The following is a 230,686-nucleotide window of genomic DNA, read 5'->3' on the forward strand; positions in this document are numbered from 1 at the left end:
CGCGCAGCGCGGCAAGATACACGAGCGCCGCGACGCCGCCGACCATCGCGCCGACAAGCGGAAAGTACCGCGCCGCCGCGTTCAGATAGTCGCGCTCGAAGCCGACCCAGCGCGGCACCGGCACACGCGTGAAATAGCCGAGCGCCGTGAAGAAATAGCGCAGTTCGTCGAGCGGCCGGTTCATGTCAGGCGGGCTTGTTCGAGACGCCCGCCGAATCGAAGCTCGCCATTTCGTCGACGAACGCGACCGCCGCGCGCAAGATCGGCAGCGCGAGCGCCGCGCCCGTACCTTCGCCGAGCCGCAGATCCAGCTCCAGGAGCGGCGCGGCGTCGAGATGCGCGAGCATACGCCGATGTCCCGCTTCGTTCGATGCATGCGCGAACACGCAATACTCGCGCACTTCCGGTGCGATCCGCGACGCGACGAGCAGCGCGGAAGTGGCGATGAAACCATCGACGAGAATCGTCATGCGCGCTTCAGCCGCCGCGAGATACGCGCCCGTCATCATCGCAATCTCGAAGCCGCCGAAGGTGGCGAGCGTGTCGATGGCGTCGTCATTCGCTGCCTGCGATGCCAGCGCGCGCCCGAGCACATCGCGTTTATGCGCGAGGCCGCGATCGTCGAGGCCCGTGCCGCGCCCGACGCATTCGTCGATAGGCAGCGCGCACAGGCGGCTCATCAGACACGCCGCCGCCGACGTGTTCGCGATGCCCATTTCGCCGAAGCCGATCACGTTGGTCCCGAGCGACGCGTGATGCCGCACGCGTGCCGCGCCGCGCGCGATGCCTTCGAGCGCCGTTTCGCGCGCCATCGCCGGTTCGTGCGCGAAGTTGCGCGTGCCGAGGCCGAGCGACAAGCGTTCGTAACCGTGGTCGATCGAAATGGGCGTGGCGACGCCCGCATCGACCACTTCGAGCGCCATGCCGACCGAGCGCGACAACGCGTTTATCGCCGCGCCGCCCGCGAGAAAGTTCGCGACCATCTGCGCCGTCACTTCCTGTGGATACGGGCTCACGCCTTCAGCCGCGATGCCGTGATCGCCCGCGAAGACGATCATCGCGGGACGCTCGATGCGCGGCTTCGTCGTCTGCTGGATCACGCCCATTTGCAGCGCCAGCGTTTCAAGCCGGCCGAGGCTGCCGGGCGGCTTCGTCTTCATGTCGATGATGCGGCGCAGTTCCGGTTCGATGCTGCGGTCGAGCGGGCGGGGCTTGGGCAGCGCGTGAGCAGTGGACATCGGCGTTCCTCGTCAGAATGGGTGAAGCGAAGGCACGAGCGCCTCATGCTCGCCATCGCGGATCAATATCAGCGGATAGCCGAACGCCGCGCTCGCCCGCGCAGGCGTGAGCACGTCGGCGACGGCGCCGACATGCGCGCCGCCCTTGCCGTCGAGCAAGAGCGCGTGCGTGGCGAAGCGGCGCGCGAGGTTCAGGTCGTGGCACGAAAAGACGATCGCGCGTCCTTCGTCGTGCGCGGCGGCGGCGAGCGCATGCAGGCAGTCGATCTGATGATGCAGGTCCAGATGCGCGAGCGGTTCGTCGAGCAGCAGAAGCGGCGCTTGCTGACAGAGCACGGCGGCGAGCGCCACACGCTGACGTTCGCCGCCGGACAGCGTGAGCACGTCGCGCGAAGCCAGGTCTGCAAGACCGAGCGCATCGAGCGCCGCGTGCGCGGCGGCGCGGTCGTCTTCGCTTTCCCAGCCCCAGCCCGTCAGATACGGAAAGCGGTTGAGCAGCACGGTGTCGAGCACGGTCGCGCTGAAGGCGTCGTGCGTGCTTTGCGGCATCAGCGCGCGTTCGCGGGCGAGGTCCGCCGCGCGCCACGACGCGAGCGCCCGGCCGCCGAGCGTGATCGCGCCCGACGCCGGCTTTGCGAGCCCCGCGAGCACGCCGATGAGCGTGGTCTTGCCCGCGCCGTTCGGCCCCGCGATGCACCAGACTTCGCCCGCCGCGATGGTCGCAGAAAGGCCGTCGACGAGCGTTCGGGCGCCCGCGCGCAGCACGAGGTTGTCGACAGAGAGCGGCTTCATCGCGGTCTTCGCAGCAGCATCCACAGAAACATGGGCACGCCGATCAGCGCCGTGACGACACCCACCGGCAACTGCGCCGGCGCGATGACCGTGCGCGCGGCGAGGTCCGCGCTCATCACGGCGAGCCCGCCCGCGAGCGCGGCGGCGGGCACGAGCATACGCTGGTCGTTGCCGAACGCGAGCCGCAGCAAATGCGGCACCACGAGCCCGACGAAGCCGATGGTTCCTGCCGTCGTCACCGCAGCCGCCGCCGCGAGCGATGCCACCAGATACACGCGCAGCCGCAGGCGTTCGACCGGCACACCGAGCGAACGCGCCGTGGCTTCGCCGCGCAACAGCACGTGCAACTGCGGCGCGCACGGCACGATCAAGGCGAGCGCCACGCCGAGCGCGATCATCGCGGGCCACGGCGTCGATGCGCCGTTGAGGTCGCCGGTGAGCCAGAAGATCATGCCGCGCAGCCGGTTCTCCGGCGCGATGCTGAGTATCAGCGTGATGAGCGCGCCCCAGCCCGCCGCGACCACGACGCCCGTGAGCAAGAGCCGTGGCGAAGCGTCCTGCTCGCCGTGCCACACGTGCGTGCGCGCAAGGCCGAGCACCAGAACGATGGATGCCAACGCGCCAGCGCACGCCGCGAGATCGACGCCCCACCACGGCATCGACGCGAGCATCGCGGAAAGAGCGAACGCCGCCGCGCCGCCCGACACGCCAAGCACGTACGGTTCGGCGAGCGGATTGCGCAGCAGCACTTGCAGCAGCGCCCCGGCGAGCGCGAGCAGCGCGCCCGACGCGAAGCCCGCGAGCGCGCGCGGCAATCGCAGGTTAAGCACGATTTCGTCGGCGATGTCATGCGTGGCCGCGTGCACGTGCAGCAGCGCGGCGATGGCACGCGTCGGCGGCAGCGCGACGCTTCCGAGCGCGAGCGATGCCGCCAGCACGATGACGACCGCCGCGCCCAGCGCGAGCCAGATCGCGGCGGCGCGCGTTGCGTGCATCGCCTTCATCGGGCGGCGCGCGTCAGCGGCGCGGCTCACGACGGATGCCAGCCGATCGTGACGTAAGCGCCGCGACGCGGCGTGTTGTACGAGTAAGCCAGTTCATAGTTGCGGTCGAACAGGTTGTCGATGCGCGCATTCACGTACCACGACTTCGTGATGTCGTACTGCGCCGATAGATTGACGACGCCGTAGCCCGCGAGCGTCGAATCGTAATCGCTGCGCGCGCCGCTTACGATCCATTCGCCGCCCACGCGCCAGCGCCCGATCGACCGATGCGCCGACAGCGACGCAAAACGCCGCGCGCGACGCGTGAGGTCTTCGTGATTCGTCTCGTCGACGGGATTCTGGAACGTCACGCTCGCGCGCACGTCGGTTGCGCCAACGTGCCCGGCCCACGATCCCTCGACGCCCTGCACCTTCGCACGCCCGACGTTCTGCGCGATATAGAAGCCGCTGCCGTCGTTCACGTAGTCGATCAGATTCGAATAGCGCGTCTCGAACGCGGTCACGCGCACCACGCCGATCTTCTCCGATGCGTACTGCAACGCGGCCTCGGCCGAATGGCTGCGCTCCGGCTGTATCGACGCATTGCCGCTCAACGGATAGTAGAGATCGTCGAAGCTCGGCGCGCGAAACGACGCCGCGTAGCTCGCGCTTGCGCGCCAGTGCGCGTCGAGGTTGTACGCGTAGCCCAGATAGTAGCTGTTCGCGCCGCCGAAGTCGGAATACTGGTCGCGGCGCACGTTGGCCTGCACTTCGCTCGGGCCGAAGCGTCCCACGTAGCCCGCGAACACCGAGTTCACATGCCGGTCCGGCGCGCTCAACTGGTCCGAATCGAGCGACTGGTCGAGATGCTCGTAGCCGAACACCAACTTGTGCGCGTCCGTGAGCCGGAAGTCGTTCTGCCACAGATACTGATGATTCTCTGAGTTGAAGCGGCTCGTGTAGACGCCGTTCTGCTCGATGTTCGCGCGGTCCTGTCCCTGCGCGATGGTGAAGTGCGTCGTCCAGTTGTCGGTCAGCTTGCCGTTTGCGAACACCGACGCGGACCGCACGCGATCATGCGATTCGTTGAGATCGGTCGGGACGCCGTAGGGATCGTCGAAACTGTTGACGCCGTTCGATTGCAGAAAGCGCACGCCCGCGTCCCACGTGTCGCTGAACTTGTGGCGCAGCGTCGCGGCGACGCTTTCATTCAGATAACCGTTCGCGTTCGGATTCGCGGCAGGCGCGAGCGCGGGATCGATCGACGAGAAGCCGTCGGTCTTTTCGCGGGACACGCTCAGGCTGAACGTGGTGCGGCCGTCGGCATCGAGCGCGCCATCCACGCCCGCCGATTGCCGCTGCGTGTGATAGCTGCCGTACTCGGCTTCGAAATGAAAGCGCGGCCGATGCGGCTCGCCCTCCTTCGTGAAGATCTGCACGACGCCGCCGATCGCGTTCGATCCATACAGCGCCGACACGTTGCCGTTGACCACTTCGACGCGACCGGTCTGATCGAGCATCAGTTGGGACAACTGCGCCGCGCCGAGCGAGACCGATTCGACACGCACGCCGTCGATGAGCACGAGCGATTGCGTCGACGACGCGCCGCGTATGAAGACGCCCGATGTCGCGCCCGGCCCGCCGTTGCGCGTGATCTGCACGCCCGGTGCGAGCGCAATGAGCCCGAGCGCATCGTCCGCGTTGCTGTCGGCGATGTCCTGCGCGTCGAAGAGCGTCGCTTGCGGGATGGAATCGGCGAGCGGTTGCGCGCTGCGCGTCGCGGTGACGACGACGGGCGCGAGTGTCTGCGACGGCGGATCGGACAAGCCGGGCGCGGAATCGGCGTGCGCGGCCTGAGCAAGCGGCACACTCGCAGCGGCGCACACGACGACACGCGCGGCGCGACGAATGAGGCCGGACGAAGGCAAGACCATGTGTGGAGCGTTCCCGTTGGAGACTGGCGCGTGCCCCGCTCCCCGCGAGGTCTGTGCGCGACGCACGCGCCGGCTTGCAGGGCATCGGCGCGCTGGACGATTGGCCGGTATCCGGGCTGGCGACGCATCGTCCCGCCTTCCCGCGCTTAAAAGCACAGTGGCACCGACACGCTTCTTGCAGTCTCGCTCGTGTAGTGGACAAGTCCGGAGCTGTGATGAGAAACGCGCGAGGGACGACTTGCAACTTGCGTTGCGGTCGCTTACCGTTGCGGGGGCAGCACAGGTTGGCGCGTGCCGCTCGTGCGAGACAGCGCTTCCTGTTTCCCGTTTGACTGCGCCGCAAGAGAGGCGGCGCGAGCACCAAAAGTGCGGCAAGTGTAGGAGCGCGCATGAGGGCCGTCAAGAACGCGCGCCCGCTCATCGCGAAGGTTGAACGACGACCTTGCGCCGTCCGTCGCGTATGCGGATACGTCGAGCGCGGGCCATTCCACACATGAATACAGGGCGATGCGCGCAAGATCGCGTGTTGTTACGTCTCGAAACGAGACAATTATCGGAAGCTCCGTTGAACCGCGCTAAAATGCCAGGTCTTTAGAGGACGCAGCACATGCTCAACGAACTCGAATCACTGTCAGGAAACATCGGCCGGCTGATCAAGATCAGCGAGCGCCACAATCAGGCGCGTCTCGCGCTCGAAGCACAAATCGAACAACTGCGCGCCGATTTCGCGAATGTTCAGGCCGAACTCGTGCAGGTTCGCAACGAGCGCGACGCGCTGCAAGGCGAACGCGATTCGCTGTCCGCGAAAATCGACGACGCGCAAGTGCGCCTGAACGCGATCCTCGAAAAGCTGCCGCGCGCGAAAGCGCATCATGCCGAGAGTGAAAATCAGCTCGATCTTCTCAACGCCGAAGCTGGCGCATCGCGCGAAGCGCAGCACGAACATGCGCACGCGGAAGAAGTGCACGGCGAGCATCATCAAGGAGAGAAGGCATGACGACCACGCAGATCGAAGTATCCATTCTTGGCCAGCAGTATCGCCTCGCGTGCTCGCCGGAAACCGAAGCCGCGCTGCGCGAAGCCGTAGCCCGCGTGGATGCCGAGATGAACAAGGTGCGCAACGCCAGCAGCGTGCGCGGTACCGACCGCATCGCAGTCATGGCCGCGCTTTCGCTGGCGTCCGAATTGCTGAAACTGCAGGAAAGCGTGCGTCACGGCGAAGCATTCCCCGCGGAAGAAATCCGCCGCACGATGCACTCCATGAACGAGCAGCTTGGCGCTGTCATTGCGCAATATGAAGCGCACTGAGCGCCATGCGCTGATCTAATCAGCGTTGCGGTGTCAATCAAAAAAAGATACCGCGAGAAACGCAGGCAAGGGGCTGCAAGGACCAAACGTTTGGTGTACAGTGAGGTCTCCCTGCCTGGTACGCCAAGGTCATATATTCCTTGAACCAATGCTACATTGGCACGGTTGCGGAACGTTGCAGCACGGGCGCGCGCGTCACTCTGTCTGATGTACCCGAAGTGTTGCTTACCGCGACCAATCTTGAACCCAGGTTCAGGATGCCGGCCTAGCGGCTGTGGCGGGGACCTTATTCCTCGAAGCATGAACGGCATCGGTTTTTACCGGTGCCGTTTTTGTTTGCATCGCCCAAAACTGCACTGAACGTCCTGCACGCGAACTCATGCGCTACTGGCTGATGAAGTCCGAACCGGACGAAGCGAGCATCGATCATCTCGCGCACGCGCCCAAGAAGACGCTGCCGTGGACCGGCGTGCGCAACTATCAGGCGCGCAACTTCATGCGCGATCAGATGCAGATTGGCGACGCCGTGCTCTTCTATCATTCGAGCTGCCCCGAGCCGGGCATCGCGGGCATCGCGAAGGTCTGCTCGACGGCGTATCCCGATCCCACGCAGTTCGATCCGAAAAGCGCCTACTACGATCCGAAATCCGCGCAGGACACGCCGCGCTGGATGCTCGTCGATGTGCGCTTCGTCAAGAAGACGCGGCTCATTGCGCTCGCCGAACTGCGCGAACACGCGGAACTTGCCGGCATGCAGGTGCTCGCGCGCGGCAACCGGCTGTCGATCACGCCGGTGACCGAGGACGAGTGGCGCTTTATTACCGAACGCCTCGTCGAAGGCCGGAACTAAGGGCGCGAATGGGCCGCCTAAGTGCGGTCGCGAATCACGCGACGCCTTGCGTTGGAGTCCTTCGATGATGAACAAGAAAACCGCCGCCGTCCTCGCCCTCGCGATGTCGAGCGCCACTCTCGCCTATTCCGCCACCGCTGCCGCGCAGACGGTCATCGCCAATCCGCAGCCTGCGGGCGTGCTTTCGCTTTCGGCGCAGGCAAGCGCGCAAGTGCCGCAGGATGTCGTCACCATCACGCTCTTCTACGAGCAGGAAGCTGCCGATCCCTCGTCGCTCACCGCGACGCTGAATCAGCGCGCCGAAGCTGCGTTGCGCGAAGCGAAGGGTGTGGATGGCGTCACCGCGAAAAGCGGCTCGTTCACCGTGTATCCGTCGACCGACCGTGACGGCAAGATCTCCGCATGGCGCGGGCGCACGGAGATCGTGCTCGAATCGCACGACTTCGCGGCGGCATCGAAGCTCGCGGGCAAGATGAGCGCGTCGATGCAGGTCGGCAACGTCACGTTCTCGCTGTCGCCGGAAGCGCAGCGCGCTGCGGAGCAGAAGCTCTCGACGCAGGCTATCGATTCGTTCCGCAAGCAGGCGCAAGCCGCCTCGCAAGCCTTCGGCTACAGCAGCTATTCGATTCGCGAGGTGAACGTGGGGCATAGCGGCGTGGCGCCGCGCCCGGTGATGATGATGCAATCGCGCGCCATGAACGCCGATGCCAAGATGGCCGCGCCGATGGCGCTCGAAGCCGGCACCACGACGGTGACGGTAGACGTGTCCGGCTCGGTGCAGATGGGTCGCTGATCGTCTGTCTTGCGAGACCGCAGTCGCGGTCCCGCTGCGACGTCACGCCGCGTTCGTCGCTACCCGACGATGCCGCCTGTACGCCCACACCATCATGATGACGCCCGCGATGATCATCGGCAGCGAAAGCCACTGGCCCATGGAAAGCCCGAGCGCGAGCAGGCCGAGATAGTCGTCGGGTTCGCGGGCGAATTCCACCGTGAAGCGCGCAAGTCCATAGCCGATCAGAAAAAGCGCGGAAATGGCGCCGACCGGACGCGGCTTGCGCGAAAACGTCCAGATCACGATGAACAGCACGAGGCCTTCCAGCGCGATCTCATACAACTGCGACGGATGCCGCGGCAGCATGTGATAACGCTGGAAGATTTCCATGAGATGCCACTTCGCGTCCAGTTGCGGATTCTTCGCGAGCCAGACGGCGTCGTCGTTCGTCGAGTTCTGGAACAGCATCGCCCAGGGCGCGGCCGGGTCGGTCACGCGGCCCCACAGTTCGCCGTTGATGAAGTTGCCGAGTCGCCCCGCCGCGAGGCCGAGCGGCACCATCGGCGCGACGAAATCCGTCACTTGCAGCCACGTGCGTTTGCGCTGAAACGCGAAGAGCACCATCGCGAACGTCACGCCCAGAAAGCCGCCGTGAAACGACATGCCGCCTTCCCACACCTTGAAGATATCGAGCGGGTGCGCGGCGTAATAGCTCGCCTTGTAGAACAGCACGTAGCCGATGCGCCCGCCGAGAATCGTGCCGAGCACGCCGTAGAACAGCATGTCGTCGATGTCCTTCGCGCTCCAGCCTTGCGCGGCGACATACGGCAGTCGCAGCCGCAACCGTCCGATGACGATGGCGGAAATGAACGCGACCAGATACATGAGGCCGTACCAGCGCACGGCGAGCGGTCCGAGATGAATCGCGACGGGATCGAAATTGGGGTGGATGAGCATCGTTGAGTTGTAGAGCGAAGCAGAGTCAGGCACGAATCATAAAGCAGAGACGGCCGCCGCCCGCGCACGCACGATCTCGATGAACCCGGCGAGCACGGGACTCACCTCGGCCGCGCGCCACACGAGGCCGGTTTCGACCACCGGCGCATCCGCCACCGGCCTCAGCGGACGATACACCACGCCCGTGCGCCGCAGATGCCGCAGCGACTGCGGCACGAGCGCGACGCCCATGCCGGCGGACACGAGGCTCACGATGGTCTGCATCTGGATCGCCTCCTGCCCGATGCGCGGCGTCAGGCCCGCCGCGCCGTAACAGCCCATGATGATGTCATACAAACCGGGCGCGAGACGCCTCGGAAACACGACGAGCGAGGCAGCCGCGAGATCGCGCAGATCGACGCTCGTGTCGGCCCATTCCGCCGTGCCCTGCTGCAACTGCTCTGCGGTATCCGCCGACATCGCGACGACGAGCGGCTCGCGGGCAATGGCGAGATACGACAGCGACATCGCGTGGCGCGGCGGCAGCGGCGGAATGACGAGCCCCGCGTCGATGCGCCCGGCGACGAGTTCCTCGATCTGCACGTCGCTCGTCGCTTCGGTCAGTTGCAGCCGCACGCCCGGATAGCGCGCGCCGAAATCGCGCAGCAGCGCGGGCAAGAGGCCGTAATCGGCGGTGGACACGAACGCGAGCGACAACACGCCCGCCTCGCCGCGCGAGAGCGATTGCGCGAGCGGACGCAGCGCATCGGTGGCGGCGAGAATGCGCCGCACTTCCGGCAGCAGATCCTTGCCGACCGGCGTCAGTTCGACGGTGCGCTTCGTGCGCGCGAAGAGCGCGACGCCGAGCGCGTCTTCGAGCGCGCGAATGGCCTGCGAAAGCGGCGGCTGCGTCATCGCGAGACGCGCAGCGGCGCGGCCGAAGTGCATCTCTTCCGCGACCGTCACGAAGTAGCGCAGCAAACGCAGTTCGATCGGCGCATTTCGCTCCTCCATCGATACTTTCTCCGACCTAATAGACCCTGAATAATATATTGGACAGACACAAGCCGACGCTGCATTCTTGCGCCACTAGACAAAAGAATCTTCAAGGAGCCCCAACATGGCCTTCAACCGCCGCTCGAAAAACGTGACGCAGGGCGTCGCGCGTTCGCCCAATCGTTCGATGTACTACGCCCTCGGCTACAAGGAAGAGGACTTCGACAATCCGATGATCGGCGTCGCCAACGGCCACTCGACCATCACGCCGTGTAACGCCGGCCTGCAGCGCCTCGCCGATGCCGCCATCGCGGCGATCAAGCAGTCGAAGGCGAATCCGCAAGTGTTCGGCACGCCGACGATCTCAGACGGCATGTCGATGGGCACCGAAGGCATGAAGTACTCGCTCGTGTCGCGCGAAGTGATCGCGGACTGTATCGAGACGGCCGTGCAGGGCCAGTGGATGGACGGCGTAGTCGTGATCGGCGGCTGCGACAAGAACATGCCGGGCGGCATGATCGGCCTGGCGCGCATGAACGTGCCGGGCATCTACGTGTACGGCGGCACTATCCGTCCGGGCAACTGGAAGGGCAAGGACCTGACCATCGTGTCGTCGTTCGAGGCGGTCGGCGAGTTCACGGCGGGCCGCATGTCGGAAGAGGACTTCAAGGGCGTCGAGAAGAACGCGTGCCCGTCCACCGGCTCCTGCGGCGGCATGTACACGGCCAACACGATGAGCTCGTCGTTCGAGGCGCTCGGCATGTCGCTCTTGTATTCGTCGACGATGGCGAACCCCGACGACGAGAAAGTGGACTCCGCCGCCGAATCGGCGCGCGTGCTCGTCGAAGCCGTGAAGAAGGACCTGAAGCCGCGCGACATCATCACGAAGAAGTCGATCGAGAACGCGGTCGCGCTGATCATGGCGACGGGCGGCTCGACCAACGCCGTGCTGCACTACCTCGCGATCGCGCACGCGGCGGAAGTGGAATGGAGCATCGACGACTTCGAGCGCATGCGCAAAAAAGTGCCGGTCATCTGCGACCTGAAGCCTTCGGGCCAGTATGTCGCGACGGACCTGCACAAGGCCGGCGGCATCCCGCAAGTGATGAAGATCCTGCTCGACGCGGGTCTGATGCACGGTGACTGCATCACGATCACCGGCCGCACGCTCGCGGAAGAACTGAAGGACGTGCCGAGCAAACCGCGCGCGGATCAGAAGGTCATCTTCCCGATCGAGCAGGCGCTGTACAAGGAAGGCCACTTGGCGATCCTGCGCGGCAATCTCGCGGAAGATGGCGCAGTGGCGAAGATCACGGGCCTCAAGAACCCGGTCATCACCGGCCCGGCGCGCGTGTTCGACGACGAGCAAAGCGCGATGGAAGCCATTCTCGCCGACAAGATCAAGGCAGGCGATGTGGTCGTGCTGCGCTATCTCGGCCCGCAGGGCGGTCCCGGCATGCCGGAAATGCTCGCGCCGACGTCGGCGATCATCGGCAAGGGACTCGGCGAATCGGTCGGCCTCATCACCGACGGGCGCTTCTCGGGCGGCACGTGGGGCATGGTGGTCGGCCACGTCGCGCCGGAAGCGTATGCGGGCGGCACCATCGGTCTCGTGCAGGAAGGCGATTCCATCACCATCGACGCGCACAAGCTGCTGCTGCAACTGAATGTGGATGACGCCGAGATCGCGCGCCGCCGCGCCGCGTGGAAGCAGCCCGCGCCGAAGTACACGCGTGGCGTGCTGGCGAAGTTCGCGGCGCTGGCAGGACCGGCGAACCGCGGCGCCGTAACCGGCTGATCCGCCTCACCGCAATTACCGCAATTACCGCAATTACCGCAAGAAGCGAAGGGCGCGAGTGATTCCGCGCCCTTCGTGCTTACCAGACGTACTTCGCGCCGAGCAGCCCTTCGTAGGCGTGATAACCGCCCGCGCCCTGCTGATACCCGAGATTCCCCCACACGCGCCATTGCCGGCCGATCAGCCCTTGCGCGCCGATCTTCGCCTCGAAGCGGTTCTTCGGGCCATCTTGCGATACGCCAAAACCGTTCAGCGCGACGCTCGCGACGTGCGTGTCGTGCAGCCAGTTCACTTCGACGAACGGAAGCCAGCCCGGTAAATTCGCCGATATCGGCGCGTGAAAGAGCCGCACGCCGAGCCGCGTCGTCCAGTTGCCGCCGTTTTGCCCGCTGATCACCGTGCCCGTGTTCTCGGTGTGATCGTCGGCGTGAAAGTTCGTGTAGACGAGTTGCAACTGCGGTTCGAAGAGCACGACTCCCTTCGACGTCGGCCTGACCGGAAACGCCCAGCCGCCTTCCACCGACCCGGACCACACCCGGCTCGTGTAGTCCTCGCCCGCAAGCGAATTGCCCTTGACGGTGTTGTCGAAGTGGCCGTATTGAAGCCACGTATCGACGTACGGGCCAGACGCCGAATACGCGTTGCCGCGCCAGGTCGCGTACAGGCCGCCGCTCAGACCGTTGGTCGTGCCGCGCGCGTGCGCGTCGATGTTGCGCGCGCTCGTGTTCGTAGTCGATGAACCGTAGCCCGCCATCACGCCGAGTTGCCAGCGATGCCCGTCGCGCACGCGGTTCAGCACGTCGATGCCCGCGTGAACGATGGCCGTATCCGTCGATTCGCCGATTCTCCCGCCCGCTGCCTCGCTGTCCACATGCGCGCCGCGCGTGCGGGCCCACGCCGTATGCGCGCCGCCGTCCGTCTGCGTGGCGAACGGATCGGCAAAGCCGGTGCGGTCGTGCATCGTCATCGTGAACATGCCAACGGCCGCCTGCTGATTGCCGAGGTACGCGCCCGGCTCGGGGCGCGGCGCGGGCGCGGGACCGTCCGACAGCGCGCGCAAGTACCAGTCACCGCCGCCCTGCTGCAACACGTATTCGTACGGCCCGGCGACGACGCGTTTGTCGAGACTGAAGACGCCGCTCGACTGGCCATCGACCTGGACGATCTCGATGCCTTTGCTGGTCGGCGCGCCCGCGCCGCCCGCGTTCGTCACCCGGACGCGCGTCTGCCCGGACGTATCGCCGTGGACGATCAGCCGGTCGGTCGCCGAACCGTCGCCCGCGAGCACCGTGGATAACGCGAGCAAACCGTTGTTGCCCGCGTAGTTGCCGTTGACCGCCAGCGCGCTCGCGGGCATCACGCTCGCCATGCGGATTTCGCCGTTGTTCGTGAGCGTCCCGCCGACGGCGAATTGCCCGGGCGCGGCGTTGGCGAAGCCCGGAGCGGCATCCGCGATGGCGAAGAGCCCGTTGTTGACCACGTCGCCGCCGACCGAACCGTAGCCGCCGAACGTCGCGCCCGGCGCGATGCTCACCTGCCGCGTGTTCGCCAGTCGTGCGCCCGCGCCGAGGATGAGCGCGCCGGCATCGACGGCCGTGTTGCCCGTGTAGGTGTGCGTCTGCGTGAGCGTGACGGCGCCTTTGCCTTGCTGCACGACATCGCCCGATCCGCTGATCGCGCCGCCGTACGTCACGTTGTCGGAACGGTCGAACACGAGCGCGCCGTTATTCACGATATCGCCCGCCACGCTGCCGCTCGTGCCGCCCGCGCCTAGCCGCAGCGTGCCGCCCGCGATGATCGTGTTGCCCGCGAAGGTGTTATCGCCCGCAAGCGTCAGCGCGCCCGCGCCGGTTTTCGTCACATTGCCCGGTCCGCCGATGACGCCGCCGAAGGTCGTGTCCACCGTGCTGTTCGCGCTCAGGTCCCCGCCGCCCAGCGCGATGCTGCCGGAGCCGGTGAGATTGTTGACGTGCTGGGTGTAGCCGCCGAGGTCGAACGTCGCGCCCGCGCCTACGTTGAGTTGCGCGCTGTTCGCGATGACATCGGCCGCGCCCGCCGCGAGCGTGCCGCCGGTAATCGACGTGGCGCCGGTGTAGCGGTTCGCCTTCGACAACTGCAAGGTGCCCGCGCCCGCCTTCGTGAGCGTCTTGCCGTCCCAGCCGGTTGCCGCGTTGGCCGCCTGATCCGCGAGGACGATATCCATGTCGAACGAATCTTGCGCGTCGGGCAAGGTGAACACGCCATTGGCGCGTGCCGGCGTCCCGCTCAGTCCGGCGTACCAGGTCGGCGCAACGGCGACGGAGAACGTCTGCGGCGTGTAGACGCCCGTCATCGTCAGATAGTCCGGCGTGACCGGCGACCCGCCGATGCGCATGGCGCTGAATGCACCCGTGAGTCCGCCCGGCGTCGCTGTGCGGACGACCGTGAAGACGCCGCTGGCGAGATCGGTGGCGGCGGTCGTTGCGGGCGCGGAATAGCCCGCCAGATTGAACACCGCATTCGGCCCGATGGACGCCGTGCTCGCCCCGACGGGCGGCGCATCGGACGCGAAGGTATCGAGCGTGCCGTTCATCGCGAAATGGCCCCCGACCGCCAGTTGCGATCGCGCCGAGATCAGCGTCGACGCGCCGGGCGCGGTGGCGAAATCGCCTGTGGTCGTGAAGCGTCCGGTGCGCAAGAAGCTCAGCGTGCCTGCATCGACCGATACGCTGCCCTGCGACGATCCCGGTGCGACAAGAACCGCCGTGGCGCGCCCGGTCTTGACGAGCGCGCCCGGCCCAAGGAACGCGTTGGTCACGATGCCGAAGCGCGCGAAGTCCAGGCGCAGCGTCGAGTCGTTGACGACAGGGCCGCTTCCGAGCGACGCGGCGTTTTTGGCGACCAGCGTGCCGGCAAGCACGTTCGTGCCGCCGAGGTAGACGTTCGAGCCGCCGAGCGTGAATGTGCCCGCACCGGTCTTGACGACGTGCCCGCTGCCGCTGACAACGCCGTCGTATTCGCTGTCGGCGAGGCTTTGCACGGTGAGGTCCGCACCGCCGAGCAGCACACGCCCGCCGCCGCTCAGGTTGTTCACTTGTTGCGGCAGATTGCCAAGCTCGAACGTCGCGCTCCTTCCGACGCTGACGTTCGAACTGTTCATCAGTGCGTTTGCGGCGCCCGTTTGCAGCGTGCCTTCGTTGATGAGCGTGCCGCCGGTATAGCCGTTCGCCGCCGACAGGATCAGTCGGCCCGCGCCGTTTTTCGTCAGCGAGCGGCCGTCCCAGCCGCTTGCGAACGGGCCGGATTGATCGGCGAGCGGGATATCGACGTTGAAGGTGCTCGCGGCGTCGGCCAGTGTGAAGGTGCCGTTTCCCTGCGCCGCGCCCGCGCGCCACGTGAGCGCGAGGCGCACGTCGTAGTCGCGGCCGTCGACGGTTTTCGCGCCTCGCGGAATCAGGTAATCGACCGGGCTCGGGCCGTTGAAGAACACGCGGTCGAAGTCGCCGGTCATCCCCGTCGCGCCCGTCACGTGGATGATGTTGAAGCTCGTGTCGAGCAACGCGGAGGCTGTGTTAGGTGCGGACGGGCCGAATCCGTCGATCAGCAGTGCGCCGTTCAGCGCGCCGCTCGAAGCCGTGATGACCGGCTGCATCGTCTGTAGTCCGACGATGAGCGCCGAGCCCGGTTGCTGAGTCAAGCCCGTCGCGACGTCGAGCGTCGAATTGCCGCCGATGATCGTTGCCGCGCCCGTTTGCGTCACGTAGCTCGCCGCGTTGAATGCGCCCGCCTGAGCGAGTTCGAGCGCGCCGGCATTGACCCAGACGGTACCCTGCGACGAACCGGCACCGGTCAGGACCGTCCTTCCGCTGCCGATCTGCAAGAGCGTACCGTCGCCGGACAGCGTGCCGTTATAGGCATAAGCGTCGCTGCGGTTGAAGCTCAGTGTTCCGTCGTTGCGGACGTTGCCCGTCACACTGCCGCCCGCGCCGCCCGTTCCGAGCATCAGCACGCCGCCGGGCGAAACGGTCGTGCTGCCCGCATCGTTCGTCAACGTGTCGGCGAGCGTCAGCGCGCCATCGATGCGCACTGCGGCGCTCGGCTGGCTCGCCATCAAGACGGACCCGCCGAGCGTCCAGTTGCTCGCCGCGCTCGCCGTCAGCGCGGCGTATCCCACGGAGGCGGAAGCCGCGCTGAAACTGCCGGTCTCGGTGCCGGAACCGGTCAGCGTGATCGTATTGCCCGGCGCCGCGCTCAGGATGTCGATGCCGCCGGCGCCGTTCAGCGACGAGCCCGTTCCGAGCGTCACCGCGCCGTTCCCGCCTGTCATGAACACCGCCGCTTGTGTCGCGCTCGAAATCACGCCGTTGTTGTCGAGCACGCCTACCGGTCCGAGCGTCACGCCCGGCGCGATGTTGCCGCGTATGGTGCCGGTGCTGCTGTTCACGATACTCGCGGATTGTGCGGAAGCGTTCACGCCCTCGTGATAGCCGTCGATCATACCGTCGTTGTTGACCGTTAGCCCGCCGCTCACGGCCCACACACCAGCACCTGCGACGGCGTCGGACGTCCCGCTTCGGATGACGCCGCCCGAATGGTTGTTCACCACGACGTTCCCCGAAGTCTGGATAAAGACACCGTTGCTTCCGGGACCAACGGACGGCGCGCCGTTCAGCGTGCCAAAATTGTCGACGATACCGCCCGAACCGTTGTAATAGGCGATCGCGTAGCCCGCACGGGCGCTGACGTCTCCTTGATTCTGGACGTTGCCGTCCGCTCCGGACTGCATCAGGATGCCGTAGGTGTTGCCGAGCAGCTTGCCCGCTGCGAGGTTGACCAAGGAGCCGATCGCGTTGAAACGCACCGCGGAGGCTGCACTATCGGAGGAGCTGGTGATCGTCCCGGCGTTGGTCATCGTCACGGGCGCGATGCCGTTGATGACGATGGCATCCCGAGCCGACGACGTGATGATCGTTCCGGGTTCGACCTGATAGAGCGTGTCCGTCGCGAGTGTCTGCGTCGTATCGCTCGATGGAACCACGGTCATTGCCCGAATCGAAAACGGAAACGCAAGCAGCACCGCCGCTGCAAGGGGCCGCATCGCACTCACGGAATGTATATAGATGTCCTTATTATTTCGACGTGTGCACATTCCATCGCCTTGTACTGTTTCACCGTTGTGGCATGATGCGCGCCGCCATTTCCGTCCCGTGGCGAGCGCATCGCTCCAGTGCTCGAGGACTTCCAATGAGCAATGGCAGTATAGGTAAACGCGTCACGCGATCAGTCGGCGCGCATCATTGCAACGCCGCGCGCAGCGTCGCGATGCATTCGTGCGGAAGGTGAAAAAAACGGGTGGCCGCTAGGACCGGATGGACGGCTTCGATGGAATGTCGTCGCTGACGGACAACGCGCCGCCAGTGACGAATCAAGCGAAATGCTTGCGCGCGATTCAGGCTTCGCGCTGACGACGCAACTCTTCTTCGACCGCTTCGCCGACCCACACCTTCAGGCGGCTTTCGAGCGCGGTCGCCACTTCGCGCGTGAGGTCCTGCACGAGCTGCGGCGAATGCTGACGCAGCACTTCTTCCACGCGCGCTTCGATCAACGCGCGCGCTTCGTTGCTCAACAACTCCGTGACGCGCTCGCGCACACGCTCGGCCGCCTGCGATGCGTCGTATTCGAGCGCGGCGGGATCGGCTTCGGCGGCAGTCGGTGCGCGGGCATATTCCGGCCGGCCGGGCACGACGACATCCGTGAGAACGGGAATCGAGTTGTCGAAGGAATCGGGGTTCTGGGTCATCGAGAGGTCTCCTTGGTCTGTCCGGTCCGGCATCCGGACGGATGCGCGGCGGATCGTTCGAGGCTAGCACCCGTTGCGCGCGCGCACTGTTCGCTCAACCGCCTTGCTTGTGCGTTTCGATGGCGTAACCACGGTCGCGATAGAAGCGGAAACGCTCCCGTCCGGCGGCGAGTTCCGTCTCTTCGTTGCCGACGATCTCGATGAGCCGCTCGAAGCGCGCGAACTGCGCCGGCACCGGCGCGCCCAGATTCACGAGCACCTGATGATGCGGTACGTCGTCGAGATCGGAGGCGAGCACGACCGGCGTTTCCTGCGCAAGCGCGCTCTTCGCCATGCAGTGCGGCACGAATTCGAGCGGCGCGAAAGTCCACAATTGCTCGTCGAACGCGGCGAGGCGCTCGGCTTCAGCGAGCACGACGAGCGAGCGCCCGCTCGCATACGCCTTGCGCGCGAGGCGGCAGGCGTAGGCGAGCGTATCTCCGACGTTCGTGTGAAAGTCGATGCGCGTCATATCGCGCTGATTGCCCCGCGCGGTCGATCAGGAACTGCGAGAGCAGCGGCACCGGACGCCCCGTCGCGCCCTTCGCCGCCCCGCTCTTCCACGCGGTTCCGGCGATATCCAGATGCGCCCACGGATAGTTCTGCGCGAAACGCGACAGGAAGCACGCCGCCGTCACGCTGCCCGCCGGACGCCCGCCGATGTTCGCGACATCCGCGAAATTCGACTTGAGCTGATCCTGATACTCCTCGTCGAGCGGCAGACGCCACGCCGGATCGACCGCCTCGCGGGATGCGTCGAGCAACTCGCCCGCGAGCGCGTCGTCCTTCGAGAAGAGACCCGTATTGTGATGGCCGAGCGCGATGATGCACGCGCCCGTCAGCGTGGCGATGTCGATGACCGCGGCCGGCTTGAAGCGTTCGGCGAACGTGAGCGCATCACACAGGATCAGGCGGCCTTCGGCGTCCGTGTTCAACACTTCGATGGTCGTGCCGTTCATGGCGGTCACGATGTCGCCCGGCTTGAGCGCGTTGCCCGCGGGCATGTTCTCGCACGTCGGCACGATACCGACCACGTTCAGCTTCAGCCCCATTTCCGCGATGGCGCGCATGGTGCCGAACACCGAGCCAGCGCCGCACATGTCGTACTTCATCTCGTCCATGGCCTCGCCGGGCTTGATCGAGATGCCGCCCGAATCGAACGTGATGCCCTTGCCCACGAGCACGACCGGCGCGTTCTTGTTCCTGCCCTTGCCCGACTCGACGACGCCCGCGCCCGCGCCCGCCCCCTGATACTGCATGACGATGAACTGCGGCGGCTGCACCGAACCTTTCGCCACGGAGAGGAACGACCCCATGTTGAGCGCCTCGATCTGCTTCAGGCCGAGCACGTCCACTTTCAGTTTCCAGTCGCGCCCGAGCTTCTTCGCGGTCTGGCCGAGGTAGGTCGGCGTGCAGACATTCGGCGGCAGGTTGCCGAGGTCGCGCGTGAGGTCCATGCCGTTTGCGATCGCAACGCTTTGCTTGATCGCGGTGCGGCCAGCCTTCTCGTCCGCCGGGTCGATGCTGAAGACGATCTTCTTCAGCGAACGCGCGCCGTTTTCGGGCTTGCTCTTCATCTGCGTGAACTTGTAGGTGAGCTCACGCAACGCGAGGATGGCGGCGCGCACGGCCCAGTCGCCGCTGCGCTCCTGAATGGGCAGTTGCGCGAGCGTGAACGTGACCTGCGCGATCTTCGTGCCGAGAATCACGCGCCACGCCGCGCGCACGGCTTCGCCATAGGCTTTCTGATTAAAGGCGTCCTGCTTGCCGAGACCGACGAGCAGCACGCGCGCCGCGCCGATGCCCGTGACTTCCGGCACCATCAGCGTGGTACCCGGGCGGCCGCTCATGTCGCCGGCCTTGACCATGCGCGAAATCAAGCCCTTGGTCGCGAGATCCATGGCGCGCGCCGCGCCCGTGAGCGTCTGTGCTTCGAACACGCCGAGCACGACGACATCGGCCTTCCCCGTCAGGAAACCATTTGCCTCGCCTTTGCTCCAATCACAGGCTTTTATGCTAAAGTCCATCGCGCTTATCCTCGGTAAAATCCAGGCTGAAGGATGAAAGCCGCAATTATCCGCTATTTTTACCGCGGCGGTCACAGGCTCGCGGCGCCAGGGAACGAAGCTGCATTCCCCGGGTCAGTCAACGCGTAGCCGCATCGCCGCCGGCCTCAAGCAGAAATCAATGATCTTCGAACGCTCCCTGCAGCGCGAACTCGCGTATACGGCCGGCGCCGTGTTCATGGTGCTGCTCACGATCATGCTCACGACGATGATGATCCGCATCGTCGGCTTCGCGGCGCAAGGTCAGATCGACCCGCGCGATGTCGTCGTGCTGATCGGCCTCACCGTCATCGGCTATCTCGCCGTCATGCTGATCGTGACGCTCTTCGTCTCCATTCTCTTCGTGCTCACGCGCTGGTATCGCGATTCGGAGATGGTGGTATGGCTCGCCTCGGGCGTGAGCCAGACGCAGCTCATCAAGCCCATTGCCGTCTTTTCCACGCCGATCATCATTCTCATCATCTTCTTCGCCTTCGTCGGCTGGCCGTGGTCGAATCAGCAGAGCAAGCTCATCAAGGCGCGTTTCCAGCAGCGCGATGAAGTGTCGCTGCTCGCGCCGGGCCAGTTCCGCGAATCGCCGTCGAGCCATCGGGTGTTCTTCATCGAGAAGATGTCGCCGGATCAGGGGCACGTAGAGAACGTGTTCGTCACGAGCACCGAAGGCGGCAAGGTCAACGTGATCGTCTCGAAGAACGGCCACACCGAGACGCACGCCGACGGCGACCGCTTCATCGTGCTGGAAAACGGGCGGCGCTATGACGGCACGCCCGGCCAGCCGAACTTCCGCATCATGGAGTTCGCGCGCTACGGCGTGAAAATCATGAGTCGTCAGGTGGTGAACACGCCGACCACGACCGGCATTTCCACGCCTGATCTGCTCGCGAATCCGACAAAAGAAAATCTGGCCGAATTTGCCTGGCGTCTCGGCTTGCCGCTGATCGCCATCAACCTGATGCTGCTTGCCATTCCGCTGTCTTATCAGAATCCGCGCCGCAGCCGGACCATCAATCTCGTGATGGCCGTGCTGATTTATCTCACGTATTCGAACCTGCTGAACGTGGTGCAATCGTGGATCGAACAGGGCAAGCTCTCGTTCGGCGTCGGCATCGTCGGGCTGCATGTGCTGGTGCTCGCGCTCGTTGCGTTCATCTTCTGGCTGCGCGTGCGCAACCGGCCGCTCTTCACGCGAGCGAGCTTCACGCGCTCGAAGGGAGCCTGAGCCCATGCGCATCTATGAACGTTACTTCGCGCGCCAGATCTATCTCGCCTTCATCTTTATTCTGTTCGCGTTTTCCGGCCTGTTTTTCTTCTTCGATCTGATCAACGAGCTGAACACGGTCGGGCACGGCAACTACAAGTTCACGCTCGCGGTGCTGCGCGTGGCCTTGCAGACGCCCTCGCGCTTCTACGAAATCATTCCGGTCGCCGCACTGATTTCCGCCATCTACGTGTTCGCGCAAATGGCGGCGGCCTCCGAGTTCACCATCTTCCGCGTGTCCGGGCTCTCGACCGGCGCGGCGCTGCGTTCGCTCTTGAAGATCGGCGTGCCGCTCGTGCTGGTGACGTACATCATCGGCGAAGTGGTCGGGCCTTACGCCGATCAGTTGTCCGAGCGCGTGCGGCTGGAGGCGCTGGGCTCGTCGGTGTCGTCGAATTTCGAGTCGGGCGTGTGGGTGAAGGACACACTTTCCGCGAAGGAAAACGGCGAACAGGTGACGCGCTTCGTCAATGTCGGCACGCTGAACCCGGATACGACGATCGCGAACGTGCGCATCTACGAATTCGATTCGAAGTTCCGGCTCTCGAGCGTGCGCATTGCGCAAAGCGGCGTGTATCAGCCGCCCGGCCACTGGAAGCTGACGGGCGTGACGGAGACGCAGTTGGTCGATGCGCAGCCGCAGACCGCAAACCGCGGCGATGCTTTGAATCCCGTGTATCGCGCCAATGAAACGACGCTGCCGCAATTCTCGCTGCGCTCGGAACTGACGCCGCAGATTCTTTCGGTGCTGCTGGTGTCGCCGGATCGCATGTCCATGTTCAACCTTTTCCGCTATATCCAGCACTTGACGGAGAATCATCAGGACACGCAGCGGTATCAGATCGCGTTCTGGCGCAAGATTCTGTATCCGTTCGCGGTGTTCGTGATGCTGGTGCTGTCGCTGCCGTTCGCGTATCTGCATACGCGGGCGGGCGTGGTGGGCGTAAAGGTGTTCGGCGGCATCATGATCGGCATGAGCTTCCAGTTGTTCAATACGCTGTTCTCGCATATCGGCACGTTGAACACATGGCCCGCGCCGATCACGGCGGCAGCGCCCGCGCTGGCTTACCTGGCAATCGGCTTGCTGGGTCTCAAGTGGGTCGAGCGGCACTGACGGCCGCATCGGACAGGAGAACGCGATGAGCACGCACGGCATCATCCTCTTCGGACACGGCGCACGCGACCCGCGCTGGGCCGAGCCGTTCGAGCGCCTCGCCGCGAAGCTGCGCGCATTGCGCGGCGATCCGGTGTCGCTCGCGTTCCTCGAATTGATGACACCCGATTTGCCGACGGCGGTTGCCGCGCAAGCCGCTGATGGCTGCACGTCGATTACCGTCGTCCCAGTGTTCTTCGGGCAAGGCGGGCATGTGCGGCGCGATTTGCCCGAAGTGGTCGCGAAGTGCCGTGAGACGCATCCGGATGTCGCCATTCACTGCGCGACAGCGGTTGGCGAAGACGATGCGGTGCTCGATGCAGTGGCGGCGTACTGCGTGCGGCAAACGGACGCTTAGCGCGCACGCAAACAAAAAGCGCATCGTCTCCGATGCGCTTTTTATCTTTCGCAAGCCTGAGAATCAAGCCGCCGCCTGCATCCCTTTCAGATGCACCTTCGGCTTCCCCGCTGACGCCCTCTCCTTGAACGCCTCGCCGATCATCAGAAGACTCGGCTGCGACGGATCCAGCCACGCCTGCGCCTCGCCGAGCGCCATGCGCGCGAGCGTCAGCGTGAGCGTGCGTTCGCGCGGCGTGCTGCACGCCTCGACAATCGCTACCGGCGTCGAACCGGGCCGCCCGGCGTCGATCAATTGCTGCGCGATATCCGCCGCACTGTCGCGGCCCATGTAGAACACGAGCGAATCGGCCTTCGCCTGCTCGCGGATGTCCTCGCTGTCGGCGGCGCGGCTATGCGTCGCGAGCGCGACACTGCGCGATACGCCGCGCAACGTGAGCGAGCGACGCAGCGTCGCGGCACTCGCGAGCGCCGCCGTGATGCCCGGCACCACTTCGTACTCGATGCCCGCCGCTTCCAGCGCGCGCATCTCCTCGTCAGCGCGGCCGAAGAGCATCGGATCGCCGCCCTTCAGGCGCACGACGACGCCATGCTCGCGCGCCGCATCGACAATCTGCTTGTTGATGAAATGCTGGGCCGTCGAACGCTGACCGCAACGCTTGCCGACCGCGATCCGCTTCGCATTCGGCGCGTAGTCGAGCATCGCCGGCTCGATCAGCGCGTCGTGCAGCACCACATCCGCCTGTTCGAGCAAACGCATGCCGCGCACGGTGATGAGATCCGCCGCGCCCGGTCCTGCTCCGATCAGATAGACCTTACCCATTTGCATTTCGTCCGTCATCAAGCCTTAAGCCGCGATTTCGCGAATCATACCGGCCGCGACCGTGTGATGCGTCGCCTCGTCGATCAGCACGAACGCGCCGGTGCCCTGATGCGTATCGTATTCGTCCGCCACGATCGGCTTTTGCAGCGTGAGCGCCACGCGGCCGATGTCGTTCATCGCAAGCGTCGTGCGGTCCACCGAATGCGACAGCGTGTGTACGTCCAGCACCTCTTTCACGGCGCCGATGCGCGCGAATACGGTGTTGGTCGTCTGCTTCAGCAAATACTTGCGCTGCGGCGAAAGCGGCTCTTCGTCGAACCAGCAGAGGTCGGCTTCCAGCTTCTTCGCGGGCGCAACCGTAGCCGTCGCCGGGACGAACGTATCGCCGCGCGACACGTCCACGTCTTCGGTCAGGCGGATGGTCACCGTCTGGCCCGCGAACGCGCGATTCACCGACGCAACGCCGCCCGGCACCGGTGCAATGATCTCCGCGACCGTCGCCTGGCGATTCGCCGGCAGCACGTTGATCGCATCGCCCACGCGCACTTCGCCTGCTTCGACGCGGCCCATGTAGCCGCGGAAGTCGTCGGCCTGCGAGCCGTCCTGACGCGCGACCCACTGCACCGGAAAACGCAGCGCCTGCTCGTTCGGCTGTGCAACCGGCAGCGATTCGAGCAGATCGAGCAGCGGCTCGCCCGCGTACCACGGCATGCGCTCGCTCGCGCTCACGATGTTGTCGCCCTTCAGCGCCGACACCGGCACGAAGCGCACATGCTCGAGACCGAGTTGACGCGCGAGCGCGACATACGCATCGCGAATCTCGTTGAAGCGCGTCTCGCTGTACTCGACCAGATCCATCTTGTTGATCGCGACGATCACGTGCTGCAGACCGAGCAGCTTCACGATGGCGCTGTGGCGCTTGGTCTGCGGCAGCAGTTGCGCTTCGCCGTTCTCGAACGTGACGCGCGTCGCGTCGACGAGAATGATGGCGGCGTGCGCCGTCGACGCGCCCGTCACCATGTTGCGCGTGTATTGCTCGTGGCCCGGCGTGTCCGCGATGATGAACTTGCGCTTGGCGGTCGCGAAATAGCGATACGCGACGTCGATGGTGATGCCCTGCTCGCGTTCGGCTTCGAGACCGTCCGTGAGCAGCGACAGGTCGATTTCATCGCCGACGGTGCGCTTGTTTTTCGCGCGCGAGATGGCCGACAACTGGTCGGACAGAACCGCCTTGCTGTCGTACAGCAGGCGGCCGATCAGCGTGCTCTTGCCGTCGTCGACGCTGCCCGCCGTGATGAAGCGCAACACGCCCAGGTCTTCCGCTTGATAGATGCTCATGATTCGTTGGTTCCTTGGAGCGTGATGCTTAGAAATAGCCTTGCTTCTTGCGCTGTTCCATCGCCGCTTCGGACGCTTGGTCGTCCATGCGCGTGGCGCCACGCTCGGTGATTTCGGTTACGGCCGTTTCCGCGATGATCTTCTCGACGTCGTCGGCGTCGCTCGCCACCGGGCACGTGCAGCTGATATCGCCGACGGTACGGAAACGCACTTGCGCAATCTCCGGCGTCTCGCCTTCGCGAACCGGCGTGAGCGGCGTCACCGGCACGAGCAGCCCATTGCGACGCACGATTTCGCGGTCATGTGCGTAGTAGATCGACGGCAGTTCCAGCTTCTCGCGTGCGATGTACTGCCACACGTCGAGTTCCGTCCAGTTCGAGATCGGGAACACGCGCAGATGCTCGCCTGCGTGCAGACGCGCGTTGTAGATGCTCCACAGTTCCGGGCGCTGCGCCTTCGGATCCCACTGGCCGAATTCGTCGCGGAACGAGAAGATGCGCTCTTTCGCGCGCGCCTTCTCTTCGTCGCGGCGCGCGCCGCCGATCATCGCCGTGTAACCGTATTGCTCGATGGTTTCGAGCAGCGTGACCGCTTGCGCGGCGTTGCGCGAATCCGTCTCGCGCCGCAGGCGCACGGTGCCCTTCTTGATCGAATCTTCGACATGGCCGACGACCAGTTCCGCGCCGATTTCGGCTGCGCGGCGGTCGCGGAAGTCGATCACTTCCTGGAAGTTATGCCCCGTGTCGATATGCACGAGCGGGAACGGCAGCACAGTCTTGCGATTGCCGCCGAGACCGAATGCCTTCAGCGCGAGCGCCAGCACGACGACCGAATCCTTGCCGCCCGAAAACAGCAGCGCGGGCTTGCTGCATTCCGCGACGAGTTCGCGCAGGATGTGGATCGACTCGGCTTCGAGCCAGTCGAGATGGTCCATCCGCGTCGCCTGATTGACGATCGGGGCCGAGACGTTGGGGTCGAGCGTGGTGCTCATGTTCGTCGATCCTTTTTTGTGCGGCGTTGTTGGCAACACCGCGTTCAGTAACAGGGTTGAGCCGGCGTCTGTGCGCCTTGTCAGATCGCGGAGCTTGGCGCTTCTTCGACGATCTTGATGCTGCTGATGTTCGTGATGTGCAGGCCGCATTCCTTCGTATCGCGCGATTCCCACCACCAGCGGCCCGCGCGGCTGTCCTCGCCGGGACGCACGGCGCGCGTGCACGGCTCGCAGCCGATGCTCGGATAGCCGCGCGCATGCAGCGGATTCACCGGCACGTCGAAGGCTTTCAGGTAGTCCCAGACGTCCGTCTCCGTCCAGTCCGCGAGCGGATTGAACTTGGCGATGCCGCGCGGCGCGTCGTGCTCTTCCTCGTGCAGTTCGGCGCGCGTCACCGACTGCTCGCGGCGCTGGCCCGTGACCCACGCGGAGACATCGGAGAGCGCGCGGTTGAGCGGCTCCACCTTGCGGATATGGCAGCAGCTCTTGCGCAGGTCGATGCTCTCGTAGAACGCGTTCACGCCGTGATCGCGCACGTATTCGTCGACAGCGGCTTGCTGCGGATGAAACTGCTCGATGTCGTAGCCGTAGCGTTCCTTCACGCGGTCGATCATGCCGAGCGTTTCCGCGTGCAGACGCCCCGTGTTCAGCGAAAAGATGCCGATGCCGACCTTGCGCGAAAGAATGGCGTGCGTAAGCACCATGTCTTCGGCGGCGAGGCTGCTGGCTAGCTTGACGCGCTCGTGGCGCGCTGCGATGGAATCGAGCAGCGCGTCGAGGCGTTCAACCTTGGCTTGCAGTTCTGGCGTCATGCCTCAGGCTCCGAGGGTGGCGAGCACCGCGGCGCGGCGGCGGAAGAGCGGTTCCGGATTGTCGTTCGCGCCCTGATACAGCTCGCTGAATTCGTTGAACGCGTTGAGCGCGTCGTTGATGTCCTTGTCCGCGCGCACGGCAAAAGCGTCGAAGCCGCAGCGGTAGTGGAAGAACACCTGATCGCGCAGCACGTCGCCGATGGCGCGCAACTCGCCCGTCCAGTTGTAGCGCTCGCGCAGCAGACGGCCGATGGAGAAGCCGCGGCCATCGCGGAACAACGGGAAATCGACCGCGATCACCGCGATCTTGTCGAAGTCCGGCGTGAGATCGGCGGGTTCGTCGTCGGGCGCGAGCCACACGCCGAGCGATTCCTTCGCACGCGACGCGACGAGCGTGTCCTTCGCGTCCTTCCACAGCGCGAACGGCACGATCACCTTGCCGGCGGGAAGCGCATCGACGGCCGGCAGCACGCCGTCCTCGCCTGCACGCACGACGGTGAAATCGTCTTCGACCACCGCGCGGTTCTTGATAATCAACGTCATCTGCAAATCCTTAAGCGTGGGCCTGGCGCGATGCGTACACGCGCTCCTTGAACGGCGCGATGCCGATGCGGTTGAACGTCTCGATGAAACGCTCGCCTTCCATGCGGTTGTCGACGAAGGTGTCGATCACGCTCGACACGACGTCCGGCATTTCATGCGCCGAGAACGACGGCCCGATCACCTTGCCGAGATGCGCGCCGGTCGCGCCCGAGCTTTGCTCGCCGCCGAGCGTCACCTGATACCACTCGGAGCCGTCCTTATCGACTCCGAGCACGCCAATGTTGCCGACGTGGTGATGACCGCACGCGTTCATGCAGCCCGAAATGTTGATCGACAGGTCGCCCAGGTCATAGACAAAGTCGGCGTTATCGAAGCGTTCCTGGATGGCCTGCGCGATCGGAATCGACTTCGCATTCGCGAGCGAGCAGAAATCGCCGCCCGGGCACGAAATGATGTCCGTCAGCAGGCCGATGTTCGACGTCGCGAAACCGATCGCCTTCGCGCGTTCCCAGATCGTGTACAGATCGCGCTTCTTCACGTTCGCGAGAATCAGGTTCTGCTCGTGCGAGACGCGGATTTCGCCGTAAGAGAACTCGTCGGCGAGGTTCGCGACTTCGTCCATCTGCTTGTCGGTGGCGTCGCCGGGCGCGATGCCCGTCGGCTTCAGCGACAGCGTGACCGCCGCATAGCCCGCAATCTTGTGCGGGCGCACGTTGCGCTCGACCCAGCGCGCGAACGGCTTGCTTTCGATCAGATGCTTCTCGTACGAGGCGTCCGTGTCCGGAAGCTTTTCATAGACGGGCGGTGCGAAGAACTTCGACACGCGGTCGACTTCGTCCTGCGTGAGCGTCGAGGGGCCATCCTTCAGATGCGCCCACTCTTCTTCCACCTGCTTCGCGAACTTCTCGGCCGACAGCGCCTTCACGAGAATCTTGATGCGCGCCTTGTACATGTTGTCGCGGCGGCCGTAGCGGTTGTACACGCGCAGCACGGCTTCGCAATACGTCAGCAGATGCTGCCACGGCAGATCTTCCTTGATGACCGCGCCGATGATCGGCGTGCGGCCGAGCCCGCCGCCCGCGAGAATGCTCGCGACGACTTCGCCCTGCGCGTTCTTCTTCAGATAAACGCCGAGATCGTGGATCTGCACGGCCGCGCGGTCTTCCGCCGAGCCGCAGACGGCGATCTTGAACTTGCGCGGCAGCCATGCGAATTCCGGGTGGAACGTAGACCACTGACGCAGGATTTCGGCCCACGGACGCGGATCGACGATTTCGTCCGGCGCGACGCCCGCGAACTGGTCCGCCGTGATGTTGCGGATGCAGTTGCCCGACGTCTGAATGGCGTGCATCTGCACCGACGCGAGCTTGCGCAGGATTTCCGGCGTTTCTTCCAGCTCGATCCAGTTGAACTGGATGTTGGTGCGCGTGGAGAAGTGGCCGTAGCCGCGGTCGTGCTCCCGCGCGATGGTGGCGAGCATCCGCAACTGGTCGCTGCGCAGATTGCCGTACGGAATCGCGATGCGGTGCATATACGCGTGGCGCTGCATGTAGAGGCCGTTCTGCAGCCGCAGCGGACGGAATTCTTCCTCGCTCAACTCGCCCGACAGACGCCGGCGAACCTGATCGGCGTACTGCGCGACTCGTTCGTCAACGATTCGCTGGTCGATCTGATCGTATTGATACATTCGGGGGCCCCAAGTTTTTTGTTTAGCCGCCAGCGCCCTAGGTTGCGCCGCGCGTCAGATATCCATTGATTCGCCAATCGGCACAGCGTTCAGACGGAACGCTCATTTGCTAATGACGAAAACAGCTATGGATATTGGAAAAATTGGACTGATAGTAATAAACCTGCTATATATTGCAAACGACTGAAAAATTACTTTGATATGCGCGTGGGTTATAAATGAATCTGCATCAGTTCCGCTTCGTGCGGGAGGCCGTGCGGCAGAACTTCAACCTGACCGAAGCCGCGAAAGCGCTGTATACGTCGCAGCCCGGCGTGTCTAAGGCGATCATCGAGCTCGAAGATGAACTGGGCGTGGAAATCTTCACGCGGCACGGCAAACGCGTGCGGTCGCTGACCGAGCCGGGGCGCATCATCCTCGCTTCGGTCGAGAAAATCCTGCAGGAAGTGGAGAGCCTGAAGCGCGTCGGCAAGGATTACGCGGCGCAGGATCAGGGCAATCTCGTGATCGCGGCGACGCACACGCAGGCGCGCTACTCGTTGCCGGCGGCCATCGCGGAATTCAAGAAACGCTTCCCGAAAGTGCACCTGTCGATTCTGCAAGGCAGCCCGACGCAGGTCGCCGAGATGGTCATTCACGATCAGGCGGATATCGCCATCGCCACCGAAGCCATCGCCAACTATAAGGAACTGGTGTCGCTGCCCTGCTTCCAGTGGCAGCATCTGGCGGTCATGCTGCCCGACCATCCGCTTCTGGAACGCAAGCTTCTCACGCTCGACGACCTCGTGCAGTACCCGCTCATCACGTACGAAGCGGCGTTCGCCGGGCGCACGAAGATCAACCACGCGTTCCAACTGCGCAGTTTGACGCCGGATATCGTGCTCGAAGCGATCGACGCGGACGTCATCAAGACTTACGTCGAACTGGGGCTCGGCGTCGGGATCATGGCGGATATCGCGTTCAATCCGGAGCGCGACCGCCATTTGCGCGCGATGCCGGTCGGGCATCTGTTCGGCACGAACGTCACGCGGCTCGCGCTCAAGCAAGGCGCTTATCTGCGCAGCTATGTGTATACGCTCGTCGAGCTGCTTTCGCCGTCCATGAACCGGAAGCTCATCGAGCAGGCGCTTTCCGGCGAGCACGAAAGCTACGAACTCTGAGTCTGAAGGCGACGGCGCAATGCCGATCACAACAACACCAACTTTCCTGGAGACCTTTCCGATGACGTTGTCGAGACTCACGCGCCGTGTCGCCGCCGGCGCCGCGCTGGCTGTGCTGGCCGCCGCCGCACACGCGCAGATCAAGGTCGGCGTGGATCTGTCGAGCACGGGGCCTGCCGCTGCCATCGGCATCACGAGCAAGAACGCGATGCTGATGTGGCCGAAGACCATCGCGGGACAGGAGGCGCAGTACATCATTCTCGACGACGGCTCGGACCCCGGCGCGGCGGTGCGCAATATCCGCAAGCTGATTACCGAGGACAAGGTCGACGTGATCGTCGGGCCGAACATCACGCCGGCTGCGCTTGCGGCGCTCGATCCGGTCGCCGAATACCAGACGCCGATGATCACGCTGATCGGCTCGGCGTCGGTGGTCGAACCGCAGGAAGGCAAGAAGGTCTGGGCGTTCAAGATGGCGCAGACCGACCGCGCGATGGCCGATGTGATGACGCGCTATATGGCCAACCACGGCGTGAAGACGGTCGGCTTCATCGGCTTCGCGGACAGTTACGGCGATAGCTGGCTGTCCGAGTTCACCAAATTCGCGGATCTTCGCCATATCAAGATAGTCGCGAGCGAACGCTTCAACCGGACGGACGCGAGCGTCACCGGGCAGATTCTCAAGCTGATGGCCGCGAAGCCCGACGCGGTGCTGATCGCGGGCGCGGGCACGCCGACGGTGCTGCCGCAGCGCACGCTCGTCGAGCGCGGTTACAAGGGCGCGATCTACCAGACGCACGGCATCGCGACGCCGGAGTTCATCAAGCTCGGCGGCAAGGACGTCGAAGGCACGCTCTTTCCGACGCAGCCGGTGGTCGTCGCGCGCACGCTGCCGGCGGATCATCCGTCGAAGAAGGCGGCGCTCGCGTTCGTGGACGCTTACGAGGCCAAGTACGGCAAAGGCACCGTGACGCAGTTCGCCGGCGATGCGGCGGGCGTCTATCCGCGCTTGCAGGACGCCGTGGCGCGCGCGCTCAAGGCGGGCAAGCCGGGCACGAAGGAATTTCGCGTCGCGCTGCGCTCGGAACTGGAGCACGCGCATGAGCTCGTGGTGCCGAACGGCGTCGTCAATACGAGCGCAAGCGATCACGTCGGCCTCGATCAGCGCGCAAGCGTGATGGGCGTCATTCGCAACGGGGCGTTCACCTATCTGAGTCAGTGATCGGCGGACGCCCGGCGCTGCTTGCCGAGCGCGCGGTTTTCGGTCATAATCGCCGACTCAGCGTGCCCAGGTGGTGAAATTGGTAGACGCAGGGGACTCAAAATCCCCCGCCGCAAGGCGTGCCGGTTCGATTCCGGCCCTGGGCACCACAGATTTTCCGAAAAAGCCGCTCATCGAGCGGCTTTTTGCGTTTGGGGATTTCCCCGCGCTTCTTCTCCCACTTCGCGTTTACTCGGCAGATAAGCCTGTACATCGCTCCCCGTTGTCATGTCTACGTCCGGCTTGCGTTTGGCCCGGCTTCGCTTCGCCTTAACGACGCCGAGAGAAATGCGTCGGACTGGACGCGCGTGCCGCCTGGCGCGCGCTCGGAGCATTGAATCCGGTCAATATACGCTCCTACCGCCTCGTTCGGCCGCGCTCATCACGCGGGCGCGCTCGGCCCAAGGCCGTGCTCAGGAGCACGCGTATCGAACGTGGATGCAGAAAGATGTCACTACGGCAAAGCGCAGGCGTACTGATCGTTTGTCCGTTCGTGCGTATGACGATGGTCGACAGACGCGCGCCACAAAAATGCGCGCACCTCCGCGTTTTCCCTGACGCGACCATTACGCCAATGTGCGCAATCGCTTAGACGTACTGCAGCTGGCGTCGCAAGAATGGGCTTCTAAAACGGCGTCGCGGCATCCCGGCGCGGGGCGTGTCACGAGGACGCGCGCCCGCGAGGCAATCCGACAGGGCTTGCACTGGATCCACCGCTGCCGTGATTTCGCTTCGCGCGTTGCGCGAGCCATAACTCGAACGAGCGCGCCATGACGCAAACCGATTCTTCGCTGACGCTGGATGCCGTCATCTGCGGCCGATGCCACGCCATTTCGCCCGCCGACGACCACACTTGTCCTTACTGCGGCGCGGACCGCCACGGCGCGGTGTTTACGAGCGTCGCCGATGCGGCGTCGGTCATTCCGGTCGAGGAGTCGCGCGATTTCGTCGATCTGCGCGACACCGGCTGGCTCACGCGGCTCGCGCGCCGGAAGATGGTGACGTCGTATCCGAGCCTGGTCGAGCCCGGCGACGAGCCCGTCGCCCCGGTGCGACGACCGGCGCGCAAGATAATGGCGGTGCTGGTGAGCGGCGTCGTGGCGGGCGTGGCGGGCGGCGTGTATTTCTATGCCCAGCAGGACGCCGAAGTCGCTCCCACGAGATCCGTCAGCGCGGCGGGGGCTGTCGGCGACGGCGCTTCTGGGGTGCAAGGCCATGGCGATGTCGATCGGCCCGCGCTAGCGCGGCATGAAAGCGCTACGGCGAGTGGGAACGCGCGTAATGCCGGTCAGGCAGAAACGGGAAGCGCTTCGCCCGAACGTTCGCAGGCATCGCCGGGCGACACTGCGGCCGGACCCGTCGTTTCGCAGGCAGGCTCGGGCGGAGCGTCGCCGGCGCTGTCTGCGCATTCACGTACGTTCGCAAGCGCGACGGTTGAGCCTGCTGTGACGGCATCGACGAACAAGAACGCCGGGGCATCGCAACCGGCAAGCGCCTCGTCGGCGACGCTTGCGTCACAGCAGCCGCAGGCGGCGACGCGCCCGGCATCAACCGAACCGACGGCATCGTTGTCGGCAAATCGCGCGACAACCGCAGTTGCACCGCAGTCGCAATCAGCCGCGACGCAGCCGGGACCAGCCGCGCCGATGGCATCGTTGTCGGCGAATCGTGCGGCGACGAGTCTGTCGCAGCAGACGCCAACGACCGCGACGCACGTAGGCCCAACGGCACCGACCACATCGTTGTCGGCGAATCGTGCGGCGACAAGTCTGTCGCAGCAGACGCAAACGACCGCCACGCAAGCAGGCCCAACGGCACCGACCACATCGTTGTCGGCGAATCGTGCGGCGACAAGTCTGTCGCAACAGCCGCAAACGACCGCCACGCAAGCAGGCACAACCGCACCGACCACATCGTTGTCGGCGAATCGTGCGGCGACAAGTCTGTCGCAACAGCCGCAAACGACCGCCACGCAAGCAGGCCCAACGGCACCGACCACATCGTTGTCGGCAAATCGCGCGACGACCAGCGTTTCGCCACAGTCGCAAGTAGCCGCGATGCAACCGGGCCCGACCGCACCGACCACATCGTCATCAGCAAATCGCGCAACGCCCAGCCTTTCGCCGCAACCGCAAACAGCCGCGCCGTTAGCGTCGCTGCCGTCGAGCCCTCGCGCGCCGCAGCCGCAGCCGCAGACCACGGCGGCCACGCCGGAGAAGTCGCCGCCATCAGCTGTCGCCGCCAGCGCACGCCGCAACGACGACGCGCCGCAACAATCCGCGTCCGTGGCCCACGCCGAACGAACGGCCGCGCCCGCAGTCGCGCGCAACGTCGTCGCGGTGAGGCAGGCGCTCGCCGCCCACGACCTGGCGGCTGCGCGCCGCCACATGCGCGGCGTGTACTCGAATCAGCCGCAAAGCCCGGAGGTTCAGCAACTCGCCGCCGATCTGTCTCGTCAAGAGCGCGCCCGCGACAGCGCCATGGCGAACGCTCGCTCGTGTTCCGTGAACAAGGAGCCCGCTTGCGCCGTGCGCAACGCCCGCCGCGCGGTGGCGCTCGATCCGCGCAATCCGCAGGCGCAGACGCTGCTGCGTCAGGCGACGGCCGCGCAAGCTGAGGCCAACACCGCGTACTTCCGTCAGGCAAGCGCACTGCCCGCGCCCATGCAAGCAGCAATGACCTTCGACGGACGCTGGAGCGTCGCAGGCCGACACGGGCCCGCGACGAGCCACCAGGACGGCTCGTCATCGACCTTTACGATTTTCGGTCTGGGCGTGCCGACCGTATCGAAAGGACGCGGCGACGCGCATTGAGGGCGAAGCCGCATGCAGCGGCGCGGCTCGTCAACACCAGCGCGCGGGCAGTTGACGCACGGGACGCACATTGTTCGTGCGAAGCCGCAAGCGAAGGCACACGCGGCACGCCGACACCAGCGCGCGGGCAGTTGACGCTCGAGACGCACATTGTCCGCGCGTAGCCACAAGCGAAGGCACACGCGCGGCACGTTAGCACCAGCTCGCGTGCAGCTGACGCTCGGGACGCGCATTGATCACGCGGAGCTGCAAGCGAAGGCACACGCGGCACGCCCGACACCAGCGCGCGGGCAGTTGACGCTCGAGACGCACATTGTCCGCGCGTAGCCACAAGCGAAGGCACACGCGGCACGCCCGACACCAGCGCGCGGGCAGTTGACGCTCGAGACGCACATTGTCCGCGCGAAGCCGCGAACCACCGCCCACGCCCGGCACGCCGACACCATCGCGCGGGCAGTTGACGCACGGGATGCGCATTGACCGCACGAAGCCGCAAGCAACGGCACACGCCCACATCGCCGCGCGCAGTCGACGCACGGGACACGCGTTCTCCGCATCGCCGCGCCGCCTCCCTTGCTAGAATGCGCCCTCCGCCCTCGCTCGTCCGATGGATCTCGAATCGCTTCTCTTCTCGCAAGGCTTCGGCTCGCGCCGTCAATGTCGCGGCATCATCGCGGAGGGCCGAGTTCGGATCGGCGGTGAAGTCTGCACCGATCCGCTCGCCGATCTCGCCGTCGCCGACACGCCGGACTTCGAAGTCGACGGCCGCGTCTGGACGTATCGCGAAAAGGCGTATATCGCGATGAACAAGCCCGCAGGCTACGAATGCTCGCGCGATCCGCAGCATCACCTAAGCGTGTTTCATCTGCTGCCGCCGCAGTTGGTCGAGCGCGGCGTGCAGCCGGTCGGCCGGCTCGATCAGGACACGACCGGCCTGCTGCTCTTTTCCGACGACGGCGCGTTCGTCCACGCGTTCACCTCGCCCAAGCGCAAGGTGCCGAAGGTTTATCTCGCGACGCTGCGCCATCCGCTCAACGACGCCCAGCTCGCGAGCCTGCGCGACGGCGTGCTGCTGCACGGCGAAACCAAGCCGACTGCCGCGCTCGCGGCGCTTCGGCGCGAGGAACGGCTGCTCGAACTGACCGTTCTCGAAGGCAAATACCATCAGGTGAAGCGGATGATCGCTGCGGCGGGCAATCGCGTCGAGAAGCTGCATCGGGAGCGCGTTGGGGGATATGCGCTGCCCGCGTCGCTCGCGGAAGGTCAATGGCTCTGGCTCGATGACACCGATCTCGCTGCACTGCGCGCCAAAGCCTGACGCGAAGCCTGCGGCTCTGCAGCGGTGATTGATCACGCCAATCCGTAGAAGCCCCCATGCCTTGCCGTTGCGCCGCAGCATGCCTTCTGCGCGCGGCGCTCATATACTCGTCTTACGGAATCACAATCACTAGAAGAAAGCTGGAGGGCATCATGGCTTCCCACATAAGCGTCGCGCTGATTGCGTTCGTGGCGTTGAGCGCGGTCGTCATCGGGATTTTGGGTGTCGTCATGCGCGTGCGTCACCGGTATTCGCCGAATCTCATCGGCGCATTGATCGGCGCGCTTATGTGCTTCGTCCTGCTCGAAACGATTCCCGCACTGATCTAGCGCTGCTTCGTCCCGTCACGAGAGCGCAAGAATGCGTCCACTGTCGGATAGCGCAGTGCGTAGCGCAACTCGCGTTTCAGGCGCGAGTTGGACAGACGTCGGGATTCCCGCATGAACGAAAGCGTCACCGGTTCGAGACGCTCTTCTGCCTGCTCACGCGTGATGCGCGGCACGCGCGGCAAACCGTATGCATCGGCGACGCGATCGAAATAATCGGCCATGCGCAGATCGGTGTCATCGGATGCGTTGATGACGCGTTGCGCGCGCCCGCGCCCGAGCGCGCGCACGAGAATGGCGGCGAGATCGTCGGCGTGGATGTGGTTCGTGTAGACGTCGTCGCGTTCGATCAGCGCGGGCATCGCCCGTTCGATGCGCGCAAGCGGCAGGCGATTGTCCGCGTAAATGCCGGGAATTCGCACGATGCACACGCGCCAGCCGCTGCACGCGCCCGCGCGGCGCAACTGCTCTTCCGCCGAGACGCGCCGCCGTGCGCGCTCGTTCTCCGGGCGCACCGGCCGCGTTTCGTCGATCAACGCGCCGCCGCAGTCGCCGTACACGCCCGTGGTGCTCGCATAGACGAAGCGATACGGCGCGCCGGGCGATGTGGCTCTTGATGTGGCTCCAAAAGAGGCGTCGGGTACAATGAAAGACGATGCGCGCCACGCGCGATGCGCTGCGACGGCGGCCTGCGGGCTACGTGCTGGGGAACGGCGCGGCGCACGCAATGCTGCAAGCAAGGCACGCGTGCGGCGGTCGGTTTCGCCCTCGCGCTGAGGCGGCGCAAGATGCAGCACGTGCCGTGCGATGCCCGCGAGCCTGCGAAGGCTGCGCCTCGCGTCGAGGTCGCCCGCGATCGGCAAGGCGCCTGCCGCGCGCAGTTCAGCGGCGCGTTCGGGGTGATGCGTGAGCGCGATCACGCGAGGCGCTGCGGCACGCGAGCGCAAGAGCGGCAGCGCGCGCAGCCCGACATCGCCGCATCCGACGATCAGCACGCGCGGGCGGCGCAGAATTCGAGTGGCGATCATGCCGAGCATTGTATCTGCCGCTCGCGTGACGCGTTCCGGCGTCATCGAGACACACATTCACACATCGCACAATCGATCTATGGCATTCAACGTAACGCTCCGGCAAAGCGGCCGGCAGTTTCAGGTGGAACCCGACGAACCGGTGCTGACCGCGGCGCTGCGTCAGGGCATCGGCCTGCCCTACGGCTGCAAGAACGGCGCGTGCGGGTCCTGCAAGGGCTCGGTCGTCGAAGGAGAAGTCGAGCAGGCGCCGCATTCGTCGTCGGCGCTCTCCAACGACGAAAAAACGCGCGGCATGGCGCTCTTTTGCTGCGCGACGGCGCAGAGCGATCTGACTATCGACGTGCGCGAAGTCGCGGGCGTCGGCGACGTGCAGGTCAAGAAGCTGCCGTGCCGCGTCAATGCACTTCAGCGCCGCGCGGACGACGTCATCGAAATGAAGCTGCAATTGCCCGCCAACGAGCGCCTGCAATATCTCGCGGGACAGTACATCGAATTCATTTTGAAAGACGGCAAGCGCCGCAGCTATTCGATGGCGAGCCCGCCGCATCACGAAGGCCCGCTCGAACTGCACATTCGCCACATGCCGGGCGGCACGTTCACGGACCACGTGTTCGGCGCGATGAAAGAGCGAGACATCCTGCGCTTCGAAGGCCCGCTCGGCACGTTCTTCCTGCGCGACGAATCCGACAAGCCCATCGTGCTGCTGGCATCGGGCACGGGCTTCGCGCCGATCAAGGCGATCATCGAGCATGCGGTCTTCAAGAACCTGAATCGCCCGATGACGCTTTATTGGGGCGGACGCCGCAAAAAGGACCTGTACATGATGGACCTCGCCGAGCAATGGGCGAAGGAAGTGCCGAACTTCAAGTTCGTGCCGGTGCTGTCCGAACCCGAGCTGCACGACGGCTGGACGGGCCGCACGGGCTTCGTTCATCGCGCTGTCATCGAGGATCTGCCAGACTTGAGCGCATATCAAGTCTATGCGTGCGGTGCGCCCGTGATGGTGGAATCGGCGCAGCGCGATTTCACGCAGCATCACCGCTTGCCGGAGGACGAGTTCTACGCCGATTCGTTCACGAGCGCAGCGGACCTCGCGCATCCGGTCTGACGGACTGCGCGGTCCACGTATGCCGCCGGCGCGCAACAAATCGACGCCGGCGGTTTACATGCACGAACGTCATCACGTATCCTTCGCGAATGAACCGAATCGCATACATCGTCCGACGCCGCCGCTCGCCGCTTCCCTAGGGATGCCGCTGGCTCGTCACGCATTCGCGCTCGTCATGTTCGGTTAGTCTGAAGCGCAAGGAATGAAGCCACGGAAACACCGTGGCTTTTGTTTTTTGCGCGCCGTTTTTTCACCTGAGTTCACGCCCGGAGCCCGCTGTCATGAATTTCAATGAGTACCCCGTCGATTCGCTGATGTACATCACGAACCGCCCCGAGATCGTGTTCACGCACGGCAAGGGCTCCTGGCTCTACGACAACACCGGCAAACGCTATCTCGACTTCATTCAGGGCTGGGCCGTGAATTCGCTCGGTCATTGCAATGACGGCGTGATCGAGGCGCTCGAGAAGCAGGCGCGCACGCTGATCAATCCGTCGCCCGCGTTCTACAACGAGCCGATGGCGAAGCTCGCCGCGCTGCTCACCGAGCACAGTTGCTTCGACAAGGTGTTCTTCGCGAACAGCGGCGCGGAAGCGAACGAAGGCGCGATCAAGCTCGCGCGCAAGTGGGGCCGCAAGTTCCGCAACGGCGCATACGAGATCATCACGTTCGATCACAGCTTCCACGGCCGCACGCTCGCGACCATGTCCGCAAGCGGCAAGGCGGGCTGGGACACCATCTATGCGCCGCAAGTGCCGGGCTTTTCCAAGGCGGATCTGAACGACATCGCATCGGTCGAGAAGCTCATCACCGAAAAGACCGTGGCCGTGATGCTTGAGCCGATTCAGGGCGAAGGCGGCGTGATTCCCGCGACGCGCGAGTTCATGCAGCAACTGCGCGCGCTGACGAAGCAGCACAACATTCTCTTGATCGTCGACGAAGTGCAAAGCGGCTGCGGCCGCGCGGGGACGTTGTTCGCGTACGAGTTGTCGGGCGTCGAGCCGGACATCATGACGCTCGGCAAGGGCATCGGCGGCGGCGTGCCGCTTGCGGCGCTGCTTTCCACGGCGGATGTGGCGTGCTTCGAAGCGGGCGATCAGGGCGGCACGTACAACGGCAATCCGTTGATGACGGCAGTGGGCTATTCCGTGATCTCGCAGTTGACCGCGCCGGGCTTCCTCGAAGGCGTGCGCGAGCGCGGCGAGTATTTGCGCTCGGAATTGCTGAAGCTGTCCGATGAACGCGGGTTCAATGGCGAGCGCGGTGAAGGCCTTCTGCGCGCGTTGTTGCTGGACGGCGATCAGGGGCCGCAGATCGTCGAAAGGGCTCGGCTGATGCAGCCGGACGGACTGTTGCTGAACGCGGCGCGGCCCAATCTGCTGCGCTTCATGCCTGCGCTCAATGTGACCAAGGACGAGATCGATCAGATGATGTCGATGCTGCGCTCGGTGCTCGATTCGCTGTGATCATCCGCACGTTCGATGCCAGTGATCGCGATGCCGTGATCGCTCTGTGGCGCGATGTGTTTCCGGAGTACGCGGATGCATCGCGGCCGCAGCGCGATCCGGCGTTGTCGATTGCTAATAAACTGCGCACGCAGCCGGAGTTGTTCTTTGTCGGAGCGCTCGACGGGGATGTCGTCGGGACCGTGATGTGCGGGTACGACGGGCATCGTGGGTGGATTTATTCACTCGCCGTTTCGCCTGCCGTGCGGGGACGCGGGTATGGACGCGCCTTGATGCTTCATGCGGAAGCGGCGCTTGTTCGTGCTGGATGCCCTAAGGTTAATTTGCAGATTCTTTCTGCTCGGCGGGATCTGGTTCCGTTCTATGAACGGCTTGGGTATCGGGTGGATGAGGTTGTTAGTCTTGGGAAGCGGCTTTAGTTTTTTTGCTTCGTTCTTTTGTGTCAGTCTATTTGCGTTGCCCCCTCCCGGGGCGGGGTCGCTGGCTGCTTTCTTCGTGAAACTTGTGTTCGTGTCGGTCTATTAGCGTTGCCCCTCCCCGGGGCGGGGCAACGCTAATAGACCGACGACAAAACAAGTTTCACGAGAGAACAAAGAAACGAAACGGGAGCAAAACAAAACCCCCGCCCCGCGAGGAAAGAAGAATCCTCACTCGCCCAAATAAGCAGCCCGAACCTTAGGATCATCGAGCATGACCTTGGCATCGCCGGACATCGTGACAGTCCCCGAATCCATCACATACCCGCGATTAGCGGCCTGAAGCGCCAGCCGCGCATTCTGCTCAACGAGCAATACGGTCAGCCCTTCGGAAGAAATCTCGCGAACGACTTCGAAGATCTTCTCGACCATAATGGGAGAAAGTCCCATCGAAGGCTCATCGAGCAACAGCAATTTGGGCCGCGACAACAAAGCCCGCGCCATCGCCAGCATCTGCTGTTCGCCGCCGGAGAGCGTGCCCGCATACTGCGACGCCCGCTCCTTCAAACGCGGAAAGAAGCCGAACATCCGTTCGGTGTCCTTCTGAATGCCATCCGAGTCGTTGCGCAGATACGCTCCCATCTGCATATTCTCGAGAATCGACATGCGCGCGAAAATACCGCGACCTTCCGGCACCATCGCGAGGCCGCGCTTCAGAAGCTCGTGCGTGGGCACGCCCTTGATCGACTGACCCATGTACTCGATATCCCCGCCCGAGTACGGCTTGAGGCCCGTGATGGCCTTCATCGTCGTGGTCTTGCCCGCGCCGTTCGCGCCGATCAGCGTGACCAGTTCGCCCTGCCCCACTTCCAGATCGACACCCTTCACCGCCTGGATGCCGCCGTAGTTCACCTGCAGACCCTTGACCTTCAACATTGCGCTTGTGGTCGCCATTTAGTGCACCCCCGCACCCAGATATGCCTCGATCACCTTCGGGTCCTTCTGCACGTCCTGCGGCAGACCTTCGGCGATCACCTTGCCGTAATCGAGCACCGTCATGCGGTTGCACAATCCCATCACGAGTTTCACGTCGTGTTCGATCAACAGAATCGTCTTGCCGTCCGCGCGAATCTTGTCGAGCAGGCGCGTGAGTTCCACCTTCTCCGTCGCGTTCATGCCGGCAGCAGGTTCGTCGAGCGCGAGGAGCTTCGGATCAGTCGCGAGCGCACGCGCGATCTCCAGACGACGCTGGTGGCCATACGACAGATTGCGCGACGTATAGTCCGCGTACTGCAGCACGCCGACATACTCCAGCAGTTCCAGCGCGCGCTCCTTGATTTCCTTCTCTTCGCGGCGTTCGGCGGGCGTCTGAAACACCGCGCCGATCAGGCCGTGCTTCGTGCGCACATGGCGCCCGACCATCACGTTTTCCAGCGCGGTCATGCCGCCGAAGAGACGAATGTTCTGGAACGTGCGTGCGATGCCCGCCTTCGCCACCTGATACACGGCGGTTGGCGTGTAGGCTTCGCCGTCGAGCTTGAATTCGCCCGAATCCGGCGTGTAAAGGCCCGTAATGACGTTGAAGAACGTCGTCTTGCCCGCGCCGTTCGGGCCGATCAGGCCGTAGATTTCGCCTTCCTTGATTTCGAGGCCAACTTCGGACAGCGCCTGCAAGCCGCCGAAACGCTTGTTCACGCCCTTCACGGACAACCGAGTACGTTTGTCGCTCATTTTTGATTCCCCCGCTTAGGCGCGCACCGGCTTCTTGCCGTTGCGCTTCGCGATCTTCGCGATCTTGTCTTCGTGTTTCGCGGCGGGCCACAGGCCTTCCGAGCGATACAGCATGATCAGCACCATCGCCAGGCCGTACAGCAACTGGCGGATGACTTCCGTATCCACGATCTGATGGCCGAAGACGGCGTTTTGCAGCGGACCCATCGTCGAGCGCAGGAATTCGGGGAACACGGCGAGCAGTACCGCGCCGAGAATCACGCCCGGAATGTGGCCCATGCCGCCGAGCACCACGCACGCCAGCACGACGATCGATTCCCAGAACGTGAACGATTCCGGCGAGACGAAGCCTTGGAACGCGCCGAACATCGCGCCCGACAGGCCGCCGAACGACGCGCCCATCGCGAACGCAAGCAGCTTCACGTTACGCGTGTTGATGCCCATGGCCTTCGCCGCGATTTCGTCTTCGCGGATCGCGGCCCATGCACGGCCGATGCGCGAGTGCTGCAGGCGCGTACAGACCCAGATCACCAGCAGCGCGCCGAGCACGAACAAGTAGTAGTACATGTACACCGACGGGAACTTCATGCCGAACAACTCGTGCGTCTGCGACAGGTTGAAGCCCGCCACCGTCACCGGATCGATGCCCGTGATGCCCTTCGGACCGTTCGTGATGTTCACCGGACGGTCGAGGTTGTTCATGAAGATCCGCACGATTTCGCCGAAGCCGAGCGTCACGATAGCGAGGTAGTCGCCACGCAGACGCAGCGTCGGTGCGCCGAGCAGCACGCCGAACGTGGCGGCGAGCGCCATCGCGATCGGCACGATCAAGAGGAACGGCAGGTGCAGCCCGCCCGGCGCCAGATGCGCGATCCATTCGAACTGCGAGGTCAGCTGCGGCGAAGACAGGAGCGCCGCCACATACGCGCCGACCGCATAAAACGCGATGTAGCCCAAATCGAGCAGGCCGGCGAAGCCGACCACCACGTTGAGGCCGAGCGCGAGCATCACGTAAAGCATTGCGAAGTCGAGCACGCGGACCCAGTAGTTGCCGCCGGCTGCGCCGATCACCATCGGCGCGGCGATCACGAACGCCGCGACGATGATGCCGACGACGAGCGTCTTGCCCGTGTTCTTCTCGGGGATGAGCGTCGTGGACGGCTCAATCGGTTGAATCGAAGTCATTTTGTAGAGCTCCTCACACGGTCTTTAAGCGCGGTCCGCGACACGTTCGCCGAGCAGACCCGACGGACGGAACACGAGCACGATGATCAGCACGATGAAGGCGAACACGTCCTGATAGTTACTGCCGAAGACGCCGCCCGTCAGATTGCCGATGTAACCGGCGCCCAACTGTTCGATGAGACCGAGAAGCACGCCGCCGACCATCGCGCCGCCCAGGTTGCCGATGCCGCCCAGCACCGCCGCGGTGAACGCCTTCAGGCCGGGAATGAAGCCCATGTAGAAGTGCGCGTTGCCGTATTCGGACGCGATCATCACGCCGGCGAGCGCAGCAAGCGCCGAGCCGATCATGAAGGTCGCCGAGATGACGAAGTTCGGGTTCACGCCCATCAGCGATGCGACGCCGGGGTTTTCGGCGATGGCGCGCATCGCGCGGCCGAGCTTGGTCTTGTGCACGAGCAGCAAGAGGCCGCCCATCACGAGGAACGCCACTACGATGATCACGATTTCCGTCATCGAGATGACCGCGCCGGGACGCGTCTCAGTGGCGGTGATGACGTTGATCGGATCGGTCGGCAGAAGCTGCGGGAACGCGAGCGGGTTGCGGCCCCAGATCATCATGGCGACCGTTTGCAGCAGGATCGACACGCCGATTGCCGTGATCAGCGGCGCGAGACGCGGCGCCTTGCGCAGCGGCCGGTACGCGACGCGTTCGATGGTGTAGCCGACGATCGCGCAGACGATGGCGGCCACGACGAGCGCGATGGTCAGCATGATCGGGCCGGGCATCGACGGAAAATGGTTCTGCATGACGCCGATGGCTGAAAGCGCCACCATCGCGCCGACCATCAGCACGTCGCCGTGCGCGAAGTTGATGATGCCGAGAATGCCGTACACCATCGTGTAACCCAACGCGATGATGGCGTAGACGCTGCCAAGCACCAGACCGTTGAGGATCTGCTGGATGAAAATATCCATTTAAAGCTCCTTAGCCCCGTGCGACCGGATCACGCCTTTATCACCGGCCGATAAACCGGTGTGAAGCGAAATCTGGAGCAGCACTGCGCGTACTTTTAAAAAAACCGGTAAGGGTTAATCGCCTGCCGTTGCGCCCGCCGCCGGATAGGTGCGAGCGCCCGCCAGACGGATGCGAAACGGCGCTTGTCGGATAGGCGCCGCAAGACTGCAAACGCCTGCTGCTACTGCTTCACGACGTCGAGCACGTCCTTCTTTTTGTCCTTGAAGTCGTAAAGCGTGATGGTGCTCGTCTTCAGATCGCCTTTATCGTCGAAAGCGATATGCCCCGTCAGACCGTTGAAATCCGTCGTGGCCATCGCCGCGAGCACCTTGCTCGCCTCGATGGAATTAGCGCGCTTCATTGCGTCGACGATCACGTACATCGCGTCATACGTGAACGGCGCGTAAATCTGCACGGGCGTATGAAACCGTGCCTCGTACTTCTGCGCGAAGTCCGCGCCCTTGTCCATCTTCTCGAGCGCGGGGCCCGCTTCGGAGCACACGACGTTCTGCACGGCGTCGCCTGCCAGTTCCGGCAGCTGCTGCGTGCAGACGCCGTCGCCCGCCAGAATCTTCGCCTTCACGCCGAGCGCCGCCGCTTCTTTGGCGAACGGGCCGCCCGTCACGTCCATGCCGCCGTACATTACGGCGTCGGGCTGCGCGCGCTTGATCTTCGTCAGGATCGCCTTGAAGTTGCGCGCTTTCTCCGACGTCGTCTCGCGCGCGGCGATCTTCACGCCGCCCGCCTGCGCCGAACTCGCGAACGCATCCGCGAGGCCGCGGCCGTAGGCGGTAGCGTCGTCCACGACCACCACTTTCTTCGCGTGCAGCGTCTTGATCGCGTAGCCGGCCAGCACGGGGCCTTGCAGCGCATCGGTTCCGACCACGCGAAAGGTCGTCTTGTAACCCTGCTTCGTGTACTGCGGGTTTGTCGTCGACGGCGAGATCTCCGCGATGCCCGCATCGCTGTAAATCTTCGACGCCGGAATCGACACGCCCGAATTCAGATGGCCGATCACCGCGACCACGTGGTCATCCACCAGGCGCTGCGCGGCTTCTTCGCCGGTGCGCGGGTCGGCTGCGTCGTCCTGGCTGTCGAGTTCGAGGCGAATGGACCGGCCGTCGATGGTGAGACCTTGCGCGCTGATTTCCTCCAGCGCGAGCCGCGCGCCGTTTTCGTTGTCTTTCCCGAGATGGGCCTGCGTTCCGGATAACGGCGCGACGTGGCCGATCTTGACTACCGTCGCCGCACTCGCCGGCGCGGGGGCGGCCGACGCCGCAGTCGGGGCGCTCGCCGCCGGTGCTGCTCCGCTCGCTCCGCCTTCGTCCTTCTTGCCGCATGCGGTCGCCATTGCAACCGCAGCCGCGATGGACACGGCGTAAGCAAACTTGAATCGCATCAAATGAGATCTCCTGCGCCTTTCAAAACCGTTGTCGGAGGCCCTTCCGGACTCAGGACGCGCGAATTGTAACGCTAAATATGAGACGAGCAATATTCTTGCGTGGCGGGGTTTTCCAGCATTGCAACCCGCATTTTTCGGCGATTTTTCGGCAAAAGCGCAACCGGGTTGCGATCCTGTTTTGTGCAGCAGTTGCACCATTCCGGGAACGGGGTTTATGCGGACGCGGACGCTCACGTTTGCGACCGCTGGCCGCAACGCACTGATCTGGTGCGTACGCCCGCGTGCGCCCTCGCGCGCCGAACGAAAAAAAAGCGCCCGCAGGCGCTTTTCGAAGGATTCGACTAATTTATTGCGGCAGCGACAGCCCGCGTGGCAGCGGGAACGAGATCGTCTCCTCGATGCCTTCCAGCGAGCGCACGCTGCGCACGCCGAGTTCGCGCAGCCGGCCGATCACGGCCTGCGCGAGCACTTCCGGCGCCGATGCGCCCGCCGTCACGCCGATGCGCTTTTTGCCTTCGACCCATTTCGGATCGATCTGCGTCGGCGAATCCACCATATAGGCGGGAATGCCGCTGCGTTCGGCCACTTCGCGCAGCCGGCTCGAATTCGAACTGTTCGGGCTGCCGACCACGATCACCACATCGCATTGCGGCGCGAGAAACTTCACCGCGTCCTGGCGGTTCTGCGTCGCATAGCAAATGTCCTGCTTCTTCGGCTCCTTGATCGCCGGGTACTTGTTCTTGAGCGCGTCGATGATGGCGGAAGCGTCGTCGACCGAAAGCGTCGTCTGCGTCACGTACGCGATGCGGTTGGGATCGGGCAGATCGAGCTTCAGTACGTCGTCGATATCTTCGACCAGGTGCATGCCCTCGCCCGATTGGCCCATCGTCCCTTCGACTTCCGGGTGCCCTTTGTGGCCGATCATTACGATGTCGAAGCCTTCCTGGCGCATCTTCGCGACTTCCATGTGGACCTTGGTCACGAGCGGGCACGTGGCATCGAACACGCGCAGGCCGCGCGTTTCGGCTTCGACGCGCACCGCCTTCGAGACGCCGTGCGCGCTGAAGATCAGCGTGCTGCCTTCCGGCACATCCGACAATTCCTCGATGAAGATCGCGCCCTTCTTGCGCAGGTCGGCGACGACATACGCGTTATGGACGATCTCGTGACGCACGTAGATCGGCGCGCCGAACAGCTTGATCGCGCGCTCGACGATTTCGATGGCGCGATCCACGCCCGCGCAGAAGCCGCGCGGCTGCGCGAGCAGGATTTCGATGTCGGTTTCGATATCGGTGAGGCTCTCAGTCAGGCTCATGGCTACAGAATTCCGATGATTTTCACTTCGAATGCCAGCGTCTGGCCGGCAAGCGGGTGATTGAAGTCGAAAAGCGCCGACGTTTCGCCCACTTCCTTGAGCACGCCCGCGTAGCGCCCGCCGTTGGGCGCGTTGAATTCGACGAGATCGCCGGGAGAAAAATCCTCGCCGACCATGCTGTTTTCGCGCAGCGTCGCGAGCGACACGCGCTGCAGCAGTTCCGGGTTGCGCGGCCCGAACGCCTGTTCCGGCGTTAGCCGAAAGGTCGAATGGTGGCCGACCTTGAGCCCGAGCAGAATTTCCTCGAGCGGCGGGGCGAGCTGGCCCGCGCCGAGCAGGAGCGTGGCGGGCTTGTCGGTGAAGGTGTTGACGATGTCGGCGCCGTCGGCCAGTGCCAGCCGGTAGTGCAGCGTGACATGGGAGCCGGGCTTGACCTCGGAGATATCGATGATGCTCATGAGTATTGGATGTGGCGGTTCAGTCGAAAGCGCGGCGTGGGCCGGGCGAGCGGCGGCTCGTCGGCGCGAAGCTGCGAACCGCGTGGCGCAGGGTCGAAACGGGCGCCAAAACCGCTATTGTAAGACAGAGTGGTCCGGCGACGCGTCAGGCGCCTGCGTCCTTCGTGCGGCGGCGCGCGGAGCGTGGCACGTTCGGAGCGGGCGATGACGGGCATCGTGGCGCCGGGTTTCGCGCCGGAGGTCGCGCCCGATCTCGCGCCGGAGATCGCGCCGGTTCCTGCGTCACTTACCGCGGCGGATGCAGCGCCGGTTGCAACCTCGGACGTCGCGCCAGTGGCGGCGTCCGTTCCTACCGCGCCATCGGAGGCTGCGGAAACCGTCCGGCTCGCGGCACTAGCCATCTCCAAATGGGACAAGGCCGACCGGCCGCGCGAACGTCTGCTGAATTCAGGTGCCGAGATGCTTTCCGACGCCGAGCTCCTCGCGCTTTTTTTGCGCACCGGCGTGCCGGGTCTCACCGCCGTCGATGTCGCCCGCGCACTGTTGCGGCGTTTCGGCTCACTGCGCGCGATGCTGAGTGCGCCCGCCGCCGAGTTGCAAGCCGAACGCGGCATCGGCGAGGCGCGCGCGGCCACGCTCATCGCGGTTTCTGAACTGTGCCGGCGCATGCTGGCGGAGAAAGCGCGGAATCGCATACTTTTGAATTCGCCGGGCGCGGTCGAAGACTTTCTGCGCCTGAAAATCGGCACGCGGCCAAACGAAGTGTTCATCTGTATCTATCTCGACGCGCGCCATCAGTTGCTGGACATCCGCGAGGAAGCGCGCGGCTCGCTCACGCGCGTGGCCGTGTATCCGCGCGAGATCGTCAAGCGCGCGCTCTCGCTGAATGCGGCCGGGCTGATCGTCGCGCATAATCACCCTTCCGGCGCCAATCAGCCGAGCGCCGGCGACCGCAAGCTCACGCGCACGCTGCTGGACGCGCTGGCGCTCATCGACGTGAAGCTGCTGGATCATATGGTCGTGGCGTCGAATGACATTTTTTCGTTTGCGCGCGAGGGTTGGCTGTGACGCTGGCTGCGAGAGGCCTTCGCGGAGCAGGAAAACGCCAAAACGTCTTGATAACGCACGGCTTTTCCTGCTAGAATCCACGTTTGCTTTTCTCAACCCACCTGTTCTGAGCTTACGCGGTCCTCATTGGCATAACCGTGCTGCCAAGTTCCCGGTAAAGGCAACCAGGGAAAAAGAGGTCGGCAATGCAGCTTCGCTGCGCCGAGCGTAGGAATCAGACTGTATTAGGAGTGCTCGCATGGCACGCGTATGCCAAGTAACTGGGAAAGGGCCGATGTCCGGCAACAACGTTTCCCACGCCAACAACAAGACCAAGCGTCGTTTCCTGCCGAACCTGCAGAACCGCCGTTTCTTCGTTGAAAGCGAAAATCGCTGGGTCCGTCTGCGCGTCTCGAACGCCGGTCTGCGCCTGATCGACAAGAACGGTATCGACGCCGTGCTCGCAGATTTGCGCGCACGCGGTGAAATCTAAGGAGCACGCACATGGCCAAGGGCGCACGCGACAAGATCAAGCTGGAATCGACTGCAGGCACGGGTCACTTCTACACGACGACCAAGAACAAGCGCAACATGCCGGAAAAGATGCTGATCAAGAAATTTGATCCGGTCGTCCGCAAGCACGTTGAGTACAAGGAAACCAAGATCAAGTAAAGCGGCGTCGCTCCGCTCAAGCGGAGACGTACCGCACTTGAGATTGAGTGCCTGACGAAGACAGCAAAAAGCCCCGCGTATGCGGGGCTTTTTGTCTTCCGGCGCCGTTTTCATACGTGTTTCACATGGTCGTGCGCGGGTTTTCGCCGTCTCCTGCTTTGCTTGGCGTTATGCTTGCCGGCTATCGAGAAGAATGGGGACACGGCGGCATGAACTTCGACGTAGCAATCGTGGGAAGCGGACTCGCCGGCCTGAGCGTTGCGCTAAATCTGGCCGAGACGCGGCGCGTGGCGATCATCGCAAAGCGCACGGCGAGCGAAGGCGCGAGCGACTGGGCGCAGGGCGGCATCGCGGCGGTGCTGGATTCAGCCGATAGCGTTGACAACCACGTGGCCGATACGCTCATCGCGGGCGGCGGCCTGTGCGACGAGGCGGCCACGCGGTTCATCGTAGAGAACGGGCGCGCGGCCATTCAGTGGCTCATCGAAGAAGGCGTGCCCTTCACGCGCGACGTCTCCGCCGAACTGGGCTTCCATCTGACGCGCGAAGGCGGTCACAGCCATCGGCGCATCATTCACGCCGCCGACGCCACTGGCCACGCGGTCGTCACGACGCTCGGCGAGCGGGTGCGCAATCACCCGAACATCACGGTTCTCGAAGATCACTACGCGATCGACCTGATCACGTCCGACCGGCTCGGGCTGCCGGGGCATCGCTGCCACGGTCTCTACGCGCTCGATCTGAAAAGCGGCCGCACCGTCACGATCCAGGCGCCGCACACGGTTCTCGCGACGGGCGGCGCGGGCAAGGTCTATCTCTACACGACAAATCCCGACACCGCCACCGGCGACGGCATCGCGATGGCCTGGCGCGCGGGCTGCCGCGTCGCGAACATGGAGTTCATCCAGTTCCATCCGACGTGCCTCTTTCACCCGTACGCGAAGTCGTTCCTGATCTCGGAAGCCGTGCGCGGCGAGGGCGGCGTGCTGCGTCTGCCGGACGGCACGCGCTTCATGCCGGCGCATGACGAGCGCGCCGAACTCGCGCCGCGCGATATCGTCGCCCGCGCAATCGACTTCGAGATCAAGAAGCGCGGCATTGACTGCGTGTATCTCGATATCAGCCACCAGCCGCGCGCGTTTCTCGAAGAACACTTTCCGACGATTCTCGCGCGCTGCCGCGAGTTCGGCATCGACATCGCGAAAGAGCCGATTCCTGTCGTGCCGGCCGCGCACTACACCTGTGGCGGCGTCGTGACGGATCTCGCCGGGCGCACGGACCGCCCCGGGCTATACGCGGTCGGCGAAACGTCGTGTACGGGCCTGCATGGCGCGAACCGGCTGGCGAGCAATTCGCTGCTCGAATGCATCGTGATCGGGCGAGCGGCAGCGGCCGCCATCGAAGCGGACGGTTTCTCCGCCGGATGCCACGCGCCCCTGCCCGACTGGGACGAAAGCCGCGTGTCCGACCCGGACGAGGAAGTCGTCGTCGCGCATAACTGGGACGAACTGCGGCTATTGATGTGGAACTACGTCGGCATCGTGCGCACGGACAAGCGGCTCGCGCGCGCGCGGCATCGCATTGCGCTTCTGCGCGATGAGATCCACGAGTATTACGCGAACTTCAAGGTGAGCCGCGACCTGCTGGAACTGCGCAATCTGGTAGAGGTGGCGTCGCTGATCGTCGAGAGCGCGTGCTCGCGGCGCGAAAGCCGCGGCCTGCACACCAGCCGCGATTGGCCCGACACCTTGCCAAAGGCGCTCCCGACCGTGCTGACGCCGCCGGCGACGCGGCGGCGCGCGGTCTGACGGCTAACGCTAGATCAGGCGCATCGAGAAATCGGTGGCGCGCACGTCCTTCGTAAGCGCGCCGATCGAAATGCGGTCGACGCCGGTTTCGGCAATCGCCCGCACGGTCTCGAAACTCACGCCGCCCGACACTTCCAGCAACGCACGGCCCGCTGCGATGCGCACGGCATCGCGCATGGCGTCGAGCGTGAAGTTGTCGAGCAGAATAGATTCCGCGCGATGCGCGAGCGCCGTTTCGAGCTGCGCGAGCGTCTCGACTTCGATCTGAACCGGCACGCCCGCGTTCAGGGCGAGCGCGGCGTCCATGGCCGCACCGACGCCGCCCGCCGCCGCGATATGGTTTTCCTTGATGAGAATGCCGTCGTAGAGCGCGAGCCGCTGATTCGCCCCGCCGCCCACGCGCACCGCGTATTTCTGCGCGAGCCGCAAGCCGGGCAGCGTCTTGCGTGTGTCGAGAATGCGAGCGCGCGTGCCTTCGATGCCATCGACGTAACGGCGCGTCGCGCTCGCCACGCCCGAGAGCAGTTGCAGAAAGTTGAGGCCGTTGCGCTCGGCCGTCAGCAGCGAGCGCGCCGGGCCGTGCAGCAGCACGACGGGCGTGTCGGCCGCCATGCGCTGCCCTTCGCGATACTGCCATTCCACTTCGATGGACGGATCGACGCGCCGCATGACTTCGTCGAACCACGGCGCGCCGCACAGCACCGCCTCTTCGCGCACGATGATCCGCGCGGTGCGCCGTGCGTCGGCCGGAACGAGGCGGCCGGTGACGTCGCCGCTGCCGACATCTTCGGCGAGCGCGTCGGCGACATTGCGCGCGAGCGCGGCGTCGAACGCTTCGCCGTATTGCAAACGGACTTCGTGGAAAATCGGTAAGTCGCTCATCACGCTGCTCCCACGTTCGAGAACAATGCGGTGTCCTTTGCCAGGTCGCCGCTCGCCTGCACGCGCTTCTTGTGACGCGCGGCGAAATCGAGCATGCGGTCGATCGGCACGCGCGCACGCTGCGCGATGGTCGCATCGACGTGAATCTCGTTGTGACCGCGCTCGAGCACGTCGGCGAGATTGGCGAGGCCGTTCATCGCCATCCACGGGCAATGCGCGCAGCTTTTGCACGTCGCGCTGTTGCCGGCCGTCGGCGCTTCGATAAACGTCTTGCCCGGCGCGGCGAGCCGCATCTTGTGCAAGATGCCGAGGTCCGTCGCGACGATGAAGCGGCTCGCGTCAAGGCGCACGGCGGCGTCGATCAACTGCGTGGTCGAGCCGACGACATCGGCCAGTTTCACGACCGCTTCCGGCGACTCCGGATGTACGAGAATCTTCGCGTCGGGATATTCGGCGCGCAGCATGTCCAGTTCGATGCCCTTGAACTCGTCATGAACGAGGCAGGAGCCCTGCCACAGCAGCATGTCCGCGCCGGTCTTCTTCTGGATGTAGCCGCCGAGGTGACGATCCGGCGCCCACAGAATCTTCTCGCCGCGCGCATGTAATTCCGCAACGATTTCCAGCCCGATGGACGACGTGACCATCCAGTCGGCACGCGCCTTCACGGCGGCGCTGGTGTTCGCGTACACGACGACGGTGCGGTCGGGATGCGCGTCGCAGAAAGCGGCAAATTCGTCGGCGGGACAGCCGAGATCGAGCGAGCATGTGGCGTCGAGATCAGGCATCAACACGCGCTTGTGCGGGCTCAGGATCTTCGCGGTTTCGCCCATGAAGCGCACGCCCGCGACAACCAGCGTCTTCGCAACATGATCGCGGCCGAAGCGCGCCATCTCCAGCGAATCGGCCACGCAGCCGCCGGTTTCGTCGGCCAGTTCCTGCAACTCGGCGTCCACGTAATAGTGCGCAACGAGCACCGCCTCTTCCTGCCGCAAAAGCGCGCGGGTGCGCTCCTTGAGCGCGCGCTTTTCCTCCGGCGACGGCGCCTCCGGCACGCGCGCCCAGGCCTCGCCTACTCCACACGTCAGCCCTTGCGGCCGGTCGTACTCGACGCTTTTGATCGCCTGCATATCCCCTGTCTCCTGCCGAATCCAGCGAAAATCCGTCGTCCAAAAACAAAGACCCCGCCAGAGCGGGGTCTTGTGACGTCCTTGAATTTTAGCGGATATCGCTTACAGGGCGTAACGGCGCAGACGCAGCGCGAAATCCTGCAGCGCCTTGATACCGCTCTGTTCGGCGCGATGACACCAATCCTGCAATTGCGCCAGCAGCTGTTCACGCGATGCGTTCGAACGGTCCCACATCGCCGCCAGATCCTTGCGCAGTTCAATGTAGGTGCGCAGCTTCTGATTGTCCGAGAACAGTTCCGGCAGTTGTTGGCGCTGCGGCTCGTTCAGGCCTTCCTCTTCCTTGTGGAACCACTTGCGCGCGCCGCGCATCAACTGATACTTCTCGCGCGCGCCGGCTTCCTTCAGCTTCACGAGTTCCTGCTTGTAGGCGCGCTTGAGCGCCTTGCCGTAACGCGCCATGACTTCGTAACGGTTCGCGAGCACGGCTTGCAGCGTGTCGTGGTCCGGCACCGACTTCGATTCCGACAGGCGCGGCGTGGGCGCGAGCTTCTTCACCTTGGCGAGCCCGAGCGCCGACAGAATGCGGATATACAGCCAGCCGATGTCGAACTCATACCACTTGCTCGACAGCTTCGCCGACGTCGCGTACGTGTGGTGATTGTTGTGCAGTTCTTCGCCGCCGATCAGGATGCCGAGCGGGAAAATGTTGGTGCTCGCATCGGACGAATTGAAGTTGCGATAACCCCAGAAGTGCGCGAGTCCGTTGACCACGCCCGCCGCCCAGAACGGAATCCAGATCATCTGCACGGCCCACACCGACAGCCCGACGATGCCGAACAGCGCGACGTCGATGACCATCATGATGCTGATGCCGAGAATCGGATAGCGCGTGTACACGTTGCGCTCCATCCAGTCGTTCGGCGTGCCGTGACTGAAGCGGCGCAGCGTTTCTTCGTTCTTCGCTTCCGCGCGGTATAGTTCCGCGCCTTCGAGCAGCACCTTCCAGATGCCGCGCGTCTGCGGGCTGTGCGGATCTTCTTCGGTCTCGCACTTCGCGTGGTGCTTGCGGTGGATGGCCGCCCACTGGCCGGTCAGCATGCCGGTGGTCATCCAGAGCCAAAGGCGAAAGAAATGGCTGGCGACCGGATGCAGATCCAGCGCCCGGTGCGCCTGGCAACGGTGCAAGTAAATCGTGACGCCGGCGATAGTGACGTGCGTCACCGCCAGCGTGAACAACAGAATCTGCCACCAGGAGAAGTCGAGCAATCCGTTGGCGAGAAATTCGAGGGAAGAATTCAGCAAGGCAATTTACCTATGTAGCTGTGAAATTCGGAAAAAATGGCCGATTGAAACCGTTGCGAACAGCCTCATCGCAACGTGTCGGGCGCGCGAAAGGTAAGCGCCGAAGTTCGATCGCATTCTACTTCATGCGTTCCAAGTCGTTGTCGTAAAGGTGAATTTTTTTGAATCCTGCCTAAACGAGAAAAATCTCACGCGGCGTTTCGGACGTCACACCTTGCAAAAACGGAAGGAATGGCGCACGGGCGAAGCGTCAAACGGTGCTTTCGGCGGCCGGCGCCGCGTCGCCGCGCCGAAAACCGGCATTTCCTACCGATGCATCCGCCGGACCACCGATAATCCGCACTTCGCGCTGGGAGGACGGAATCTCGATGCCGTGCTCGGAGAATAGCCTCCACACGCTCCGGTTGACTTGCGACTTAACGCCGCCGGTGCCCTTTGCCGCGTCCTCGATCCAGAAGCTGAGTTCCAGATTGATGCCGTCCGCGCCGAAGCTCGCGAGCAGCGCAGCGGGCGCCGGGTCCTGCAACACGCGCTCGATGCCCTGCGTAGCTTCGACGAGGAGTTGCATCGCGCGTTCCACGTCCGAGCGGTAACTTACCTGCACGGCGACTTTCGCGTTGCCGCGCGTCAGATAAGACGAGTGATTCTGTACGACATCGGTAATCAGCTTTTCGTTCGGGATCAGTGTTTCGATGCCGTCCAGCCCGCGCACCACTGTATAGCGCGTGCGTATCTGCGTCACGGTGCCCTGAAAGCCGCTCACGTTGATCATGTCGCCGAGCCGGAGCGACCGGTCAAGCAGAATGATGAAGCCCGACACGTAATTGCTGGCGATTTTCTGCAACCCGAAGCCCAGGCCGACGCCCAGCGCGCCGCCGAACACGCCCAGCACCGTGATGTCGATACCGACGATCGACAGGCTCACGAGAATCGCCGCGAGAATCAACAGCGCCCGTGCGACGCGTCCGAGCACCACTTTCAGGTTCGCGTCGAGCGAGCGCGACCGCATCAGGCGATCGTCGAGCAGCGCGCCCGCCCACATCGCGACGATCAGCGTCACGCACACCCACAGCACGCCCGAGGCGAGCGAGAGCAGCGTCATGTGCGCGTTGGCGAAGTTGAAGCGCACGCTCGCCATCCAGCGGACGACGTCGTCCTGAATGCCCGTCACCGTCAGCAGCATGGCGAGCCAGACGAGCACCGTCACGACCTTTTCGAACAGGAAGAGGAGCGCGCCCGCCTCGTGCTCCGCGCCGCCGCTGGCGCTCTTGCTGAACACGCGGCGCACTGCGTAGAACATCGTGTAGATCACGGTGATGCCGCACAGCGGCACCAGCGCGAGTTGCAGCAGCGCCGTGTGGATGAACGGCGCGAGCGCCAGTCGCGCGATGCTGACGAAGACCGTGCCGAGTAGCGGGAACAGCGCCTTGTTGAGACTTTCAGCGCCGAAGCGCACCGCTTCGAAGCGCGACTGACGCCGCGCGTCGAGTTGTCTGCGCAAAAGACGCGCGCACCACCACGCGATGGCAAGCAGCGCGATCAGCGCCACGCCCTGCCACAGCACTTCCGGCTCGCCGAAGTCGCGGACGAGCCGTTCCGAGAGGTGGCTCAGGAAGCGGTTCTGCATCGCGCGCTTATGCGCTTGCTTCCCCGGCGCTTGCTTCTCCGGCGCTTTCGTCGCTGGCTTGCGCCTTCTCGCCGGGCACGCGCTCCAGCACGGCCGCGAAGAAGCCGTCGGTGCCGTGCTTGTGCGGCCAGAGCGACAGATAGTCGCCCGTGTCCAGTTCGATGCGCTGCTCGGCGAGCACGTCGCGGGCGGGCACCACGCGGAAGTTCGGATGCGTTTCCAGGAATTGCGCGACGACGCCTTCGTTTTCCGCTTCGAGCATGCTGCACGTCGCGTAGACGAGACGGCCGCCCGTCTTCACGAGCCGCGCGGCGCTCGTGAGAATCGACAACTGCTTGGGCGTGAGTTCCGCGACGGTGGCGGGCGACTGCCGCCATTTGAGGTCGGGATTGCGGCGCAGCGTGCCCAAGCCGGAGCACGGCGCATCGACGAGCACGCGGTCGATCTTGCCCGCGAGGCGCTTGATCTTCGCGTCGTGCTCGCTGTCGATCAGCACGGGATTGACGTTCGAGAGTCCGCTGCGCGCCAGACGCGGCTTCAGCTTCGCGAGGCGCCGGTCGGAGACGTCGAAGGCGTACAGGCGGCCGGTGGAGCGCATCATCGCGCCGAGCGCGAGCGTCTTGCCGCCCGCGCCCGCGCAAAAGTCGACGATCATCTCGCCACGGCGCGGCGCCATCAGCGAGCACAGCAACTGGCTGCCCTCGTCCTGCACTTCGATCCAGCCTTCCTGGAACGGCTGCAGACGCGTAAGCGCCGGCTTGCCTTCCACGCGGATGCCGAACGGCGCGAACGGCATGTCGAACGCGTCGATGCCCGCGTCGATGAGCGCCTTGCGCACGACGTCGCGGCTCGCCTTGATCGGATTCGCGCGCAAGTCGAGCGGCGCGGGATAGTTCAGCGCGGCGGCAAGCTGCGCGAGCTCGTCCGGCTCGAAGCGCTTGGCCATCGCGTCGTAGATCCATTGCGGCAGGTTCGTGCGCACGCGCACCGGCAGGCTCGCGGGATCGATCTTCGACACTTGCGCGAGCCACTGATGCTCGTCCGCCGACACGAACGGCTTGAGCGCCGTGAGGCCCGCGGTCTGCATCAGCCCGAGCAGCGCGAGACGCCGCGCCTGATTGCCCGTGCCGCTTTCCGCGAGATGCGAGAACTCCATCTTCCGCCGCAGCACGGCGAAAACGGCTTCCGCGATTACCCCACGCTCGCCGTGACCGAGCTTCGGGTGCGCGCGGAAAAAGCGGCTCGTCGCCGCATCGGCGGGACCGGAAAAGCGGAGCACGTCCGCGAGCAACGTTTCGGTTTGACCAATCAGAAATCCATGCAGCCTCATGCGCCCTCCCCGGCAATGTCGGCAAAGAGCCACTGCGGCTCAGACGGCGTGAGGGCGACTCGTTCGCCCTCGATAGAAAGACGCCCTTCCACGAACCAGCGCACTGCGCGCGGGTAAATGATGTGTTCGACGGCGAGCACGCGCGCGGCGAGCGCGGCGGCGTCGTCGCCTGCGATGACCGGCACCGCGGCCTGCGCGACGATCGGCCCGTGATCCAGCTTCGCCGTCACGAAATGCACGCTCGCGCCGTGCACGCGCACGCCGGCGTCGAGCGCCTGCTGATGCGTGCGCAGCCCCGAAAAGCACGGCAAGAGCGACGGATGCACGTTCAGCATGCGCCCGGCGTAGCGTTCCACGAACGCATCGGTGAGCACGCGCATGAAGCCGGCCAGCACGACGCAATCCGGCTCGAAGCGATCGATTTCACGCGCGAGCGCGGCGTCGAACGCTTCGCGGCCATCGAATTCGCGATGATCGACGACGACGGCTCCGATGCCGTTCGCGGCCGCGAAGCGGAGCCCGGCGGCATCGGGCCGGTTGGAAATGACCGCACAGACGCGCGCCGGCCAGCCTTCACGCGCACAAGCACGCACGACGGCCTCCATGTTGCTCCCGCGTCCGGAGATCAGAATGACGATTTTTTTCATCCGCGGATTTTATCATTTCGAAGGCGGCGAAAATCGTGCCAGTAAGGTGACGGCGGTCCGCCGGGCGCTCGGACGCCGCCGCCCGGCACGCGCGCCCGTGCATCCGTGTGAGCGTTTATAATCGAACGCTTTGCAGCATCAGCCCTCCCACCGACCAACGCCTATCGTGAGAGTCTTTCGCGGCCTCCCCAATGCCGAAAGCCGGGCGCCCTGCGCACTGACCATCGGCAACTTCGACGGTGTCCATCGCGGGCACCAGGCGCTGCTTGCGCGCGTGCGGGCCGCTGCGGACGCGCGCGGGCTGCCGGTCTGCGTCATGACCTTCGAGCCGCATCCTCGCGAATTCTTCAATCCGGCCGGCGCGCCGCCGCGCATCGCCATGCTGCGCGACAAGCTGGAGGCGCTGCGCACGAACGGCGTGGATCGCGTGGTGGTCGAGCATTTCAATCACACGTTCGCAAGCCAGCCGCCGGACACGTTCGTGAAGAACGTCATCGTCGACGGCCTGCACGCGCGCTGGGTCATGGTCGGCGACGACTTCTGCTACGGCGCGAAACGCGCGGGCAATTTCGATTCCCTCAAGGCCGCGGGCGACAAGTACGGCTTCGAAGTCGAGCAGATGGCCACCGTCGCGCACCCGAACGGCGCGCGCATTTCGTCGTCGTCGGTGCGGGCGTCGCTCGTCGCGGGCGATCTCGACGCCGCGAACGTCGCGCTCGGGCGTCCGTACATCATCAGCGGCCACGTCGTGCATGGCGCGAAGCTCGGCCGCGATCTCGGCTTTCCCACGCTCAACCTTCCGATTGCCCACAAGCGCCCGGCGCTCGCGGGCATTTTCGTCGTGCGCGTGCACGGTTTGGCGGATGAGCCGCTGCCCGCCGTCGCGAGCCTCGGCCTGCGTCCGACCGTGGACGATTCCGGCCGCGTGCTGCTCGAAGTCTTCGTGCTCGACTGGCACGGCGACGCGTACGGCAAGCTCGTGCGCGTGGAGTTTCTGAAGAAGCTGCGCGACGAGGAGAAGTACGTCGACCTCGAAACGCTGTCCGCCGCCATCGCGAGGGACGTCGACAACGCGCGCGCCTACTTCGGCCTGCCGCCCGCCAGCAACGCCGGCAGCCGCGCGACGGGCTTCGCCATTTCGGCCACCGACCGAATTAGGTGAGCGCGCCGTGCCGCATGATCCATGCGCGCATCGCCCGCTGCCCCGCCTTCGAATCACCGCGCGCCAACGCGCCGTCTCACCGAATTCACTGAGTCACCCATGAGCGACAAGAAAGAGAAAGCCTCCTCGAAATACCCCGTCAACCTGCTCGACACGCCGTTCCCGATGCGCGGCGATCTGCCCAAGCGCGAACCCGCGTGGGTCAAGGAATGGCAGGAGAACAAGGTCTACGAAAAAATCCGCGCGGCGAGCCGTGGCCGCAAGAAGTTCATCCTGCACGACGGCCCGCCGTATGCGAACGGCGACATTCACTTAGGCCACGCGGTCAACAAGATCCTGAAGGACATGATCGTCAAGGCGCGCAATCTCGCGGGCTTCGACGCCGTGTACGTGCCGGGCTGGGACTGCCACGGCATGCCGATCGAAATCCAGATCGAAAAGCAGTTCGGCAAGTCGCTGCCCGCCGCCGAAGTCATGCAGAAGGCGCGCGCTTACGCGAGCGAGCAGATCGAGAAGCAGAAGGTCGGCTTCCGGCGTCTGGGCGTGCTCGGCGACTGGGACAATCCGTACAAGACGATGAACTTCGTCAACGAAGCGGGCGAAATTCGCGCGCTGGCGAAGATCATGGAAAAGGGCTTCGTGTTCCGGGGCTTGAAGCCGGTGAACTGGTGCTTCGACTGCGGCTCGGCGCTGGCCGAAGCGGAAGTCGAGTACAAGGACAAGACCGACCCGACGATCGACGTGCTGTTTGCCTTCGCTGAACCCGAAAAGACCGCGCAGGCGTTCGGTCTGCCGTCGCTGCCGAAGAGCGAAGGCGGCATCGTCATCTGGACCACGACGCCGTGGACCATCCCGGCCAACCAGGCGCTGAACGTTCATCCGGAGATCGTGTACGCGCTCGTGGATACGCCGCGCGGTTTGCTGATTCTCGCGGCCGAACGCGTCGAAGCGTGCCTGCAGAACTACGGTCTGCCCGGCGAAGTCATCGCCACGACGACGGGCGCAAAGCTCGCGAACGTGCGCTTTCATCATCCGCTCGCGGCGGCGCATCCGGGTTACAAGCGCACGTCGCCCGTTTATCTCGGCGAGTACGTCACCACGGAAAGCGGCACGGGCGTCGTGCATTCGTCGCCGGCTTATGGCGTGGAAGACTTCGTGTCGTGCAAGGCGCACGGCATGGCAGATTCGGACATCATCAACCCCGTGATGGGCGATGGCCGCTACATCGAATCGCTGCCGCTTTTCGGCGGCTTGTCGATCTGGAAAGCGAATCCGGAAATCGTCGAGGCACTGAACAACGCCGGGACGCTGCTCAAGACCGAGAAGTATACGCACAGCTACATGCACTGCTGGCGCCACAAGACGCCGATCATCTATCGCGCGACCTCGCAATGGTTCGCGGGCATGGACGTGACGCCAAAAGACGGCGGCAAGACGCTGCGCGAAACGGCGCTGGAAGGCGTCGAGAACACCGCGTTCTATCCGTCGTGGGGCAAGCAGCGTCTCTTCAGCATGATCGCGAACCGCCCGGACTGGACGCTCTCGCGTCAGCGTCAATGGGGCGTGCCGATGGCGTTCTTCGTGCACAAGGAAACGGGCGAGTTGCATCCGCGCACCATCGAATTGCTGGAGGAAGTGGCGAAGCGCGTGGAGCAAGGCGGCATCGAGACGTGGCAAACGCTCGATCCGCGTGAGCTGATCGGCGACGACGCGAACATGTACGAAAAGAACCGCGACACGCTCGACGTCTGGTTCGACTCCGGCACGACGCACTGGCACGTGCTGCGCGGCTCGCACAAGGACGAGCTGCAATTCCCGGCTGATCTGTATCTCGAAGGCTCGGACCAGCATCGCGGCTGGTTCCATTCGTCGCTGCTCACGGCTTCCATGCTCGACGGCCGCCCGCCCTACGACGCGCTGCTCACGCACGGCTTCACCGTCGACGGCGAAGGCCGCAAGATGTCGAAGTCGCTCGGCAACGGCGTCGATCCGCACGAAGTGGCGAATCGCCTGGGCGCGGAAATCATCCGCTTGTGGATCGCATCGACGGACTATTCCGGCGAACTCGCCATCTCCGAAGAAATTCTCAAGCGCGTGACGGAGACGTATCGCCGCATCCGCAACACGCTGCGCTTCCTGCTCGCGAACCTCTCGGACTTCGACTTCGAGAAGAACGCCGTGCCGGTATCGGATTGGCTCGAAATCGACCGTTACGCGGTGGCGCTCACGCGCAACCTGCAGGACGACGCGCTCTCGCACTATGAGAAGTACGAGTTCCATCCGGTCGTCGCGAAGATCGCGACGTTCTGCTCGGAAGACCTGGGCGGCTTCTATCTCGACGTGCTGAAGGACCGTCTCTACACGACGAAGCCCGATTCGCGCGAGCGCCGCAGCGCGCAGACTGCGCTCTTTCACATTGCGCATGGGCTGCTGCGCCTCGTCGCGCCGTATCTGTCGTTCACGGCGGAAGAAGCGTACAAGGTGCTGAAGCCCGGTCAGGACACGATCTTCACCGAGGTCTACGCGGCGTACCCGGACATTCCGAACGGCGGCGAGTTGCTGGACAAGTGGTCGCTGATCCGCTCGGCGCGCGGCGACGTCACGAAGGCACTGGAAGAAGCGCGCACGGCGAACCTGATCGGCTCGTCGTTGCAGGCGGAAGTCGTCGTCCGCGCGAGCGGCGCGCGTTACGACGCGCTCGCAAGCCTCGGCGATGCGCTGCACTTCGTGCTCATCACGTCGCAGGCGTCGGTCGAGCGCGTGGCGAGCGAAGCCGAAGAAGGCGTCGACGTGGCCGCTTCCAGCTATCTGAAGTGCGAACGCTGCTGGCATTACTGCGCCGACGTCGGCTCGCACCCCGAGCATCCGGGTCTGTGCGGCCGCTGCTTCTCCAATCTCTTCGGCGCTGGCGAAACCCGAGGCGCAGCATAATGGCAAGGACTATGGCGAAACAAAGTACTTCGAGCGGTTCGCTCGCGCCGTGGATCGGCGTCGCGCTGATCGTGATTCTGTTCGACCAGTTGACGAAGATCGCAGTCCAGAAGGTGTTCGCGTACGGCGAGCCGCACGCGCTGGCGCCCTTCTTCAACCTGCTGCTCGTCTACAACCGCGGCGCGGCATTCAGCTTTCTCGCGGCGGCGGGCGGCTGGCAGCGCTGGGCATTCACCGCGCTCGGCGTCGTGGCGGCGGCCGTGATCTGCTATCTGCTCAAGAAGCATGCGGCGCAGCGGCTTTTCTGCACGGCGCTCGCGCTCATCATGGGCGGCGCGATCGGTAACGTGATCGACCGGCTGGCTTACGGTCATGTGATCGACTTTCTCGACTTCCACGTGAAGACGTGGCACTGGCCCGCGTTCAATCTGGCCGACAGCGCGATCACGGTCGGCGCGGTGCTGCTGATTTTCGACGAACTGCGGCGCGTGCGCGGCTCGAAGTGATGTGCAGAGGCGCGGCTCCCTTCCCGGAGCCGCGTTTTTTTTGCGACGGAGGCAAGTTGGAACTCGCAGGCAAACATCTCGTGCTGGGACTGACCGGCGGCATTGCGTGCTACAAGATCGCGGAGCTGACGCGGCTGCTGGTGAAGGCAGGCGCGACCGTGCAGATCGTGATGACGGAAGCGGCCACGGAATTCATCACGCCCGTCACCATGCAGGCGCTGTCGGGCCGGCCCGTGTTTGTGTCGCAATGGGATGCGCGCATGCCGAACAACATGCCGCACATCGATCTGTCGCGCGAGGCGCATGCCATCGTCATCGCGCCCGCATCCACCGACTTCATCGCGAAACTCGCGCACGGCATGTGCGACGACCTGCTGTCCACGCTCTGCGTCGCGCGTGATTGTCCGCTGCTCGTCGTGCCCGCGATGAACCGCCAGATGTGGCAGAACCCGGCGACGCAGCGCAACGTCGTGCAGATTCGCGCGGACGGCGTCGAAGTGCTCGGCCCGGATTCGGGTTCGCAGGCGTGCGGCGAAGTCGGCGACGGCCGCATGATTGAGCCGGAAGCCGCGTTCGAAGCCATTTGCGCGTTCTTCCAGCCGAAGATTCTGCGCGGCCAGCGCGTGCTGATTACGGCAGGCCCGACGTTCGAGCCGCTCGATCCGGTGCGCGGCATCACGAATCGTTCGTCGGGGAAGATGGGCTTCGCGCTGGCGCGTGCCGCGGCGCAGGCGGGCGCGGCCGTGCATCTCGTCGCCGGGCCGGTTTCGCTGCCGACGCCGTGGGGCGTGTTTCGCGAAGACGTGCAGACCGCGCAGCAAATGCACGACGCCGTGATGCAGGCCACGCCCGATGCCGACATCTTCATCGCGGTGGCAGCGGTCGCGGACTGGCGCGTCGATCACGCGAGCGAGCACAAGATCAAGAAGGCTGGCGATGCGTTGCCGGCGTTCAACTTCATCGAGAATCCGGACATCCTCGCGTCCGTCGCGAAGCTGCCGAACCCGCCGTATTGCGTCGGCTTCGCGGCGGAGAGCGGCGACCTCGAATTGCACGGCGAGGAAAAGCGCAAGCGCAAGAACGTGCCGCTCTTGATCGGCAATCTCGGGCCGCTCACCTTCGGCCGCGACGACAACGAAGTCGTGCTCTTCGAAGCATCGGGCAGAACGCGGTTGCCGCGCGCCGACAAGCAATCGCTCGCGCGCACGCTGATCGCGGAAATCGCCAAACGCGCGCCGAGCGGCGGCACTCTTCTCTCGTAAGCTCGACATGACGAAGCTATCGGTTCTCGACCAGACGCCGGTCATCCACGGCCATACGACGGCGGATGCCATCGCGGCGACGCTCGATCTCGCCCAACTCGCCGACGATCTTGGCTACACGCGCTACTGGTGCGCGGAGCATCACGGGCTGTACGGCGTGTCGAACCCGTGCCCGGAAGTGATGCTCGCGCGTATCGGCAGTCTGACCAAGCGCATTCGCATCGGCTCGGGCGGCGTCATGCTGCCGTACTACAGCGCGTTCAAGGTCGCCGAACAGTTTCTGATGCTGGAGGCGCTGTTTCCGAATCGCGTCGATCTGGGCGTCGGGCGCGCACCGGGCGGCGACATGCGCACCGCACAAGCGGTTGCCGCCGGTTCGTACAATCGCGGCGACATTTTTCCGCAGCAAGTGGCGGAACTGATCGCGCTCTTCGACGGCAAGGTGGCCGACGATTCACTCGCCCGAGGCGTGCTGCTGCAACCGCAGATCGACACGCGCCCCGAACTGTGGATGCTCGGTTCCAGCGACTTCGGCGGCCTGCTCGCGGCGCAACTCGGCATTCGCTTCGCGTTTGCGCATTTCATCAATGCGCACATGGGGCATCACGTGGCCGAGGCGTATCGCGAGCGGTTCGTCGCGGGTCACGAAGAGAAGCCGTATCTCGCGGCGGCGGTGTTCGCGATCTGCGCCGATACTGAAGACGAAGCCGAGGCACTGGAGAAGGCCGTCGATCTGCGTCGCGTGCAGATGGCGTATGGCCTGAATCAACCGATTCCATCGATCGCGCAGGGCGTCGCGCAACAATACGGCGAGCGCGAGCGGGCGGTGATCGCGCATGAGAAGCCGCGCAGCATCATCGGCACGCCGGAGCGCGTCACCGAAAAACTCCACGCGCTGCAAGCGCAATTTGACGCCGACGAACTGATCGTCCTGACGGTCGCCGGCAGCTATGCCGCACGCACGCGGTCCTATCAACTCCTCGCCGACGCGTTCGCGCTCGGCCGCACAGCCTGACCATGAAACTCGACGTCAAGATTCTCGACGCGCGTATGCGCGATGTCCTGCCCGCTTATGCTACGCCCGGCAGCGCCGGCCTCGACCTGCGCGCGTGTCTGGATGCGCCGCTCGTCATCGAGCCGCATCAGACGGTGCTCGTGCCGACCGGGCTCGCCACTCACCTCGCCGATCCCGGTTACGCGGCGCTGATCCTTCCGCGCTCCGGCCTCGGGCATAAGCACGGCATCGTGCTGGGCAATCTCGTCGGCCTGATCGATTCGGATTATCAAGGCCAACTGATGGTTTCCACCTGGAATCGCGGCGACACCGCGTTCACGCTGAACCCGATGGAACGGCTCGCGCAACTGGTGATCGTGCCGGTCGTGCAGGCGCAGTTCAATATCGTCGACGACTTCGAGGCAAGCGAACGCGGCGCGGGCGGATTCGGCAGCACGGGCAAGCACTGAGCTTTCTCGGGACGAAAAAAAACGGCGCGTTCGTCAAGAACGCGCCGTTTTTCTTTGAGGCTAACCGACGATCAGTCCACTTCGATCGCTTCCGGATTCGGATTACGCGGCGGCGCCGAGTTCTCGTCGAACGTCAGCTGCACCTGGTCTTCCGCGTCCACGTCCACGGTCACGCGGCCACCGTTGAGCAGCTTGCCGAAAAGCAACTCGTCGGCGAGTGCGCGGCGAATCGTGTCCTGAATCAGACGCTGCATCGGACGCGCGCCCATCAGCGGATCGAAACCGTGCTTCGCGAGGTGCTTGCGCAGCGCGTCCGTGAACACCGCATCGACCTTCTTCTCGTGCAGCTGATCTTCCAGCTGCATGAGGAACTTGTCGACCACGCGCAGGATGATTTCCTCGTCCAGCGAGCGGAAGCTGATGATCGAGTCCAGACGGTTGCGGAACTCCGGCGTGAACATCCGCTTGATGTCGGCCATTTCGTCGCCCGACTCGCGGCGCGACGTGAAGCCGATCACTGCCTTGCCCATCGCCTCGGCGCCCGCGTTCGTCGTCATGATGATGATGACGTTGCGGAAATCCGCCTTGCGCCCGTTGTTATCCGTCAGCGTGCCGTGATCCATCACCTGCAAGAGCACGTTGTAGATATCCGGGTGCGCCTTCTCGATTTCGTCCAGAAGCAGCACGCAATGCGGCTTCTTCGTGACGGCCTCGGTCAGCAGACCGCCCTGGTCGAAACCGACGTAGCCCGGCGGCGCGCCGATCAGCCGGCTCACTGCATGGCGCTCCATGTATTCCGACATGTCGAAGCGCAGCAGTTCGATGCCGAGCGTGAACGCAAGCTGCTTCGCCACTTCCGTCTTGCCGACGCCCGTGGGGCCGGAGAAGAGGAACGCGCCGATCGGCTTGTCCGTCTTGCCGAGACCCGCGCGCGCCATCTTGATCGACGCCGACAGCGCGTCGATGGCGGGGTCCTGACCGAACACGACGGCCTTCAGGTCGCGGTCGAGCGTCTGCAGCTTGCTGCGATCGTCCTGCGACACGCTTTGCGCCGGCACGCGCGCGATCTTCGAGATGATCTCTTCGATCTCGCTCTTGCCGATGGTCTTCTTCTGCTTCGACTTCGGCAGAATGCGCTGCGCCGCGCCCGCTTCGTCGATCACGTCGATGGCCTTATCCGGCAGATGACGGTCCGTGATGAAGCGCGCCGACAGTTCAGCCGCCGCCGACAGCGCACCCGACGAATACTTCACGCCGTGGTGCTCTTCGAAGCGCGATTTGAGACCGCGCAGGATGGCAACCGTCTGCTCGACGGAAGGTTCGGTGACATCCACCTTCTGGAAGCGCCGCGAAAGCGCCGCGTCCTTCTCGAAGATGCCGCGATATTCCGTGAACGTCGTCGCGCCGATGCACTTCAACTGCCCCGACGACAATGCCGGCTTCAGCAGGTTCGATGCGTCGAGCGTGCCGCCCGATGCCGCGCCCGCGCCGATCAGCGTGTGAATTTCGTCGATGAACAGAATGGCGTGCGGACGCTCCTTCAGTTCCTTCAGCACCGTCTTGAGACGCTGCTCGAAATCGCCGCGATACTTGGTACCCGCGAGCAACGCGCCCATGTCGAGCGAGTAGACCTGCGCATCCGCGAGGATGTCCGGCACTTCGCCGCGCGTGATGCGCCAGGCGAGACCTTCGGCGATGGCCGTCTTGCCGACGCCCGCTTCGCCCACGAGCAGCGGATTGTTCTTGCGGCGGCGGCAGAGCACCTGCACGACGCGCTCGACTTCCAGCTCGCGGCCGATCAAAGGATCGATCTTGCCGTCCTTCGCCTGCTGGTTCAGGTTCTGCGTGAACTGCGCGAGCGGCGTTTCCTTCTGAGCGGCGGCGTCTTCCGATTCCGGATTCGCTTCGCTGTTCGCCTTCGCGGCGTCGCCGCTGTTCGTCTTCGCGATGCCGTGCGAAATGAAATTCACGACATCGAGACGCGTCACGCCCTGCTGCTGCAGGTAGTACACCGCGTGCGAGTCCTTCTCGCCGAAGATCGCGACGAGCACGTTCGCGCCCGTCACTTCCTTCTTGCCGTTCGAAGTCGATTGCACATGCATGATCGCGCGCTGAATCACGCGCTGGAAACCAAGCGTCGGCTGGGTATCGACGTCGTCCGTGCCGGGCACGGTCGGCGTGTTGTCATGAATGAAATTGCGCAGGTTCTGACGCAAATCCTCGATATTTGCTGCGCAGGCGCGCAGCACTTCAGCCGCGGTCGGATTGTCCAACAAGGCCAGTAAAAGATGCTCGACCGTAATGAACTCGTGCCGCGCCTGACGTGCTTCCATAAACGCCATGTGCAGACTGACTTCCAGTTCCTGGGCAATCATGCTTCCTCCATCACGCACTGCAGCGGGTGCCCCGCTTGCCGTGCATGGCTAACGACTTGCTCAACTTTGGTCGACGCAATATCCCGCGTATAGACCCCACAAACTCCCCTGCCCTCGCGATGAACCTTCAGCATGATCTGCGTCGCAGTCTCACGATCTTTATTAAAGTATTCCTGCACGATCATCACGACGAATTCCATCGGCGTGAAGTCGTCATTCAGCAGCACCACCTTGTACATCGCCGGCTTCTTGAGCTTCTGCTCCTGCCGCTCGAGTACCGTGCCATCCTGCTTGTTGGGATTTATCGCCATACACCCATTCTAAACAACACGGACGCCTTCGCAATTGCCGCTCCAGCACTGGCCGCACGGCCCTATGGTATGGCTGGAAAACGCGCAGTGCGCCACGACCGTCCATCGAATCCTGCCGGCGCCCAACCTTCGGCGCGGGCCCGCTTGAACCTCGTCGAATCCAGTATCGCACAGCTTCAAAAAAAACAAACTGCACGGACGTTGGCGGGCTGCCGGGCGTATCACACAAGTGAGACGATTATGCGACTTTTCAAGATGCCTTGCTTGGACGGCGGCGCACACGGGAAAGCAGGAATTACCCTACGAATGCAGCCTATGCAACGAGCTTATCGGCCATCCCAAAAATTCCTTGACACCTGATTTAAGAGCTTTAACAATCAAACTGGCACTTTTTTCCGGGGACATCGGGCAAAAAAGGCCGAGGGGAGCTTGTGAGGAGGGGGCGGTTCGCTGTGGGGTGGGCCGTCGAGCTTTTCGAGCGTGCTCTGGTTGCGACGAGAGTTAGAGGGGAAGTACGAATGTCTACTGGTACGGTCAAGTGGTTCAATGACGCGAAAGGCTACGGATTCATCACGCCCGACGAAGGCGGCGAGGATCTGTTCGCACATTTCTCGGCGATTCAGATGAATGGTTTCAAGACGCTCAAGGAAGGCCAAAAGGTTTCTTTCGAGATCGTCCAGGGACCGAAAGGCAAACAGGCATCGAACATCCAGGACGCAGCCTGACCGTTCGGGTGCATTGACCGCCATGAAACCCGGCCTAGCGCCGGGTTTTTTTATGCTTGCTCGCGCGACGGATCCGCGTGCCGGCTCTCGACCGATAGCCGGCACGCGCCGATCACATGTTTTCGATCATCACGTCGCCGAATCCCGAGCACGAGACCTGCGTCGCGCCTTCCATCAGCCGCGCGAAGTCATACGTGACGCGCTTCGACAGAATCGACTGCTCCATCGACTCGATGATGCGATCCGCCGCCTCGGTCCATCCGAGATGACGCAGCATCATTTCGGCGGACAAAATTTCCGAGCCCGGATTCACGTAATCCTTACCGGCGTACTTGGGCGCGGTGCCGTGCGTGGCCTCGAACATTGCAACGGAGTCCGACATGTTCGCGCCCGGCGCAATGCCGATGCCGCCGACCTGCGCGGCAAGCGCATCCGAGATGTAGTCGCCGTTCAGATTCAACGTGGCGATGACGTCGTATTCCGCCGGACGCAGCAGGATCTGTTGAAGGAATGCATCGGCGATCACGTCTTTCACGACAACATCCGCGCCCGTCTTCGGGTTCTTGACCTTCATCCACGGGCCGCCGTCGATCAGTTCGGCGTCGAATTCCTTTTGCGCAAGCGCATAGCCGTAGTCGCGGAACGCGCCTTCGGTGAACTTCATGATGTTGCCCTTGTGCACGAGCGTGACCGAGCGCCGATTATTGTCGATCGCGTATTGAATGGCCTTGCGCACGAGCCGTTCCGTGCCCTCGCGCGACACCGGCTTGATGCCGAGCCCCGAAGACTCCGGGAAGCGAATCTTTTTCACGCCCATCTCGTCGCGCAGAAACGCGATCACCTTCTTCGCTTCGGCCGATTCGGCCGGCCATTCGATGCCCGCATAGATGTCTTCCGAATTCTCGCGGAAAATCACCATATCGACCTTGTCCGGCTCGCGCAGCGGCGACGGCACGCCCTTGAAGTACCGCACCGGACGAAGACACACATAGAGATCGAGCTGCTGCCGAAGCGCAACATTCAGCGACCGGATGCCTCCGCCGACGGGCGTCGTGAGCGGTCCCTTGATCGACACGACGTAATCCTTGACGACATCCAGCGTTTCGTCGGGCAGCCAGACGTCCGGGCCGTACACGCGCGTGGCCTTTTCGCCCGCGAAGATTTCCATCCAGTGAATCTTGCGCTTCCCGCCGTAGGCCTTCTCGACCGCCGCATCGACCACCTTGAGCATGACCGGCGTGATGTCGACGCCCGTGCCGTCGCCCTCGATGTACGGGATGATCGGCTGATCCGGAACGTTGAGCGAGAAATCCGCGTTGACGGTGATTTTCTCACCGCCCGCCGGGACCTGGATGTGCTGATACGACATGGTCGACTCCAAAGAAGGCCGGACTTGAAATAGGTTGGCGCGGGCGCTCGCTGCTGCCGCGCCATTGCTTTCATTCTATGCACGGCGCGCGGGCAGCAACCCCCTCGCGAGGCGTGGCAATGGGAGAAACGGATCGCAAACCATTATGCATTAAGATGCCGCATTCACGCCCCGGCGCCCTGCCCGCGCGTGCCTTCACATGCTTTCCTTGCTTTCCCTGATCTTTCGTCCCGCCCGCTGCCGATGCCGCTCGTCGCTCTCAACAAACCCTTCGGCACCATCTGCCAGTTCTCCGCACACGAAACGCGTGCGTCGCTCGGTGATTTCGTGAAGGTGCCGGGCGTTTATCCGGCCGGCCGGCTCGACGCGGACAGCGAAGGCCTGCTGCTTCTCACCGACGACGGCGCGCTGCAGGCGCGCATCGCCGAGCCGCGCCACAAGCTCGTCAAGCGATATTGGGCGCAAGTCGAAGGCGCGCCCGGCGACGATACGCTCGCGCGGCTGGCGAAAGGCGTCGATCTCGGCGACTACGTGACGCGCCCGTGCCGCACGGCCTTCGTCGCGGAACAGGACGTCGAAAGACTGTGGCCGCGTAATCCGCCGATCCGCTATCGCGCCGCGATTCCGACGAGATGGATCGAGCTTGCGATCACCGAAGGCAAGAACCGGCAGGTCCGGCGCATGACGGCGGCGGTCGGTTTTCCCACGCTGCGGCTGGTGCGCGTGGCGATCGGCGCGCTCGATGTGTTCTCGCTCGGCCTCGCGCCCGGTGAAAGCGTCGACGTGCCGGCGCGTTCGCCGTGGCAAGGCGAGCATTAAATCGCATTCACTGTCCCGCATGGCCGTTTCACCAAACGCGCCGAATTGCCGCGCACCGCACTCGACAAGATTTTTTTCATCTGCCGCGTGAAACGGCGCGAAATCGCGTCAACCGACTCTTTAGACGAGGCGTTAAGGGCCACAGATGCCGCACAAAGCTATCCGGCATGAACGACTCGGCCTTTCGATTAACCTGTGTGCTCCAGGCATTTTGAAAGGAACAAACGTTCACAGCCGTATCGAGTTTTTTTGCCGATACGACTGTCAACCGAAAGGTGGATGGCTCGTTTACCGACATGACTCATTGACCGGGTCGTTTGGTTAATTAACTCAAGCTGAGGATTCACAAATGAACAAACTGATCGCTGCTCTCGTCGCTGGCCTGTTCGCAACGGCTGCATTCGCACAAGCTTCGGCTCCGGAAGCGGCTGCTCCGGCTGCTGCGTCGGCTGCTTCGGCACCGGCTCACAAGGCTGCCAAGAAGCACTCGCACAAGAAGTCGCATAAGAAGTCGCACAAGGCTGCTGCTTCGGCACCGGAAGCTGCTTCCGCAGCTCAGTAAGTTCGTTGTAAGACGCGGTATAGCGAAGCTAAAAACGAGCATTACCGCCGTCTTAACGGCGTTAAAGGGCAGATCGCCGAATGGCAATCTGCCCTTTTGTTTTGCAGTTCACCTTTCCCGCGTTTGATTTCGCGCGCCGCCGCGACGCCTTTCGCATTCGCGCCGCGCTTCAAGTAACATGCGCGGGGCGGCTCTTTCTTTCCAACGCGGACGATCGATTTTCAAGGAGCATCGTGTGAATTCGCTGTTGCTTTCCCTGCGCGCGTTGCGCGTGCCATTCCCCTTTACTGAAATCATTTCGCTCGCGCGGGCCGTTCGTCGTCTGCGCGCGCTCGTTATCGCGGTGCTGTTGCCGTTCGCCGCACTTTCGCTGGCGCAGGCGCAGGCCATGCCGCCCGGCGCGAAGCAGCCGTCGGACTTTCCGCGCGCGAAGCTGACCGCCGGCATGTTCGTGATCGACGCCGCCGTCGCCGCCAACGACGCAGACCGCGAGCAAGGTCTCATGTATCGCACCCAACTCGCGCCGAACGAAGGCATGCTCTTCGTGTTCAATGAGAACGCCGTGCATTGCTTCTGGATGAAGAACACGTTGATCCCGCTGTCGATCGCGTTCATTCGCGCCGACGGCACGATCACCGACATCGATGAAATGCAAGCGGAAACCGAGAATAACCATTGCCCGCGCAACAACGGCGTGTACGCGCTGGAAATGAGCAAGGGCTGGTTCACGGCCAAGGGCATCAAACCGGGCATGAAAATCAAGGGGTTGCCGGGCGCGCAGTGAAGCGCGTTGTCGGAAACGAGCCAAACGGCGTGTCGCGTGACGCGCCGTTTTTTTTCGCCCGCGCGAGCCGCGACGGAGTCGCGGACACCGTTTGCCGCAACGTTCGACCGGGCTGGCAAGATTCCTGCAAAGAGCTTGTCTACGCGCTATCCTAAAAAGATCGCATGAAGCCGAAGCAACAGCTCAAGCGCTGCTTTGCATGGCACCCGCGTCCGGCGTTAAGCCGCCGGCCCGGGTCGACATTTCTCACAGGAGGTTCACGTGCCCCGCAAGACTCCCATCGAGCGCTATCGCAACATCGGTATTAGCGCCCACATCGATGCCGGCAAAACGACCACTACCGAGCGCATCCTTTTCTACACCGGCGTGACGCACAAGATCGGCGAGGTTCACGACGGCGCGGCGACGATGGACTGGATGGAGCAGGAGCAGGAGCGCGGCATCACGATCACGTCTGCCGCGACGACCGCCTTCTGGAAAGGCATGGCCGGAAATTATCCGGAGCATCGCATCAACATCATCGATACGCCGGGACACGTCGATTTCACCATCGAAGTCGAGCGTTCCATGCGCGTGCTCGACGGCGCGTGCATGGTCTACGACTCGGTCGGCGGCGTGCAGCCGCAGTCCGAAACCGTGTGGCGTCAGGCGAACAAGTACAAGGTGCCGCGCATTGCGTTCGTCAACAAGATGGACCGCGTCGGCGCGGATTTCTTCCGCGTGCAGCGGCAAATCGGCGAGCGTCTAAAAGGCGTCGCGGTGCCGATCCAGATTCCGATCGGCGCGGAAGAGCATTTTCAGGGCGTGGTCGATCTCGTGAAGATGAAGGCCATCGTCTGGGACGACGAAAGCCAGGGCATCAAGTTCACCTACGAAGAGATTCCCGACAATCTCAAGGATGTCGCGAATGAGTGGCGCGAGAAGATGGTCGAGGCCGCGGCCGAGTCGAGCGAAGAACTGCTCGAAAAGTATCTCGAAGACCACGAAAGCCTGACCGAGGAAGAGATCAAGACGGCGCTGAGACAGCGCACCATCGCGAACGAAATCGTGCCGATGCTCTGCGGCAGCGCGTTCAAGAACAAGGGCGTGCAGGCGATGCTCGACGCGGTGATCGACTATCTGCCCTCGCCGGTGGATGTCCCCGCGATTCTGGGCCACACTGAAGACGACGAGGAAGCCGAACGCCATCCGAGCGACGACGAGCCGTTCTCCGCGCTCGCGTTCAAGATCATGACGGACCCGTTCGTCGGCCAGCTGATCTTCTTCCGCGTGTATTCGGGCGTCGTGAATTCCGGCGATACCGTCTACAACCCGGTGAAGGAAAAGAAGGAGCGGCTCGGGCGCATCCTTCAGATGCACGCGAATGAACGCAAGGAAATCAAGGAAGTGCGCGCGGGCGACATCGCGGCGGCGGTCGGCCTGAAGGAAGCGACGACCGGCGACACGCTCTGCGATCCGGGCAACATCATCATCCTCGAACGGATGATCTTCCCCGAGCCGGTGATCTCGCAGGCCGTCGAGCCGAAGACGAAAGCCGACCAGGAGAAGATGGGCATCGCGCTCAATCGTCTTGCGCAGGAAGACCCGTCGTTCCGCGTCACGACCGACGAAGAATCCGGCCAGACGATCATCTCCGGCATGGGCGAACTGCACCTCGAAATTCTCGTCGACCGCATGAAGCGCGAGTTCGGCGTGGAAGCGACGGTCGGCAAGCCGCAGGTGGCGTATCGCGAGACCGTGCGCAACAAGGTGACGGATGTTGAGGGCAAATTCGTCAAGCAGTCGGGCGGGCGCGGCCAGTACGGGCACGCCGTCATCACGCTGGAACCGGACCCGGGCAAGGGCTACGAATTCGTCGACGCCATCAAGGGCGGGGTGATTCCGCGCGAGTACATTCCGGCGGTGGACAAGGGCATTCAGGAGTCGCTCAAGTCGGGCGTGCTGGCGGGCTATCCGGTCGTCGATACGAAAGTGACGCTGACCTTCGGCTCGTATCACGATGTCGATTCGAACGAAAACGCGTTCCGCATGGCCGGCTCGATGGCTTTCAAGGAAGCGATGCGCCGCGCAAAGCCCGTGCTGCTCGAACCGACGATGGCCGTCGAAGTGGAAACGCCCGAGGAGTTCATGGGCAACGTGATGGGCGACTTGTCGAGCCGGCGCGGCATCGTGCAGGGCATGGAGGACATCGCGGGCGGCGGCGGCAAGATCGTGCGCGCCGAGGTGCCGCTTGCCGAGATGTTCGGCTACTCGACGTCGCTGCGCTCGCTGACGCAAGGCCGCGCGACCTACACGATGGAGTTCAAGCACTACGCCGAGACGCCGAACAACGTGTCGGAAGCGATCATCAACTCGAAGGGAAAATGATCGCCGCCCGGTGAAGGCGCTTCGCCGTGTAATATCGGAAGTCCGTTGCTCGCGCGGTGTCGGCGGCAACGGACTTTTTCTATCTGTAGACCAGAGGCACCATGAGCGACGCACATCATATCGATTGGCGCGAAAACGGCGTCAAGGTCATCAAGGGCGATCAGCTCGACACCAACACGCCGCAGACGCCGGGCATGAACCGCGCGGCCGCCATCGACGCGGCGCGCGTCGGCGCGCAAAAGATCTGGGCGGGAACAGTCACGATTCACCCGAACGCCAAGACCGGCGCGCACCATCACGGCGCGCTCGAAAGCGTCATCTACATCGTGCGCGGTCAGGCGCGTATGCGCTGGGGCGAGCATCTCGAATTCACGGCGGAGGCCGGTCCCGGCGATTTCATCTTCGTGCCGCCGTACGTGCCGCATCAGGAAATCAACGCGAGCACGGATGAGCCGCTCGAATGCGTGCTCGTGCGCAGCGACAACGAAGCGGTCGTCGTGAATCTGAATATCGACGCGGTCGAAACGCCCGAAGAAGTCTTTTGGGTCGATCCCATTCACAAGCATCCGCACGAGCATTGAGGCGCCGCGCAACCAAGCGGCGCATTCCTTGCTTCCACGCCGAGACGCGCTGACTTCGCGTCACATCGGCGAAGCGACAGACAACGACAACCCGACAACACGCACAGGAAACGATCACCGATGAGACAAGCATCGACGGACGCGCATCACCTCGAGCTCGCGCGCGAAAGCGCGGGCGAACTGGGCAATCACGCGATCGACGAGTTCATGGCCGGCCGCCTCACGCGGCGCGAATTGCTGCGGCACGCGAGCGTGCTGGGCTTCGCGCTGTCGGCGGGCGGGCTTCTCGGCATGCCGGCGGCGCGCGCACAAGGCGCGGGCAAGCCCGGCGGCACGATCCGCGTCGCGCATATGACGCCTGCGGGCGCGGTCGATCCGCTGACCGTCACCGATGCGGCCGGACTCGTCCTCATCAATCAGACCGGCGAATTCCTGATCGACGATGACAGCGAAACGCTCACGCTGCGCCCTGCCCTTGCGCTCTCGTGGTCGTCGAACGCGACGGGCGATGTCTGGACCTTCAAGCTGCGTCCGAACGTCAAATTCCACGACGGCCAGCCGATGACCGCGAAGGACGTCGCGGCGACCTTCAACCGCCTGGCCGATCCGGGCGCGGGATCAGCGGCGCTGTCGGTGCTGAAGGGCGTGCTGTCGAAAAATTCTGCGAAAGCTGTTGACGACCACACCGTCGAGTTCCATCTCGACGCGCCAAACGGCAATTTCCCGTATTACGTTTCCTCTGACAACTACAACGCGGTGATTCTGCCCGCGAACTTCAGCGGTGCGTACGAGAAGTCGTTCATGGGCACGGGCGCGCTGAAGCTGGAGAAGTACACGCCCAAGGTCGGCGCGTCGTTCGTGCGCAATCCGGACTACTGGGGCGACAAGTCGCTGCCCGACCGCGTGCAGTTCTCGTTCTACGCGGATCAGCAGGCGCAACTCCTCGCGATGCAAGGCCGTCAGGCCGACGTGATGGGCGACTTCACGGTGCAAGGCGGCGTCTCCATGCTGACGAACCCGCAGTTCAAGGTGCTCGGCGCGAAGTCGAGTTCGCATCGGCAGATTCACATGCGCTGCGACATGGGCGCGTTCAAGGACAAGCGCGTGCGTCAGGCGCTCGCGCTCGCGATCAATCGCGAAGTCATCGTGAAGGGGCTGTTTCGCGGGCGCGCGGTCGTCGGCAACGACAGCCCGTTCGCGCCGGTCTTTCCGTCGAGCGATCTCACCGTGCCGCAGCGGCATCTCGACATCGCGAAGGCGAAGCAGTTGATGAGCGAAGCGGGCGTGGCCAACGGCTTCGACGTGACGCTCACGACCGAGAAGTACATGGAGATTCCCGACCTCGCCGTGGTCGTGCAGAACGCGGCGAAGGCAATCGGCATCCGCATCGCGCTGAAGGTGGAGAGCCAGGACCTGTACTACGGCTCGGGCACGTTCGGCAAATCGGACTGGCTGGATTCGCCGCTCGGCATCACGGATTACGGACATCGCGGCGTGCCGAACGTGTTCCTGAACGCGCCGCTCACGAGCAGCGGCACGTGGAACGCGGCGCACTTCAAGAACGCGGAATACGACAAGCTCGTCACGCAGTTCGTCGCGGCGCTCGACGTGGCCTCGCAGAAGAAGCTCTCCGGCCAGATTCAGCGCCTCTTGCTCGACGAAACGCCAGTCGTCATTCCGTACTTCTACGACCAGTTGATCGTCACGCGCGCGAACGTGTCGGGCGTGCGCTTCAACGCGATCTCGCAAATGTGGTTCGACCGCGCGACGGTGGCCGCTTGAGCACGATCACGTCCCCGGCGGGCATCGGCGGCAAGCGCAACGGCACCGCGAAGGCGCGGCGCGTGCTGCGCTTCGTCGGCGTGCGCGTGCTGCTCGCGCTCGTCACGCTGTGGCTCTTGTCGATGATCGTGTTCGCGGGCGGACAGCTCTTGCCCGGCGACGTGGGCCGCGCGATTCTCGGCCCGCTCGCCGATGCGCGCGCCGTCGCGGCGCTCAATCATCAACTGGGCGTGGACCGGCCGCTTCTCACGCAATACACCGGCTGGATCACGCACTTCCTGCGCGGCGACATGGGCGAGTCGTACGCGTTTCGCGCGCCGGTCGCGCCGTTCATCGGCGGCGCGCTGTGGAATTCGGCGAAGCTCGGCGCGCTCGCGTTCGTGGTCGTGGTGCCGCTCGGCATCGCGGGCGGCGTCTACGCGGCGCTGCACGCGGGGCGTTGGATCGACCGGTTCATCAGCATCGGCGGGCTTACGGCGACGGTCGTGCCGGAATTCGTGTCGTCCATCGTGCTGATTCTGATTTTCGGCGTGTGGCTGCAATGGCTGCCGATCGAGGCGAGCGCGCCCGCCAATGCGAGCGCGCTCGTGCAGTTGAAGCATCTGATTCTGCCGGTGCTGCCGCTCGTTTTCGTGTTCTTCGGCTATATCGCGCGGATGGCGCGCGCAGGCACCGTCGAGGCGCTCGACGCCGACTACACGCGCACCGCGATTCTCAAAGGCTTGCCGCGCCGCGTCGTGATCCTGCGGCATGTGCTGCGCAATGCGCTGCTGCCGACGGTCACGGTCGCCGCGACGCAGCTCGGCTACATGATCGGCGGGCTCGTCGTCGTGGAGACACTGTTTCACTATCAGGGCATCGGCTCGCTCATCTACAACGCCGCGAAGGCCAAGGACTTTCCGATGCTCGAAGCCGGCGTGCTGACCATCGGCGTGATCTACACGGCGGCGAATCTGATCGCGGATGCGCTCTATGTCGTGCTCAATCCGCGTCTTCGCACCGGAGGCGGCCGATGAGCACGCTGGCTGCCGTCAAACCGAAGCGGTTCGACGCCCTCGGCGCGCTCGCGCGTTCGGCCACGTTCGACGTCGGCGTGTTGATTCTGCTCTTTTGGGTCGTGTGCGCGCTCTTCGGGCACTGGCTCACGCCGCAAGACCCGTATGCGTCCGATCCGTTGAATTCGCTCGCCGCGCCTTCCGCCGACCACTGGTTCGGCACCGATCAGCTGGGCCGCGACGTGTTCGCGCGCGTGATCGTCGGCTCACGCGACATTCTCACGATTGCGCCATTGGCGACGCTGCTCGGCACGGCGGCGGGCACGGCGCTCGGGCTCGTGGTCGGCTATTTCGGCGGCTGGGTGGATGCCGTGGTCGGCCGCGCGATCGACGCGCTGCTCGCGCTGCCGCTCGTGATCGTGGCGCTGCTCGCGCTCGCCGCCGTGGGCGCGAGCAACACGACGGTGATCCTCGTGATCGGCCTCACCTTCGCGCCGATCACCGCGCGCACGGTCCGCGCCGCCGTGCTCGGCGAGCGGCATCTCGACTACGTGCTCGCGGCGCAACTGCGCGGCGAAAACGCGTTCTACATCATGTTCGCGGAAATTCTGCCGAACGTGCTGCCGCCTATCGTCGTCGAAGCGACGGTGCGCCTCGGCTACGCGATCTTCGCGGTCGCGACGCTGTCGTTTCTCGGCTTCGGCATTCAGCCGCCTTCCGCCGACTGGGGACTCGCGCTCTCGGAAAGCTACACGCTGATGGCGGGCGGCGCGTGGTGGACGGTCGTGTTCGACGCGGCGGCGATTGCATCGCTCGTCGTCGCGGTGAATCTCGTCGCGGATGCCGTGCAAGGAGTGCTCGACCGATGAACGGACCGCCGCCATCGGCTTTCCCCGCGTTCGGCGCGGCCAAGGGCAGCGAGACGGACGCGCTGACGGTCGTCGGCCTGACGGTCTCGTATCGCACGCGCTGGCACGAACGCGATGTCCTGCAGGATGTGACGCTGCGCGTGCGGCGCGGCGAAGCGTACGGGCTCGTCGGCGAATCCGGCTGCGGCAAATCGACGGCCGCGCTTGCGATCCTGCGCTATCTGCCGCGCAACGGCCGCGTGAAGGCGGGCCGCATCACGGTCGGCGGACACGACGTCGCCACGCTGCCCGCCGAAGCGCTTCGCGCGCTGCGGGCCAACGCCGTGTCGATGGTCTATCAGGACCCGGGCCGCGCGCTCAATCCGTCGCTGTCCATTGCGCGTCAGGTCTCCGAAGCATTCGAAGCGGCGGGCGCCTCCGCCGACGACGCACTCGCCCGCACCGCCGACATGCTGCGCCGCGTGCGCATCGCGTCGCCGGAGCGCGTGATGGAGAGTTACCCGCATCAATTGTCGGGCGGCATGCAGCAGCGCGTCGTGATCGCGATGGCGCTCGCGTGCAATCCCGAACTGCTGATTCTCGACGAACCGACGACCGGGCTCGACGCCACCGTCGAAGCCGAAGTGCTCGATCTGATCGCCCAGTTGCGGGCGGAACTCGGCACGGCGGTGCTCTTCATCAGCCACAACCTCGCGGTGATCGGGCGCATGTGCGACCGCGTCGGCGTGCTGTACGCGGGCCGGCTGGTGGAGGAAGGCGCAACCGCCGACGTCTTCGCGAAACCGCGTCATCCGTACACGGTCGGCCTGCTGCGCTGCCTGCCGACAAACGCGCGCACGAAGGACACCGGCCGGCTCGACACGATTCCCGGCTCGCTGCCGCTGCCGGGATCGGTCGCGCAAGGCTGCATCTTCGCGCCGCGCTGCAAGATGGCCGACGAACGCTGCGTGAAGGAAGCGCCGCCGCCGTATCGCGTGGCGGCGCGTCACGGCGATCAGATGGCGCGCTGTCATTACCACGAGCGCGCGCACCTGTTGCCCCGCTCGACCGATGCAACGCCGCCGCCCGCGCCGCCGCGCGACGACGCGCCGCTCGCGCTCTCGGCCCGTCATGTGTCGAAAACTTTCCGTGTCGGCGATGAAGACGTGCGCGCCGTCCACGATGTCTCGCTCGATCTCGCGCAGGGCGAAACGCTCGGGCTCGTCGGCGAATCCGGCAGCGGCAAGACGACGCTCGCAAAACTGCTGCTCGGTCTCGTCTCGCCGGATGAAGGCGCGACGCTGGAACTCGACGGCCAGCGCCTGGCCGAGCGCGTCACGCGGCGCAGCGGCGAGCAGGTGAAGTCGCTGCAGATCGTGTTTCAGAATCCCGACTCCGCGCTGAACCGCGCGCATTCCGTGCGCAGGCTCATTGCGCGGTCGCTCGCGAAGCTCGGCGCACTGCACGGCGAAGCGAAAGAGCGGCGCCTGCACACGCTGACCGAGGCGGTGCGCCTGCCAGAGCGTTATCTCGGCTCGCGCACACGCCAGTTGTCGGGCGGTCTCAAGCAACGCGTCGCGATTGCGCGCGCGTTCGCGGGCGATCCGCGCGTCGTGGTTTGCGATGAGCCCACGTCCGCGCTCGATGTCTCCGTGCAAGCCGCGATCCTCAACCTGCTCGCGGATTTGCAGCGCGAGCGGCGCGTGAGCTATGTGTTCATCTCGCACGATCTGCATGTCGTGCGCTATCTGTCGGACCGCATCGCGGTGCTGTATCTCGGGCGCATCATGGAAATCGGCCGCGCCGCCGATGTGTTCGACGGCCCGCAGCATCCGTACACCGAAGCATTGCTTTCGTCGGCGCCATCGCTCGACGAAGCGCACGCGGCGGGCAAGCGCATCCGCCTGTCGGGCGAGTTGCCTAGCGCCGCGAATCCGCCGTCGGGGTGCGTTTTTCACACGCGCTGCCCGCGCAAGATCGGCGAGATTTGCGAGCGCGAAACGCCGCCTTGCCGCGATGCGGGCAACGGTCACGCCATCCATTGCCATATTCCCGTGGACGAACTGCGGGCGCTGCAAGCGGGCGAAAACGTGACCTGACGCAAACCGCGGCCGGAACCAAACGCGCTGCTTCGCCTCTCAACGGTTCACGTTCATACAAGAGGATACCCACGATGAAACGCGCTCTCTCGCTCGCCGCTTCCTTCGCGCTGTGCGTTGCCACGGCGGCCCACGCACAGTCCGCGCCGACGCCCGGCGCGTCCGATCCGAGCTTCTCCGCGTGGTCGCTCGCGCAGCAATGCGGCCAGAAAGGCGACAACGCCGCGCAAGGACAATGCGTCGGCGCGGTGCGGGGCATCGTGCGCGGGTATCAGTACGGCGTGCTGTTCTTGTCGCAACGTGCTTCCATGCCGGCGAACGAGACGCGGCGCGTGTCGCTGTGCCTGACGGATACGACGGTGTCGTCCATCGTCGATGATTTTCTTGCGGACGCCAAGCAGGTCAGCGAGGCGGACCTCAGGCGCACGCCGGCGGAAGTCGCGGTGCTGGGGTCGGTGCATGCGCATCATGCGTGTTCTTGAGTGGGGGCGGGTGAGGCGGACATGGTTGGAGTGTCCGCTCAATCAAACGATGCTTGTCGCGCTCATCGCAGCCAGTCATCAAGACATTAATCAGGACGACGGACGGCCGGCTGCTGTTGGAATGGATGCAGCCATCGTGCCGCTTGCCACCGGGCGATGACTCGTCGTGGCGGCGCGCCCGTTCTGCTCCATTGCCTTCGTGGCAACGCCCCATCGCCCGCCTAAAGCATCTCAAAGCATCTCCAACCCCCTCTTCCCCCTCGGCGGCGCGAATTCCCGATCGATCTCCGCCAACTCCTGCTCCGACAACCGTAATTCCACCGCCGCCCGATTCTCCCGCACATGCCCGACATCCGCGGCCTTCGGAATCGCGAACACCTCGGGCTGTTGCAGCACCCACGCAAGCGCCACCTGAAACGCCGACACGCCCCGCGCCGCCGCGATCTTCGCGAGCACGCCGCCGCGCGGCAGCCGCGCATGATCGACCGGGCTGTAGGCCATCGCCGGCAGCCGACGCTCACGCAGCCACGGCAGCAAGTCGAACTCCGGACCGCGCCGCGCGACGTTATAGAGAATCTGATCGGTCGCGCAGGCATCGCCGCCATCGAGCGAGAAAAGCTCCTGCATGTCGTCGGTGTCGAAGTTGCTCACGCCCCAATGGCGAATCTTGCCGTCGCGCCTGAGCTTCTCGAAGCCCGCGACCACGCCCTGCAAATCCTCGCCGCCGCGCCAGTGCAGCAAGTACAAGTCGATGCGATCGGTTTTCAGACGCTTCAGGCTTCGCTCGCACGCCGCCTGCACGCCGCGCTCGCTGCCGTTGTGCGGATACACCTTGCTCACGATGAACACGTCGTCGCGCACATCCGACAACGCCTCGGCAATGAGCTTTTCGCTTTCGCCGTCGCCGTACATCTCGGCGGTGTCGATGAGCGTCATCCCCAGCTCGACGCCTTCGCGCAGCGCCGCGATTTCCGCCTTGCGCGCGTTCGGGCGCTCGCCCATCGCCCAGGTGCCCTGGCCGAGCTTCGGGATCACTTCGCCGTCCGGCAGCGTGACGACGGGTACGGTATTCGCCATGAAATGCCTCCTTGTTCGCCCGCCGATGATGGCGCAAGGAGCACGCCCGAGCCGCTAGACTAGCCCGACCACGAGCGGCCCGAGCAGCGTCAGCAGCACGTTCGCGAGCGCATACGTCACGGCGAACGCGGCGGTCGGCACGGGGCTTTCCGCTTTGTCGAGCACGCCGCCGAACGCCGGATTCGCGCTGCGCGAGCCGGATAGCGCGCCCGCGAACACCGCCGCGTTGTCGTAGCGCAGCACGTAGCGACCGAAGAGCATCGTCAGCAGCAGCGGAAACAATGTGACGAACACGCCGAGCAGAAAAAGCGTGAGGCCGCTCTGCTTCACCGTGACGACCGCCTGCAAGCCGGAGTTCAGCCCGACCACCGCGACGAATGCCGCGAGTCCGAAGTCTTTCAGCAATTGCGACGCGGCGGGCGGCATCACGCCGTACATCGGATGCTTGCCGCGCATCCAGCCGAACACGAGGCCAGCAAGCAGACAGCCGCCGCCCGACCCGAGCGTGATGGGAATGCCGCCCACGCGCACCACGACGAGCCCCATCAGAAGCCCGATCACGATGCCCACGCCCATGTAGATGAAATCGGTCTTGTTGCTGTAGGGCAGCTCGTATCCGGCTGCATCGACGGCGCGCTTCGTGTCCTGCGGCGAGCCGTAGAACGTGAGGACGTCGCCATGTTCGAGCCGCGTTTCGGGCAGCACGGGGAGCGGCATGCCGGCGCGCGAGATCGCCTGTAGATAGACGCCGTGGCGCATGTCGCGGTCGACTGTCGCGCGCACCGCCGCGATCGTCGTGCGATTCATGCCGCGCCGCGCGAACACGCCCTGGCGCTTCTGCATCACGATGCTCACGCCGTCGCTGTCCGCGACTTCCTCGCCGAACTGCGATGCGGCGCCGACCATCGCCTCGCGCCGCCCGACGACGAGTGCGATATCGCCCGCTTCGAGCATCACGTCAGGGCGCGGCTCGGGCGCGTGTCCCGCGCGCCGCACGCGCTCGACGGTGATCAGATCCTGCTCGGCCATCTCGATCTCCGCGACCGTGCGCCCCGCCGCGCCCGCCGCCGTGACGCGATACGCGCGCCCGACGAGCGGCGGCAACGCGGAAACCTGACCCGGCGCGGGACCGGCATCGCCCGCAAGCGCCTGCTCCGCCTCGATGGACGCATCTTTCAGGCTCTGCCCCATGAACTTCGGCAGAAGGTTCACGCACACGATGAGCGCGCCGAGCGACCCGAATACGTAGGTCACGGCGTAGGCGATCGCGACGTCCGCCTGCAGCGCCTTCGTTTCGGCGGCGGGCAAGCCGAGCCGCGCGATGGCGTCGCCCGCCGTGCCGATGATCGCGGACTGCGTGAGCGCGCCGCCCGCCAGTCCCGCCGCCAGCCCCTTGTTCAGCCCGAATAGCTTCGCGCAGACGATCACGGTGACGAGCGCCGTTATCGCCAGAAAAACGGCCATCGCGATTTCGCGCAGCGTTCGCCGGTTCAGCGAGTTGAAGAACTGCGGCCCGGAGTCGTAGCCGACCGCGTAGATGAACACGGCGAACATAACGGACTTCACGCCGTTGTCGATCTGCACGCCGACCTGGCTCACAACGACCGCGGCGATCAGCGAGCCGCCGACGCCGCCCAGCTGGAACTTGCCGAAATTGATCTGGCCGATCAGGTAGCCCGCCGCAAGCGACAGGAACAGCGCCGTTTCCGGCGACTTCACGAAAATCGCGTGGAGCCAGTCCATTGAACCCCCGATGGTCGTCGCGCTAGCCGAGCTTGCTCACCAGTCCGACGACGAGCGGACCGAGCAGCGGCAGCAGCACGTTGGAAATGGCGTAAGTGATGGTGTAGCCGATGACGGGCGTCGCGTTGCCCGTCACGCCGACGAGCGCGCTGATGGCGGGCGTGCTGCACTGCTGGCCGGCAATCGCGCCGAGCAGCATTGGCACGTCGAGCTTGAGCAACGTGCGCCCGACGATGAGCGAGGCGAGCGCCGGCACGAGCGTGATGACGATGCCCGCCGCCGGCAGCGCGACGCCGAATTCGCGGATGAGCCGCAGCGCGTCCGCGCCCGCCGACAGGCCGACTGCCGCGATGAACGTGCAGAGCCCGAAGTCTTTCAAGACTTGCGCCGCCGCCGACGGCAGCGAGCCGATCACGGGATAACGCGAGCGAATCCAGCCGAACACCAGCCCCGCGAGCAGACAGCCGCCGCCCGTCCCGAGCGAAAGGTCGATGCCGCCCACATGCGCCGACAGCCGCCCGATACCCATGCCCACCAGCACGCCGAGCCCGAGAAACACGAAGTCCGTCTTTTGCGTTGCGCGAATGATGTAGCCGAGCTTCGCGGCGCCGCGCGTCACGTCCTCCTTGCTGCCGACGAGCGTGAGCACGTCGCCGCGCTGCACCTGCGTGCCGGGCAGCGCGGGCACCGTGCTGTCGAGGCGCGTCACCGCCGCGACGAACACACCGCGCCCGTCGGCCGGATTCGCGCGGGCGCGCGCCTGCGCGAGCGTGAGGCCGTGCAGCGCGCGGTTCGTGAGCATCACGTCGACCTTCTCGACGAAGTAATCGGCCCCGCTGCCGTTGAACACTTCCTCGCCGATCCACGGCATCGCTTCGACCAGCGCCTCGCGCCGCCCCGCGATCACGATTCGATCGCCCGCCTTCAGCATCACCGACGGCTGGCCCTTGATGACGGAGCGGTCGCGCATCACGCGCTGCACGCTGATGTTGTGTCCGAAACGCTTTTCCAGCTCCCCGATGCTGATACCCGCGGCGCTCGTCACCTTCAGTTCGCGGCCGGCGAGCGGCGTGATGGCGGGCGTCTGCCCTTCGGCGAGCGCGCCGTCGCCGCCGAGCTTGCGCCACACGCGCTCGGCTTCGTCGCGCAGATTCACGCGCAAGATGAGCGGCGCGAACTGGCTCGCGAACAGCACGATCGTCACGAGCCCGAACAGATAACTGACGCTGTACGCCGTGACGATGTTTGCCTGCAGACGCGCGGTCTCGGCCACCGGCAGTCCGAGCCGCGCGACCGCCTCCGACGCCGTTCCGATCACCGCGGATTCCGTCGCGCCTCCCGCGAGCAGTCCGGCCGCCGTGCCCGCGTCGAGCTTGAGCATCGCCGCGATGCCGAGCACGAGCATGACCACCACGATGACCTCGACAAACGAGAGCGCACCGTACCGCCAGCCGCGCCCGATGTTTGCAAAAAACTGCGGGCCGCCGGTGAAACCGAGCGCGAAAATGAATAACGCGAACGCAATGTTTTTCAGATCCGGCGATATACGCGCGCCGCTCTGTCCAAGAATAAGCGCGACGATCAGCGTACCGCAGACGCCACCAAGCTGTATTGGACCAAACCTGAACGAGCCGATAAAGAAGCCGATAGCGAGGCTGCTGAAAAGCGCAATCTCCGGTTGTGTCGCGAGCAGATGCCAGATCATGACTCGGTTCATCCTTTCAGGTTTTCGCACATTGCGCGCGGCCGCACAAAAATTGAAATGACGATATTCGCCAGTGAATGCGGCCCTCCGATTCGGATCACGCCTCGATTAACGACATCTTTGTTTCTCCTTCGCGCGATTAATTTAAATTTACCGTGAGACAGTGCAATGTCGGCCCCCGCAATTATTTAAATGCCCCGATATAATGCAGAAATTTGTAGGCGTTTTCCCGGGTAGATCAGCGAAGTATTGTCATACCGACCCACTCTTGGCAGGGATTTTTTTGCCATAAACGGACAACAAACCGATGGAATAATCCCCAAATCCCCGCCAAGCAAAACAAGTTTCTACCATTCGGAAACTATTTCCTTTTGCAAAGCGATTGGTTATTCTGATATTGCAGTTTCTTCGTTCTGTCAATATTATGCAGTTGTGGCACCTCAATAGTGGGCCCGCCGCACGGGGGTAAAAGTGAGCCCACATCACCGTCGCACAACAGAGAGAGGGCATTCAGATGAACCAGATTCATGCAATGCGCGTTTTTGTGCGGGTCGCCGATACCGAAAGTTTTCGGCGTGCCGCCCAGCAACTCGACGTTTCGAATGCGCTCGTTACTCGCGCAATTGCGATGCTAGAAGCGCATCTTCGAACACGCCTCATTAACCGCACTACTCGCAATCTTTCATTGACCGAAGCCGGCACACGCTATCTCGAAGGGTGCCGCGCATTACTCGAAGAACTGGATCATCTGGAATCGGCCGTTACGCATACCGAAGGCGAACCCAGCGGAACTTTGCGTGTCGTGGCATCGAGCGCGCTTTCGCTGCTCACCTTGACGCCGCTTATCGACGGCTTCCGCCAGCTTTATCCGAAGGTGAATGTGCGTCTCACACTCGCAGAACGTCACGTCGATCTTGTCGAGGACGGATACGACGTCGGTATCGTCGCGGCGTTCATGGTGTCGAGCACGGCGCTTGTCGAACGGCCCATCGGCGTGAGCGCGCTGATTCCGGTCGCCACGCCCGCGTTCCTGGCCGAGCACGGCATGCCTGCGGCGCCGTCCGACCTGCAGAGCATGCCGTCGATCGCGCTGCCCAACGACATTCGCAGTTCGTCGTGGCATTTCAGGCATCGCCTTGGGTCGTCGGAACAGGTGACGCTTTCGGCGGTCTACTCCGTCAACAGCGCGCTCATGGTCCGTCTCGCGACGCTGCGCAGCATGGGCTTCTCGATCCTTCCGGAAGGCATCGTCGCCGACGACATCAACGACGGCACGCTCGTGCGCCTGTTGCCCGACTATTCGGTCGACGACCCGGAAATGAAGTTGTCGATCGTCTATCCGGGGCGGCAGTACCTGCCCGCGAAGACGCGCTTTTTCATCGACTACGCACTTGAGAGACTGACCAAGGAAGTCAACGCCGCGAACACCAAGCCCGACGATATCTATCGCAAGACGCCGGCGGCTTTTCAGACCTCAGGCGCAAACGTTAGCGTGACCTCGGGAAGCCCCACGACGCACTGACGCGCACCGCCGGCTTAGGGCCGGCGCGCGTTCCCTCAACCTGAACGCTGCCGGCCCGACATGGCAAACACAAACTCCCGCTCAGACCCGCCCCGTCTCATTCTTTTCAGCGCCCGTCAGTACGACGCCGACACCTTCAGGCAGGCCAACGAGGCCTTCGGCGTCGAACTGGACTTTCAGGAAGCGCATCTCGACGCCCAGACGGCCATCCTCGCGCAAGGCTACACGGCCGTTTGCCCGTTCGTGAACGACAGCGTGGACGAAGCCGTGCTCGAGAAGCTGCACGCGGGCGGCACGCGTCTTCTCGCGCTGCGCTCGGCGGGTTTCAATCACGTCGATCTGAATGCGGCGAAGCGCCTCGGCATCACGGTGACGCGCGTGCCCGCGTATTCGCCGCATGCGGTCGCGGAACACGCGGCCGGCATGATCCTCACGCTGAACCGGCGGCTGCATCGCGCGGTCGCCCGCACGCGCGAAGGCGACTTCTCGCTCACCGGCCTGCTCGGCTTCGACCTGCACGGCAAGACCGTCGGCGTGATCGGCACGGGCATCATCGGGCGCGTGTTCGGCAACATCATGGCGGGCTTCGGCATGCGGGTTCTCGCCTACGATCCCGGCCCGCCCGCGCAAGACCTGCTGGAACGCGGCGCGCGCTATGTCGAACTCGACGAACTGCTCGCGAACTCGGACATCGTGTCGCTGCACTGCCCGCTTTTGCCGTCCACGTATCACCTGATCGACGAACGCGCGCTCGCCAGCATGAAGCCGGGCGCCATGCTCATCAACACGGGGCGCGGCGGACTGGTCGAAAGCAATGCGCTCGTCGGCGCGCTCAAGAGCGGCCAGCTCGGCCATCTGGGGCTCGACGTGTACGAGGAAGAAGGCGGCCTCTTCTTCGAGGATCATTCGGACCGCCTGCTGCAGGACGACGTGCTCGCCCGGCTGCTCACGTTTCCGAACGTCATCATCACGGCGCATCAGGCGTTCTTCACGCGCGAGGCGCTCGTCGAAATCGCCACGACGACGCTCGGCAACGTGAAAGCATGGCTAGACGGCGCGCCGCGCAATGTGGTCGACGCGCCGGCTGCGTGAGGCAACGCTACGGTCAGACTTCGCCGTACTCCGCGACCGGATCCCCCGGCGCCGCGCACATGGCGCGCAAAAGATCGGCCTCGCGCTCGTGTACTTCGACCGGCATGCAGAGCGCGCCGGCGTGCGCCATGTAGCGCGCGCGATGCTGTCCGTTGCGAAACGCCACGACGCCCTCCCGATGCACGCCGAGCAGCCCGAGCAAGCCTTCCCCGCGGCGCACGCTGATGGTCACGTACGGCATTTCGGGCACGCGCGGATTGTCGGGGTCGAGGAATTCGCGGATGCCGCGCACCTTGCCCGCGTGCCAGTCGTCGACCGCTTTGAGCACATAGTCCGTGTCGTCGCGGTCGGCGCACTGCAAAAGCCGCTTCACATCGACCAGTACGACCTGATGGCGCGAACCCGGCTCGGAGAAGACCCGCTTCAGGCGCACGAAGTCATATTGCGGGTGGCTCGTGAGCCTGACGATCCAGACCGCTTCCGCGGCAGTCGACGCAACCATCGTGTCCATGTTCGGCTTCATTCCAAAACACCAGCGAAAAATCGCGGGAGACGAGGCGATCGACGAGCGTCAGGCTCGACCGGCTTCCTCGGTCTCAAACAAAATATGACGATGCTGAACAAACCTTTTACACCGTAGTCGCTCTTCGTGAAAGCGCCGTGACGGGCATGTCACGTGCTTTGTTGCCTGCAAGACACTTCAGGAGCACGACTCGACAACCCGTGAACCATTCCGCCGATCTCATCGTCGCGCGTCCCGAGGGCCTCTTCTGTCCGCCGGGCAACTTCTATATCGATCCGTGGCGGCCCGTGGAGCGCGCGGTCATCACGCACGCCCACGCCGATCACGCGCGCTTCGGCCACGCGCGCTATCTCACGGCCGAAGCGGGACGCGGCGTGCTGCTCTCGCGGCTGCCGGGCATCGACGTGCAGGGGCTGGCTTACGGCGAGCGCATCGACGTGAACGGCGTTCGCGTGTCGCTGCATCCGGCGGGCCACGTGCTCGGTTCGGCGCAAGTGCGCGTCGAGCATGGCGGGCGCGTGTGGGTCGCATCCGGCGATTACAAGGTGGAGCCCGATCCGACCTGCGCGCCGTTCGAGCCGGTTCGCTGCGATACCTTCATCACCGAATCGACCTTCGGCCTGCCGATCTACCGATGGGAACCGTCGCGCGCCGTGTTCGAAGGCATCGACTCATGGTGGCGGCACAACGCGGCAGAAGGACGCGCGTCGGTGCTCTTCTGCTATTCGTTCGGCAAGGCGCAGCGGCTGCTCGCGGGCATCGACGCGGGCATCGGCCCGATCTTCTGTCACGGCGCGGTTGAGCCGCTCAATCGCGCGTACCGTGAGTCGGGCGTCGCGCTGCCGGAGACGCGGCTCGTAAGCGAGATCGCCGCGCGCGACAAGGCGGCGTTTCAGGGCGCGCTGATCGTCGCGCCGCCGTCCGCGCAGGGCAGCACATGGATGCGCCGTTTCGGCGATTACAGCGATGCCTTCGCCTCCGGCTGGATGCGCCTGCGCGGCACGCGGCGGCGCAAGGGCGTGGACCGCGGTTTCGTGCTGTCGGATCACGCGGACTGGCCCGGCCTGCAAACGGCCATCGGCGCGACGGGCGCGGAACGCGTGATCGTCACGCACGGCCAGATCGAGCCGATGGTGCGCTGGCTGTGCGAACAAGGACTCGACGCGGGCGCGTTCAAAACCGAATACGGCGACGACGCGATCGAAGCCGACACCGCTGCCGACACCACCACGGAGACGCCGCCGCAATGAGACGCTTCGCGACGCTCTATGCCGCGCTCGACGCGACCACATCGACCAACGAGAAGCTCGAGGCGTTGATCGCGTATTTCTCCGGCGCGGAACCGGAAGATGCCGCGTGGGCGTCGTATTTTCTGGCCGGCGGCAAGCCGCGCCAGTCGGTGCCCACGCGGCTCTTGATCGAATTCGCGCGCGAGCGCGCGGGCTTGCCGGAATGGCTCTTCGAGGAGTCGTATCAGGCCGTTGGCGATCTGGCGGAAACCATCGCGCATGTGCTGCCGCCGCCGCAACGCGAATCGGAGCTGGGTCTCGCGCAATGGATCGAAGACCGCGTGCTGACGCTGCGCGGCGCGAATCCGGCGGAGTTGCGCGAGCGCATGATCGGCTATTGGGACGAACTCAACTGGAGCGAGCGATTCCTGCTGACCAAGCTCATCGGCGGCGGCTTTCGCGTGGGCGTGGCGCGGCAACTCGTCGTGCGCGCGCTCGCGCAGGTGGCGGGCGTCGATCACAAGCGCATCGCGCAACGCATGGTCGGATGGACCGATTCGCGGCAGGCGCCGAGCGCCGCGCGCTACCTTCGGCTCATCGCGCCGGCGGCCGAAGGCGACGACATCGACACGCCGCATGAGAGCGACATCGGCTTGCCGTATCCGTTCTTTCTTGCGCATCCGTTGCAGGCCGATCCGGCGACGCTCGGCGCGCCCGCCGACTGGATCGCCGAGTGGAAGTGGGACGGCATTCGCGCGCAACTCGTGAAGCGCAGCGGCCGCGTGTGGATCTGGTCGCGCGGCGAGGATCTGCTGACCGAGCGCTTTCCCGAACTCGCATCGCTGGGCGCCGCGCTGCCGGACGGCACGGTGATCGACGGCGAAATACTCGCGTGGGAACCGGGCGCAAACATGCCGCTGCCGTTCGCGCGCCTTCAGCCACGCATCACGCGCAAGTCGCTGACGAAGAAAGTGCTCGCCGATTCTCCCGCCGCGCTGCTCGCCTACGATCTGCTCGAAGCCGATGGACGCGACCTGCGCACCGAACCGCTGCACGCGCGCCGCGCGAAGCTCGATGCGCTCGCGCACACGCTTTCTTCGACGCTCGCGGTCGATCTGTTGCGCGTGTCGCCGGTCGTCGAAGCTTCGGACTGGGATGCGCTCGCCGCGTTGCGCGACGAGAGCCGGGCGCGCGGCGTCGAAGGCTTGATGCTGAAGGAGCGCGCGTCGATGTACGGCGTCGGCCGCACGAAGGCGTCCGGCACGTGGTGGAAGTGGAAGATCGACCCGTATTCCGTCGATGCCGTGCTGCTCTACGCGCAGCCGGGCCACGGCCGGCGCGCGAGCCTCTACACGGATTTCACGTTCGCGGTCTGGGACGAAGCGGACGGCGTGCGCACGCTGGTGCCGTTCGCGAAAGCCTACTCGGGCCTGACCGACGAGGAAATGCGCCAGGTCGATGCCATCGTGCGCAAGACGACCGTCGAAAAGTTCGGGCCGGTGCGCAGCCTCACGCCGACGCTCGTCTTCGAGATCGGCTTCGAGGGCATTCAGGCGAGCCCGCGTCACAAGTCGGGCATCGCCGTGCGCTTTCCGCGCATGTTGCGCTGGCGGACGGACAAGAGCATTGACGACGCGGACACGCTCGACATGCTCAAGGGCTTTTTGAACGAGGCAATGGCATGAGGGCGCGCGGATTACGCGACGAGTCGGCGAAGCGCGGAAGGCTGGCGCGCGCGACGGCATTGGGCGGCGGGGTTCGCATTGGCGGACGCTTCAATCCCACAAGCGAGGCGGCCGCATGAATCGCGAAGACCAAGTCGGGGAAAACCGCGAAACCCATTACGACGACGCGCCTTCGCCCGACACACCAACCCGCGCCAAACGCCGCGCCCCGCGCCCCCGCCGCGTGCCGCGCACGCAGGCCGCGCAAGCCAAGCTGGACGCCGCCGCCGAACTCTTCCGCCCCGCGCCCTTCGTGTATGACGCGATAGAAGCCGCCAAGCCGATGGACGAACGCATCGTCCACTGGTTCGATGCCCGCGGCTGGCAACCGTTTCCGTTTCAGCGCGACGTGTGGCGCGAGGTCGGACGCGGCGCGAGCGGCCTCTTGCATGCGACCACCGGCGCGGGCAAGACATGGGCAATCTGGCTCGGCGCATTGACCGCCTTCGCCGGCCCGCCGAAGGCGAAGGCGAAGGCAAACCGCAAGCGCCGCCAGGAAACGCAGGCCACGGACTCGACCGCCGACATCGCCGACATCGCAAAGACGCCGCTCCCCGCCCCGCTCACCGTGCTGTGGATCACGCCGATGCGCGCGCTCGCCGCCGACACCGCTCGCGCGCTGCAGACCGCAGTGACCGCACTGTCGGTGCCGTGGACCGTCGGACTTCGCACGGGCGACACATCATCGACGGAACGAGCGCGGCAGAACCGCCGCATGCCGTCCGCGCTCGTCACGACGCCCGAAAGCCTCACGCTGATGCTCACCCGCGCGAACGCCCGCGAAGAACTGGCGCACGTGCGGCTCGTCGTGATCGACGAATGGCACGAACTGCTCGGCAACAAGCGCGGCACGCAGACGCAACTGGCGCTCGCGCGCCTCGCGCACTGGCGTGCCGATCTGCAAATCTGGGGCTTGTCCGCGACGCTCGGCAATCTCGCCCTCGCTCACGACGCGCTGCTGCATCCGGTAAAGACGCCGCGCGTCGTCGTGCAGGGCGCGCAGCCCAAGACGCTCGTCGTGGATACGCTGATTCCCGAGACCATCGAACGCTTTCCGTGGGGCGGGCATCTCGGCGTGCGGCAGGTCGGGCCGGTCGCCGACGAAATCGAGCACGCGCAAAGCTCGCTCGTCTTCACCAACACGCGCTCGCAGTCGGAGATCTGGTATCGCGCGCTGCTGGATCTGCGGCCGGACTGGGCGGGACTCATCGCGCTGCATCACGGCTCGCTCGATAAGGAAGTCCGCGACTGGGTCGAGCTCGGGCTCAAGAACGGGCAGCTTAAGGCGGTCGTCTGCACGTCGAGCCTCGATCTCGGCGTCGATTTTCTGCCGGTGGATCGCGTGTTCCAGATCGGCTCGCCCAAGGGCGTCGCGCGTCTGATGCAGCGTGCCGGACGCTCGGGCCACGCGCCGGGCCGCGTGTCGCGCGTGACGATCGTGCCGACGCATGCGCTTGAACTCGTCGAAGCGGCAGCGGCGCGCTGGGCCATCGGCGAGCATCGCATCGAAGGGCGCGACATGCCGCTCAAGCCGCTCGACGTGCTCGTGCAGCATCTCGTCACGGTGGCGATCGGCGGCGGGTTCAAGGCCGCCGAGATGTTCGACGAAGTGCGCACCGCTTACGCGTATCGCGATCTGGGCCAAGCCGAATTCGACTGGGCGCTTGCATTCGTCGAGCGCGGCGGCGCGTCGCTGGCGGCGTATCCGGACTATCACCGCGTCGTGCTGGGCGATGACGGCGTGTATCGCGTGCCGCGCGAAGACCTCGTGCGGCGGCATCGGAACAATGTCGGCACCATCGTCGCGAATGCCACGATCAACGTCGCGTATATGACGGGCGGGCGCATCGGCGCGATGGAGGAATCGTTCATCTCGCGCCTGAAGCCCGGCGACGTCTTCACCTTCGGCGGACGCGCGCTGGAACTCGTGCGCGTGCGCGACATGACCGCTTACGTGAAGCGCGCGACGTCCTCGCGCGGCGCGATGCCGCAGTGGGCGGGCAGCAAGATGCCGCTCTCCTCCGAACTGGCGGAAGCCGCGCTCGTGATGCTCGCCCGCGCGAACGACGGCATCTACGACGAGCCGGAGATGCAGGCCGTCAAGCCGCTGCTCGACTTGCAGGCGAAGTGGTCCGCGCTGCCGGGACCGGGCGTGCTAGTGGTGGAGACGGTGCGATCGCGCGAGGGGCATCACTTCTTCTGCTATCCGTTCGCGGGGCGCATGGCGCATATCGGGCTGGGATCGCTGATCGGCTGGCGTGTGGCGCGCGATCAACCGAGCACGTTCTCCATCTCGATGAACGACTACGGCTTCGAGCTGCTCTCGGCGCGTCCGTTCGACTGGGAAACGCTTATCGCGGAAGGACTCTTTTCGCCCGACAATCTGGAGCACGACATTCTCGCGAGCCTGAACGCATCGGAACTCTCGGCGCGGCGCTTTCGAGAGATCGCGCGGGTGTCGGGGCTCATCTATCAGGGCCATCCGGGGCAGCAGAAAAGCGCGCGGCAATTGCAGGCGTCGAGCGGCCTCTTCTACGAAGTCTTTCGCAAGCACGACAGCGGCAATCTGCTGCTCACGCAAGCCGATCAGGAAGTGATGCTGCAGGAACTCGAACTGAGCCGCTTGCGCCACGCGCTCGTGCGCATGAGCGAAAGCCGCCTCGCGCTCACGCACCCGAAGAAGCCGACGCCGTTCGCGTTTCCGCTGATCGTCGGACGGCTGCGGGAGAAGGTGAGCACGGAGAAGCTCGCGGATCGCGTCGAGCGGATGCTGGCGGAGTTGGAGAAGGCGGCGCAAAGCTGAAGCATCGCGGGGCATTCGCGCACAGCCGAGTCGAGACGTTTCGAACTCCTTCGAAGGACGTGTGGCGGCTTCAGCCTTTACGCTATCGCGCTCGCCGCTTCGGCCGTCCGCCGGCATTCCAGCCGCTAATCCGCACTCCGACCACGCTTCGTCCCACATGAAAAGAACAATACGCACGCTCGCCCTCGCGCTCACCGCTTTCGCAACCGCCGCCTGCGCCAGCGACCCGCGCTTGCTGGATCAACACGCACTCAAAGAGTCCGCGATGACGCCCGCGACAAAGGTGCTCGTGGTCCTGGACAGCAAAGCCCTAAGCGATCCGACGCTGACCGACGAAATCCATGCATACACGAACGGAATGACCAAAGCCGTGCAGGACCGGCTCGCGCCTGTCCGCACGGAGCTTCTCGATCTCACCGCAACGACGGCGAACCGTCCGGCGGCCACGACGCTCGTCGCGATGAGCCCGAGCCATCTCATCACTATCGCGCCAGCGGCAAGCTCGTCGGTGAATGGGATGCCCGTCCGCTACACTTGGGTGCTCCAAGTCGCCGATGTGTCGATCACGCGATTCCCGGCCATCGGCGGAAAGCCGTCCGGCATAAGCATCAAGACCATCCCGATCTACGACATGCACGCCGAAGGCGACGCGTGTTTCCTGTCCGCACGCCGGGCGCAGGAATGCGGCACGGCAATGGGCAAGCTGCTCGGCGACACGCTGCGCGCCGCACCCGACTTGCCGTTCAATTCCGGCTCTTGAACCTACGAGGACGATGGCAGTAGAAGCCCTGACAATCGACGTATGCGGCCGCGCCCTGCTGCTCTCAGCCGAGCGCGCCGCATTCGATCCGCTCGAAAAGAGCCTGTTTATCGCCGATGCGCATTTCGGCAAGGACGCCGTGTTCCGCGCGCGCGGCATTCCCGTGCCGGCGGGCGCGACAGCCGACAATCTGACGCGCCTCGATGCCTTGATCGCGACGCATCGCCCCGAGTCGATCGTCTTTCTCGGCGACTTGCTGCACGCGCGCGAATCCCACGCCGATGAAACCCTCGCCGCGCTCGATGCCTGGCGCACGTCGCATCGCGCGATGCGGCTGGTGCTCGTCGAAGGCAATCACGACCGGCACGCGGGCGAACTGCCGTCGCGCTTCGGCGTGGAGCTGGTGCAGGAACCGTATCGGCTGGGACCGTGGGCGCTGTGCCATCACCCGCAAAACGTGGACGACGGCTACGCGCTCGCCGGACACGAACATCCGGTGTATCGGCTTGCAACGCGCATCGACAGCGTGCGGCTGCCGTGCTTCCGGTTCGGCCGGCGCGCGGGCGTGCTGCCGGCGTTCGGCGCGTTCACCGGCGGCTTCGAAGTGAACGACGCCGTGCGCCGCGCGAACGAAGCCGTGTACGTCGTCGCGGGCGAGCGCGTGTTCGGCGTGCGGACCTAAGCGCTTAACCACGCAAGCGCGTGGCTCAGTGATACGTCTTCGTCGATGATTGCAGCTTCGTGAGCGCCCCGCGCTCCAGCTTGTACCAGCCTGCCGTGGTCTGCATGACCACTTCGTCGCCTTGCCAGAACACGCGCTGCACGGTCATGCGCTTGCCCGCGCGCTGAACCAGCGGCGGCGTGCGGCGAAAGTCGTAGAGCACCGGGCCGGTGTCCGTCTGCATCAGCGTGCGGGTGATCGCGCCGTTGCTGCCCGCTTCGTCGAAATGGGCGAGGCGGCGCGCGTCGAAACGATCGAACGCCTGCGTGCCGAGCATCGCGGCGAAGCCGGACTCGTCACGCAGGAAATAGACGGTGCCCGCGTTCGTCGCGACGGGACCGGCGGCATCGCTCTGGGCATGAGCGTGCGTGATGAGCAGTACCGCGCAGGCGATGGCCGCGCGCAGGCAGGTTTTCAATGGCGACATATTTGTTCAGTAAGTGCTGTGATTTTCCAACACCCGTGCCGCGCAACGATGTGCGTGGGCCGGGCAAGAATGCAGAACGTGAGCGGCGCCGCTAACCTCGAAACATGCAGAATCCTGCGCCGCGCGGGCCGATCATAAAAGTAACCGCTCGTAATCCGGCATTGTCGGTGCGGCCGAATCTCAGGGTTTCTACCAGCACCAAAAATCACCTTTCGGTAGAATTCGAGACTTCCCTGCGTCGCAATTTCCTGCCGACGCGCCATTTCTCCCTGCCTTTTGCCATGCCCTTGCCTCTCCTCGCTCTTGCAATTGCCGCGTTCGGCATCGGCACGACCGAATTCGTCATCATGGGCCTCTTGCCCAACGTCGCACGCGATCTCGCCGTGTCGATTCCCGCCGCCGGTATGCTCGTCTCGGGCTATGCGCTCGGCGTGACCATCGGCGCGCCGATTCTCGCCATCGTCACCGCGAAGATGCCGCGCAAGAAGGCGCTCATGGGCCTGATCGGCGTGTTCATCGTCGGCAATCTGCTGTGCGCGCTCGCGCCGAACTACTGGGTGCTGATGGGCGCGCGCATCGTCACGGCGTTCTGCCACGGCGCGTTTTTCGGCATAGGCTCGGTTGTCGCCGCCGATCTCGTCGCGCCGAACCGTCGCGCGCAAGCCATTGCGCTGATGTTCACCGGCTTGACGCTAGCCAACGTGCTCGGCGTGCCGCTCGGCACCGCGCTCGGTCAGGCGGCCGGCTGGCGCGCGACCTTCTGGGTCGTGACGCTCATCGGCATCGCGGCGGCGGGCGCGCTCGCGGTCTGCCTGCCGAAGCACATCGAAATGCGCGAAACCAGCATCCTGCGCGAATTCAACGTGCTCAAGAACCCGCAAGTGCTGATGGTGCTCGGCATCAGCGTGCTGGCTTCGGCGAGTCTCTTTTCGGTGTTCACGTATATCACGCCGATCCTCGAAGACGTGACGGGCGTTTCGCCGCACGCGGTCACGTATGTGCTGCTGCTCTTCGGTCTCGGGCTGACGGTGGGCAGCACCCTCGGCGGCAAGCTCGCGGACTGGAAGCTGCTGCGCTCGCTGCTGTCGTTTCTTCTGTCGATCGTCGTGATTCTCACCGTCTTTGCCGCGACGATGCACCAGCCCATCTCCGCGATGATCACCATCTTCCTGTGGGGCGTGCTTGCGTTCGCCATCGTGCCGCCGCTGCAAATCCTCATCGTGAACCGCGCGAGCGATGCGCCGAATCTCGCCTCGACGCTCAATCAGGGCGCGTTCAATCTCGGCAACGCAACGGGCGCGTGGCTCGGCGGCTGCGCGATCAGCGCCGGCGCGCCGCTGACCTCGCTGCCGTGGGTCGGCGTCGCGATGGCGTGCGGCGCGTTCGGGCTGACGCTGCTCTCCGCCACGCTCGACAAGCGCGCCCGCCGTCTCGCCATCGGGCAGGCCGCCTGAGTTCGGGCGCGCGCGGTCGATGAGAGGCGTGCTCTCGCGCGACTTCTTCGCGCTGATATCGAGCGTCGCGGTAGTGGGCTTAGGTCTCGGCGCGACGCTGCCGCTCACCGCGCTTGCGCTGACGCAGGCGGGACACGGCTCGGACGTCGTCGGCATCATGACGGCGATGCAGGCCGGCGGCGGACTCGTGATCGCGCCGTTCGCAAGCCGCATCGCGTCGCGATACGGCGCACGCGGCACGATCATGGGCGCGGTCGTGGCCGCCGCGCTCGCGACCATTTCGATGCAGTTTTCCATCGACTTGTGGCTCTGGGCCGCGCTGCGTCTGGTGTGCGGCGCGGCGCTGATGCTGCTCTTCACCATCGGCGAGGCGTGGGTCGCCGCGCTCGCGGACCATTCGACGCGCGGCCGCGTCGTCGCCCTTTACGCGACGCATTTCACGCTGTTCCAGATGGCGGGGCCGGTGCTCGTGAGCGTGACGGGCGGCTGGTTTTCGTCGCGCTTCGCGATTTGCGGCGCGATCTTTCTGCTCGCGTTGCCCGCGCTCGCGTCGATCCGCGTGCCGCCGCACGCGCTGGGCGCGGAAAGCGCCGAGCACGGCGATCATGCGGACTGGCGGCGCGTGCTGCCACGCATGCCCGCGCTCGTGATCGGCACGGGCTTCTTCGCGCTCTTCGACACGCTCGCGCTTTCCCTCTTGCCGCTCTTCGCGATATCGCATGGCGTGAGCGCGAACACCGGCGTGCTGTTCGCCTCGGCGATACTGCTCGGCGACACAGCCATGCAGTTCCCGATCGGCTGGCTCGCGGACCGCATCGGGCGCGCGAAGGTGCATATGGGCGCGGGCGTCGTGGTCGTCGCGCTGCTGCCGGCGCTGCCGTGGGCCGTCGCGATTCCGTGGCTCTGCTGGCCGCTGCTCTTCGTCATCGGCGCGGCGGCGGGCAGCGTCTATACGCTCTCGATCGTCGCGTGCGGCGAACGCTTTCGCGGCCCGGCGCTCGTGTCGGCGACGGCGATCATCGGCGCCTCGTGGAGCGTCGCGAGTTTCGGCGGGCCGGTCGTCGCCGGTACACTGATGCGGCGCGTGGGCGCGGATGCGCTGATCGGCGTGCTGTTCAGTGCCGCGCTCGCGTTCGTCGCGGCGGCGGCGTGGGAAAAGCGCGAGACTGCGCCCGCCGATTGATGCGCGTCCGCGGCCATCACAGCGGCAAACCGGCCGGATAAACCTGCCCGCTCGGCAACTGAATCCGGATGAAGCCGAGAACGCCGTTGAAGAAGAGATCGCCGTCGGGCAGAAACTGAATCGGCGCATACGTTCCGTTGCCGTAAATGCTCGTGCCGAGAATCGTGCGATGCACCGTCTGCCCTGTATTCCAGTCGAGTCCGGTGACTTCCCATCCGCTATTGTTGGTCCGGTAATAACCGCTGACAAAAACCGTATTGGACGCGATGCTCTTTCCCGGGACCATCGTATTGGACGAAATATCGCCGCGCGCCCAGACCGATGCCCAGCCATGCGTCGACGGATTCCATTCGAATCGCTCGACGCCCAGTGGCGAATCGAGAATAGGCCCGCGTGCGAGCGCATCAGGAATAATGGTTCCAATCGTGTCTCGAAGTCCGCCTGGACCTACGTTATTAACAACGAAAGCGCCATATCCATCCACCGTGACGGATTGGTCCGACTGAATATATTGCGTATCGGGCGGCAAGCCTGCTGTCACCGGAATAAGCCCCGCGATCCGGTTGGTGAATCCCGAAGGAATGGCATCTCGCCAGAACGCGACGAGACTCATGCGCTTCAGGCCGTCCGTGATAACGACGAGTTTGTCCGGATCGCTGCCGAATCCCATGAGCGTGGGCGTCGAACCGGAGCCTGAACCGAATAGCGTGGGATACGTGTCGCCTGTCGGATACGGCGATTCCCAGGCGCCATCCGCAGCCGCATTCGACAAGACACTGCCGGTCCATACGACCTTGTGCATTTTCTTGTCGCTAACGATATAAATACCGTTGTTTTCGTCGATGGCGAGCGAATTAGAGATGGTTTCGTCGCTGCCGAAGCGGAGCGTCTGCGCCGTCGAATTGAAATTGCGATCCACGACAGAAACCGAGCGCGTGCCCTGCACGACGAGTTTGCCGTCATAGGTCAACGAGAGCCCCGTAATGGACTCGCCCGATTGAACGAACGCGGAAGACGGCATCGAGCGCAAGATGCGGACGCCCAACGCGGGCGCGTCCGGCGAGACAAGGCCGACTGCCACGATGCTGTTCACCGCGCCGGAATACAGCACATTGTCCGCATCCACGAGGCTATAGGCCGGGCCAAGAGATTGGCCCGCAGTCAGAAGCCCGAGCGATTGTAGCGCGGCCTGCACTTGCTCAACGGTAGTGAAAGGCTGGGTCAGCACGGCCGTCAACAGATTCTGCGCAACGACAACGGCTCCGGGAAAAACGAGCGTTGCGCCCATTTGCGTGACGGCATCGTTTGCCACTTTGAGATACGACACGCCGGTGCCCGACACGGCCCAGACATAATCAGGCGACGTCGAACTCAGCGTGACGAAATTCAAAAATCCATTCGATGCCTGCGGCGTGACGCCGAGCGGTCCATAAGCGGTTCGTGTGCCCGCAGGTACCGCTTGCGAAAAAGCATCGGTTTGCGCGGGATCGAAATGCGTCATGGCGCCTTTTGGCGCGGATAAATATGGATTCGGCGCGGGGTTTCCGGCAATCCCAGTCACAGGTATAAGCGCAGTTCCGACGAAAGCCACAGCGGTTATCATCGCCTTTCTCATGCGGTCGAATATCATCTTTTTTCCTTTCTTAATTGATCGGATGAAGCCTGACTACGCACGACACTACGAATAAATAAGCGAATTCCCGGTGACCGCATCGCGCGTCCGCGATAAACGGCGTGACATGAATATGACGCAGCCGGGACTAACGCCCGGCTGTGGAGATGGCTTTATTGTTGGATATGGCTCGCGCCTTTTCAAGAACGAATCGGCGCACGTCGCGGCCGGCTCTTTCAATAAATAAAACGCCGTCGCTGCGAAACGGAAATCGACGCTTACTGCTTACGCTATTTTTATCGATAAGCTGGGATTATCGTGCCGACGCACTCGCCAAAACCCACGCGATAACCGTCGCCCTGACACCAGCCGTGCAGCGTGATCTCATCGCCGTCGTGAAGGAATGCGCGCTCGCCGCCGCCTTCCAGTCGCAGAGGCCGCTGGCCATTCCGCGTCGCTTCCAGAAGGCTGCCGCACGAATCGGGCGTCGGTCCGCTGATCGTGCCCGAGCCCATCAGGTCGCCCACGCGCGTGTTGCAGCCCGAGACCGTGTGATGCGCAAGCTGCTGCGCCATCGACCAGTACATCAGCTTGAAGTTGGTGCGCGAAATGGTGGTCGCCGCTGCCGCGCCCTCGGGCCGCAAGTCCACCGACAACTCAATATCGAAAGCGTGATCGCCCGCATGGCGCAGATAGGCGAGCGGCTGCGGTTCCTGCGCAGGCGCCGCGGTGCGGAACGGTTCCAGCGCATCCAGCGTCACGATCCACGGCGAGATGGTCGTGGCGAAGGTCTTCGCGTTGAACGGTCCGAGCGGCACGTATTCCCATTGCTGAATGTCGCGCGCGCTCCAGTCGTTGAGCAGCACCATGCCGAAGATGTGCGCCTCGGCATCTTCGCAGGCGATCGGTTCGCCGAGCGCGTTGCCCTGTCCGACGATGAAGCCCGTCTCCAGTTCGATATCCAGCTTGCGGCACGCGCTGAAGATCGGGCGCGGCTCGTCCGGCAGCTTCAATTGACCGTTGGGCCGGCGCACCGGCGTGCCGCTCACGACGACCGACGACGCGCGTCCGTTGTAGCCGATCGGCATTTCGGACCAGTTCGGCGACAACGCGTTCTTCGGGTCACGAAACATGGAGCCGACGTTGGTCGCGTGTTCCTTCGACGAGTAGAAGTCCGTGTAGCCGGGAATCTCGACCGGCAGATGCATCGTCGCGGTCTCGCGCGGCACGAGCGCGCGACGGCGCAGCGCGGCATCGTCGCGCAGCGTCGGCGTATCGCGGGCAAGCAAGCCGGACAGCGCGATGCGCACCGCGCGCCACGCATCGCGGCCCAGCGCGATGAACGCGTTCAGGCGAGGCTCGCTGAATGTGCCGTCAGCGTCGATCAGCCGCGCGTCTTCCAGCGCCGCCAGATCCACGATCCAGTCGCCAATGGCGACGCCTGCGCGCGGGCGCTCGTTCACGGCGTCGCTAAAGACGCCGAACGGCAGGTTCTGGATCGGAAAATTGCACGCCGGGTCGTTTGCGGATTCGATCCAGCTTTTGAGCGTCGGGGCGAGCGTCGCCTTGAGCGCGTCGTTCATCGTTGCTCCGGGTCGAAGTGTCTCCTGAGGCCCTGCCAGCACTCGAAGTAATGCGCCTGCAACTGCGCGGTCTCGAGCGCAAACTGCGTGGGCTTGATGAGCGTGCGCGTTTCGAACATGAAGGCCATCGTGTCGCCGACTTTCGCGGGCTTCGACGTATCGCTCGCCGATGCCTTCTCGAACGTATCGGCGTCCGGTCCGTGTCCGGACATGCAGTTGTGCAGGCTCGCGCCGCCCGGCACGAAGCCTTCCGCCTTCGCGTCGTACGCGCCGTGCACGAGGCCCATGAATTCGCTCGCCACATTGCGATGAAACCAGGGCGGCCGGAACGTGTCTTCAGCGGCGAGCCAGCGCGGCGGAAAAATCACGAAGTCGATGGTGTCGACGCCCGGCGTGTCGCTCGGCGATTGCAGCACGAGGAAGATGGAGGGATCGGGATGATCGAAGCTGATCGAGCCGATGGTGTTGAAGTGCCGCAGATCGTACTTGTACGGCGCATAGTTGCCGTGCCACGCGACCACATCGAGCGGCGAATGGCCGATATCCGCGCGCCACAGCACGCCGTTCAGCTTCGCGACCAGTTCGAAGTCGCCCTCGCGGTCCTCGTAAGCCGCGTGCGGCGTGAGAAAGTCGCGCGGATTCGCGAGGCCGTTGGAGCCGATCGGTCCGAGATCCGGCAGTTGCAGAAGCGCGCCGAAGTTCTCGCAAATGTAGCCGCGCGCTTCGCCATCCGGCAGCGTGACGGCAAAGCGCACGCCGCGCGGAATCACCGCGATCTCGAACGGCGCGACATCCAGCCGGCCGAGTTCCGTCGCAATGGAAAGCCGCCCGTGCTGCGGCACGATGAGCAGTTCGCCGTCCGCGTTGTAGAAGAAGCGGTCGTGCATCGGGCGGTTTGCCGCGTACAGATGGATCGCGCAGCCGTTCATCGACTCGGCCGCGCCGTTGCCGGCCATCGTCACCCAGCCGTCGATGAAATCCGTCGGCGCGTCGGGCATCGGCAGCGGGTCCCAGCGCAACTGGTTCGGCGGTGTCGGCGGAACGTCGGCGAAATTGGCCACGATTCGCGCGTTCCCGGTCATGCGCGTGAACGGCTTGTGAACCGCCGCCGGCCGGATGCGATACAGCCACGAGCGGCGGTTATGCGCTCGCGGCGCGGTGAACGCGGTGCCGGAAAGCTGCTCGGTGTAGAGGCCGTACGCCGCGCGCTGCGGCGAATTGCGGCCGAGCGGCAGCGCGCCCGGCAAGGCTTCCGTGGCGAAGTCGTTCGCGAAGCCGGACTGATAGTGGCGGCTCGCGTCAGTGTGGGTGTCGAACGGCGGCATCGTCGGATCTCCTCGACCGGTTTGCGGCATGTTAAACGCATTACGTTTAGTGAAATAGCGCGTATACCCTGATTCGATGCCGCCGGCTGGCATATCAATATGTCGGTTTGGTGCAAGCGGCCGCCGTGTGCACTGATACCATCAAGAACATTACAAGCGTCCGGTCGGCCAGCGCCCGAATCCATATTCATGATCTCCCCGTCTCTGCCGGAACTCGTCGCCCGCGCCTCGGAACATCCGTTCCTCGGCGCGCATATCGTCCTGGGCGGCGACGAGCACGCGCGGCAGGCTATCGCGCGATACGGCGAACTGACGCTCGCAAGCGCCTACGAACCGATCTTCGATGTCGGCACGCACAGCTTTCCGCAAACGCTGTCCGCGTCGGCGGAAAGCGCGCAACGCTTCGGGGACGAACTGGGCTTGCAGGCGCTGACGCTGATCGAAGGCGACATGCCGCGCGATCCGTTCGCGCACTTCGAAGACGACAACGAACTCGTCACGCTCGACCGGCTTTCGCGGGCGCTCCACGCGTTCAATTTCTTCGGCCCGCAGCGGCCCGGATTACTGTTTCTGCGCGTGCATGAACGGCTGCTGAAAAGCGTGAAATACGACCACGGCTTGGTCTTTTCGTCGGTGCTGCGCAAGTTCGGCATGAATCCGGCGCGCGTGGTGATCGAACTGCCGGCGGCGGCGGTCGCGCACAAGACGTTTCTCGGCTATCTGACCAAGAGCTATCAGCGCTACGGATTCAAGGTGGCGGGCAATCTGCCGAATGCCGGGCAGATCATGGCGGTGTCGGAGATGGCGCGGCTCGATTTCATCAAGATGGATGCGGGCGCCGCGCTGCGCGATTCGGTCGTGAAGCATCTCGTCGCGTATGCGCATCGGCTGAAGATTCCGCTCATCTTCTCGAACGTGTCCGACGAAGCGCAGTTCGACGCGCTTCAGCAGTTCGATGTGCACTTCGTGCAAGGCCCCGTATTCGACGCGCATCCGACGCAGATGCGCGAGCCGTGAACATCGCTCGAGATCAAGCGTCGCGGAGCCGATGCATCGCGTCCTTGAGCGCGGGATAAAGGTCGAGGTACACACCGAAGCGCGCGTCGTACACGCGTTGCCGCGCGGCATCGGGCTTCGCGCGCTCGACGAGCGTGACCCAGCCGCCCTCGGCCGTTTCGCGCGAGATCAGCCCCGCGCCGAGCGCCGCGAGCAGCGCCGCGCCCATCGCGGCTTCCACTTCCTGTTCAATCGACAAGACCGGAAAGCCGGTCACGTCCGCGATGATCTGCATCCATAGATCCGAATGCGCCGCGCCGCCGACGACGATCAGCCGGTCGTCCAGCGACTGCGCGCCGCGCCGCCCCGCTTCCATGTTGTGCCGGAGCGCGAACGCGACGCCTTCCAGCACCGCGCGATACAGCGTGGCGCGCGTGTGAAAGAGATTCAGGCCGACGAAGGTGCCGCTCGCGTGCGCGTCCCACACGGGGCTGCGCTCGCCCATCAGATACGGCAGGAACACGACGCCGTCCGCGCCCGCCGCGACCTTCGACGCCGCGTCTTCCAGCAGCCGATGCGGGTCGCCATGCGGCGTGGCTTTCGCGGCCTCGATTTCCGCCTGACAGAACTGGTCGCGATACCACGCCACGCACGCGCCCGCTGTGCTCGCGCCGCCGAACACATAGAGATCGCGCGTGCCGTTGTAGACGTGCGGCATCGAGACGAGGCCGTGCCGCGCATCGACGCTCTGGTTGACGTAGCCCCAGCACATGCTCGTGCCGATCATCGCGACGTGGTGGCCCGCTTGCGTCACGCCTGCGGCGAACGTGGCGACGGCCGCATCGACGCCGCCCGCGACGACCGGCGTGTTCGCGGCGAGCCCGAGCTTTTCGGCCCATTGCGGCAAAAGCCCGCCGACGACCTCCGACGATTCCACGAGACGCTCCGGCATCATCGACGCGGGAATGCCGAGCATTTCGAGTGCTTCGTGCGACCACGCGCGCGCGCCGACGTCGTACACACCGCCGACATTGCCCGCCGAACTGTGATCGACGGCAAGCTCGCCCGTGAGCCGCTGGATCACGAAGGCGTTGGGCGGCAGCAGATAGCGCGTCTTCTCCCAGACATCGGGCCGATGTTCGCGCAGCCACAGCATCTTTGTGAAGCCGTAGTAGCTGTCCACGCCGTTGCCGGTGATTGCTTCGAGGCGCGGCACGTCCACGTGCTCGCGCACCCAGTTCACCTCGGCGGTGGCGCGGCGATCCATCCAGATGAGGCACGGATGAAGCGCCTCCATGTGCTCGTCCACCGGAATGCCCGAGCCGCCGTACAGGCTGCTCACGCACAGCGCCTTGATCTGCCGCGCGTCGATGCCCTGCGCTTTCGTCTTTTCGACGCATCCGGCGATGCATGTGGTCACCGCATCGAACCAGACGGACGGCCATTGTTCGGCCCACAGCGGCTTCGGCGTATCGGGATGGTAGGCGCTCGAATGCTGCGCGACGATCGCGCCTGCTGTATCCACGACGAGCGCCTTCGTGCTTTGCGTGCCGATGTCGATGCCGATTACATAGTCCATGTCCGTGTCTCGCGTTTATGGTTGTGCGTGGTGCCGCCGATCTTTCGAGCCGCATGCACCTTCCGCCAATGCGAGCCGCGTTGGCTATCCGGGTATGTCCCGATCCGTCCGCCGGCATTCGATGGTGCGTTGCAGCGTGTCCGGCGAAGCACGCGCGCATGGCATGACGCGCGGAATCGCGCCGCAGCGCAGCGACGAAGCCGCGGCCGCGCGCCTTGACTTTCGACCGGGCGAATACGATCATTCGACCACCTATCGAGCAAATGCTCACGAACCGTCCGCGCAGAAGGGGCGCATCAGCCAATCAGAGGAAGACAAGACATGAGCAGCGTATCCAGCGAAGGCACGAGTGCGAACGTGATCCTGCATATCGGCGCGGGGTCGTTTCATCGCGCGCATCAGGCGTGGTATCTGCACAAGCTGATCGAATCGGGCGATGCGGACTGGTCGCTCGCCGTCGGCAACATTCGCGGCGACATGAACGCCGTGCTCGACGCGCTCGCCGCGCAGAACGGCGAATACACGCTGGAAACGGTCACGCCGCAAGGCGAGCGCGAGTATGAAGTCGTGCGCTCGATCAAGAAGGTCGTGCCGTGGTCGGCGGACTTGAGCGAGCTGATCGCGACGGGCGCCGCGCCCGCGTGCAAGATCGTCTCGTTCACCGTGACCGAAGGCGGCTATTACCTCGACGAACACGACAAGCTCGACACCGCCAATCCCGATCTCGCCGCCGACCTCAACGGCGCTAAGACGACCATCTACGGCGCGCTCGCCGCGATCCTCGAAGCCCGCATGAACAACAATGCCGGCAAAGTCTCGCTGCAAAACTGCGACAACCTGCGCAGCAACGGCGACCGCTTCAAGGCCGGCATGCTCGAATTCCTGCAACGGCGTGGACAGACGGCGCTGCGCGACTGGATGATCGCGAACACGTCGTGCCCGAACGCAATGGTCGATCGCATCACGCCGCGCCCGACGCCCGATGTCGCCGAGCGCGTGAAGGCGGCCACCGGCTTCGACGACCGCGCGCCCGTGATGGGCGAGAAGTTCATCCAATGGGTCATCGAAGACAACTTCTGCGCGGGGCGTCCGGCGTGGGAGAAGGTCGGCGCGGAGATGGTCTCGTCGGTGCATCCGTATGAAGAGGCGAAGATCCGCATTCTCAACGCGAGTCATAGCTGCATCGCTTGGGCGGGCACGCTCGTCGGCCTGCAATACATTCACGAAGGCACGCAGGACATGGAGATTCGCGCGCTCGCCGAAGCCTATGTCACCGAAGACGTGATTCCGTGCCTCACGCCGAGCCCGATCGATCTCGCCAAGTATCGCGACGTGGTGCTCGACCGCTTCAGCAATCCGTATATCAAGGACACGAACCAGCGCGTCGCCGCCGACGGCTTTTCGAAGCTGCCGGGCTTCATCGCGCCGACGCTCTCGGAATGCTTCGCGCGCGGCATCGATCCGAACGCGACGGCCATGCTGCCCGCGCTCTTTTTCCGCTTCCTCGAACGCTGGCACGAAGGCAAGCTGCCGTACACGTATCAGGACGGCGTGATGGACCCAGCCGTCGCGCACGGCTTCTTCACGGCGGCCGATCCCATCGAGGCATTCACCGGCGACAAGCTGCTCTGGGGCAGCATGGCGCAGAGCGAAAGCCTCGAACGCGTGATGCGCGCGGCCATCGCGCGCGTCGATGCGTGGCTCGCGAACCGTCCGTAGCCTTATCCGCAAGCATCTGCCGCTCCGGTATTGTGCTCATGGCGCGCCGCCGCGCCGGGCGGTAAATTCCACGTTCTGGCCGGGCATGTGCTCCGGCAACGACCAAGGGCTCGTACATGTACTTAGGCATCGACCTCGGCACCTCCGAAGTGAAAGTGCTGCTGCTCGCGAGCGACGGCAGCGTCATCGGCACGGCGGGCACGCCGTTCACCGTCTCGCGTCCGAAGCCGCGCTGGTCGGAACAGAATCCGCTCGACTGGTGGGAAGGCACGCGCGCCGCGCTCTTCAAGCTGCGCGAGAAGTTTCCGACGGAGTTCGCGCAGGTCCGCGGCATCGGCCTGTCCGGTCAGATGCACGGCGCGGTGCTGCTCGATTCGAGCGATCGCGTGCTGCGTCCCGCGATCCTTTGGAACGACATGCGCAGCGACAAGGAATGCGCCGAACTCTACGAGCGCGCGCCGAATCTGCACGAAATCGCGGGCAATCTCGCGATGCCCGGCTTCACCGCGCCCAAGCTGCTCTGGGTGGCGCACAACGAACCCACGATCTTCAATCAGACTGCGTGCGTGCTCTTGCCGAAGGACTATCTGCGCATGCATCTGACGGGCACGAAGGTGTCCGATCCATCGGACGCCGCCGGCACGCTCTGGCTCGACGTCGCGCGCCGCGACTGGTCCGACGAGCTGCTCGCCGCGTGTGGCATGTCGCGTCAGCAGATGCCGTCGCTCGCGGAAGGCAGCCAGCCGTCGGGCACGCTGCGGCCAGAGCTTGCGGCCGAACTCGGCTTGCGCGATGACGTCGTCGTCGCGGCGGGCGGCGGCGACAACGCCGCGAGCGCGGTCGGCATCGGCGCGACCGAACCGGGCGATGGCTTCCTCTCGCTCGGCACGTCCGGCGTGCTGTGCGTGGTCGGCGACCGCTTCCGGCCGAATCCGGCGTCCGCCGTGCACGCGTTCTGCCACGCGATTCCGGACCGCTGGCATCAGATGAGCGTCGTGCTGTCGGCGGCAAGCTGCCTGCGCTGGGTCTGCAAGCTCACGTCCACCGACGAGCCCACGCTGCTCGCCGAAGTCGAGGCGCTGCCCGCCGACGCGCTCCCGACCGCCCCGCTCTTTCTGCCGTATCTCAGCGGCGAGCGCACGCCGCACAACGACCCGTACGCGCAAGGCGTCTTCTTCGGCATGACGCACGCAACGGACCGCGCGCTGCTCGGCTATTCGGTGCTCGAAGGCGTGACGCTCGCGCTCACGGACGGGTTGGATGCGCTGCAATCGGCGGGCACCGAGACGCGCGCGTTGTCCATGCTCGGCGGCGGCGCGCGAAGCGCATACTGGGGCCAAATGTTCGCCGATGCCTTCGATACCCCGACGCGCACGCACGGCGGCGGCGAAACCGGCGCGGCGCTGGGCGCGGCGCGCCTCGGCTGGCTGGCGGCGGGCGGCGATCCGTCGGTCGTGCTCGCGAAACCTGCGGTGAAGCAGGAGTTCACGCCGAACGGCGAACGGCATCAGCTCTTGCGTCAGCGGCTGAAGAGCTTCCGGGAGCTGTATCAGCACGTGCGGCCGCTGTTCGATCCGGCGCGCCCGCGTCTGGCATAGAGCGGCGATCACGCTCGCACTGACGAAACAGCCGATTCGCGAAGGACAAGAAAACACCTCAGTGCCCAAATCAACCGAAAAACTCGACCTGGCGACCCGCGCGGCGTGGCTTTACTACGTCGCCGGCAACACGCAGAACGAGATCGCGGAAAAACTCCAGATCTCGCGTCCCGTGGCGCAGCGGCTCGTCGCGTTCGCGGTGGAAAAGAACCTGATTCGCGTGCGGGTGGATCACCGCATCGCGGATTGCCTGTCGCTCGCAAAGCAACTGAGCGACCGTTACGGCCTCGCGATGTGCGAAGTGGTGCCCATCGACGGCGACACGAAAGAGCAAGTGGACCGCAAGCTCGCCGTCGCGGGCGCGCAGGTGATGGAGCGCTATCTGGTCGATGAGAAGCCGATCGTCGTGTCGATCGGCAGCGGGCGCACGCTGAAGGCGGTCGTCGAACAGATCGGCCAGATCGACCGCCCGCAGCATCGCTTCGTGTCGATGGTCGGCGCGATTGCGCAGGACGGGTCGTCGAATCGCTACGACGTCGCGCAGCAGCTATCGGAGAAGACCGGCGGCAAGCACTTCATGCTGCCGGCGCCGCTCATGGCCGACAACGAAGCGGAGCGCGCGCAGTGGGTCAATCACCGGCTGTACCGCATCGTCGATGAACTCGCGCAGAAAGCCGATGTTGCGTTCGTCGGCATCGGCAATGTGGGCATCAATTGCCCGCTGCATGAAGACGGCTTCATCACGCGCGCCGAGGTGGACGAGTTGATGAAGGCCGGCGCGGTCGCGGAATGGCTTGGCTTGCCGATCGACGAGAACGGCGAGCGCGTGCAGTCGAGGACCGGCGCGCGCGTCACGAGCCTGAAGCTCGACGCGCCGCCGAAGCGCCCGACCATCGGCTTCGCGGGCGGCGAGCGCAAGCGTGAAGCGTTGATCGCGGCGCTCAAAGGCCAGTGGCTTTCGGGACTCGTGACCGACGAGCTTTGCGCGAAAGCCGCGCTCGACGCGTGAGCCTTTAGAACGCGATCTGCGCGTCCACCGCCTGCCCGGCTTCGAGCATCACGCCCTCGCCTTCGACCACCATCGCGTTCTTGCCGAACGTGAGCTTGCCGTCGTGCTGCGCGCTTGCGCGATACGTGCTCATGGTGTCCAGCGGTTCGTGCGGCCACTCTGGATGCGGCGCGCCCGTCGACTGGTCGATGGTCGGCACCGGACAGCGCGTGCAGAGCTTGACGAGGCGCAGTTGCACGTCGCGGCCTTTGGCGCGAATCAGCATGTCTTCGACGAAATCTTCCTCGTAGGCGTCGAGCCCGCCGATCACGAGATTCGGGCGGAAGCGGTTCGCGGCAATGGCGGGCGCGCCCTTCTGCGCGAGCCGTGCGTTGAGATCGTCGAGCGATGCCTGGCCGAGCACGAGCAGCGGAAAGCCATCGGCGAAACGCGTGTGCGTAGTGAGCGGCGCGGTCCACTTCTGATCGACGTTGCGCCGCGCTTGCGGTGCGAAGCGCGCCAAACGCGCCGGCATGCCGAGAAGCTCGCTGAACCACTGCGCGGTCTGCGGGCCGGTGTCGAGCGCATCGACGGTGTCGCGCCAGACGGTCGCGCGCATCGGCTGCGTTTGCTGCAGCGCCGCCGGGTCCAGCGGCGTGCGCAGCGTGGACATGCCGGGCGCGTCGATGACGAGATCGCCGCCATCGAACGCCGTGCGGATCAAGGCCATGCGCGGATAAGTGCGCTGCGTCAGCATGCCGCCCGACGCGTCCGTGACCATCCAGTTGCGGTCGTATTCGAGGCCGGTTTCGAGCAGCATCGCGCGTGGCAGCGCGATGCCGGCGCAGGACTTGATCGGATAAACGAACAGTTGGTTGAGAACGTACATGGCGCGTGTCGGTGGAAGGCGTTGGCGGGCGATGCCGCATTATCCTCCGCTACCGACACTAAAAGAAAACGCGCCGCGTCAGGCCGACGCGCTCTGCACACGCGGCATCTTCACTGCCGGATGTTCCGCCAAATAAGCCTGCACTGCGTTGCGCGCGAACGCCTGCCCTTGTGCGTCGAACATATGGCAGTGGTCCGGCTCCGTGCCGAGCTTCAGCTTCGCGCCGCGCGCGTGCTTCTCCAGCGGCGGAATGCGCGAGATGAGGCCGTCCGGCGCGACGGACGTTTCTGCATAGAGATAAGCCGCATCGCCGAGCGTTTCGACGGTCATCGTCGAGGCGGACACGCCGTAGTCGCTCGTGGCGGGCATCGGCTGCAAGTGCTCCGGACGAATGCCGACCGTCACCGCATCGCCCGCCTTCGCGTTGCCCGGCAGCACGCCAACCAATTGCGTCTCGCCGGTCTCGTACTTCACGAGCACGCCGTTGCCCTGAACCTGCGCAACCGTGCCGGACAGGAAGTTCATCTTCGGCGAGCCGATGAAACCCGCGACGAACTTGTTCGCCGGCGCGTGATACAGCGTGTTTGGCGTGCCGACCTGCTCGACGTTGCCCGCCGACAGCACGACGATCTTGTCCGCGAGCGTCATCGCTTCGACCTGATCGTGCGTCACGTAGATCATCGTGGTCTTCAAGTCGTCGTGCAGGCGCGCGAATTCCAGGCGCATCTTCACGCGCAGCGCGGCGTCGAGGTTCGAGAGCGGCTCGTCGAAGAGAAAGACTTTCGGCTTGCGCGTGATCGCGCGGCCGATCGCCACGCGCTGACGCTGACCGCCCGACAGTTGCTTCGGCTTGCGGTCGAGCAGATGGTCGATATGCAGAATCTTCGCGGCCTGCTTCACGGCTGCGTCGATGGCGGGCTTCTTCTCGCCAGCGAGCTTGAGGCCGAAGGCCATGTTGTCGTACAGCGTCATGTGCGGATAGAGCGCATACGACTGGAACACCATCGCGATGCCGCGCTTGGCGGGCGGCAGGTCGTTCACGCGCGCGCCGTCGATCATCAGATCGCCGCCGCTGATGTCTTCGAGTCCCGCGATCATGCGCATGAGCGTGGACTTGCCGCAGCCCGACGGCCCCACGAACACGACGAATTCGCCGTCTTCGATATCGAGGTTGACGCTGCGCATCACCTCCGTGTCTTCATAACGCTTGTTGATGTTGCGTAACGTCAGGCTAGCCATGATGTGTCTCCTGTCGGCCTTGCTTTCACCGAGTCATGTGCGGCGCACGTGTCCGTGCGCGCGCTAGTTCGTCTCGAACGACGCGTGTTGCAGCCAGTGATCGACGAGCGCGGGCAGGCGCGCCATGTCGTCGAACACGATGCCCGCGCCCGCGCGCCTGAGCGCTTCAACCTGGCCTTCCGTCGCATGTCCGCCGCCGATGAATCCGAGCACCGGCATGCCCGCTGCCCGCGCTGCCGTGACGCCCGTCACGCTGTCTTCGACCACGATGCACATCGACGGATCGACGTTCATCGCGCGCGCCGCCGCCAGATAGACGTCCGGCGCGGGCTTTGGATTGGCGACCATGTCCGCGCAGAAGCGCCGGTCGCCGAAGAAGCGCACGAGGCCCGTGCGTTGCAGCACGGTATCGACATACGACGAAAAACTGTTGCTCGCGCAGGCTTTCGTGAGGGGCACGGCCGCGAGTGCATCTGCGATGCCCGCGACCGGCGGCGCCTGCACCGCCGCCGCCTCGACCGAACGCCGGATCGCGACGACCTGCTCCGGCGTGAGCGTGCGGTTGACGCTGTCGGCGGCGCTCGCGAGCACGGCTTCGATGCGCAGGCCGAGCAGCGGCAGCACCACCGGCTCGACATCGACGCCCGGCCACAGCGCCTCCAGTTCGGTGACGAGCATCCGCGCCGCCACGGCTTCGCTGTCGATGAGCACGCCGTCGCAATCGCAGATCATCAGGCGGTCGTGTGTGGTTGTCGGATTCACGCGCCCGCCCTCACTTGACCGCGCCGAAGGTGAGCCCGCGCACGAGCTGCTTCTGCGAGAGCCAGCCGACGATCAGTATCGGCGCGACCGCGAGCAGCGAAGCCGCCGAGAGCTTCGCCCAGAAGAGCCCTTCCGGACTCGAATACGACGCGATGAACACGGTGAGCGGCGCGGCATTCGAACTCGACAGGTTGATGCTCCAGAACGCCTCGTTCCACGAAAGGATCACGAGCAGGAGCGCCGTCGATGCGAGGCCCGGCAGCGCCATCGGCATCAGCAGATAGACGATCTCCTGCCATGTCGTCGCGCCGTCGATGCGGCCGGCTTCGAGAATGTCCTTCGGCACTTCGTTGAAGTACGTGTAGGCCATCCACACGGCAATCGGCAGATTGATGAGCGTGTAGACGATGATGAGTCCGCTCACCGTATCCAGCAGCCCGGAGTTCTTCCACAAGAGATAAATGGGCACGAGCACGCCGACCGACGGCATCATCTTCGTGGAAAGCATCCACAGAAGCAGCTTCTGCGTCTTGCGCGTGGGGAAGAAAGCCATCGCGTAGGCGCACGGCACCGCGAGCAACAGGCAGACCACCGTCACGCCGAGCGAGATCAGCACCGAATTCCACGCGAAACCGAAGTAGTTGCTGCGCGCGAAGACTTCGCGAAAGCTGTCGAGCGTCGGCGAAAAGATGAGCGACGACGAATACGCCTGCTGCTCGGTCTTGAACGCGGTGATCGTCATCCAGAAGATCGGGAAGAACAGCAGGATGGAGACGAGCCACGCGACGACGCCGGGCACGATGCGCTTCACGTGATCCAGCACGGGCACCGAAGTCGTGGAGGTAACGGGATGCGTGCTCATGACTCGTACTCCCCTTTGAGGTTCTTCGCGAGCATTCTCACGAGGAAGAACGCGACGATATTGGCGAGAATCACCGCGAGAATGCCGCCCGCCGAGGCGAGGCCGACATCGAACTGTTGCAGGCCGAGCGCGTAGATCAGGTACGACAGGTTGGTCGTTGCGGTGCCGGGGCCGCCGCCCGTGGTCGTGTAGATTTCCGCGAAAATCGAGAGCAAGAAAATGGTTTCCATCATTACGACGACCGCGATCGCGCGCTTCAAGTGCGGCAGCGTGATGAAGAAGAACATCGCGAACGGACCCGCGCCGTCGATGCGCGCCGCTTCCTTCTGCTCCTGATCGAGCGACTGAATGGCGGTGAACAGAATGAGGAACGCGAACGGCAACCACTGCCACGCCACGATCACGATCACGGCGAAGAGCGGATACTCGGCGAACCAGTCGATAGGCTGCATGCCGAGCGATCGCATCAGCGAGGCGACGAGGCCGTACACCGGATGCAGAATCATGTTCTTCCAGATCAGCGCGGAGACGGTCGGCATCACGAAGAACGGCGCGATCACGAGCAGCCGCGCGATGCCCTGTCCGATGAACTTGCGGTCGAAGAGCACCGCGAGCAGCACGCCTCCGATCACCGTGATCGCCAGCACCGACGCGATCAGCGTCAGCGTATGCCCGATGGACGGCCCGAACGCGGGATCGGTGACGAGAAACTGGAAGTTGTCGAGCCCCGCGAAGCCTTTGACATCGGGATTCAGCAGGTTGTAGCGCGAGAACGAGTACCAGATGGTCATCGCAAGCGGAATGGCCATCCACAGGAACAGCAGCCCGGACGACGGCGTAATCAGCCAGCGGACCGACTTCGCGCGCTTCTTGTCGCGCTCGGCGGCGGACACGTCGAAGTGATCGGCGATGGGGGGATTCAGTTGGCGCATGATCGTGTCACCTCTCGATGATGCCGGCGGGCCGATCGGGGTCGAACGGCCCGCTTGTTGCTGCTTGTTTGCCGCTTACTTCTGATAGCCGGCCTGTTTCACCGCGCGATCGGCGGTGGCGTTGGCGGCCTTCAGCGCGTTGTCGACGCTCGTCTGTCCGGCGACGACGCCCGCGATGGACTGCCCGACCACCGTGCCGAACGACTGGAACTCCGGAATGCCGACGAACTGGATGCCGCTATACGGCACCTTCTTCTGCGTCGCGTCGTTCGGATTCGCGGACTCGATCGCCTGCAACACGAAGTCGCCGAACGGCGCGGCCTGCTTGTACTCGGGGCGAGCGTAAGTGGACTTGCGCGTGCCCGGCGGCACCGAGGCCCAGCCTTCGTCCTTGCCGACCATCTCGATGTATTCCTTCGACGTGGCCCACGCGGCGAACTTCTTCGCGGCGTCCTGCTGCTTCGACGTCTTCGGAATCGCGAGCGACCACGACCAGAGCCAGTGCGAGCCCTTCGGCGTGACTTGCGTCGGCGCGGCCGCGAAGCCGATCTTGTCGGCCACTTGCGACTGCTGCTTGTTGTAGAGCATGCCCGCGGCAACCGTCGCGTCGATCCACATCGCGCACTTGCCCGAGGACATCAGCGTGAGGTTTTCGTTGAAGCCGTTCGAGCTCGCTCCCGGCGGGCCGTCGTTCTTCAGCAGGTCCGCATAGAAGGACACGGCCTTGTGCCATTCCGGCGTGTCGAGTTGCGCCTTCCACTGCTCGTCGAACCAGCGGCCGCCGAACGTGTTCACGACCGTCGAGACGTACGCCATGTTCTCGCCCCAGCCCGCCTTGCCGCGCAGACAGATGCCGTACTGCCCTTTCGACTTGTCGGTGAGCTTGTCGGCGAACTGCTTGATCTGGTCGTAGGTCGGCTGATCCGGCATCTTCAGGCCCGCGGCCTGGAACAGATCCTTGCGGTAATACGTCATCGAGCTTTCGACGTAGAACGGCAGCGCGTAGAGCTGGCCGTTGTACGAGAGACCGTCGCGAGCCGTCTTCACGACATCGTCGAGATCGTAGTTCGAAGGCAGATTCGACATCGGCGACAGCCAGCCGCGCTTGCCCCACTGCGGCGCTTCGTACGTTCCGATGGTCAGCACGTCGAACTGGCCGCTATTGGTCGTGATGTCGGTGGTCGCGCGCTGGCGCAGCACGTTCTCTTCGAGAATCACCCACTTCAGCTGAATGTCGGGATTCGCCTTCTCGAACGCCGGCGAGAGCTTCTTCAGCTCGATCATGTCCGGATTGTTGAGCGTGGCGATGGTGATGGTCGTCGCGGCGTGCGCGGCGAGCGGCGCGAGCGCGGCGGCGGCAAGCGCGGCCGAAACCGCCGCGATGGAACGCCGCGTGCGCGGCTGGGGCTGGACGGTGCGTTGGGTGCGTTTCATTGGTTCGTCTCCTTTTTCGTTTGCACGGTGCAGCGGATCGTCCATGCGTGGCGCACGTGCCGTCTGTGCCGCTGCCTGCTTCTGCTGCGCTGGGAACCGCGTGGTTGCTCGTTTTCTAAGACTGGCCCGCGTATGCTTCGCCGCGACGCCGTTTCACTATAGACGGTGCGCCTCATGCTGCAAGGCGCGCGCGCCCGCTCAACTCATCCAGTTGCCGCCATCGACGTTGATCGTCTGCGCGGTGATGTAATCCGAATCCGCCGATGCGAGAAACAGCGCCGCGCCGGTCAGGTCGTCCGGCACGCCCATGCGGCCGAGCGGCACTTCCTCGCCGACGATGCGCTTCTTTTCGCCGAGCGGCCGGTCTTCGTAACGCGCGAAGAGCGCATCGACCTCTTCCCACATCGGCGTATCGACGACGCCCGGCGCGATGCCGTTCACGTTGATGCGCGATTTCGCGAGCGCGAGCGCCGCCGACTGCGTATAGCTGATGACCGCCGCTTTCGTCGCGCAATAGTGCGAGACGAGCGCCTCGCCGCGCCGCCCGGCCTGCGACGACATGTTGATGATCTTGCCGCCGCGCCCCTGCTCGACCATGCGCCGCGCGACTGCCTGCATCAGAAAGAACATGCCCTTGACGTTCACCGCGAAGAGGCGGTCGTAAACGTCCCAGGATTCGTCGAGGATCGGGCGCATGTCGAAGAGCGCCGCGTTGTTGAAGAGAATGTCGATGCCGCCGAAGCGCTCCACGGCGCTCGCCACGATGCGCTCGATGTCTTCGCGGCGCGTGACGTCGGCTTTCAGTGCGAGCACGCGGTCGGCGGCGTTATCGAAACGCTGCGTCATGACCTGCGCGTCTTTCACGTCGACGACGACGAGCTTTGCGCCTTCGTCCAGATAGCGCCGCGCGACCGCCTCGCCGATTCCGCTCGCGGCGCCCGTGATGACCGCGACCTTGTCTTTCAGTCTCACCGATGTCTCCGATTCTGTGCCCGACCGGCGCGCCGAAGTGAGCGAACGCTCGACGGCCGATCAATTGCTCTATGTTTGATCGAATGATCGGTGTTGCGGCGGCGCGTGTCAAGGCGTGGTTGTGCGGTTTCGATGCTGCATTGCGCAACGCACGCCCCGCTTGGTGCGATGCAAAACTCAGTGATACGTTATATCATCGCGATTCGCTCGCACAGCGCCGCCATCGCGCGGCCACGATGACATGACCGCATCCGTTGAAACCATGCTCGCCCGCGCGGAAGCGTTAGCCGACGAGCGCGGCCTCGCGCTCACACCGCTGCGCCGCCACGTGTACGAACTCGTGCTGAAGGCGCACAAGCCCATCGGCGCGTACGACCTCATCGACGCGCTTGAGCCGCAGCGCGGCGCGCGCGTGCCGCCGACCACCGTTTATCGCGCGCTCGACTTTCTCGTCGAGAACGGGCTCGTGCATCGCATCGAGTCGAAGAACGCGTTCGTCGCGTGCTGCGACGCCGGCCGCCCGCACGAAAGCCAGTTCCTGATCTGCGACGAATGCGGCGCGACGCTCGAAATTCAGGGGCGCGAACTGGCGTCGTCGCTGTCCGCGAGCCCGCCCGCGCACGGCTTCCAGTTGCGGCATCAGGTCGTGGAACTGAGCGGCCTGTGCAGCGACTGCCAGCACAAGCATCGCGCGAACGATCACGCCCACACGCAAGGAGCCCGATGAAACTCGCGCACATTCTGAGTTGCATCGCGGCCGTGTTCAGCATCGGCCAGAGCGTGACGGCGCACGCGGCGGGCGTGCCGGTCGTCGCGGCAGAGAACTTCTATGGCGACGTCGTGCGCCAGCTCGGCGGCGATCACGTCGAGGTCACGAGCATTCTCAACAATCCCGACGAAGATCCGCATCTCTTCGAAGCGAGTCCCAAGACGGCGCGCGCGCTTCAGCACGCCGCGCTCGTCGTCTATAACGGCGCGGACTACGATCCGTGGATGGACAAGCTGCTCGCGGCATCGAAGGCGAGCGGCAAGCGCACGGTGATCGTCGCGGCGCAGCTGACCGGCAAGAAGTCCGGCGACAATCCGCATCTCTGGTATGACCCGCCGACGATGCCTGCCGTCGCGAAAGCGGTGAGCGCGTATCTGGCGAGCGCGGACCCGGCGCACAAGAGCGACTACGACGCGCGTCTCGCCGCGTTTTTGGCATCGCTCAAGCCCATCGACGCGCGCATCGCGCAGTTGAAGTCGCGCTATCGCGGCGTGCCCGTGACCGCGACGGAGCCGGTGTTCGGCTATACGGCGGACGCCATCGGCTTCGACATGCGCAACCAGCGGTTCCAGACCGCGCAGATGAACGAGACGGAGCCGAGCCCCGCCGATATCGCCGCGTTCGAGAAAGACTTGCGCGAACGGCGCGTGCACGTGCTCATCTACAACAGCCAGGCGACCGGCGCGCTCACGCGGCGACTGCTGGGCATCGCGAAAGACGGGCATGTGCCGAGCATCAGCGTGACGGAGACACTGCCGGCCGGCAAGACGTATCAGCAATGGATGCAGACGCAGCTCGACGCGCTCGCGGGCGCGCTGCAAGGATGGCAGCAATGATCCGCGAGTCGAAGGCCGCGCTCGAAGTCGATCATGTGACGCTAGAACTCGGCGGCCGCGCGATTCTGAACGATGCGAGCTTCGCCGTTCAGACCGGCGAATTCATCGGCGTGCTCGGGCCGAACGGCGCGGGCAAGACCACGCTGATGCGCGCGCTGCTCGGCCTCGTGCCCGTTGCGTCCGGCGCGATTCGCGTAAACGGCGAGGCGGTCGTGCGCGGCAATGCGTCCATCGGCTACATGCCGCAGATTCGGGCGGGGCTCGCGAATCGCCGCGTGCTCGGGCGCGACTTTGTCGCAATGGCCGCGGACGGGCATCGCTGGGGCCTGCCGCATCGCGACGCGCGCACGCGCGCCGACGTCGAGCGCGTGCTCGATCTCGTCGGCGCGCGGCAACTCGCGGCGCGGCCGCTGTCGGAGCTATCGGGCGGCGAGCGTCAGCGTCTCCTGCTCGCGCAGTGTCTGCTCGGCAACCCGCGTCTGTTGCTGCTGGACGAGCCGCTCATCAGCCTCGATCCGCGTCACCAGACGGGCGTCGTGGAACTCGTGCGACGCGTGCAGCGCGAACTCAACATCACCGTGCTGTTTTCCGCGCACGAACTGAATCCGCTTTTGAACTCGCTTGACCGCGTGCTGTATCTCGGCAACGGGCGCGCGGCGCTCGGCACGGTCGATGAAGTCATCACGAACCCCGTGCTTTCGCGTCTCTACGGCTCGACCATCGACGTCATGCGCGTGAACGGCCGCATCTTCGTGATGTCGGGCGACGTGGAAATCGACAAGCTCGATCACGCGCACGAAAACGGCAACGGGCATCAGCACGAGCACGAGCACCCGCACGACCACGCTCATACGCACGGCCACGGCAAGAAGGGAACGCACACGCACGATGTTTGAATACGACTTCATGGTGAACGCCTTTGCGGCGTCGGGCATCGTCGCGGTGCTGGCGGGAATCGTCGGGTATTTTCTGGTGATGCGCGGGCAGACGTTCGCGGGGCACGCGCTGTCGCACGTGGGCTTCACCGGCGCGACGGGGGCCGTGCTGTTCGGCGTGTCACCCATCTGGGGCATGGTCGGCTTCACGCTCGCGGCGGGCGTCGGCATGGGCGCGCTCGGGGAGCGGCTGTCGGGCCGCGACGTGGCCATCGGCGTGATTCTTTCGCTGTCGCTCGGCTTCGGCCTGCTGTTTCTGCACTTCTTCACCGCCTACGCGACGCAGGCGACCGCGCTGCTGTTCGGCAACGTGCTCGGCGTCAGTCACGAAACACTCGTGGTGCTCGCCGGGCTGGCGGCCGTGAGCCTCGTTGCGCTGGGCGTCATCATGCGGCCGCTGCTCTTCGCTTCGTTGCAGCCGGAACTGGCCGAAGCGAAAGGCGTCTCGCTGCGCCTCGTCTCCGTGCTGTTTCTCGCAATCACCGCGCTCGCGGTGGCGGCGTGCACGCAGATCGTCGGCGTGCTGCTGGTCTTCGCGTTGATGGTCGGGCCGGCAGCGGCCGCGCAGAACGTGACCACGCGCCTGTCGACGGGCCTGCTGCTCGCCGCGCTCTTTGCATTGGGACAGGCGTGGGCCGGCCTCACGCTCGCCTATTACACCGACTGGCCGACGAGCTTCTGGATCACGATGCTCGCCGCCGTGGTCTATGCGGCGAGCCTGCTTTCGCGGCGCGGAAGCTGACCGACCGCTGCCGCTAGCCCGCCGCGCTCAACGGCAGAGCACCCGCGCATGATGCGCGATGTGCTCGCCGATGAACGTCGAGATGAAGAAGTATCCGTGGTCATACCCTTCGTGACGACGCACCGTGACGCCATGCCCGGCCTCGCGCGCGTTGCGCTCGAAGATATCGGGATGCAACTGCTCGGCGAGAAACTGATCGGCCAGCCCTTGATCGATCAGAATGCCGCCTTCGAAGCGTGACGCTGCATCGCCTTTGACGAGTTCGCTCGCGTCGTACTGCTTCCACGCCTCGCGGTCATCGCCGAGATAGCCGGTGAACGCCTTCACGCCCCACGGACATTGCGAAGGCGCGGCAATCGGCGCGAACGCCGACACGCTGCGGTACACATCCGGATTGCGCAGCGCGAGCACGAGCGCGCCGTGCCCGCCCATCGAATGCCCGAAGATGCCGAGCCGGTCCTCGCGCACCGGCAAGTCGGCAACCACCGCTTCGCGCAGATCCTGCGTCACGTACGAATACATGCGATACCGCTCGCGCCACGGCTCGCGCGTCGCATCGACATAAAAGCCCGCGCCGGAGCCGAAATCCCACGCGTCGTTTTCGCCGGGAATATCGGCGCCGCGCGGCGAGGTATCCGGCGCGATCAGCGCAATCCCATGCTCGGCCGCGTACCGCTGCGCGCCAGCCTTGATCGGAAACGTCTCTTCGGTGCACGTGAGACCGGCGAGATAGAAGAGCGCCGGCACTTTCGACGCCGACGCAGCCGCGGGCAGGAACACCGAAAAGCGCATCGGCAGGCCGATGAACCGCGACTCGTGCCGATAGATGCGCTGCACGCCATCGAAACAACGGTGTTCCTCGACGAGTTCGAGCATGGCGTCCTCCTCGCTCAATAAATGACGACGGAGCGGATCGACTCGCCCTTCTTCATCAGGTCGAAGCCGTCGTTGATCTGATCGAGCTTCAGATGGTGCGTGATCAGATCGTCGATATTGATCTTGCCTTCCATGTACCAGTCGACGATCTTCGGCACGTCCGTGCGGCCGCGCGCGCCGCCGAACGCGGAGCCCTTCCATTCGCGGCCCGTGACGAGCTGGAACGGCCGCGTGCTGATCTCTTCGCCCGCCGCCGCCACGCCGATGATGAACGACTGACCCCAGCCCTTGTGCGTGCATTCGAGCGCCTGACGCATCAGCTTCACGTTGCCGACGCACTCGAACGAATAGTCCGCGCCGCCATCGGTCAACTGCACGATGTGATCGACCACGTTTTCCACTTCGTTCGGGTTGATGAAGTGCGTCATGCCGAACTTCTTCGCCAGCTCGACGCGGCCCGGATTGATATCGACGCCGATGATCTTGTCCGCGCCGACCATCTTGGCGCCCTGAATCACGTTCAGCCCGATGCCGCCGAGCCCGAACACGACCACGTTCGCGCCCGCTTCGACCTTCGCCGAATACACGACCGCGCCCACGCCCGTCGTCACGCCGCAGCCGATGTAGCAGATCTTGTCGAACGGCGCGTCCTCGCGCACCTTCGCCACCGCGATCTCCGGCACCACGATGTAGTTCGAGAACGTGGACGTGCCCATGTAGTGAAAGAGCGGCTTGCCGTCGAGCGAGAAGCGCGAAGTCGCATCGGGCATCAGGCCCTTGCCTTGCGTCGCGCGAATCTTTTGGCAGAGATTGGTCTTGCGCGAGAGGCAGAACTTGCACTCGCGGCATTCCGGCGTGTAGAGCGGAATCACGTGGTCGCCCTTCCTGAGCGTGCCGACGCCCGGTCCAACGTCCACGATTACGCCCGCGCCTTCGTGGCCGAGAATGGCCGGGAAGATGCCTTCCGGGTCCGCGCCCGAGAGCGTGTAGTAATCGGTGTGGCAAATGCCCGTCGCCTTCACTTCGATCAGCACTTCCCCGGCGCGCGGCCCTTCGAGATCGACTTCCTCGATGGTGAGCGGCTGACCTGCTTTCCATGCGATTGCGGCTTTTGTCTTCATGATTCTGTTCCTCGTTTCTATGCTAATGATTGTTTCAGCGCACGACGTTCAGGACTTCGTAACATGCGCCCATCGTGTGATAGTCGGTCTTGCCCGCAGGGCTTTTCTCGTCGCTGTACTGGCGGTTGTCGCGCGTCAGAATGCGATACCACGCGCCGTATTGATGATCGACGAAATGCGCCCAGCTATAGGCCCACAAGCGGTCGTAGTCGCTCCAGTAGCGCGCGGCGGCGGCTTCGTCGCCATCGAGATTCGCGCGCTCGGCGAGCAGCGCCGCCGCCGCGAGCGATTCCGCCTGCACCCAGAAATACTTGTCTTCGTCGTAGAACTTGCCGTCCGGATCGAAGCCGTAGACCATACCGCCGTGCTCGTGGTCCCATGACAGTTCGAGCGCGCGGTCGAAGAGTTCGCGCGCACGCTGTGCATGCCACGCTTCTGGCCGATGCCGGTCGAGAATCAGCAGCAGCTTCGCCCATTCCGTCTGATGCCCCGGCTGAAATCCCCATGGACGAAAGATGTTGCTGCGGTCGCCCTTGTTGTAGTCCCAGTCGATCGACCAGTCCGGCTTGTAGTGCTCCCACACGAGACCGCGCGCGAGCGCCGCCTGACGGTTCACCATGTTGTCGGCCAGAAGCGCCGCGCGATCCAGATAGCGCGTCTCGCCGGTCGCTTCGAACGCGGCGAGAAACGCCTCGCACGCGTGCATGTTCGCGTTCTGCCCGCGATAGTCCGACACCTGCCAGTCCGCGCTCGCTTCGTCCTTGTAGAGGCCGTGCGGCGCGTCCCAGAAGTGCGTCTCCATCAACTGCCACGTTTCGTCGAGATAGGCGCGCGCCTCGTCGAAGCCCGCTTCCACCGCCTTCGCATACGCAAGCACCACGAACGCGAGACCGTAGCAATGGTTCGTCGCATCCGTCACTTCGCGGCCGTTGAGCGTCCACGCATAACCGCCCGTCTGCGGATTGCGATGAACCTCGCGCAAATAGTCGATGCCGTGCCGCACGCCGCCGCGATATTCGTCGAGGCCGTAGTGCTTGTATGCCATCGCGTAGTTGAAGACGAAGCGCGTGCTCGACACGAGATGACGCGACTTGCGGTCGTAGATCGTGCCGTTGTTCTTGTAGAAGTGATAGAAGCCGCCCGCGGGGTCCATGCAGTGCGGGTGATAGAAGATCATCGTGCGCAGCGCGTGATCCAGCAAAAACTGACGCGAGCGGAAGTCGGGTTGCGTGGTGACGGATGCGGACATAGCGGATGTCGTTAGTGTTGTGATGAGCCGGACGGCGCGGCGCTTGCCTGAAGCCCGATGTGAATCGCACGTCAGTTTAAGGGCTTGCGCGCAAGACGTCAGAACCAGTCTTCGACGCGCTCGTACAGAGCGATGAAACGCGCGTGCCTTTCGTCGAGCGCGGCGTCGCCTTGCGAACTGGCCACGCGTGTGCTCGCGGGAACGAGCGACGCCAGGTCACCGGCGCGCCAATGCCCCGCCGCCATGCCGCCGATGATCGCCGCGCCGCGCGCCGCCGCGTTCGGGCAATCGCAGGCGTGCAGTTCGACATGCAGCGCATCGGCGAGCAACTGACGCCACCGCGCGTCGATGGAGCCGCCGCCCGCAAGCCGCATCGACGACAACGGCGTGCCGCTCGTACGGATCGCGTCGAGTCCCGCCCGCAATGCGAATGCCACGCCTTCGAACGCCGCGCGCATCATCGAGCCGCGTGTGTCGTTGAGGCCGAGGCCGAGCCAGCCGCCTCGTGCGGCCGGGTTCATCCACGGTGAACGCTCGCCGCTCAGGTACGGCAGGAAGCTCACGGACGCGCTCGCATCCGATGCGAACGCGTCGTCGTAGGCAGGGGGCCACGAGGCATAGCCAAGCCAGCCGCGCACGGTCTCCAGCGCGACGCCCACGTTCTGCATGGCCGCCATGCGATACCAGCGCGCGCCGGCACTCGCCGCGCCGCGATAGGTATGCAAACCGCGCACGGGCGACGGCGCTTCGTCGCACATGACGACGATCTGCCCGCCGCTGCCCGTGGTGAGCAGCGCGTCGCCATCGGCGATCAGGCCGCTGCCGAGCGCGGCGCACGGCGTATCGCCCGCGCCGACGGCCAGCGGAATGCCCGCGCGCAAGCCGAGCGCCGAAGCGGCCTCGGCGGACAACGCGCCCGCCTGCGCATCCGATGCCGCAAGCGGCGCGAACCACTCGCGCGACAAGCCGAGTCTGCCGATGAGCGCCGCGTCCCATTCGCCCGACGGGGCAGCGAGCGCAGTCGCGCACGCGTCCGACGGGTCGGTCACGAACGCGCCGCCGAGCTTCGCGCGCAGCCAGTCCTTTGGCTGCAAGGCCCAGCGCATGTCGGCGGCGAGCGCGGGTTCGTGCGTCGCGAGCCAGCGCAAGAGCGGTCCCGCCATGCCCGGCGCGACCGGATTCGGCTGCGGCTCGGGCCACGCGTCGAGCAGCGCGCGGGCGCGCGTGTCCGGCCAGAGCATCGCGGGGCGCAACGCGCGGCCATCGGCGGCGGTCGGCACGACGCCGTGCATCTGCCCGGAAAAGCCGATTGCGCTCACGGCATCGCGTTCGTGCGCAGGCAAGCGTGACGCGGCATCGACGACAGCGGCATACCACGCTTCGGCGGATGTCTCGGCCCAGCCCGGCTGCGCGCTCGTCACCGCATACGCCGCGCTCGACGCTGCGACTTCGCGCGCGTGGTCGTCGACGATTGCCAGTTTCACTGAACCCGTGCCGAGATCGATGCCGAGAAAACGCATGGATGAGCCGCCCGAAAAGACGTTAGGGAAAACGCGGAAAGCGTGGAATAACGCGGGTTAACCCCGCCGCTGCGCACGATAGACGAAAAACGGACTATACGCGCGCCGTGATGAACATCATAACGACGCGCCCCTTCAGGCGGCCTTGCATCAGCCGACAAGAAACCCTCGCGATGCGTCAACTCCCTTGCAGCAAGGACTTTCGCGCGATGTCGCCCCGCGCCGCGCGCCGTTTCCATATCGCCCCGCGAACGCGACGTATAGCGCCGCGTGGTCTTGTTCGCGCTTTTTGACGCACTTACCTTGGAGGCCATTCAAATGGAAAGGCAATCAAGGAGACACACATGGCATCGAGCACGAGCCACCAGAAGGTTCATCCGTGCGACGAACGGCTGCCGACCGGCCAGTTGCTGACGCTCGGCATACAGCATGTCCTCGTGATGTACGCGGGCGCCGTGGCGGTGCCGCTGATTCTCGGCGCGGCCATGCATCTGTCGAAGGATCAGGTCGCGTTCCTCATCAGCGCGGACCTATTCTCATGCGGCGTAGCCACGCTGATCCAGACGCTCGGGCTGTGGATCTTCGGCATCCGGCTGCCGGTCATCATGGGCTGCACGTTCGCGGCGGTCGGACCGATGGTCGCCATCGGCACGAATCCGTCGCTCGGCATTCTCGATGTGTTCGGCGCGACCATCGCGGCGGGCGTCATCGGCATCTTTCTCGCGCCGATGATCGGCAAGCTGCTGCGCTTCTTTCCGCCGGTCGTGGTCGGCACGGTGATCGCCGTGATCGGTCTCTCGCTGATGGGCGTGGGCATCAACTGGGCGGCGGGCGGCGTCGGCAATCCCGACTACGGCAATCCGGTGTTTCTGCTGCTGTCGCTCGTCGTGCTCTCGCTGATTCTGCTCATCAACAAGTTCGCGCGCGGTTTCATCGCGAATATCTCGGTGCTGCTCGGCATTGTCGCGGGCTTCGTGATTGCCGCGATGCTCGGGCGCGTCAACATGGATGGCGTCGCCCATGCGCCGTGGGTCGGCATCGTGCTGCCGTTCCACTTCGGCATGCCGCATTTCGATGCGCTCTCCGTCGCGACGATGGTCATCGTCATGTTCGTGACGTTCATCGAATCGACGGGGATGTTCCTCGCGGTCGGCGATCTCGTCGAGCGCCCGGTCGATCAGAAGGCGCTCGTGCGCGGCCTGCGCGTGGATGGTCTAGGCACGCTGATCGGCGGCGTGTTCAACTCGTTTCCGCATACGTCGTTTTCGCAGAATGTCGGCTTGATCGGCGTGACAGGCGTGAAGAGCCGCTTCGTCTGCGCGACGGGCGGCGTGATTCTCGTCGTGCTCGGCCTCTTTCCGAAGATGGCGCAAGTGGTCGCCTCGGTGCCGCCGTTCGTGCTCGGCGGCGCGGGCATCGTGATGTTCGGCATGGTCGCGGCGAACGGCATCAAGGTGCTGTCGAAAGTCGACTTCGTGAAGAATCACCACAACCTGTTCATCGTCGCGGTGAGCGTCGGCCTCGGTCTCGTGCCGGTGGTCGCGCCGAAGTTTTTCTCGCAACTGCCGCACGCGCTGGAGCCGATTCTTCACAGCGGCATTTTGTTGGCGTCGGTGTCGGCGGTGGTGCTGAATATCGTGTTCAACGGCGTGCGTAAGGAACGCGATGCGCGCTGCGAGATCCGGCGGGCCGGGCATGATTTCGATGGCGCGGCGCACGCGTCGGAAGCGCAGTGATGGGTTGAGGGAGGGCTTGGGGGTTTGATGGGTTGGCGCCGCGGTGGGAATCGCGGCGCTTTTTTGTTCAGGCAAGCGCGAGCACGATGGACGGAGCACTTCGTGGAAGTGAGACAAAGGCTCCAATCCGCCTCATACCGGCCGCTCGGCGCCTTCCTGGCAGAACGGCTCTTAGCGAAGTACCAGCGTCTTTCGGTATTTCGCCAACGTCGCCGTGTTCAATGTCCGCTCAGACTGTGTTCGCCCTCCTTCGTTGCCTCGCCAGCCGAGGAACGACGTGAGTGCGTTCCCCAGCACCGGCGCTGCGACGCTCGGTGACCTACTTCGCCGTTGCCTGCGCGACCGCCCAACCCTGCGCAGGCGCTTTGTCCGCACGCCGCGCCAGCAGGCACACCACGCCGGCGGCGATGATGTCGAAGACGGCCAGCACCACGAACAACGGGCTGTAGCCAATCTGCGTCACGAGCACTCCGAAGAGCGCCGTGAACGCCGCTGCGCCGAGATAGCCTGCCATGCCACCCATGCCCGTGGCCGTCGCAACTTCGTTCTTGCCGAACATGTCGGACGTGATCGCGTAGAGCGCACCGGACAACGTCTGGTGAGCGAAGCCGCCGACGCACAGAAGTGCGATCGCCGCATACGGACTCGCCACCAGCCCAACGCATGCCGGTCCGATCATGCACAGCGCGCCGACCACGAACACCATCTTGCGCGACGTGAACAACGAGACCTTCGCGTACTTGTGGAACAGCGGGCTGAGATAACCGCCGAGCACACAGCCGATATCGGCGGCAAGAAACGGCATCCACGCGAACATGGCCACTTCTTTGAGATTCATGTGGCGTTCGGTCATCATGTACAGCGGAATCCACGCATTGAAAGTCTGCCAGGCAGGCTCCGAGAGAATGCGCGGAATACCGATCGCCCAAAAGTCACGGCTGCCCAGCATCGACAGCCAGCCACGCCGGGCACTGGCGCCCGCATCGCTGTGCATGGACTCTTGCCCGCTCAGGATGTAGTCCCGCTCTGCGTCGCCCAGCAGTTTCTGCTTGCGCGGATGCATGTAGAGCGCCATCCACAGCACGCACCACACGACGCCTGCGACGCCGACCAGAATGAACGCCAGTCGCCAGTCTCCGTGCAACAACGCCCAGACGACGAGCGGCGGTGCCAGTAACGCGCCGATCGACGAGCCGATGTTGAACCAGCCGATAGCCACCGACCGTTCCTTCGCCGGAAACCACTCGCTTGTCGCCTTGACGCCGGCGGGAATACCGGCCGCTTCGGCTACACCAAGCAGGCCGCGAAAGAACGCAAGGCTACGCCAGCCCGTAGACCACGCCGCGGCCGCGCATGCCAGCGACCATGCGAGCGCGAAGGCCGCGAAGCCGATCTTCGTGCCGACCGTGTCGAGCAGGAAGCCCGCTACGGGCTGCATGAACGCATAGCAGAGCTGCCACGCGACGACGACGTGCGCGTATTGCTCCGTCGTCATGCCGAGGTTCTTCATCATGCTCGGCGCGGCCACGGATAGTGTGTTGCGTGCCAGATAGTTGATGATGAGCCCGGCTGCGACCAGGCTGACCATCCACCAGCGAATACCTTTGACTTTCATGCTACGTCTCCTCGTGACTCTTTCTATGCTTCAGGCGCGTTTCGGCGCCGTGATCGTCGCGTCGTCGGTAGCGTCGTCGCGCGAATAATCGATGCCGACAAAGCTGCCGCCCTGGAACCGCTGACCCAGCGCGTCGAGCGGGTTCGGACGCGCGAGAATTTCGTCGGCGTAGTCCTCGGCGTTTTGTTCTGGCCGGTACCCGAGACGCGCGGCGCCACTGTTGTCCCACCAACTGCGAGAATTCGCGGAAACGCCCCAGACGGTCAGGAAGCCGACGTCTTCCGTTTCGATACAGCGATCGAGGAAATGCAGCAAATCGCGATGGCCGAACCAGGTGCTGAGATGGCGCGGCTCCGTTGGGCGTTCGAGACAACTGCCGATGCGCACACAAATGCTCTCGATACCGTGCTTGTCCCAATACATCCTTGCCAAGGATTCGCCCCACACCTTGCTAAGCCCATAGAACCCGTCCGGACGCAGTTCACAGTCGAGCGCGAGGCGCTCGGTGACCGGGTACATGCCGATCGCATGATTCGAGCTCGCGAATACGATGCGCTTCACTCCCTGCCGCCGTGCGCCTTCGTAGACTTCGACGAGGCCGCGCAGATTGTTTTCGATGATCTCCGGCAGCGGACGCTCGACGCTCGTTCCGGCAAAGTGAATCAAGACATCCACGCCGTTGAGCAGCCGGTCGACCACTGCGGGATCCCGCAGATCGCCGTGCATGACGTCCTCCCCTTCGATGAGAGGCGTCAGCGGCTTCGAACCCGCCGCCGAACGCACGGGTGTGCCGCGCGCAATAAAAGCCGCCCGGACGACGGAGCCGAGTTGGCCGCCGGCACCGCTGAGCGCGATTGTCTTCATAGAAATGTTCCCTTGACGTTGCGCGCGAAACCCGGCGCCCCGAACAAGGCGGTCTGCGGCAGCGAAAACGTTGTACGATGACGTACTATGTCATGCGCGCTAGTTAGCTGCCAAGCACGTGTAAACCCTTGCTTTTCGCGTATGTTTCACGATCGAAAGCGGTTGGAAAGCGTTTTCCAAGCGTCGGCATCGTACGATGACATACTCTTCACTATGCGGCGTCATCGGGTCGATGACTTAGGGAATCGCCTCGGCTGATACCGCGTATCTTTAGCCGCATTCAAAATCGCCTCGGCGAAATGACTCGGCCATCACTTGAGGCTTTCTTGCCCCGTTTGGCTCTATGGCGCTGGTTCGCGCCGGACGGTAGGGCTAGGAGTGCTCGATCCCACTCCGAACGGTGAACGGTCGAATGCGTGTTTGCGGAGCTGAGCCGGCCCTCGGAACGTCGGCGCGTCGCGAGCCGCCGCCCCGGAGACGTGCGAAGAACAAAAAAAACCCGGCGCGATGGCCGGGCTTGGATACGGTTCGTTGATTGAATCAGCCGGCTACCGCTGCCGACGCCGCCTGCGGCGTGCTCGCCGCCCCAACATCTGCAGGCGCTGCGGGCGCGTCGGCCGGGCGCGGCTGGTCGCCGGTATGCTCGATCCACCCGCCGCCCAGCGCCTGATACAGGTTCACCAGATTGGCGAGCCGCTCCGTGCGCACGGTGATCAGCGTCTGCTGCACCGAGTACAGGTCCTGCTGCGCGGTCAGCACGTTAAGGTAGCTGTCGACGCCCTGGTTGTACCGCATCGTCGACAAATCCAGGCGGCGCTGCTCCGCCGCCGTGTCGCGTTCGAGCGCCTGGATCTGCTGATCGTAGGTGCCGCGCGCGGCGAGCCCATCGGCGACATCGCGGAAAGCGGACTGAATCGCCTTCTCGTATGCCGCAATCTGGATGTTCTTCTGGATGTTCGCCAGATCCAGATTCGCCAGATTCTGGCCGCCCTGGAAGATCGGCAGCGTGATCGTCGGCGCGAAGCTCCATGCGGCCGAGCCGGGCTTGAAGAGCCCGCCGAGCGTCGGACTGAGCGTGCCGAAACTGCCCGTGAGCGAAATGCTCGGGAAGAACGCCGCCCGCGCCGCGCCGATGTTCGCGTTCGCGGCCAGCAGATTCTGCTCGGCTTCCATGATGTCCGGACGACGCGTGAGCAGATCCGACGGCAAGCCGGCGGGAATGTCCGTGAGCAGATCCTGTTCGTTGAGCGGCATGCCGGCCGGCAGGTCCTCCGGAATCGGCTCGCCGATCAGCAACGCGAGCGCGTTCACCGCCTGCGCCCGCGCGCGCTGTTGCGCCTGCAGGTTCGCCGCCGCCGTTTCGACCGCCGTCTGCGACTGAGATAAATCCAGCTCCGACGCGGTGCCGTTGTCGAATTGCAGCTTGACGATGTTGTAGGACGCCTGCGTGGTCTTGAGCGTCTGCTGCGTGACCTGCAATAGGTCGTCCGCCTGCAGCACTTGCAGATACTGCGAGGCCACTTGCGAGATGAGCGAAATCTCGAACGCCTTGCGGGCGTATGCAGTGGAGAAGTACTGCGCGAGCGCCTGATCCTTGAGGCTCTGCACGCGCCCGAACAGGTCGATCTCCCACGACGCGTTCAGGCCCACGGAATACGAGTTCGAGATGGTCTGACCGAACAACGACAGATCACGCGGCGTGCGCTGCTTCGACTGCCCGGCCTGCGCCGCGACGGACGGGAACAGCTCCGAGCGCACGATGCGGTACTGCGCCTGCGCCGCCTGAATGTTGAGCACCGACGTGCGCAAGTCGCGGTTGTTCTTAAGCGCGATGTCGATGAGCCGCTGAAGCCGCGCATCCACGAAGAAATCGCGCCAGCCGATCTCCGCCCCGGCGACGCCGTTCGCACTGCGCGCGCCGGCATCGGCCGCGCCCGGCTGCGTGGCGTACACGCCGCCGGTCGGGAACGTCGACGAGACCGGCGCCGCGGGACGCTCGTACTTCGGGGCCATCGAGCAGCCCGCCAGCACGGCGACGGCCGCTGCAATCAAGGAAAGTCTACGCATTTCAATGTCCTTCGTTGGAGCCGCCGCCATCGCGCGGACGGTGCTCATCGGGATGATGCTGCTCGTAGTGCTCGAGCGCCGTCTCCGGATTTTCCTTCTCGCCGCTGAACTGCGCGCGGATCACGACGAAGAACATCGGGACCATGAAGATCGCGAGGAAGGTCGCGGTCAACATGCCGCCGATCACGCCGGTACCGATCGCGTGCTGGCTCGCGGAACCCGCGCCGTTGCTGATCGCAAGCGGCATCACGCCGAGAATGAACGCGAGCGAGGTCATCAGAATCGGGCGCAAGCGCAGCCGCGCTGCTTCCATCGCCGCTTCGATCGGGCCCATCTTCTCCGACATCTGCAATTCGCGGGCGAATTCCACGATCAGAATTGCGTTCTTCGCCGACAAACCGACCGTGGTCAAGAGACCCACCTGGAAGAACACGTCGTTTTCCAGACCGCGCAACGTGACGGCGAGCAGCGCGCCGATCACGCCGAGCGGCACGACCATGATGACCGAGAACGGAATCGACCAGCTTTCATACAGCGCCGCGAGACACAGGAACACGACGAGAATCGAGATGCCGTACAGAATCGGCGCCTGCGAACCCGACTGAATTTCCTGATACGACAGCCCGGTCCATTCGTAGCCGATGCCCGCCGGCAGCTTCGCCGCGATGGCTTCCATCGCCTGCATCGCCTGGCCGGTGGATTTGCCGGGGCCAGCCGCGCCCTGGATTTCGACCGACGAGATACCGTTGTAGCGTTCCAGCTTCGGCGAGCCGTACGTCCAGTCGCCGGTGGCGAACGCGGAGAACGGCACCATCCCGCCCGATCCGTTGCGCACGTACCAGTCGTTCATGTTCTCCGGCGTCATGCGGAACGGCGCGTCGGCTTGCAGGTACACCTTCTTGATCCGGCTGTCCGTATCGAGGAAGTTGTTCACGTACTGCGAAGCCCACGCGATCGAGAACGTCTGGTCGATCGACGCCGCCGTCACGCCGAGCGCGAGCGCCTTCTCACGGTCGATATTCACCTTGAACTGCGGCGTATCGTTCAGGCCGTTCGGGCGCACCTGCGCGAGCGTCGGGTCCTTCGCGGCCATGCCGAGCAGCTGATTGCGCGCGGCCATCAGCGCGTCGTGGCCCACGCCTGCGCGATCCTGCAGTTCGAAGTCGAAGCCCGCGGCCGTGCCGAGTTCAGGAATGGACGGCGGATTGACCGGGAACACCACCGCGTTCTTGTAGCCCGCGAAGCGCCCGAACAAGCGGCCCACCAGCGCCTGCACCTTCTGGTCGCCCTTCTGGCGCTGCGCGTAGTCCTTCATGCGCACGAACACGAGACCCGCGTTCTGACCGCGGCCCGCGAAGCTGAAGCCGTTGACCGTGAACGTCGATTCGACGATGGACGCTTCCTGATTCAGCAGATAGTCGGAGACGTCCTTCAGCGCGCGCGCCGTGGTTTCCTGCGTCGAACCGGCCGGCGTCTGCACGAGCACGAACATCGTGCCCTGGTCTTCGTCGGGAAGGAACGACTTCGGCAGCTTCACGAACAGGAAGCCGACCGCGACGATCACGACCAGATAGATGACGAGCCAGCGCCCGGAGCGCCGGATCACGTGATAAACGCCCGAATGGTACTTGTCGCGGCTCTTGTCGAACGTGCGGTTGAACCAGCCGAAGAAGCCCTTCTTCGCTTCGTGATGACCTTGCGGAATCGGCTTAAGGATGGTCGCGCACAGCGCCGGCGTGAGAATCAGCGCGGTCAGCACGGAGAGCACCATCGCCGAGACGATCGTGAGCGAGAACTGTCGATAGATCGCGCCCACCGAGCCGCCCGACAACGCCACCGGCACGAACACCGCCGACAGCACGAGCGCGACGCCCACCAGCGCGCCGGTGATCTGGCCCATTGCCTTGCGCGTTGCGTCGCGTGGCGATAAGCCCTCCTCCGCCATCACGCGCTCGACGTTTTCCACGACCACGATTGCATCGTCCACCAGCAAGCCGATCGCGAGTACTAGACCGAACATCGATAGCGTATTGATGGAAAAGCCCACCGCCGCCATGATCGCGAACGTGCCGAGCAACACGACCGGCACCGCGATGGTCGGAATCAGCGTGGCCCGCAAGTTCTGCAGGAACAGATACATCACGAGGAACACCAGCACGATGCCTTCGATCAGCGTCTTGACCACGTCCTCGATGGACAGCCGCACGAACGGCGTGGTGTCGTACGGATACTTGACGACGAGCCCGTTCGGGAAGTACTTCGACAGTTCGTCGATCTTCTGGCGCACGGCCTTCGCCGTGGCGAGCGCGTTCGCGCCCGTCGCGAGCTGAATGCCGAAGCCCGCCGCCGGCTGGCCGCTGTACTTGGTGTCGAAGTTGTAGTTTTCGCCGCCGAGTTCGATGCGCGCGACGTCCTTCAGGCGCACTTGCGAGCCGTCCTGATTCACCTTCAGCAGCACGTTGCCGAACTGTTCGGGCGTGGTGAGCAGCGTCGCTTCGGTGATGGTCGCCTGCAGCAACTGCCCGGGCACCGACGGCGTGCCGCCGAGCGAACCGCCCGCGACCTGCACGTTCTGCGCGGTGAGCGCCGCCTGCACGTCCACCGGCGTGAGGCCGAAGTTGTTCAGCTTGTCCGCGTTAAGCCAGATACGCATGGCGTACTGCGAGCCGAAGAGCGTCACCGTGCCCACGCCGTCCAGACGGCTGACCGGATCCTGGATGTGCGACGCCACGTAGTTCGCGAGGTCGTACTTGCTCATGCTGCCGTCCTGCGAGACGAACGCCAGCACGAGCAGGAAGCTGTTGCTCGACTTCGTGACCTTCGTGCCCAGCTGCTGCACGATCTGCGGCAGAAGCGGCGTTGCGAGCTGCAGCTTATTCTGCACCTGAACCTGCGCGATGTCCGGGTTCGTGCCCGGCGCGAACGTCAGCGTGATGGTCGCGGTGCCGGAGTCATCGGAGGTGGAGGACAGATACAGCAGGTGGTCGAGACCGCTCATCTGCTGCTCGATCACCTGCGTGACGGTGTTTTCGACCGTCTTCGCCGATGCGCCCGGATACGTCGCGCTGATCTGGACGGCCGGCGGCGCGATGGTCGGGTACTGCGCGACCGGCAGCGTGAAGATGGACGCGATACCCGCGAGCATCAAAACGATGGCGATCACCCACGCGAAAATCGGGCGATCGATAAAGAACTTTGCCATGAGGCGGGCTCCTGGTTTTACGCGCCCGACGCAGCAGACGCGGGCTGCGCGGACGAGGCGGGCTGCGCGGCCTGCGCATCGCTCGCCTGCGACGCTCCGGCTGCGGGCGCTGCGGGCAGTTGCGCGGGCACGGTCTTGACTTCCATGCCCGGACGCACCTTGTCGACGCCCTGCACGATCACGCGATCGCCGGCGGCAAGGCCGCTATCGACCACCCAGTTCTGACCGTAGGTGCCGGACGTCACGAGCTGGCGCAGCGCGACCTTGTTGTCGGCTCCGACGACGAGCGCCGTCGGCGTGCCCTTCTGGTCGTGCGTGATGCCGATCTGCGGCACGACGATGGCGCTCGGATTCACGCCTTCCTCGATGCGCGCCCGCACGAACATGCCGGGCAAGAGCACGCGGTCCTTGTTCTCGAAGATTGCACGGACCGTGACGGAGCCGGTGGTCGGATCGACGGTCACGTCGGTGAACTGCAGCTTGCCCTTTTCCGCATAGACGCGGCCGTCTTCGAGCACGAGCGAGACTTTCGCAGCGTTCGGGCCGCTCGTCGTGAGACGGCCTTGCTGAATCTGGCGGCGCAGCTTGAGACCGTCGAGGCTCGATTGCGTGAGGTCGACGTACATCGGGTCGAGCTGCTGGACGGTCGCCATCAGCGTGGCCTGGCTCGCCTGCACGTAAGCGCCCGGCGTGACCTGCGAGATGCCGACCTGGCCCGTCACGGGCGCCACGACATCCGTGTAGCCGAGGTTGATCGCCGCGGTATCCACCGCTGCCTTGCCGGCGGCCACGTCGGCGGCGGCCTGGCCTTGCGAGGCGACCGCGTTGTCGTAGTCCTGCTTGCTGACTGCGTTCGCCGCGACCAGCACCTTGTAGCGATTCGCCTGCGCGGTCGTCGTTGCGAGATTCGCCTGCGCCTTAGCGAGCGACGCCTTCGCGTTGTTCAACTGCGCGATGTAGGGCGCCGGATCGATCTTGTAGAGCCGCTGGCCCGCCTTGACGATGCTGCCTTCCGTGAATTCCCGGCGCTGGACGACGCCGTCCACGCGCGCCCGCACCTGCGCGACGAGATACGCGCTCGTGCGGCCCGGCAGTTCGGTCGTGACCGGCACGCTGCTCGGCTGGATCGTCACGACGCCGACTTCGGGCGTCTGCGGCGGCGGCGCCGATTGTTTTTGTCCGCACGCCGCCAGCAGGATGGCAGCCGTCGCGGCACTGACGAGGTGAAACGGAACCCTTTCGAAGCGCATGGAGCGACCTCTGTTCGTGACTGATAGCGAAAAAAACACGCGCACCTTCCGCTCGGCGCCTCAGGGACGAGACGCACTTCTCTCCGGAACGCGATGCGCACATTAGCGAGCGCACGGCGCGCCTTAGAAGACGGCGGCGCAATGCGCGAATCTGAACAACGATGGTGACGTCAGTGACTAGCCGACAAATGCTCGTGCCTTGACGTCGTGTGGGCTGGTATTATAAATACATTCACGAATGGATGTAAAAATAAGATCGCCCGAAGATTACGGCCGTAACGAGAGATTCCGCCGCCGACCTTCGACAAAAAGCGTACAACCTTTCAGTTACCACATTCACACCCCCGCATCGCGAGAACATCTGCGCGCGGAAAGCCGTCAGTTCCCAGGATATGGTCAGACGAACCAAGGAAGAAGCGCAGGAGACGCGCAACCGCATTCTCGACGCCGCCGAGCGCGTTTTTTATGAAAAAGGCGTCTCGCGCACGTCGCTCGCGGACATCGCGCAGGCGGCAGGCGTGACGCGCGGCGCGATCTACTGGCATTTCGCTAACAAGGGCGACCTGTTCAACGCCATGTTCGAACGCAGCCTGCTCCCGCTCGACGAACTCGTCGAAGCCACGCTCGACGGCAAGGAGCCGGACCCGCTCGCGCGCGTCCGCGAAATTTTCATCTGGTGCATGCGCAACATCACCGAGGACGAGAAGCGCCGGCGCGTCTTCGACATCCTGTTTCTGAAGTGCGAGTTCGTCGAGGAAATGGGGCCGGTGCGCGAGCGCCAGCAAAACAACATGCGCGACGGCATGGAGCGCATCGCGCGGGCGCTGCGCAACGCCATCGACAAGGCGCAGCTCCCGGCGGCGCTCGACGTGCGCCGCGCTACCACGCTCTTGCACGCGCTTTTCACGGGCATCCTGCACGATTCGCTGATGATGCCCGATAGCGTCGATCCCGCCAAAGACGCCGAAGCGCTCATCGACGCCTGCTTCGACGCGCTGCGCGCCAGTCCCGCTCTGCTCACGACCGAACGCGTCTGAACGGTCCGCTCAACGCGCACGCGCCCGCTGGTTCGACGCGTAGATGCTATCGCGCGGCGGCGCCTCGCCGGTTTCGAGCGCCGCGATCCATTCGTCCGTGGTCAGGACCGCAGCGAAGCGCGACTGCATGACGACCGTGAACACGCGGTGAATCTCTTCGGCGCTCGCCCGCCCCGCGCGATTCTCGTAGGGCACGGCGCCGGTGGCATCGGTGAGGAACTCCACGGACAGCCCCGCATGCACCGCGTGCCGCACCGTGGAGTCGTCGCAATTGTGTGTCATGTAGCCGGCGACCACGATGGTGTCGATGTCGTGCGCGTTCAGCCAGTCGCCCAGATCGGTGCCGGCAAACGCGCTCGGCAGCGCCTTCTCGACGTAGTGCGCGCGAGGCCGCGCCGCCACCGACTCGTGCAACTCCGCCATTTTCGAGCCGCGCGCAAAGATCGGCGCGGTCGCGGGCGCGAAGTTCTGCACGACGACAATCGGCACGCCGTGCGCGTCCGCCGCGTCCATCGCGCGCGTGATATTGGCGAGCGACACGTTCACATCGGGAAATTCGATCGGCAGATTGCCGTTGACATACTCGTTCTGCACGTCGATGACGATCAGGGCGCGGCGCGGCATGGTGGGTCCTTGCGGAAAACGTCGAAGATGGACCCAGCACTCTAGCGCCGATCGCCTTTCAGTGCAGACTTCCGCGCTCCGCGAAGAACGCGAACAGCGCGACGAGCGCGAGCATGACCGCCCACGCCCAGCCGGGCAGGCCGAACGGATGAGGATCGTGCTCGTGATGGCGTTCTCGATGCGCGAACGGATGCCCGCCCAGCCGATGCCGCAGCACGCCGGTGGGCGCGGCATCGCCGGGTGCGCCGTGAACCGCGCGCGCAGTCGCTCCCGCGCGCCGGGAGAACGCCGCCGACATCGCGCCGGGGCGGAGGAAAACATGACGGCGCGGATGGTCGCCCGCCGCGCGCAGCGACGGCAGCCCGTGCTTCGCGCGCACGACTTCGCAGAATTCCGCGAAGAAGTCGTCGGCGCCCTCGCGCAACGCGTTCTCGATCTGGCGCGTCGGCAGGCCCGCGAGCGGTCCTGAAACCGTCGCCCAGACGGTGTATTCGATCCACGTCGACGCGCTGTCTTCGCCGTCGCCGCCGCGGTTGAGCGCGACCGCGATCTGTCCGCGCAGCGAACCGACGCCCTCGCCGCGCTCCTTGAAGCTGAGCGTGCGCGCGTAGGCGCGGTCGTCTTCGTCCTGGGAATCGTCCTGCAAATGGTCCTGCCGCGTGCGCCCGGCCGCGTGTGCCCGCACGTCGTAACGGGCGCGCAGCGCGCCCAGCGGCACGATCAAGGTGAGCGCGTACTCGCCCGCCGGCGTGCGCGTGAAGGATTCGCAATTGTCGAGACTCGCGCGCAGCAACGCGAGATCGCCGAGCGCGTCCTCGACATGTGCCGGATCGAGCGGCACGCGCAACGCTTCGGTGACTTCCATCCGAGCCTCCGGGACAAGAAACGCGTCTTGGCTGCTTTATCGCACGCCGAAAAGAATGCGTCTGTTGGCCGGACCGCCTAAGCCGTCTCGTCGATACGATCGACGCGCGACGGATAAAACGCCAGATAGCCCTTGATCTGCAGAGCGGCGTCGAACGGGCTTTCGTAGCTCCACGCGGCGTTTTCCACGGGACCGTCTTCGGTCAGCAGATGGTAGTGCGTGGCCTCGCCCTTGAACGGGCAGTGAGAAGTGTGTGTGGAGCGTTCGAGCCGCGCCATGTTGACATCCGCGCGCGGGAAATAGTGAACGTTCTCGTGCCCCGTTTCGATGAGCGTCATGGACGCATGGGTGTCCGCAAACGTGACGCCCTGATGGATCACGCGGCAGCGCCGGCTGTTCGGCTTGATCTCGATGCGGCGCGCCTCTTGTCCGTGATTCAGGTCCGTGCTCATCGTGGAGTCCTCCGCGCTGCGGTCGAGAGAATCGCAAGACGCGGCGGCGCCTCGCTCACAAAAAAGCCACGAGCCGGGAGCGACTCGTGGCTTCATTATGAGACAAGTTTTTACCGCAAGACAGAGGCGGCGTTCGATTCACGGATCACCGCGTCATTGAATAGTCCAATGGAAAGCGGCCTTCGCCTTGCCCGGCCCGGACACGTTGACGGACTGCTTCTTTTCCTGATCCTTGTACTTGGCGTACACGGTGTAGCTGCCCGGCGGCAGCTTGACGAGCATGTACGGTCCCATCGATTCGGTGTTCAGCACTTCGCCACCCATTCCGCCGACGATGCGCACGGTCACGCCCGAAAGATAATCCGCGGTCGGTCCCGTGAAGCGCAACGACAGCGGCCAGTGCGCCTGTTCGCGCAACAGTGCGCGCGATTCGTCGAGACCGACGCCGCCCGACGTGTACGAGACGTCGCCTTGTTGCTGAACTTGCGGCAGGCCGCCGCCGTTGGCATTGCCGGCGCTGCCGGTATCGCTCGTGCCGGCGCTGGCCGGATTGGCCGCGTCGGCAGGCTGCTGCGCCCAAGCGCCGCTCGCGAGTGGCGCGGTCAATGCCGTCGCCAATAGCATCGCCGCTAATTTGCCCGTTTTGCTCTTCATCTTCTTGGCTCCTTTTTTCCGATGCCGCCGCGCCACGGCGCGCCAGCGTCACGCCCGATGCGCGGTGACACGCGATGGGGCCCCGGCGTGGCAAACAGCATCCTCCGTGCCCGCATCGCGCGTCGCTGCATCAGCCGAGATCGACCGGCACGAAGATCTGCGCATCGTCGCGCTGGATCAGAAGCGCGATGCTGTCGCCGGCGTGCGAGATCATCGACTTGAGCTGCTGCACGCTCGTGACCGGCTGGCCGTTTACCGCGAGGATCACGTCGCCGGGCTGGATGCCCGCGCTCGCCGCCGCGCCGCTCGCCTGCTGAACGACGAGCCCGCGCGAAAGCGAGGCCTGCTGTTTCTCGTCGGGCGTGAGCGGCCGCACCGCGACGCCGAGACGCGCATCCTGCGACCCGCCGCCCTGATCGCCGTTGGCATCGGTGCTCGCGGTTTTCGCGTCCTTCAGCGCGCCGACGGTCACGGTGAGATCCTTCGAGCCCTTGTCGCGCCACACCTGCACCTTCGCGGAACTGCCCGGCGACAAGCCGGCAACCTGCGACGGCAGCGACGTCGAATCCGTCACCGGCACGCCATTGAGCGCGGTGATCACGTCGCCCGGCTGCAGGCCGGCCTTGGCTGCGGGTCCGCCCGGCTCGACCGAACTCACGAGCGCGCCCTGCGGCGACTTCATGCCGAAGGAATTGGCGAGCGTCTGGTTCATCGCCTGAACGGTGACGCCCAGGCGGCCGCGATCCACGTGACCGGTCTTGATGAGCGCGTCTTTGACCTTGATGGCTTCGTTGATCGGGATGGCGAACGACAAGCCCTGGAAGCCGCCCGTCTGCGAGTAGATCATCGAATTGATGCCGATGACTTCGCCTTGCAGATTGAAGAGCGGTCCGCCCGAGTTGCCGGGATTCACCGGCACGTCGGTCTGGATGAACGGCGTGTAGTTTTCGTTCGGCAAGGCGCGCGACTTCGCGCTGATGATGCCTGAGGTCACGGTGTTATCGAACCCATACGGCGAGCCGATCGCCACGACCCACTGCCCGACCTTGCTGCCGTTCGGATCGCCGATCTTGACCGTCGGCAGGTTCTTGGCGTCGATCTTCAGCACGGCGACGTCCGACTGCTTGTCCGAGCCGATCACCTTCGCGCGATACTCGCGCTTGTCCGTGAGCTTGACGGTGACGACGTTCGCGTTATCGACGACGTGCGCGTTCGTCAAGATGTAGCCGTCGCTGCTCACGATGAAGCCCGAACCGAGCCCTTCGCTCGGACGGTCCGCGCCGGGGCCGTTATCGCCGCCGCCGAAGCCCGGCATGCCGCCGAAGCGCTTGAAGAACTGGTAGAACGGATCGTCCGGGTCCATCGGCACCTGGTTCTGGCTGCGGCGAGCGGACGTCTGCTTGACGAGATGCTTCGCGCTGATGTTCACCACAGCCGGCCCGTACGTTTCGACGAGCCCGGAAAAGTCGGGCACGCCCGTTTTGGCGGCGGCTTCGGCCGGCATCATCGCGGCTTGCGCGGGGGCAATGACCTGCGGCGCGGGAATGTTGTTGTGACCGGCGACATAGCCCGCCGACAAGGCAACGGCGACGGCGGCTGCGACGGCGCTGCGGGTGAGGATCTTCGCTTTCATCGTTGTACTCCTGACGGATTGCAATGCGCTTTGACAAGCTTGCGCAATGGGATGAACGAAGATTACGGCGCGTGGCTTAAATGTCTCTTAAACGGTGAAAGCCCGGCCACACGCGGCGACGCGCCATAAAAAACGGGCGGCTACCCTTCCGGATAGCCGCCCGTACTACTGCTTGAGTGCGGTCGAGCTTAGAACTCGTAGCCGACCTGACCGCGCACACCGGTATCGCCGTGCGGCGTGATCGATGCAGCGGCGTTCACGAGCCAGCGGCTGTCGCGCGAGCGATACGTCGCACCGAGGCCCATTGCCGTGTAACCCTTGTAGTTGCCGACGCCTGCCGCGACCACCGTCTTGCCCGGCTGGCTCGGCGTGAGGTTCGGCATGGCCATCGCCGCCGCGACGCCTGCGAACGCCTGGCGCGCCGTGGCGTTGACGCTGTTCTGAACCGCGTTCAACTGGTTCATGTTAGCTGCGTCCGTGCCGTTGACACCCGGTGCGACGTTGGTCAGGCGACGTTCGTTACCGGCCGAACCGATGGACACCGTGTTGTCTTCATCGGCGACGGAACCGCTGCCGATTGCGACCGAGTTGTTGCCCGTTGCCTTCGAACCGTTGCCCATCGCAGTCGAATTCGCACCCGATGCGACGGCCGGCGAGTCGGTGTTCTGCGATGCGAACGCCGAGCTGGCAGCCGCGACATTGTTGATCTGCTGCGTGAGGCTCGCGACGTTCTGATTCGTGGCGTAGAGCTGCGAACCGTTGACCGCGTCGAGGCTGTCGGCGGAGAGCGTGCCGGCGGCGACGCCCGTCACCGTACGCGCGCCTTGCGTGCCCGTCATGTCGACGACCGTGCCGTCGTTGTCCTTGGCGACCGTGATGTTGCGCGTGGTCGCGTCCTGCTTCACCAGACCGACGTTGCCGCTCGAAATCTGCTGATTGATGTTGCTGATATCGGTCGTGTTCTTCGCGATGTCGACCGTGTTCTGCGCGACATTGGTGTTCAGGTTGGCGATGTCCGCGGTGTTCTTGGCGATGTCGGCGCTGTTCTGAGCGATGTTCGCGGTGTTCTGCGTGACGGTCGTGCTGAGGCTGGCGATATCGGCCGTGTTTTGCGCCACGTTCTGATTGGTCGCATAGAGTTGCGAGCCGTTCACGGCATCGGTGCTCGTCGCGTTCAACTGCGCAGCCGTCACGCCCGTCACCGTGCGCGTGCCGCCGGTGCCCGTCATGTCGACCACGGTGCCGTCGGTGTTCTTGGCGACGGTGATGACACGCGTCGTCGGGTCTTGCTGCACCAGGCCCATCGCGCCGTTATTGAACTGGTTGACGATGTTGTTGATGTCGGACGTGTTCTTGGCAATATCGGTCGTGTTTTGCGCAACGGCCTGATTCGTGGCGTAGAGCTGCGAGCCGTTGACCGCGTCGGTGCTGGTCGCGTTCAACTGCGCAGCGGTTACGCCCGTCACCGTGCGCGTGCCTGCCGTGCCCGTCATGTCTACGGTCGTGCCGTCCGTGTTCTTCGCGACCGTGATGTTGCGCGTCGTCGCGTCCTGCTGCACCAGACCGATCGTGCCGTTGTTGATCTGGGTGGACATGTTGGCAATATCAGTCGTGTTCTGCGCAACGTTTTGATTCGTTGCATAGAGTTGCGAGCCGTTGACCGCGTCGGTGCTGGTCGCGTTCAACTGCGCAGCGGTTACGCCCGTCACCGTGCGCGTGCCTGCCGTGCCCGTCATGTCCACGGTCGTGCCGTCCGTGTTCTTCGCGACCGTGATGTTGCGCGTCGTCGCGTCCTGCTGCACCAGACCGATCGTGCCGTTGTTGATCTGGGTGGACATGTTGGCAATATCAGTCGTGTTCTGCGCAACGTTCTGATTCGTTGCATAGAGCTGCGAGCCGTTGACCGCGTCGGTGCTCGTCGCGTTCAACTGACCCGCCGTCACGCCCGTCACCGTGCGCGTGCCTGCCGTGCCCGTCATGTCGACGGTCGTGCCGTCCGTGTTCTTCGCGACGGTAATGTTGCGCGTCGTCGCGTCCTGCTGCACCAGACCGATCGTACCGTTGTTGATCTGGGTCGACATGTTGGCAATATCGGTCGTGTTTTGCGCAACGGCCGTGTTCAGCTTGCCGAGTGCGTTGTCAACCGTCTGGAACGCCGATCCGACGTTGTTCGCGGCACCGGTGGTGCCATTGATCGAGTTGGCGTTGGTCAGCGCGTAGCTCGGAGCGGAAACAGAACCGTCGGCGTTCGCCGAGGCGCCGCCGCCCAGCGCCGAGGCGGTCGAGCTCGCGAGCCCGAACAGTTGCGAACCGTTGACGGCGTCGAGGCTCGTGCTTGACACCTCACCAGCCGCAAGTCCGCTCAGCAACACGTTCGAGCCCGAGGCCGTCGCGGTCATCACGTTGCTCGCCATGGAGCCGCTGCTATTCAGATAAAACGCCGCCTTGCCTGACGTCAAGGCCAGCGCGGAGTGACCGGCCGGACTGCCGTTGTCCAGAATTGCGTACGGTCCGCTCAGACCGGTAACCCAGCTAGTGCAGTTACTGCCGTTCGCAGCGGTATTCGAACCATAGTTATACGTACCGTTTGCGTCGCTCAGACACATGACGCTTGCAGAGGCGGGGCCCGCATAGGCCAGCACGGCGGCAACGGCGCTCGCGCCGATCACGATTCCGCGGTTCGACTTCGGTTTATCGTTGCAAATTGCTTCAATGATTTTCGTCATAAACATGCATGCCGGGAAAGCCAACACCGGCGGATTCTCGATGGGTTAGGAAACACCACAGATTCGTAATGCAAACGAAGGAGGCTGAAACAAGAAACAACGAAGAGTGTTTCGACTGTCAGAAAGCCGTCGTTGATGGGAAAGTAATCGAACGCTTCTTTGCGGAAATCAACAATCTATGGATGCAGGCATCGTATTCAGATGCGCACGTGCTTCAAAGCAGACACTTCCGAAAAGATATAGACGGACTTCGAAATTGCGGACGACGGGCAATGCAGCCCGGCGGACGCGCGGGAGGCGTCAGCAAACGATTCGAACGAGCAAACCGCCAGCCGGCGATTCTGCAAGAGCGATGGAAAAACCGTGGCGGTCGGCGATGCGCCGGACGATGGCGAGTCCCAATCCGCTGCCCGCCACGTCGGTGCGCTCCCTGTCCGCGTTTTGCCCCACGCGATAGAAGCGGCCGAAGACGCGCTCGCGCTCGGCTGCCGGAATGCCCGGTCCCGTGTCGGCGATCTCCACGACCGGATGTCCTTCTTGTACTTTTATTGAGACATCCACGCGCCCACCGACCGGCGTGTACTTGGTGGCGTTGTCGATGAGATTGTTGAACATGACGCGCAGCGCGTCTGCGTCGCCTTTGACGGTCGCAGGCTCGCTTCTCTCGATGCCGAGATCGACGCCCCGGTCCTGCGCGACGAGCACATAACCGCGCACGCACTCGCCGAGCAGCGCGCACAGATCGACAGGCGCCCGCGCGACCTGCGTGTCCGGCTCCGACCGCGCGAGCGCGAGCAACTGCTCCGCGAGCCGCGTCGCACGCGCGATGCCCTCGTTCAAATCGGTGAGCGCCTCGCGGCGCGCGGCGTCGTCGTCGGCGCGCGCGACGAGCTGCGCCTGAATCTTCACGGCGGCGAGCGGCGTGCGCAGTTCATGCGCGGCATCGGCGACGAAGGCTTTTTGCGTGTCGAGCGCCGTGGAAAGCCGCGCGAGCAGCGCGTTCAGCGCGCGCACGAGCGGCCGCACTTCCTGCGGCAGACGCTGGTCCGACAGCGGGTCCAGCGCCTCGGGATGCCGCGAATCGAGCGCGCGCGTCACGCGTTGCAGCGGCGCGAGTCCGCGCCCGACGATCACCCAGATCGCGAGCCCGAGCAACGGCAACAACAGCACGAGCGGCCATAGCGTGCGCCATGCAACGCCTGCCGCCACGCGGTTTCTGATCGAAAGCGGCTGCGCGAGCTGTACGACGTTATCGCCGACGATCGCGCTATACACGCGCCATTCGCCGCGCGGCGTCGTCTCGGTGGAAAAGCCCAGTTCGGCATGCGGCGCGAGCGGCACGCGCGGATGCGAGTAGTACATCAGCACGCCGTTGCGGTTCCAGATCTGGATGACGACGCCTTCGTCCGTCTCGCTGCGGGAACTCAGCACCGACGAAAACGGCTCCGAAGGCAGCGCCGCCGCGATCTGCTGCAGCTGGTAATCGAAGAGTTCGTTGGCTTCGGCGAGCGCCTGCCGGTAGATGAGCCATCCGGCGAAGCCCACGCCCACGATCACGAGCGCGAGCAGCCAGACGAGAAGCTGGCGGCGAATCGACCGCATCAGGCGTCCTTCGCGACCATGTAGCCGAGGCCGCGCACGTTGCGAATGAGATCGGCGCCGAGCTTCTTGCGCAGCGAGTGGATGTACACCTCGACGGTGTTGCTGCCGATCTCTTCGCCCCAGCCGTAGATCTTCTCTTCGAGCTGGCTCTTCGAAAGCACCGCGCCGGGGCGCGCCATCAACGCTTCGAGGAGCGCGAACTCGCGCGCCGAGAGCGCAACGGGCGAACCGGCGAGCGTCACCTGATGACCGACCGGATCGAGCGTCAGATTGCCATGGCGCACGAGCGATTCGCCCCGGCCCGCGTGACGGCGGATCAGCGCGCGCATCCGGGCGCCGAGTTCGTCGAGATCGAACGGCTTGACGAGATAATCGTCCGCGCCGGCGTCGAGGCCCTTCACGCGATCCGCAATGGCGTCGCGCGCCGTGACGATCAGCACCGGCAGCGCGTTCGCGCGGGCGCGCAGTGTCTTGAGCACGTCGAGGCCGTCGCGCTTCGGCAGGCCAAGATCGAGCAGCATGAGATCGTAGGCTTCGCCGGCGACGGCCGTGAGCGCCGCCTCGCCGTCCTGCACCCAATCGACCGCGAAACCGTCCGCGCGCAGCGCCTTGCGCACGCCCTCGGCGATCATCCGGTCATCTTCGACTAGCAGGATTCGCATGGTGAGTCTGGAAGATTTGTGTCCGGCTCATTTTAGCCGCGCGGCTCGGCCGCAGGCTTAAACCGGACTTAACCCAAGCCGGGCGCGCCGCCCCGCCCGCCGCGTACGATTTCCGCAAGCCAGCTTGTCTACAATAGCCGCTTCGCCCGCGCCGGCCCGGCCCAACCCGCGCGGGGCAGTCAGAACTCACACCAAGAACGCACGCCCGTATGCCGCTCTTCTCCCCGATTCCCGGTTCACTTTCCGCGCGTCTGTCGACGCTCGCATTCGCGGCGGCGCTTGGCTGCGCCGCACTGTCTCACGCACCCGAAGCCCACGCGCGCGGCGGCACCCGATCCGACTCGCAAAAGCACGCGCCCGAGCGCGCGGCGCGCGGGGCCATTGGCGCGAAGAAAACCGCGAAGGCGGAGAGAATCGCACGCGTTGCGCCGGCCGGTCCGCTGCCCGCCTCGGTGATGAGCGCGCTGGCACGCGCGCACGTGCCGCTTTCGTCGATGAGCGTGCTCGTGCAGCGCATCGGCGCGCCGGAGCCGATCGTCGCGATCAATGCCGACCGGCCGATGCTCCCGGCCTCGACGATGAAGCTCGTCACCACTTACGCGGGGCTGTCGCTTCTCGGACCGGATTACCGCTGGAAGACGACCGCGTATGCCGACGGCGACGTCGACCCGCAAGGCGTGCTGCACGGCAACCTGTACATTCAGGGCACGGGCGACCCGAAGCTCGTGCCGGAGGAACTAATCGATCTCGTGGATCAGATTCGCAAGAGCGGCATCACGGGCATCGACGGCGCGCTCGTGCTCGACAAGCGCTACTTCGACGCCTCCACGCGCGATCTTCCCGCCTTCGACAGCGACGAAGCCGCGCCGTACAACGTCGGCCCGGACCCGCTTCTCTATGCGTTCAAGTCGCTGTCGTTCACGCTGACGCCGAACCCCGACGGGCAAGTATCCATCGACGTGCTGCCGCAACTCGCGCAGCTTCAGATCGACAACGAATTGCGCGTCACGCGCGGCGCGTGCGCGGGAACGCTGCCGGCGGCCTCGCCGAGCGTCGCGCAAACGCAGGGCGGCTTCGTGCAGGCGTCGTTCATCGGCGACTATCCGCTGCGTTGCGGCTCGCGCACGATCAACGTCGCGGCGCTCGATCACTCGACGTTCTTCGCAGGCGGCTTTCTCGCGCTCTGGAAGCAGGCGGGCGGCACGTTCCAGGGCGCGACGCGCGAAGGCCCGACGCCTTCCGGCGCGCGGCTCGTCGGCACGCATCGCAGCCCGGTGCTGTCGGAAATCGTGCGTGACATCAACAAGTTCAGCAACAACGTGATGGCCCGCAACCTGTTCCTGACCATCGGCGCGGCGCAGTCCAAGCCGCCCGCGACCACCGCCAAATCCACGCAGGCCATCCAGACGTTTCTGCGCCGCAACGCGCTGCCGATGAACGGCCTGTCGCTCGACAACGGCTCGGGGCTCTCGCGCGACGAAGCGATCTCCGCGACATCGCTCGCCGACGTGTTGCAGGCCGCGAATGCGAGTCCGGTCGCGCAGGTCTTCGTCGAATCGCTGCCGATTGCCGGCGTGGACGGCACCATGCGCAACCGCCTGACGAACGCGGGCGCAGGCGGCAACGCGCACATCAAGACCGGCACGCTGCGCGACGTGCGCGCGATTGCAGGCTACGTCGGCGCGGCGAACGGCGAGAGCTACGTGGTGGTGAGCTTCATCAACGATCCGCGCGCCGAAGCCGCACGCGCCGCGCACGATGCGCTCCTCGAATGGGTCTACGAAGGCGCGCGCAAGCCGGGCATCGAAGACTGAGCGCGGTCCGCGGAAGGCACGACATCGGGCGAGCGGCAATCCTGCAAAACCCGCGTTATTCGCGAACGGTCGTGCGCGAGAGCCGAAGATTTCTTCTAGGAAGTCACGCCCGCCGGGGCTTGCGCCGCGTGTACGCTGTCGGGACGGCGCGTGTCGCCCGTTGCGCGGCGGCTCGGACCGCCGGCCGTATCGCTCGACATCCGCCTGCTTTGCGGCACAATGAGATGCGGCAGTGACGCGGCCACGAGCGCCGTGCGAAACAAATAGAAAACACCGAAGAACGGAGACGAGGTCCATGAAGAAGCAACTCTCGATGCGCGCCGTGGTGCGCACTACCCGCATCGCCGCCGCGAGCGCGGCATTCGCCCTGCTCGCCGCGTGCGGCGGTGGCGGCGACGACAACAACTCGACGCCTGCGGGCGGCGTCAAGCTCCAGGTCGTGTCGTTCGGCGACAGCCTCTCGGATGTCGGCACGTATTCGCCTGTCGCAGCGGCGAACTTCGGCGGCGGGCGATTCACGACGAATCCCGGCGAAGTGTGGGTGCAGAACGTCGCGAAGTATTACGGCGACACGCTCACGCCCGCGATGAGCGGCGGCTTCGGCACGCCGCCGGCCAATCTGACGGGCCTGGGCTACGCGCAGGGCGGATCGCGCGTGACGAACCCCATCGGCGTCGGCCATCAGAGCACGGACCCCGCGAACTATGCGGGCGCGCTGACGGTGCCGGTCGCGCAGCAGGTGACGAACTATCTGTCGTCGCACGGCAGCTTCAATGCGAATCAGCTCGTGATCGTCAACGGCGGCGCGAACGACATTCTTTATAACCTGACCGCCGTTCAGGCCGGCCAGATGACGACCGCGCAGGCACAAGCCGCGATCGGTCAGGCGGCGCTCGATCTCGCGGGCATCGTCGGCAAGATCGTGCAAAGCGGCGCGACGCATGTGCTGGTGTCGGACATTCCGGATATCGGCGCCACGCCGCAAGGCATGATGAGCAACGCGACGACGCGCGCGCTGCTTACGCAGGCATCGCTAGGGTTCAATCAGGCGCTCGCCGCCGCGCTGACGCAGACCGGACTGATGTCGAAGGTCATCTATCTCGACATCGTTCCGACGCTCGCCACTATCACGGCGAACTTCGGACAGTACGGGTTCACGGTGTCGAACACGGGCACGGCCTGTAATCTGCAGGCGATGGCCGCGGCGGCGCAGAAGTTCGGCGAGCCGAACCCGCAAGCGTTCGCCACGTCGCTATTCTGCTCGCCGCAGACGTTGACCGTGGCCGGCGCGGATCAGACGTACATGTACGCGGATACGGTGCATCCGACGACGCATCTGCACGCGCTCTATGCGCAGCTCGCGGAGCAGACGGTCGCCAAGTCGGGCTTAGGAAAGTAGGTTCCCGTTCGACGCGCCGTTATCAAGCCGCCCAGCTTTCGGCTAGGGCGGCTTTATTTTTGGACGCTTTTTGAATGTCTACGCGCGATCGCGTGCTGGCAGCACGCTTCTTTCGGCAGTCAGCCACACCCAATCGCTGCTTTTTATCAGCGATCCTAACTTTCTGTGGCGGACCTAAACCGCCAGTTCACGCGGGCCGATTACCAGCGGTACCCGACTTGCGCCTTGATGCCCGCCGATCCGCTGTCGGTCGTGGAAACACCCATTCCGACGTTCAGATTCGCAGACGCCTGATACGCCGCCGCAACGCCGATTCCCACGCGGCTGCCGTAAGCGCCCACGCTCGTCCCGACCCACTTCTCGCCCGCCTGCAGCATCGGAACGCTCGGCATCGCGAGAACCGTCGCCACGGCCTTGTCGGTGTAGTTTTTCGACTGCTGAACGCCAGCCGCAACCGCCTTGTCCGTGTACGCGTTCGCACTCGACACCGCCTTGTCCGTATAGACGTTCGCCTGCTGCACCGCGCCGTTCAGCTGGTTGACGTTCACCGCGTCCGTGCCTTGCGTTCCTGCCGCAACGTTGACGACCTGTCGTTCGTTGCCCGACGAGCCGACGGAAACCGTATTCGCGCGATCGGCTGACGAGTTCGCGCCGAGCGCCACCGAATTATCGGCGCTTGCCGCCGCGTTCGCGCCGATGGCCGTCGAATGCACTCCGCTTGCCACGGCCGCTTCGGTGGCCGCGTTCCCGTCGGCCGCGAAGAGCGGATTCGAGCCGCCTGCCGCCGATATGTTCGCAATCTTGTTGGTGATGGCCGACATCGCCGAATTGAGCTGGCCGACATTCACGGCATCCATGTCGGCGGCACCGGCGGCAAGGTTGTGAATCGTCGTGCCGTTCGCGCCGCCGAGCGTCACGTTGTCGAGATCGAGCGAGCCGCCTTTCGAGTCGTATCGCACGGCAGCCGGATCCGTTGCGCCGGTCGTGTTGTTCGTGTTGTTCGCGATGCTCGCAATCGTCGTGTTGATGTTCGTGAGAGAACTGTCCACGCCGTCCAGTGCACTCCCGACATCGTGATACGTCACGCCGTTGATGACATACGACGGCATCAGAATGCTTCCATCGGGCAGCGGGGCAGCGCCGCCGCCGAACGCCGACGCCGTGCTGCTCGCCAAGCCCTTGAGCTGATTCAGATTCACTGCGTCCGTGCCTTGCGTGCCGGCCGCCACGTTGATGATGCGCCGTCCGGCTCCGATAGCCCCGACGCTCACCACGTTGCTTTGCCCGCCGTCGTAACTGCTTGCGCCGATGACCACGGAGTTATCGCCTTTCGCATAAGCATAGTTGCCGATCGCCACCGAATCCTGACCGCCCGATGTCGTACTGTTGCCAATGGCAACCGACGTGCCGCCCTGCCCCACCGCATTGCTGCCGATCGCCACGGCACTGCTCCCGCTTCCGTTCGCGTTGCGCCCGATCGCGACCGCCGCGTTCGTCGCGGTGCTGCCTCCACCGGCCGCCACGGCCGCGTCTGCCGCTGACGAATCGATGCCCAAAGCCACCGCGCGAAAGCCCGCGTTGGCGTTATCGCCGATCACGGTAGCCTGGTTGTTCCGGGCGATTGCGTTCCGGCCGATCACCACGCCGTTCTCCTGCGACTGCGCACCGAAGCCGATCGCCACGGAGGCCTGCGCTGCTGCCTGATTTCCGCCGTTCACGACTGCACCATCACCGACGACGACGCTTTCCTCGATATTGTTATGCGCCCCGTCATTACCGATCAGAACGCCTGTGCTTGCGGAGGTCGTTCCATTGCCTTCGATGATGGCTTGCCCGCAAGCTGAGTTCATGGCCAATCCGGCGAGACCGGCGGCGATAATCGGTTTGAGTCGGAATTTTGTTTTGTTCATGTCAAGTTATCCTAATAATATATAACGTGATGCGTGCCGCATCGTTTCACTGCGTCTCGGCTTCCGGCGAAGGTGGCCGGTTGCAGTTGAAAAACCCCTTTGTAGGGAATACTTTTGGATCAGACGGCTTGCGGATTTGACTTCGGCTCGAAATGAAGCCACGTCATCGGCTTGGCTCGGCCTTCCGAACATAGAAGCCAACGGTCGGAGTCGGTCCAGTTATCGGCTATCAAGGGAATCTGCGTCAAATCGCGTGCGCCGGCTTTGATCTCGGTGACATTGAAATAGTCGCTCGCGCGGGCGACGAGATTCGGAAGCCACGTGTGCCGGTCCGGGCCGACAATCATGAAGTCGTGGATTTCCACGATGACGTGAGCATGCCTCAGCGTGCGGAGGCATTCTCGCGTGAGCGTCTCGAATTCATGTCCTTCGATATCGCAGAGCAGAACACAGTCTTTGAAATCGACGCCATGCGCAGACAGTTCATCGGCGAAAGTGGAAGTCACCGCGCCGAGGATATTCACCCTGTCTCCTACGCCACGTTCATTCGCCAGATTTCTCAGATTGTCGCGACTGGCTTCGTCGATCTCGTAGCAAATCGACCGTTCGAAGACGCCCGTCGAGACCAAACCTATTCCGTAGAAGCCGTCGGCCGCGCCGAGGTCGATAAACGTGCTGCGCCCGCGATGAATCCTGCGAATGAGTTCGCATACTTCTAGTTCGTAGAGACCGACGAGTTTCGTTCCTGTGTCCTCATAGCGCCATGTGGCCCGTTCGCCGAGAAAATATCCTTTGAGAAGCCCGTGTTGAACGACGCCGTTCGTCGCTCGCCAGAGCCGGCGCCCGTTATACATACGTCGCGCCTCTACGACTTCGGCACTCATTTTGATGAAATCCGGGGAGTCCAGAAATGAGTCGGCAGGGTTCATCGAGAATCCTAGATTCGATTGCAAGCAATTGTTTGAGAGGGGAGCGACTGACGCCGGAATACGCAACGCCGAAACTCTTCTGGCATCACGCGAGAAGAGCCGACGTATTCGTTTCATTGGCAGTGCAGAATTCTAACGCGCGACGCCTAGACTAAATTCGAGCAGACGCGGGTTTTTACTCATCATTGCGCTTCCGGGAGAAATCGTCGCAATGATTAGGCGAAGGACTTTTACTTCAGGTCAGGACAACCGGCCATACGAAAAATCCGATAAGCAACGAATAATTCTTCGGCCGATATTGTTTGAAACTGAGACCGGCAACAGTTCGCTTCAAAGGCGTTTAGACCGCCGCCTATTCTTCCTGCTCGAACGCAGCCGCCGCCCTTCCCAGCCGATCGTTGACCGCGATCCACTCCACCGTCTCGGGCAGCTTCTCGATCAGAATTCGCTCGACGTTCGCCCGATCCAGCGCCCGCAGCAAGCCGTACAACTCGCGCGCGTAGCTTTGCGGGTCTTCCGGCGCGGCGACGAAATGCACGTGCGGCGCATGCGCCCATTCACGCGCGCTCGACGGCCGTGCCACCAACGCGATCTTCCCGCCAGCCGACCGGTCGAACGCCGCGAGCAACGGCTCGATCGAGGCGAACGGCAGCAGCGCCAACGGCGTGCGCGGCGCGTAATGCGCCTTCAGCGTGCCCGAGGCGCGCGGCGCGGTCGCATCGCCGCCATCCGGCAGACGCGGCGGGACGCCGATCACGTCTGCAATTGCCTGCGGACTCACATGGCCCGGCCTAAGCAAAGCCGGAAAGCCACGCGACAAATCCAGAATCGTCGATTCGATGCCGACATCCGCCGCGCCGCCATCGAGCACATGCACCGCGCTGCCAAACTCGTCGCGCACGTGTTGCGCCGTCGTCGGGCTCACGTGGCCGAAGCGGTTTGCCGAAGGACCCGCCACGCCCGCCTGCTTGCCCGTTCGTTTGCCCGCTTCCTGACGCCGCGCATGAAACGCCGATAGCAGCTGCTGCGCGACAGGATGCGAAGGACACCGAATGCCGACCGAATCCTGTCCGCCGCTGACAGCCGCCGGAATGTGCGCGGCACGTTTCAGAATCAACGTCAATGGACCGGGCCAGAACGCGTCGATGAGCTTTTGCGCGTCAGCGGGCAACTCGCGCACCCAGTACCCGGGATCGGCGTGCGGCGCGAGATGCACGATCACCGGATGATTCGCCGGCCGGCCCTTCGCGGCATAAATGCGCGCGATGGCCTCCGGGTTCTCGGCATCGCCGCCGAGGCCGTACACCGTTTCGGTCGGGAACGCGACGAGTTCGCCCGCGTCGAGCAGCGCCGCGGCTTGGTCGATCTGTGCGGCGCTCGGGTAAAGGATGGTCATTGCCTAACTACTGCCTAAGTTCAGTCGAGCGCGATATGCAGCATGCGCGCGCAGTCGCGCGCCGCCGTGCGCGCTTCCTCGAGCGTCGCCGCCGTGAAGTTGATGTGCCCCATCTTGCGGCCGGGACGCGCTTCCTCCTTGCCGTAGAGATGCAGCCGCGCCGCAGGCATCGCCGCGACTTCGGCCCATGCTGGCGGACGCGGCTTGTCGTCTTGCCCGGCGTCGAACCAGATATCGCCGAGCAGGTTCAGCATGGCGGCCGGCGAATGCTGGCGCGTGTCGCCGAGCGGCATGCCGGTCATCGCGCGGACTTGCTGCTCGAACTGGCTCGTGGCGCACGCATCGACGGTGTAGTGGCCGGAATTGTGCGGACGCGGCGCCATTTCGTTCGCGATCAGCGAGCCGTCTTCCAGCACGAAGAACTCGACGCACAGCACGCCGACATAGCCGAGCTTCGCGGCGATGGTCAGCGCGGCGTCCTGCGCCTGCGCGACGAGCGCGCCTGTCGCGTCTGGCGCGGGCACGACGGTCTTCGCAAGAATGCCGTTCACATGCGTGTTCTGCGCGAGCGGGAACACGGCGGACTTGCCGTCGCCGCCGCGCGCGATCAGCACCGACACTTCGTATTTCAGCGGCATGCGCTTTTCCAGCACGCACGGCACGCCCGACAGCGACCCATACGCGGTACGCGCTTCCTCGACGTTGCGCACGCTGATCTGGCCTTTGCCGTCGTAACCGAGACGCGCGGTCTTCAGAATGCCCGGCAGCACGGCGGCGATTTCATCGTCGGACAACGCGGCGAGTGCTTCCGGCGACTCGATCACCACGTGCGGCGCGACCGGCACACCGGCTTCCGCGATAAAACGCTTCTCGGCGACCCGATCCTGCGCAATGGCGACACAACTCGCCGCCGGGCTCACGAATGTGAGGGACGCGAGAAAGTCGAGGCTCGTGGCCGGCACGTTCTCGAATTCCGTCGATACAGCCGCGCACAGGCGACCGAGTTCGGTGAGCGCGGTTTCGTCGTCGTAGGCCGCGCGGATATGGCGGTCCGCCACCGCGCCAGCCGGACTCGTTTCATCCGGATCGAGCACGGCGACGCGATAGCCCATGGATTGCGCGGCAAAGCAGAACATGCGGCCGAGCTGGCCGCCGCCGACCATGCCGAGCCACGCGCCCGGCAGAATGGGGGAATTCGGGGAATTGTGTGGGTTCATCGTGGGACTGGCCGATAACCTGATTGGATGTTGCCGACGCCACGCGCACGAAACGCGCGGCCCGGCCGTCGGAACGCTCAGAGCGGCGGCAGCGTCATGTCGTGCGCGGCCTTGTTCTGCTTTACGCGAAACGCGGCGAGCGCCTCGGCATAACGCGCATCCGTCACGCTCAGAATGGATACGGCGAACAGCGCCGCATTCGCCGCGCCCGCCTCGCCGATGGCGAAGGTCGCAACCGGCACGCCCTTGGGCATCTGCACGATGGAATGCAGCGAATCGACGCCCTTCAGATACTTGCTCGCTGCCGGCACGCCGAGCACCGGCACCGTGGTCTTCGCAGCGAGCATGCCCGGCAAATGCGCCGCGCCGCCCGCGCCCGCGATGATCGCGCGCAGACCGCGCTCGCGTGCGCTTTCGGCGTAAGCGAACATCTCGTCCGGCATACGGTGCGCGGAGACGACCTTCGCCTCGTAGGGCACGCCGAAATCCTGAAGGATCGCGACCGCGTTCTTCATCACTTCCCAGTCGGAACTGGAGCCCATCAACACGCCGACGAGCGGCGCATCGTGCGCGTGCGCTCCGGTCTGTACTTCGCTCATTCCCTTTTCCTCGATCCGAGCGCGCCGCGTGGTTCACGTCCGGAACCGCGGCGCGCGTGCCGACATTACGACAGCGTCTTGCCCGTGATGCGTTGCAGCGCCTCCTGATACTTCTCCGACGTCTTCGCGATCACGTCGTCCGGCAGCTTCGGCGCGGGCGGTTCCTTCTTCCACGGCTGCGTTTCGAGCCAGTCGCGCACGAACTGCTTGTCGAACGACGGCGGATTCGTGCCGACCGTGTAGCCGTCCGCCGGCCAGAAGCGGGACGAATCGGCGGTGAGCACTTCGTCCATCAGGAACAGTTCGCCCTTGTTGTCGAGGCCGAACTCGAACTTCGTATCCGCGATGATGATGCCGCGCGTGGCCGCATACTCGGCCGCTTCCTTGTAGAGCTGAATGGAGATGCGCTTGATCGTCGCCGACAGTTCCGTGCCGATGCGGCGCTCCATCTCGTCGTAGGTGATGTTTTCGTCGTGATGGCCCATCTCGGCCTTTGCCGCCGGCGTGAAGATCGGCTCGGGCAGCTTTTCGGCGTTTTGCAGGCCCGGCGGCAGTTGCACGCCGCACACCGCGCCCGTCGCCTGATAGTCCTTCCAGCCGCTGCCGGCCAGGTAGCCGCGCACCACCGCTTCGACGAGAATCGGTTCCAGGCGCTTCACGACGACCGCGCGGCCCGTCACCTGCTCGACTTCGTCCGGCGCGACCACCGAAGCGGGATCGATGCCCGTGTTGTGATTCGGCACGATATGGCCGAGCTTCTCGAACCAGAAATCGGCCATCTGATTGAGCACGCGGCCCTTGTTCGGGATCGGCTCGCCCATCACCACATCGAAGGCGGAAAGGCGGTCGGTCGTCACGATCAGCAGCTTGTCGTTGCCGACGGCGTAGTTGTCGCGGACCTTGCCACGGCCGAGCAGCGGCAGCGATTTGATCGTGGATTCGTAGAGCGTGGACATCGTCATGTACCGAAGAGGTGCCGAAAAAAGTGAATCGCCGCCGCGAGCCTCACGCAGCGACGATGAGAAAAGGGAACGGGTCCCGTCGCCGGAACCCGTTGATTTTACTTTACAAACGCAGCGCGCTTAATCCATACGTTCGCCGCTTACCGGACGATCTGCGCCAATTCTCCGGTTTTGTATTTGTCGGCCATCTTGTCGAGCGCAACGGGCTTGATCTTGCCCGCCATGCCCTCGCAGCCGAACTGCATATAACGCTGGCGGCAAATTTCCTTCGCTGCCTCGCGCGCCGGCTTCAGATAGTCGCGCGGATCGAACTTCGACGGATTTTCGAACAAATAGCGGCGGATTGCGCCGGTAATTGCAAGACGCAGGTCCGTGTCGATGTTCACCTTGCGCACGCCGTGCTTGATGCCTTCCTGAATTTCCTCGACCGGCACGCCGTACGTTTCCTTCATGTCGCCGCCGAACTCGCGGATTTCGGCGAGCAGTTCCTGCGGCACTGACGACGACCCGTGCATCACCAGATGCGTGTTCGGTATGCGCTGGTGAATTTCCTTGATGCGGTCGATGGCGAGGATATCGCCCGTCGGCTTCTTCGAAAACTTGTACGCGCCGTGCGACGTGCCGATGGCGATCGCCAGCGCATCGCACTGCGTCTCTCTCACGAAGTCCGCAGCCTGTTCCACGTCGGTGAGCAACTGCTCGCGCGTCATCGTGCCTTCCGCGCCGTGGCCATCTTCCTTGTCGCCCTTCATGGTTTCCAGCGAGCCGAGCACGCCCAGTTCGGCTTCGACCGTGACGCCGATGGAATGCGAGAACTCGACCACCTTGCGCGACACATCGACGTTGTACTCGTAGGACGCGACCGTCTTGCCGTCCGCTTCGAGCGAGCCGTCCATCATCACGCTGGTGAAGCCGGAGCGGATCGCGGCCATGCACACCGCCGGCGACTGCCCGTGATCTTGATGCATCACGACCGGAATATGCGGATACGACTCCACCGCCGCTTCGATCAGATGCCGCAGGAACGCCTCGCCTGCGTACTTCCGCGCGCCGGCCGACGCCTGCATGATGACGGGCGCGTTCACTTCGTTGGCCGCCGACATGATGGCCTGCACCTGTTCCAGATTGTTCACGTTGAATGCCGGGAGACCGTAGCCGTGTTCGGCTGCGTGATCCAGCAATTGACGCATTGATACGAGAGGCATTGAGACACTCCAGGATGTGAATCGAAATCCTTCGCGCGCACGGTTCTGCTCTCTGTGATGCTCAGGCAGCTTCCGGCCTTTTCGTGGCAACGACCTGTGACAAGTCGTCTTGCGCGCTCTGTGGCGTTCGCGGCCCGGACCGCGAACGCCTTGCCATGCTGCGACGTTCCGCGCGGCGCTTGACCGCGCAGGCTTCTCAAAAAACGAGGCGCCGCTCAGAAATGGTCGCCGACGCGCACGATCTTGAGCGTGTTCGTGCCGCCCGCCTGTCCCATCGGCTCGCCGACCGTGAGCACGACCATGTCGCCGCGCGCCGCGTAGCCTTTCGACACGACCACTTCGAGCGCCTGATTCAGCGCCGTGTCGCGATCCATGTTGGTGTCGAGATGCAGCGGCGTGACGTTGCGATACAGCGACATCGTGCGCTCGCTGCCCACGCGCGGCGTCAGCGCGAAGATGGGCACGTGCGTCCAGTGGCGCGACATCCACAGCGCGGTCGAGCCGGATTCCGTCAGCGCGACGACCGCCTTCGCGCCCAGATGGAACGCGGTGAAAAGCGCGCCCATGGCAATCGACTGGTCGATGCGCGTGAACGTCCGGTCCAGGAAATCGCGGTCGAGCTGCGATTCCTCGGACTTTTCCGCTTCGATGCACACGGCGGCCATCGTTTCGATCGTCGTGACCGGATACTTGCCCGCCGCGGTTTCGGCGGAAAGCATGACGGCGTCGGTGCCGTCCAGCACGGCGTTCGCCACGTCGGACACTTCGGCGCGCGTCGGCACGGGCGCGTGGATCATCGATTCCATCATCTGCGTGGCCGTGATCACGAGCTTGTTCGACTCACGCGCCATGCGGATCATGCGCTTTTGCAGCGCGGGCACGGCCGCGTTGCCCACTTCCACCGCGAGATCGCCGCGCGCGACCATGATGCCGTCGGAGGCGTCGAGAATGCCTTGCAGCGCCGGAATGGCCTCGGCGCGCTCGATTTTCGCGATCATCTTCGGCTTGATGCCGTACGGCGCGCCCGCGATGTTCGCCAGTTGCCGCGCCATTTCCATGTCCGTCGCATTCTTCGGGAACGACACCGCGACGAAATCCGCGCCGAGCGACATTGCGGTCCGGATGTCCTCCATGTCCTTCTCGGTCAGCGCGGGCGCGGTCAGCCCGCCGCCTTGCCGGTTGATGCCCTTGTTGTTCGACAACTCGCCGCCGACTTTGACCGTCGTGTGAATCTCCTCGCCGATCACGCGCGTGACGTCGAGCACGATCAGGCCGTCGTTCAGCAACAGCACGTCGCCTGCCCGCAGATCGCGCGGCAGATCCTTGTAGTCGAGGCCCACGCGGTCGTTGTTGCCCAACTCGCAGTTCGCATCGAGGATGAACGTGTTGCCCGCGACCAGCATGGTCTTGCCGTTCTCGAACTTGCCGACGCGAATCTTGGGGCCTTGCAGGTCCGCCATGATCGCGACTTCGCGGCCGACCTGCCGCGCCGCCTCGCGCACCCATTCGGCGCGCTGGCGATGATCGTCGGCGGTGCCGTGCGAGAAGTTGAAGCGAACGACGTCGAGCCCGGCCTGCATCATCTGCAGCAGGATGTCCGGATTACTCGACGCCGGACCGATGGTGGCGACAATCTTGGTGGCGCGATGCATGTCTTTCCTCGTCTCTTTGGGAACGGCCGTAACCAGGCTGCGAGCACGTTGCGCTTGCAGTGACGTGTTGCTCACTGGCTGCGCGCGCGCGCCGGTTCGTGCCGGCGTCGCTTTATCGATGGGCTGTGCGGCATGAACGGGCACGCCGCCGATGGTGACGACCGGAGCCGTCTGTTCTTCCACAAGCGGCTCTTCACTGACAGCCGCCTCCGCGATGGTGAGCGCCGCAACGGCGGCGGCATCCGGTTGACTGCCGCTCTCGGTCACATCCGCTTGCGCGCCGCCGGCTGCTTGCGCGCCCTTCCTTGCTGCTTTCGCCGGATTGTCTCGGGCCGTCACCGGGCGTTACGCCCGCGACTCGAGCACTTCCACCGCCGGGAGCGTCTTGCCTTCGAGGAACTCGAGGAACGCGCCGCCGCCGGTCGAGATGTAGCTGACCTTGTCGTGGATGCCGTACTTCGCGATGGCCGCGAGCGTGTCGCCGCCGCCCGCGATCGAGAACGCCGATGAATTCGCGATGGCCTGCGCCAGCGTCTTCGTGCCGTTGCCGAACTGGTCGAATTCGAACACGCCGACCGGCCCGTTCCACACAATGGTGCCCGCCGTCGCGAGTTGCGCGGCGAGCGCGTTCGCGGTGTCCGGGCCGATGTCGAGGATCATGTCGTCGTCGGCGATATCGGCGACGGGCTTCGTCTCGGCCTTCGCGGTCGCGGCGAATTCCTTGGCGGTCACGACATCGCTCGGAATGGGCACCGACGCCCCGCGCGCGCGCGCCTCTCCGATGATTTCCTTCGCCTCGCCGACGAGATCGGCTTCGGCAAGCGACTTGCCGATCTTGAGCCCCGACGCCAGCATGAACGTATTCGCGATGCCGCCGCCGACGATCAACTGATCCACCTTCTCGGCGAGCGACTTCAAAATGGTGAGCTTGGTCGACACTTTCGAGCCCGCGACGATGGCCACGAGCGGACGCTTCGGGTTGCCGAGCGCCTTGCCGAGCGCGTCGAGTTCGGCGGCGAGCAGCGGGCCGGCGCACGCGATAGGCGCGTATTTCGCGATGCCGTGCGTGGTCGCTTCGGCGCGGTGCGCGGTGCCGAAGGCGTCGTTGACGTAGATGTCGCAGAGCTTCGCGAGCTTTTGCGCGAGGCCGTCGTCGTTCTTCTTCTCGCCCTTGTTGCAGCGGCAGTTTTCCAGCAGCACGACATTACCCGGCTGCACGTCCACGCCGTCCACCCAGTCCGCGACGAGCGGCACGTCGCGACCGAGCAGTTCCGCGAGACGCGCCGCGACCGGCGCAAGCGAGTCTTCCGGCTTGAACTGGCCTTCGGTCGGACGGCCCAGATGGGACGTGACCATCACGGCCGCGCCGGCATCGAGCGCTGCCTCGATCGCGGGGACCGAGGCGCGCACGCGCGTGTCTTCGGTGATGTTGCCGGCATCGTCCTGCGGCACGTTGAGGTCCGCGCGGATGAACACGCGCTTGCCGGAGACTTTGCCTTCGGCGATCAGATCGGTGAAACGCAGTACTTTCGTCATGGGAGTCAACGTTAGTCAGAAAAGCGGTTCGGGCGAAGATGGCCGGAGAAGCGCCGGCCGGTTCGTTGAATATGCGGCGCGGGGCCTGAAAACGGAAACTGGGAGCGGAAAGACGCGAAATCGCAAGGAGCGGACAGCGCCTGCCGCGCAAGCGGGCCGAGGGCTGAGTGAAGCACGGAAGACGGAGCGCGGAAGACCGACTGCAGGAAGCGCGAAGACACGGACGCGGCGGACAAGCCGGAGGCGGCGAGCTTCGGAACCGATGCGGTGACTGCCGGACTCACTTTCGACCTCGCTCCATGCGACAGGAAAGACCGTCATTTTAACCGATCACCCCGGCCGCTCTAGCCGGTGATTCTTGATTCCGCGTATTTGGTGCGCATCGCGGCGGGCATCGTCGAATGCAAAGCGCCTCACGCGCCGACGCGCAGCAGTGTGAAAACGACCATGCCGACCGCGATGGTGCCCATCATGCCGCGCCGCCACACGTAATACGCGAGTCCGGCGAGCGATGCCCACACCGCATGATTCGAGAACGCGATCGAAAAGCCGGCGGATGTTTCGAGCAGATCCGGCACGACGACGCCCGCCAGCGCGGCCGCCGGAGCGTAACGCAGCACGCGTTGCACGCGCGGCGGCAGAACGGTGCGCTCGCCGCCAATCAGAAAGAACGCGCGCGTCGCCGCCGTCACGACGCCCATGCCGAGAATGGCGAGCCAGATCTGGAACGCGGTCATTGCGCGGGCCTCGTGGCTTCGGCCTCGGCTTCCGCCGCCTGCTGCGCGTCGGGCGCTTCCGGCTCGCCAGGACGTGGCGCCGCCGGTTGAGCGCGTTCGGCGATGACATCGGCGAGCGTGCCGGCCAGGAGCGCGGCGAGCACCGCGAGCGGCAAGCCGAAGCGATACGGCAGATGAAACGCGAGCAGCGCGACCACACTCGCGACGACGACCGCAGCGAGCGTCGAGCGCGTCGCGATGGCCGAAACGATGAGCGGAATCAACGCCAGCGTTCCCGCGAGTTCCAGCCCCCAGTTGTCGGGAATGACGCTCGCGAGCAGGATGCCCGCCACCGACGACACTTGCCACGCGAGCCAGCAGCTCACGGCGAGTCCCCAGAAGAACGCTTCCTTGCCCGGCTGCCGGCCGACCGGGAAGTTCCGCGCGGAGAACATCAGATAGATGATGTCGCCGTTGAAGTAACCAATGAGCAGGCGCCGCCACATCGGCAGATAGGAGAAATGCGGCGCGAGCCCCGCGCTGAAGATGACGAAGCGCAGATTCACCATGGCGGCGGTCAGGAGCACGGTCCAGAGCGGCAGCTTTGCGGCAAGGAGCGGCAGCACCGCGAGCTGAGACGATCCCGCGTACACCGCGAGCGACATGCCCAAAGCCTGCGGCACCGTGAGCACCGATTTCGTCATGGCGACGCCAGTGACGAGTCCCCACGCGAACGTCGCCATGACGGCGGGCGAGAAGGCGCGGGTGCCTTCGATAAATGCGCGGCGGTGGGTGTCGGACAACCGTTGGAGCATGCAAGGGTGCGCGGCCAGGGTTCCGCGATGACGAAAGTCGAAATGCCGCGCGCCGCGCAACGCCCCGCGTCGCCCGATGATTCGACGAGAATTCGGGCCGCTTTTCCGCGCCCGCGGCGAAAGGCAAATTATAGCGGCGTGAAAGGCGCATCCCATCGAGTTCGAATGTGAAAAGACGCTAAAATGACGGACTTTGACCGCCTCCGAACCGCATAGCGTCGGCAATGGGCGGCGAAGACAGATTCATCGGGCTTATCAGGATTTATCGAATTTCTGAACGAGACAGCTAGGAGAACCGTATGTCAATGGCCGACCGCGACGGCAAGATCTGGATGGATGGCAAGCTGATCGACTGGCGAGACGCCAACATCCACGTCCTGACGCACACGCTGCACTACGGCATGGGCGTATTCGAGGGCGTGCGCGCGTACAAGACGGCGCAGGGAACGGCCATTTTCCGCCTGAAGGAGCACACCAAGCGCCTTCTGAACTCGGCGAAGATCTTCCAGATGGAAGTCCCGTTCGATCACGCGACGCTCGAAGCCGCGCAACTCGAAGTCGTGCGCGAGAACAAGCTCGAATCGTGTTACATCCGCCCGATCATCTGGGTCGGCTCGGAAAAGCTCGGCGTCTCGGCGAAGGGCAACACCATTCACGTGGCCATCGCCGCGTGGCCGTGGGGCGCGTATCTCGGCGAAGACGGGCTCGCGAAGGGCATCCGCGTGAAGACGTCGTCGTTCACGCGGCATCACGTGAACGTGTCGATGGTGCGCGCGAAGGCGTCCGGCTGGTACGTGAACTCCATTCTGGCGAACCAGGAAGCCGTCACGGACGGTTACGACGAAGCCCTGCTGCTCGACGTGGACGGCTACGTGTCCGAAGGCTCCGGCGAGAACTTCTTCCTCGTGAACAACGGCAAGCTGTACACGCCGGACTTGTCGTCGTGCCTCGACGGCATCACGCGCGACACGGTCATCACGCTGGCGCGCGATTTCGGCATCCCGGTCATCGAAAAGCGCATCACGCGCGACGAAGTCTATACGTGCGACGAAGCGTTCTTCACCGGCACCGCCGCCGAAGTCACGCCGATCCGCGAACTCGACAACCGCACGATCGGCGCGGGCAAGCGCGGCCCGATCACGGAGAAGCTGCAAAGCGCGTTCTTCGACGTGGTCGGCGGCAAGAACGAAAAGTACGCGAGCTGGATCGCGAAAGTCTGATTGCGCCGCGGCGGGCCGCGCGGCTCGCCTTCACGCGACCGGCAAGAGCAACGAACGACATTGAAAGAGATAGCAATGAGCGACCTGAAGGAAATGCCGCTGGTGGAATTGTCGGCGAAAGATATCCCCGCGTTCTGCCCGAATCCGAAAATGCAACGCTGGAGCGCGCATCCCCGCGTGTTCCTCGACGTGACGCACGGCGAAGCCCGCTGCCCGTACTGCGGCACGCGCTACAAGCTGAAGGACGGCGAAGTCATGAAGGGCCACTGAACCCGCTCGTCACTTTCGAGCGTCGCCGATGTGCGCGCTCCGGGTTCGTCCCGAGCGCGCGCTTTTCGTTTGCTCTCGTTCGCTCAATGCGCATGGCCGTCGCGCCATGACATCCCCAAGACCGACGCCTCGCCGCGCGTTGCGGCGAGGCGCTACATTTTGAGATCGGAAATCGACTGATGCGCCGTGCGCTGGTTATAGCACCGAACTGGATCGGTGACGCGTTGATGGCGCAGCCGCTGTTCACGCTTTTGCGAAAGCTCCATCCGCGCATCGCGATCGACGCGGTCGCGCCGAGTTGGGTCGCGCCCGTGCTCGAACGCATGCCCGAGATCCGCGACGTCTACGCGACGGATCTCGCGCACGGCAAGCTGCAACTGCTGCGCCGCTGGCAGCTCGCAAGCGACTTGCGCGATGTCGGCTACGACGCCGCCTACGTGCTGCCTAATTCCGCGAAATCCGCGCTGATTCCGTGGATGGCGGGCATCCGGCTGCGCATCGGCTACAAGGGCGAGAGCCGCTACGGACTCTTGAACGTGCGCCACCCGAATCCGCCGAAGACCGAGCGCCCGCCGATGACCGCGCAATACGCCGCCCTCGCCTATGCGCCGGGCGCGAAGCTGCCGTTCATCGACCGCTACGCGCAAGCGCAGGACGCGCAGACGAGCGACGCGCCGCTCTTGCCGGTGCCGCGCCTCGAATCGGACCCGAACGAAGCGGTGCGCGTGTCGGCGCGCTTCAATCTCGATACGCGCGCGCCGCTTGTCGTCTTTTGCCCCGGCGCGGAGTACGGTCCGGCCAAACGCTGGCCGCCGGAGCATTTCGCGTCGCTCGCGCAGTTCGTCGCGCAGTCGTTCCCTTATGCGCGCATCGTCGCGCTCGGATCGAATAAGGACTCGGCGGTCGCGCAGGCCATTGCCGAGCGTGCGCCGAACGTGCGCAATCTGTGCGGTCAGACATCGCTCGGCGAAGCGTGCGCGCTGATCGCACGGGCGAGCGCCGTCGTCACCAACGACTCTGGTCTGATGCACGTGGCCGCGGCGCTCAGGCGCCCGCTCGTCGCGGTGTACGGCTCCACCGACCCGCGCCATACGCCGCCCTTGTCCGACGTCGCAAAGGTACAATGGCTTCATCTTAAGTGCAGTCCGTGCTTTGCCCGCGAGTGTCCGCTCGGCCATCTGAATTGCCTTCGCGAACTCTCCGCCGAGCAGGTTTTCGGCGATTTGCGCGGCATGTTGCTCGCGCATCGCTGAGGCGTCGCGCCGCTGCTTGAAAGCGGCGGCATTGCTGCGGCATCGGCTTCTCCGTGTGCGGGCGCGGACACGCGAGTGTCTCCGAACGGAGGCATGCTTTGAATCATGACCGATGCGGCACGCCACCGTGACACGGCGTGCGCATCGAATGCCAGAGACCAACGAGCCCATGCCACGTTTCGCCCGCCTATTCGAAGCCGCCGCCGACACTCTCAACGCTTACTATCAGGCGGTCGCCGACAACAGCATCGACGCTGTCATGTCGCTTTGGATCGACGAGGAATTCGCCACCTGCATCTGCGCGGACGGCACGCATCTGCATGGGCTCGAAAGCATTCGCGCGGGGCTCGGCAAGCAGTTCGACGCGCAGGCCGTCAGCATCGAGCCGCTCGATATTCGCGTGTACGACAGCTTAGGCACGGTGGTCTATGCCATCGCGGAGGCGCATCAGCCGGCGGGCACCGCCGCGCCGCGCATGATTTTCTCGACTTACGTGATGGTTCACGAACGCGGCGAATGGCGCATCGCGCATATTCACGCAAGCGAGATGCCGATGGAAACGGCCGGCCAGTTCGCGGCGAAGCTGCGTCACGGGCAAGGACCGTTGCACTGAAATACCGCAGTCACGAAGCATAGAAAGACGTTCGCCGGGGAGAAGGCCATGAAGCGCGATCCGTTGTTGAAACACGATTCGTCGTTCGTGGACAAGGCGCCCGCCGTCGCGTTGAAGGAAACCGTGCAGGCCGCGGGCCGCGTGCTCGCCGAACCCGTCTCGCAATGGCTCTACAGCGCGCCGCGCTGGCTGCCGACGAGTCACGCGCAAACCATCGTTCCCGCGCTTTTCGGACGCAAGCCGGCGGTGCGTTATCGGCGCGAGCGGTGGGATACGCCGGACGGCGATTTCATCGACGTGGACTGGCTCGCGCACGATGACGCCGCGCGCCCGGCATCGATCGCTCCGCTTTTCGTGCTGTTCCATGGCCTCGAAGGCAACTCCGACTCACACTACGCCCGCACGATGATGGCCGCTGCGCACGCGCGCGGCTGGCACGGGGCGGTGCCGCACTTTCGCAGTTGCAGCGGGTCGATGAACCGGCTCCCGCGTTTCTATCACCTCGCGGACAGCGCGGAAGTCGACTGGATTCTGCGGCGGCTGCGCGAAAGGCACGCGGGGCCGATCGTCGCGGCGGGCGTTTCGCTCGGCGGCAACGTGCTCCTGCACTGGCTGTGCGAGCGCGGCACGGACGCCTCGATCGTGAGCGCCGCCGCCGCGATTTCCGCGCCGCTCGATGTCCACGCGGGCGGTCAAGCCATCTCGCAAGGCTTCGGCATGGTCTATACGCGCAGCTTCCTGAAGTCGCTAAAGAAGAAGGCGCTCGCAAAACTCGATCAGTATCCCGGCCTCTACGACCGTCACGCCGTGCTCGCGGCGCGCACGCTCTATGAATTCGACAACGTCGTCACCGCGCCGCTGCACGGTTTTCGCGATACGGATGATTACTGGTCCACGGCCACGACCCGCGCGCATCTGAAGCGCATCGCGGTGCCGGCGCTCGTGCTGAACGCCCGCAACGATCCTTTCCTGCCGCAGCGCGCGCTGCCTTCGCAGGCGGAAGTCTCGGCGTCTGTCACGCTGGATCAGCCGAACCACGGCGGCCATGTCGGCTTCATGACGGGACCGTTTCCGGGACGCATCGACTGGCTGTCGTCGCGCGTGTTCGGCTATCTCGAACACTTTCTTCCGGGCGAATGAATCATGGATGAGATCGTCAAACAGGCGCTCGCCAAGTGGCCGAACGTTCCGCATTGCACGGGCTGGCTGCTGCTGGACCGGCGCGGCCAGTGGCGCATGCGCGACGAGGCGGCGCAGGCCGCGGGCGTGCTCGGCGATGCCATTCGCCACGAAGCGCTGATCGGCTTCATCAACCGCAACTACGAGCGCGATGCCGACGGCCAGTGGTTCTTTCAGAACGGGCCGCAGCGCGTGTATGTAGAGCTGGCTTACACGCCGTGGATCGTGCGTCTTTCGGCGACGGACGGCGCATTGCGGCTGACGGACCACACCGGCGCGCCGTTCGAGCCGGCGCAGGCGTTTCTCGACGACGAAGGCGGCCTGCTCTTCTCCGACGATGCCACGCCGCCGCGCGTCGCCGCCTTGCACGATCACGACCTCGATCTCTTCTCGAGCCACGCGAGCTTCGACGACGCGTCGCGCGGCGGGATCTTCCATTGGCGCGACGGGACCGATCTGCCGTTGCAGTCCATCCGACGCGCGGACGTCGAGACCCGCTTCGGTTTCGTCGCGAGTCCGGCTGCCCGCGCGGCGTCGAAAGCCTGAAGCGTCAGCTCTTCTTTTCCTCGTCGCGCTCTTCCTTGTAGCGCGCTTCGAAGTCGCGCAGCCGCGCGGAAATGGTCGAGAGATCGTAGAAGCTCGCGGTCTTCACGTCGCGTGCTTCCTTCAACTGGCGAATGGCGGACGGCCACGCGCCGTCGAGCGCGAGCTTCTCGGCCATCGCCTGATGCTGGCGAAGCGGATCGTTCAGGCCCGCGCTTGCCTGCGCGAGATACAGCCACCAGTCGGCGCGCGCCGGTTCCGCGCGTGTTTCGCCGCGCGCGAGCGTCTGCGCTTCCTGATAGCGATGCGCGGCGATCAGCGACTGCAGATGCACGTCGAGCGCCGCGTGCGAGTTGGGCCAGCGCGTCTGCGCGATGTCGGCGAGGCGGACGGCGTCGTCATAACGTCCCGCACGGCGCGCGATTTCGGCGGCGAGCACGTCGAGACTGGGCGTGCTGCGGGCGGCTTGCTGGGCGATCACGCGCACGGGCGGAAGCGCGATGGGCGCGCTTGCCGGGGCGGGAGCGGCGGGATCTGCGTTCAGCGCGCCGTATGCGCTGCTGCTCAGGAGCGAGGACATTGAGACGGCCGGGGCGGAGGCGTTCGCGGTTTGTGGCGTCGAGTGCGGGTTGGCGTTGTTCGTGCGCGCGTCTTGCAGGGTGGCTGCTTGAGCAAGTAGCGGTCTGTCGCTTCGCGCAGGCGGGACTTCTATGGCGGCGCGAGCGGTCGTCGTTGAAGCGGACGTGCTTTGAATATTCGCGGCTCGTGAAGATCGCGCTTCGTCGCGACTGGCACGCGCAGCTCCAACGCCCGCGCGAGCGTTCGCCGATGAACCCGACACGCCACGCGGCGAAGCGCCGACGCTTTCGCCTTGCGCCTTCGACGCGCCCTTCTGCTGCTGCGCGTGGCGCTTGTCATCGGAACGCGCATCGCGGCTTTCGACGCCTTCGACCGTCTGCGCCAATTCGCGCTGCGCCTGCACCGAAGCCGCCGCCGTGCTCGCCTTCTCGCCTTCGAAGAGCCGCCGCGATCGGGCGAGCGCGTCGTTGGCGCCGTCGTAGTCGCCCATCAGCGAACGCGCGAGCGCGATGCCATACCAGTTCGCGGCCGGGTTGAGCGCGGTTTGATCGTCGATTTCGGATTTGAGACGGCTCGCGACTTCACGATAGTCGCTCGCGTAGTTCACCTGAAGCACGCGTGCCCGCGCCCGCACGAACGCATACTCGGGCGACTGACGCGGCTGCCGATACGGCACGCGCCGCGCGCGATCCTCCATGTCGGCGATACGCTCCGTCGTCAGCGGATGCGTGCGTGCGTAGGGCGGCACGCCGTTATCGGCCATCGACGCGCGGTCGAGCCGCTCGAAGAACGCGGTCATCGCGTAGGGATCGTAGCCGGCCGCCGCGAGCATCTGAAAGCCGACGCGATCCGCCTCGTGCTCGGCCGCGCGCGAGAAGCGCAGTTGATTGTCGACGGCGAAGGCCTGGCCGCCCATCGCGATACCCATGCCAAGATCGCCGCTATGCGTCATCACGCCCGCGAGCAGGCCGGCCAGCATGGCCGCGAGCGCCGCATAGCCGCTTTTTTCCTGCGCGCTGATCATCCGCGCGATGTGGCGCTGAAGCACGTGTCCCATCTCGTGGCCGACGACGGACGCGAGCTCGGATTCCGTCTGCGTCGCCGAGATCAATCCGGTGTTCACGCCGATGAAGCCGCCGGGCATCGAGAACGCGTTGATCTGCGGATCGCGCACGGCGAAGAGTTCGAAGTCCGGACGATACCCGCCGAGGTACTGCGTCGCCGCGGCGGCGGACAGCTTCGATGCGATGGAGTCGAGGTAATCGCGTATGAGCCAGTCGTCGAGATAGTCGGGATCGGCGCGGACTTCGCGCATCGTCCGCTCACCGAGCTTGCGTTCTGCCTGAGGCGAAAGCGTGCCGCCGGAACCGTCGCCCAGATCGGGCAGTTGCACGGAGGAAAGCGGCGCGCGCAGATTCGCCATCGCGCCGGGGCGATTGGCGAAGCGGCTTTCCGCGCCGCCGTAGACGCCGAAGACGCCGTCGGCGACGTTGTTGGGCGGGGGGGTTGGTGCGGGGGTGGTCTTTATCGCGTTGGTCGCATTGTGCGCGTTCGGCACATTGGTCGTGTTTGGCGCGTTTGTCGACTTTGTCGCGTTCGCCGGGTTGGGTCCGTTCGTGCCGTTCTTCGTGTTGGCCGTATTGGCCGTATTGGCCGTATTGGCCGCGTTGGCCGTGTTGGCCGTGTTGGCCGTGTTGGCCGTGTTGGCCGTGTTGGCCGTGTTGGCCGTGTTGGCCGTGTTGGCCGTGTTGGCCGTGTTGGCCGTGTTGGCCGTGTTGTCCGTGTTGTCCGTGTTGGCCGTGTTGGCCGTGTTGGCCGTGTTGGCCGTGTTGGCCGTGTTGGCCGTGTTGGCCGTGTTGGCCGTGTTGGCCGTGTTGGCCGCGTTGGCCCTGTTGTCCGCGTTGGCCGCGTTCGTCGCGTTCGTCGCGTTGGTCACGTTCGTCGCGTTGGCCCCGTCCGCCGTGCGCGCGCCCGTCTGCGCTGCGGCGAACGGCGGCATGGCGAGACTAAGGCACAACGCGGACACGAGCATGCGGCTCGGACGATTCAAAGACATGGCGCGAAGCCGGTGCGGCACCGGCGGTCAGCGTGATGATCGGAACGCGCTTATCGTATCAAGTGTTGCGCGCTCGGCGGTGCCTGCAGGCACGGATTCGCACCGTTTCCGCCGCAGGTCCCGCTGGTAAGATAGGCGCCCATTGCAAGGAGACGATATGTCCGCACTCACACATTTCGATGCCGCCGGCGAGGCGCACATGGTCGATGTCGGCGACAAGAACGAGACGCGGCGCATCGCAGTGGCGCGCGGCTCCATCGTCATGCTCGACGCCACGCTCGCACTGATCCGCGAAGGACGCGCCAAAAAGGGCGACGTGCTCGGCGTCGCGCGCATCGCGGCGATTCAGGGCGCCAAGCGCACCGCCGATCTGATTCCGCTGTGTCATCCGCTCGCGCTGACCCGCGTGGCTGTCGACTTCTCCGTCGATGACACGCTGCCCGGCGTGCATTGTGAAGTGCGCGTGGAGACCGTCGGGCGCACGGGCGTGGAAATGGAAGCACTCACCGCCGTACAGGTTGGGCTACTGACCATCTACGACATGTGCAAGGCCGTCGATCGCGGCATGACCATCACCAATGTGCGCGTGATGGAAAAGCACGGCGGGAAATCGGGCGACTGGGTGGCGGACCCAACGCCGTCCGCCTGAACGCTGCCAGCGCTGCAAACGCTACAAACGCCGATGCTTACTCGTCGGCGTCATCCTCCGCGCTAGCATCCGTTCCCGCCGGCAACCCGTACCGCTTTACGAGATCAGCCCTGAAGCCGGCCAACGGCGCACCGATTTCGTCGATGTTCCGGTACACCGCCGCAAGCTGCGTCGGCCAGTCATGCAACTGTGTCGCGAAAATCTTGAGGCGCGCCACGGTATCCAGCGCCTCGCTGCGCTGACCGGCAAGCGCCTGCAGCACTGCGTAGCGGCGCAGAACCGTCTCGCCCGGCAGCAACGCGATGGCCTGCCGATGCGCCGCCAGCTTCGCTTCGATATCCTGCGCGTTCATCGGCAGTAGCGTCGCCGCGCCATACTCGCCCCACGCGCCGAACAGAAAAGACGGATCGTCGCGATACTGCTCCGCCGGCCGCGAGCCGTAGTACAGCACTTCCGCCCGGTTGTAATCGCGCATCGTCGGATAGAGCGCGACGAGACCGCCCGCGACCAGAAAGACGTACATGCCATACGACAGCGGGCGCGCCACGAGCCGCAACGGTCGCGTCTCGAGAAGGCCGATCACGAGCATCGCGGGCATCAGAAAGAACATGTACTGCTGCGGATATTCGACGAGCGCGTGCATCATCAAGACGCCGAGCAGCGAGAGCGCAAAGACGCGCGCGGGCGTATGCGGCGCACGCAGCACGCGAATCAGCCACAAGACGATGCCCAGCACCAGCACCGCGACGCCGATCAACCCCGTTTTCGCCAGCAGATCGATGAAAATGTCGTGCGCGTTGTTCGCGATCTCCACGCCGCCAAGCTCGCGCACCATGTCGAACTGGTAGCGCGGAAACTCGCCCCAGCCGACGCCGAGCACCGGATGCGTCTTGAACATCGTCCAGCCGTACTTCCACAGCGCAAGACGCGGCGCGATCTGATTCGCATCCTGCATGCGCTCCGCGGCCGATTGCGCCAGATCGAGCTGATAGCGCACGTTCGCCCAACGCACGGCTGCGTTCACCGCCACGAAGACCACCGCAAGCACGACCGGCATGATCCACGCGCGCATATCGCGCCCGTTGCGCGCTGTCGGAGTGTCGAAGTCGTCGGCCGCACCGGGGCGACGGCGGATGAACGCCATCCAGAATCCGGCGACGACGATCACCCCCGTTTGCAGCCACGGCCCGCGCGACACCGTGAGCGCGAGGCCGAACGACAGCACCGCCGACACGACGAGCCACACCACCACGGGCATCCGGCGCGTCTGCACGAAATACATCGCGCCTGCCAGCGCGAACGCGATGACCGTGGCAAGGTGATTCGCCTGCGCCATGTTCCCGAAGACGCGCCGCTCGATTGCAACGTTGTACGCCACGACGAACGGCGCGAATCTCGCCTCCATATGGAACAGTTGCGCGGTCTGGCAGAACACCGCAAAGAGGCCGCCCGCGAGCAACGCCGCCGCGCCGACACGCAACGCCTTCTCCGAAAGCCCCGCTCGCACCAGCCCGAAGCCCGTGTGCACGGCCACGAACGACGCGAGCAGATACGCGCCGCCGAGCCAGTTCATCGATGGCTGCGCGACCGGCAGCAGCACCGTCTGCGCGACGAGCACGATGCCGAACGCGAGCGGCATCAGCGCGACCACCGGTGAGGCGAACGGCACGCGCGGCTCGGACACGCGAACGAGCAGCGCCACCGTTGCTCCGAGCGCGAGATACAGGGCGAGCGCGCTGTACTCGGCATAGAACGTCGGAATCGGATACGTGTGGTTGACGACACCGAACGGAATCGTCAACGCCAGGCACAGAACGGTGAAGCAGAGATAGCGCGCGTATTGAGAAGGCATGAGGGGCTGGGAACGTCGGGAACCGGCGCACTATACAAAACTTTGCGTCCGCTGTGCGCCGCGCGCCGGCAAATGCCACGAAATCCCCCGTTCCAGCGCGCCGCTCATGTCCTTCGTTAGCACGCACCGTTCAAGCGCGGCACTCCGGCGGTGCGAGATTGCCCGGCAGCGTCGCGGCTTGCGTGGGCGACGGCCCCGCGCCCGGCGCCGGCAACGACGACGCGGCCTTGCCCGCCGCGAAGCACTCCCATGTGATCGTGCCCGCCTGCACCGAGCCGCGTGTCAGCGCGACGCGCGCGGTGGGCGTATCGGCGTTGTCGGGCGCGGAAGGCACGAGCACGAGCGTGTTCGATCCGGCCGGGGCGACGCGCGTCGTGTAGGCGATCGTAATCTGCCCGCTGTCGCTGTCGACATGAATCGACTCGATGTTGCGCGTACCGGGCGGCGACGCGTAAGCGCTCGCCAGGTCCGCGCCGCTCGCCGCGTTCTCGGCGACCGCAAGCCGGGCCGATGCCGCGAGCGACATGCCCTCGCCCACGCGGCTGCGGGACAGATAGTCCTGATACGCGGGAATTGCGTACGCCGCGACCACGCCGACGATCGCCAGCACAATCATCAACTCGATCAACGTAAATCCTCGCGCGCCCGCCTGCGCGCGTTTCAACCATGCACCGAAGCCGTCGCCTTCGCGCGACGCCTTAACCACCAAAGCCATGCTCGTCATTGCCACTCCCTGAAAGACACGAAGCGTCCGGCCGCGACATGCGAACCGGACGCTTCGATGGTAGGGAGGGATCAGATGCCGCGGCAGTCGGCCATTCGGCTAACGCCCCGGCAGGCGTGCGATCAACCGGCGCTCGCGAGCGCGCGACGCTTCATCAGCCAGCCCGCCGCAATCACGACGGCCGCGCCGGCGAGGCGCGCGGCATACCCCGCCGCTTCGGTGTTGAGCGCGGGCCAGCGGTCGATGAACGGATCGTCGATGATGAGGCCGCCCGCGATCCAGCCTAGCAGCCCCGCGCCCAGCACCACGACGATGGGGAAGCGGTCGAGCAGCTTCAGCACAAGCGTGCTGCCCCACACGATCAGCGGAATGCTTACCACGAGCCCGAAAACGACGAGCACGAAGCGATGCTGCGGATCGGCGGTCTCTGCGGCGCCCGCAATCGCGATCACGTTGTCGAGGCTCATCACCGCGTCGGCAACGATGATCGTCTTGACCGCCGCCCAGAGCTTGTCCGACGAGCCGATGTCGGGCGCGTCGTGGTCGGGCTGCAGCAGCTTCGCGCCGATCCAGAGCAGCAGCAGGCCGCCCAGGAACTTGAGAAACGGTATGTCGAGCAGGAAGACGGCGAACGCGATGAGCACGACGCGCAAAACAATGGCGCCGAGCGTGCCGAGCACGATGCCGCGCGTGCGCTGCGCGGCGGGCAGATCGCGGCAAGCGAGCGCGATCACGACGGCGTTGTCGCCGCCGAGCAGAATGTCGATGACGATGATCTGGAGGACCGCGCCCCAATGGAGCGTCGCGAAGAATTCGAGCATGAAAAGAATAGCTGCGACCGAAAACAAAAAGAGCGAGGAAGCCAGCGCTCCCTCGCTCTTCTCGGTCTGAACGAAAGGATTCAGTAAGAGTACCAAACCCTCGCCTTTCGTGCCTGCTTCCTTAGATCACCGACTTCAGCAGGCGGCCCATTTCGGACGGGTTCTTCGTGACCTTGATGCCGCACGCGTCCATGATTTCGAGCTTCGCGTCAGCCGTGTCCGCGCCGCCCGAGATCAGTGCGCCGGCGTGGCCCATGCGCTTGCCCGGAGGCGCCGTCACGCCCGCGATGAAGCCGACGACCGGCTTCTTCATGTTGTCCTTGATCCAGTAAGCGGCGTTCGCTTCGTCCGGACCGCCGATCTCGCCGATCATGATGACGGCGTCCGTTTCCGGATCGTCGTTGAACATCTTCATGACGTCGATGTGCTTCAGACCGTTGATCGGATCGCCGCCGATGCCGACCGCCGACGACTGGCCGAGGCCGAGCGCCGTCAACTGGCCGACCGCTTCGTACGTCAGCGTGCCCGAACGCGACACGACACCAATGCGGCCTTTCTTGTGGATGTGACCCGGCATGATGCCGATCTTCAGCTCGTCCGGCGTGATCGTGCCGGGGCAGTTCGGTCCGAGCAGCAGCGTCTTGCGGTTTTCGCGGCGCATGCGGTCCTTGATTTCGAGCATGTCGCGAACCGGAATGCCTTCCGTGATGCAGATAGCGAGATCAAGATCGGCCTCGACGGCTTCCCAGATGGCAGCGGCAGCGCCAGCGGGCGGCACGTAGATGACTGAAACCGTTGCGCCGGTTTCAGCCTTCGCTTCCTTGACGGACGCGTAGATGGGAATGCCTTCGAAGTCTTCGCCGGCCTTCTTCGGATTCACGCCCGCGACGTATGCTTCGCGGCCGTTCGCGTATTCGCGGCATGCGCGCGTGTGGAACTGGCCGGTCTTGCCGGTGATGCCCTGCGTGATGACCTTCGTGTCTTTGTTGATCAGAATCGACATGTAGTGACCTCTGTTCGTTTGGCGTCGCCCAAGCCAGTGCTGGCGCCGCCATTCGTATCTGGTGGAACGCTCTCTTGAGGCAGCAAGCGAAACGCGCTTACTTGCCTTCGGCAGCCGCGACGACCTTCTGCGCGGCTTCTTCCATGCTGTCGGCCGAAATGATCGGCAAACCGGATTCCGCCAGCATTTTCTTGCCGAGGTCTTCGTTCGTGCCCTTCATGCGCACGACGAGCGGCACCTTCAGGTCCACGGCCTTCGACGCCGCGATCACGCCTTCCGCGATCACGTCGCAACGCATGATGCCGCCGAAGATGTTGACGAGGATCGCCTTCAGATTCGGGTTCTTCAGCATCAGCTTGAAGGCTTCGGTGACCTTCTCGGTCGTCGCGCCGCCGCCGACGTCGAGGAAGTTCGCCGGCTCGCCGCCGAACAGCTTGATGGTGTCCATCGTCGCCATGGCCAGGCCCGCGCCGTTCACGAGACAGCCGATGTTGCCGTCGAGCGAGATGTACGCGAGGTCGAACTTCGACGCTTCGACTTCAGCCGGATCTTCTTCGTCCAGGTCGCGATACGCGACGATTTCCGGATGACGGAAGAGCGCGTTGGCGTCGAAGTTGAACTTGGCGTCGAGCGCGATCACCTTGCCGTCGCCGGTCACGATCAGCGGGTTGATTTCCGCGAGCGATGCGTCGGTTTCGTAGAACGCCTTGTAGAGGCCTTGCAGGATGGCGCGCGCTTGCGGGATCGATGCGTCCGGGATGCCGATCTTGCGCGCGAGGTCGTCCGCGTCCTTGTCTTGCAGACCGGTCGACGGCTCGACGGCGAACTTGTGCAGCAGTTCCGGCGTCTTTTCCGCGACTTCTTCGATGTCCATGCCGCCTTCGCTCGACGCCATGACGACGATCTTCTGCGAAACACGGTCGAGCACGAGGCCCACGTACAGTTCCTTCTTGATGTCCGCGCCTTCTTCGATCAGGAGGCGGTTCACCTTCTGGCCTTCCGGACCGGTCTGGTGCGTGACGAGCTGCATGCCGAGGATCTGGTTCGCGTATTCGCGGACCTGCTCGATCGACTTCGCGACCTTCACGCCGCCGCCCTTACCGCGGCCGCCCGCGTGAATCTGCGCTTTGACGACCCAGACCGGGCCGCCCAGCTCTTCCGCGGCCTTGACCGCATCATCCACCGAGAACACGGGTTTGCCGCGCGGGACCGCGACGCCGAATTTCCGCAGGATTTCCTTACCCTGGTACTCGTGAATCTTCATGCGTGATTCCTTCAGTCTGAGAGTTGGAGTGAACTTCTGATTCGAATTGCTTGAACCGCTGATTGTTTGATGCTTGTCCGGTTGACCGAAGCGTTCCGCGTCGGGAACGCGAGCGTGTCAGGTGTCCGGCTTTTCGCGTTCCGCTTGGCCACGGTCTTGCGCCGGCGATGGCTCATGACCGAACCAGCGCGGATAGTATTCGCGAACGGCGGGGCCATCGAAGCGCAGCGCGTGGCAGCGGCCGAGTTGAAACGGCGGCTGGACGGAAGTCGACTCCGTTCCGGTTTGCGCGAAAGGACTGCCGCTCTCGATAGACCACACTTCGCCGGAGAATGCCTGGATAGCGGCGGTCGGCAACACGGCGCACAACTCGGTGAGATGCGTGCAGCCCGCCGTTCCGCGCAGGCGCGCGCCGGCTTCGCGACGAAAATTCTTGAGCAGATTGAGCCCGATGAGCGCCCGATACGCGGAATTCGACTCGGCGCACAACGCCGCATACGGCGCCCACTCCGACGAAGCCTCGGCGTCGACGATGGTGAGCTTGCGGTCGATGGTGATGCGCAGCCAGAGTTCATGGATCGGCAGGCCTTGCGGCCGGACGCCCGCCGCGAGCGGAAAGTCGCGGGGCTTGTCATCGGTTAGACAGGCTTCGATGTCCCACAGGCCGTCTTCCCGCTCGAACGCTTCCAGCCGAATCGCGCGACGATGGCGCAACTGTCGGGAAACGGGCGGAGAAAGAGGCATGGGGCTGAAGCCGGAACGGGGAAACCGTTGAATTTTAGCATAGCGAGTATTTCGGGCCGTGCATGCGCCTGATGATTGGCGGATGCCGGCGCATGGCCTGCCGCGTGGGGCGCAAGGTACGTCACTCGTCGCTTGGTTCGTCGATCCAGTCTTCTTCGCCGCCCTTCAGAATTTTTCCGATGGTGCTCGCCGAGAAACCGCGCGCCGCCAGAAAGCGCGCCTGTTTCGCGCGCTCCGCTGGCGTCTCCGGCACAACGCCGTACTTCCTCTCCCAGACCGCGTAAGCGCGTGCGGTTTCGGTTTGCGCGAGCTTGTCCGCCGTCTCGCCGATGAGCGCCTCTCCCACCGCGTGCCGCTTCAATTCATTAATGATCCGGCTGCCGCCCATGCGCGCCGCCCGCCGATGGACGACGCTTTCCACGAAGCGCTCGTTGGAGAGCCAGCCGTCGCGCTCCAGGCTGTCCAGCGTGCCTTCGAGAGAATCGGCTTCCTGCACGTACGGACGCAGCTTGCGCGACAGTTCGGCGCGACTGTGTTCGCGACGCGAAAGGTAAGCCAATGCGCGGCCCTTCAGCGAGCGTTGAGGCCGTTTTGAATTCTTCGCGTCCGGTGCCTTGCGCGGTCGTTCGGTCGAACGGCTGTACGCCGAGTCTGGTTGTGGCTCTGGCGCCGCGGCGGGCGCACATTGTTCGAATGGCTCGAACGGGTCGGCGTCTTCGAAGGAATTCGAGAAAGGATCTGTGCTGTCGTCCAATATGCGCGCTTCGACCGGCGGCTTCGGCGGCACGTTGAGCTTTTGGACGGATTGCGTCGCGGCGTGTGCCAGAAGCGAGCGTGCCTGTTCAAGACGAGCAGCGCGGTCGAGTCGTTGCGTCGGCAATGCCGGATGGGCGTTGCGTGCTGGCTCGACTGGACCCGGTTCGCGTTTGGCGCGCGCGGTCTTTCGCGATTTCGCATCTGAGCGAGGCGAGTCGGCTTTCTCAAGTGCTTCGGGTGCGGCCGAACGCTCGCGTGGGTCCGGCCATTCCTTGGCCGTATCAGAAACACCGCGCGACGGCGCAAATCGCTTTGCGCCGTCGCGTGGCATGGTACTTCGGGTGGACCAGCGTGACTTGCTCGATGCCTCGCGCCGTTCGCTGCTGCGCTCGTAATGGTCGATGCCATCGGCGTGATCCGCGTGATCGGCGCTCTCGCCGTGCGCATCGACGCTATGCGCAGCAAATTCGGAAGCAGCATCGCTTGCCGCCGCTTCACCGGATTCGGCCGCGCCGTCGGACCGACCGGCGCGGTCCCGCCGAACATCGGCGTTACCAGCCTTCAATCCGAACCGGCGCTTGAACATCGACCGTGCGGCGCGACGCTTATTCGTCGTCCGCTACTGCCGCGCCCGCAGCGACACCATCTGCCAGCGCCGCGACACCGAGCGATTCGCGGATCTTATTTTCGATCTCGCGTGCAATGTCCGGATTTTCGCGCAGGAACTCCCGCGCGTTGTCCTTGCCCTGACCGATGCGATCGCCGTTATAGCTGTACCACGCGCCCGCCTTGTCGACGAGCTTGGCCTGCACGCCCAGGTCGATGATTTCGCCCTGCCGTGAAATGCCTTCGCCGTACAGAATGTCGAAGATGGCTTCGCGGAACGGCGGCGACACCTTGTTCTTCACGACCTTCACGCGCGTTTCGTTGCCGATGACTTCGTCGTTCTTCTTGATGGACCCGATACGGCGAATGTCCAGACGCACCGACGAGTAGAACTTCAGCGCGTTACCGCCGGTGGTGGTTTCCGGGTTGCCGAACATCACGCCGATCTTCATGCGGATCTGGTTAATGAAGATGACGAGACAGTTCGTGCGCTTGATGGTGCCGGTGAGCTTGCGCAGCGCCTGCGACATCAGACGGGCTTGAAGACCCGGCAGCGAGTCGCCCATTTCGCCTTCGATTTCCGCCTTCGGCACGAGCGCCGCGACGGAGTCGATCACGATCATGTCGATGGAACCCGAGCGCACCAGCGCGTCGGCGATTTCCAGCGCCTGCTCGCCCGTGTCCGGCTGCGAGATCAGCAGTTCCTGCACGTTCACGCCGAGCTTTTGCGCGTATTGCACGTCGAGCGCGTGTTCCGCGTCGATGAACGCCGCCGTGCCGCCGATCTTCTGCATCTCGGCGATCACCTGCAGCGTGAGCGTGGTCTTGCCCGACGATTCCGGACCGTAGATTTCAACGACGCGGCCGCGCGGCAAGCCGCCCACGCCGAGCGCGATGTCCAATCCGAGCGAGCCGGTGGACACGACTTGAATGTCCTCAACCGCCTCACCCGCGCCGAGCCGCATGATCGACCCTTTGCCGAATTGCTTTTCGATCTGCGAGAGCGCAGCGGCCAGGGCCTTGCTCTTTTCCGCAGTCATGCCAGCCGGGCCTTTCTTGCTTTCTTCCATGAATCGTCCTTTGCTATGATGAACGGCGTCTGAGGCTTGTGCGCGCGGGCTCGAATGCGGCATTCGCATACTCTTGCCCGCTTTTCGCACAGATTCAGACACTGTATAAAAAAACAGTAGTTTTTGCAAGCCCGATTGCGGCGGCGTGGCATTTTCCACGTCGCCCGAACCGCGCAAAACCGCACAACACCCTGGAGACCGCCGCGCCGGGCGAAATGCGGTGCCGGCAATGCTGCGCTACCGCGCATCTGGCGCACATACGATGCGAATCCTCATTGCCGAAGACGACAGCATACTCGCGGACGGCCTCGTCCGATCACTCCGCCAATCGGGATACGCCGTCGACCATGTGAAGCATGGCGTCGAGGCGGACACCGCGCTGACGCTCCAGCCGTTCGACCTGCTGATTCTCGATCTCGGCCTGCCGCTCATGCCCGGTCTCGAAGTGCTGCGCAGGCTGCGCGCGCGCAATTCGCAGATGCCCGTGCTGATCCTCACCGCCGCCGACAGCGTCGACGAGCGCGTGAAGGGCCTCGATCTCGGCGCCGACGATTACATGGCCAAGCCCTTCGCGCTGAACGAACTCGAAGCGCGCGTGCGGGCGCTCACGCGGCGCGGCGCGGGCGGCGGGCCGACAGTCGTACGGCACGGGGCGCTCTCCTTCGATCAGGTGGGACGCATCGCGCATATTGGCGATCAGGTGATCGACTTGTCGGCGCGCGAGCTCGGCGTGCTCGAAGTGCTGCTCCAGCGCATCGGGCGGCTGGTGTCGAAGGAACAGCTCGTCAATCACCTGTGCGAGTGGGGCGAAGAAGTCAGTAACAACGCGATCGAGGTCTACGTCCACCGGCTGCGCAAGAAGATCGAGCCGAGCGGCGCGCGCATCATCACCGTGCGCGGGCTTGGGTACACGCTCGAAAAAGCGTCGAACGGCGCGTCGGCAAGCGCGCCGATGCCGCCGAGCCATCACTAAGCCGGGCCGCGCATGGCCTCGCCGGTTTCCAGCGAACGCGCAGACGAGCCGGCGCGCACGCCTCATCCCGCCACCGCGGCCACCGCCGATTCGGACACGCTGCGCGACGCGCGCTATGCCAACCCGTTTGCGCCGCCCGACGAATTGGAACCGGACGGCGGGACACATCCGCGCTCGCTCTTCGGCGAGATTCTCGACTGGATGCTCGCGCCGCTTCTGCTGCTCTGGCCGATGAGCATCGCCGTGACCTATCTCGTCGCGAAATCCATCGCGAACGGGCCGTTCGACCGCGCGCTCGAAGCCGACGCCTACGTCATCGCGCGCCAGATTCAGCCGGTCAACGGCGTCGCGGAACTGCGCCTGCCCGATGCGACGCGCGATTTCCTGCGCGCCGACAACGTCGACAGCGTATTCTTTCAGGTGCTCGGCACGCGCGGCGAACTGGTCGGCGGCGACCGCGACATGCCCTTGCCGCACGAAGACGACCGGCCGCAGCCTGGCATCGTCGAGTTCCGGGACGACGTGCTGCGCGGCAACGACATTCGCGTCGCCTACACGACAGTGGACCTTCCCGGACTCGACGCCGGGAACGCGCAGCCGGTGCTCGTGCAGGTGGCCGAAACGCTCGACAAGCGCAGCCAGCTCGCCAACGACATCATCAAGGGCGTGATCCTGCCGCAGTTCGTGATTCTGCCGCTCGCCATCGTGCTCGTCTGGTTCGGGCTGTCGCGCGGGCTCGCGCCGCTGCATGCGCTGCAATCGAATATCCGCGCCCGCCGCCCCGACGACCTCTCGCCCCTCGAAGCCGGCCGCGCGCCGCCCGAAATCGCGCCGCTCGTCGCCTCGTTCAACGATCTGCTCACGCGGCTCGAACAGAACATGGAGTTCCAGAAGCGCTTTATCGCCGATGCCGCGCATCAGATGAAAACGCCGCTCGCCGGCCTGCGCATGCAGGCGGAACTGGCGCTTCGGCAGGACGTATCGAACGAAGTGCAGCGTTCGCTCGAACAAATCGCGACGAGTTCCGAGCACGCGGCGCGGCTCGTCACGCAACTGCTCGCGCTCGCTCGCGCCGAAAATCGCGCGAACGGGCAGATCTTCTCGCACGTCGAACTGACGGATCTCGCGCGCCTCGCCGTGCGCGACTGGGTGCAGGCGGCGCTTGCGAAGCGCATGGACATCGGCTACGAGGAGCCGCCGTTTCCGGTCGAAGTGGAAGGCAATGCGGTGATGCTGCGCGAGATGCTTTCGAATCTGATCGATAACGCCATCCGCTACACGCCGGCCGGCGGGCGCATCACCGTTCGCGTGCGGGCCGACGCAACGAATCTCGATCTCGTGCATCTCGAAGTGGAAGACACGGGCCTCGGCATTCCGCCGGCTGAACGGGAGCGCGTCGTGGAGCGGTTCTATCGAATTCTCGGCCGCGAAGGCGACGGAAGCGGCCTTGGCCTTGCCATCGTCAAGGAGATCGCGACGATTCACGGCGGCACGCTCGCCATCGAGGATCACGTCTTTCAGGACGCGCCGAGACTCGCCGGGACGCTGGTCCGCGTCAGCTTGCAGCGGGTTTATCCTGCCCGGGACAAACCCTGATCGCTTACTCGAGAGCGCGCCGATGAATCAGCGCGGTTCGCGCAGTTTGTTCGCCGATCTCAGCCGGATGTTGACAAGTTAGCCGAACTTCGTCGGTCCGCGCACACCAAGAGCCCGAATTGCCCGAGTCAGAACGCCGTAAGTTTTCGTTCCAATAATCCTTGCACCGGCGCCGCGCTCGCGGCCCGACGGAATCGGGAATCAGACGGAAAACCTAAGGAGACGATTCATGGCAACGGTCGAAGGGCGCATTTCCCACGCGCCGATGACGAACGAGGAGCGGAAGGTCATCTTCGCCTCGTCGCTCGGCACCGTGTTCGAGTGGTACGACTTTTATCTCGCGGGCTCGCTCGCCATCTACATCAGCAAGACGTTCTTCTCGGGCGTCAATCCGACAGCGGGCTTCATCTTCACCCTGCTCGGCTTCGCGGCGGGTTTCGCGGTGCGTCCGTTCGGCGCGATCGTGTTCGGGCGGCTCGGCGACATGGTCGGGCGCAAGTACACGTTTCTCGTGACCATCGTCATCATGGGTCTCTCGACGTTCCTGATCGGCTTTTTGCCCGGCTACGCGACCATCGGCATCGCCGCGCCGATCATCTTCATCGCGATGCGTCTCTTGCAGGGTCTCGCGCTCGGCGGCGAATACGGCGGCGCCGCGACCTACGTGGCCGAACACGCGCCCGCCAACAAGCGCGGCGCGTGGACCGCGTGGATTCAGACGACCGCGACGCTCGGTCTCTTCATCTCGTTGATCGTGATTCTGGCCGTGCGCACGGCGACCGGCGAAGAGCAGTTCGGCGCGTGGGCGTGGCGCGTGCCCTTCCTCGTGTCGATCCTGCTGCTCGCAGTGTCGGTCTGGATTCGCATGAAGCTGCACGAATCGCCGGTGTTCGAGCGGATCAAGTCCGAGGGCAAGACGTCGAAGGCGCCGCTCACGGAAGCGTTCGGCCAGTGGAAAAACCTGAAGATCGTGTTGCTCGCGCTCTTCGGGCTGACGGCGGGCCAGGCGGTCGTGTGGTACACGGGCCAGTTCTACTCACTCTTTTTCCTCACGCAGACGCTGAAGGTCGACGGCACCAGCGCGAACATCATGGTGGCGGTGGCGCTTCTGATCGGCACGCCGTTTTTCGTGTTCTTCGGTTCGCTCTCGGATCGCATCGGGCGCAAGCCGATCATCATGGCGGGTTGCCTGATCGCGGCGTTGACCTTCTTCCCGCTCTTCAAGGCGCTCGCACACTACACGAATCCGACGCTCGAGGCCGCGACGCAGAAGTCGCCGATCAGCGTGATCGCGAATCCGGACGAGTGCTCGTTCCAGTTCAATCCGGTGGGTACGTCGAAGTTCACTTCGTCGTGCGATATCGCGAAGAGCGCGCTGTCGAAGGCCGGCCTCAATTATGAGAATGTTGCCGCGCCCGCCGGCACGCTGGCGCAGATCAAGGTCGGCGAGACGGTGGTGAACACGTACGACGGCAAGGCCACCGACGCTAAGGCGCAAGGCGCGGCGTTCGACAAGACGCTCGCCGGCACGTTGAAGAGCGCGGGCTATCCGGCGAAGGCCGACCCGGCGCTCATCAACTGGCCGATGGCGATCGTGATCCTGACCATCCTCGTGATCTTCGTGACGATGGTCTACGGCCCGATCGCGGCGATGCTCGTCGAGATGTTCCCGGCGCGGATTCGCTATACGTCGATGTCGCTGCCGTATCACATCGGCAACGGCTGGTTCGGTGGCTTTCTGCCCGCGACGGCCTTCGCCATCGTGGCGGCGCGCGGCGATATCTACTCGGGGCTGTGGTATCCGGTGGTGATCGCGCTCGCGACGTTCGTGATCGGCATGTTGTTCGTGAAGGACACGCGCAAATCGAACGTGTACCACGAGGATTAATGGCGCGCGTTTCATCGGCCCCGCTGCCGTGTCACGAAAAACGCGCGGCAGGGGTTGACAGGCGTTTCATGCGCCGCCATAATCTCGGCTTCTTTCGGCGAATTAGCTCAGTTGGTTAGAGCGACGGAATCATAATCCGCAGGTCCGGGGTTCGAGTCCCTGATTCGCCACCAGCTTCAAGAAAAAGCCGCTGTTCCGCAAGGACAGCGGCTTTTTTGTTGCCTGCGTCCGTGCACGTGCAACCTCACTTCAGGGCTTCGATGCCGCTTCAGTGCGCGCCCGTGCCGGTTGCGTCTCTCGAACTTCTCCTTCCTTGACACGCCTTGAGTCTTCAATGCGACGATGCTTCGGAACGCCAATGCGTTCAACGTCTCGCACGCCTATTTCGTTCGTCCGCACCGGGTTTCCATCGCTAGCACTCACGTCGTCAAGACATTGCCGACAGCAAACGGCACGCGCCCTACCGGTCACCGCTTTTCGGGACGCTCTGCCAAAGTTGAAACCCCGGTAAGCGGATCATTGACCTGATGCTGCTGAAGTGCGCTTCATACTCGACGCGTTTCGCCGTGGCCACGGCTCGTCCGCACCGTTGACGACGCTGCGCCGGCACATGCTCTTCGTCGAGCAATCAGGTCCGCTCGGTCACGCTGGCGATCACACTCGCCTGCTTAAGCGCGGCCAAGTAAAGCTCACCGCCCGCGAAGCAGTTCCCGCCGCCGCTCGCCAGTCGACAATCGGCGACGCCGCGCACGGTCGACTATGCAAAGCCTCGCCCTGTCCTCGACTCGACGCCGCATGTCACGCGCGCAAGCGTGCGGTCACGGCGCGCGCAGACGGCGACGTTCGCCGCCACGAGCTCGCGCCCTATACCGGTTGATCTGGCACGAAATGTTATCGAACGTACATTCATACAATTCGCCAGACGCGATACTCTTCTTGCGCACGGGGGATGTTGCAGGGCGCAAGGAGAGACCACAAATGACGGGCGGCACTCGACCGAGCCGTGGGTAAAGAATGGGCGCTAGACGTTGAGCGCAGGTCTTTGCCAACGTCCCGGCGAGTAGCAGGCGAAGAAGTAGATAGCCATCCGCCCCGACAATCAAGTTAAAAGCCGGCAATCGCCGGCTTTTTCTTTTGTCGCGTGCGGCGGCTCACCTGTATCGCGCGAAGACCGTGCGCGCGCACTCGTCGCACCAGCGTCGTTGGGCCGAATCGGCGTTCGCTTTCCAGGTGTGGCCGAATGCGCATTGCCACGTGAGCGACGACGTCGCTGTCGCATCGCCCGACTGCAAGAGCGCGCCGCCACGCGCTTGCGCGATCATGCGCGCGCGATTCGTTTCCGCCTCGCGCCGCTGCGTCGCGCAGTTCATGCAGCGCACGTTTTGCGACGCGTCCAGTGCGTCGTCCCAGTGATGACCGCGCATGCATTCCCAGCGCGAGAAAACGTCGTCGTTCGCATCCGCTGATGCGCGCTCGCGGTACCGCGACGCCTCGTCCATCAATGCGCGCTGTCTCTTGCCCAGATATTTTTCGCTCATTGCCTCACCGCCTGAATCCTTCCCGCGTTCAATGCCGCCCGCCGCCCTCCGCCTCCGAACGCGATGTCGTCACCACGGTGCCGTCCGGGCCGAAGTGCGCATTGAACATGGCGTCGCGATTAACGCCGTCTTCGAGCCAATGCCAACTCCACACGCGTTCCTGCTTCAGGCGATATTCGGCCACCGTCGTCGGTTTGCCGAGCAGACGGCGCACTTCGTCCTGCGTCATGCCCGGCCGTACCTTCGCGATGTTCTCGGCGGTCAGCACCTGCGTGACCGAGACGAGCAGGCCATCGGAATCGAGATCGACCATGTACGTGTTCGTGCCTGCCGGCCCGCGCGGATATTCCAGGCGCTTGGAGCCGTCCGTGTAGGTGCGTTCGGTTTCCGGCTCGCCCATTTGTTTGCGGATCTGCGCCTCGTTCGTGACGCCCGGTTTGAGGTCTTTCAGCAGCAGCGCGTCCGGCTTCACCGAGTTGAAAAACGAGCTGAGCTTGTTCATCGCTTCTCCGCTCTGCTGCTGGTCGCAACCCGCAAGCAGCGAGGCCGCGACCAACGCGGCGCACACCATTCTGTTCATACGGCTCCCTCGCATCAACTGCCCGCGCCCAGCAGCGGCACCGGATCGACGGCGGCGCCCGCCTTCCTGATCTCGAAATGCAACACCGGCGATCCGCTCGGGCCGGTGCCCATGTCGGCGATGGTCGCGCCCTGCTTGACCGTATCGCCCTCGCGCACGAGCAGCTTGTCGTTGTACGCGTAGGCCGTCAGAAAGTCATTGCTATGCCGGACGATGATCATGCGCCCGTAAGACCGCAATCCGCTTCCCGCGTACACCACTTTGCCCGGCGCGGCCGCTTTCACGGGCTCGCCGACCTTCCCCGCGATGTCGATGCCCTTGCTGCCGCTCGCGCCGAAGCCGCGCACGATTTCGCCCTTTGCCGGCCATGCGAACGTGCCTTTTCCCGCCGACGCCGTGCTCGCCGGCGCTTCGCTGCTTCTGGCGGCGGGCTTCTCGGTAGCCTTCTCGGCGGATTTTTCGGCGGGCTTCTCGGCCGCCGGCTTGCCGGGCGTCGGCAGCAGCGGAGGTAGATTCTTTCCTGACGATACCGACGCCGCAGCCGACGCGGACGCACCCGGCGGCACGACGCGCAGCACCTGCCCGACGTTGACCTGTTTGCTCTCGGGAAGACTGTTCCATGCGGCCAGATCGGCCGGCTTTTGCTTGTACTGGCGCGAGATGCCGTAGAGCGTATCGCCCGGCTTCACGCGGTAGAAGCCCGCGTCGACGGGCGCGAGCGCCGTCGCAGCCGGCGCGGCTGCAACCGGCGCCGTGCTCACCGGCGCACTCACGATGACAGGCGGCGGCGCAATCGAATTGTCGACGATCGGCGCAGGCGTGCGCGGCGTCGACGTACATCCTGCGAGACCTGCCGTGACGGCCGCGGCGACCCCGAGACTCGCGATGACCGCCCGAGTGCGCGGTCCAATGACGACTGTGTGCTTCGACTCCAACTTTCCCATGCTCTTGTCTTGATCTATTGCAACGCTCTTTGATTTTCCGCCGCCAGCCGCCGCGCTAACACACGGTCAAGCCCACGCCGTACACCGAAGTACCGACACATCCGACGATACCGCAACCCGGCAACAGCACAAGCGCCAGTCCGCATATCGCGATGACCGCAAGCCGCGAGCCGCGCTGGCACAGACACAGGCGCAGGCGCATCGCCTGCCGTTCAGACGAACTTCCGACAGCATAAGACATTACAGAATCCAGATCCCCAGGTCAGCCGAGAAGACACTTTAGGTGAAACTCAGCGCGATCCTTTGGGATTCTAAATTTTTCACGATTCTGCTCGCCCGCTCCGCTCATGTCATCACGTGCCATACGTCTGCTGGCCAATCGGACAACGCCGCCGATAATCACAATCCTTGACAGTTTGCGCGCTTTTGCCACCGCACTTTCGGCTACATTCACGGCGCTCGAAAGCAGGAGCCTCCTGCAGTCCTGCACTTTCACCCTTTTCGCGGAGTACTAGCGCATGCAAATCTTGCATCATGGAATCATCGTCAGCCTGCTCATCGGCGGCATCGCGGGCTGGCTCGCCGGCCTCATCATGAACGGCACGGGCTTCGGCGTGTTCGTGGACATTCTCGTGGGCATCGTCGGCGGCGTGCTCGGCAACTGGCTCTTCGGCGTGCTCGGCATCTCGCTCGGCGGCGGTCTGCTCGGTTCGCTGCTGACGGCCGTGATCGGCGCGGTGGTGCTGCTTTTCATCATCCGCCTCTTCCGGCGCGCATAACGAGCGCATCGGCACGACGGGCCGCGCGTCTCCGTTCTAAGAAGCGCAGGCCCGTCCAACGTTCTTACTCCGCACTCACACCTTCGAGCCGCGACGGCTCATTTTCCACAGCGCGCCCAGCGCGATCGGCACGATGGCCGCTCCGATCCCGACCAGCACGATCACGTTCAGATACTGCCGGATGAACGGAATGTTGCCGAAGAAGTAGCCGAGCAGCACGAGAATCAGCACCCAAAAGGCCGCGCCCAGAATGTTGAAGAGCTGGAAACGCGTGGCGTTCATCGCGGACGCGCCCGCCACGAACGGCGCGAACGTGCGCACGACAGGCACGAAACGCGCGATCACGATCGTCTTGCCGCCGTGGCGCTCGTAGAAGTTATGCGTCTTTTGCAGCGCCGCGCGGTCGAGAAACCGCTCCAGCACCGGAATATTCGTGTCGAACACCTTGGGGCCGATGGCGCGCCCGATCCAGTAGTTCACCGTGTTTCCCGCGACGGCCGCGACCAGCAGCAGCACGATGAGCGCGCCGAGATCCATCTCGTGCGTGGCCGCGAACGCGCCGCCGATAAAGAGCAGCGAATCGCCCGGCAGGAACGGGAACACCACGAGTCCTGTTTCGCAGAATACGATGAGGAACAGCACGGCATACACCCATCCGCCGTACGCGTGGATGAAGTCACCGAGCGATTTGTCGATGTGCAGGATAAGTCCCAGAAAATGCAGCAGCGTGTCCAAAACCTTTCCTCGAAAAAGTGAGCCGGCAAGAAGCGCAGGGTCGCGCCATGATACCGAAGTGACCCGGCGCGTCGGTTAAAAAGCGCGCATCGAAACGCCATTTCGCAACGCATTGTCGGAACGATGCGCCCGCGCGAGCCGCCGGATGCGAATGGCTATAATTTCGCCATGGCCGATCTCAACGAACCTTCCGCCGGCGCTCCGACCGCCGCCGCCGCGCGCCGTTCGCGCGCCATCGCTCCGCTTCCCGACCAGCTCATCAGCCAGATTGCCGCCGGCGAAGTCGTCGAGCGGCCGGCGTCCGTGGTTAAGGAACTGCTCGAAAACGCGCTGGATGCCGGCGCGCGGAGCGTTCGCGTGACGCTCGACGAAGGCGGCGTGAAACGCATCGTGATTGCCGACGACGGCTGCGGCATGCCTCCCGACGAACTCCCGCTCGCGCTCATGCGGCACGCGACGAGCAAGATCCGCTCGCTCGCCGATCTCGAAGCTGTCGCCACGCTCGGTTTTCGCGGCGAAGCGATTGCCTCGATTGCATCGGTGGCGGAACTGTTCATCACGAGCCGCACGGAAGACTGCGCGCACGCCACACGCATCGACGCGCAAACGGGCGTCATCTCGCCGGCGGCAGGCACGGTCGGCACGACCATCGACGTGCGCGAGCTTTACTTCAACACGCCCGCGCGCCGAAAGTTCCTGAAAAGCGAGCAAACCGAGCTTGGCCATTGTCTGGAAGTGATTCGCCGCGTGGCGCTCGCGCGGCCGGACGTCGCCATTTCAGTGATGCACAACGGCAAGGCCGTCGAACACTGGAACGCGAGCGATCCGGCCACGCGCGTCGCGAAGATTCTCGGCGAGGTCTTCGAGACGTCGCATCTGCCGCTGGACGAACGCGCCGGGCCGCTCGCGGTGTACGGTTGCGCGGGCCTGCCGACCGCCAGCCGCGGACGCGCGGACCAGCAATACTTCTTCGTGAACGGCCGCTTCGTGCGCGACAAGCTGCTCACCCATGCGGTTCGCGCCGCGTATGAAGACGTGCTGCACGGCAACCGCTATCCGGCATACGTGCTGTTTCTCGACCTGCCGCCCGAATCGGTGGACGTGAACGTGCATCCGTCGAAAATCGAAGTGCGTTTTCGCGATTCCCGTTCGATTCATCAGTACGTGTTCCACGCCGTTCAGCGGGCGCTCGCGCGCCATGCGGGCGCGTCGCCGGAGACGACGTCGGGCGGGCACGCGGCGCAGCTCGAACCGAACGGGCCGGCCTCGTTCAGCGCGCGGCCTGTCGCGAGCGCCGGATCGTTAGCCAAGAACGAGAACGGCACGACGTGGATGCGCCAGTCGCGCATGATGCAAGGCACGCTGCCCGTCGCGCAGCCGCTCGCGCTCTACGATGCGTTGTTCGGGCGCAAGGACGCCGGCGCGACGGCGGCGTCCGACGAAGCGGCATCGCCCGCCGTCGCGTGGGCCAACGACAGCGCGCCCGCCTACGCCGCCGCGAGCCACGCACACGCCGACGAGCAGCCGCTCGGCTTCGCCGTCGGGCAGATTCACGGCATCTACGTGCTCGCGCAGAACGCGCGCGGGCTCGTCATCGTGGACATGCACGCCGCGCACGAACGCATTCTGTACGAGCAGTTCAAGCACGCGCTCGCGGACCGGTCCATCGCCGTGCAGCCGCTGCTTATTCCCGTCTCGATGACGGCGGACCCGGTCGAAATAGGCATCGTCGATGAAGAGCGCGAGACGCTCGACGCGCTCGGCTTCGACCTCGCGGTGCTCTCGCCGACGTCCATCGCGATTCGCGCGGTGCCCGCGCTGCTGAAGGACGCGGACCTCGCCGCGCTCGCCCGCGCCGTGCTCGCCGACCTGCACGCCTACGGCGGATCGCGCGTGCTCACCGAGCGCCAGCACGAACTGCTCGGCACGCTCGCGTGCCATCACGCGGTGCGCGCGAATCGGCGTCTCACGCTCGACGAGATGAACGCCCTCCTGCGTCAGATGGAAGCCACCGAACGCGCCGACCAATGCAATCACGGCCGCCCGACGTGGTATCAACTGACGCTCGCGGACCTCGACCGCCTTTTCATGCGCGGACAATGAGTAATTCTTTGCAGGTGGCCTGTCTGCTCGGGCCGACGGCGTCGGGCAAGACGGCGGCGGCGCTCGCGTTCGCGGCGGCCTCGGCGCGGCCTGTGGAAATCGTGAGCGTGGACTCGGCGCTGGTCTATCGCGAAATGGATATCGGCACTGCCAAGCCCAGCGTGGCCGAGCGCGCCGCCGCGCCGCATCATCTGATCGATATCATTGACCCGGCCGACTCGTATTCCGCCGCGCAGTTTCGCGCGGATGCGCTGCGGCTCGTCGGCGAGATCGTCGCGCGAGGGCACGTGCCGTTGCTGGTCGGCGGAACGATGCTGTACTACAAGGCGCTCACGCAGGGCCTCAACGACCTGCCGCCCGCCGATCCCGCGGTGCGCGCAACGCTCGACGCCGAGGCCGCGCGCGACGGCTGGCCGGCGCTGCACGCACGGCTCGCAGCGGTCGATCCGCAGACCGCGGCGCGCCTCGCTCCTAACGATTCGCAGCGCATCCAGCGCGCCCTCGAAATCTACCTGCTGACCGGCCAGCCGATGTCCGCGCTGCTCGCCGCGCCGCGCGTGTTGAAGCAGGAAGCGCCGTATCGCTTCGTGCCGATCGCGCTCGAACCGTCGGACCGCGCGGTGCTGCACGCGCGCATTGCGGCGCGCTTCGATGCGATGCTCGCGCACGGTTTCATCGACGAAGTGAAGCGGCTGCGGGCGCGCGGCGATCTGGACGTGTCGATGCCGTCGATGCGCTGCGTCGGCTATCGGCAAGCGTGGGAATATCTCGACGGCGCCACCGGCTACGAAGAGATGCGCGACAAGGGCATTTTCGCGACGCGGCAGTTGTGCAAGCGCCAGTTGACGTGGCTGCGCGCGATGCCGGAGCGCGTCGTGGTGGATTGCTGCGCGCCCGATGCGACGGAGCGCGCGGTCGAAGCGATAAAGAGGAACTGCGAAAGTCCCGAGTAGAGAGGCTGAAAGCTCGCGGGCCGGCGTAACGAACGCCTATCACGCACGCGGTCGCTCGATGTTGAGCATGCAATGCATCCGGCTATTAAGTCGACTGCCTTTGCGAGTCGAAACGCATACGCGGCCGGCGCGGCTTGAGAAGAAAAAAACCCTCGCGCAACGCGAGGGTTTCTGTCCCGGAAGGCGACTGGCGACGCTTAAATCACCACCGTCTGCGCCTCCCCTTCGCGGCTCTCGCGCACGACGCCGATCTTCCAGACCTGCTCGCCCGCCGCCGACAGCAGGCCCATTGCCGCATCCGCGTCCTCGGCGGCGACGATCACCGCCATGCCGATCCCGCAATTGAACACGCGATGCATTTCCGCATCCGCGACGCCGCCGTGCTTTTGCAGCCAAGCGAAAAGCGGCGGCAGCGGCCAAGCACGATGGTCCAGTTCGGCCGTCAAGCCCTCGCGCAGCACGCGCGGAATGTTCTCGACAAGCCCGCCGCCCGTGATGTGCGCCATGCCCTTGACTGCGATGCTCTGCATCGCGGAAAGCAGCGGCTTCACGTAGATGCGCGTGGGCGCCATCAGCGCGTCGGCGAGCGAGCGGCCGTCGAAATCGGCGTTGAGATCAGGATTCGCGCGCTCGATGATCTTGCGCACGAGCGAATAGCCGTTCGAGTGAATGCCGCTCGACGCCAGCCCGAGCACGACATCGCCCGGAGCGATGGTGCTGCCGTCGATAATCTTGCTCTTTTCCACCGCGCCGACCGCGAAGCCCGCGAGGTCGTACTCGCCGTCCGGGTACATGCCCGGCATTTCCGCCGTCTCGCCGCCGATCAGCGCGCAGCCCGCGAACTCGCAGCCCTGCGCGATGCCCTTCACCACGTCCGCGGCAGTGTCCACGTCGAGCTTGCCGCACGCGAAATAATCGAGGAAAAAGAGCGGTTCCGCGCCCTGCACGAGAATGTCGTTCACGCTCATCGCGACGAGATCCTGGCCGACCGTGTCGTGCCGGTTCAACTGAAACGCGAGGCGCAGCTTGGTGCCGACGCCGTCCGTCCCCGACACGAGCACCGGCTCCTTGTACTTCTTCGGCACTTCGAACAGCGCGCCGAATCCGCCGATGCCGCCCAGCACGCCGTCGCGCAAGGTTTTCTTGGCAAACGGCTTGATCCGGTCGACGAGCGCATCGCCCGCGTCGATGTCGACACCTGCATCGCGATACGACAAACCTTGGGCGTCCGGGGCGGATTTCGGTTGATTCATGGGGGGAGAGCGAGAAGGTCGGTAAAATGCGATTTTACCCGATGATGATCCGAGGACGGTCGCCCGGCAGCGTTTCCCGCCGCGCGGCAGCGCCTTTTCGAGACCGAGCGGCGCGACCGGCGAGACGAGCCTGCACGCCGCAGCGCTTGCCGCAGGCGGCCTCGCGCGCATCGGTGAGAAGACGCCACCTGTTTTCGAGAGAACGCAGCATCCAGCCCGACGACATCCATTCCCCGTGCAACGCCAACTGACGCTCGACCTGGGCACCCCGCCGCCCGCCACCTTCGACAATTTCTTCGCCGCCGGCAACCACGAACTGGTCACGCGGTTGCGCGAGCTCGAAGGCGCGCTCGCGGCCGGACCGGTCGCGGACCGCACGTTCTATGTCTGGGGCGAGCCCGGCAGCGGGCGCAGTCATCTGCTGCACGCGCTGGTCTACGAAGCCGGCAGCCGCGCGCGTTACCTGAGCCCGCAGAGCGCGTTGCACGCGTTCGGCTTCGATCCGCAAGTCGCGCTCTACGCCGTCGACGACTGCGACCGCCTTTCGCCCGCGCAGCAAATCGCGCTCTTCAATCTCTTCAACGAAGTGCGCGCGTATCCGGCGAGCGCGCTCGTCGCCACCGGCAACGCCGCGCCGATGACGCTCGCCGTGCGTGAAGACCTGCGCACGCGTCTGGGCTGGGGCCTCGTCTTCCATCTGCTGCCGCTTTCCGACGAAGCGAAGGTGTCCGTGCTCAAACACGCGGCACACGAGCGCGGCATCGTGCTCGCAGAGGACGTCCCTGCTTATCTGCTCACGCATTTTCGCCGTGACATGCCGAGCCTGATGGCGCTCTTCGACGATCTCGACCGCTTCTCGCTCGAACAGAAGCGCAGAGTCACGCGCGCGCTTTTGCGCTCGATGCTCTCGCAGACCGGGCGCGTGACGCCGCTCGTGGCCGTGACGCCGGATACGCCGCAGGACGCGGACGGCGACGAACGCGCCGCCCCGCTTGCCGGCGCGCCCGACGCCGACGCCGCACCGGACAACGTTCCTACCCGCTTCAAGTAGAATGCGCTCCCATGAACCTTGCCCTCTTCGATCTCGACCACACGCTCCTTCCCACCGACAGCGACCACGAATGGGGCCGCTTCATGGTGAAGCTCGGCATCGTCGACGCGACTGAATTCACGCGTCAGAACGACGCCTTCTATGCCGACTACAAGGCGGGCGTGCTCGACATCAACGCGTATCTGCACGCCATGCTCGCGCCGCTCGCGAAGTACTCGCGTGAGCAGCTCGCCGACTGGCACGCGCAGTTCATGCGCGAGGTCATCAATCCGCACATCGTGCCGGCCGCAGTGACGCTCGTGCGCGAGCATCAGGACAACGGCGACCTGTGCTGCCTCGTGACCGCGACGAACGCGTTCATCACCGCGCCGATCGCGGAAGCCTTCGGCATCGAAACGCTGATCGCGTGCGAAGTCGAAACCGTCGGCGATCATCCGCAAGGCGCCTTCACCGGCAGGCCGCGCGGCACGCCGAGTTATCGCGAAGGCAAGATCGTGCGCGTGGAAGAATGGCTCGCGTCGCTCGGCAAGACGCTCGGCGACTTCAAGCGCAGCTACTTTTATAGCGACTCGCATAACGACATCCCGCTGCTCGAGCGCGTCACGGACCCCATCGCCACGAATCCGGACGACACCCTGCGCGCGCATGCGCAAGCCAAAGGCTGGCGCATCCTGAACCTCTTCGATACACGTGATTAAAAAACTCATCCGCAAGCTGTTCGGACAAGAGAGCGCCGCATCCAGCGAAGGCGCCTCGAACGACACGCCGGGCGCATCCGCCGCCGAAGCCACCGAAGCCGCCGAAGCGAAAGCCGCCCGCAAGAGCACGCGCGTGACGCGCAAGAAGCCCGCCGCGCCGGTCAAGCGCGATCCGAATGTGCCGGTGATTCTGTCGTCCGACATTCACGGCATCGATCCGTCGCTCATCTCCAAGAACGCCGTGCGCGTGACCGAAGGCTTGCAGCAGGCGGGGCATCGCGCGTTCATCGTCGGCGGCGCGGTGCGCGATCTGCTGCTCGGCGTCGCGCCCAAAGATTTCGACGTCGCTACCGACGCCACGCCGGATCAGGTGCAGCGGCTCTTTCGCCGGGCGCGCATCATCGGGCGTCGCTTTCAGATCGTGCACGTGCAGTTCGGGCAGGAGATCATCGAGACGTCCACGTTTCGCGCGCTCGTCGACGCGCCGCCGGAACCCGTCGCCGAAGCGCCGCGACGCTACCGGCGCGGCGAACTCGACATGCGCACGCACGCAGTGGACGCGAGCGGCCGCGTGTTGCGCGACAACGTATGGGGCGAGCAGCACGAAGACGCCACGCGCCGCGACTTCACCATCAACGCGATGTACTACGATCCGGCGACGCAAACCGTGCTGGATTATCACGACGGCATGGCCGACATCCGCGCGCGCCTCTTGCGCATGATCGGCGATCCGGCCACGCGCTATCGCGAAGACCCGGTGCGTATGCTGCGCGTCGTGCGCTTCGCGGCGAAGCTCGGCTTCGAGATCGATGAAGCGACGCGCGCACCGATCAAGGAACTCGCCGACCTGATGGACAACGTGCCGGCCGCGCGTCTCTTCGACGAGATGCTGAAGCTGCTGCTGTCCGGCCATGCGCTCGCGTGCCTCACGCGTTTGCGTCAGGAAGGGCTGCATCACGGCGTGCTGCCGCTGCTCGATGTCGTGCTGGAACAGCCGCACGGCGAAAAGTTCGTGACGCTCGCGCTCACCAGCACGGACGAACGCGTGCGCGCGGGCAAGCCGGTTTCGCCGAGCTTCCTGTTCGCCACGCTCTTGTGGCACGACGTGCAGACGCGCTGGCAGAAATACACGGCTGCGGGCGAGTATCCGGTTCCCGCGCTGAACCGCGCGATGGACGACGTCCTCGACATGCAAACCGAGAAACTCGCGATCCACAAGCGTTATTCCGCCGACATGCGCGAGATCTGGGGCTTGCAGCATCGGCTGGAAAAGCGCGGCCGCAGCGCAATGAAGCTGCTGGAACACCAGCGATTCAGAGCAGGTTATGATTTCTTGCTGCTGCGTTGCGAATCAGGCGAGCTGGATGCGGCCATCGGCCAATGGTGGACCGACTTCATCGAGGGCGATAACGCCACGCGCGAAGCACTGCTGTCGCAAGGCGGCAAAGAGCGTGCAGCGCCGAAGAAGCGCCGCCGGCGCAGCAACGCGAAGCGCAAAGCTAGCGAAGCTGTCGAAGGCGCGGAACGCGGCGCAGCGGACGGCGAGCGCGAGCCCGAGCCGCGCAGTGTGACCGACGAAGCCGGCGCGACACGGAAAAACGAAGACGCGGACAACGAATAAGGACGGTTTTCGCTACAGTAGCGGATAACGGTTAGCACCCGGGCAGCGTGAAGGCGCTTCGACGTTCCGCCGCTTCGCCCAGGACCTACGCGTAGGACTTCTGCCATGACGATTGCTTTTCTCGGCCTCGGAGCGAATCTCGGCGATGCGCGCCAAACGCTGAAAGACGCAGTCGTGTGTCTCGCACAGCAACGCACGATCACCGTGCTCGCCAAATCGAGCCTGTACCGCACGGCGCCCATCGACGCATCCGGCGACGATTACTTCAATTGCGCCGTGAAGCTCGAAACGACGCTTCCGGCCCGCGCGCTCTTGCGCCTGTGTCATCAGATCGAAGAGCAGTTCGGGCGCGAGCGGCCGTATCGCAATGCGCCGCGCACGCTCGACCTCGATATCTTGTTGTACGGCGCGTTCAGCATCGACGACATGGATCTCATCGTGCCGCACCCGCGCATGACCGAGCGCGCGTTCGTGCTCGTGCCGCTTGTCGAACTGGAACCCGATCTCATCATCCCGCAACGCGGCCGCGCCGATGCGTTCGTCGCGGGCGTCGCCGATCAGCGCATCGAGAAAGTCGCCGTCTGCCAGTGCGCGATGCCCGCCGCGCAGCCGGCCGCCAAAGAAGCCTCCACCGCCTCCACCAAAGCCAACTGCCGATGAGCGTTCCGCCACTCACCGTAACGGCGCCGCAACTGCGGCCGCCGCATCGTTACATCGCAATCGAAGGACCGATCGGCGTCGGCAAGACGACGCTCGCCACGCGGCTCGCCGAGCGCTGGTCCATGCGCACGCTCTTCGAGCGCCCGCAGGACAACCCGTTTCTCGAACGCTTTTATCGCGATACGACGCGCCACGCGCTTTCGACGCAACTGAGCTTCGCATTGCAGCGCGTCGCGCAGACGCGCGAAGTGGCGGACATGCTCACGCAGAACACGCCGCTCATCGCCGACTTTCTCACGCAAAAGAGCGATCTGTTCGCGCGCCTCACGCTGCCGGACGACGAGTTCAACCTGTACCGCGATATCGCCTCGCGCATCGGCGCGAGCGCGCCTGCGCCGGATCTCGTGGTGTATCTGCAGGCGAGCCCGGAAGTGCTGTTCTCGCGCATTCAGAAGCGCGCGTTGCCGATGGAGCTGCAAATGTCGGACGCGTATCTGCGCGCGCTCACCGACGCGTACAACGACTTCTTCTATCACTACGATGCGACGCCGCTGCTCACGGTCAACGCGGAGCATCTGAATCCGGTCGCGTCGGACGACGATCTCGAACTGCTCGTCGAGCGCATCGAGACCATGCGCGGGCGCAAGGAATTCTTTGTCAAAGGCGTCTCGGTGTGAGCTCGTGCCTATGTTCGTGCATCATGCCCGCGCGCCAATTCCAGTGAAATCATCATGACGTATCTGCAGGAAACCAGCCGTTCGACAATCACCGTTCCGAAGCTGCAAGCCATGCGCGAGGCAGGCCAGCGCATCGCGATGCTCACGTGCTACGACGCGAGCTTCGCGGCGCTGCTTGATCGCGCGGGCGTCGATGTGATGCTGATCGGCGATTCGCTCGGCAATGTCCTGCAAGGCCACAGCACGACGTTGCCCGTGACGCTGGACGACATCGCGTATCACACGGCGTCGGTTGCGCGCGGCAACAAGAGCGCGCTGATCGTCGCGGACATGCCGTTCGGCACCATCGGATCGCGCGAAGAAGCGTACGCCAACGCCGTTAAGCTGATGCGCGCGGGCGCGCAGATGGTGAAACTCGAAGGCGGCGAATGGCTCGCTGATACGGTGCGCTTTCTCGTCGAGCGTTCGATCCCGGTGTGCGGGCACGTCGGGCTCACGCCGCAGTCGGTGCACGCGTTTGGCGGCTTCAAGGTGCAGGGCAAATCCGAAGCGGCCGCGGAACAGATGCGCCGGGACGCGCTCGCGCTCCAGCAGGCGGGCGCGCAGCTGCTCGTGATCGAAGCGGTGCCGACGCTCGTCGCACGCGAGGTCACGCAACAGCTCGCGATTCCGACTATCGGCATCGGCGCGGGCATCGACTGTTCGGGGCAAGTGCTCGTGCTGCATGACATGCTCGGCATTTTTCCCGGCAAGCGTCCGCGCTTCGTCAAGGATTTCATGCAGGGCCAGCCGAGCATTTTCGCGGCCGTCGAAGCCTACGTGAACGCGGTGAAAGACGGCAGTTTCCCCGGCCCCGAGCACACGTTCTGACTGTTTTTGTTTTGCGCGGTACCGGCCACTCGTTTGCGCTGTCACGAACAGACTGGACAGGTGAGCTTCTTGCACACTATCTTGCACACTAAGCTGAACCGTCAGCCAGGAGCGAGAACGACCATGTGGCACGTGCTTCCCGATGAAACCGTCCGCGCGCAGCTTGCCGTGGGCGCGTTCGTGGTGCTCGGCGCGGCGCGCGTGATCGCCGCGGTGCTGGGCGCGCAGCACGGCTGGCGCATCTCGACGGTGACGCGCGGGTTCATCGTGCTGGCGGTGGCGTTCTGTCTGCCGCAGATCCTCGATGTGCTCTTCGTCGCCGATTCGCATGCAGCGTTCGTCGAACTAGAGGGCAAGGCAGCGGGATGCGCGCTCGCGCTATTCTGCGCGCCTATCGTGAGTCACAGGCTCGGTTACGAGTGAGCGCGATCAGGCGCCCAGCGCGAAACCGGGCAAGCTGTGCGACAGCACCGACGCCGCCAGGAACACGCCCGCCATCAGCAGGGCTTCCACGCGCATCAGGTTGATGACCGTATGCGCGTCCGTCGTCGATGCCGTGCGTTGCAATTGCGGCAGCGCCGACCAGCGGTTGAGCGCGCCCAGCGCGAGCGCCGCCGCGACGAGCGCCGCTTTCACGATCAGCGCGTGTCCCCAGCCGCTTTGCGTCAACGGCGCAGCCGATCCGCCGGTACCGCGCCATGCGTTGAAGAGACCAGTCGCGATCACGACCGCCACCGCGAGGGTCGCCACGCGCGACATGCGCACGACGACGCGCAGCAACGAAGCACGAGCCGTCGACGCATCGAGCGCGGGCAGCACGACGGCCGCGCCCGCGATCACCACGCCACCCCACACGCCCGTCGCGAGCAGATGCAGCAACTGCACGCCCTCCGCGATGGAGAATGCGCCTGCATCGGCGGCATGGCCGATCGCCGCCTTGCCCGATGCCGCGATCAACGCGCCAAGCGCGGCGACACCGTACCGCGCCGCGCCGAACGGACGGCTCGTCGCCGCCGCGAGCGCGAGCAACGCGCCGCCCGCAATCGACGCGGCCCAGCCGATGCCCGCGTGCGTGGCCGTCGCGACGAGCCAGAGCGACGATCCGGCATCGAGAATCGACGCGCCGCTCATCGCGGCAGATTGCAGCCATAGCGAAACGAAGCCGCACAGCATGAAAACGAGCGCCGCGAGTAGGCCGAGCGCCGACGCGCGTCGCCATGCGCGCTGCGCTGCCGACGCCGTTGCAAGCGCCTGTTCGCGATGCAGCCAGCCGCGCAGCAGCACCGCGCCGAGCGTGCAGGCGAAGGCCACATCGGAAAACGCGGCGAACAGCATCTGCAGGAACGGCAGCGAATCGCCCGTCATGATGCGGCGCGCGCCGAGGCGTGAACGGGAATTGCTGTAGAGAGGTCCGTGCGAGTCATCGGTGCGTCGGCAGGAAAGCGGCTCGCGAAGTCTATCTGAACCGGCGCTCATTGCATCGAATGCGATGAACGTGGCGACGCAATCCAGCGCGCCGTCGACTATTTGTTGATAAGCAATGAATTCAATGCAATGTCAAAGTTCTTGTCCGTCGCGCGGCATTTTGTCGCGATTGCGCCTCAGCGCGCCCGAAAAGTTGTGTCAAATAGTCACCATCAGGCATCGATGATAGAATTCCGCGTCGCATCAGAGGCTCGTCGAGCCGCTGTGGCCGTGGTCCGCCACCCTCCGCCACCTTACGCGTGGCCGTGGTTCGCCACCTTCGCACCGAGCCGCACGAAGCTCGGCAGGTCCCCGAATTTCATGGAGTGTCGCGTGTTTTCAAGACGCATTTTCCGTCCGCTGCTCGCCTTCGCACTGATCGGCAGCGCCGGCGTTCTCGGCGCAGGCCAGGCGCTGGCTCAGGCGCAAAACCAGCAGATCGCACCGGATACCATGGCTGCGCGCGTGCAAGGCTGCACCGCCTGTCACGGCGTTCACGGCGAAGGCACGGACAACGACTACTTCCCGCGTCTTGCCGGCAAGCCCGCCGACTACCTGTATAACCAGCTTCAGAATTTCCGCGAAGGGCGGCGCAAATATCCGCCGATGAACTACCTCGTCACGTATCTCTCGGACGACTACCTTCATCAGATCGCGAATTACTTCTCGCAGCAGCGTCCGCCGTATCCGCCGCCCGCGAAGACCAACGTCTCCGGCACGACGCTCGCGCGCGGCTCGCAGCTCGTGCTGAACGGCGATCCGTCGAAGAACATTCCCGCGTGCTCGGCTTGCCACGGCAAGGCGCTGACCGGCATGCAGCCGGCCATCCCCGGTCTCGTCGGCCTGCATTCGGACTACATCAGCGCGCAGGTCGGCGCATGGAAGTCCGGCACGCGTCACGCGAAGGCGCCCGACTGCATGCAGCAGATCGCTTCGCGCCTGTCGGATGACGACGTGACCGCCGTCGCCGCATGGCTCTCCACGCAAACCGCACCCGCCAACCCGGTGCCCGCGCCCGCTGGCTCGTTGAAGATGCCGCTCGTCTGCGGCAGCGAACCGCAATAAGGCGTCTGGAGCGACAACACAATGAAACGCAAGTCCCTGTTCGCACTTTCCTCGGCTGTCGTGGTGGCAGCCGTCGCAGCCGGCGCCGTCCTCTGGTCGGGCGGCGACAACCTTCATTCGGGCGGCGCGGTCGCGGCGACCCCGGCGGATCAAGCCGAGCTCGTCAAGCACGGCGAATATCTTGCCCGCGCCGGCGACTGTATCGCCTGCCATACGGTGCGCGGCGGCAAGCAGTTCGCGGGCGGCCTGCCCATGGCGACGCCCTTCGGCACCATGTTCACGCCGAACATCACGCCGGACGACAAGTACGGCATCGGCAAATGGACGTCCGACGACTTCTATCGCGCGATGCACACCGGCCGCTCGAAGGACGGCAGCCTGCTGTACCCCGGCTTCCCGTTCACGAGCTACACGAAGGTGACGCGTGCCGACTCGGACGCGATCTACGCCTACCTGCGCTCGGTCGCGCCGGTGTCCGAGCCGAGCCGTCCGCATGAACTGCGCTTCCCGTTCAACAACCGCAATCTGCTGATCGGCTGGCGCACGCTGTTCTTCAGCGAAGGCGAGTACAAGCCGGACCCGACCAAATCGGTCGAATGGAATCGCGGCGCGTATCTCGTTGAAGGTCTCGGTCACTGCGGCATGTGCCATACGTCGATCAACGCAATGGGCGGCCCGGTCAACTCCGCGGCGTTCGCGGGCGGCCTGATTCCGCTGCAGAACTGGTATGCGCCTTCGCTCACGTCGAACAAGGAAGCCGGTCTCGGCGACTGGGACATCAAGGACATCAACGATCTGCTGAAGAGCGGCGTGTCGCAGCGCGGCGCGGTGTTCGGTCCGATGGCCGAAGTGGTCCACAACAGCCTGCAGTACATGACCGACGCTGACATCAACGCGATCTCGACGTATCTCAAGTCGATCCCGCAGAAGAAGGAAGCGCCGGAACCGCTGCAACTGGAGACGTCGGAGAAGTTCGGCGGCGAACTGCTCACCATGGGCATGAAGGTGTACACCGAGAACTGCGCGAAGTGTCACGCGGAGAACGGTCTCGGCAAGCCGCCGGCTTACCCGCCGCTCGCGAACAATCAGTCGATCCAGATGCCCTCGGCCGTCAACCCGATCCGCATGACGCTCAACGGCGGCTATCCGCCGAGCACGGACGGCAATCCGATGCCGCACGGCATGCCGCCGTTCGCGCAGTCGCTCTCGGATACGGAAGTGGCCTCGGTCGTGACGTACATCCGTATGTCGTGGGGCAACCACGGCACGCCGGTGTCGCCGCAACAGGTGAGCAACCTGCGTTCGGCGCCGCTCGACTGACATTCGCGAAAGACAGCGTACAATACGCACGGGGCGCAGCCTTCATGTCGGGGCTGCGCCCCTTGTCTTTGGTGGACGGGTCATGCACGCAGGCGAGCGTTTCAACAGCATCAGCCATCTGATCGGCGTCGTTTTGTCCGTCGCGGGACTCGCGACGCTCGTGACAATGGGCGCGCTCGATGGCGACGCCTACAAGGTCGTGAGCTTCGCGATCTACGGCGCCATGTTGTGCACGCTGTACCTGATCTCGACGCTGTACCACTGTGCGCGCACGCCGCGCATGAAAGCGGTCTTGCAAAAGTGCGACCACTCGGCCATCTACTTGTTGATAGCCGGCAGCTACACACCCTATACACTGGTGACCTTGCGCGGTCCGTGGGGCTGGTCGCTGTTCGGCGTGAGCTGGGGACTCGCTGTGCTCGGCATCACGCAGGAACTCACGCTCGGGCGAAGAACCCGCAGCGTTTCGATGGTGCTGTACGTGTTGATGGGCTGGCTCGCGCTCGTAGCCGTTCATCCGCTCTTGACGGCGCTGCCGCCCGCGGGCACCGCGTGGCTGGTAGCAGGCGGTCTGATCTACACCGCCGGCATCTGGTTTTTCATCAACGACGAGCGCATCCGGCACGGCCACGGTATCTGGCATCTGTTCGTGCTGGCGGGCAGCCTGTGTCAGTTCGTGAGCGTCGCGCGCTATGTCGCGTAAGGGCTGAACGCGAGGCATAGCCCGCATCGCGACAATTGCGATGCAACTTACAGCCAGCCGGCGTGTCTTGATAGCGCGTCGAACCTTGCGGCAAAGCCAGGCGGTCGAAGATCGCGCACCAAGGCCCGCCGCCCGATTCATTGCGAGCGTCGTACATCACCGCCGCTGTCGTCAGCCGCCTGCACGCCGTTCGCCACAACGATTCGAACATCTATTTATGTCTTTTGATTCACTCGGTCTGTCAGAACCTCTCCTTCGCGCAGTCAACGAACTCGGCTACACGAACCCCACTCCCATTCAGCTTCAGGCGATTCCGGCCGTCCTGAAGGGCGGCGACCTGCTCGCCGGCGCGCAAACCGGCACCGGCAAGACGGCGGGCTTCACGCTGCCCATCCTGCAACGTCTCTCGCAACTGGCACCGGCTGCGGCCGGCAGCAAGCGCCCGGTGCGCGCGCTGATTCTCACGCCGACGCGCGAACTCGCCGCGCAGGTCGAAGAAAGCGTGCGCGCTTACGGCAAGTATCTGAAACTGCGTTCGACCGTGATGTTCGGCGGCGTCGGCATCAATCCGCAAATCGACGCGCTGCGCCGTGGCGTGGATATCGTCGTCGCGACGCCGGGCCGTCTGCTCGATCACATGCAGCAAAAGACGATCGACGTTTCGCAGCTCGAAATTCTGGTGCTCGACGAAGCCGACCGCATGCTCGACATGGGCTTCATTCACGACATCAAGCGCGTGCTCGCGCGTCTGCCGCAGAAGCGCCAGAACCTGCTGTTCTCGGCCACGTTCTCCGACGAAATCAAGGCGCTCGCCGACAGCCTGCTGGATTCACCAGCGCTGATCGAAGTCGCGCGCCGCAATACGACGGCCGAGCGCATCGAGCAAAAGATCCATCCGGTCGACCGTGATCGGAAGCGCGAACTGCTCACGCATCTGATCCGCCAGCACGACTGGTTTCAGGTGCTCGTCTTCACGCGCACGAAGCACGGCGCGAACCGTCTTGCCGAGCAGCTGACGAAGGACGGCATCAGCGCGCTCGCCATTCACGGCAACAAGAGCCAGTCCGCGCGCACGCGGGCGCTCGCCGAATTCAAGGATCAGACGCTGCAGGTGCTGGTCGCGACCGATATCGCCGCGCGCGGCATCGACATCGACCAGTTGCCGCACGTCGTCAATTTCGACCTGCCCAATGTGCCGGAAGATTACGTGCACCGCATCGGCCGGACCGGTCGCGCGGGTGCGGACGGCGAAGCGGTGTCGCTCGTGTGCGTGGACGAACTGCAATTGCTGAAGGATATCGAGCGCCTTATCAAGCGGCCGATTCCGCAGGAAGTGATTGCCGGGTTCGAGCCGGACCCGAACGCCAAGCCCGAGCCGATTCAGCGGCGCAGCCAGGGGCGCGGCGGTCCGCGCGAAGGCGGCCGCGCGCACGGCGGAGCGCACGACCAGGCGCGTGCGCCGAAAGCGGCCAGCGGCGGCGGTCAGGCGCAGCGCGAGGGGCGCGGCGCAAAGCCGGCTGGCGTCAAAGCGAATGGCAATGCGAACGCGGGCGCAAAGGCCGCGCCGCGCCGTCCGGAAGCCGCGCATGCACCAGCACACGCGCAGGCACCGCGCGCCAAGACCGGCAATCCCGGCGCGTTGCTCGGCGGCAAATCGGGCAGCAGCAACGGCAGCGGCAGCGGCAACGCGCGCCGCGACGGCATGCGCACCGGCGGACGCGGGCGCTAAGCGTTAGCAACATCGAAGTGAATGCGAGCCGGCCGTCCGGGCGGCTCGCGATCGAAGATTCAGGCAGCGGCGCTCGCCGCTTGCTTCAGCCAGTCGAGTTGTTCGCGCCAGCGCGCGAGCACCTGCTCGGTGTCCGTCAGTTCGAACGTGATGCCGCCTGTCAGCCGCGCATACGGCACGCGCTGAATCTCTCCGCTCTCAATCGTCCCGACAAAGCACGCTAGCGGCACGTCGTCGAGCGCGACACGGCGAGCATCGATCTGCACCTGATGAAACGCCTCGTCGAAGACGAAAGCGAGTGTCGCGCAGGCCTTCGACGCGATAGCGCGAGCAGTACGCGACGACGGCCACAGCGCGAAGCACAGCGTGCGCGCGTCCGGGGCCAGCAGTTCGCCCGCGCTCAACAGCGCGGTGCGAATGCGCCCGCTGTCATCGACGGCGGAAAGCGACGCCGTGAAGCCGCTCGGCGCGCCCGTCAGCGTGCCGTCGAAGAGCGCACGCAATTCCGATGGCCATTCGTCGAAGACGGTCTGCGAAGACAGCAACGGCTTGCCTGCGTTGGAATCGGTCATTGGACGTCGGCTCCGTCGCGTGGAACGGCTTGCGCCGCATCACGCATCGAGCGTTAGCGAAAGAAGAGCTGCGTGATTTTCGCGAGCGGATAATGAACGCCCGGCTGAATGCGCGCGGGCAGATCGAGCGGTTTCAGGAGCATCTTGATGCACTGATCAGCCGACAGGTTTCGCCGGACCAACGCATTCACTCTCGCAAAAAGCTGGCGGTTGTATGTCGAATCCTTCGCGCGGTCGGGGTATCGAATGGCGAAGACGTGCCGCAATGCAATCTCGGAATCCTCGCTCTTCAGTTCGGCCACGCGCCGCACCAGCGCGCCCAGCACGGCCAGGCGGCCGTTCCCTTCGATCTTGTTCCACTTCTTGAAGAAGCGGAAGAAATGCTTGTAGTGCCGCACTTCATCCACCCGGATGTTGTCCGTGATCTCCTTGAGCACCGGCTCGTCCGAACATTCGTTGATGGCGCGATACAGCGTGGCCGTTCCCGTTTCGATGACACAGCGCGCCACCATTTCGAGCGCCCGCTTCTTCTCGAATTGCTCGTAAGAACACGTCAGCGAATATTCAGCGAAAAAGTTCTTGAATGCGGTGTCCCAGTCGAACTCCGGCCAAACGTGGTTGATATAGGTTTTGAGCGCGCGGCCATGCTGCATCTCCTCGGGCTCCCACTCGTTGTTGAGCCACGCCGCGATCTCTGGATCGTCGCGAAAGTACGTGCTGAGGTTGCTCGTATAGAGATCCGTGCCGCTCTCGATGAACGAGCAGGCGCAGAGCAACAAGAGCAGGTGTTCGTTGGATGCCGCTTTCTGTCGGTCGATCCGATTCAGATCAATATCTTCGATGCGCCACGGCATGACGTGGGTGCTATCTGTATGCATGTATCGCGCTCCCTGGCTGAACTGAACGCGCCACCGGCCAAAAAAGACGGTCGAGGTTCGTACGACGCTGTGAACGTCGTCCCGTCCCAGCGTCTTCAAATCAAAGTGTTAGCGGCTTGAGCTCTTTCATCTTAGCCGTCCTGCAACGAGTTTGCAGACATGGGGACAGACTTGCGCCGCGCGGCGCGGTTCCGTGCGCGCGTTGCCGTGCGTCAATTTTCTACGTCTTGGATGAGCGGCTGCAGTGGGCCAGCATAGAGCAGGAAGCGTGCCGCACATGCTGAACGCGTGCGGCGGTGAGGCGATAGGGCCAAAGCGACGAACTGGCGCGAGGCGGTCAGCCGCGTGCACCGCGCATGCGCCACGCGACGATCGCGAGCGACACGCCCGACAAAATCGCGGCGAGCAGCACGTAGTAGCTGGGCGCGAGTTTGTCGCCGGTGACGTGAATGAACGCCTCCACGATAGTCGGCGCGAATCCTCCGAAGAGCGTCACGCCGAGCGCATAGCCGATGGACAGGCCGGTCGAGCGCACGCGCGTCGGAAAGATCTCGGACATGAGCGCGGGCATCGGACCGGAATACGCGGCTTTCAGGACGCCTGCCGCCGACTGAAGCACGACGAGCGAGAGCACGGTCGGTGAGGCCTGAAGCCACGCGAACATCGGATAAATGGAGAGCCCCATGATGACCGATGTACCGAGCATGATGCGAATGCGCCCGAGCCGGTCCGACAACGCACCCATGATCGGCGAAAAGATGAACTGCAATCCGCCGTTGAGCACCACGACGGCGAACGACGCCGTGGCGGGAAGGTGTAGTTGCTTGACGGCGTACATCGGCATATAGAGTTGCAGCACGTACACCCCGACTGTCGACTGCGCGACGATACCGACCGCGAGCAGCAGGTTCACCCACTGATTCGAGAACGAGACGCCCGGCGCCCGCGCGTCATTCTTAGCGGGGCGCGCGGCGAGGAACTCGGGCGTTTCATCGAGGTGCGAGCGGATGTAATAACCGACCGGTCCGATCAGCAGCCCGAACACGAACGGAATGCGCCAGCCCCACGACTCGAGTTGCGGCTGCGGCAGCCATGCCGTCAGAAGCGAGCCGAACGCGGCGGCCATGATTGCGGCGAGCCCTTGACTGGCGAACTGCCAGCTCGCGTAATAGCCGCGCCTAGCTTCGCTGTGCTCGACCATGAAGGCGGTCGCGCTGCCGAACTCGCCGCCCACCGCGAAGCCCTGGATCAGCCGCGCAAGCAGGATCAGGAGCGGCGCAGCGATGCCGATGTGCTGGTAAGACGGCATGACCGCCATGGTGAGCGTGCCGATCATCATCAGCAGGATGGCGAGCGTCAGTGCCGACTTGCGACCGTTGCGGTCCGCGTAAATGCCGAGCACGATCGCTCCGAGCGGACGCATCAAAAACGAAATGCCGAACGTGCCGATGGCGAGCATGGTCGAGAGCCATTCGTCATGCGACGGAAAAAACGCCTTCGCGATGATCGCGGCGAAATAGCCGTAGACGAGGAAATCGAACCATTCGAGCGCATTGCCGACAGACGACGAAAAGACGATGCGGCGGACCATCGACTTGGACAGCGTGGCCGACGTCGCATCGGAAACGCCCGTGGCAGGCGTCGCGGCGGCGTTGCGTGAAACCGGCGTTTCGTGCGCCCGTTGGTTCATGATCTCGTCCTGATGCGTGCGTTCGTGCGCTTGCCTGGGTGCAGCAATGCGCGGGCGTGCGCCACCGTTCGCACCGTGCTCGGGCAGTGCGAAGCTGTGAAGTCGTGGAAAGAGGCGGCCGCCCGCGTGTCAGCGCAGGCAGCCGCGCTTGCTAGAAGCCGGCGGCGAGACCGTCGCGGCGGCTGTCGCTCGCTGCGACGTAACCGCGCTCGGGATCGTCACGGTCCAGCTTCCAGATGTACTGGCCGGAGCCGAAATCCATGTACGGGTCGTCGATGGACTTGATCGTATGGCCCATGCCTTCCAGCGCGCGTGCCGTCTCGAGGTCCAGCGTGGCTTCGATGTCGATGGTGAAGTCGCGGTTCACCTTCCAGCGCGGCGCGTCGCACGCGGCCTGCGGTTGCTGGCCGTAGTCCATCATGCGCACGATGGACTGCAGATGCCCTTGCGGCTGCATGTCGCCGCCCATCACGCCGAAGCTCATCACGGCGTCGCGGCGGCCATCCCTTTCCTGCGTGACGAATGCGGGAATGATGGTATGGAACGGACGCTTGCCACCTTCCACGACGTTCGCGGACTTCGGGTCCATTGAGAAACCGCAGCCACGGTTCTGCAACGCGATACCCGTATTCGGCACCACCACGCCCGAACCGAAGCCCATGTAATTCGACTGGATGAAGCTCACCATCATGCCGCGCTCGTCCGCCACCGACATATAAATGGTGCCGCCTGCCTTGGGCATCCCGAAGTCGAATCGCGTGGCTCGCGCCGGGTCGATAAGCTTCGCGCGCTCGGTGAGGTAGGCATCGTCGAGCATCTGCTCGGGCGTGACTTCCATCGAGCGCGGATCCGCGACGTAGCGATACACGTCCGCGAACGCGAGCTTCATGGCTTCGATTTGCAGATGCTGCGACTCGATTCGATCGACAGTCAGCGCGCTCACGTCGAACTTGTCGAGAATGCCCAGCGCGATGAGTGCCGCGATGCCCTGCCCGTTCGGCGGAATCTCATGGACGGTGTATCCGCGATAGTCCTTGCTGATCGGCTCGACCCAGTCCGCGCGATAGTTGCGCAAGTCGTCCAGCGTCATGGCGCCGCCGCCCTCGCGCGAGAACGCCGCGATGCGTTCCGCCAGTTCGCCTTCGTAAAACGCACGCGGACCGTCTTCGGCGAGCGCACGCAAGGTGTTCGCATGGCCGGGCATGCGCACGAGTTCGCTGACTTCCGGCGCTCGGCCGTGCGGCATGAACACGTCGGCAAAGCCAGGCTGATCCTTCATTTCAGGCACAGCTGCAGCCCACTTGTAAGCGACGATGCTCGCGACCGCGTGTCCGCGCTCCGCGATCTCGATGGCAGGCTCCATCAGATCAGCAAACGGCAGCGATCCGAATTTCGCGTGCAACGCTTCCCATCCCGCGATGACGCCCGGCACCGTGACCGCGTCCCAGCCGCGCTTGGGCTGGCGCGCCAGACCGTTCTCTTCACCGTACTTGCGACGGAAGTAGTCGACGTTCCACGCCGCCGGCGCGACTCCGGACGCGTTCAGCCCGTGCAGCTTGCTGCCGTCCCAGACGAGCGCGAAAGCATCGCCGCCCAGCCCGTTCGACACCGGTTCCACGATAGTAATGGCCGCCGCCGCCGCGATGGCCGCATCGACGGCGTTACCGCCTTTCCACAACATGCGCAGACCGGCCTGAGCCGCCAGCGGATGCGACGTAGAAACGATATTTCGCGCGAACACCGGAAGACGCGGCGTGGGATAAGGATTCTGCCAATTGAAGCGGGTCATGAATGAAGTCCGGGTTGCGAGCAAGCTAGTAGCGGCCAGAGCTAGCGGGCGAGTGATTAGTTGATGCGGCAAAAGAAGCATATTGCATTGCCGCCGTAAGGCTAAACAAATTCATTTATCGTATAAATTAATGAAACGCGAGCATGAATCTGGGCACCGCTTCTTCTGTGCGGTGCGGCGTAATGCTCATGTGGATTCTTCGAATCGACGCGTCGGGCGAACCGCTTCCGCACGCGCGAAATGTCAAAGCCGAAATTTTGGGCAGTCTGATTGGCACTCCTCAGACGCTTGCCTACAATCCCAATTCCCGGCGCTTCACTCAGAGAAACAACGAGGAAAGCCCGACAGTTTGCAGTTCCCGCACAACGTTTCGAACCGCAGAGCCGGAAGGTTGCAGTTGACCGGCCTGCGTTTCGGTCGTCATGGAGAACACGATGCTGAGTCCGCATGAATTTGCCACGCTGCTTTTGGTTCAGGAAGCGCCCAATCAAGTCGATATGGAACGCGAGGAACTCGACGCCCTTCTCGAACGCCAACTCGTCCAGCTTGAAAGACTCGCGTCCGGACGAGAACGATGGCGCCTCACCGCGACCGGCAATTCCACCATCAAGGCTTTCAAGCGGTTCTCGTAGCAGCGTACGGGACGCGGCGCTCCGGCTGCGTCCCATCCTCCCCGAGGTTCCTTATCCCGCGCGCAGCGTCGGGTCCACGGCGGCGCGCCAGCTTAGCGCCTGAGCGCGCTGATCCAGCAGAAAGTTCGCCCATGCGCTTTGCGCTTCGGGACCCGGATTGTTCACATAGGCGCGATGCCGATCGGCGATGCCCGCCTGAAATACGCAGAAGCGCTCCTTCGACAAGCCGCCCCGCCGCTCGGCGACATACGCGTCGAAGAATGCCGAATACACGGACTGCGCGTCGGCGCCCCAATCTGTCGACGAAGTTCCGCACATGTCCTGCAGCGCGCCGAACGACGGCGCGCCGAACGAGCCGTCCAGACTCGGCGTCGACACGCAGGCGGCCGATACGGCTGCCGCCAGCGTGCCCGTCACGATCCACTTTCGCATTGCACTCACCCTTCGCACGATTGAGCCGCCAGTATCGGACGATCGCCGCGTTGCCGCCACTCGGCCGAATGGCATAGGCCGAATCACGGCGAGCGTGAACCGTCCATTTTGCCTATGCCATTCGGCCAGGTTGTCCGCTCGCCGCGCCTCCGATAGATTGCGCATGCGGACTTCGCACGGCCGATGCCCGCTCAACCTCGGAGATGACCATGCAGGATCAAATCGTCCTTGCGCTCGACCAGGGCACGACAAGCTCGCGCGCCATGCTGTTCGACAGAAGCGGGAATATCGTGTCCGTCGCTCAGAAGGAGTTTCGCCAGATTTATCCGCGTGCAGGCTGGGTCGAGCATGATCCGCTGGAGATCTGGTCGACACAGGCGGGCGTCGCGGCCGAAGCCGTGACGCGAGCGGGACTGAACGCATCGTCGATCGCGGCGGTGGGCATCACGAACCAGCGGGAAACTACCATCGTGTGGGACCGCGAGACCGGCAGGCCGGTGTATAACGCGATCGTCTGGCAGGACCGTCGCACCGCCGCGTTTTGCGACGAACTCAAGGCTCGCGGACTGGAGCCGATGGTCCGCGCGAAAACCGGCTTGCCCATCGACTCGTACTTCTCCGCCACGAAAATCCGGTGGATTCTGGACAACGTCGAAGGCGCGCGGGACAAGGCGAAGCAGGGACGGCTCGCCTTCGGCACCGTCGACAGCTGGCTCGTCTGGAACTTCACCCGCCGGGGCCTGCACGTCACGGACATCACGAACGCGTCGCGCACCATGCTTTTCGATATCCACGCGCGCCGCTGGGACGACGAGCTGCTCGACGCATTCGACATTCCGCGCAGCATGCTTCCCGAAGTGCGCGCGTCGTCCGAGGTCTACGGGAGGATGCACGGCAGCCTGCTTGCCGCCGAGATCCCGATCGCGTCGCTCGCGGGAGACCAGCACGCCGCGCTCTTCGGCCAGATGTGCACGGAGAGCGGCATGGTCAAGAACACGTACGGCACGGGATGCTTCCTCGTCATGAACACGGGCGACAAACCGATCGAGTCGCGCAACAATTTGGTGACGACCGTTGCGTGGCAAATCGGAGATCGCGTCGACTATGCGCTGGAGGGGAGCATTTTTATTGCGGGCGCCGTCGTGCAATGGCTGCGCGACGGGCTCGGGCTGATCCGTCACGCGAGCGAAGTGGAGTCGCTGGCGCGCGCCGTACCCCACAGCGACGGCGTCTACCTCGTGCCCGCATTCGCCGGGCTCGGCGCGCCGCACTGGAATCCGCGTGCGCGCGGAACGCTTTTCGGCGTCACGCGCGGCACCACGTCGAGCCATATTGCGCGAGCGGCGCTGGATTCCATCGCGTACCAATCGCTCGACGTGCTGAAAGCAATGGAAGCAGACTCGGGCATGTCCATCGCTGAACTGCGTGTGGACGGCGGAGCCTGTTCCAACGACTTGCTGATGCAGTTCCAGGCGGATTTGCTCGGCGTCGACGCGACTCGCCCGCGCGTCGCGGAAACCACGGCGCTCGGGGCAGCCTATCTCGCCGGGCTCGCGGTGGGCTATTGGAAGGATATCGGGGAACTGAAAGCCCAATGGCAACTAGACCGGCGTTTTCAGCCGTCGATGTCCGCGTCGGAGATAGAACCGTGTCTCGCTGGCTGGCGGCGGGCGGTCGCCGCAGCGAAGGCTTGGGCGGATGCGTGATGTGTCCTGAGCGCCGCGCGGGATCAGGCCCACGCTCCCGCGACAGCCGCCTTCAGCCCTGCCGGCCAAAAGCGCCAGAAAGTGCTGCGCGCTATAATATGCGGCTAAACGCAAGCGAAATCAGCGCAGTTTCGCGCAAAACCGCTGAATCTTTATCCGCTCCTTCTACGTTCCATAAACGCCCCCAGGTTAACCACTGCGACCGGCGACCCATTCATGACCAAGAAAGTTTACGTAAAAACCTTCGGCTGCCAGATGAACGAGTACGACTCCGACAAGATGGTCGACGTGCTCGGTGCCGCTGAAGGACTCGTCAAGACCGACACCCCCGAAGACGCGGACGTCATCCTCTTCAATACGTGCTCCGTGCGCGAAAAAGCGCAGGAGAAGGTGTTCTCGGACCTCGGCCGCGTGCGCGAGCTCAAGGAAGCAAACCCCAATCTGCTGATTGGCGTCGGCGGTTGCGTCGCCAGTCAGGAAGGCGCGTCGATCGTCGCGCGCGCGCCGTATGTCGATATCGTGTTCGGTCCGCAGACGCTGCATCGCTTGCCGGCGATGATCGACAAGCGGCGCGCCACGGGCCGCGCGCAGGTCGATATCACCTTTCCGGAGATTGAGAAGTTCGATCACCTGCCGCCGGCGCGCGTCGAAGGGCCGAGCGCGTTCGTGTCCATCATGGAAGGGTGCAGCAAATACTGTAGTTATTGCGTCGTGCCTTACACGCGGGGCGAGGAAGTCTCGCGCCCGCTCGACGACGTGCTGACCGAAATCGCCGGCCTCGCCGATCAGGGCGTGCGCGAAGTCACCCTGCTTGGCCAGAACGTGAACGCTTACCGCGGCGCGTTGACGGCCGGAGCGCACGAGATCGCGGACTTCGCCACGCTCATCGAGTACGTCGCGGAAGTGCCGGGCATCGAACGTATTCGTTACACGACTTCGCACCCGAAGGAATTCACGCAGCGCCTCATCGACACCTACGCGAAGGTGCCGAAGCTCGTCTCGCACCTGCATTTACCGGTGCAACACGGCTCGGACCGCGTTCTGATGGCGATGAAACGCGGCTATACCGTGCTCGAATACAAGTCGGTCATTCGCCGCCTGCGGGCAATTCGTCCGGATTTGTCGCTGTCGACGGACTTTATCGTCGGCTTTCCGGGCGAAACGGAGGACGATTTCGCGAAGATGATGGCGCTCGTCGAGGAAATGAGCTACGACACGAGCTTTTCTTTCATCTACAGCCCGCGCCCAGGCACGCCGGCTGCAAACCTGCACGACGACACGCCCCGCGAAGTCAAGCTCAGGCGCTTGCAGCATTTGCAGGCGACGATCGAGGAAAACGTCGTGAGAATCAGCAACTCGATGGTTGGCACGGTGCAGCGCATTTTGGTAGAAGGCCCGTCGCGCAAGGATCCGAGCGAACTCGCCGGACGTACGGCGAACAACCGCGTCGTGAATTTCCCGGCGCCGCTGGCTTCCCACGCGCGGCTCATCGGCCAGATGATCGACGTCGAAATCAATCACGCGTATCCGCATTCGCTGCGCGGCGCGCTCGTGCTCGCACCCGAGACGGCCGCCCCCGAGCTTGCCAATTAATCCTACGAGACCGGACAGGACACCCACCCCGCCTTGAAGAACGCTCCCCAGCAGCATCTCGAATTCACCGCTCCGCGCGAGGACAACGCGCGGCTCGCGAACCTCTGTGGCCCGCTCGACGAAAATCTGAGACAGATCGAACAGGCGCTCGACGTGACGCTGTCGCGGCGTGGGCACAAGATTTCGATTCGTGGCCGGGGCGCCAAAGTGGCGCTCGCGGCGCTCGAGAATTTTTACAACCGCGCCCGCGATCCCATCTCCGTCGACGATATCCAGCTCGCGCTCGTTGAGGCAAGCCATGCGGCGCGGCTTGCGAAGGAAGCCGGGCAGAACGGCGACGACGACGGGCAGAACGACCCGCGTTTTCGCGGCGATCCCGATCACCCGTTCGACGAGCCCAGCGCCACGATGGATCTCGGCGAGGACGAAGATCACGGGCCGACGCTCTACACGCGCCGCGCCGATCTGCGTGGCCGAACGGCCATGCAGCGCCAGTACCTGAAGCAGATCGTCGCGCACGATGTGACGTTCGGCATCGGACCGGCGGGTACAGGCAAGACGTATCTCGCCGTCGCCTGCGCCGTGGATGCGCTGGAGCGCGATCAAGTCAAGCGCATCGTGCTGACCCGTCCGGCCGTCGAGGCTGGCGAGCGGCTCGGCTTTTTGCCGGGCGATCTTGCGCAGAAGGTCGATCCGTATCTGCGTCCGCTTTACGACGCCCTTTACGATCTCCTCGGTTTCGACAAGACCGCGAAGATGTTCGAGCGCCAGATGATCGAAATCGCGCCACTCGCTTACATGCGCGGCCGCACGCTGAACCACGCGTTCATCATTCTGGACGAGGCGCAGAACACCACGCCCGAGCAGATGAAGATGTTTCTCACGCGTATCGGCTTCGGCTCGAAGGCGGTCGTGACCGGCGACACGACGCAGGTCGACCTGCCGCGCGGCCACAAGAGCGGGCTGATCGAAGCGCAGCACGTGCTGTCGGAGGTGCGCGGCATCGCCATGACGCACTTCACGTCGGCTGACGTGGTGCGGCATCCGCTCGTCGCGCGTATCGTCGAGGCTTACGACGCGCAGTCGCAGAAAGACGCCGCGCTCGCCGAGGCCGCGCGTGCGGCGCAGCAGTCGCAAAAACCTGCATGAAACCGAGCCTCACGCTGAACCTGCAGTTCCCCGCTGCAAAGGCGTTTCCGTCGCACAAGGCCATGCTGCCGCGTGCGACGGTCGCCCGCTGGATCAAGGCGTCGCTCTTCGCGGACGCGGAATTGACGGTCCGCTTCGTCGACGAAGAAGAAGGCCGCATGCTGAATCGCACGTATCGGCAGAAGGATTACGCGACGAACGTGCTGACCTTCGCCTATGCCGAATCCGAGGACGATCCCGTCTCGGGCGATCTGATTCTGTGCTGTCCGGTGGTCGAACGCGAGGCCAGCGAGCAAGGCAAGCCGCTCGACGCGCATTACGCGCATCTGATCGTGCACGGCACGCTGCATGCGCAGGGCTACGACCACGAGGTCGAGAGCGAAGCGCAAGAGATGGAGTCCATCGAAACGGACATCATGCAATCGCTCGGCTTTCCCGATCCTTACGTGCCATTAGTCTGACTTCCGCCGATCCGCTGCCCCGTCCGCACCGTGAACGACAAGACACCCGAGTCCACGCCCGCTTCCGAGAGTTCGCCGCTCGATGCTCCGCCGCTTCGCCCGGACTATCCGCCGGCGCTCCTCGAGACGCCGCTTCTCACTGACGAGGAACTTGCCGCCTCGCGCGAAGCGGCGTTGACCCACTGGGACCGCATGTCGGACCTCTGGCTGTTCGGCTATGGGTCGTTGATCTGGAACCCGGGTTTGCCGACGCTCGAAGCGGTGCGCGCCAAGGTGCACGGCTATCATCGCGGGCTGTATCTGTGGTCGCGTGTGAATCGCGGCACGCCGGAGCAGCCGGGTCTGGTGCTCGCGCTCGATCGCGGCGGCTCCTGCACCGGCATGGCGTTCCGGCTCGGCGGCCCCGAGACGGAGGCGCATCTGGACGTGCTGTGGCGGCGCGAAATGTCGATGGCGTCGTACCGGCCGGCGTGGCTGCCCTGCACGCTGATCGACGGACGGCGCGTGACGGCGCTCGCGTTCGTCATGCGCCGTGATGCCACGTCCTACACAGGCAAGCTGGCCGATGCGGTCATCCGCACCGTCTTTGGCTGCGCGAGCGGCCGATACGGCACCACGCTCGACTACGTGAGCCGCACGGTAGAAGCATTGCGCGAAAGCGGCATGCCCGACCGCGCGCTCGAAGCGCTGCTCCGGCGGTGTCAGGGCGGCGAGTGATCTTCATGCAGACGAGAAAGGGCATTGGCCGATCGGCTAACGACGCCCGCCTGACACCTTTTTTGCACATCGGTGGGCTACCATCGTGGAGCGTTTCGCTACGCGCGCCGCACCACGCAGCCCGCGTTTTACCTTGGTGTATGCTTAAGTTTCTGATAATTCGCGCCCGGGTCTTCCCGGGCGCTCCGCTATGAACGAACCCTATCCCAGTCGACGCCACGCCGACAAACCGCAAGAGAAACGCTCGCTGCTCGAGCGTCTGACCGATTTCATCTCGCACGAACCCGAGTCGCGCGACGAGCTTTTGGAAGTGCTGCAGGATGCGCACGAGCGCAACCTGCTCGACGCCGATTCGCTTTCGATGATCGAAGGCGTCTTTCAGGTGTCCGATCTCTGCGCACGCGACATCATGATTCCGCGCGCACAGATGGACGCCATCAACATCGCGGAAACGCCCGCCGAGTTCATCCCCTTCGTGCTGGAAAAAGCGCACTCGCGCTATCCGGTGTACGAAGGCAATCGCGACAACATCATCGGCGTACTGCTCGCGAAAGACCTGCTGCGCTACTACGCCGAAGAAGAATTCGACGTGCGCGGCATGTTGCGCCCCGCCGTGTTCATCCCCGAGTCCAAGCGCCTGAACGTGCTGCTGCACGACTTCCGCGTGAACCGCAATCACATTGCGATCGTCGTCGATGAATACGGCGGCGTCGCGGGCCTCATCACCATCGAGGACGTGCTGGAGCAGATCGTCGGCGATATCGAGGACGAATACGACTTCGACGAGGAAACCGGCAATATCATCGCGTCGCCGGACGGCAAGTTCCGCGTGCGCGCGCTGACGGGCATTCAGCAGTTCAACGAAGAATTCGGCACCGACTTCTCGGACGAGGAAGTGGACACCATCGGCGGGCTCGTGACGCACCGGTTCGGGCGCGTGCCGCATCGCGGCGAGAAAGTGCGCATCGACGACTTCGCGTTCGAAATTCTTCGCGGCGACGCTCGCCAAATTCACGTGCTGCTGGTGCGGCGCGTGCCCAATCTCACTCAGCAGCAACGCCAGGCCGGCGACGACGAGAGCGAGCTGCGCGATTGACGTGCGGCGTGCGCGCCGCCGACCGCTCCGAGAATTACCCTTTTGCCTCCGCCGACCCCGCACTCCATGGCCGATTCACCGTTTCGCTCCCTTTCGCGTCAACGCGACGCGTCCGTTTCCGCTGCTCCGCGTGCGCTCCCGTTCTGGCATTACCTCGTCGCGGCGGTGCTCGGCGCGGCCAACACGCTGTCTTTCGCGCCGACACCGCACGGCGGCTGGATCGAACTCGTGATCTTTTCGTGCTTCTTCGCGTGGCTCTCTCGCACGAGCGGCTGGAAGAGCGCGGCAGCAACCGGCTGGGCCTTCGGCTTCGGCAACTTCGTGACGGGCGTCTGGTGGCTGTATGTGAGCATGCACGACTACGGTGGCATGGCCGCGCCGCTCGCCGCCGCCGCAGTCGCGCTGTTTTCGCTGTATCTCGCGGTGTATCCGGCATTGTCGAGCCTCGTCTGGTCGCTCGTCGCGGGACGGGCACGCTTCGGGGATGAAGACGCCGCCACCGCCCGCAAGATCGACGTATCGCCGCGCTACGCGCCCACCTGGCACGGCGCGTTCGCGTTCGCAAGCGCGTGGGCGCTCGGCGAATGGCTGCGAGGGCTCGTGTTCACCGGCTTTCCGTGGCTCGCGAGCGGCTATGCGCAAGTCGACGGCCCGCTTGCCGGCTTCGGCGCGATTGCCGGCGTGTATGGCGTCGCCTGGGTGCTCGCGCTCGTGGCTGCGTGCATCGTGCAAGCGGTGTGCGCGTTCCGCGCGATGCGGCGGCGCGCGCTGGCGCCCGCATTGACCGCGCTTCTGCTGATCGTCGCCGGCATGCTGCTCTCGCTCGTGCAATGGACGACGCCTGCGAACGCGCCGCTCACCGTGCGACTGCTTCAAGGCAATGTGAAGCAGGAGATGAAGTTCGAGCAGGCGGGCGTCGATGAATCGCTCGCGGTGTACAAGCGGCTCATCACCGAGAAGCCGGCCGATCTGATCGTCACGCCGGAGACTGCGCTGCCTGTGCTGGCCGTTCAAGTGCCGCCGGCATTCGCAAGCGCCATCCGCAGCTTCGCGGACCGCACGAATTCGTCAATTCTCTTCGGTGCGATCGGCGTCACGCTTCAGCCCGACGGACGCCCGACCGATTTCACGAATAGTCTTTTCGGCATCACGCCGGGCGTGAACGACGTCTACCGCTACGACAAGCATCACCTTGTGCCGTTCGGCGAATTCGTGCCGCTCGGCTTTCACTGGTTCGTGAACCTGATGGGCATTCCGCTCGGCGATCTCGCGCGCGGCCCCGTCGTGCAGAAGGCGTTCTTCGTGCGTAACCAGCCGGTCGCCGTCGACGTCTGCTACGAAGACATCTTCGGCGAAGAGATCGCGCGCACGCTGCGCGAACAGGAAACGCCCGCGGGCATTCTCGTCAACTCGACGAATCTCGCGTGGTTCGGCAATACGATCGCGCTCGATCAGCATTTGCAGATCGCGCGTATGCGTTCTATCGAGACCGGCCGGCCGACCCTGCGCGCGACAAACACGGGCATGACCGCCGTGATCGCGGCAAACGGCCATGTAGTGTCACGTCTGCCGACGTTCACCACCGGCGTGCTCGAAGCGCGTGTGCAAGGCACGTCGGGGCGCACGCCTTACGTGACGAGCGGCAATGCGACGGTGATCGTGGTGTCGCTGCTGTTGCTGGCGTTCGGGTTTGCGTTTGCGCCGGGGAAGAAGCGCCGGGTTTGACGGGCCGGGTCTCACATATAACGCAACGCCGCGCCGGTGCGCGACACGCGCTGCAATGACGCACAGCCGCGCAGCCCGGTCAAGCGCCCCGCTTCCCAAAAAGTCCCGCCGGTCCCGCGTTCCAGCTAAAATTCAAGGTTTTAGCACTTCGGCCGAGCCTCGGAGCCGCGCGTTCTCACGGCGCGCGCCCGGTCCGCATCAAAGGCAAACATGCTCACCTTTCAGCAAATCATCCTGACGCTGCAGTCCTATTGGAACGACAAGGGCTGCGCGCTTCTTCAGCCCATCGACATGGAAGTCGGCGCGGGCACGTCGCACGTGCACACCTTCCTGCGCGCCATCGGTCCGGAACCGTGGCGCGCGGCCTACGTGCAGCCGTCGCGCCGCCCGAAGGACGGCCGCTATGGCGAGAACCCCAACCGCCTGCAGCACTACTATCAGTATCAGGTCGTCCTCAAGCCCGCGCCCGAGAACATTCTCGATCTGTATCTCGGCTCGCTCGAAGCACTCGGTTTCGATCTGAAGCAGAACGACGTGCGCTTTGTCGAAGACGACTGGGAGAACCCGACGCTCGGCGCATGGGGACTCGGCTGGGAAGTCTGGCTCAACGGCATGGAAGTGACGCAGTTCACGTACTTTCAGCAGGTTGGCGGCCTGGACTGCAAGCCGGTGCTCGGCGAGATCACGTACGGTCTCGAACGCCTCGCCATGTATCTGCAGAAAGTGGAGAACGTGTACGACCTCGTCTGGACCGAGTGGGAAGAAGACGGCCCGAACGGCAAGGTGCTGCGCCGCCTGACCTACGGCGACGTCTATCACCAGAACGAAGTCGAGCAGTCCACCTACAACTTCGAGCACGCGAACGTCGATCTGCTCTTCAACTTCTTCAACAGCTACGAAGCCGAAGCGAAGAAGATGATCGAGGCGAAGCTCGCGCTGCCTGCCTATGAACTCGTGCTGAAAGCCGGCCATACGTTCAATCTGCTCGATGCGCGCGGCGCCATTTCCGTGACCGAGCGCGCGGCGTACATCGGCCGCATTCGGGCGTTGTCGCGTCTCGTCGCTCAGGCCTATTACGATTCCCGCGAAAGTCTCGGCTTCCCGATGCTCGGCAATCCGGTGCACGCCGCCGCCGAACTCGTCACCGATCAGCAGGAAGCCGCGCGTCCGGCCTGGGCGCCGCCGCTGAAGGTGGAAAGCGCGCCGCCGGGCGAAACGAGCAACAACGATCAGGTTTGACGAGGCAAGACAGAACAATGACGCAATCCAATCACGCTTCCCTGCTTGTCGAGCTGCTTACCGAAGAACTCCCGCCGAAAGCCCTCGCGCGTCTCGGCACCGCGTTCGCTGAAGGCATCGTCGAGCGCCTCGCCGCCCGCGACCTGATCGAAGGCGCCGCATCGTTCGAGCAATATGCGACGCCGCGACGCCTCGCCGTGCTCATTCCAAACGTGCGCGATGTCGCGCCCGAAAAGCAGGTCCGCGAAAAAGTGCTGCCGGTTTCGGTCGCGCTCGACAAGGAAGGCAATCCCACGCCGCCGCTCGCGAAGAAACTCGCCGCGCTCGGTTTCCCCGACTTTCCGCTCGCCGAACTCGAACGCGCGCAGGACGGCAAGGCCGAAGCGTTCTTCCTGCGCTACGCCGCGCCCGGCGCGACGCTCGCGGACGGCCTGCAAGCCGCGCTCGACGAAACGCTGAGCAAGCTGCCAATCCCGAAGGTCATGACGTATCAGCGCCCGGACGGCACCAACGTGCAGTTCGTGCGTCCGGTGCAGCGCCTTGTCGCCATGCACGGTCGCAACGTCGTGCCGGTGAGCGCGCTCGGCGTCGATGCGGGCGATACGACCATCGGCCATCGCTTTTTGTCGCAGGGCTTGATCGCCATTCCGAGCGCGGACGACTACTCGGAGACGCTGCGCACGAAGGCGCATGTCGTCGCGAATTTCGACGACCGCCGCGAATCCATCCGCACGCAATTGCAGGCGTTTGCCGGTGAAGACCGCGTGGTGATGCCGGAATCGCTGCTCGACGAAGTGAACGCGCTCGTCGAATGGCCGGTCGTCTATCAGTGCCGCTTCGACGAGGAATTCCTCGAAGTGCCGCAGGAATGTCTGATCCTGACGATGCAGACGAACCAGAAGTACTTCGCGCTCACGGACCCGAACGGCAAGCTGCGCTCGCGTTTCCTGATCGTGTCGAATATCGATACGCAAACGCCCGCCGAGATCATCGAAGGCAATGAGCGCGTGGTGCGTCCGCGTCTCGCGGATGCGAAGTTCTTCTTCACGCAGGACAAGAAAAAGCGCCTGGAAGACCGCGTGCCGCTGCTGGCGAACGTTGTCTATCACAACAAACTCGGCTCCGCGCTCGAACGCGTGCAGCGTCTCGAAGCGCTCGCGGGCGAAATCGCGCCCATGGTCGGCGTCGATGCCGCGCTCACGCGCCGCGCGGCCCGACTCGCGAAGGCGGATTTGCTCACCGACATGGTCGGCGAATTCCCCGAACTGCAAGGCACGATGGGCACGTACTACGCGCGCCACGACGGGGAGCCGGAAGAAGTCGCGCTCGCGTGCTCGGAGCACTATCAGCCGCGCTTCTCGGGCGACGACACGCCGTCCACCGGCGTCGGCGCGGCGGTCGCGCTCGCCGACAAACTTGAAACGATCGTCGGCATCTGGGGCATCGGCCTCGCACCGACCGGCGAGAAAGACCCGTTCGCGCTGCGCCGTCATGCGCTCGGCGTGCTGCGCATCCTGCTCGAAAAGAAGCTGCCCGTGGATCTGCGCGATCTCGTCGCCGCCGCGCAGCGCCAGTTCGCCGGCATGCCGCAAGTGGCGGATTCCACGGAAGCCGTGTATGCGTTCTTCCTGGATCGTCTGCGTGGCCTGTTGCGCGAACGCGGCTTCGAAGCCAACGACATCGAGGCCGTACTCAGCCTGAATCCGACGCGTCTGGACGATATCGTCGCGCGCCTGGACGCCGTGCGCGAATTCGCGGCGCTGCCGGAAGCGGCATCGCTCGCGGCGGCCAACAAGCGCATCACGAACATCCTGAAGAAGTCGGAGCAAGGCGCGCTTTCGTCGGTGAATTCCGAATTGCTCGTGGAGCCGGCCGAAAAGACGCTGTACGCGCAGATTCAAAGCGTGACGCCGCGCGTGCAAAGCCAGCTCGCCGCGCGCAATTACACGGAAGCGTTGAGTGCGTTGGCCGCGCTGCGCGAAAGCGTCGATACGTTCTTCAACGACGTGATGGTGAACGCGGAAGACGCGGCGCTCAGGAACAACCGCCTTGCCCTGCTCGGCGCGCTGCATCAGCAGATGAACTGCGTCGCCGATATCTCCAAGCTCGCGGCGTAAGTCATGAACAGACGACTCGTGATTCTGGACCGCGACGGCGTCATCAACGTCGATTCCGACGCGTTCATCAAGTCGCCGGACGAATGGGTCGCCATTCCCGGCAGTCTCGAAGCCATCGCGCGGCTGAATCAGGCGGGCTATCGCGTGGCGATTGCGTCGAACCAGTCGGGCATCGGGCGCGGTCTTTTCGACATGGCCGCGCTCAACGCCATGCACCAGAAGATGAACCGCGCGGCGGCGGCGGTGGGCGGACGCATCGACGCGATCTTCTTCTGCCCGCATACGGCCGAAGACCAGTGCGATTGCAGGAAGCCGAAGCCCGGCATGCTGCAGCAGATCATCGACCGTTTCGAGATCGATCCGGAAGACACGCCCGTCGTCGGTGACGCCCTGCGCGATCTTCAGGCGGGCGCGGCGCTCGGCTTTCCGGTGCATCTCGTGCTGACCGGCAAGGGCGAAAAAACGCTGGCGCAAGGCAACCTGCCCAAAGGCACGCAGGTTCACAAGGACCTGCGCGCGTTCGCGCTCGACTTTCTCGCGCTGCATCAAGACTGACCGCTTTCCGTCACGCACTCTCGGGGCTTCATGCGCTTCATCCGTTCTCTGCTGCTGATGCTGTACTTCGTCGTGTACACCGTGCCGTACGCGACCGCCTGCTTCATCGCGTTTCCGTTCATGCGCGCACACAACCGCTACTGGATGGCGGCCGGCTGGTGCAAGTCGACGATCGTCGTGCTGCGGTATCTCGTCGGCATTCGCTACACGATACAAGGCATGGAGAACCTGCCGAATGGCCCCGCGGTGCTGCTGTCGAAGCATCAATCCGCGTGGGAAACGCTTGCGTTTCCGGCCCTGATGCCGCGTCCGCTCTGCTATGTGTTCAAGCGTGAGCTGCTGTACGTGCCGTTCTTCGGCTGGGCGCTCGGTCTCTTGAAGATGGTGCACATCGACCGTTCGCAGGGCCGCGACGCGTTCGCGTCGGTGACGCGGCAAGGCCGTGCGCGCATGGAAGAAGGCGCGTGGGTCATCATGTTTCCGGAAGGCACGCGCACGCGCGTCGGCGCGCAAGGCAAGTACAAGACGGGCGGCGCGCGCTTCGCCGTGGCCACGGGCGCGCCTGTCGTGCCCATCGCGCATAACGCGGGGCACGTCTGGCCGCGCAATTCGTTCATGAAATATCCGGGTATAGTCACGGTGTCGATCGGCAAGCCCATCGACACCGCCGGTCTCTCGCCCGAAGAAGTGAATGCACGCGTCGAAAGCTGGATCGAAGCGGAGATGCGCCGTATCGACCCGCTTGCATATGCCACGCCGGGCGACGCGCCGCATCGGGCCGGCGCTGCGGGTGCGGGCCGCTGACGCGGCCTCGCACTCGATAAGTCAGAGCCGCGGCGTGCCTTACTCGTTCCTGTCGTCATTTCTGCGCCGTGAGCGCAAAGCCGAGCCGATGCAGAAGACTCCCTCGCGACAGCGCCCCGCCGTCGCGCTCGATACCCTGCAACTCGATCTCCCGTTCGAGCATGCGCCCGCCGCCGCGCCCGCGCCGCTGCGCGGCGAGCTTCCCCCTTCCGATGCGACCAAGCCCGCGCCGCTGCCCGAAGGCGTGCGGCTGCGGCGCATCGTGCTCGGCGCGCGTGCGCTCGACTATCGCTTCAAGCGGTCGGCGCGACGCACCATCGGCTTTTGCATCGACGCGACCGGACTCACGATCACCGCGCCGCGCTGGGTGACGATCGCGGACATCGAAAGCGCGATCGTCGACAAGCAAAGCTGGATTCTGCGCAAGCTCGCCGAATGGCAAACGCGCGTGGAAGAGCGCGCGCTGCCGCGCATCGAATGGAAGGACGGCGCGCAGTTTCCGTTTCTCGGCAAGACCATTCGCGTATCGCTGAACGCGGCCGCGAGCGCGCTTTCCTTCGATGCTGAGACCAACGTGCTGGCGCTCGCCCTGCCCGCGCTCGCCGACGCGCAGCAGATCAAGGACCGCGTGCAAAGCTGGCTGCAAAGCGAAGCCAAGCGCATCTTCGGCGAGCGGCTTGCGGTGTACGCGCAGAAGCTCGGCGTCGAGTTTCGCGCGTATGCGTTGTCGTCGGCGGCGACGCGCTGGGGCAGTTGTTCGAGCGACGGCAAGATACGCCTGAACTGGCGGCTGATCCATTTCCCGATGTCGATCATCGATTACGTGGTCGCGCACGAACTCGCGCATCTGCGCGAGATGAACCACAGCCCGCGTTTCTGGCGCACCGTCGAATCCATCTTTCCGGAGTTCCGCGAGGCGCGGCATACGTTGAAGCATCATCCGCCGGACCTGTTGCCGACCCTGTGAGCGCGTGTCGAGGGCGAACGGTACAATTTCGGATACCCCGCAATTGCGGCTTCGAGCCGCCGTTCAACACAACAGGAACCTCACCATGCGACTCCTCCACACGATGCTGCGCGTCGGCGACCTGCAGCGTTCCATCGATTTTTATACGCGCATTCTCGGCATGAAAGTGCTGCGCCAGAGCGAAAACACGGAATACAAGTACACGCTCGCGTTCGTCGGCTACGGCGACGAAAGCGAGCACAGCGTGCTCGAACTGACGTACAACTGGGGCGTCGAGAAGTACGAGATGGGCACGGCGTACGGCCACATCGCGCTCGAAGTCGATAACGCGGCGCAAGCCTGCGACCGTATCCGCGAAGCAGGCGGCAAGGTCACGCGCGAAGCCGGCCCGGTGAAGGGCGGCAAAACGGTGATCGCGTTCGTCGAAGATCCGGACGGCTACAAGGTCGAGCTGATCGAAAAGCATTCCTGATCGCTGATTCGGCGACAAGGCAAGCGCGCCGCGACGTTCGTCACGGTGCGCTTTTTTTCGCCTGCCGTCAGCCTTCGATCCGTCCGCGCGTCACACCGAGCAGACCGGCCATCGCGCGACGTGCGGCGGCGGCGTCGCGTGCGGCGATGGCATCGAACACGGCCGTGTGTTCGGCCAGCGACGCGTTGAATACGTCGGCGCGCTTCGCATTCAGCCGCAACTGCCCTTCGAGCGTTCGCGCGATCAGTGCGCCCAGCGGCACCAGCAACTCGTTGCTGCATGCAGCCAGCACGCACAAGTGAAAGTCCAGATCGGCGCGCACCCATTCGTCCACGTTGCGCGCGTCCGACATCGCGCGATGCGCGCGTTCGAGCCGTTCCAGCGTGCTCGGCTCGTGGTTGGCGGCGGCGAGCGCGGCTGCGTAAGGCTCGATCATCTCGCGCATTTCCTGCAGCTTGAGCGCGAAGACCATGGGCGGCGCGACGCGCGAATACCAGTCGAGCATGTCGGCGTCGAGCAGATTCCACGCGTCCTTCGGGCGCACGCGGGTGCCCACTTTCGGCCGCGATTCGACGAGCCCTTTCGATGTCAGCGTGCGTAGCGCCTCGCGCAGCACAGTGCGGCTCACGCCGAAGCGTTCCATCAAGTCCGCCTCGCGCGGCAATGGCGAGCCGGGCGCGAAATCGCCGCGCAATACTGCCATGCCCAGTTCGTGCGCCACGCGGCCATGCAGATCGCGGTGAATGGTGAACTCCTCGTCGCTCTTGTTGATTCGGGCGTGATTATGCGGGAACGGGCGCTCCGTCCCAAGCCGGTTTGCGTCAATAGTACTATTAATAGGACCAGAGCCGCCGCTTTTTGCTACTATGGAGACCCTTGCTGGAGACGCTCCCATGAAAATCACGAAACTTGAAACCTTCATCGTTCCGCCGCGCTGGTGCTTCCTCAAGATCGAAACCGACGAAGGCATCACTGGCTGGGGCGAGCCTGTCGTCGAAGGCCGCGCGCATACGGTGGCCGCCGCCGTGGACGAGCTTGCCGACTATCTGATCGGCAAAGATCCGCGTCATATCGAAGACTTGTGGCAGGTGATGTATCGCGCGGGCTTTTATCGCGGCGGCCCGATCGGCATGAGCGCGATTGCCGGCGTCGATCAGGCGCTGTGGGACATCCTCGGCAAGCATCACGGCGTGCCGATCCACGCGCTGCTCGGCGGTCAAGTGCGCGACAAGATCAAGGTGTATTCGTGGATCGGCGGCGACCGGCCGAGCGATGTCGCGAACAACGCGCGTGCGGTCGTCGAGCGTGGTTTCAAGGCCGTGAAGATGAACGGCTCCGAAGAGCTCCAGATGATCGACACGTTCGACAAAGTGCAAGGCGTGATCGACAACGTGCGCGCCGTGCGCGAGGCGGTCGGCCCGAACGTGGGCATCGGCGTGGATTTTCATGGACGCGTGCACAAGCCGATGGCCAAGGTGCTGGCGAGAGAACTCGATCCGTTCAAGCTGATGTTCATCGAAGAGCCGGTGCTCTCGGAGAACGTCGAGGCGCTGCGCGATATCGTCAATCAGACGAGCACGCCGATTGCGCTCGGTGAGCGGCTGTATTCGCGCTGGGACTTCAAGCACATTCTCGCGGGCGGCTACGTCGATATCATTCAGCCGGACGCGTCGCACGCGGGCGGGTTGACCGAATGCCGCAAGATCGCGTCGATGGCGGAAGCCTACGATGTCGCGCTCGCGCTGCATTGCCCGCTGGGCCCGATTGCGCTCGCGACCTGCCTGCAAATCGATGCCGTGAGCTACAACGCGTTCATCCAGGAACAGAGCCTCGGCATTCACTACAACACGGGCAACGATCTGCTCGACTACATCAAGAATCCCGAAGTCTTCAAGTACGACGACGGCATGGTGTCGATCCCGCAAGGGCCGGGACTCGGCATCGAGGTCAATGAAGAGAAGGTGCGCGAGATGGCGAAGGTCGGGCACCGCTGGCGGAATCCGGTGTGGCGTCACGCGGACGGCAGCGTCGCCGAATGGTGATTCGCTTTAGCGTTTGAGCCGTGCTTCGACCGCGCCGCGTAGCGCATTGCTGAGAAGCAACGCTTCGGCGCGGTCGAGATCCTGCGCGGTCAGCGTGCGTTCCGACGCGCCGAGTTCTTCCATCAGCACCGCGCGCATGACGCCCGGCAGCACGCCGGCGCTCAAGGGCGGCGTCCACCACTTACCGTTCAGCTTCACAAACACGCTCGAACGTCCGCCTTCGCTCAGTTCGCCGCGCTCGTTCGTGAAGAGCATGTCGAACGCGCCTTCGGCTTCGGCGGCTTTCCACGCGCGGTCGTAGTCGGCGCGGCGCGTCGTTTTGTGGCGAAGCAATACATCGCCGGATGACTGCGGTGCGAAGCCGCGCTCGGCGGCCAGAAGCACATCCACCGTTTCCGACGGCAACGGCGCGAGCGGCGCGCTCGTCAGCGTAAGACGTCCGCTCTTGTCGAGCGCGATGCGCAAGCGATACGGCGTGCCCGCTTCGAAGCTCGCGCAATGCTCGGCGACTTGCGCATCCAGAGCGCGCTCGTCGAAAGGAAAGCCGAAGTAGGCTGCGCTCTCTCTGAGCCGCGCGACGTGACGCACGTAATGACGCACGCCTTCGTCCTGCGTGGCGTAAGTCGTCTCGAAGAGTTCGAAGCCGAGGTCCGCGCCGGTGAGGAACCGCGCCTTCAGCAAACACTCTTCGTACTCGCTGGCGGCGACGCTATCCAGCACGATGCCCGCGCCAATCCCGAGCACGCCGCGCTTCTGATCAGCGTCGATGACAAGCGTGCGAATCGCAACGGAGAGACAGAAATCGCCGCTGTCATCGAGCCAGCCGATCGCGCCGGTATAGAGTCCGCGCGGCGTGCTCTCGAGTTGATCGATGAGTTGCATCGTGCGGTACTTCGGCGCGCCGGTGATCGACCCGCAAGGAAAAAGCGCCCGCAGGATCGCCGCGAAGCTCGTGTGCGGCGCGACGCGCGCCTCGACGGCCGACGTCATCTGCCACACGGACGCATACGGCTCCACGGAGAAAAGCGCCGGCACATGCACGGAGCCCGTCACCGCGACGCGCGAGAGATCGTTGCGTAGCAAATCGACGATCATCACGTTCTCAGCGCGATTCTTCGGATCATCGTGAAGCGCGGCGGGGTCTGAGTCACGCGGCGCGGTGCCTTTCATCGGCTTCGCGCGCAGCACGTCGCCATGCTTCTCGACGAAAAGCTCCGGCGAACATGACACGACCGCGCGCCCGTCGGGCAACGCGATTAAAGCGCCGTATCTGACCGGCTGCCGCGCCCGCAGCCGTCGATACAGCGCGAGCGGCGGGCCGAAAACGTCGAAATTCAGCCGAAACGTGTAGTTGACCTGATACGACTCGCCTTCCTGCAGCGCCTGCTTGATGTCAGCAATCGCATGGTCGAATTCATCACGCGTGATGCTCGGCTCGATGCCGCCGACGCCCGCGACTGAAGGCTCGGCGCTTTTTGCATCCTGCGACGCGAGCCATTCGCTCGCCTCATCGCGTGAAAGCAGCGCGCACGAGCGGAACATGAGCACGCGCAGCGCGTGATCGCCGCCGCGTCCGACGCTGCCGAACTGGAAATTGCGCCCGAACTCGTAGTCCGCGACGACGACTGCATGCAGTCCGCTTGTCAGATCGCGTTCGACGACGGCGCAGACAGCATCGAGTTCGCGCCCGTCTTCGCACACAAGTTCGTGCGAGAAGTCCGCGTACAAACGACTCGACCGCCTTTCGGCGGTCGCTTCGCAATCGTCGAGCAGCGCGAACACCGCGCTGCGTGCTTCGATCTTCATGGCAATGCTCGTATCGACTGTATCAGTCGAAGAAGCTCTTCACGCGGTCGAACCAGCTTTTGCTCTGCGGGCTATGCCGCGCGCCGCCTTCGGTCAGCGACTTCTCGAACTGCTTGAGCAGGTCGCGCTGCTGATCGGTGAGCTTGACCGGCGTTTCCACCTGCACGTGCACGTAGAGATCGCCCGCGATGCTCGAACGCAAGCCCTTGATGCCCTTGCCGCGCAGACGGAACGTCTTGCCCGACTGCGTGCCTTCGGGCACGGTGAAGCTCGCGCGTCCCGCGAGCGTCGGCACTTCGATCTCGCCGCCGAGCGCCGCCGTGGTGAACGGAATCGGCATCTGGCAGTGCAGATCGTCGCCGTCGCGCTCGAACACGGAGTGCTGCTTGATGTGGATCTCCACATACAAGTCGCCGTTCGGCCCGCCGTTGATGCCCGGCTCGCCGTTGCCCGCCGAACGGATGCGCATGCCGTCGTCGATGCCCGCCGGAATCTTCACTTCCAGCGTCTTCGTTTCCTTCACCTTGCCCGCGCCGTGGCAGTTGCCGCACGGGTCCGGAACGTAGGTGCCGCTGCCGTGACACTTCGGACACGTCTGCTGGATGCTGAAGAAGCCTTGCGACATCCGAACCTGGCCCTGGCCGTGACACGTCGGGCAGGTTTCCGGCTTCGTGCCGGGCTTCGCGCCCGAGCCGTGGCAGACGTTGCAGTTGACCCAGCTCGGCACGCGAATTTGCGTGTCGTAGCCGTGCGCCGCCTGCTCCAGCGTGATCTCCATGCTGTAGCGCAAGTCCGCGCCGCGATACACCTGCGGCCCGCCGCGACCGCCGCGCGCCGCGCCGCCCGCAGCCTGCCCAAAGATGTCGCCGAAGATATCGCCGAACGCATCGGCAAAGCCGCCGAAGCCTTGCGCGCCCGCGCCCGCCATGTTCGGATCGACGCCCGCGTGACCGTATTGATCGTACGCGGCGCGCTTTTGCTGGTCGGAGAGCATCTCGTAGGCTTCCTTCGCCTCCTTGAAGTTCTCTTCCGCCTTCTTGTTGTCCGGGTTGCGGTCGGGGTGATACTTCATCGCGAGCTTGCGATACGCCTTCTTGATCTCGTCGTCGCTCGCGTTCTTCGCAACGCCCAGAACGTCGTAGTAATCCCGTTTCGCCATGTCGGTTCCATGCCGCCGCGGAGTGACCGCGACGGTTCCTCTCGAATGCTTCGGACCAAACGGCCCGCGCGTAACCTCTGACGCCTCGCCAAAAATCGGCTCTCGGCAAGACGCCCCAAAAAAACAATGTGCCCGGTCGAGCCGTTCGGCTCGCCAGGCGCGTTTCACGTCAGACGCTCAACGCGTCCTGCCGCGGTTCTTTCGCGCGAAACCTCATCGCAAAAAAACCGCGAGCGCGTGAACGTTGCCATCCACGCGCCCTGCGGCTTAGTCCTTCTTCACTTCCTTGAAGTCGGCGTCGACGACATCGTCATGCTGCTGGCTCGCGCCAGCCGATGCCGCTTCCGCGCCGGCCGCACCGGCAGCCGCACCCGCCGCGCCTTGCTGCGCCTGCATGTCGGCGTACATCTTCTCGCCGAGCTTTTGCGATGCGGTAGCCAGCGCCTCGATCTTCGCTTCGATCGTCGCCTTGTCGCTCGACGTGTTCTTCAGCGCCTCTTCGAGTTCCTTCAGCGCGGCTTCGATCTTTTCCTTCTCCGAAGCGTCGACCTTGTCGCCGTACTCGGCAACCGCCTTCTTCGTGCTGTGGACCAGCGCGTCGCCCTGATTGCGGGCATCGGCCAGTTCGCGCAGCTTGTGGTCTTCCTCGGCGTTGGCTTCGGCGTCCTTCACCATCTTGTCGATTTCAGCGTCCGTCAGACCCGAGTTCGCCTTGA

199 protein-coding genes, 2 tRNA genes, 1 other RNA gene, 1 pseudogene and 1 riboswitch (2 of these 204 cut by a window edge) are annotated in these 230,686 nt (G+C 64.5%); of the genes and pseudogenes, 101 read left to right on the plus strand and 102 right to left on the minus strand.

What is annotated here, in order from left to right:
• The 5 genes in view from P9239_RS14855 to P9239_RS14875 are tightly spaced (at most 35 nt apart) and all read right to left on the minus strand, a layout consistent with a single transcriptional unit that may run on beyond the window.
• Positions 1-184 carry the 5' portion of an adenosylcobinamide-GDP ribazoletransferase gene (locus P9239_RS14855; RefSeq protein ID WP_309752107.1) on the minus strand. It extends 578 nt beyond the left edge of the window, so only the first 184 of its 762 coding nucleotides appear in the window; it begins with the start codon at positions 182-184; its stop codon lies beyond the left edge, outside the window.
• Between the two features lies 1 nt (position 185).
• The gene (cobT, locus tag P9239_RS14860; protein WP_309752108.1) at positions 186-1,238 is read right to left on the minus strand and encodes a nicotinate-nucleotide--dimethylbenzimidazole phosphoribosyltransferase; all 1,053 of its coding nucleotides are present in this window, start codon (positions 1,236-1,238) and stop codon (positions 186-188) included.
• Between the two features lie 12 nt (positions 1,239-1,250).
• A complete protein-coding gene (locus P9239_RS14865; protein WP_309752110.1) occupies positions 1,251-2,030 on the minus strand; it encodes an ABC transporter ATP-binding protein in 780 nt (259 codons plus the stop codon).
• Positions 2,027-3,025 (minus strand): FecCD family ABC transporter permease, encoded by a 999-nt coding sequence (locus tag P9239_RS14870; protein ID WP_404980089.1) that lies wholly within the window; start codon positions 3,023-3,025, stop codon positions 2,027-2,029. The genes P9239_RS14865 and P9239_RS14870 overlap by 4 nt, the downstream gene beginning before the upstream one ends.
• Before the next feature lie 35 nt (positions 3,026-3,060).
• Positions 3,061-4,947 carry a TonB-dependent receptor domain-containing protein gene (locus tag P9239_RS14875; protein ID WP_309752112.1) on the minus strand — a complete coding sequence of 629 codons (1,887 nt, stop codon included), beginning with the start codon at positions 4,945-4,947 and terminating at the stop codon, positions 3,061-3,063.
• An 84-nt stretch (positions 4,948-5,031) separates the two neighbouring features.
• Positions 5,032-5,327, minus strand: a riboswitch (cobalamin riboswitch).
• 227 nt (positions 5,328-5,554) lie between these two features.
• Between P9239_RS14875 and P9239_RS14880 the strand changes: the two genes are divergently transcribed.
• The 5 genes from P9239_RS14880 (at position 5,555) to P9239_RS14900 (ending at position 7,898) form a co-directional block, all read left to right on the plus strand.
• Positions 5,555-5,944 (plus strand): ATPase, encoded by a 390-nt coding sequence (locus tag P9239_RS14880; RefSeq protein ID WP_309752114.1) that lies wholly within the window; start codon positions 5,555-5,557, stop codon positions 5,942-5,944.
• On the plus strand, positions 5,941-6,255 hold the full coding sequence (locus tag P9239_RS14885) for a cell division protein ZapA (protein ID WP_175939686.1): 315 nt from the start codon (positions 5,941-5,943) through the stop codon (positions 6,253-6,255). The genes P9239_RS14880 and P9239_RS14885 overlap by 4 nt, the downstream gene beginning before the upstream one ends.
• Before the next feature lie 105 nt (positions 6,256-6,360).
• A non-coding RNA gene (gene ssrS / locus P9239_RS14890) (6S RNA) lies at positions 6,361-6,543 on the plus strand.
• A 91-nt stretch (positions 6,544-6,634) separates the two neighbouring features.
• The gene (locus P9239_RS14895) at positions 6,635-7,105 is read left to right on the plus strand and encodes an EVE domain-containing protein (RefSeq protein WP_309752117.1); all 471 of its coding nucleotides are present in this window, start codon (positions 6,635-6,637) and stop codon (positions 7,103-7,105) included.
• A 67-nt stretch (positions 7,106-7,172) separates the two neighbouring features.
• On the plus strand, positions 7,173-7,898 hold the full coding sequence (locus P9239_RS14900) for an SIMPL domain-containing protein (protein WP_309754071.1): 726 nt from the start codon (positions 7,173-7,175) through the stop codon (positions 7,896-7,898).
• A 42-nt stretch (positions 7,899-7,940) separates the two neighbouring features.
• Here the strand turns inward: P9239_RS14900 and lgt are convergent, their stop codons facing one another.
• Both lgt and P9239_RS14910 read right to left on the minus strand, forming a co-directional pair.
• Entirely contained in the window at positions 7,941-8,837 is an 897-nt protein-coding gene (lgt, locus tag P9239_RS14905) for a prolipoprotein diacylglyceryl transferase (protein WP_309752119.1), read from the minus strand.
• 36 nt (positions 8,838-8,873) lie between these two features.
• Positions 8,874-9,830: a LysR family transcriptional regulator gene (locus P9239_RS14910; protein ID WP_309752121.1), complete on the minus strand. Its 957-nt coding sequence runs from the start codon at positions 9,828-9,830 to the stop codon at positions 8,874-8,876.
• Positions 9,831-9,936: 106 nt separating this feature from the next.
• On the opposite strand from P9239_RS14910, the gene ilvD reads away from it, so the two are divergent.
• Entirely contained in the window at positions 9,937-11,610 is a 1,674-nt protein-coding gene (ilvD, locus tag P9239_RS14915; protein WP_309752123.1) for a dihydroxy-acid dehydratase, read from the plus strand.
• Between the two features lie 79 nt (positions 11,611-11,689).
• Here ilvD and P9239_RS14920 read toward each other — a convergent pair whose 3' ends face one another.
• The 4 genes and pseudogenes from P9239_RS14920 to P9239_RS14935 form a co-directional block, all read right to left on the minus strand.
• A complete protein-coding gene (locus tag P9239_RS14920; RefSeq protein WP_309752125.1) occupies positions 11,690-16,633 on the minus strand; it encodes an autotransporter outer membrane beta-barrel domain-containing protein in 4,944 nt (1,647 codons plus the stop codon).
• Positions 16,634-17,038: 405 nt separating this feature from the next.
• Positions 17,039-17,389 (minus strand): DUF2486 family protein, encoded by a 351-nt coding sequence (locus tag P9239_RS14925; protein ID WP_309752127.1) that lies wholly within the window; start codon positions 17,387-17,389, stop codon positions 17,039-17,041.
• 94 nt (positions 17,390-17,483) lie between these two features.
• On the minus strand, positions 17,484-17,900 hold the full coding sequence (locus P9239_RS14930) for a DNA polymerase III subunit chi (protein ID WP_309752130.1): 417 nt from the start codon (positions 17,898-17,900) through the stop codon (positions 17,484-17,486).
• 10 nt (positions 17,901-17,910) lie between these two features.
• Positions 17,911-19,455, minus strand: a pseudogene (locus P9239_RS14935) (leucyl aminopeptidase); the annotation flags it as partial.
• A 160-nt stretch (positions 19,456-19,615) separates the two neighbouring features.
• On the opposite strand from P9239_RS14935, the gene lptF reads away from it, so the two are divergent.
• From lptF to P9239_RS14950, 3 genes are read left to right on the plus strand one after another with little or no spacing between them, the layout of a single operon-like run.
• Positions 19,616-20,713 carry an LPS export ABC transporter permease LptF gene (gene lptF, locus P9239_RS14940; protein ID WP_309752132.1) on the plus strand — a complete coding sequence of 366 codons (1,098 nt, stop codon included), beginning with the start codon at positions 19,616-19,618 and terminating at the stop codon, positions 20,711-20,713.
• 4 nt (positions 20,714-20,717) lie between these two features.
• The gene (gene lptG, locus P9239_RS14945; RefSeq protein WP_309752135.1) at positions 20,718-21,866 is read left to right on the plus strand and encodes an LPS export ABC transporter permease LptG; all 1,149 of its coding nucleotides are present in this window, start codon (positions 20,718-20,720) and stop codon (positions 21,864-21,866) included.
• 25 nt (positions 21,867-21,891) lie between these two features.
• Complete coding sequence (locus P9239_RS14950; RefSeq protein WP_309752137.1) at positions 21,892-22,263, plus strand: CbiX/SirB N-terminal domain-containing protein; 372 nt, start codon at positions 21,892-21,894, stop codon at positions 22,261-22,263.
• Between the two features lie 63 nt (positions 22,264-22,326).
• Here P9239_RS14950 and cobA read toward each other — a convergent pair whose 3' ends face one another.
• From cobA to P9239_RS14980, 6 genes are all read right to left on the minus strand, one after another.
• Positions 22,327-23,085 (minus strand): uroporphyrinogen-III C-methyltransferase, encoded by a 759-nt coding sequence (cobA, locus tag P9239_RS14955; RefSeq protein WP_206468189.1) that lies wholly within the window; start codon positions 23,083-23,085, stop codon positions 22,327-22,329.
• A 24-nt stretch (positions 23,086-23,109) separates the two neighbouring features.
• Entirely contained in the window at positions 23,110-24,423 is a 1,314-nt protein-coding gene (locus tag P9239_RS14960; protein ID WP_404980006.1) for a sulfate adenylyltransferase subunit 1, read from the minus strand.
• Between the two features lie 28 nt (positions 24,424-24,451).
• Positions 24,452-25,414: a sulfate adenylyltransferase subunit CysD gene (cysD, locus tag P9239_RS14965; RefSeq protein WP_309752140.1), complete on the minus strand. Its 963-nt coding sequence runs from the start codon at positions 25,412-25,414 to the stop codon at positions 24,452-24,454.
• A gap of 80 nt (positions 25,415-25,494) precedes the next feature.
• A complete protein-coding gene (locus P9239_RS14970) occupies positions 25,495-26,226 on the minus strand; it encodes a phosphoadenylyl-sulfate reductase (protein WP_309752142.1) in 732 nt (243 codons plus the stop codon).
• A 3-nt stretch (positions 26,227-26,229) separates the two neighbouring features.
• On the minus strand, positions 26,230-26,769 hold the full coding sequence (locus P9239_RS14975; RefSeq protein WP_309752144.1) for a DUF934 domain-containing protein: 540 nt from the start codon (positions 26,767-26,769) through the stop codon (positions 26,230-26,232).
• A gap of 10 nt (positions 26,770-26,779) precedes the next feature.
• Positions 26,780-28,456, minus strand: coding sequence for a nitrite/sulfite reductase (locus tag P9239_RS14980; protein WP_309752146.1), 1,677 nt, complete (start codon positions 28,454-28,456; stop codon positions 26,780-26,782).
• A 218-nt stretch (positions 28,457-28,674) separates the two neighbouring features.
• On the opposite strand from P9239_RS14980, the gene P9239_RS14985 reads away from it, so the two are divergent.
• The 6 genes from P9239_RS14985 to P9239_RS15010 all read left to right on the plus strand — a co-directional run bounded on the left by P9239_RS14985 (position 28,675) and on the right by P9239_RS15010 (position 35,337).
• A complete protein-coding gene (locus P9239_RS14985) occupies positions 28,675-29,616 on the plus strand; it encodes a CysB family HTH-type transcriptional regulator (RefSeq protein WP_309752148.1) in 942 nt (313 codons plus the stop codon).
• 61 nt (positions 29,617-29,677) lie between these two features.
• Entirely contained in the window at positions 29,678-30,838 is a 1,161-nt protein-coding gene (locus tag P9239_RS14990) for an ABC transporter substrate-binding protein (protein WP_309752151.1), read from the plus strand.
• A gap of 64 nt (positions 30,839-30,902) precedes the next feature.
• Positions 30,903-30,987 (plus strand) — tRNA-Leu (locus P9239_RS14995).
• A gap of 660 nt (positions 30,988-31,647) precedes the next feature.
• On the plus strand, positions 31,648-33,690 hold the full coding sequence (locus P9239_RS15000; RefSeq protein WP_309752153.1) for a hypothetical protein: 2,043 nt from the start codon (positions 31,648-31,650) through the stop codon (positions 33,688-33,690).
• Between the two features lie 607 nt (positions 33,691-34,297).
• Complete coding sequence (locus P9239_RS15005) at positions 34,298-35,008, plus strand: 16S rRNA pseudouridine(516) synthase (RefSeq protein ID WP_309752155.1); 711 nt, start codon at positions 34,298-34,300, stop codon at positions 35,006-35,008.
• Positions 35,009-35,160: 152 nt separating this feature from the next.
• Entirely contained in the window at positions 35,161-35,337 is a 177-nt protein-coding gene (locus tag P9239_RS15010; protein ID WP_309752157.1) for a hypothetical protein, read from the plus strand.
• Here P9239_RS15010 and P9239_RS15015 read toward each other — a convergent pair.
• Positions 35,334-36,362 (minus strand): NAD-dependent epimerase/dehydratase family protein, encoded by a 1,029-nt coding sequence (locus P9239_RS15015; RefSeq protein ID WP_309752159.1) that lies wholly within the window; start codon positions 36,360-36,362, stop codon positions 35,334-35,336. The two genes, P9239_RS15010 and P9239_RS15015, sit on opposite strands and share 4 nt — an antisense overlap.
• 79 nt (positions 36,363-36,441) lie before the next feature.
• Between P9239_RS15015 and P9239_RS15020 the strand changes: the two genes are divergently transcribed.
• From P9239_RS15020 to P9239_RS15030, 3 genes are all read left to right on the plus strand, one after another.
• Complete coding sequence (locus P9239_RS15020) at positions 36,442-37,473, plus strand: CDP-6-deoxy-delta-3,4-glucoseen reductase (protein ID WP_309752161.1); 1,032 nt, start codon at positions 36,442-36,444, stop codon at positions 37,471-37,473.
• Positions 37,474-37,754: 281 nt separating this feature from the next.
• Positions 37,755-38,939 carry an acetylornithine transaminase gene (locus tag P9239_RS15025; RefSeq protein ID WP_309752163.1) on the plus strand — a complete coding sequence of 395 codons (1,185 nt, stop codon included), beginning with the start codon at positions 37,755-37,757 and terminating at the stop codon, positions 38,937-38,939.
• Positions 38,936-39,358: a GNAT family acetyltransferase gene (locus tag P9239_RS15030; RefSeq protein ID WP_309752167.1), complete on the plus strand. Its 423-nt coding sequence runs from the start codon at positions 38,936-38,938 to the stop codon at positions 39,356-39,358. Before P9239_RS15025 ends, P9239_RS15030 begins: the two co-directional genes overlap by 4 nt.
• 228 nt (positions 39,359-39,586) lie before the next feature.
• Here the strand turns inward: P9239_RS15030 and P9239_RS15035 are convergent, their stop codons facing one another.
• From P9239_RS15035 to P9239_RS15065, 7 genes are all read right to left on the minus strand, one after another.
• On the minus strand, positions 39,587-40,291 hold the full coding sequence (locus P9239_RS15035) for an ABC transporter ATP-binding protein (RefSeq protein ID WP_404980088.1): 705 nt from the start codon (positions 40,289-40,291) through the stop codon (positions 39,587-39,589).
• Positions 40,292-40,309: 18 nt separating this feature from the next.
• The gene (locus tag P9239_RS15040; RefSeq protein WP_175939658.1) at positions 40,310-41,086 is read right to left on the minus strand and encodes an ABC transporter ATP-binding protein; all 777 of its coding nucleotides are present in this window, start codon (positions 41,084-41,086) and stop codon (positions 40,310-40,312) included.
• Between the two features lie 15 nt (positions 41,087-41,101).
• Positions 41,102-42,271: an ABC transporter permease subunit gene (locus P9239_RS15045; RefSeq protein ID WP_309752176.1), complete on the minus strand. Its 1,170-nt coding sequence runs from the start codon at positions 42,269-42,271 to the stop codon at positions 41,102-41,104.
• Between the two features lie 24 nt (positions 42,272-42,295).
• Complete coding sequence (locus tag P9239_RS15050; RefSeq protein ID WP_250471477.1) at positions 42,296-43,246, minus strand: branched-chain amino acid ABC transporter permease; 951 nt, start codon at positions 43,244-43,246, stop codon at positions 42,296-42,298.
• A gap of 221 nt (positions 43,247-43,467) precedes the next feature.
• Positions 43,468-44,685, minus strand: coding sequence for a branched-chain amino acid ABC transporter substrate-binding protein (locus tag P9239_RS15055; protein WP_309752178.1), 1,218 nt, complete (start codon positions 44,683-44,685; stop codon positions 43,468-43,470).
• 349 nt (positions 44,686-45,034) lie between these two features.
• Complete coding sequence (ispH, locus tag P9239_RS15060; RefSeq protein ID WP_309752180.1) at positions 45,035-46,003, minus strand: 4-hydroxy-3-methylbut-2-enyl diphosphate reductase; 969 nt, start codon at positions 46,001-46,003, stop codon at positions 45,035-45,037.
• Between the two features lie 2 nt (positions 46,004-46,005).
• On the minus strand, positions 46,006-46,461 hold the full coding sequence (locus P9239_RS15065) for a peptidylprolyl isomerase (RefSeq protein WP_206467698.1): 456 nt from the start codon (positions 46,459-46,461) through the stop codon (positions 46,006-46,008).
• Positions 46,462-46,665: 204 nt separating this feature from the next.
• On the opposite strand from P9239_RS15065, the gene radC reads away from it, so the two are divergent.
• The 4 genes from radC (at position 46,666) to nadB (ending at position 49,988) form a co-directional block, all read left to right on the plus strand.
• On the plus strand, positions 46,666-47,529 hold the full coding sequence (gene radC / locus P9239_RS15070; RefSeq protein WP_309752183.1) for a DNA repair protein RadC: 864 nt from the start codon (positions 46,666-46,668) through the stop codon (positions 47,527-47,529).
• A 238-nt stretch (positions 47,530-47,767) separates the two neighbouring features.
• Positions 47,768-48,001, plus strand: coding sequence for a 50S ribosomal protein L28 (rpmB, locus tag P9239_RS15075; protein WP_008351171.1), 234 nt, complete (start codon positions 47,768-47,770; stop codon positions 47,999-48,001).
• An 11-nt stretch (positions 48,002-48,012) separates the two neighbouring features.
• Positions 48,013-48,180, plus strand: a complete 168-nt coding sequence (gene rpmG, locus P9239_RS15080) for a 50S ribosomal protein L33 (RefSeq protein WP_007180630.1) — start codon at positions 48,013-48,015, stop codon at positions 48,178-48,180.
• A 209-nt stretch (positions 48,181-48,389) separates the two neighbouring features.
• Positions 48,390-49,988 carry an L-aspartate oxidase gene (nadB, locus tag P9239_RS15085; protein WP_309752206.1) on the plus strand — a complete coding sequence of 533 codons (1,599 nt, stop codon included), beginning with the start codon at positions 48,390-48,392 and terminating at the stop codon, positions 49,986-49,988.
• A 9-nt stretch (positions 49,989-49,997) separates the two neighbouring features.
• On the opposite strand, the gene nadC is transcribed toward nadB, so the two are convergent.
• The 6 genes from nadC to purN form a co-directional block, all read right to left on the minus strand.
• Positions 49,998-50,870: a carboxylating nicotinate-nucleotide diphosphorylase gene (gene nadC, locus P9239_RS15090; protein WP_309752208.1), complete on the minus strand. Its 873-nt coding sequence runs from the start codon at positions 50,868-50,870 to the stop codon at positions 49,998-50,000.
• A complete protein-coding gene (gene nadA / locus P9239_RS15095) occupies positions 50,870-51,997 on the minus strand; it encodes a quinolinate synthase NadA (RefSeq protein ID WP_309752210.1) in 1,128 nt (375 codons plus the stop codon). The genes nadC and nadA overlap by 1 nt, the downstream gene beginning before the upstream one ends.
• A 102-nt stretch (positions 51,998-52,099) precedes the next feature.
• A complete protein-coding gene (locus P9239_RS15100) occupies positions 52,100-53,299 on the minus strand; it encodes an acyl-CoA desaturase (RefSeq protein ID WP_309752212.1) in 1,200 nt (399 codons plus the stop codon).
• A 250-nt stretch (positions 53,300-53,549) separates the two neighbouring features.
• Entirely contained in the window at positions 53,550-54,926 is a 1,377-nt protein-coding gene (locus P9239_RS15105) for a mechanosensitive ion channel domain-containing protein (RefSeq protein WP_309752213.1), read from the minus strand.
• A gap of 7 nt (positions 54,927-54,933) precedes the next feature.
• Positions 54,934-56,256: an RsmB/NOP family class I SAM-dependent RNA methyltransferase gene (locus tag P9239_RS15110; RefSeq protein WP_309752215.1), complete on the minus strand. Its 1,323-nt coding sequence runs from the start codon at positions 56,254-56,256 to the stop codon at positions 54,934-54,936.
• A complete protein-coding gene (purN, locus tag P9239_RS15115; RefSeq protein WP_309752217.1) occupies positions 56,253-56,903 on the minus strand; it encodes a phosphoribosylglycinamide formyltransferase in 651 nt (216 codons plus the stop codon). The genes P9239_RS15110 and purN overlap by 4 nt, the downstream gene beginning before the upstream one ends.
• 166 nt (positions 56,904-57,069) lie before the next feature.
• Here purN and P9239_RS15120 point away from each other — a divergent pair, with 166 nt between their 5' ends.
• The 6 genes from P9239_RS15120 (at position 57,070) to dut (ending at position 64,228) form a co-directional block, all read left to right on the plus strand.
• Complete coding sequence (locus P9239_RS15120; RefSeq protein WP_175939644.1) at positions 57,070-58,065, plus strand: bifunctional riboflavin kinase/FAD synthetase; 996 nt, start codon at positions 57,070-57,072, stop codon at positions 58,063-58,065.
• A 99-nt stretch (positions 58,066-58,164) separates the two neighbouring features.
• Entirely contained in the window at positions 58,165-60,996 is a 2,832-nt protein-coding gene (ileS, locus tag P9239_RS15125; protein ID WP_309752221.1) for an isoleucine--tRNA ligase, read from the plus strand.
• Positions 60,996-61,502, plus strand: coding sequence for a signal peptidase II (gene lspA, locus P9239_RS15130; protein ID WP_250471447.1), 507 nt, complete (start codon positions 60,996-60,998; stop codon positions 61,500-61,502). The genes ileS and lspA overlap by 1 nt, the downstream gene beginning before the upstream one ends.
• Positions 61,502-62,764 carry a bifunctional phosphopantothenoylcysteine decarboxylase/phosphopantothenate--cysteine ligase CoaBC gene (gene coaBC / locus P9239_RS15135; protein WP_309752224.1) on the plus strand — a complete coding sequence of 421 codons (1,263 nt, stop codon included), beginning with the start codon at positions 61,502-61,504 and terminating at the stop codon, positions 62,762-62,764. The genes lspA and coaBC overlap by 1 nt, the downstream gene beginning before the upstream one ends.
• A 7-nt stretch (positions 62,765-62,771) precedes the next feature.
• Complete coding sequence (locus P9239_RS15140) at positions 62,772-63,779, plus strand: LLM class flavin-dependent oxidoreductase (protein ID WP_309752226.1); 1,008 nt, start codon at positions 62,772-62,774, stop codon at positions 63,777-63,779.
• A gap of 2 nt (positions 63,780-63,781) precedes the next feature.
• Positions 63,782-64,228, plus strand: a complete 447-nt coding sequence (gene dut / locus P9239_RS15145) for a dUTP diphosphatase (RefSeq protein WP_309752228.1) — start codon at positions 63,782-63,784, stop codon at positions 64,226-64,228.
• Between the two features lie 71 nt (positions 64,229-64,299).
• Here the strand turns inward: dut and clpA are convergent, their stop codons facing one another.
• Positions 64,300-66,603, minus strand: a complete 2,304-nt coding sequence (gene clpA / locus P9239_RS15150; RefSeq protein ID WP_309752231.1) for an ATP-dependent Clp protease ATP-binding subunit ClpA — start codon at positions 66,601-66,603, stop codon at positions 64,300-64,302.
• Positions 66,600-66,914, minus strand: coding sequence for an ATP-dependent Clp protease adapter ClpS (clpS, locus tag P9239_RS15155; protein WP_008351199.1), 315 nt, complete (start codon positions 66,912-66,914; stop codon positions 66,600-66,602). The genes clpA and clpS overlap by 4 nt, the downstream gene beginning before the upstream one ends.
• 518 nt (positions 66,915-67,432) lie before the next feature.
• Between clpS and cspD the strand changes: the two genes are divergently transcribed.
• Positions 67,433-67,639, plus strand: coding sequence for a cold shock domain-containing protein CspD (gene cspD, locus P9239_RS15160; protein ID WP_008351201.1), 207 nt, complete (start codon positions 67,433-67,435; stop codon positions 67,637-67,639).
• Between the two features lie 112 nt (positions 67,640-67,751).
• On the opposite strand, the gene icd is transcribed toward cspD, so the two are convergent.
• Positions 67,752-69,008, minus strand: a complete 1,257-nt coding sequence (gene icd, locus P9239_RS15165) for an NADP-dependent isocitrate dehydrogenase (RefSeq protein WP_309752248.1) — start codon at positions 69,006-69,008, stop codon at positions 67,752-67,754.
• 243 nt (positions 69,009-69,251) lie between these two features.
• Between icd and P9239_RS15170 the strand changes: the two genes are divergently transcribed.
• The 10 genes from P9239_RS15170 to P9239_RS15215 all read left to right on the plus strand — a co-directional run bounded on the left by P9239_RS15170 (position 69,252) and on the right by P9239_RS15215 (position 80,327).
• Positions 69,252-69,827 carry a pseudouridine synthase gene (locus P9239_RS15170; protein ID WP_309752250.1) on the plus strand — a complete coding sequence of 192 codons (576 nt, stop codon included), beginning with the start codon at positions 69,252-69,254 and terminating at the stop codon, positions 69,825-69,827.
• A gap of 349 nt (positions 69,828-70,176) precedes the next feature.
• A complete protein-coding gene (locus P9239_RS15175) occupies positions 70,177-70,389 on the plus strand; it encodes a hypothetical protein (protein WP_175939635.1) in 213 nt (70 codons plus the stop codon).
• 322 nt (positions 70,390-70,711) lie between these two features.
• A complete protein-coding gene (locus P9239_RS15180) occupies positions 70,712-71,173 on the plus strand; it encodes a DUF192 domain-containing protein (protein ID WP_309754075.1) in 462 nt (153 codons plus the stop codon).
• A gap of 261 nt (positions 71,174-71,434) precedes the next feature.
• Complete coding sequence (gene fusA / locus P9239_RS15185; RefSeq protein ID WP_309752253.1) at positions 71,435-73,540, plus strand: elongation factor G; 2,106 nt, start codon at positions 71,435-71,437, stop codon at positions 73,538-73,540.
• Between the two features lie 101 nt (positions 73,541-73,641).
• Entirely contained in the window at positions 73,642-74,121 is a 480-nt protein-coding gene (locus P9239_RS15190; protein ID WP_206467685.1) for a cupin domain-containing protein, read from the plus strand.
• Between the two features lie 120 nt (positions 74,122-74,241).
• Positions 74,242-75,903 (plus strand): ABC transporter substrate-binding protein, encoded by a 1,662-nt coding sequence (locus tag P9239_RS15195; protein WP_309752256.1) that lies wholly within the window; start codon positions 74,242-74,244, stop codon positions 75,901-75,903.
• On the plus strand, positions 75,900-76,919 hold the full coding sequence (locus P9239_RS15200) for an ABC transporter permease (RefSeq protein ID WP_404980005.1): 1,020 nt from the start codon (positions 75,900-75,902) through the stop codon (positions 76,917-76,919). Before P9239_RS15195 ends, P9239_RS15200 begins: the two co-directional genes overlap by 4 nt.
• Positions 76,916-77,767, plus strand: coding sequence for an ABC transporter permease (locus tag P9239_RS15205; RefSeq protein ID WP_309752258.1), 852 nt, complete (start codon positions 76,916-76,918; stop codon positions 77,765-77,767). Before P9239_RS15200 ends, P9239_RS15205 begins: the two co-directional genes overlap by 4 nt.
• A complete protein-coding gene (locus P9239_RS15210; RefSeq protein ID WP_309752261.1) occupies positions 77,764-79,845 on the plus strand; it encodes an ABC transporter ATP-binding protein in 2,082 nt (693 codons plus the stop codon). The genes P9239_RS15205 and P9239_RS15210 overlap by 4 nt, the downstream gene beginning before the upstream one ends.
• Positions 79,846-79,919: 74 nt before the next feature.
• Positions 79,920-80,327 (plus strand): Rap1a/Tai family immunity protein, encoded by a 408-nt coding sequence (locus tag P9239_RS15215; protein WP_309752263.1) that lies wholly within the window; start codon positions 79,920-79,922, stop codon positions 80,325-80,327.
• Between the two features lie 231 nt (positions 80,328-80,558).
• Here P9239_RS15215 and P9239_RS15220 read toward each other — a convergent pair whose 3' ends face one another.
• From P9239_RS15220 to aspT (P9239_RS15230), 3 genes are read right to left on the minus strand one after another with little or no spacing between them, the layout of a single operon-like run.
• The gene (locus P9239_RS15220; protein ID WP_309752265.1) at positions 80,559-81,404 is read right to left on the minus strand and encodes an aldo/keto reductase; all 846 of its coding nucleotides are present in this window, start codon (positions 81,402-81,404) and stop codon (positions 80,559-80,561) included.
• A 54-nt stretch (positions 81,405-81,458) separates the two neighbouring features.
• Positions 81,459-83,147, minus strand: coding sequence for an aspartate-alanine antiporter (gene aspT / locus P9239_RS15225; RefSeq protein ID WP_309752268.1), 1,689 nt, complete (start codon positions 83,145-83,147; stop codon positions 81,459-81,461).
• A gap of 22 nt (positions 83,148-83,169) precedes the next feature.
• Entirely contained in the window at positions 83,170-84,852 is a 1,683-nt protein-coding gene (gene aspT / locus P9239_RS15230; protein WP_309752269.1) for an aspartate-alanine antiporter, read from the minus strand.
• A 514-nt stretch (positions 84,853-85,366) separates the two neighbouring features.
• Here aspT (P9239_RS15230) and P9239_RS15235 point away from each other — a divergent pair.
• Positions 85,367-86,374 (plus strand): LysR family transcriptional regulator, encoded by a 1,008-nt coding sequence (locus tag P9239_RS15235; protein WP_309756387.1) that lies wholly within the window; start codon positions 85,367-85,369, stop codon positions 86,372-86,374.
• A gap of 60 nt (positions 86,375-86,434) precedes the next feature.
• On the plus strand, positions 86,435-87,466 hold the full coding sequence (locus tag P9239_RS15240; protein WP_309752271.1) for a 2-hydroxyacid dehydrogenase: 1,032 nt from the start codon (positions 86,435-86,437) through the stop codon (positions 87,464-87,466).
• Positions 87,467-87,479: 13 nt separating this feature from the next.
• On the opposite strand, the gene P9239_RS15245 is transcribed toward P9239_RS15240, so the two are convergent.
• Complete coding sequence (locus P9239_RS15245) at positions 87,480-87,977, minus strand: plasmid fertility inhibition factor family protein (RefSeq protein WP_309752273.1); 498 nt, start codon at positions 87,975-87,977, stop codon at positions 87,480-87,482.
• A gap of 212 nt (positions 87,978-88,189) precedes the next feature.
• Between P9239_RS15245 and P9239_RS15250 the strand changes: the two genes are divergently transcribed.
• The 5 genes from P9239_RS15250 (at position 88,190) to pdeM (ending at position 95,187) form a co-directional block, all read left to right on the plus strand.
• Positions 88,190-89,239 (plus strand): ligase-associated DNA damage response exonuclease, encoded by a 1,050-nt coding sequence (locus tag P9239_RS15250; protein WP_309752275.1) that lies wholly within the window; start codon positions 88,190-88,192, stop codon positions 89,237-89,239.
• On the plus strand, positions 89,236-90,903 hold the full coding sequence (locus P9239_RS15255; RefSeq protein WP_309752277.1) for an ATP-dependent DNA ligase: 1,668 nt from the start codon (positions 89,236-89,238) through the stop codon (positions 90,901-90,903). The genes P9239_RS15250 and P9239_RS15255 overlap by 4 nt, the downstream gene beginning before the upstream one ends.
• Before the next feature lie 115 nt (positions 90,904-91,018).
• Positions 91,019-93,745 carry a ligase-associated DNA damage response DEXH box helicase gene (locus tag P9239_RS15260; RefSeq protein ID WP_309752278.1) on the plus strand — a complete coding sequence of 909 codons (2,727 nt, stop codon included), beginning with the start codon at positions 91,019-91,021 and terminating at the stop codon, positions 93,743-93,745.
• Between the two features lie 157 nt (positions 93,746-93,902).
• Positions 93,903-94,505: a hypothetical protein gene (locus P9239_RS15265; RefSeq protein WP_309752280.1), complete on the plus strand. Its 603-nt coding sequence runs from the start codon at positions 93,903-93,905 to the stop codon at positions 94,503-94,505.
• Positions 94,506-94,518: 13 nt separating this feature from the next.
• The gene (pdeM, locus tag P9239_RS15270; RefSeq protein ID WP_309752283.1) at positions 94,519-95,187 is read left to right on the plus strand and encodes a ligase-associated DNA damage response endonuclease PdeM; all 669 of its coding nucleotides are present in this window, start codon (positions 94,519-94,521) and stop codon (positions 95,185-95,187) included.
• 25 nt (positions 95,188-95,212) lie between these two features.
• On the opposite strand, the gene P9239_RS15275 is transcribed toward pdeM, so the two are convergent.
• Positions 95,213-95,653 (minus strand): hypothetical protein, encoded by a 441-nt coding sequence (locus tag P9239_RS15275; RefSeq protein ID WP_309752285.1) that lies wholly within the window; start codon positions 95,651-95,653, stop codon positions 95,213-95,215.
• Between the two features lie 281 nt (positions 95,654-95,934).
• Between P9239_RS15275 and P9239_RS15280 the strand changes: the two genes are divergently transcribed.
• A complete protein-coding gene (locus P9239_RS15280; RefSeq protein ID WP_309752286.1) occupies positions 95,935-97,107 on the plus strand; it encodes an MFS transporter in 1,173 nt (390 codons plus the stop codon).
• A gap of 19 nt (positions 97,108-97,126) precedes the next feature.
• On the plus strand, positions 97,127-98,290 hold the full coding sequence (locus P9239_RS15285) for an MFS transporter (protein WP_309752288.1): 1,164 nt from the start codon (positions 97,127-97,129) through the stop codon (positions 98,288-98,290).
• A 16-nt stretch (positions 98,291-98,306) separates the two neighbouring features.
• Here P9239_RS15285 and P9239_RS15290 read toward each other — a convergent pair whose 3' ends face one another.
• The 3 genes from P9239_RS15290 to hmgA all read right to left on the minus strand — a co-directional run bounded on the left by P9239_RS15290 (position 98,307) and on the right by hmgA (position 102,810).
• On the minus strand, positions 98,307-99,791 hold the full coding sequence (locus P9239_RS15290) for a hypothetical protein (protein WP_309752291.1): 1,485 nt from the start codon (positions 99,789-99,791) through the stop codon (positions 98,307-98,309).
• Between the two features lie 407 nt (positions 99,792-100,198).
• Positions 100,199-101,485, minus strand: a complete 1,287-nt coding sequence (gene fahA, locus P9239_RS15295; protein ID WP_309752293.1) for a fumarylacetoacetase — start codon at positions 101,483-101,485, stop codon at positions 100,199-100,201.
• Positions 101,482-102,810, minus strand: coding sequence for a homogentisate 1,2-dioxygenase (hmgA, locus tag P9239_RS15300; RefSeq protein ID WP_309752296.1), 1,329 nt, complete (start codon positions 102,808-102,810; stop codon positions 101,482-101,484). The genes fahA and hmgA overlap by 4 nt, the downstream gene beginning before the upstream one ends.
• A gap of 189 nt (positions 102,811-102,999) precedes the next feature.
• Here hmgA and P9239_RS15305 point away from each other — a divergent pair, with 189 nt between their 5' ends.
• Positions 103,000-103,827 (plus strand): EAL domain-containing protein, encoded by an 828-nt coding sequence (locus P9239_RS15305; RefSeq protein WP_309752298.1) that lies wholly within the window; start codon positions 103,000-103,002, stop codon positions 103,825-103,827.
• 13 nt (positions 103,828-103,840) lie between these two features.
• Here P9239_RS15305 and P9239_RS15310 read toward each other — a convergent pair whose 3' ends face one another.
• Positions 103,841-105,385 (minus strand): FGGY-family carbohydrate kinase, encoded by a 1,545-nt coding sequence (locus P9239_RS15310; protein ID WP_309752300.1) that lies wholly within the window; start codon positions 105,383-105,385, stop codon positions 103,841-103,843.
• Positions 105,386-105,521: 136 nt separating this feature from the next.
• Here P9239_RS15310 and P9239_RS15315 point away from each other — a divergent pair, with 136 nt between their 5' ends.
• The 4 genes from P9239_RS15315 to P9239_RS15330 all read left to right on the plus strand — a co-directional run bounded on the left by P9239_RS15315 (position 105,522) and on the right by P9239_RS15330 (position 109,711).
• Positions 105,522-105,710, plus strand: a complete 189-nt coding sequence (locus P9239_RS15315; protein ID WP_309752302.1) for a hypothetical protein — start codon at positions 105,522-105,524, stop codon at positions 105,708-105,710.
• The gene (gene dalD / locus P9239_RS15320; protein WP_309752304.1) at positions 105,707-107,104 is read left to right on the plus strand and encodes a D-arabinitol 4-dehydrogenase; all 1,398 of its coding nucleotides are present in this window, start codon (positions 105,707-105,709) and stop codon (positions 107,102-107,104) included. The genes P9239_RS15315 and dalD overlap by 4 nt, the downstream gene beginning before the upstream one ends.
• A gap of 116 nt (positions 107,105-107,220) precedes the next feature.
• Positions 107,221-108,702 (plus strand): xylulokinase, encoded by a 1,482-nt coding sequence (gene xylB / locus P9239_RS15325; RefSeq protein ID WP_309752306.1) that lies wholly within the window; start codon positions 107,221-107,223, stop codon positions 108,700-108,702.
• Positions 108,703-108,763: 61 nt separating this feature from the next.
• Positions 108,764-109,711: a sugar-binding transcriptional regulator gene (locus P9239_RS15330; protein WP_309752308.1), complete on the plus strand. Its 948-nt coding sequence runs from the start codon at positions 108,764-108,766 to the stop codon at positions 109,709-109,711.
• A 4-nt stretch (positions 109,712-109,715) separates the two neighbouring features.
• Here P9239_RS15330 and P9239_RS15335 read toward each other — a convergent pair whose 3' ends face one another.
• The 7 genes from P9239_RS15335 to P9239_RS15365 all read right to left on the minus strand — a co-directional run bounded on the left by P9239_RS15335 (position 109,716) and on the right by P9239_RS15365 (position 116,780).
• Positions 109,716-110,579 carry an MOSC N-terminal beta barrel domain-containing protein gene (locus P9239_RS15335; protein WP_309752310.1) on the minus strand — a complete coding sequence of 288 codons (864 nt, stop codon included), beginning with the start codon at positions 110,577-110,579 and terminating at the stop codon, positions 109,716-109,718.
• A gap of 78 nt (positions 110,580-110,657) precedes the next feature.
• Positions 110,658-111,818, minus strand: a complete 1,161-nt coding sequence (locus P9239_RS15340; RefSeq protein ID WP_309752312.1) for a sn-glycerol-3-phosphate ABC transporter ATP-binding protein UgpC — start codon at positions 111,816-111,818, stop codon at positions 110,658-110,660.
• 63 nt (positions 111,819-111,881) lie between these two features.
• Positions 111,882-112,550, minus strand: a complete 669-nt coding sequence (locus P9239_RS15345; RefSeq protein ID WP_309754081.1) for an HAD-IA family hydrolase — start codon at positions 112,548-112,550, stop codon at positions 111,882-111,884.
• Between the two features lie 40 nt (positions 112,551-112,590).
• On the minus strand, positions 112,591-113,442 hold the full coding sequence (locus P9239_RS15350; protein WP_309752314.1) for a carbohydrate ABC transporter permease: 852 nt from the start codon (positions 113,440-113,442) through the stop codon (positions 112,591-112,593).
• On the minus strand, positions 113,439-114,374 hold the full coding sequence (locus P9239_RS15355; RefSeq protein WP_309752318.1) for a sugar ABC transporter permease: 936 nt from the start codon (positions 114,372-114,374) through the stop codon (positions 113,439-113,441). Before P9239_RS15355 ends, P9239_RS15350 begins: the two co-directional genes overlap by 4 nt.
• 75 nt (positions 114,375-114,449) lie before the next feature.
• Complete coding sequence (locus P9239_RS15360) at positions 114,450-115,808, minus strand: sugar ABC transporter substrate-binding protein (protein WP_309752320.1); 1,359 nt, start codon at positions 115,806-115,808, stop codon at positions 114,450-114,452.
• A 198-nt stretch (positions 115,809-116,006) separates the two neighbouring features.
• Entirely contained in the window at positions 116,007-116,780 is a 774-nt protein-coding gene (locus P9239_RS15365; RefSeq protein ID WP_309752322.1) for an L-iditol 2-dehydrogenase, read from the minus strand.
• A 241-nt stretch (positions 116,781-117,021) separates the two neighbouring features.
• Here P9239_RS15365 and P9239_RS15370 point away from each other — a divergent pair, with 241 nt between their 5' ends.
• The 4 genes from P9239_RS15370 to P9239_RS15385 are packed head-to-tail and all read left to right on the plus strand — an operon-like array spanning position 117,022 to position 120,062.
• A complete protein-coding gene (locus P9239_RS15370) occupies positions 117,022-117,507 on the plus strand; it encodes a Fur family transcriptional regulator (RefSeq protein ID WP_309752324.1) in 486 nt (161 codons plus the stop codon).
• Positions 117,504-118,385, plus strand: a complete 882-nt coding sequence (locus P9239_RS15375) for a metal ABC transporter solute-binding protein (RefSeq protein WP_309752325.1) — start codon at positions 117,504-117,506, stop codon at positions 118,383-118,385. Before P9239_RS15370 ends, P9239_RS15375 begins: the two co-directional genes overlap by 4 nt.
• A complete protein-coding gene (locus P9239_RS15380) occupies positions 118,382-119,281 on the plus strand; it encodes an ATP-binding cassette domain-containing protein (protein ID WP_404980003.1) in 900 nt (299 codons plus the stop codon). The genes P9239_RS15375 and P9239_RS15380 overlap by 4 nt, the downstream gene beginning before the upstream one ends.
• Positions 119,274-120,062, plus strand: coding sequence for a metal ABC transporter permease (locus tag P9239_RS15385; RefSeq protein WP_309752329.1), 789 nt, complete (start codon positions 119,274-119,276; stop codon positions 120,060-120,062). The genes P9239_RS15380 and P9239_RS15385 overlap by 8 nt, the downstream gene beginning before the upstream one ends.
• A gap of 27 nt (positions 120,063-120,089) precedes the next feature.
• Here the strand turns inward: P9239_RS15385 and fghA are convergent, their stop codons facing one another.
• The 4 genes from fghA to P9239_RS15405 all read right to left on the minus strand — a co-directional run bounded on the left by fghA (position 120,090) and on the right by P9239_RS15405 (position 124,828).
• Positions 120,090-120,938, minus strand: a complete 849-nt coding sequence (gene fghA, locus P9239_RS15390) for an S-formylglutathione hydrolase (protein ID WP_309752331.1) — start codon at positions 120,936-120,938, stop codon at positions 120,090-120,092.
• 14 nt (positions 120,939-120,952) lie between these two features.
• On the minus strand, positions 120,953-122,059 hold the full coding sequence (locus P9239_RS15395; protein WP_309752333.1) for an S-(hydroxymethyl)glutathione dehydrogenase/class III alcohol dehydrogenase: 1,107 nt from the start codon (positions 122,057-122,059) through the stop codon (positions 120,953-120,955).
• Positions 122,060-122,093: 34 nt separating this feature from the next.
• Complete coding sequence (locus P9239_RS15400) at positions 122,094-123,308, minus strand: AGE family epimerase/isomerase (protein WP_309752334.1); 1,215 nt, start codon at positions 123,306-123,308, stop codon at positions 122,094-122,096.
• 98 nt (positions 123,309-123,406) lie between these two features.
• Complete coding sequence (locus P9239_RS15405) at positions 123,407-124,828, minus strand: FGGY family carbohydrate kinase (RefSeq protein ID WP_309752336.1); 1,422 nt, start codon at positions 124,826-124,828, stop codon at positions 123,407-123,409.
• Between the two features lie 344 nt (positions 124,829-125,172).
• On the opposite strand from P9239_RS15405, the gene P9239_RS15410 reads away from it, so the two are divergent.
• Positions 125,173-126,564 (plus strand): nucleobase:cation symporter-2 family protein, encoded by a 1,392-nt coding sequence (locus P9239_RS15410; RefSeq protein WP_309752337.1) that lies wholly within the window; start codon positions 125,173-125,175, stop codon positions 126,562-126,564.
• 319 nt (positions 126,565-126,883) lie between these two features.
• On the opposite strand, the gene P9239_RS15415 is transcribed toward P9239_RS15410, so the two are convergent.
• From P9239_RS15415 to P9239_RS15435, 5 genes are all read right to left on the minus strand, one after another.
• Positions 126,884-128,179 (minus strand): MFS transporter, encoded by a 1,296-nt coding sequence (locus tag P9239_RS15415; protein WP_309752340.1) that lies wholly within the window; start codon positions 128,177-128,179, stop codon positions 126,884-126,886.
• A 30-nt stretch (positions 128,180-128,209) separates the two neighbouring features.
• Positions 128,210-129,043, minus strand: coding sequence for an NAD(P)-dependent oxidoreductase (locus P9239_RS15420; RefSeq protein ID WP_309752341.1), 834 nt, complete (start codon positions 129,041-129,043; stop codon positions 128,210-128,212).
• A 540-nt stretch (positions 129,044-129,583) separates the two neighbouring features.
• Complete coding sequence (locus P9239_RS15425) at positions 129,584-131,110, minus strand: efflux transporter outer membrane subunit (RefSeq protein WP_309752343.1); 1,527 nt, start codon at positions 131,108-131,110, stop codon at positions 129,584-129,586.
• Between the two features lies 1 nt (position 131,111).
• Positions 131,112-134,312: an efflux RND transporter permease subunit gene (locus P9239_RS15430; protein WP_309752345.1), complete on the minus strand. Its 3,201-nt coding sequence runs from the start codon at positions 134,310-134,312 to the stop codon at positions 131,112-131,114.
• Between the two features lie 17 nt (positions 134,313-134,329).
• Positions 134,330-135,562 carry an efflux RND transporter periplasmic adaptor subunit gene (locus tag P9239_RS15435; protein WP_309752347.1) on the minus strand — a complete coding sequence of 411 codons (1,233 nt, stop codon included), beginning with the start codon at positions 135,560-135,562 and terminating at the stop codon, positions 134,330-134,332.
• A 392-nt stretch (positions 135,563-135,954) separates the two neighbouring features.
• Between P9239_RS15435 and P9239_RS15440 the strand changes: the two genes are divergently transcribed.
• Positions 135,955-136,599: a TetR family transcriptional regulator gene (locus tag P9239_RS15440; protein ID WP_309752349.1), complete on the plus strand. Its 645-nt coding sequence runs from the start codon at positions 135,955-135,957 to the stop codon at positions 136,597-136,599.
• A 9-nt stretch (positions 136,600-136,608) separates the two neighbouring features.
• Here P9239_RS15440 and P9239_RS15445 read toward each other — a convergent pair whose 3' ends face one another.
• The 8 genes from P9239_RS15445 to P9239_RS15480 all read right to left on the minus strand — a co-directional run bounded on the left by P9239_RS15445 (position 136,609) and on the right by P9239_RS15480 (position 145,817).
• Positions 136,609-137,223, minus strand: coding sequence for a cysteine hydrolase family protein (locus P9239_RS15445; protein ID WP_309752351.1), 615 nt, complete (start codon positions 137,221-137,223; stop codon positions 136,609-136,611).
• Between the two features lie 58 nt (positions 137,224-137,281).
• Positions 137,282-138,088: an SRPBCC domain-containing protein gene (locus P9239_RS15450; protein WP_309752353.1), complete on the minus strand. Its 807-nt coding sequence runs from the start codon at positions 138,086-138,088 to the stop codon at positions 137,282-137,284.
• A 77-nt stretch (positions 138,089-138,165) separates the two neighbouring features.
• Entirely contained in the window at positions 138,166-138,540 is a 375-nt protein-coding gene (locus P9239_RS15455) for a DUF427 domain-containing protein (RefSeq protein WP_309752355.1), read from the minus strand.
• A 153-nt stretch (positions 138,541-138,693) separates the two neighbouring features.
• On the minus strand, positions 138,694-139,194 hold the full coding sequence (locus tag P9239_RS15460; RefSeq protein WP_309752357.1) for a carboxypeptidase regulatory-like domain-containing protein: 501 nt from the start codon (positions 139,192-139,194) through the stop codon (positions 138,694-138,696).
• A gap of 130 nt (positions 139,195-139,324) precedes the next feature.
• Positions 139,325-140,827, minus strand: coding sequence for a DegQ family serine endoprotease (locus P9239_RS15465; protein WP_309752358.1), 1,503 nt, complete (start codon positions 140,825-140,827; stop codon positions 139,325-139,327).
• Between the two features lie 188 nt (positions 140,828-141,015).
• Positions 141,016-143,553, minus strand: a complete 2,538-nt coding sequence (locus tag P9239_RS15470) for a YadA-like family protein (protein WP_309752359.1) — start codon at positions 143,551-143,553, stop codon at positions 141,016-141,018.
• A gap of 300 nt (positions 143,554-143,853) precedes the next feature.
• Positions 143,854-145,155, minus strand: a complete 1,302-nt coding sequence (locus P9239_RS15475) for an ATP-binding protein (protein ID WP_309752361.1) — start codon at positions 145,153-145,155, stop codon at positions 143,854-143,856.
• Positions 145,155-145,817 carry a response regulator gene (locus P9239_RS15480; RefSeq protein ID WP_309752363.1) on the minus strand — a complete coding sequence of 221 codons (663 nt, stop codon included), beginning with the start codon at positions 145,815-145,817 and terminating at the stop codon, positions 145,155-145,157. Before P9239_RS15480 ends, P9239_RS15475 begins: the two co-directional genes overlap by 1 nt.
• 209 nt (positions 145,818-146,026) lie before the next feature.
• On the opposite strand from P9239_RS15480, the gene dacB reads away from it, so the two are divergent.
• A complete protein-coding gene (gene dacB, locus P9239_RS15485) occupies positions 146,027-147,631 on the plus strand; it encodes a D-alanyl-D-alanine carboxypeptidase/D-alanyl-D-alanine-endopeptidase (RefSeq protein ID WP_309752366.1) in 1,605 nt (534 codons plus the stop codon).
• Positions 147,632-147,926: 295 nt separating this feature from the next.
• Positions 147,927-149,030 (plus strand): SGNH/GDSL hydrolase family protein, encoded by a 1,104-nt coding sequence (locus P9239_RS15490; RefSeq protein ID WP_309752369.1) that lies wholly within the window; start codon positions 147,927-147,929, stop codon positions 149,028-149,030.
• Between the two features lie 200 nt (positions 149,031-149,230).
• Here P9239_RS15490 and P9239_RS15495 read toward each other — a convergent pair whose 3' ends face one another.
• From P9239_RS15495 to P9239_RS15545, 11 genes are all read right to left on the minus strand, one after another.
• Positions 149,231-150,880 carry a hypothetical protein gene (locus P9239_RS15495; RefSeq protein WP_309752371.1) on the minus strand — a complete coding sequence of 550 codons (1,650 nt, stop codon included), beginning with the start codon at positions 150,878-150,880 and terminating at the stop codon, positions 149,231-149,233.
• 179 nt (positions 150,881-151,059) lie between these two features.
• Complete coding sequence (locus P9239_RS15500; protein ID WP_309752373.1) at positions 151,060-151,869, minus strand: hypothetical protein; 810 nt, start codon at positions 151,867-151,869, stop codon at positions 151,060-151,062.
• A gap of 352 nt (positions 151,870-152,221) precedes the next feature.
• Positions 152,222-153,265, minus strand: a complete 1,044-nt coding sequence (locus tag P9239_RS15505) for an L-threonylcarbamoyladenylate synthase (RefSeq protein WP_309752375.1) — start codon at positions 153,263-153,265, stop codon at positions 152,222-152,224.
• 20 nt (positions 153,266-153,285) lie between these two features.
• Complete coding sequence (locus tag P9239_RS15510) at positions 153,286-154,482, minus strand: 5-(carboxyamino)imidazole ribonucleotide synthase (RefSeq protein WP_309752379.1); 1,197 nt, start codon at positions 154,480-154,482, stop codon at positions 153,286-153,288.
• Positions 154,483-154,559: 77 nt separating this feature from the next.
• Positions 154,560-155,081: a 5-(carboxyamino)imidazole ribonucleotide mutase gene (purE, locus tag P9239_RS15515; protein ID WP_309752380.1), complete on the minus strand. Its 522-nt coding sequence runs from the start codon at positions 155,079-155,081 to the stop codon at positions 154,560-154,562.
• 65 nt (positions 155,082-155,146) lie between these two features.
• Entirely contained in the window at positions 155,147-156,037 is an 891-nt protein-coding gene (locus P9239_RS15520) for a phosphoribosylaminoimidazolesuccinocarboxamide synthase (RefSeq protein WP_309752382.1), read from the minus strand.
• A gap of 146 nt (positions 156,038-156,183) precedes the next feature.
• A complete protein-coding gene (fba, locus tag P9239_RS15525) occupies positions 156,184-157,248 on the minus strand; it encodes a class II fructose-bisphosphate aldolase (RefSeq protein WP_309752384.1) in 1,065 nt (354 codons plus the stop codon).
• Positions 157,249-157,463: 215 nt separating this feature from the next.
• Entirely contained in the window at positions 157,464-158,900 is a 1,437-nt protein-coding gene (gene pyk / locus P9239_RS15530) for a pyruvate kinase (RefSeq protein WP_309754082.1), read from the minus strand.
• A 345-nt stretch (positions 158,901-159,245) separates the two neighbouring features.
• The gene (locus P9239_RS15535) at positions 159,246-160,436 is read right to left on the minus strand and encodes a phosphoglycerate kinase (protein WP_309752386.1); all 1,191 of its coding nucleotides are present in this window, start codon (positions 160,434-160,436) and stop codon (positions 159,246-159,248) included.
• Between the two features lie 413 nt (positions 160,437-160,849).
• Positions 160,850-161,173: an AzlD domain-containing protein gene (locus tag P9239_RS15540; RefSeq protein WP_309752388.1), complete on the minus strand. Its 324-nt coding sequence runs from the start codon at positions 161,171-161,173 to the stop codon at positions 160,850-160,852.
• Positions 161,170-161,967 carry an AzlC family ABC transporter permease gene (locus P9239_RS15545; RefSeq protein WP_309752390.1) on the minus strand — a complete coding sequence of 266 codons (798 nt, stop codon included), beginning with the start codon at positions 161,965-161,967 and terminating at the stop codon, positions 161,170-161,172. Before P9239_RS15545 ends, P9239_RS15540 begins: the two co-directional genes overlap by 4 nt.
• Positions 161,968-162,266: 299 nt before the next feature.
• Here P9239_RS15545 and P9239_RS15550 point away from each other — a divergent pair, with 299 nt between their 5' ends.
• The 6 genes from P9239_RS15550 to P9239_RS15575 all read left to right on the plus strand — a co-directional run bounded on the left by P9239_RS15550 (position 162,267) and on the right by P9239_RS15575 (position 167,048).
• Positions 162,267-163,187 (plus strand): branched-chain amino acid transaminase, encoded by a 921-nt coding sequence (locus P9239_RS15550; RefSeq protein ID WP_250471365.1) that lies wholly within the window; start codon positions 162,267-162,269, stop codon positions 163,185-163,187.
• 75 nt (positions 163,188-163,262) lie between these two features.
• Positions 163,263-163,457, plus strand: coding sequence for a zinc-finger domain-containing protein (locus P9239_RS15555; RefSeq protein WP_309752391.1), 195 nt, complete (start codon positions 163,263-163,265; stop codon positions 163,455-163,457).
• Positions 163,458-163,636: 179 nt separating this feature from the next.
• Positions 163,637-164,710, plus strand: coding sequence for a lipopolysaccharide heptosyltransferase II (waaF, locus tag P9239_RS15560; protein ID WP_309752393.1), 1,074 nt, complete (start codon positions 163,637-163,639; stop codon positions 164,708-164,710).
• Positions 164,711-164,879: 169 nt separating this feature from the next.
• Positions 164,880-165,323 (plus strand): nuclear transport factor 2 family protein, encoded by a 444-nt coding sequence (locus P9239_RS15565; protein WP_309752395.1) that lies wholly within the window; start codon positions 164,880-164,882, stop codon positions 165,321-165,323.
• Positions 165,324-165,371: 48 nt separating this feature from the next.
• Positions 165,372-166,463, plus strand: coding sequence for a hydrolase (locus P9239_RS15570; RefSeq protein WP_309752397.1), 1,092 nt, complete (start codon positions 165,372-165,374; stop codon positions 166,461-166,463).
• Between the two features lie 3 nt (positions 166,464-166,466).
• Complete coding sequence (locus P9239_RS15575; RefSeq protein ID WP_309752399.1) at positions 166,467-167,048, plus strand: DUF2946 family protein; 582 nt, start codon at positions 166,467-166,469, stop codon at positions 167,046-167,048.
• 4 nt (positions 167,049-167,052) lie between these two features.
• Here P9239_RS15575 and P9239_RS15580 read toward each other — a convergent pair whose 3' ends face one another.
• On the minus strand, positions 167,053-169,680 hold the full coding sequence (locus P9239_RS15580; protein WP_404989713.1) for a M48 family metalloprotease: 2,628 nt from the start codon (positions 169,678-169,680) through the stop codon (positions 167,053-167,055).
• A gap of 157 nt (positions 169,681-169,837) precedes the next feature.
• On the opposite strand from P9239_RS15580, the gene moaC reads away from it, so the two are divergent.
• Complete coding sequence (moaC, locus tag P9239_RS15585) at positions 169,838-170,329, plus strand: cyclic pyranopterin monophosphate synthase MoaC (protein ID WP_309752401.1); 492 nt, start codon at positions 169,838-169,840, stop codon at positions 170,327-170,329.
• 37 nt (positions 170,330-170,366) lie between these two features.
• Here the strand turns inward: moaC and P9239_RS15590 are convergent, their stop codons facing one another.
• The 8 genes from P9239_RS15590 to recA form a co-directional block, all read right to left on the minus strand.
• Positions 170,367-172,181: a Wzy polymerase domain-containing protein gene (locus P9239_RS15590; RefSeq protein WP_309752403.1), complete on the minus strand. Its 1,815-nt coding sequence runs from the start codon at positions 172,179-172,181 to the stop codon at positions 170,367-170,369.
• A gap of 130 nt (positions 172,182-172,311) precedes the next feature.
• Positions 172,312-172,905: a pilin gene (locus P9239_RS15595; protein WP_309752405.1), complete on the minus strand. Its 594-nt coding sequence runs from the start codon at positions 172,903-172,905 to the stop codon at positions 172,312-172,314.
• Between the two features lie 122 nt (positions 172,906-173,027).
• Positions 173,028-173,726 (minus strand): TerC family protein, encoded by a 699-nt coding sequence (locus P9239_RS15600; RefSeq protein ID WP_309752407.1) that lies wholly within the window; start codon positions 173,724-173,726, stop codon positions 173,028-173,030.
• Positions 173,727-173,847: 121 nt separating this feature from the next.
• Entirely contained in the window at positions 173,848-174,729 is an 882-nt protein-coding gene (sucD, locus tag P9239_RS15605; protein ID WP_175939552.1) for a succinate--CoA ligase subunit alpha, read from the minus strand.
• Between the two features lie 97 nt (positions 174,730-174,826).
• The gene (gene sucC / locus P9239_RS15610; protein ID WP_404980000.1) at positions 174,827-175,993 is read right to left on the minus strand and encodes an ADP-forming succinate--CoA ligase subunit beta; all 1,167 of its coding nucleotides are present in this window, start codon (positions 175,991-175,993) and stop codon (positions 174,827-174,829) included.
• A 117-nt stretch (positions 175,994-176,110) separates the two neighbouring features.
• Positions 176,111-176,737 (minus strand): DUF2889 domain-containing protein, encoded by a 627-nt coding sequence (locus P9239_RS15615; RefSeq protein WP_309752410.1) that lies wholly within the window; start codon positions 176,735-176,737, stop codon positions 176,111-176,113.
• A 121-nt stretch (positions 176,738-176,858) separates the two neighbouring features.
• Complete coding sequence (gene recX, locus P9239_RS15620; protein WP_404989714.1) at positions 176,859-178,079, minus strand: recombination regulator RecX; 1,221 nt, start codon at positions 178,077-178,079, stop codon at positions 176,859-176,861.
• Positions 178,080-178,098: 19 nt separating this feature from the next.
• A complete protein-coding gene (gene recA, locus P9239_RS15625; protein ID WP_175939548.1) occupies positions 178,099-179,169 on the minus strand; it encodes a recombinase RecA in 1,071 nt (356 codons plus the stop codon).
• 262 nt (positions 179,170-179,431) lie between these two features.
• Between recA and P9239_RS15630 the strand changes: the two genes are divergently transcribed.
• From P9239_RS15630 to P9239_RS15645, 4 genes are all read left to right on the plus strand, one after another.
• The gene (locus P9239_RS15630; RefSeq protein ID WP_309752413.1) at positions 179,432-180,142 is read left to right on the plus strand and encodes a response regulator transcription factor; all 711 of its coding nucleotides are present in this window, start codon (positions 179,432-179,434) and stop codon (positions 180,140-180,142) included.
• 12 nt (positions 180,143-180,154) lie between these two features.
• Positions 180,155-181,738: a sensor histidine kinase N-terminal domain-containing protein gene (locus P9239_RS15635; RefSeq protein WP_309752415.1), complete on the plus strand. Its 1,584-nt coding sequence runs from the start codon at positions 180,155-180,157 to the stop codon at positions 181,736-181,738.
• Between the two features lie 229 nt (positions 181,739-181,967).
• Positions 181,968-183,626: an MFS transporter gene (locus P9239_RS15640; RefSeq protein ID WP_309752417.1), complete on the plus strand. Its 1,659-nt coding sequence runs from the start codon at positions 181,968-181,970 to the stop codon at positions 183,624-183,626.
• 96 nt (positions 183,627-183,722) lie between these two features.
• Positions 183,723-183,799: transfer RNA gene (locus P9239_RS15645), tRNA-Met, on the plus strand.
• 978 nt (positions 183,800-184,777) lie between these two features.
• Here P9239_RS15645 and P9239_RS15650 read toward each other — a convergent pair.
• Genes P9239_RS15650 through P9239_RS15660 form a run of 3 tightly spaced genes read right to left on the minus strand, consistent with a single transcriptional unit; the run spans position 184,778 to position 186,688 of the window.
• The gene (locus P9239_RS15650; protein ID WP_309752419.1) at positions 184,778-185,164 is read right to left on the minus strand and encodes a hypothetical protein; all 387 of its coding nucleotides are present in this window, start codon (positions 185,162-185,164) and stop codon (positions 184,778-184,780) included.
• A 28-nt stretch (positions 185,165-185,192) separates the two neighbouring features.
• Complete coding sequence (gene bamE / locus P9239_RS15655; protein ID WP_309752420.1) at positions 185,193-185,744, minus strand: outer membrane protein assembly factor BamE; 552 nt, start codon at positions 185,742-185,744, stop codon at positions 185,193-185,195.
• A 14-nt stretch (positions 185,745-185,758) separates the two neighbouring features.
• On the minus strand, positions 185,759-186,688 hold the full coding sequence (locus tag P9239_RS15660) for a peptidoglycan DD-metalloendopeptidase family protein (RefSeq protein ID WP_309752423.1): 930 nt from the start codon (positions 186,686-186,688) through the stop codon (positions 185,759-185,761).
• A gap of 527 nt (positions 186,689-187,215) precedes the next feature.
• On the opposite strand from P9239_RS15660, the gene P9239_RS15665 reads away from it, so the two are divergent.
• Positions 187,216-187,467, plus strand: coding sequence for a GlsB/YeaQ/YmgE family stress response membrane protein (locus tag P9239_RS15665; RefSeq protein WP_309754089.1), 252 nt, complete (start codon positions 187,216-187,218; stop codon positions 187,465-187,467).
• A gap of 75 nt (positions 187,468-187,542) precedes the next feature.
• On the opposite strand, the gene P9239_RS15670 is transcribed toward P9239_RS15665, so the two are convergent.
• Positions 187,543-188,202: a VTT domain-containing protein gene (locus P9239_RS15670; RefSeq protein ID WP_309752426.1), complete on the minus strand. Its 660-nt coding sequence runs from the start codon at positions 188,200-188,202 to the stop codon at positions 187,543-187,545.
• Positions 188,203-188,370: 168 nt separating this feature from the next.
• Here P9239_RS15670 and mutL point away from each other — a divergent pair, with 168 nt between their 5' ends.
• The gene (mutL, locus tag P9239_RS15675; protein ID WP_309752428.1) at positions 188,371-190,305 is read left to right on the plus strand and encodes a DNA mismatch repair endonuclease MutL; all 1,935 of its coding nucleotides are present in this window, start codon (positions 188,371-188,373) and stop codon (positions 190,303-190,305) included.
• Positions 190,302-191,258 carry a tRNA (adenosine(37)-N6)-dimethylallyltransferase MiaA gene (miaA, locus tag P9239_RS15680; protein WP_309752430.1) on the plus strand — a complete coding sequence of 319 codons (957 nt, stop codon included), beginning with the start codon at positions 190,302-190,304 and terminating at the stop codon, positions 191,256-191,258. The genes mutL and miaA overlap by 4 nt, the downstream gene beginning before the upstream one ends.
• Before the next feature lie 197 nt (positions 191,259-191,455).
• Here miaA and purM read toward each other — a convergent pair whose 3' ends face one another.
• Complete coding sequence (gene purM, locus P9239_RS15685) at positions 191,456-192,511, minus strand: phosphoribosylformylglycinamidine cyclo-ligase (RefSeq protein WP_309752431.1); 1,056 nt, start codon at positions 192,509-192,511, stop codon at positions 191,456-191,458.
• A gap of 235 nt (positions 192,512-192,746) precedes the next feature.
• Between purM and hda the strand changes: the two genes are divergently transcribed.
• The 7 genes from hda (at position 192,747) to P9239_RS15720 (ending at position 198,511) form a co-directional block, all read left to right on the plus strand.
• Positions 192,747-193,562, plus strand: a complete 816-nt coding sequence (gene hda / locus P9239_RS15690) for a DnaA regulatory inactivator Hda (RefSeq protein WP_309752434.1) — start codon at positions 192,747-192,749, stop codon at positions 193,560-193,562.
• 11 nt (positions 193,563-193,573) lie between these two features.
• A complete protein-coding gene (locus tag P9239_RS15695) occupies positions 193,574-194,260 on the plus strand; it encodes an HAD family hydrolase (RefSeq protein ID WP_309752436.1) in 687 nt (228 codons plus the stop codon).
• Positions 194,253-195,881, plus strand: a complete 1,629-nt coding sequence (gene pcnB / locus P9239_RS15700; protein ID WP_309752437.1) for a polynucleotide adenylyltransferase PcnB — start codon at positions 194,253-194,255, stop codon at positions 195,879-195,881. Before P9239_RS15695 ends, pcnB begins: the two co-directional genes overlap by 8 nt.
• A 105-nt stretch (positions 195,882-195,986) precedes the next feature.
• The gene (folK, locus tag P9239_RS15705; RefSeq protein WP_309752439.1) at positions 195,987-196,541 is read left to right on the plus strand and encodes a 2-amino-4-hydroxy-6-hydroxymethyldihydropteridine diphosphokinase; all 555 of its coding nucleotides are present in this window, start codon (positions 195,987-195,989) and stop codon (positions 196,539-196,541) included.
• Positions 196,538-197,218, plus strand: a complete 681-nt coding sequence (locus tag P9239_RS15710; RefSeq protein WP_309752441.1) for a deoxynucleoside kinase — start codon at positions 196,538-196,540, stop codon at positions 197,216-197,218. The genes folK and P9239_RS15710 overlap by 4 nt, the downstream gene beginning before the upstream one ends.
• Before the next feature lie 54 nt (positions 197,219-197,272).
• The gene (gene panB / locus P9239_RS15715) at positions 197,273-198,088 is read left to right on the plus strand and encodes a 3-methyl-2-oxobutanoate hydroxymethyltransferase (RefSeq protein ID WP_309752443.1); all 816 of its coding nucleotides are present in this window, start codon (positions 197,273-197,275) and stop codon (positions 198,086-198,088) included.
• A gap of 123 nt (positions 198,089-198,211) precedes the next feature.
• A complete protein-coding gene (locus tag P9239_RS15720; protein WP_309752444.1) occupies positions 198,212-198,511 on the plus strand; it encodes a hypothetical protein in 300 nt (99 codons plus the stop codon).
• Positions 198,512-198,517: 6 nt separating this feature from the next.
• On the opposite strand, the gene P9239_RS15725 is transcribed toward P9239_RS15720, so the two are convergent.
• Positions 198,518-199,453, minus strand: a complete 936-nt coding sequence (locus P9239_RS15725; protein ID WP_309752445.1) for a CopD family protein — start codon at positions 199,451-199,453, stop codon at positions 198,518-198,520.
• 420 nt (positions 199,454-199,873) lie between these two features.
• On the opposite strand from P9239_RS15725, the gene P9239_RS15730 reads away from it, so the two are divergent.
• From P9239_RS15730 to P9239_RS15745, 4 genes are all read left to right on the plus strand, one after another.
• Positions 199,874-200,617 (plus strand): c-type cytochrome, encoded by a 744-nt coding sequence (locus P9239_RS15730; RefSeq protein WP_309754091.1) that lies wholly within the window; start codon positions 199,874-199,876, stop codon positions 200,615-200,617.
• Between the two features lie 21 nt (positions 200,618-200,638).
• Positions 200,639-201,937 carry a cytochrome c gene (locus P9239_RS15735; protein WP_309752447.1) on the plus strand — a complete coding sequence of 433 codons (1,299 nt, stop codon included), beginning with the start codon at positions 200,639-200,641 and terminating at the stop codon, positions 201,935-201,937.
• Positions 201,938-202,019: 82 nt separating this feature from the next.
• A complete protein-coding gene (locus P9239_RS15740) occupies positions 202,020-202,640 on the plus strand; it encodes a hemolysin III family protein (RefSeq protein WP_244847946.1) in 621 nt (206 codons plus the stop codon).
• A 217-nt stretch (positions 202,641-202,857) separates the two neighbouring features.
• On the plus strand, positions 202,858-204,369 hold the full coding sequence (locus P9239_RS15745; RefSeq protein ID WP_309752450.1) for a DEAD/DEAH box helicase: 1,512 nt from the start codon (positions 202,858-202,860) through the stop codon (positions 204,367-204,369).
• Positions 204,370-204,428: 59 nt separating this feature from the next.
• Here P9239_RS15745 and P9239_RS15750 read toward each other — a convergent pair whose 3' ends face one another.
• The 4 genes from P9239_RS15750 to ggt all read right to left on the minus strand — a co-directional run bounded on the left by P9239_RS15750 (position 204,429) and on the right by ggt (position 209,298).
• On the minus strand, positions 204,429-204,941 hold the full coding sequence (locus tag P9239_RS15750; protein ID WP_309752451.1) for a hypothetical protein: 513 nt from the start codon (positions 204,939-204,941) through the stop codon (positions 204,429-204,431).
• A 53-nt stretch (positions 204,942-204,994) separates the two neighbouring features.
• The gene (locus P9239_RS15755; protein WP_309752454.1) at positions 204,995-205,819 is read right to left on the minus strand and encodes a ferritin-like domain-containing protein; all 825 of its coding nucleotides are present in this window, start codon (positions 205,817-205,819) and stop codon (positions 204,995-204,997) included.
• Positions 205,820-206,156: 337 nt separating this feature from the next.
• Positions 206,157-207,509: an MFS transporter gene (locus tag P9239_RS15760; RefSeq protein WP_404979999.1), complete on the minus strand. Its 1,353-nt coding sequence runs from the start codon at positions 207,507-207,509 to the stop codon at positions 206,157-206,159.
• 151 nt (positions 207,510-207,660) lie between these two features.
• Positions 207,661-209,298, minus strand: coding sequence for a gamma-glutamyltransferase (gene ggt / locus P9239_RS15765; RefSeq protein ID WP_309752456.1), 1,638 nt, complete (start codon positions 209,296-209,298; stop codon positions 207,661-207,663).
• Between the two features lie 434 nt (positions 209,299-209,732).
• Between ggt and P9239_RS15770 the strand changes: the two genes are divergently transcribed.
• Positions 209,733-209,930, plus strand: a complete 198-nt coding sequence (locus tag P9239_RS15770) for a hypothetical protein (protein WP_309752458.1) — start codon at positions 209,733-209,735, stop codon at positions 209,928-209,930.
• A 51-nt stretch (positions 209,931-209,981) separates the two neighbouring features.
• Here the strand turns inward: P9239_RS15770 and P9239_RS15775 are convergent, their stop codons facing one another.
• Positions 209,982-210,362 carry a hypothetical protein gene (locus P9239_RS15775; RefSeq protein ID WP_309752460.1) on the minus strand — a complete coding sequence of 127 codons (381 nt, stop codon included), beginning with the start codon at positions 210,360-210,362 and terminating at the stop codon, positions 209,982-209,984.
• A 209-nt stretch (positions 210,363-210,571) separates the two neighbouring features.
• On the opposite strand from P9239_RS15775, the gene glpK reads away from it, so the two are divergent.
• The 13 genes from glpK (at position 210,572) to gloA (ending at position 224,963) form a co-directional block, all read left to right on the plus strand.
• Complete coding sequence (gene glpK, locus P9239_RS15780) at positions 210,572-212,068, plus strand: glycerol kinase GlpK (protein ID WP_309752462.1); 1,497 nt, start codon at positions 210,572-210,574, stop codon at positions 212,066-212,068.
• 216 nt (positions 212,069-212,284) lie between these two features.
• Entirely contained in the window at positions 212,285-213,661 is a 1,377-nt protein-coding gene (miaB, locus tag P9239_RS15785; RefSeq protein WP_309752464.1) for a tRNA (N6-isopentenyl adenosine(37)-C2)-methylthiotransferase MiaB, read from the plus strand.
• Positions 213,662-213,694: 33 nt separating this feature from the next.
• The gene (locus tag P9239_RS15790; protein WP_309752467.1) at positions 213,695-214,810 is read left to right on the plus strand and encodes a PhoH family protein; all 1,116 of its coding nucleotides are present in this window, start codon (positions 213,695-213,697) and stop codon (positions 214,808-214,810) included.
• Positions 214,807-215,271 (plus strand): rRNA maturation RNase YbeY, encoded by a 465-nt coding sequence (gene ybeY / locus P9239_RS15795; protein ID WP_309752469.1) that lies wholly within the window; start codon positions 214,807-214,809, stop codon positions 215,269-215,271. Before P9239_RS15790 ends, ybeY begins: the two co-directional genes overlap by 4 nt.
• Before the next feature lie 30 nt (positions 215,272-215,301).
• Positions 215,302-215,988, plus strand: coding sequence for a gamma-glutamylcyclotransferase (locus tag P9239_RS15800; protein WP_309752471.1), 687 nt, complete (start codon positions 215,302-215,304; stop codon positions 215,986-215,988).
• Between the two features lie 190 nt (positions 215,989-216,178).
• On the plus strand, positions 216,179-217,084 hold the full coding sequence (locus P9239_RS15805) for a transporter associated domain-containing protein (RefSeq protein WP_309752473.1): 906 nt from the start codon (positions 216,179-216,181) through the stop codon (positions 217,082-217,084).
• A gap of 66 nt (positions 217,085-217,150) precedes the next feature.
• A complete protein-coding gene (gene lnt / locus P9239_RS15810) occupies positions 217,151-218,809 on the plus strand; it encodes an apolipoprotein N-acyltransferase (RefSeq protein WP_309752474.1) in 1,659 nt (552 codons plus the stop codon).
• Between the two features lie 210 nt (positions 218,810-219,019).
• Positions 219,020-220,048 (plus strand): glycine--tRNA ligase subunit alpha, encoded by a 1,029-nt coding sequence (gene glyQ, locus P9239_RS15815; RefSeq protein WP_309752476.1) that lies wholly within the window; start codon positions 219,020-219,022, stop codon positions 220,046-220,048.
• Positions 220,049-220,065: 17 nt separating this feature from the next.
• Positions 220,066-222,165 (plus strand): glycine--tRNA ligase subunit beta, encoded by a 2,100-nt coding sequence (gene glyS, locus P9239_RS15820; protein WP_309752477.1) that lies wholly within the window; start codon positions 220,066-220,068, stop codon positions 222,163-222,165.
• Between the two features lie 3 nt (positions 222,166-222,168).
• Positions 222,169-222,720, plus strand: a complete 552-nt coding sequence (gene gmhB / locus P9239_RS15825; protein WP_309752478.1) for a D-glycero-beta-D-manno-heptose 1,7-bisphosphate 7-phosphatase — start codon at positions 222,169-222,171, stop codon at positions 222,718-222,720.
• A 30-nt stretch (positions 222,721-222,750) separates the two neighbouring features.
• Positions 222,751-223,524 carry a lysophospholipid acyltransferase family protein gene (locus tag P9239_RS15830; RefSeq protein WP_309752480.1) on the plus strand — a complete coding sequence of 258 codons (774 nt, stop codon included), beginning with the start codon at positions 222,751-222,753 and terminating at the stop codon, positions 223,522-223,524.
• An 88-nt stretch (positions 223,525-223,612) separates the two neighbouring features.
• Positions 223,613-224,491 (plus strand): SprT family zinc-dependent metalloprotease, encoded by an 879-nt coding sequence (locus tag P9239_RS15835; RefSeq protein ID WP_309752481.1) that lies wholly within the window; start codon positions 223,613-223,615, stop codon positions 224,489-224,491.
• A gap of 85 nt (positions 224,492-224,576) precedes the next feature.
• The gene (gene gloA, locus P9239_RS15840) at positions 224,577-224,963 is read left to right on the plus strand and encodes a lactoylglutathione lyase (RefSeq protein WP_309752483.1); all 387 of its coding nucleotides are present in this window, start codon (positions 224,577-224,579) and stop codon (positions 224,961-224,963) included.
• Positions 224,964-225,030: 67 nt separating this feature from the next.
• On the opposite strand, the gene P9239_RS15845 is transcribed toward gloA, so the two are convergent.
• A complete protein-coding gene (locus P9239_RS15845; RefSeq protein WP_309752485.1) occupies positions 225,031-225,666 on the minus strand; it encodes an FCD domain-containing protein in 636 nt (211 codons plus the stop codon).
• Positions 225,667-225,856: 190 nt separating this feature from the next.
• On the opposite strand from P9239_RS15845, the gene dgoD reads away from it, so the two are divergent.
• The gene (gene dgoD / locus P9239_RS15850; RefSeq protein ID WP_175939507.1) at positions 225,857-227,005 is read left to right on the plus strand and encodes a galactonate dehydratase; all 1,149 of its coding nucleotides are present in this window, start codon (positions 225,857-225,859) and stop codon (positions 227,003-227,005) included.
• Positions 227,006-227,011: 6 nt separating this feature from the next.
• On the opposite strand, the gene pabB is transcribed toward dgoD, so the two are convergent.
• The 3 genes from pabB to dnaK all read right to left on the minus strand — a co-directional run.
• Positions 227,012-228,811 carry an aminodeoxychorismate synthase component I gene (pabB, locus tag P9239_RS15855; protein ID WP_309752489.1) on the minus strand — a complete coding sequence of 600 codons (1,800 nt, stop codon included), beginning with the start codon at positions 228,809-228,811 and terminating at the stop codon, positions 227,012-227,014.
• Between the two features lie 22 nt (positions 228,812-228,833).
• Positions 228,834-229,970, minus strand: coding sequence for a molecular chaperone DnaJ (gene dnaJ, locus P9239_RS15860; protein WP_309752490.1), 1,137 nt, complete (start codon positions 229,968-229,970; stop codon positions 228,834-228,836).
• 267 nt (positions 229,971-230,237) lie between these two features.
• Positions 230,238-230,686 carry the 3' end of a molecular chaperone DnaK gene (dnaK, locus tag P9239_RS15865; protein ID WP_309752491.1) on the minus strand. 1,504 nt of this gene lie beyond the right edge of the window, so only the last 449 of its 1,953 coding nucleotides appear in the window; its start codon lies off the right edge, out of view — the gene reads right to left on this strand; the stop codon is at positions 230,238-230,240.

The organism is Caballeronia sp. LZ062 (assembly GCF_031450785.1).
In the GTDB taxonomy this organism is placed as follows: Bacteria; Pseudomonadota; Gammaproteobacteria; order Burkholderiales; family Burkholderiaceae; genus Caballeronia.

What these genes read in the sequence shown, in the direction of transcription:
- lspA (WP_250471447.1), top strand. Translation starts at nt 60,996, where the DNA reads ATGGCAAGGACTATGGCGAAACAAAGTACTTCGAGCGGTTCGCTCGCG.
- P9239_RS15425 (WP_309752343.1), bottom strand. Translation starts at nt 131,110, where the DNA reads ATGCGTAGACTTTCCTTGATTGCAGCGGCCGTCGCCGTGCTGGCGGGC.
- P9239_RS15255 (WP_309752277.1), top strand. Translation starts at nt 89,236, where the DNA reads ATGAGACGCTTCGCGACGCTCTATGCCGCGCTCGACGCGACCACATCG.
- P9239_RS15240 (WP_309752271.1), top strand. Translation starts at nt 86,435, where the DNA reads ATGGCAAACACAAACTCCCGCTCAGACCCGCCCCGTCTCATTCTTTTC.
- P9239_RS15015 (WP_309752159.1), bottom strand. Translation starts at nt 36,362, where the DNA reads ATGATCGCCACTCGAATTCTGCGCCGCCCGCGCGTGCTGATCGTCGGA.
- P9239_RS14875 (WP_309752112.1), bottom strand. Translation starts at nt 4,947, where the DNA reads ATGGTCTTGCCTTCGTCCGGCCTCATTCGTCGCGCCGCGCGTGTCGTC.
- P9239_RS14975 (WP_309752144.1), bottom strand. Translation starts at nt 26,769, where the DNA reads ATGACGTTGATTATCAAGAACCGCGCGGTGGTCGAAGACGATTTCACC.
- P9239_RS15340 (WP_309752312.1), bottom strand. Translation starts at nt 111,818, where the DNA reads ATGGCTAGCCTGACGTTACGCAACATCAACAAGCGTTATGAAGACACG.
- P9239_RS15430 (WP_309752345.1), bottom strand. Translation starts at nt 134,312, where the DNA reads ATGGCAAAGTTCTTTATCGATCGCCCGATTTTCGCGTGGGTGATCGCC.
- P9239_RS15440 (WP_309752349.1), top strand. Translation starts at nt 135,955, where the DNA reads ATGGTCAGACGAACCAAGGAAGAAGCGCAGGAGACGCGCAACCGCATT.
- P9239_RS15245 (WP_309752273.1), bottom strand. Translation starts at nt 87,977, where the DNA reads ATGGACACGATGGTTGCGTCGACTGCCGCGGAAGCGGTCTGGATCGTC.
- P9239_RS15105 (WP_309752213.1), bottom strand. Translation starts at nt 54,926, where the DNA reads ATGCAGAACCGCTTCCTGAGCCACCTCTCGGAACGGCTCGTCCGCGAC.
- rpmG (WP_007180630.1), top strand. Translation starts at nt 48,013, where the DNA reads ATGGCCAAGGGCGCACGCGACAAGATCAAGCTGGAATCGACTGCAGGC.
- glyS (WP_309752477.1), top strand. Translation starts at nt 220,066, where the DNA reads ATGACGCAATCCAATCACGCTTCCCTGCTTGTCGAGCTGCTTACCGAA.
- P9239_RS15735 (WP_309752447.1), top strand. Translation starts at nt 200,639, where the DNA reads ATGAAACGCAAGTCCCTGTTCGCACTTTCCTCGGCTGTCGTGGTGGCA.
- P9239_RS14925 (WP_309752127.1), bottom strand. Translation starts at nt 17,389, where the DNA reads ATGACCCAGAACCCCGATTCCTTCGACAACTCGATTCCCGTTCTCACG.
- P9239_RS14920 (WP_309752125.1), bottom strand. Translation starts at nt 16,633, where the DNA reads ATGACCGTGGTTCCATCGAGCGATACGACGCAGACACTCGCGACGGAC.
- P9239_RS15010 (WP_309752157.1), top strand. Translation starts at nt 35,161, where the DNA reads ATGGCTTCCCACATAAGCGTCGCGCTGATTGCGTTCGTGGCGTTGAGC.
- P9239_RS15500 (WP_309752373.1), bottom strand. Translation starts at nt 151,869, where the DNA reads ATGAACCCTGCCGACTCATTTCTGGACTCCCCGGATTTCATCAAAATG.
- P9239_RS15590 (WP_309752403.1), bottom strand. Translation starts at nt 172,181, where the DNA reads ATGCCTTCTCAATACGCGCGCTATCTCTGCTTCACCGTTCTGTGCCTG.
- P9239_RS15045 (WP_309752176.1), bottom strand. Translation starts at nt 42,271, where the DNA reads ATGACTTCGATTCAACCGATTGAGCCGTCCACGACGCTCATCCCCGAG.
- P9239_RS15720 (WP_309752444.1), top strand. Translation starts at nt 198,212, where the DNA reads ATGTGGCACGTGCTTCCCGATGAAACCGTCCGCGCGCAGCTTGCCGTG.
- P9239_RS15640 (WP_309752417.1), top strand. Translation starts at nt 181,968, where the DNA reads ATGGCAACGGTCGAAGGGCGCATTTCCCACGCGCCGATGACGAACGAG.
- purE (WP_309752380.1), bottom strand. Translation starts at nt 155,081, where the DNA reads ATGAGCGAAGTACAGACCGGAGCGCACGCGCACGATGCGCCGCTCGTC.
- P9239_RS15805 (WP_309752473.1), top strand. Translation starts at nt 216,179, where the DNA reads ATGAACGAACCCTATCCCAGTCGACGCCACGCCGACAAACCGCAAGAG.
- P9239_RS15260 (WP_309752278.1), top strand. Translation starts at nt 91,019, where the DNA reads ATGAATCGCGAAGACCAAGTCGGGGAAAACCGCGAAACCCATTACGAC.
- P9239_RS15755 (WP_309752454.1), bottom strand. Translation starts at nt 205,819, where the DNA reads ATGCATACAGATAGCACCCACGTCATGCCGTGGCGCATCGAAGATATT.
- fghA (WP_309752331.1), bottom strand. Translation starts at nt 120,938, where the DNA reads ATGCTCGAACTCGTCGAGGAACACCGTTGTTTCGATGGCGTGCAGCGC.
- panB (WP_309752443.1), top strand. Translation starts at nt 197,273, where the DNA reads ATGACGTATCTGCAGGAAACCAGCCGTTCGACAATCACCGTTCCGAAG.
- P9239_RS15830 (WP_309752480.1), top strand. Translation starts at nt 222,751, where the DNA reads ATGCGCTTCATCCGTTCTCTGCTGCTGATGCTGTACTTCGTCGTGTAC.
- P9239_RS15265 (WP_309752280.1), top strand. Translation starts at nt 93,903, where the DNA reads ATGAAAAGAACAATACGCACGCTCGCCCTCGCGCTCACCGCTTTCGCA.
- ispH (WP_309752180.1), bottom strand. Translation starts at nt 46,003, where the DNA reads ATGAGCCTGACTGAGAGCCTCACCGATATCGAAACCGACATCGAAATC.
- P9239_RS15050 (WP_250471477.1), bottom strand. Translation starts at nt 43,246, where the DNA reads ATGGATATTTTCATCCAGCAGATCCTCAACGGTCTGGTGCTTGGCAGC.
- P9239_RS15580 (WP_404989713.1), bottom strand. Translation starts at nt 169,680, where the DNA reads ATGTCTTTGAATCGTCCGAGCCGCATGCTCGTGTCCGCGTTGTGCCTT.
- glyQ (WP_309752476.1), top strand. Translation starts at nt 219,020, where the DNA reads ATGCTCACCTTTCAGCAAATCATCCTGACGCTGCAGTCCTATTGGAAC.
- fahA (WP_309752293.1), bottom strand. Translation starts at nt 101,485, where the DNA reads ATGAACGACGCGCTCAAGGCGACGCTCGCCCCGACGCTCAAAAGCTGG.
- P9239_RS15190 (WP_206467685.1), top strand. Translation starts at nt 73,642, where the DNA reads ATGAGCGACGCACATCATATCGATTGGCGCGAAAACGGCGTCAAGGTC.
- sucD (WP_175939552.1), bottom strand. Translation starts at nt 174,729, where the DNA reads ATGTCGATTCTGATCAACAAAGACACGAAGGTCATCACGCAGGGCATC.
- fba (WP_309752384.1), bottom strand. Translation starts at nt 157,248, where the DNA reads ATGCCTCTCGTATCAATGCGTCAATTGCTGGATCACGCAGCCGAACAC.
- P9239_RS15290 (WP_309752291.1), bottom strand. Translation starts at nt 99,791, where the DNA reads ATGACGCATTTCGATCCCGCGCAAACCGATGCTTTTTCGCAAGCGGTA.
- P9239_RS15215 (WP_309752263.1), top strand. Translation starts at nt 79,920, where the DNA reads ATGAAACGCGCTCTCTCGCTCGCCGCTTCCTTCGCGCTGTGCGTTGCC.
- P9239_RS14870 (WP_404980089.1), bottom strand. Translation starts at nt 3,025, where the DNA reads ATGCACGCAACGCGCGCCGCCGCGATCTGGCTCGCGCTGGGCGCGGCG.
- P9239_RS14960 (WP_404980006.1), bottom strand. Translation starts at nt 24,423, where the DNA reads ATGAGCATCTATCAAGCGGAAGACCTGGGCGTGTTGCGCTTCATCACG.
- dacB (WP_309752366.1), top strand. Translation starts at nt 146,027, where the DNA reads ATGCCGCTCTTCTCCCCGATTCCCGGTTCACTTTCCGCGCGTCTGTCG.
- P9239_RS15020 (WP_309752161.1), top strand. Translation starts at nt 36,442, where the DNA reads ATGGCATTCAACGTAACGCTCCGGCAAAGCGGCCGGCAGTTTCAGGTG.
- icd (WP_309752248.1), bottom strand. Translation starts at nt 69,008, where the DNA reads ATGTCGTATCAGCACATCCAGGTCCCGGCGGGCGGTGAGAAAATCACC.
- pyk (WP_309754082.1), bottom strand. Translation starts at nt 158,900, where the DNA reads ATGCATCGCGCCACCAAGATTGTCGCCACCATCGGTCCGGCGTCGAGT.
- P9239_RS15760 (WP_404979999.1), bottom strand. Translation starts at nt 207,509, where the DNA reads ATGAACCAACGGGCGCACGAAACGCCGGTTTCACGCAACGCCGCCGCG.
- P9239_RS15775 (WP_309752460.1), bottom strand. Translation starts at nt 210,362, where the DNA reads ATGCGAAAGTGGATCGTGACGGGCACGCTGGCGGCAGCCGTATCGGCC.
- mutL (WP_309752428.1), top strand. Translation starts at nt 188,371, where the DNA reads ATGGCCGATCTCAACGAACCTTCCGCCGGCGCTCCGACCGCCGCCGCC.
- P9239_RS15460 (WP_309752357.1), bottom strand. Translation starts at nt 139,194, where the DNA reads ATGAAGAGCAAAACGGGCAAATTAGCGGCGATGCTATTGGCGACGGCA.
- sucC (WP_404980000.1), bottom strand. Translation starts at nt 175,993, where the DNA reads ATGAAGATTCACGAGTACCAGGGTAAGGAAATCCTGCGGAAATTCGGC.
- P9239_RS15740 (WP_244847946.1), top strand. Translation starts at nt 202,020, where the DNA reads ATGCACGCAGGCGAGCGTTTCAACAGCATCAGCCATCTGATCGGCGTC.
- P9239_RS15350 (WP_309752314.1), bottom strand. Translation starts at nt 113,442, where the DNA reads ATGAGCACGCATCCCGTTACCTCCACGACTTCGGTGCCCGTGCTGGAT.
- moaC (WP_309752401.1), top strand. Translation starts at nt 169,838, where the DNA reads ATGTCCGCACTCACACATTTCGATGCCGCCGGCGAGGCGCACATGGTC.
- P9239_RS15355 (WP_309752318.1), bottom strand. Translation starts at nt 114,374, where the DNA reads ATGCGCCAACTGAATCCCCCCATCGCCGATCACTTCGACGTGTCCGCC.
- P9239_RS15565 (WP_309752395.1), top strand. Translation starts at nt 164,880, where the DNA reads ATGCCACGTTTCGCCCGCCTATTCGAAGCCGCCGCCGACACTCTCAAC.
- purM (WP_309752431.1), bottom strand. Translation starts at nt 192,511, where the DNA reads ATGAATCAACCGAAATCCGCCCCGGACGCCCAAGGTTTGTCGTATCGC.
- P9239_RS15305 (WP_309752298.1), top strand. Translation starts at nt 103,000, where the DNA reads ATGATCTCCCCGTCTCTGCCGGAACTCGTCGCCCGCGCCTCGGAACAT.
- dnaJ (WP_309752490.1), bottom strand. Translation starts at nt 229,970, where the DNA reads ATGGCGAAACGGGATTACTACGACGTTCTGGGCGTTGCGAAGAACGCG.
- bamE (WP_309752420.1), bottom strand. Translation starts at nt 185,744, where the DNA reads ATGAACAGAATGGTGTGCGCCGCGTTGGTCGCGGCCTCGCTGCTTGCG.
- gloA (WP_309752483.1), top strand. Translation starts at nt 224,577, where the DNA reads ATGCGACTCCTCCACACGATGCTGCGCGTCGGCGACCTGCAGCGTTCC.
- P9239_RS15490 (WP_309752369.1), top strand. Translation starts at nt 147,927, where the DNA reads ATGAAGAAGCAACTCTCGATGCGCGCCGTGGTGCGCACTACCCGCATC.
- P9239_RS15285 (WP_309752288.1), top strand. Translation starts at nt 97,127, where the DNA reads ATGAGAGGCGTGCTCTCGCGCGACTTCTTCGCGCTGATATCGAGCGTC.
- xylB (WP_309752306.1), top strand. Translation starts at nt 107,221, where the DNA reads ATGTACTTAGGCATCGACCTCGGCACCTCCGAAGTGAAAGTGCTGCTG.
- ilvD (WP_309752123.1), top strand. Translation starts at nt 9,937, where the DNA reads ATGGCCTTCAACCGCCGCTCGAAAAACGTGACGCAGGGCGTCGCGCGT.
- P9239_RS15465 (WP_309752358.1), bottom strand. Translation starts at nt 140,827, where the DNA reads ATGAAAGCGAAGATCCTCACCCGCAGCGCCGTCGCAGCCGCCGTCGCC.
- gmhB (WP_309752478.1), top strand. Translation starts at nt 222,169, where the DNA reads ATGAACAGACGACTCGTGATTCTGGACCGCGACGGCGTCATCAACGTC.
- P9239_RS15235 (WP_309756387.1), top strand. Translation starts at nt 85,367, where the DNA reads ATGAACCAGATTCATGCAATGCGCGTTTTTGTGCGGGTCGCCGATACC.
- P9239_RS15745 (WP_309752450.1), top strand. Translation starts at nt 202,858, where the DNA reads ATGTCTTTTGATTCACTCGGTCTGTCAGAACCTCTCCTTCGCGCAGTC.
- P9239_RS15660 (WP_309752423.1), bottom strand. Translation starts at nt 186,688, where the DNA reads ATGGGAAAGTTGGAGTCGAAGCACACAGTCGTCATTGGACCGCGCACT.
- P9239_RS15275 (WP_309752285.1), bottom strand. Translation starts at nt 95,653, where the DNA reads ATGTCGCCATTGAAAACCTGCCTGCGCGCGGCCATCGCCTGCGCGGTA.
- cobT (WP_309752108.1), bottom strand. Translation starts at nt 1,238, where the DNA reads ATGTCCACTGCTCACGCGCTGCCCAAGCCCCGCCCGCTCGACCGCAGC.
- P9239_RS15110 (WP_309752215.1), bottom strand. Translation starts at nt 56,256, where the DNA reads ATGAGGCTGCATGGATTTCTGATTGGTCAAACCGAAACGTTGCTCGCG.
- P9239_RS15650 (WP_309752419.1), bottom strand. Translation starts at nt 185,164, where the DNA reads ATGAGCGAAAAATATCTGGGCAAGAGACAGCGCGCATTGATGGACGAG.
- rpmB (WP_008351171.1), top strand. Translation starts at nt 47,768, where the DNA reads ATGGCACGCGTATGCCAAGTAACTGGGAAAGGGCCGATGTCCGGCAAC.
- P9239_RS14880 (WP_309752114.1), top strand. Translation starts at nt 5,555, where the DNA reads ATGCTCAACGAACTCGAATCACTGTCAGGAAACATCGGCCGGCTGATC.
- P9239_RS15510 (WP_309752379.1), bottom strand. Translation starts at nt 154,482, where the DNA reads ATGAACCCACACAATTCCCCGAATTCCCCCATTCTGCCGGGCGCGTGG.
- P9239_RS15375 (WP_309752325.1), top strand. Translation starts at nt 117,504, where the DNA reads ATGAAACTCGCGCACATTCTGAGTTGCATCGCGGCCGTGTTCAGCATC.
- miaA (WP_309752430.1), top strand. Translation starts at nt 190,302, where the DNA reads ATGAGTAATTCTTTGCAGGTGGCCTGTCTGCTCGGGCCGACGGCGTCG.
- P9239_RS15345 (WP_309754081.1), bottom strand. Translation starts at nt 112,550, where the DNA reads ATGATCTGCGATTGCGACGGCGTGCTCATCGACAGCGAAGCCGTGGCG.
- cobA (WP_206468189.1), bottom strand. Translation starts at nt 23,085, where the DNA reads ATGGGTAAGGTCTATCTGATCGGAGCAGGACCGGGCGCGGCGGATCTC.
- P9239_RS15835 (WP_309752481.1), top strand. Translation starts at nt 223,613, where the DNA reads ATGCAGAAGACTCCCTCGCGACAGCGCCCCGCCGTCGCGCTCGATACC.
- lnt (WP_309752474.1), top strand. Translation starts at nt 217,151, where the DNA reads ATGGCCGATTCACCGTTTCGCTCCCTTTCGCGTCAACGCGACGCGTCC.
- ileS (WP_309752221.1), top strand. Translation starts at nt 58,165, where the DNA reads ATGAGCGACAAGAAAGAGAAAGCCTCCTCGAAATACCCCGTCAACCTG.
- P9239_RS15540 (WP_309752388.1), bottom strand. Translation starts at nt 161,173, where the DNA reads ATGACCGCGTTCCAGATCTGGCTCGCCATTCTCGGCATGGGCGTCGTG.
- P9239_RS15005 (WP_309752155.1), top strand. Translation starts at nt 34,298, where the DNA reads ATGGATCTCGAATCGCTTCTCTTCTCGCAAGGCTTCGGCTCGCGCCGT.
- P9239_RS15410 (WP_309752337.1), top strand. Translation starts at nt 125,173, where the DNA reads ATGGCATCGAGCACGAGCCACCAGAAGGTTCATCCGTGCGACGAACGG.
- P9239_RS15220 (WP_309752265.1), bottom strand. Translation starts at nt 81,404, where the DNA reads ATGGCGAATACCGTACCCGTCGTCACGCTGCCGGACGGCGAAGTGATC.
- P9239_RS14865 (WP_309752110.1), bottom strand. Translation starts at nt 2,030, where the DNA reads ATGAAGCCGCTCTCTGTCGACAACCTCGTGCTGCGCGCGGGCGCCCGA.
- clpS (WP_008351199.1), bottom strand. Translation starts at nt 66,914, where the DNA reads ATGGCGATAAATCCCAACAAGCAGGATGGCACGGTACTCGAGCGGCAG.
- P9239_RS15055 (WP_309752178.1), bottom strand. Translation starts at nt 44,685, where the DNA reads ATGCGATTCAAGTTTGCTTACGCCGTGTCCATCGCGGCTGCGGTTGCA.
- purN (WP_309752217.1), bottom strand. Translation starts at nt 56,903, where the DNA reads ATGAAAAAAATCGTCATTCTGATCTCCGGACGCGGGAGCAACATGGAG.
- P9239_RS15480 (WP_309752363.1), bottom strand. Translation starts at nt 145,817, where the DNA reads ATGCGAATCCTGCTAGTCGAAGATGACCGGATGATCGCCGAGGGCGTG.
- P9239_RS15545 (WP_309752390.1), bottom strand. Translation starts at nt 161,967, where the DNA reads ATGCTCCAACGGTTGTCCGACACCCACCGCCGCGCATTTATCGAAGGC.
- aspT (WP_309752268.1), bottom strand. Translation starts at nt 83,147, where the DNA reads ATGGACTGGCTCCACGCGATTTTCGTGAAGTCGCCGGAAACGGCGCTG.
- P9239_RS15555 (WP_309752391.1), top strand. Translation starts at nt 163,263, where the DNA reads ATGAGCGACCTGAAGGAAATGCCGCTGGTGGAATTGTCGGCGAAAGAT.
- nadB (WP_309752206.1), top strand. Translation starts at nt 48,390, where the DNA reads ATGAACTTCGACGTAGCAATCGTGGGAAGCGGACTCGCCGGCCTGAGC.
- P9239_RS14985 (WP_309752148.1), top strand. Translation starts at nt 28,675, where the DNA reads ATGAATCTGCATCAGTTCCGCTTCGTGCGGGAGGCCGTGCGGCAGAAC.
- P9239_RS15845 (WP_309752485.1), bottom strand. Translation starts at nt 225,666, where the DNA reads ATGGCAGTATTGCGCGGCGATTTCGCGCCCGGCTCGCCATTGCCGCGC.
- P9239_RS15035 (WP_404980088.1), bottom strand. Translation starts at nt 40,291, where the DNA reads ATGTTGAAGGTCAAGGGTCTGCAGGTGAACTACGGCGGCATCCAGGCG.
- P9239_RS15635 (WP_309752415.1), top strand. Translation starts at nt 180,155, where the DNA reads ATGGCCTCGCCGGTTTCCAGCGAACGCGCAGACGAGCCGGCGCGCACG.
- pdeM (WP_309752283.1), top strand. Translation starts at nt 94,519, where the DNA reads ATGGCAGTAGAAGCCCTGACAATCGACGTATGCGGCCGCGCCCTGCTG.
- ybeY (WP_309752469.1), top strand. Translation starts at nt 214,807, where the DNA reads ATGAAACCGAGCCTCACGCTGAACCTGCAGTTCCCCGCTGCAAAGGCG.
- nadA (WP_309752210.1), bottom strand. Translation starts at nt 51,997, where the DNA reads ATGCAGGCGATCAAAAGCGTCGAGTACGACCGGCCGCAAGGGCTGACG.
- lptF (WP_309752132.1), top strand. Translation starts at nt 19,616, where the DNA reads ATGATCTTCGAACGCTCCCTGCAGCGCGAACTCGCGTATACGGCCGGC.
- P9239_RS15170 (WP_309752250.1), top strand. Translation starts at nt 69,252, where the DNA reads ATGCCGCTCGTCGCTCTCAACAAACCCTTCGGCACCATCTGCCAGTTC.
- aspT (WP_309752269.1), bottom strand. Translation starts at nt 84,852, where the DNA reads ATGATCTGGCATCTGCTCGCGACACAACCGGAGATTGCGCTTTTCAGC.
- P9239_RS14900 (WP_309754071.1), top strand. Translation starts at nt 7,173, where the DNA reads ATGAACAAGAAAACCGCCGCCGTCCTCGCCCTCGCGATGTCGAGCGCC.
- P9239_RS15000 (WP_309752153.1), top strand. Translation starts at nt 31,648, where the DNA reads ATGACGCAAACCGATTCTTCGCTGACGCTGGATGCCGTCATCTGCGGC.
- P9239_RS15520 (WP_309752382.1), bottom strand. Translation starts at nt 156,037, where the DNA reads ATGTCCACGCTCTACGAATCCACGATCAAATCGCTGCCGCTGCTCGGC.
- P9239_RS15495 (WP_309752371.1), bottom strand. Translation starts at nt 150,880, where the DNA reads ATGAACTCAGCTTGCGGGCAAGCCATCATCGAAGGCAATGGAACGACC.
- P9239_RS15595 (WP_309752405.1), bottom strand. Translation starts at nt 172,905, where the DNA reads ATGACGAGCATGGCTTTGGTGGTTAAGGCGTCGCGCGAAGGCGACGGC.
- P9239_RS15710 (WP_309752441.1), top strand. Translation starts at nt 196,538, where the DNA reads ATGAGCGTTCCGCCACTCACCGTAACGGCGCCGCAACTGCGGCCGCCG.
- P9239_RS14895 (WP_309752117.1), top strand. Translation starts at nt 6,635, where the DNA reads ATGCGCTACTGGCTGATGAAGTCCGAACCGGACGAAGCGAGCATCGAT.
- radC (WP_309752183.1), top strand. Translation starts at nt 46,666, where the DNA reads ATGACGGGCATCGTGGCGCCGGGTTTCGCGCCGGAGGTCGCGCCCGAT.
- P9239_RS14930 (WP_309752130.1), bottom strand. Translation starts at nt 17,900, where the DNA reads ATGACGCGCATCGACTTTCACACGAACGTCGGAGATACGCTCGCCTAC.
- cspD (WP_008351201.1), top strand. Translation starts at nt 67,433, where the DNA reads ATGTCTACTGGTACGGTCAAGTGGTTCAATGACGCGAAAGGCTACGGA.
- P9239_RS15475 (WP_309752361.1), bottom strand. Translation starts at nt 145,155, where the DNA reads ATGCGGTCGATTCGCCGCCAGCTTCTCGTCTGGCTGCTCGCGCTCGTG.
- P9239_RS15380 (WP_404980003.1), top strand. Translation starts at nt 118,382, where the DNA reads ATGATCCGCGAGTCGAAGGCCGCGCTCGAAGTCGATCATGTGACGCTA.
- P9239_RS15370 (WP_309752324.1), top strand. Translation starts at nt 117,022, where the DNA reads ATGACCGCATCCGTTGAAACCATGCTCGCCCGCGCGGAAGCGTTAGCC.
- P9239_RS15335 (WP_309752310.1), bottom strand. Translation starts at nt 110,579, where the DNA reads ATGTACGTTCTCAACCAACTGTTCGTTTATCCGATCAAGTCCTGCGCC.
- nadC (WP_309752208.1), bottom strand. Translation starts at nt 50,870, where the DNA reads ATGAGCGACTTACCGATTTTCCACGAAGTCCGTTTGCAATACGGCGAA.
- dalD (WP_309752304.1), top strand. Translation starts at nt 105,707, where the DNA reads ATGAGCAGCGTATCCAGCGAAGGCACGAGTGCGAACGTGATCCTGCAT.
- clpA (WP_309752231.1), bottom strand. Translation starts at nt 66,603, where the DNA reads ATGATTGCCCAGGAACTGGAAGTCAGTCTGCACATGGCGTTTATGGAA.
- P9239_RS14990 (WP_309752151.1), top strand. Translation starts at nt 29,678, where the DNA reads ATGACGTTGTCGAGACTCACGCGCCGTGTCGCCGCCGGCGCCGCGCTG.
- P9239_RS15450 (WP_309752353.1), bottom strand. Translation starts at nt 138,088, where the DNA reads ATGGAAGTCACCGAAGCGTTGCGCGTGCCGCTCGATCCGGCACATGTC.
- P9239_RS15750 (WP_309752451.1), bottom strand. Translation starts at nt 204,941, where the DNA reads ATGACCGATTCCAACGCAGGCAAGCCGTTGCTGTCTTCGCAGACCGTC.
- P9239_RS15570 (WP_309752397.1), top strand. Translation starts at nt 165,372, where the DNA reads ATGAAGCGCGATCCGTTGTTGAAACACGATTCGTCGTTCGTGGACAAG.
- P9239_RS14910 (WP_309752121.1), bottom strand. Translation starts at nt 9,830, where the DNA reads ATGGAGGAGCGAAATGCGCCGATCGAACTGCGTTTGCTGCGCTACTTC.
- P9239_RS15025 (WP_309752163.1), top strand. Translation starts at nt 37,755, where the DNA reads ATGAATTTCAATGAGTACCCCGTCGATTCGCTGATGTACATCACGAAC.
- cysD (WP_309752140.1), bottom strand. Translation starts at nt 25,414, where the DNA reads ATGAGCACCACGCTCGACCCCAACGTCTCGGCCCCGATCGTCAATCAG.
- P9239_RS15175 (WP_175939635.1), top strand. Translation starts at nt 70,177, where the DNA reads ATGAACAAACTGATCGCTGCTCTCGTCGCTGGCCTGTTCGCAACGGCT.
- P9239_RS15435 (WP_309752347.1), bottom strand. Translation starts at nt 135,562, where the DNA reads ATGCGCTTCGAAAGGGTTCCGTTTCACCTCGTCAGTGCCGCGACGGCT.
- miaB (WP_309752464.1), top strand. Translation starts at nt 212,285, where the DNA reads ATGACCAAGAAAGTTTACGTAAAAACCTTCGGCTGCCAGATGAACGAG.
- P9239_RS14885 (WP_175939686.1), top strand. Translation starts at nt 5,941, where the DNA reads ATGACGACCACGCAGATCGAAGTATCCATTCTTGGCCAGCAGTATCGC.
- coaBC (WP_309752224.1), top strand. Translation starts at nt 61,502, where the DNA reads ATGTGCAGAGGCGCGGCTCCCTTCCCGGAGCCGCGTTTTTTTTGCGAC.
- P9239_RS15535 (WP_309752386.1), bottom strand. Translation starts at nt 160,436, where the DNA reads ATGACGAAAGTACTGCGTTTCACCGATCTGATCGCCGAAGGCAAAGTC.
- P9239_RS15280 (WP_309752286.1), top strand. Translation starts at nt 95,935, where the DNA reads ATGCCCTTGCCTCTCCTCGCTCTTGCAATTGCCGCGTTCGGCATCGGC.
- P9239_RS14970 (WP_309752142.1), bottom strand. Translation starts at nt 26,226, where the DNA reads ATGACGCCAGAACTGCAAGCCAAGGTTGAACGCCTCGACGCGCTGCTC.
- P9239_RS15575 (WP_309752399.1), top strand. Translation starts at nt 166,467, where the DNA reads ATGGATGAGATCGTCAAACAGGCGCTCGCCAAGTGGCCGAACGTTCCG.
- P9239_RS15445 (WP_309752351.1), bottom strand. Translation starts at nt 137,223, where the DNA reads ATGCCGCGCCGCGCCCTGATCGTCATCGACGTGCAGAACGAGTATGTC.
- P9239_RS15310 (WP_309752300.1), bottom strand. Translation starts at nt 105,385, where the DNA reads ATGGACTATGTAATCGGCATCGACATCGGCACGCAAAGCACGAAGGCG.
- P9239_RS15455 (WP_309752355.1), bottom strand. Translation starts at nt 138,540, where the DNA reads ATGAGCACGGACCTGAATCACGGACAAGAGGCGCGCCGCATCGAGATC.
- recX (WP_404989714.1), bottom strand. Translation starts at nt 178,079, where the DNA reads ATGTTCAAGCGCCGGTTCGGATTGAAGGCTGGTAACGCCGATGTTCGG.
- P9239_RS15730 (WP_309754091.1), top strand. Translation starts at nt 199,874, where the DNA reads ATGGAGTGTCGCGTGTTTTCAAGACGCATTTTCCGTCCGCTGCTCGCC.
- pabB (WP_309752489.1), bottom strand. Translation starts at nt 228,811, where the DNA reads ATGAAGATCGAAGCACGCAGCGCGGTGTTCGCGCTGCTCGACGATTGC.
- P9239_RS15615 (WP_309752410.1), bottom strand. Translation starts at nt 176,737, where the DNA reads ATGCCTCTTTCTCCGCCCGTTTCCCGACAGTTGCGCCATCGTCGCGCG.
- recA (WP_175939548.1), bottom strand. Translation starts at nt 179,169, where the DNA reads ATGGAAGAAAGCAAGAAAGGCCCGGCTGGCATGACTGCGGAAAAGAGC.
- P9239_RS15550 (WP_250471365.1), top strand. Translation starts at nt 162,267, where the DNA reads ATGTCAATGGCCGACCGCGACGGCAAGATCTGGATGGATGGCAAGCTG.
- P9239_RS15400 (WP_309752334.1), bottom strand. Translation starts at nt 123,308, where the DNA reads ATGTCCGCATCCGTCACCACGCAACCCGACTTCCGCTCGCGTCAGTTT.
- P9239_RS15405 (WP_309752336.1), bottom strand. Translation starts at nt 124,828, where the DNA reads ATGCGTTTTCTCGGCATCGATCTCGGCACGGGTTCAGTGAAACTGGCA.
- P9239_RS15725 (WP_309752445.1), bottom strand. Translation starts at nt 199,453, where the DNA reads ATGACGGGCGATTCGCTGCCGTTCCTGCAGATGCTGTTCGCCGCGTTT.
- P9239_RS15630 (WP_309752413.1), top strand. Translation starts at nt 179,432, where the DNA reads ATGCGAATCCTCATTGCCGAAGACGACAGCATACTCGCGGACGGCCTC.
- P9239_RS15415 (WP_309752340.1), bottom strand. Translation starts at nt 128,179, where the DNA reads ATGAAAGTCAAAGGTATTCGCTGGTGGATGGTCAGCCTGGTCGCAGCC.
- P9239_RS15065 (WP_206467698.1), bottom strand. Translation starts at nt 46,461, where the DNA reads ATGAGCATCATCGATATCTCCGAGGTCAAGCCCGGCTCCCATGTCACG.
- P9239_RS15385 (WP_309752329.1), top strand. Translation starts at nt 119,274, where the DNA reads ATGTTTGAATACGACTTCATGGTGAACGCCTTTGCGGCGTCGGGCATC.
- waaF (WP_309752393.1), top strand. Translation starts at nt 163,637, where the DNA reads ATGCGCCGTGCGCTGGTTATAGCACCGAACTGGATCGGTGACGCGTTG.
- P9239_RS14950 (WP_309752137.1), top strand. Translation starts at nt 21,892, where the DNA reads ATGAGCACGCACGGCATCATCCTCTTCGGACACGGCGCACGCGACCCG.
- P9239_RS15210 (WP_309752261.1), top strand. Translation starts at nt 77,764, where the DNA reads ATGAACGGACCGCCGCCATCGGCTTTCCCCGCGTTCGGCGCGGCCAAG.
- P9239_RS15420 (WP_309752341.1), bottom strand. Translation starts at nt 129,043, where the DNA reads ATGAAGACAATCGCGCTCAGCGGTGCCGGCGGCCAACTCGGCTCCGTC.
- P9239_RS15195 (WP_309752256.1), top strand. Translation starts at nt 74,242, where the DNA reads ATGAGACAAGCATCGACGGACGCGCATCACCTCGAGCTCGCGCGCGAA.
- glpK (WP_309752462.1), top strand. Translation starts at nt 210,572, where the DNA reads ATGCAGGATCAAATCGTCCTTGCGCTCGACCAGGGCACGACAAGCTCG.
- lgt (WP_309752119.1), bottom strand. Translation starts at nt 8,837, where the DNA reads ATGCTCATCCACCCCAATTTCGATCCCGTCGCGATTCATCTCGGACCG.
- hmgA (WP_309752296.1), bottom strand. Translation starts at nt 102,810, where the DNA reads ATGCCGCCGTTCGACACCCACACTGACGCGAGCCGCCACTATCAGTCC.
- P9239_RS15695 (WP_309752436.1), top strand. Translation starts at nt 193,574, where the DNA reads ATGAACCTTGCCCTCTTCGATCTCGACCACACGCTCCTTCCCACCGAC.
- P9239_RS15040 (WP_175939658.1), bottom strand. Translation starts at nt 41,086, where the DNA reads ATGAGCGACAAACGTACTCGGTTGTCCGTGAAGGGCGTGAACAAGCGT.
- folK (WP_309752439.1), top strand. Translation starts at nt 195,987, where the DNA reads ATGACGATTGCTTTTCTCGGCCTCGGAGCGAATCTCGGCGATGCGCGC.
- dgoD (WP_175939507.1), top strand. Translation starts at nt 225,857, where the DNA reads ATGAAAATCACGAAACTTGAAACCTTCATCGTTCCGCCGCGCTGGTGC.
- P9239_RS15360 (WP_309752320.1), bottom strand. Translation starts at nt 115,808, where the DNA reads ATGAAACGCACCCAACGCACCGTCCAGCCCCAGCCGCGCACGCGGCGT.
- P9239_RS15770 (WP_309752458.1), top strand. Translation starts at nt 209,733, where the DNA reads ATGCTGAGTCCGCATGAATTTGCCACGCTGCTTTTGGTTCAGGAAGCG.
- P9239_RS15505 (WP_309752375.1), bottom strand. Translation starts at nt 153,265, where the DNA reads ATGACCATCCTTTACCCGAGCGCCGCACAGATCGACCAAGCCGCGGCG.
- ggt (WP_309752456.1), bottom strand. Translation starts at nt 209,298, where the DNA reads ATGACCCGCTTCAATTGGCAGAATCCTTATCCCACGCCGCGTCTTCCG.
- P9239_RS15470 (WP_309752359.1), bottom strand. Translation starts at nt 143,553, where the DNA reads ATGACGAAAATCATTGAAGCAATTTGCAACGATAAACCGAAGTCGAAC.
- P9239_RS14980 (WP_309752146.1), bottom strand. Translation starts at nt 28,456, where the DNA reads ATGTATCAATACGATCAGATCGACCAGCGAATCGTTGACGAACGAGTC.
- P9239_RS15205 (WP_309752258.1), top strand. Translation starts at nt 76,916, where the DNA reads ATGAGCACGCTGGCTGCCGTCAAACCGAAGCGGTTCGACGCCCTCGGC.
- P9239_RS15395 (WP_309752333.1), bottom strand. Translation starts at nt 122,059, where the DNA reads ATGAAGACAAAAGCCGCAATCGCATGGAAAGCAGGTCAGCCGCTCACC.
- P9239_RS15600 (WP_309752407.1), bottom strand. Translation starts at nt 173,726, where the DNA reads ATGCTCGAATTCTTCGCGACGCTCCATTGGGGCGCGGTCCTCCAGATC.
- lptG (WP_309752135.1), top strand. Translation starts at nt 20,718, where the DNA reads ATGCGCATCTATGAACGTTACTTCGCGCGCCAGATCTATCTCGCCTTC.
- dut (WP_309752228.1), top strand. Translation starts at nt 63,782, where the DNA reads ATGAAACTCGACGTCAAGATTCTCGACGCGCGTATGCGCGATGTCCTG.
- P9239_RS15140 (WP_309752226.1), top strand. Translation starts at nt 62,772, where the DNA reads ATGACGAAGCTATCGGTTCTCGACCAGACGCCGGTCATCCACGGCCAT.